Annotated in this window: 158 protein-coding genes (2 of these 158 only partly in view); 79 read left to right on the top strand and 79 right to left on the bottom strand. The window is 44.6% G+C overall.

What is annotated here, in order from left to right; translation table 11 throughout:
- The 3 genes from galA to HYN49_RS04060 form a co-directional block, all read right to left on the bottom strand.
- On the bottom strand, positions 1 to 2,798 hold the 5' portion of the coding sequence (gene galA, locus HYN49_RS04050) for a beta-galactosidase GalA (RefSeq protein WP_108902925.1). 613 nt of this gene lie to the left of the window's left edge; only the first 2,798 of its 3,411 coding nucleotides appear in the window; it begins with the start codon at positions 2,796 to 2,798; the stop codon falls past the left edge of the window.
- A gap of 186 nt (positions 2,799 to 2,984) precedes the next feature.
- Complete coding sequence (locus tag HYN49_RS04055) at positions 2,985 to 3,512, bottom strand: hypothetical protein (RefSeq protein WP_108902926.1); 528 nt, start codon at positions 3,510 to 3,512, stop codon at positions 2,985 to 2,987.
- 36 nt (positions 3,513 to 3,548) lie between these two features.
- On the bottom strand, positions 3,549 to 4,139 hold the full coding sequence (locus HYN49_RS04060) for a riboflavin synthase (RefSeq protein WP_108902927.1): 591 nt from the start codon (positions 4,137 to 4,139) through the stop codon (positions 3,549 to 3,551).
- A 50-nt stretch (positions 4,140 to 4,189) separates the two neighbouring features.
- On the opposite strand from HYN49_RS04060, the gene pdxA reads away from it, so the two are divergent.
- The 6 genes from pdxA (at position 4,190) to accC (ending at position 9,194) form a co-directional block, all read left to right on the top strand.
- Positions 4,190 to 5,236: a 4-hydroxythreonine-4-phosphate dehydrogenase PdxA gene (pdxA, locus tag HYN49_RS04065; RefSeq protein WP_108902928.1), complete on the top strand. Its 1,047-nt coding sequence runs from the start codon at positions 4,190 to 4,192 to the stop codon at positions 5,234 to 5,236.
- A gap of 95 nt (positions 5,237 to 5,331) precedes the next feature.
- Positions 5,332 to 5,874, top strand: a complete 543-nt coding sequence (locus HYN49_RS04070; RefSeq protein WP_108902929.1) for a YceD family protein — start codon at positions 5,332 to 5,334, stop codon at positions 5,872 to 5,874.
- Between the two features lie 9 nt (positions 5,875 to 5,883).
- Complete coding sequence (rpmF, locus tag HYN49_RS04075) at positions 5,884 to 6,078, top strand: 50S ribosomal protein L32 (protein ID WP_108902930.1); 195 nt, start codon at positions 5,884 to 5,886, stop codon at positions 6,076 to 6,078.
- 162 nt (positions 6,079 to 6,240) lie between these two features.
- Complete coding sequence (locus HYN49_RS04080) at positions 6,241 to 7,230, top strand: beta-ketoacyl-ACP synthase III (RefSeq protein WP_108902931.1); 990 nt, start codon at positions 6,241 to 6,243, stop codon at positions 7,228 to 7,230.
- Between the two features lie 35 nt (positions 7,231 to 7,265).
- Positions 7,266 to 7,754: an acetyl-CoA carboxylase biotin carboxyl carrier protein gene (gene accB / locus HYN49_RS04085; RefSeq protein ID WP_108902932.1), complete on the top strand. Its 489-nt coding sequence runs from the start codon at positions 7,266 to 7,268 to the stop codon at positions 7,752 to 7,754.
- 99 nt (positions 7,755 to 7,853) lie between these two features.
- Positions 7,854 to 9,194, top strand: coding sequence for an acetyl-CoA carboxylase biotin carboxylase subunit (gene accC / locus HYN49_RS04090; protein ID WP_108902933.1), 1,341 nt, complete (start codon positions 7,854 to 7,856; stop codon positions 9,192 to 9,194).
- A gap of 95 nt (positions 9,195 to 9,289) precedes the next feature.
- Here the strand turns inward: accC and HYN49_RS04095 are convergent, their stop codons facing one another.
- The 3 genes from HYN49_RS04095 to HYN49_RS04105 all read right to left on the bottom strand — a co-directional run bounded on the left by HYN49_RS04095 (position 9,290) and on the right by HYN49_RS04105 (position 15,878).
- On the bottom strand, positions 9,290 to 9,739 hold the full coding sequence (locus HYN49_RS04095; protein WP_108902934.1) for a hypothetical protein: 450 nt from the start codon (positions 9,737 to 9,739) through the stop codon (positions 9,290 to 9,292).
- Positions 9,740 to 9,940: 201 nt separating this feature from the next.
- Complete coding sequence (locus HYN49_RS04100; RefSeq protein ID WP_108902935.1) at positions 9,941 to 11,842, bottom strand: S9 family peptidase; 1,902 nt, start codon at positions 11,840 to 11,842, stop codon at positions 9,941 to 9,943.
- Between the two features lie 91 nt (positions 11,843 to 11,933).
- Entirely contained in the window at positions 11,934 to 15,878 is a 3,945-nt protein-coding gene (locus tag HYN49_RS04105) for a GEVED domain-containing protein (RefSeq protein WP_108902936.1), read from the bottom strand.
- 219 nt (positions 15,879 to 16,097) lie between these two features.
- On the opposite strand from HYN49_RS04105, the gene HYN49_RS04110 reads away from it, so the two are divergent.
- Genes HYN49_RS04110 through HYN49_RS04120 form a run of 3 tightly spaced genes read left to right on the top strand, consistent with a single transcriptional unit; the run spans position 16,098 to position 18,906 of the window.
- A complete protein-coding gene (locus HYN49_RS04110; RefSeq protein ID WP_108902937.1) occupies positions 16,098 to 17,210 on the top strand; it encodes an NAD(P)/FAD-dependent oxidoreductase in 1,113 nt (370 codons plus the stop codon).
- Complete coding sequence (gene mtgA, locus HYN49_RS04115) at positions 17,211 to 17,963, top strand: monofunctional biosynthetic peptidoglycan transglycosylase (RefSeq protein ID WP_108902938.1); 753 nt, start codon at positions 17,211 to 17,213, stop codon at positions 17,961 to 17,963.
- The gene (locus tag HYN49_RS04120) at positions 17,941 to 18,906 is read left to right on the top strand and encodes a lipid A deacylase LpxR family protein (RefSeq protein ID WP_108902939.1); all 966 of its coding nucleotides are present in this window, start codon (positions 17,941 to 17,943) and stop codon (positions 18,904 to 18,906) included. The genes mtgA and HYN49_RS04120 overlap by 23 nt, the downstream gene beginning before the upstream one ends.
- Positions 18,907 to 19,010: 104 nt before the next feature.
- On the opposite strand, the gene HYN49_RS04125 is transcribed toward HYN49_RS04120, so the two are convergent.
- Positions 19,011 to 21,116 carry a prolyl oligopeptidase family serine peptidase gene (locus tag HYN49_RS04125; protein ID WP_108902940.1) on the bottom strand — a complete coding sequence of 702 codons (2,106 nt, stop codon included), beginning with the start codon at positions 21,114 to 21,116 and terminating at the stop codon, positions 19,011 to 19,013.
- A gap of 47 nt (positions 21,117 to 21,163) precedes the next feature.
- On the bottom strand, positions 21,164 to 21,544 hold the full coding sequence (locus HYN49_RS04130; RefSeq protein WP_108902941.1) for a DoxX family membrane protein: 381 nt from the start codon (positions 21,542 to 21,544) through the stop codon (positions 21,164 to 21,166).
- A 190-nt stretch (positions 21,545 to 21,734) separates the two neighbouring features.
- Here HYN49_RS04130 and HYN49_RS04135 point away from each other — a divergent pair, with 190 nt between their 5' ends.
- Positions 21,735 to 22,535: a TIGR00266 family protein gene (locus HYN49_RS04135; RefSeq protein WP_108902942.1), complete on the top strand. Its 801-nt coding sequence runs from the start codon at positions 21,735 to 21,737 to the stop codon at positions 22,533 to 22,535.
- Positions 22,536 to 22,591: 56 nt separating this feature from the next.
- Here the strand turns inward: HYN49_RS04135 and HYN49_RS04140 are convergent, their stop codons facing one another.
- From HYN49_RS04140 to HYN49_RS04165, 6 genes are all read right to left on the bottom strand, one after another.
- The gene (locus HYN49_RS04140; RefSeq protein ID WP_108902943.1) at positions 22,592 to 24,796 is read right to left on the bottom strand and encodes a TonB-dependent receptor; all 2,205 of its coding nucleotides are present in this window, start codon (positions 24,794 to 24,796) and stop codon (positions 22,592 to 22,594) included.
- 125 nt (positions 24,797 to 24,921) lie between these two features.
- Positions 24,922 to 25,269, bottom strand: a complete 348-nt coding sequence (locus HYN49_RS04145) for a hypothetical protein (protein WP_146185049.1) — start codon at positions 25,267 to 25,269, stop codon at positions 24,922 to 24,924.
- Positions 25,270 to 25,356: 87 nt separating this feature from the next.
- Positions 25,357 to 26,346, bottom strand: coding sequence for an aspartate-semialdehyde dehydrogenase (locus HYN49_RS04150; protein WP_108902945.1), 990 nt, complete (start codon positions 26,344 to 26,346; stop codon positions 25,357 to 25,359).
- 120 nt (positions 26,347 to 26,466) lie between these two features.
- Positions 26,467 to 26,889, bottom strand: a complete 423-nt coding sequence (mscL, locus tag HYN49_RS04155) for a large conductance mechanosensitive channel protein MscL (RefSeq protein WP_108902946.1) — start codon at positions 26,887 to 26,889, stop codon at positions 26,467 to 26,469.
- Between the two features lie 145 nt (positions 26,890 to 27,034).
- On the bottom strand, positions 27,035 to 29,479 hold the full coding sequence (locus HYN49_RS04160) for a bifunctional UDP-N-acetylmuramoyl-tripeptide:D-alanyl-D-alanine ligase/alanine racemase (protein WP_108902947.1): 2,445 nt from the start codon (positions 29,477 to 29,479) through the stop codon (positions 27,035 to 27,037).
- Between the two features lie 28 nt (positions 29,480 to 29,507).
- Positions 29,508 to 30,146 carry a thymidine kinase gene (locus HYN49_RS04165; protein WP_108902948.1) on the bottom strand — a complete coding sequence of 213 codons (639 nt, stop codon included), beginning with the start codon at positions 30,144 to 30,146 and terminating at the stop codon, positions 29,508 to 29,510.
- A 194-nt stretch (positions 30,147 to 30,340) separates the two neighbouring features.
- Between HYN49_RS04165 and HYN49_RS04170 the strand changes: the two genes are divergently transcribed.
- The 3 genes from HYN49_RS04170 to HYN49_RS04180 are packed head-to-tail and all read left to right on the top strand — an operon-like array spanning position 30,341 to position 32,830.
- A complete protein-coding gene (locus HYN49_RS04170) occupies positions 30,341 to 31,420 on the top strand; it encodes a hypothetical protein (RefSeq protein WP_108902949.1) in 1,080 nt (359 codons plus the stop codon).
- A 35-nt stretch (positions 31,421 to 31,455) separates the two neighbouring features.
- On the top strand, positions 31,456 to 32,160 hold the full coding sequence (rsmI, locus tag HYN49_RS04175) for a 16S rRNA (cytidine(1402)-2'-O)-methyltransferase (RefSeq protein WP_108902950.1): 705 nt from the start codon (positions 31,456 to 31,458) through the stop codon (positions 32,158 to 32,160).
- A 40-nt stretch (positions 32,161 to 32,200) separates the two neighbouring features.
- Positions 32,201 to 32,830 carry a hypothetical protein gene (locus HYN49_RS04180; protein ID WP_108902951.1) on the top strand — a complete coding sequence of 210 codons (630 nt, stop codon included), beginning with the start codon at positions 32,201 to 32,203 and terminating at the stop codon, positions 32,828 to 32,830.
- A gap of 97 nt (positions 32,831 to 32,927) precedes the next feature.
- Here HYN49_RS04180 and ade read toward each other — a convergent pair whose 3' ends face one another.
- The gene (ade, locus tag HYN49_RS04185; RefSeq protein WP_108902952.1) at positions 32,928 to 34,553 is read right to left on the bottom strand and encodes an adenine deaminase; all 1,626 of its coding nucleotides are present in this window, start codon (positions 34,551 to 34,553) and stop codon (positions 32,928 to 32,930) included.
- A 102-nt stretch (positions 34,554 to 34,655) separates the two neighbouring features.
- On the opposite strand from ade, the gene recJ reads away from it, so the two are divergent.
- Positions 34,656 to 36,347, top strand: a complete 1,692-nt coding sequence (gene recJ, locus HYN49_RS04190) for a single-stranded-DNA-specific exonuclease RecJ (protein ID WP_108902953.1) — start codon at positions 34,656 to 34,658, stop codon at positions 36,345 to 36,347.
- Here recJ and HYN49_RS04195 read toward each other — a convergent pair.
- Positions 36,344 to 37,102, bottom strand: coding sequence for a UDP-2,3-diacylglucosamine diphosphatase (locus HYN49_RS04195; protein ID WP_108902954.1), 759 nt, complete (start codon positions 37,100 to 37,102; stop codon positions 36,344 to 36,346). The genes recJ and HYN49_RS04195 overlap by 4 nt on opposite strands.
- Before the next feature lie 240 nt (positions 37,103 to 37,342).
- On the opposite strand from HYN49_RS04195, the gene HYN49_RS04200 reads away from it, so the two are divergent.
- The 3 genes from HYN49_RS04200 (at position 37,343) to HYN49_RS04210 (ending at position 46,839) form a co-directional block, all read left to right on the top strand.
- Positions 37,343 to 43,960 carry a choice-of-anchor L domain-containing protein gene (locus HYN49_RS04200; protein ID WP_108902955.1) on the top strand — a complete coding sequence of 2,206 codons (6,618 nt, stop codon included), beginning with the start codon at positions 37,343 to 37,345 and terminating at the stop codon, positions 43,958 to 43,960.
- A gap of 73 nt (positions 43,961 to 44,033) precedes the next feature.
- Positions 44,034 to 44,954 carry a PorP/SprF family type IX secretion system membrane protein gene (locus HYN49_RS04205; RefSeq protein ID WP_108902956.1) on the top strand — a complete coding sequence of 307 codons (921 nt, stop codon included), beginning with the start codon at positions 44,034 to 44,036 and terminating at the stop codon, positions 44,952 to 44,954.
- A gap of 19 nt (positions 44,955 to 44,973) precedes the next feature.
- A complete protein-coding gene (locus tag HYN49_RS04210; protein WP_108902957.1) occupies positions 44,974 to 46,839 on the top strand; it encodes an OmpA family protein in 1,866 nt (621 codons plus the stop codon).
- Between the two features lie 65 nt (positions 46,840 to 46,904).
- On the opposite strand, the gene HYN49_RS04215 is transcribed toward HYN49_RS04210, so the two are convergent.
- Positions 46,905 to 48,446: a glycine--tRNA ligase gene (locus HYN49_RS04215; protein ID WP_108902958.1), complete on the bottom strand. Its 1,542-nt coding sequence runs from the start codon at positions 48,444 to 48,446 to the stop codon at positions 46,905 to 46,907.
- A 154-nt stretch (positions 48,447 to 48,600) separates the two neighbouring features.
- Here HYN49_RS04215 and HYN49_RS04220 point away from each other — a divergent pair, with 154 nt between their 5' ends.
- From HYN49_RS04220 to HYN49_RS04230, 3 genes are all read left to right on the top strand, one after another.
- Positions 48,601 to 49,284, top strand: a complete 684-nt coding sequence (locus HYN49_RS04220; protein ID WP_108902959.1) for a ComF family protein — start codon at positions 48,601 to 48,603, stop codon at positions 49,282 to 49,284.
- 70 nt (positions 49,285 to 49,354) lie between these two features.
- Positions 49,355 to 50,953 (top strand): Ig-like domain-containing protein, encoded by a 1,599-nt coding sequence (locus HYN49_RS04225; RefSeq protein WP_108902960.1) that lies wholly within the window; start codon positions 49,355 to 49,357, stop codon positions 50,951 to 50,953.
- 24 nt (positions 50,954 to 50,977) lie between these two features.
- On the top strand, positions 50,978 to 51,865 hold the full coding sequence (locus tag HYN49_RS04230) for a DUF6263 family protein (RefSeq protein WP_108902961.1): 888 nt from the start codon (positions 50,978 to 50,980) through the stop codon (positions 51,863 to 51,865).
- Here HYN49_RS04230 and HYN49_RS04235 read toward each other — a convergent pair.
- Both HYN49_RS04235 and HYN49_RS04240 read right to left on the bottom strand, forming a co-directional pair.
- Entirely contained in the window at positions 51,862 to 52,629 is a 768-nt protein-coding gene (locus HYN49_RS04235) for an amidohydrolase (protein WP_108904947.1), read from the bottom strand. The two genes, HYN49_RS04230 and HYN49_RS04235, sit on opposite strands and share 4 nt — an antisense overlap.
- Before the next feature lie 26 nt (positions 52,630 to 52,655).
- Positions 52,656 to 55,463 carry a GH92 family glycosyl hydrolase gene (locus tag HYN49_RS04240; RefSeq protein WP_108902962.1) on the bottom strand — a complete coding sequence of 936 codons (2,808 nt, stop codon included), beginning with the start codon at positions 55,461 to 55,463 and terminating at the stop codon, positions 52,656 to 52,658.
- A 333-nt stretch (positions 55,464 to 55,796) separates the two neighbouring features.
- On the opposite strand from HYN49_RS04240, the gene HYN49_RS04245 reads away from it, so the two are divergent.
- Positions 55,797 to 57,575: a sensor histidine kinase gene (locus HYN49_RS04245; protein ID WP_108902963.1), complete on the top strand. Its 1,779-nt coding sequence runs from the start codon at positions 55,797 to 55,799 to the stop codon at positions 57,573 to 57,575.
- The gene (locus tag HYN49_RS04250) at positions 57,572 to 58,204 is read left to right on the top strand and encodes a response regulator (RefSeq protein WP_108902964.1); all 633 of its coding nucleotides are present in this window, start codon (positions 57,572 to 57,574) and stop codon (positions 58,202 to 58,204) included. Before HYN49_RS04245 ends, HYN49_RS04250 begins: the two co-directional genes overlap by 4 nt.
- Before the next feature lie 296 nt (positions 58,205 to 58,500).
- Here HYN49_RS04250 and HYN49_RS04260 read toward each other — a convergent pair whose 3' ends face one another.
- From HYN49_RS04260 to HYN49_RS04275, 4 genes are all read right to left on the bottom strand, one after another.
- Positions 58,501 to 59,247 carry a succinate dehydrogenase/fumarate reductase iron-sulfur subunit gene (locus tag HYN49_RS04260; protein WP_108902966.1) on the bottom strand — a complete coding sequence of 249 codons (747 nt, stop codon included), beginning with the start codon at positions 59,245 to 59,247 and terminating at the stop codon, positions 58,501 to 58,503.
- A 9-nt stretch (positions 59,248 to 59,256) separates the two neighbouring features.
- Entirely contained in the window at positions 59,257 to 61,257 is a 2,001-nt protein-coding gene (locus HYN49_RS04265; protein WP_108902967.1) for a fumarate reductase/succinate dehydrogenase flavoprotein subunit, read from the bottom strand.
- Between the two features lie 12 nt (positions 61,258 to 61,269).
- The gene (locus HYN49_RS04270) at positions 61,270 to 61,935 is read right to left on the bottom strand and encodes a succinate dehydrogenase cytochrome b subunit (RefSeq protein WP_108902968.1); all 666 of its coding nucleotides are present in this window, start codon (positions 61,933 to 61,935) and stop codon (positions 61,270 to 61,272) included.
- Between the two features lie 100 nt (positions 61,936 to 62,035).
- Positions 62,036 to 62,887, bottom strand: coding sequence for a ChaN family lipoprotein (locus tag HYN49_RS04275; protein ID WP_108902969.1), 852 nt, complete (start codon positions 62,885 to 62,887; stop codon positions 62,036 to 62,038).
- Between the two features lie 182 nt (positions 62,888 to 63,069).
- On the opposite strand from HYN49_RS04275, the gene HYN49_RS04285 reads away from it, so the two are divergent.
- From HYN49_RS04285 to HYN49_RS04310, 6 genes are all read left to right on the top strand, one after another.
- Positions 63,070 to 64,392, top strand: a complete 1,323-nt coding sequence (locus HYN49_RS04285; protein ID WP_108902971.1) for a hydroxymethylglutaryl-CoA synthase family protein — start codon at positions 63,070 to 63,072, stop codon at positions 64,390 to 64,392.
- Between the two features lie 26 nt (positions 64,393 to 64,418).
- Positions 64,419 to 65,006, top strand: coding sequence for a Crp/Fnr family transcriptional regulator (locus tag HYN49_RS04290; RefSeq protein ID WP_245892252.1), 588 nt, complete (start codon positions 64,419 to 64,421; stop codon positions 65,004 to 65,006).
- A 126-nt stretch (positions 65,007 to 65,132) separates the two neighbouring features.
- Positions 65,133 to 66,425 carry an aminopeptidase P family protein gene (locus tag HYN49_RS04295; RefSeq protein ID WP_108902972.1) on the top strand — a complete coding sequence of 431 codons (1,293 nt, stop codon included), beginning with the start codon at positions 65,133 to 65,135 and terminating at the stop codon, positions 66,423 to 66,425.
- Between the two features lie 508 nt (positions 66,426 to 66,933).
- Complete coding sequence (locus HYN49_RS04300) at positions 66,934 to 68,121, top strand: phosphoglycerate kinase (RefSeq protein ID WP_108902973.1); 1,188 nt, start codon at positions 66,934 to 66,936, stop codon at positions 68,119 to 68,121.
- Between the two features lie 207 nt (positions 68,122 to 68,328).
- Positions 68,329 to 70,326: a LysM peptidoglycan-binding domain-containing protein gene (locus tag HYN49_RS04305; RefSeq protein ID WP_108904949.1), complete on the top strand. Its 1,998-nt coding sequence runs from the start codon at positions 68,329 to 68,331 to the stop codon at positions 70,324 to 70,326.
- A 67-nt stretch (positions 70,327 to 70,393) separates the two neighbouring features.
- Complete coding sequence (locus tag HYN49_RS04310) at positions 70,394 to 70,840, top strand: GNAT family N-acetyltransferase (RefSeq protein WP_108902974.1); 447 nt, start codon at positions 70,394 to 70,396, stop codon at positions 70,838 to 70,840.
- Here HYN49_RS04310 and HYN49_RS04315 read toward each other — a convergent pair.
- The 4 genes from HYN49_RS04315 to rnpA form a co-directional block, all read right to left on the bottom strand.
- Positions 70,837 to 71,679: an OmpA family protein gene (locus HYN49_RS04315; RefSeq protein ID WP_108902975.1), complete on the bottom strand. Its 843-nt coding sequence runs from the start codon at positions 71,677 to 71,679 to the stop codon at positions 70,837 to 70,839. The genes HYN49_RS04310 and HYN49_RS04315 overlap by 4 nt on opposite strands.
- Positions 71,679 to 72,494, bottom strand: coding sequence for an OmpA family protein (locus HYN49_RS04320; protein ID WP_108902976.1), 816 nt, complete (start codon positions 72,492 to 72,494; stop codon positions 71,679 to 71,681). The genes HYN49_RS04315 and HYN49_RS04320 overlap by 1 nt, the downstream gene beginning before the upstream one ends.
- A complete protein-coding gene (locus tag HYN49_RS04325) occupies positions 72,494 to 74,131 on the bottom strand; it encodes a S41 family peptidase (RefSeq protein WP_108904950.1) in 1,638 nt (545 codons plus the stop codon). The genes HYN49_RS04320 and HYN49_RS04325 overlap by 1 nt, the downstream gene beginning before the upstream one ends.
- 154 nt (positions 74,132 to 74,285) lie before the next feature.
- A complete protein-coding gene (gene rnpA / locus HYN49_RS04330) occupies positions 74,286 to 74,666 on the bottom strand; it encodes a ribonuclease P protein component (protein WP_108902977.1) in 381 nt (126 codons plus the stop codon).
- A 176-nt stretch (positions 74,667 to 74,842) separates the two neighbouring features.
- On the opposite strand from rnpA, the gene HYN49_RS04335 reads away from it, so the two are divergent.
- On the top strand, positions 74,843 to 75,379 hold the full coding sequence (locus HYN49_RS04335; protein ID WP_245892254.1) for an acyloxyacyl hydrolase: 537 nt from the start codon (positions 74,843 to 74,845) through the stop codon (positions 75,377 to 75,379).
- Here HYN49_RS04335 and HYN49_RS04340 read toward each other — a convergent pair whose 3' ends face one another.
- From HYN49_RS04340 to HYN49_RS04375, 8 genes are all read right to left on the bottom strand, one after another.
- Positions 75,380 to 75,790, bottom strand: coding sequence for a hypothetical protein (locus HYN49_RS04340; RefSeq protein ID WP_108902979.1), 411 nt, complete (start codon positions 75,788 to 75,790; stop codon positions 75,380 to 75,382).
- A 123-nt stretch (positions 75,791 to 75,913) separates the two neighbouring features.
- Positions 75,914 to 78,379: a beta-glucosidase gene (locus HYN49_RS04345; protein ID WP_108902980.1), complete on the bottom strand. Its 2,466-nt coding sequence runs from the start codon at positions 78,377 to 78,379 to the stop codon at positions 75,914 to 75,916.
- A 394-nt stretch (positions 78,380 to 78,773) separates the two neighbouring features.
- Positions 78,774 to 80,645: a M1 family metallopeptidase gene (locus HYN49_RS04350; RefSeq protein WP_108904951.1), complete on the bottom strand. Its 1,872-nt coding sequence runs from the start codon at positions 80,643 to 80,645 to the stop codon at positions 78,774 to 78,776.
- A 77-nt stretch (positions 80,646 to 80,722) separates the two neighbouring features.
- Positions 80,723 to 82,315 carry a S8 family peptidase gene (locus tag HYN49_RS04355; protein WP_108902981.1) on the bottom strand — a complete coding sequence of 531 codons (1,593 nt, stop codon included), beginning with the start codon at positions 82,313 to 82,315 and terminating at the stop codon, positions 80,723 to 80,725.
- An 86-nt stretch (positions 82,316 to 82,401) separates the two neighbouring features.
- Positions 82,402 to 83,514 (bottom strand): DUF2911 domain-containing protein, encoded by a 1,113-nt coding sequence (locus tag HYN49_RS04360; RefSeq protein WP_108902982.1) that lies wholly within the window; start codon positions 83,512 to 83,514, stop codon positions 82,402 to 82,404.
- Between the two features lie 11 nt (positions 83,515 to 83,525).
- Complete coding sequence (locus HYN49_RS04365) at positions 83,526 to 85,964, bottom strand: TonB-dependent receptor (RefSeq protein WP_108902983.1); 2,439 nt, start codon at positions 85,962 to 85,964, stop codon at positions 83,526 to 83,528.
- A 98-nt stretch (positions 85,965 to 86,062) separates the two neighbouring features.
- Complete coding sequence (locus tag HYN49_RS04370) at positions 86,063 to 86,491, bottom strand: MarR family winged helix-turn-helix transcriptional regulator (protein ID WP_108904952.1); 429 nt, start codon at positions 86,489 to 86,491, stop codon at positions 86,063 to 86,065.
- Positions 86,492 to 86,616: 125 nt separating this feature from the next.
- Complete coding sequence (locus HYN49_RS04375; protein ID WP_108902984.1) at positions 86,617 to 87,474, bottom strand: MBL fold metallo-hydrolase; 858 nt, start codon at positions 87,472 to 87,474, stop codon at positions 86,617 to 86,619.
- Between the two features lie 223 nt (positions 87,475 to 87,697).
- On the opposite strand from HYN49_RS04375, the gene HYN49_RS04380 reads away from it, so the two are divergent.
- The 4 genes from HYN49_RS04380 to sufD all read left to right on the top strand — a co-directional run bounded on the left by HYN49_RS04380 (position 87,698) and on the right by sufD (position 91,752).
- Positions 87,698 to 88,027 (top strand): HesB/IscA family protein, encoded by a 330-nt coding sequence (locus HYN49_RS04380; RefSeq protein ID WP_108902985.1) that lies wholly within the window; start codon positions 87,698 to 87,700, stop codon positions 88,025 to 88,027.
- 116 nt (positions 88,028 to 88,143) lie between these two features.
- Positions 88,144 to 89,592, top strand: coding sequence for a Fe-S cluster assembly protein SufB (sufB, locus tag HYN49_RS04385; RefSeq protein ID WP_108902986.1), 1,449 nt, complete (start codon positions 88,144 to 88,146; stop codon positions 89,590 to 89,592).
- Positions 89,593 to 89,628: 36 nt separating this feature from the next.
- A complete protein-coding gene (sufC, locus tag HYN49_RS04390; protein ID WP_108902987.1) occupies positions 89,629 to 90,381 on the top strand; it encodes a Fe-S cluster assembly ATPase SufC in 753 nt (250 codons plus the stop codon).
- 54 nt (positions 90,382 to 90,435) lie between these two features.
- Positions 90,436 to 91,752 (top strand): Fe-S cluster assembly protein SufD, encoded by a 1,317-nt coding sequence (gene sufD / locus HYN49_RS04395; protein WP_108902988.1) that lies wholly within the window; start codon positions 90,436 to 90,438, stop codon positions 91,750 to 91,752.
- Positions 91,753 to 91,832: 80 nt separating this feature from the next.
- Here sufD and HYN49_RS04400 read toward each other — a convergent pair whose 3' ends face one another.
- The gene (locus HYN49_RS04400; RefSeq protein ID WP_108902989.1) at positions 91,833 to 93,185 is read right to left on the bottom strand and encodes a serine hydrolase domain-containing protein; all 1,353 of its coding nucleotides are present in this window, start codon (positions 93,183 to 93,185) and stop codon (positions 91,833 to 91,835) included.
- Between the two features lie 110 nt (positions 93,186 to 93,295).
- On the opposite strand from HYN49_RS04400, the gene HYN49_RS04405 reads away from it, so the two are divergent.
- The 6 genes from HYN49_RS04405 to HYN49_RS04430 all read left to right on the top strand — a co-directional run bounded on the left by HYN49_RS04405 (position 93,296) and on the right by HYN49_RS04430 (position 97,193).
- Positions 93,296 to 94,516: an aminotransferase class V-fold PLP-dependent enzyme gene (locus HYN49_RS04405; RefSeq protein WP_108902990.1), complete on the top strand. Its 1,221-nt coding sequence runs from the start codon at positions 93,296 to 93,298 to the stop codon at positions 94,514 to 94,516.
- 9 nt (positions 94,517 to 94,525) lie between these two features.
- Positions 94,526 to 94,960 (top strand): hypothetical protein, encoded by a 435-nt coding sequence (locus HYN49_RS04410; RefSeq protein ID WP_146185050.1) that lies wholly within the window; start codon positions 94,526 to 94,528, stop codon positions 94,958 to 94,960.
- Entirely contained in the window at positions 94,957 to 95,382 is a 426-nt protein-coding gene (locus HYN49_RS04415; protein WP_108902992.1) for a SufE family protein, read from the top strand. Before HYN49_RS04410 ends, HYN49_RS04415 begins: the two co-directional genes overlap by 4 nt.
- Before the next feature lie 5 nt (positions 95,383 to 95,387).
- Positions 95,388 to 95,711, top strand: a complete 324-nt coding sequence (locus HYN49_RS04420) for an SUF system Fe-S cluster assembly protein (protein ID WP_108902993.1) — start codon at positions 95,388 to 95,390, stop codon at positions 95,709 to 95,711.
- Positions 95,712 to 95,736: 25 nt separating this feature from the next.
- Entirely contained in the window at positions 95,737 to 96,240 is a 504-nt protein-coding gene (locus tag HYN49_RS04425) for a DUF2480 family protein (RefSeq protein ID WP_108902994.1), read from the top strand.
- Between the two features lie 71 nt (positions 96,241 to 96,311).
- Complete coding sequence (locus tag HYN49_RS04430) at positions 96,312 to 97,193, top strand: DUF3078 domain-containing protein (protein WP_108902995.1); 882 nt, start codon at positions 96,312 to 96,314, stop codon at positions 97,191 to 97,193.
- A 97-nt stretch (positions 97,194 to 97,290) separates the two neighbouring features.
- Here HYN49_RS04430 and hflX read toward each other — a convergent pair whose 3' ends face one another.
- Positions 97,291 to 98,514 carry a GTPase HflX gene (hflX, locus tag HYN49_RS04435; protein WP_108902996.1) on the bottom strand — a complete coding sequence of 408 codons (1,224 nt, stop codon included), beginning with the start codon at positions 98,512 to 98,514 and terminating at the stop codon, positions 97,291 to 97,293.
- Between the two features lie 196 nt (positions 98,515 to 98,710).
- Here hflX and HYN49_RS04440 point away from each other — a divergent pair, with 196 nt between their 5' ends.
- The 3 genes from HYN49_RS04440 (at position 98,711) to HYN49_RS04450 (ending at position 109,701) form a co-directional block, all read left to right on the top strand.
- The gene (locus HYN49_RS04440) at positions 98,711 to 106,804 is read left to right on the top strand and encodes a T9SS type B sorting domain-containing protein (RefSeq protein ID WP_108902997.1); all 8,094 of its coding nucleotides are present in this window, start codon (positions 98,711 to 98,713) and stop codon (positions 106,802 to 106,804) included.
- Positions 106,805 to 106,877: 73 nt separating this feature from the next.
- The gene (locus tag HYN49_RS04445; protein WP_108902956.1) at positions 106,878 to 107,798 is read left to right on the top strand and encodes a PorP/SprF family type IX secretion system membrane protein; all 921 of its coding nucleotides are present in this window, start codon (positions 106,878 to 106,880) and stop codon (positions 107,796 to 107,798) included.
- A gap of 19 nt (positions 107,799 to 107,817) precedes the next feature.
- Positions 107,818 to 109,701: an OmpA family protein gene (locus HYN49_RS04450; protein WP_108902998.1), complete on the top strand. Its 1,884-nt coding sequence runs from the start codon at positions 107,818 to 107,820 to the stop codon at positions 109,699 to 109,701.
- Positions 109,702 to 109,745: 44 nt separating this feature from the next.
- Here the strand turns inward: HYN49_RS04450 and HYN49_RS04455 are convergent, their stop codons facing one another.
- Genes HYN49_RS04455 through HYN49_RS04465 form a run of 3 tightly spaced genes read right to left on the bottom strand, consistent with a single transcriptional unit; the run spans position 109,746 to position 113,259 of the window.
- A complete protein-coding gene (locus HYN49_RS04455; RefSeq protein WP_108902999.1) occupies positions 109,746 to 110,552 on the bottom strand; it encodes a Rossmann-fold NAD(P)-binding domain-containing protein in 807 nt (268 codons plus the stop codon).
- Positions 110,539 to 112,899 carry a M20/M25/M40 family metallo-hydrolase gene (locus HYN49_RS04460; protein WP_245892256.1) on the bottom strand — a complete coding sequence of 787 codons (2,361 nt, stop codon included), beginning with the start codon at positions 112,897 to 112,899 and terminating at the stop codon, positions 110,539 to 110,541. Before HYN49_RS04460 ends, HYN49_RS04455 begins: the two co-directional genes overlap by 14 nt.
- Before the next feature lie 12 nt (positions 112,900 to 112,911).
- Positions 112,912 to 113,259: a hypothetical protein gene (locus HYN49_RS04465; protein WP_108903000.1), complete on the bottom strand. Its 348-nt coding sequence runs from the start codon at positions 113,257 to 113,259 to the stop codon at positions 112,912 to 112,914.
- Between the two features lie 321 nt (positions 113,260 to 113,580).
- Here HYN49_RS04465 and HYN49_RS04470 point away from each other — a divergent pair, with 321 nt between their 5' ends.
- On the top strand, positions 113,581 to 113,913 hold the full coding sequence (locus HYN49_RS04470) for a single-stranded DNA-binding protein (RefSeq protein ID WP_108903001.1): 333 nt from the start codon (positions 113,581 to 113,583) through the stop codon (positions 113,911 to 113,913).
- A gap of 8 nt (positions 113,914 to 113,921) precedes the next feature.
- Here HYN49_RS04470 and HYN49_RS04475 read toward each other — a convergent pair whose 3' ends face one another.
- Genes HYN49_RS04475 through metG form a run of 4 tightly spaced genes read right to left on the bottom strand, consistent with a single transcriptional unit; the run spans position 113,922 to position 118,825 of the window.
- Positions 113,922 to 115,340, bottom strand: coding sequence for a hypothetical protein (locus HYN49_RS04475; protein ID WP_146185051.1), 1,419 nt, complete (start codon positions 115,338 to 115,340; stop codon positions 113,922 to 113,924).
- Between the two features lie 48 nt (positions 115,341 to 115,388).
- Positions 115,389 to 116,018, bottom strand: coding sequence for a chloramphenicol acetyltransferase (locus HYN49_RS04480; RefSeq protein ID WP_108904954.1), 630 nt, complete (start codon positions 116,016 to 116,018; stop codon positions 115,389 to 115,391).
- Positions 116,018 to 116,704, bottom strand: a complete 687-nt coding sequence (locus HYN49_RS04485) for an HAD family hydrolase (protein WP_108903003.1) — start codon at positions 116,702 to 116,704, stop codon at positions 116,018 to 116,020. The genes HYN49_RS04480 and HYN49_RS04485 overlap by 1 nt, the downstream gene beginning before the upstream one ends.
- A 48-nt stretch (positions 116,705 to 116,752) precedes the next feature.
- Positions 116,753 to 118,825 (bottom strand): methionine--tRNA ligase, encoded by a 2,073-nt coding sequence (gene metG, locus HYN49_RS04490; RefSeq protein WP_108903004.1) that lies wholly within the window; start codon positions 118,823 to 118,825, stop codon positions 116,753 to 116,755.
- A gap of 188 nt (positions 118,826 to 119,013) precedes the next feature.
- On the opposite strand from metG, the gene HYN49_RS04495 reads away from it, so the two are divergent.
- From HYN49_RS04495 to HYN49_RS04510, 4 genes are all read left to right on the top strand, one after another.
- A complete protein-coding gene (locus HYN49_RS04495; RefSeq protein ID WP_108903005.1) occupies positions 119,014 to 119,910 on the top strand; it encodes a S66 peptidase family protein in 897 nt (298 codons plus the stop codon).
- A 34-nt stretch (positions 119,911 to 119,944) separates the two neighbouring features.
- The gene (locus tag HYN49_RS04500; protein WP_108903006.1) at positions 119,945 to 120,304 is read left to right on the top strand and encodes a YraN family protein; all 360 of its coding nucleotides are present in this window, start codon (positions 119,945 to 119,947) and stop codon (positions 120,302 to 120,304) included.
- A gap of 70 nt (positions 120,305 to 120,374) precedes the next feature.
- The gene (locus tag HYN49_RS04505) at positions 120,375 to 121,034 is read left to right on the top strand and encodes an ACT domain-containing protein (RefSeq protein ID WP_108903007.1); all 660 of its coding nucleotides are present in this window, start codon (positions 120,375 to 120,377) and stop codon (positions 121,032 to 121,034) included.
- A gap of 58 nt (positions 121,035 to 121,092) precedes the next feature.
- Positions 121,093 to 122,925 (top strand): zinc-dependent metalloprotease, encoded by a 1,833-nt coding sequence (locus tag HYN49_RS04510; protein WP_108903008.1) that lies wholly within the window; start codon positions 121,093 to 121,095, stop codon positions 122,923 to 122,925.
- A 243-nt stretch (positions 122,926 to 123,168) separates the two neighbouring features.
- Here the strand turns inward: HYN49_RS04510 and HYN49_RS04515 are convergent, their stop codons facing one another.
- The 3 genes from HYN49_RS04515 to HYN49_RS04525 form a co-directional block, all read right to left on the bottom strand.
- Positions 123,169 to 124,170, bottom strand: coding sequence for a hypothetical protein (locus HYN49_RS04515; protein WP_108903009.1), 1,002 nt, complete (start codon positions 124,168 to 124,170; stop codon positions 123,169 to 123,171).
- A 153-nt stretch (positions 124,171 to 124,323) separates the two neighbouring features.
- Positions 124,324 to 125,340 carry a hypothetical protein gene (locus tag HYN49_RS04520; RefSeq protein WP_108903010.1) on the bottom strand — a complete coding sequence of 339 codons (1,017 nt, stop codon included), beginning with the start codon at positions 125,338 to 125,340 and terminating at the stop codon, positions 124,324 to 124,326.
- A gap of 137 nt (positions 125,341 to 125,477) precedes the next feature.
- Positions 125,478 to 127,838: a DUF5686 family protein gene (locus tag HYN49_RS04525; protein WP_108903011.1), complete on the bottom strand. Its 2,361-nt coding sequence runs from the start codon at positions 127,836 to 127,838 to the stop codon at positions 125,478 to 125,480.
- A gap of 142 nt (positions 127,839 to 127,980) precedes the next feature.
- Here HYN49_RS04525 and HYN49_RS04530 point away from each other — a divergent pair, with 142 nt between their 5' ends.
- The 8 genes from HYN49_RS04530 to HYN49_RS04565 all read left to right on the top strand — a co-directional run bounded on the left by HYN49_RS04530 (position 127,981) and on the right by HYN49_RS04565 (position 145,171).
- A complete protein-coding gene (locus HYN49_RS04530; protein WP_108903012.1) occupies positions 127,981 to 129,681 on the top strand; it encodes a DNA cytosine methyltransferase in 1,701 nt (566 codons plus the stop codon).
- A 2-nt stretch (positions 129,682 to 129,683) separates the two neighbouring features.
- Positions 129,684 to 131,051, top strand: a complete 1,368-nt coding sequence (locus tag HYN49_RS04535; protein ID WP_108903013.1) for a hypothetical protein — start codon at positions 129,684 to 129,686, stop codon at positions 131,049 to 131,051.
- Complete coding sequence (locus tag HYN49_RS04540) at positions 131,051 to 133,006, top strand: SNF2-related protein (protein ID WP_108903014.1); 1,956 nt, start codon at positions 131,051 to 131,053, stop codon at positions 133,004 to 133,006. Before HYN49_RS04535 ends, HYN49_RS04540 begins: the two co-directional genes overlap by 1 nt.
- The gene (locus HYN49_RS04545; RefSeq protein ID WP_108903015.1) at positions 132,987 to 133,919 is read left to right on the top strand and encodes a DUF3883 domain-containing protein; all 933 of its coding nucleotides are present in this window, start codon (positions 132,987 to 132,989) and stop codon (positions 133,917 to 133,919) included. The genes HYN49_RS04540 and HYN49_RS04545 overlap by 20 nt, the downstream gene beginning before the upstream one ends.
- 9 nt (positions 133,920 to 133,928) lie before the next feature.
- Positions 133,929 to 134,657 (top strand): HNH endonuclease, encoded by a 729-nt coding sequence (locus HYN49_RS04550; RefSeq protein WP_108903016.1) that lies wholly within the window; start codon positions 133,929 to 133,931, stop codon positions 134,655 to 134,657.
- 113 nt (positions 134,658 to 134,770) lie between these two features.
- A complete protein-coding gene (locus HYN49_RS04555) occupies positions 134,771 to 135,205 on the top strand; it encodes a very short patch repair endonuclease (RefSeq protein WP_108903017.1) in 435 nt (144 codons plus the stop codon).
- Between the two features lie 859 nt (positions 135,206 to 136,064).
- On the top strand, positions 136,065 to 144,926 hold the full coding sequence (locus tag HYN49_RS15315) for a choice-of-anchor Q domain-containing protein (protein ID WP_108903018.1): 8,862 nt from the start codon (positions 136,065 to 136,067) through the stop codon (positions 144,924 to 144,926).
- Positions 144,923 to 145,171 carry a hypothetical protein gene (locus HYN49_RS04565; protein ID WP_146185052.1) on the top strand — a complete coding sequence of 83 codons (249 nt, stop codon included), beginning with the start codon at positions 144,923 to 144,925 and terminating at the stop codon, positions 145,169 to 145,171. Before HYN49_RS15315 ends, HYN49_RS04565 begins: the two co-directional genes overlap by 4 nt.
- Here the strand turns inward: HYN49_RS04565 and HYN49_RS15155 are convergent.
- Complete coding sequence (locus HYN49_RS15155) at positions 145,155 to 146,933, bottom strand: helix-turn-helix domain-containing protein (RefSeq protein WP_181369004.1); 1,779 nt, start codon at positions 146,931 to 146,933, stop codon at positions 145,155 to 145,157. The two genes, HYN49_RS04565 and HYN49_RS15155, sit on opposite strands and share 17 nt — an antisense overlap.
- Positions 146,934 to 147,077: 144 nt before the next feature.
- Here HYN49_RS15155 and HYN49_RS04575 point away from each other — a divergent pair, with 144 nt between their 5' ends.
- The 5 genes from HYN49_RS04575 to HYN49_RS04595 all read left to right on the top strand — a co-directional run bounded on the left by HYN49_RS04575 (position 147,078) and on the right by HYN49_RS04595 (position 149,646).
- Positions 147,078 to 147,395, top strand: coding sequence for a hypothetical protein (locus HYN49_RS04575; protein WP_108903020.1), 318 nt, complete (start codon positions 147,078 to 147,080; stop codon positions 147,393 to 147,395).
- Positions 147,396 to 147,574: 179 nt separating this feature from the next.
- Positions 147,575 to 147,883 (top strand): hypothetical protein, encoded by a 309-nt coding sequence (locus tag HYN49_RS04580; protein WP_108903021.1) that lies wholly within the window; start codon positions 147,575 to 147,577, stop codon positions 147,881 to 147,883.
- Positions 147,884 to 147,989: 106 nt separating this feature from the next.
- Positions 147,990 to 148,484 (top strand): nuclear transport factor 2 family protein, encoded by a 495-nt coding sequence (locus HYN49_RS04585; RefSeq protein WP_108903022.1) that lies wholly within the window; start codon positions 147,990 to 147,992, stop codon positions 148,482 to 148,484.
- 117 nt (positions 148,485 to 148,601) lie between these two features.
- Complete coding sequence (locus HYN49_RS04590) at positions 148,602 to 149,039, top strand: hypothetical protein (protein ID WP_108903023.1); 438 nt, start codon at positions 148,602 to 148,604, stop codon at positions 149,037 to 149,039.
- A gap of 19 nt (positions 149,040 to 149,058) precedes the next feature.
- Positions 149,059 to 149,646 (top strand): globin family protein, encoded by a 588-nt coding sequence (locus HYN49_RS04595; RefSeq protein ID WP_108903024.1) that lies wholly within the window; start codon positions 149,059 to 149,061, stop codon positions 149,644 to 149,646.
- 48 nt (positions 149,647 to 149,694) lie between these two features.
- Here the strand turns inward: HYN49_RS04595 and HYN49_RS04600 are convergent, their stop codons facing one another.
- Positions 149,695 to 150,642, bottom strand: a complete 948-nt coding sequence (locus HYN49_RS04600; protein WP_108903025.1) for an L-threonine 3-dehydrogenase — start codon at positions 150,640 to 150,642, stop codon at positions 149,695 to 149,697.
- Positions 150,643 to 150,861: 219 nt separating this feature from the next.
- Between HYN49_RS04600 and HYN49_RS04605 the strand changes: the two genes are divergently transcribed.
- Positions 150,862 to 151,443, top strand: coding sequence for a hypothetical protein (locus HYN49_RS04605; protein ID WP_108903026.1), 582 nt, complete (start codon positions 150,862 to 150,864; stop codon positions 151,441 to 151,443).
- Positions 151,444 to 151,490: 47 nt separating this feature from the next.
- Positions 151,491 to 154,808, top strand: coding sequence for a transcription-repair coupling factor (gene mfd, locus HYN49_RS04610; protein WP_394336407.1), 3,318 nt, complete (start codon positions 151,491 to 151,493; stop codon positions 154,806 to 154,808).
- 240 nt (positions 154,809 to 155,048) lie between these two features.
- Here mfd and HYN49_RS04615 read toward each other — a convergent pair whose 3' ends face one another.
- From HYN49_RS04615 to HYN49_RS04645, 7 genes are all read right to left on the bottom strand, one after another.
- Positions 155,049 to 157,082: a M13 family metallopeptidase gene (locus tag HYN49_RS04615; RefSeq protein WP_108903028.1), complete on the bottom strand. Its 2,034-nt coding sequence runs from the start codon at positions 157,080 to 157,082 to the stop codon at positions 155,049 to 155,051.
- 172 nt (positions 157,083 to 157,254) lie between these two features.
- Complete coding sequence (locus tag HYN49_RS04620; protein WP_108903029.1) at positions 157,255 to 157,557, bottom strand: hypothetical protein; 303 nt, start codon at positions 157,555 to 157,557, stop codon at positions 157,255 to 157,257.
- A gap of 72 nt (positions 157,558 to 157,629) precedes the next feature.
- Complete coding sequence (msrB, locus tag HYN49_RS04625) at positions 157,630 to 158,190, bottom strand: peptide-methionine (R)-S-oxide reductase MsrB (protein ID WP_108903030.1); 561 nt, start codon at positions 158,188 to 158,190, stop codon at positions 157,630 to 157,632.
- A 101-nt stretch (positions 158,191 to 158,291) separates the two neighbouring features.
- Complete coding sequence (locus HYN49_RS04630) at positions 158,292 to 159,173, bottom strand: helix-turn-helix domain-containing protein (protein ID WP_108904955.1); 882 nt, start codon at positions 159,171 to 159,173, stop codon at positions 158,292 to 158,294.
- Between the two features lie 84 nt (positions 159,174 to 159,257).
- Positions 159,258 to 159,812, bottom strand: coding sequence for a carboxymuconolactone decarboxylase family protein (locus tag HYN49_RS04635; RefSeq protein WP_108903031.1), 555 nt, complete (start codon positions 159,810 to 159,812; stop codon positions 159,258 to 159,260).
- A gap of 164 nt (positions 159,813 to 159,976) precedes the next feature.
- Complete coding sequence (locus tag HYN49_RS04640; RefSeq protein ID WP_108903032.1) at positions 159,977 to 161,563, bottom strand: MAC/perforin domain-containing protein; 1,587 nt, start codon at positions 161,561 to 161,563, stop codon at positions 159,977 to 159,979.
- Positions 161,564 to 161,708: 145 nt separating this feature from the next.
- On the bottom strand, positions 161,709 to 162,875 hold the full coding sequence (locus HYN49_RS04645) for a glycosyltransferase family 4 protein (RefSeq protein ID WP_108903033.1): 1,167 nt from the start codon (positions 162,873 to 162,875) through the stop codon (positions 161,709 to 161,711).
- Positions 162,876 to 162,994: 119 nt separating this feature from the next.
- Between HYN49_RS04645 and HYN49_RS04650 the strand changes: the two genes are divergently transcribed.
- Positions 162,995 to 167,374 carry a glycosyltransferase gene (locus HYN49_RS04650; RefSeq protein WP_108903034.1) on the top strand — a complete coding sequence of 1,460 codons (4,380 nt, stop codon included), beginning with the start codon at positions 162,995 to 162,997 and terminating at the stop codon, positions 167,372 to 167,374.
- 51 nt (positions 167,375 to 167,425) lie between these two features.
- Here the strand turns inward: HYN49_RS04650 and HYN49_RS04655 are convergent, their stop codons facing one another.
- The 4 genes from HYN49_RS04655 to HYN49_RS04670 all read right to left on the bottom strand — a co-directional run bounded on the left by HYN49_RS04655 (position 167,426) and on the right by HYN49_RS04670 (position 184,405).
- Positions 167,426 to 178,336, bottom strand: a complete 10,911-nt coding sequence (locus tag HYN49_RS04655; RefSeq protein WP_108903035.1) for a LysM peptidoglycan-binding domain-containing protein — start codon at positions 178,334 to 178,336, stop codon at positions 167,426 to 167,428.
- 10 nt (positions 178,337 to 178,346) lie between these two features.
- Positions 178,347 to 181,721 carry a hypothetical protein gene (locus HYN49_RS04660; protein ID WP_108903036.1) on the bottom strand — a complete coding sequence of 1,125 codons (3,375 nt, stop codon included), beginning with the start codon at positions 181,719 to 181,721 and terminating at the stop codon, positions 178,347 to 178,349.
- A 37-nt stretch (positions 181,722 to 181,758) separates the two neighbouring features.
- On the bottom strand, positions 181,759 to 182,997 hold the full coding sequence (locus HYN49_RS04665; RefSeq protein WP_108903037.1) for a collagen-like domain-containing protein: 1,239 nt from the start codon (positions 182,995 to 182,997) through the stop codon (positions 181,759 to 181,761).
- A gap of 280 nt (positions 182,998 to 183,277) precedes the next feature.
- Complete coding sequence (locus HYN49_RS04670; RefSeq protein WP_108903038.1) at positions 183,278 to 184,405, bottom strand: DinB family protein; 1,128 nt, start codon at positions 184,403 to 184,405, stop codon at positions 183,278 to 183,280.
- A gap of 221 nt (positions 184,406 to 184,626) precedes the next feature.
- Between HYN49_RS04670 and HYN49_RS04675 the strand changes: the two genes are divergently transcribed.
- From HYN49_RS04675 to HYN49_RS04715, 9 genes are all read left to right on the top strand, one after another.
- Positions 184,627 to 186,084 (top strand): CoA-acylating methylmalonate-semialdehyde dehydrogenase, encoded by a 1,458-nt coding sequence (locus HYN49_RS04675; protein ID WP_108903039.1) that lies wholly within the window; start codon positions 184,627 to 184,629, stop codon positions 186,082 to 186,084.
- Positions 186,085 to 186,144: 60 nt separating this feature from the next.
- Positions 186,145 to 187,497 (top strand): aminotransferase class III-fold pyridoxal phosphate-dependent enzyme, encoded by a 1,353-nt coding sequence (locus HYN49_RS04680; RefSeq protein ID WP_108903040.1) that lies wholly within the window; start codon positions 186,145 to 186,147, stop codon positions 187,495 to 187,497.
- 12 nt (positions 187,498 to 187,509) lie between these two features.
- Entirely contained in the window at positions 187,510 to 188,967 is a 1,458-nt protein-coding gene (locus tag HYN49_RS04685) for an NCS1 family nucleobase:cation symporter-1 (protein ID WP_108903041.1), read from the top strand.
- Positions 188,968 to 189,035: 68 nt separating this feature from the next.
- Positions 189,036 to 190,418: a dihydropyrimidinase gene (gene hydA / locus HYN49_RS04690; protein ID WP_108903042.1), complete on the top strand. Its 1,383-nt coding sequence runs from the start codon at positions 189,036 to 189,038 to the stop codon at positions 190,416 to 190,418.
- 25 nt (positions 190,419 to 190,443) lie between these two features.
- Positions 190,444 to 191,310, top strand: coding sequence for a nitrilase-related carbon-nitrogen hydrolase (locus HYN49_RS04695; protein WP_181369005.1), 867 nt, complete (start codon positions 190,444 to 190,446; stop codon positions 191,308 to 191,310).
- A gap of 65 nt (positions 191,311 to 191,375) precedes the next feature.
- The gene (locus HYN49_RS04700) at positions 191,376 to 192,761 is read left to right on the top strand and encodes an NAD(P)-dependent oxidoreductase (protein ID WP_108904957.1); all 1,386 of its coding nucleotides are present in this window, start codon (positions 191,376 to 191,378) and stop codon (positions 192,759 to 192,761) included.
- Between the two features lie 48 nt (positions 192,762 to 192,809).
- A complete protein-coding gene (gene preA, locus HYN49_RS04705) occupies positions 192,810 to 194,078 on the top strand; it encodes an NAD-dependent dihydropyrimidine dehydrogenase subunit PreA (RefSeq protein WP_108903043.1) in 1,269 nt (422 codons plus the stop codon).
- Positions 194,079 to 194,206: 128 nt separating this feature from the next.
- Positions 194,207 to 195,448 (top strand): M20 family metallo-hydrolase, encoded by a 1,242-nt coding sequence (locus HYN49_RS04710; protein ID WP_108903044.1) that lies wholly within the window; start codon positions 194,207 to 194,209, stop codon positions 195,446 to 195,448.
- Positions 195,449 to 195,489: 41 nt separating this feature from the next.
- Positions 195,490 to 196,647: a methionine aminotransferase gene (locus HYN49_RS04715; protein WP_108903045.1), complete on the top strand. Its 1,158-nt coding sequence runs from the start codon at positions 195,490 to 195,492 to the stop codon at positions 196,645 to 196,647.
- Positions 196,648 to 196,779: 132 nt separating this feature from the next.
- Here the strand turns inward: HYN49_RS04715 and HYN49_RS04720 are convergent, their stop codons facing one another.
- Genes HYN49_RS04720 through HYN49_RS04730 form a run of 3 tightly spaced genes read right to left on the bottom strand, consistent with a single transcriptional unit; the run spans position 196,780 to position 198,476 of the window.
- The gene (locus HYN49_RS04720) at positions 196,780 to 197,331 is read right to left on the bottom strand and encodes a phage tail protein (protein ID WP_108903046.1); all 552 of its coding nucleotides are present in this window, start codon (positions 197,329 to 197,331) and stop codon (positions 196,780 to 196,782) included.
- A 12-nt stretch (positions 197,332 to 197,343) separates the two neighbouring features.
- A complete protein-coding gene (locus tag HYN49_RS04725) occupies positions 197,344 to 197,904 on the bottom strand; it encodes a phage tail protein (RefSeq protein WP_108903047.1) in 561 nt (186 codons plus the stop codon).
- A gap of 2 nt (positions 197,905 to 197,906) precedes the next feature.
- Positions 197,907 to 198,476 carry a phage tail protein gene (locus HYN49_RS04730; protein ID WP_108903048.1) on the bottom strand — a complete coding sequence of 190 codons (570 nt, stop codon included), beginning with the start codon at positions 198,474 to 198,476 and terminating at the stop codon, positions 197,907 to 197,909.
- A gap of 300 nt (positions 198,477 to 198,776) precedes the next feature.
- Here HYN49_RS04730 and HYN49_RS04735 point away from each other — a divergent pair, with 300 nt between their 5' ends.
- Genes HYN49_RS04735 through HYN49_RS04750 form a run of 4 tightly spaced genes read left to right on the top strand, consistent with a single transcriptional unit; the run spans position 198,777 to position 201,557 of the window.
- Positions 198,777 to 199,211 (top strand): thioredoxin family protein, encoded by a 435-nt coding sequence (locus HYN49_RS04735; protein WP_108903049.1) that lies wholly within the window; start codon positions 198,777 to 198,779, stop codon positions 199,209 to 199,211.
- A 7-nt stretch (positions 199,212 to 199,218) separates the two neighbouring features.
- The gene (locus HYN49_RS04740) at positions 199,219 to 200,142 is read left to right on the top strand and encodes an FAD:protein FMN transferase (RefSeq protein WP_108903050.1); all 924 of its coding nucleotides are present in this window, start codon (positions 199,219 to 199,221) and stop codon (positions 200,140 to 200,142) included.
- 26 nt (positions 200,143 to 200,168) lie between these two features.
- Positions 200,169 to 200,363, top strand: coding sequence for a DUF4266 domain-containing protein (locus HYN49_RS04745; protein ID WP_219928761.1), 195 nt, complete (start codon positions 200,169 to 200,171; stop codon positions 200,361 to 200,363).
- Positions 200,364 to 200,369: 6 nt separating this feature from the next.
- On the top strand, positions 200,370 to 201,557 hold the full coding sequence (locus tag HYN49_RS04750; RefSeq protein ID WP_108903052.1) for a DUF3570 domain-containing protein: 1,188 nt from the start codon (positions 200,370 to 200,372) through the stop codon (positions 201,555 to 201,557).
- Positions 201,558 to 201,726: 169 nt separating this feature from the next.
- Here the strand turns inward: HYN49_RS04750 and HYN49_RS15080 are convergent, their stop codons facing one another.
- Both HYN49_RS15080 and HYN49_RS04800 read right to left on the bottom strand, forming a co-directional pair.
- Entirely contained in the window at positions 201,727 to 211,953 is a 10,227-nt protein-coding gene (locus HYN49_RS15080) for a fibronectin type III domain-containing protein (RefSeq protein ID WP_146185053.1), read from the bottom strand.
- A 127-nt stretch (positions 211,954 to 212,080) separates the two neighbouring features.
- The gene (locus HYN49_RS04800) at positions 212,081 to 213,745 is read right to left on the bottom strand and encodes a helix-turn-helix domain-containing protein (RefSeq protein ID WP_108903062.1); all 1,665 of its coding nucleotides are present in this window, start codon (positions 213,743 to 213,745) and stop codon (positions 212,081 to 212,083) included.
- 278 nt (positions 213,746 to 214,023) lie between these two features.
- On the opposite strand from HYN49_RS04800, the gene HYN49_RS04805 reads away from it, so the two are divergent.
- Together HYN49_RS04805 and HYN49_RS04810 are read left to right on the top strand one after the other, a co-directional pair.
- Positions 214,024 to 214,455, top strand: coding sequence for a PepSY-like domain-containing protein (locus HYN49_RS04805; protein WP_108903063.1), 432 nt, complete (start codon positions 214,024 to 214,026; stop codon positions 214,453 to 214,455).
- Positions 214,456 to 214,488: 33 nt separating this feature from the next.
- A complete protein-coding gene (locus HYN49_RS04810) occupies positions 214,489 to 215,292 on the top strand; it encodes a phosphatase PAP2 family protein (protein WP_108903064.1) in 804 nt (267 codons plus the stop codon).
- Positions 215,293 to 215,296: 4 nt separating this feature from the next.
- Here HYN49_RS04810 and HYN49_RS04815 read toward each other — a convergent pair whose 3' ends face one another.
- From HYN49_RS04815 to HYN49_RS04870, 12 genes are all read right to left on the bottom strand, one after another.
- Positions 215,297 to 216,178 (bottom strand): diacylglycerol/lipid kinase family protein, encoded by an 882-nt coding sequence (locus tag HYN49_RS04815; RefSeq protein WP_108903065.1) that lies wholly within the window; start codon positions 216,176 to 216,178, stop codon positions 215,297 to 215,299.
- Positions 216,178 to 218,136, bottom strand: a complete 1,959-nt coding sequence (locus tag HYN49_RS04820) for an LTA synthase family protein (protein ID WP_108903066.1) — start codon at positions 218,134 to 218,136, stop codon at positions 216,178 to 216,180. Before HYN49_RS04820 ends, HYN49_RS04815 begins: the two co-directional genes overlap by 1 nt.
- Positions 218,137 to 218,211: 75 nt before the next feature.
- Positions 218,212 to 220,620, bottom strand: coding sequence for a TonB-dependent receptor domain-containing protein (locus HYN49_RS04825; protein ID WP_108903067.1), 2,409 nt, complete (start codon positions 220,618 to 220,620; stop codon positions 218,212 to 218,214).
- Between the two features lie 55 nt (positions 220,621 to 220,675).
- Positions 220,676 to 221,938, bottom strand: coding sequence for a sensor histidine kinase (locus HYN49_RS04830; RefSeq protein WP_108903068.1), 1,263 nt, complete (start codon positions 221,936 to 221,938; stop codon positions 220,676 to 220,678).
- Positions 221,931 to 222,608 carry a response regulator transcription factor gene (locus tag HYN49_RS04835; protein WP_108903069.1) on the bottom strand — a complete coding sequence of 226 codons (678 nt, stop codon included), beginning with the start codon at positions 222,606 to 222,608 and terminating at the stop codon, positions 221,931 to 221,933. The genes HYN49_RS04830 and HYN49_RS04835 overlap by 8 nt, the downstream gene beginning before the upstream one ends.
- A 122-nt stretch (positions 222,609 to 222,730) precedes the next feature.
- On the bottom strand, positions 222,731 to 223,861 hold the full coding sequence (locus tag HYN49_RS04840; protein WP_108903070.1) for a type II secretion system F family protein: 1,131 nt from the start codon (positions 223,859 to 223,861) through the stop codon (positions 222,731 to 222,733).
- On the bottom strand, positions 223,846 to 224,322 hold the full coding sequence (locus tag HYN49_RS04845) for a PulJ/GspJ family protein (protein ID WP_108903071.1): 477 nt from the start codon (positions 224,320 to 224,322) through the stop codon (positions 223,846 to 223,848). The genes HYN49_RS04840 and HYN49_RS04845 overlap by 16 nt, the downstream gene beginning before the upstream one ends.
- Positions 224,315 to 224,650, bottom strand: coding sequence for a hypothetical protein (locus HYN49_RS04850; RefSeq protein ID WP_108903072.1), 336 nt, complete (start codon positions 224,648 to 224,650; stop codon positions 224,315 to 224,317). Before HYN49_RS04850 ends, HYN49_RS04845 begins: the two co-directional genes overlap by 8 nt.
- Positions 224,638 to 225,924, bottom strand: coding sequence for a hypothetical protein (locus HYN49_RS04855; RefSeq protein ID WP_108903073.1), 1,287 nt, complete (start codon positions 225,922 to 225,924; stop codon positions 224,638 to 224,640). The genes HYN49_RS04850 and HYN49_RS04855 overlap by 13 nt, the downstream gene beginning before the upstream one ends.
- Positions 225,921 to 226,394, bottom strand: a complete 474-nt coding sequence (locus HYN49_RS04860) for a hypothetical protein (protein WP_108903074.1) — start codon at positions 226,392 to 226,394, stop codon at positions 225,921 to 225,923. The genes HYN49_RS04855 and HYN49_RS04860 overlap by 4 nt, the downstream gene beginning before the upstream one ends.
- Positions 226,395 to 226,396: 2 nt before the next feature.
- Positions 226,397 to 227,338, bottom strand: coding sequence for a hypothetical protein (locus HYN49_RS04865; protein ID WP_108903075.1), 942 nt, complete (start codon positions 227,336 to 227,338; stop codon positions 226,397 to 226,399).
- A 4-nt stretch (positions 227,339 to 227,342) separates the two neighbouring features.
- The gene (locus tag HYN49_RS04870) at positions 227,343 to 228,071 is read right to left on the bottom strand and encodes a hypothetical protein (RefSeq protein WP_108903076.1); all 729 of its coding nucleotides are present in this window, start codon (positions 228,069 to 228,071) and stop codon (positions 227,343 to 227,345) included.
- Positions 228,072 to 228,264: 193 nt separating this feature from the next.
- Here HYN49_RS04870 and HYN49_RS04875 point away from each other — a divergent pair, with 193 nt between their 5' ends.
- Positions 228,265 to 228,675, top strand: coding sequence for a DUF2059 domain-containing protein (locus HYN49_RS04875; protein ID WP_108903077.1), 411 nt, complete (start codon positions 228,265 to 228,267; stop codon positions 228,673 to 228,675).
- A 33-nt stretch (positions 228,676 to 228,708) separates the two neighbouring features.
- On the opposite strand, the gene HYN49_RS04880 is transcribed toward HYN49_RS04875, so the two are convergent.
- A complete protein-coding gene (locus tag HYN49_RS04880) occupies positions 228,709 to 229,110 on the bottom strand; it encodes a hypothetical protein (protein WP_108903078.1) in 402 nt (133 codons plus the stop codon).
- 194 nt (positions 229,111 to 229,304) lie between these two features.
- Positions 229,305 to 230,686 carry the final stretch of an RHS repeat-associated core domain-containing protein gene (locus tag HYN49_RS04885; RefSeq protein WP_108903079.1) on the bottom strand. 3,268 nt of this gene lie beyond the right edge of the window, so only the last 1,382 of its 4,650 coding nucleotides appear in the window; its start codon lies beyond the right edge, outside the window; its stop codon occupies positions 229,305 to 229,307.

Raw genomic sequence — 230,686 nt, forward strand, 5'->3', positions numbered from 1 at the left:
GCTTTCGGTTTATATTGCTTGCCCGGATCTGCCCAGTAGTCGCTGTAATGGAAGTCTAACAACAGTTTCATACCGGCTGCCTTGACGCGTTTGGCCATGGCTTTGGTATGTTCCAGATCGCAGAAACCTTTGCCCGGAGCATACCCTTTTTCATTTGAAGGTTCGTTGAAAATACGCAGGCGGACGTAATTGAGGCCGTGGTCTTTTAAAATCTGGATCGCATCTTTCTGTACCCCTTTGTCTGAAAATTTTACCCCTTGCGCTTCTAGCTCCGGCAAAAACGAAATATCAGCCCCGATCATCTTGTCTACGGGACGCATTTGCGCCGCTTCACCTTTAAGGTCGTAGGTTTTATCATGTGAAATTAAAGCCGCTTTTGCGGGAAGCACGGTAACGATGTCCGTGGCGCCTGTAAATAATCGCGCAGCTTTGGCTTCCAAATGGATCAGGTCCGAAGTTTTCCCCGATTGTACAATCACCTGGCATCTGCCGTTGAATAAGGAACGCTGCCACGCACCATCAGGGCATTGGTCCGGTTCATGGCTGCTCGGGTCGCCATTGCCTACGCCGATGATTTTGGCATCGCCCGTGAGGTAAAACTTTATCATATTGTCGGCATCCGGAACTTCGCGCCCTTCCTTGTCCACTACTGAAATATTGATGACCGATACGTCCCTGCCATCAGCTAAAATCGTCGTTTTATAGGGGGTCATCACCACTTCTGCGGCAGCGCCGGTGGTTTCAATAGCAGCGGTAAGCTTTTTACCTTTTTTGTAGGCGATGGCTTCGAGTTTGCCCGGCTGGTATTGCATTGTCCAGTTCAAATGCCCGTTGCGCGGCATGTCTTTTTTGCCTAAGGATTTGCCGTTCAGGAACAATTCGACGCTGTCGGCATTCGAGTTTACCCAGACTTCGACATCGTCGTTCGGTTTGTCCCAATGCTGTTTGTCAGGCCAGTTCCAGTGCGGTGAAATGTGCAGTACGTCTTTATCCGTCCACCAGCTTTGGTAATAATAATAGATGTTTTTCGGGAAACCGCACACGTCCATCACCCCAAAATGAGAATTCACGTTCGGCCATTTATAAGGTGTAGGCTCACCGCGGTAATCAAAGCCCGTCCAGATGAATCCGCCGAGCCAGTAATCGTTTTCAGCGGCGAGCTTCCACCAGGTTTCCGCGGTACTCGCCCACCATGGTGCCGTGATGTCCTGGTCAGGTACATAAGCGCGGATGGAATCCTTGACGTAAACGCCTCTGGTCGTCACGGTGCTGCCCATTTCCGTCCCGATGATCGGTTGTAACGGATGGTCCTTGTGATAGGCGGCTACATCGAACTGGCGGTAATTGAAGCCGCGGACGGGAATGACTTCGTTAACGCCTTTATATATATTAGGAAGGTCTGCAGCATAGGTGCTCGTCCTTGTTGGATCGTATTGTTTTTGTTGTGCCAATAAGGTCTGGGCAATCTTACGCCCGGTTTCATTGGCCTGGATTATCCCTTCCTCATTCCCGATGCTCCACAGGAATACGGACGGGTGGTTGCGGTCGCGCCTGAGCAATCTTGTAAATTGGTCGCGTGATTCCTTGCCGCTGTTCAGTAGCCGTTGTTCATCCAACACCAACATCCCGAGGCTATCGCACGCTTCGAGCAGTTCGGGTGTCGGGGCGTTGTGGCTGGTACGGTAGGCGTTGCATCCCATATTCTTCAGCAGGTTAATACGGTAATATTGCATATAATCGGGGAGCGCGCTGCCGATGCCGGCGTGGTCCTGATGGTTGTTGGTGCCTAAAATCTTGAGGTGCTGTTTGTTCAGGTAAACGCCATCCGGTTTGATCTCGATTTCGCGGAAACCGAATTTGACGGTTTGTTTGTCAATGACCTTTCCATTTTGCCGGATTTCAACATAAATACGGTACAGGTTTGGGTTTTCCAATGACCACATTACGGGATAGGGCGTTTTGATGGTTTGTTTCGTGGTTTTGGTTTCATTCACCGCGAGGTTTACGGTTTCGGAGCCCGATTTCCAGACAGTTTTGCCCCAGCGGTCTTTTACGTAATAGGAAATGCTGTAGGTTGCCGGGCTGAAACCTTCATTGATGGTTTCGGTTTCGACTGTAAGCGACATTTTACCCGTAGTATAATCTGCGGAAGCGAAAATACCGTCGTGCACAATATGTACTTTGGAATAACTGTTGAGCCAGGTGTGGCGGTAAATCCCTGCGCCTTCATAAAACCAGCCTTCGTATTGCGTGGCATCGACGCGAACGGTAATCACGTTGTCCTCGCCGAATTTCAAAACATCGGTAATGTCGTAATGTGCACCTACGTAACCGCTTTCGTTGTTGCCTACATAAAAGCCGTTGACCCAAATATTCGCATCGCGGAAAATGCCATCAAACTGGATGTCAAAACGCTTGCCTTCCTCTGATTTTGCCAGCGTAAAATGCTTGCGGTACCACCCGATGCTGGTTTCAGGGAACAAACCGCCGACAGGTTTATAGCCGTGCGACTGCACATCGAAATTGTTTACGTTTACAAACGGCAAGGCGACCGCCCAGTCGTGTGGCAGGTTCACATTAGCCCAGGCGGTGTCAATAAATTGAGGCTCAATTGCGGTTCCTGTGGATTTTCCCGACTTTGAAAACGACGCGGCGATGCCGTAGTTGAAATCTTTTTCGGGATTGGCGGCATGCCCGAAATGAAACTTCCAGCCTTCATCAAAATTGAGGTGGCCGCGTTGCTGTGCGGAAGCAAAAAACGAGGCACAGGAGCAAAGGGAGATTATAAAATTGCGCATACGGAATCGTTTGGTTTGCCGTAAAGGTAACGATTTGGTATGCGCGTGTTTTTAGATACCGACCAGTTTTATGAGGGGTGCAAGGTGCAAGGTTCAGGGTATAAAGCCCGTGCGATAGCAATCGGCTTTAAGAAACAGATTCTTTTTAAGAGAAATCAAGTCCTTCTGCCTTAGACCCGTACCTTCCTAAAACCGGTACCCTAAATTCAGGTCTCCACGGAAAATGACATCTGGTGCTGCATCAGAGTTGCCTAAAGTGCGACCGATACCGCCGAGGATTTCAAATACGAAACCCGTGCGGTTGATCCATTTTTTACCAAGTGAGATACCTAAGGCTGCGGCCGAGTATTTTTCGGACTCTTCATCGAGCCAGTCATCCATGGTATTCCTTCCTGAGGAATATTTTGCAAAACCTTCGACAAAAAAACCTTTTGCGCCAAACTCTTTTGTTTCCTGAAAATAGAAACGCGCGAAAGGGGTGATTGAGAAATCTTCGTAGTAATCATTTCCGGTGTTGAGGTTGCCTAATAAGGAAACCCCGAACGTGAAATCGCGGTTCTGGATGTATTCGTAAGTGCCTTCGAAGATTGGGCCTGCGAGAAGTTTGATCGCACCCACTTTAACTTCATGCTTTCGGGAAAAAATGTCCGTGCGTTCATCCTGTGCGTAAGAAATGCAGGTAGCCAGTAAAAACAGGGTAATAATTTTTTTCATATTTTTTTTTTTGAAATTAAAACGCAGGAAAGATAACTAAATTGTCAATCCGTGCAACCTCGAAACATATTTGCCAATGACATCGAATTCCAGATTGACACGGGTACCGATACGGAAGTCCCTGAAATTCGTGTGCTCGTAAGTGTACGGGATGATGGCTACGCTGAAGCTGCTTTTATGAGAATTTACCACCGTCAGGCTGACGCCGTTTACCGTAATGGAACCCTTCTCTATCGTGATGTTGTTTAGCGCCGGATCGTATTCGAAGGTATAATACCAGCTCCCGTTTGCGCTTTCAATGGAGGTGCAGGTAGCGGTCTGGTCGACATGCCCCTGGACGATATGTCCGTCGAGGCGGTCGCCGAGTTTCATGGCACGCTCGAGGTTTACCGCATCGCCCTGGTTCCAGTCGGACAGGTTGGTTTTTTCTAAGGTTTCGCGGATGGCGGTGACGGTATATTCATCGGCATTGATCCCAACGACGGTCAGGCAGACGCCATTGTGGGAAACGCTTTGGTCGATCTTTAATTCGTTGGTGATGGATGCGGAAACGGTGATGTGGAGGTTGTCATTGTCTTTTTTCAGTTCGCGGACAACGCCCATAGATTCGATAATTCCTGTAAACATTTGTGGTTTATTTTACTTAGATTTGCAGTTCAAAATTAGCAATAAATACGATGAAAAAAGCAGAAAATATCATTGTCGGCATTTCGATTGGGGACCTTAACGGGATTGGGAGCGAGATCGTGCTCAAAACCTTCGAGGACAACCGCATGCTGGAAATGTGCACTCCGGTGATTTTTGCTAACGTAAAGACATTGTCGCACCTGCGCAAGAGTTTTGAATCGACAGCGCCTTTGCACGGGATTGACAAGCTTGACCAGGTGCTGACCGGGAAAATCAATGTGCTGAATGTGTGGCGGGAAAATATCGAACTGGCTTATGGCGTAAACAATCCTGTCGTGGGCGAGTTTGCAATCAAGTCTTTTACTGCTGCGACAAATGCTTTGAAGGAAGGACAGATCGATGTTTTGGTGACGGCACCTATTAATAAATACAATATCCAATCGGAAGAATTTAAATTCCCGGGCCATACTGATTACCTTGCCAAGGAATTGCAGGGAAATGCCTTGATGCTGATGGTGCATGACAAACTGCGCGTGGGATTATTGACCGACCATGTTCCTGTAAACGAAGTCGCCTCACACTTAACCGAAGCGCTCATTAAGCAGAAGATTGAAACCGTAAGGCAATCGCTTATCCAGGATTTCAGCATCAACAAACCGAAAATTGCGGTGCTGGGACTGAATCCGCATGCCGGCGATGGCGGTGTTATCGGCAAGGAAGATGAAATGATCATCAGGCCGGTCATCAAAAAAATGTTTGAAAAAGGGACAATGGTTTTCGGGCCTTATCCTGCAGACGGTTTTTTCGGCAGCGGACAATATGAAAAGTACGATGCAGTGATCGCGGCATACCATGACCAGGGATTGGTGCCGTTTAAGACGCTTTCATTTGGCAATGGCGTAAATTATACGGCTGGACTCGACAAAATCCGTACTTCCCCGGACCACGGTACCGCCTATGACATTGCCGGAAAAGACAAAGCCGACCATAATTCGTTTAAGGAAGCGGTTTACCTGGCGATTGACATTTATAATTCGCGCCATCAGTATGCAGAAATCAGTAAAAAACCATTGAAAACAAAGGAAAAGCACTTATAAACAAAAAAATGTTTATAACCCTTTTGTTATTGCGATAAATTTATATCTTTGCACACCCGTTTTGAATTTCAGGATTGGGTCAAATTGAGGTTACGATGAAAAAGCTGAATGAGTTCTTGATTCCTTTTGTAGGATTAAAGTTAGGGAAACACCAATTTGAATATCAGATAGATAAAACGTTCTTTGCCGCTTATGAATATGACGACTTTGAAAGTTGCGACATTACCGTAAATGTCGTACTGGAGAAGAAAAGCACGATGCTCGAGCTTCATTTCAAACACAAAGGGACGGTTCATGTTCCTTGTGATTCCACTGGCGAAATGTTTGATTTGCCTGTGAAAGCAAAGTTGAGGCTGGTAGTACAGTTTGGTGATGAATTCAACAATGACAATGAGGAATTGCTGATATTGCCGCTTGGCGAACACCAGATTGACGTGTCCCAATACATTTATGAAATGATTGTATTGTCCATCCCGACAAGAAGGCTTCATCCAGGAATCAAGGACGGTACACTGAAGTCCGAAGCACTTGAAAGGCTAAAGGAATTGAGTGTAAAAGACGCAAAAAAAGCAGAAACAAACGAAGAAAATACAGATCCCCGCTGGGACAAATTAAAACAACTATTAACGGATAAATAATATAGTAAAATGGCACATCCTAAAAGAAAAATCTCCAAAACAAGAAGAGATAAGAGAAGAACACATTACAAAGCAACCGTTGCTACAATCGCTACATGTCCTGTAACAGGAGAAGCACATTTATACCACAGGGCTTACTGGCACGAAGGGAAAATGTATTACAGAGGACAGGTTGTTATTGACAAATCAGTTGCTGCTGCCTAATATTTTTTCGGTATAAAAGATACGAACTCTCACCTGGTGGGAGTTTTTTTGTTGTGTCAAATTTTAAAAATTGCCTGTGCAACTGCATCAGGTTTAGATTTTTTTTTTGTAATTTCCACCTCTTTTTAAACGGCAGTTTTTAAGAGAAAATAATTGAACCCTATGAGCACAATAACAGCAGCAATTACTGCAGTTGGGGGCTACGTCCCGGATTTTGTATTGTCTAACCAGGTACTTGAAACGTTGGTTGACACCAATGATGAATGGATTACTTCCAGGACCGGCATCAAGGAAAGAAGACTACTTAAGGGAGAAGGCCTTGGCACTTCTTACCTTGCCATCAAAGCAGCTGAAGACCTTTTCTCAAGAAAAAGCATCAATCCGGCGGAAATCGATATGGTGATTGTAGCGACTACAACGCCCGATATGCCTGTGGCTTCAACAGCGGTTTACGTAGCAAGCCAAATCGGGGCTGTCAACGCTTTTGCATATGATCTGCAGGCGGCCTGTTCCGGATTCCTTTTCGGCATGTCGACAGCCGCTGCTTACATCCAGTCAGGAAGATATAAAAAGATATTGCTGATCGGTGCCGATAAAATGTCGTCGATTATAGATTATACAGACAGGGCCACCTGCATCATCTTTGGGGATGGCGCAGGTGCTGTTTTGTTTGAGCCAAATGAAGAAGGACTGGGACTTCAGGATGAGTTCCTCCGTTCTGACGGTGTCGGGCGTGAATTCCTTAAGATCGATGCAGGCGGATCAATACTTCCCGCTTCAAAAGAAACTGTTGAAAACCGCCAGCATTATGTATTCCAGGATGGCAAGACCGTATTTAAGTACGCCGTTTCAGGAATGGCAGATGTAAGCGAAAAAATAATGGAACGCAACGGATTGTCAAAAGACGATGTCGATTTCCTCGTTGCGCACCAGGCCAACAAACGGATTATTGATGCCACCGCTTCAAGGATGGGTGTCGATGAATCGAAAGTGCTGGTCAATATCCACAGGTATGGAAATACCACTTCGGGCACGCTGCCATTGCTGCTGAGTGATTTCGAAGACAAATTCAAAAAAGGCGATAACCTGATTTTTGCTGCGTTCGGCGGCGGATTCACCTGGGGATCGATCTATTTAAAATGGGCATATTAAAACAAACGATAACTGATAACTAAAACGACTATATTATGGATTTAAAAGAAATTCAGAGCCTGATTAAATTTGTGGCCAATTCAGGAGTTGCTGAAGTGAAACTGGAAATGGATGATGTGAAAATCACAATCAGGACCACTTTGGAAGGCAATGCACATGAAACCACTTATGTACAGATGCCTCCGCAGAATATGTTGCAACAGGCAGCGCCACAAGCACAAATGCCACAAGTTCCGGCTGCACCTGCCGCACCTGCCGCACCTGTTGCTGACGAATCTTCGAAATATATTACGATCAAGTCACCAATCATTGGTACCTTCTACAGGAAACCGGCTCCGGACAAACCTACATTTGTTGAGGTAGGCGGATCGATCAAGAAAGGCGATGTGCTATGTGTGATTGAAGCGATGAAACTTTTCAACGAAATCGAATCAGAAGTTTCAGGTAAGATCGTGAAGATATTGGTAGACGATATGTCGCCGGTAGAATTCGATCAGCCGTTATTCCTGGTAGATCCATCATAATTTAGATTTTAAGATTGTAATACTTTAAGATTTTTCGGAATGTCGATTGTATCTTATAGTCTTATAATCCTATAGTCTTATAATCTAAACTAAAAAAAGATGTTTAAAAAAATACTTATAGCAAACCGTGGCGAGATTGCGCTTCGCGTGATCAGGACCTGCAGGGAAATGGGCATCAAAACCGTTGCCGTATATTCTACTGCCGATGCGGAAAGCCTGCACGTGAAGTTTGCCGATGAAGCGGTGTGTATCGGGCCGCCTCCAAGCAATTTGTCATACCTTAAGATGTCCAATATTATCGCTGCCGCAGAAATTACGAATGCTGACGCGATACACCCGGGTTACGGATTCCTTTCTGAGAATGCAAAATTCTCGAAGATCTGCCAGGAACACGGCATCAAATTCATCGGGGCTTCCCCGGAAATGATTGACCGTATGGGCGATAAGGCTTCTGCCAAAGCGACAATGATTGCCGCAGGAGTACCTTGCGTTCCGGGTTCAGTCGGAATACTGGAATCTTATGAGGAAGCACTGAGGCTGGCCAGGGAATTCAAATTCCCTGTCATGCTGAAAGCCACTGCCGGTGGTGGTGGTAAAGGAATGCGTGCCGTATGGAAAGAAGAAGACCTGTTGAAGGCATGGGAAAGTGCACGCCAGGAATCTGCTGCTGCTTTCGGGAACGACGGGATGTACCTTGAAAAACTGATTGAAGAGCCAAGACATATTGAAATCCAGGTCGTAGGAGATTCTTACGGAAAAGCCTGCCACCTGTCTGAAAGGGACTGCTCTGTACAGAGAAGGCACCAAAAGCTGACCGAAGAAACGCCATCGCCATTTATGACCGATGAACTGCGTCTTAATATGGGCGAAGCTGCTGTAAAAGCTGCTGAATTCATCAAATACGAAGGCGCAGGCACAGTGGAGTTTTTGGTAGACAAACACCGAAACTTCTATTTCATGGAAATGAATACCCGTATCCAGGTGGAGCATCCAATTACCGAGCAGGTGATCGATTATGACCTGATCCGTGAACAGATACTGGTTGCTGCCGGCGTGCCGATTTCAGGAAAGAATTACCTGCCGCAATTGCATTCTATCGAGTGCAGGATCAATGCGGAAGATCCTTATAATGATTTCCGTCCGTCTCCGGGCAGGATTACGACTTTGCACGCTCCGGGCGGACACGGCGTACGTTTAGATACTCACGTTTACGCAGGATACTCCATCCCGCCGAACTATGATTCGATGATCGCGAAGCTGATTACGACAGCACAGACGCGTCAGGAAGCGATCAATAAAATGAAAAGAGCGTTGGATGAGTTCGTGATTGAAGGCATCAAAACGACGATTCCTTTCCACAGACAATTAATGGATGATCCGAGATATGTTGCCGGAGATTATACGACGGCATTTATGGATGATTTTCATATGGAAGAATAGAAAAACCCGCTTAGGCGGGTTTTTTATTAGTTGGCAGTCGCAGTTTTCAGTAGGCAGTTTGCGGGCTTCTGCTGACAGGGAAAATAGAGATGATATCAATCAAAAGAGAATTTGCCTTTTTTAATTGTAAAACTAAATAATCGATTACTATCTACATTTTTATTGTTCAGTGTCCCGGCTTTCCATTCTCCGAGTGAATTGAAGACTTTTTCTATTTCCTTGTCTAATTGGGGATTTTTTGTCTTGTTATCCATTTCACATCGGACAACTTCACCTTTACAATTGATAAGTATCCCAATCATTCCCTTGCCCTTATACTTGGGATTATCTTTTATAAATTGTACTTCTGAATTCAGTCTTTCTAAAATCTCAGCATCTGAAATCGGGCAAACGGCTTCTATCTGGCCTTCGATTGGAAAAAGGGCATAAACTTCATTTTTATCACAAATTCCGGGAATGTCTTCTTTCACTTCCATTTTCGCTAAGAACTGAGCGGAAGCATTTAAGTTTAAGAGTATTATAAATAAGAGAAATGTTTTTTTCATAGTTGATGTATAAATTATGTGATGTATTGTTTTGCTGCATATTGAACAATTCGATACAAATCCTCTTTACTGTTATAATTACTATTTGTAGCTTCAGCCTACAATAATCGAATTAAAGTAGATTTTGATTTTAGTTGTTTTATCCATACGTCGTAGTCGCCTTCACAATACGGCTTACTGAAAACCGTGACTGCCTACCTCCTAAAGCGTCTCCTTCAACCACCTATAAAACTCCCGCTGCCATACAATAGCATTCTGTGGCTTCAATACCCAATGATTTTCTTCCGGCAAATACAGGAAACGGCTCTTAATACCACGCAGCTGTGCCGCCTGGAACGCTTCCTGCGCCTGACCTATCGGAACCCGGAAGTCTTTACCACCTTGGATGATCAGGATCGGTTTGTTCCATTTGTCGACATGGCTGGCAGGGTTGAATTCGTTGTAGGTTTTTTGTGCGACAGCATTATCCTTTTCCCAATACGCACCACCGAAATCCCAGTTGTTGAAGAATACTTCTTCGGTTGTGCCGAACATGCTTTGCGTATTGAATACACCGTCGTGGGCGATAAAGGTCTTGAAACGGTTGTTGTGGATGCCGGCAAGGTAAAATGCAGAATAACCGCCGTAGCTTGCTCCGACACATCCCAGACGTGATTTGTCTACGTAAGATTCCTTAGCCACATCATCAATCGCGGAAAGATAATCACGCATCACCTGGCCACCCCAGTCTTTTGAAATCTGTTCGTTCCACTCGACACCATGGCCGGGCATACCACGGCGATTTGGCGCCACGACGATATAACCGTTGGCCGCCATCAACTGGAAATTCCAGCGGAAAGAGTAGAATTGCGTCAATGCAGATTGCGGACCACCCTGACAATACAATAAGGTTGGATATTTTTTAGAAGCATCGAAATTTGGCGGCAAAATCACCCATATGAGCATCTTCTTGCCATCGGTGGTGGTGACGTAGCGTTTTTCGGTTTTGCTCAGGGAAAGCTTTGAATAAATGGCATCATTGACATTTGTCAGCTGCTTCCAGGCTTTCTTTTTTAAATCGTAAGAAAATAAGTCGGCCGCATGGTTCATATCCGTTCTTGTCACGATGATATTGTCACCGGAAAAACCCACGAGTCCGGAAATGTCGAAATTGCCGTTTGTAACCTGTGTTACGTTGATGGCGATTTTCGTCAATCCGGGGAAGTTTACTTCGAATAACTGTAAAGTCCCGTCAACCGGTGCCTGAAAATATATTTTCTTTCCATCCGATGCCCACAGGAAACTTTCCACGGTTCCATCCCAATTGGCTGTAAGGTTCATTTTTGTGCCTTTGAAATCAACGATGATGTCATTTTTATCGGCTTCATAACCATCGCGTTTCATCTGCAGCCAGCTTAAATTTCCTGATGGTGAAAACTGCGGGTTGGTGTCATAACCTGAGTTGCCTTCTGTGCGATTGATTGTTTTTCCGGTAGCGAGGTTGTATTCGTAAATGTCTGTGTTGGTTGAAATCGCATAAGCCGTCCCTGCTTTTTTCTTGCAGACGTAAAGGATGCTTTTGCCATCAGGCGACCAGATGTAATCTTCATCACCGCCGAAAGGTTTTTGCGGAGAATCGAAAATCTCGTCTTTCATAATATCAATTCCGGCTGCACCATCTTTATTTTCCTTGTAAAAAACATGGTTGTATTTGCCTTCGTTCCAGGTGTCCCAGTGGCGGTAATCGAGACCATCGTAAACCTGCGCATCGGATTTGTCAAGTTCCGGATAGAAATCTTTTCCGTGGACATTCGCAAGCTTCACTTCGTCATTGTACACGGTGTATTTCGCATCAGCAGAGATGTTTTTGTCTTTTACCAAAGATTTATAGTCTGTAACTTCAACGGGAGTACCACCGGTCACAGGAATGGAGTAATATTTCGAATTCGATTTATTTTCTTCGACGGAAGGCGTGGAAACCTTATAAACGATGTTTTTTCCATCAATCGATATCCCGACAGGGGACAGCCTTCCGAGTTTCCAGAGCAATTCAGGCGTCATTACATTTTGTGCGGCGGCTTTTGCGCTCATCATGATCAGTATTAAATAGAGAATTTTTTTCATTTTGTTTGATTTTCGAGTGCTAAAAGTAAGCATTTATCAGCAAAAAAAAAGCTGCCCCGAAGGACAGCCTTTTCACTTTTAACCTAATCTACTATTGTTTGATGAAGCGCTTCACAGTCGTTTGTCCTCCAATGTTCACTTCAAGCAGGTAAGTTCCTGAGTTGATGTTAGACACATTGATTATTCCGTTTGCAATTTTACCTTTAGCTACCTGTTGGCCTAAGGTATTGACTACACGGAAATCTGCGCCGTCTTTTACATTAGAAACATTCAGTTGTCCGCCCGTTACAGGGTTTGGATACAGGCTGATAGTCATTGAAGCTGTTTCAGTAGTTTCGATTTCCCTTGCAGTAGAGGTGATGTTTACAGTATAATCTTCCACCTGACCATAAGAAAATGCCTCACAAGCTGTTGGAACGCCGCTGTATTTCATAGAAACCCTCATCCTTGTGGTGCCTAAGGTGGCTGTCGCAGGAATCGTGATGCTGCCCGAAGCAGGAGTTGCTGTTGATGCTGCTTTTGTAAATACGGTTTCACCGGCATCCACGAAATCGCCATCCTGGTTGTAATCGATGAATACGGCATAACCTTCGCTGTAAGCAGTGCTTGTCCACGATGGTGTGATGGTGATGGTGTAAGCCGTTCCACTTACCGCGTTTGTAGATTGCGCGGTGAAATTCTCATAACCAGCCGTACCTGTAGAAGTGTTGTTGATCGTTCCGAAAACCACTTTACCGATTTTCTCATCAGCAGTGCTGTTGCCTTGCGAGGTGCAGTAGGTTACTGAATTTGAAAGTGTGGTTACGTTTACTACATTACTTGATGCAGATACGTTTCCGGCAGCATCTTTTGCTTTTACAGAGAATGTATAAGCGGTTGCAGCAGTAAGCCCGGTTACGGCATAAGTGGTTGTAGCAACAGTCGCTTTTAAGGTGGCTCCCTGATACACATCATAACCCGTTACACCTACATTGTCCGTAGCCGCAGTCCATGACAGGTTTGTTGTGGTTTGGGTGGTTCCTGAAGCAGCAAGTGATGTCGGTGCAGACGGCGCAGTAGCATCTGCGGAAGCGGTCTGAATATTTACAGTATAATCCTCAACCTGCCCATAAGAGAATGCCTCGCATGGTGTTGGAATTCCGTTGTATTTCATAGAAACCCTCATTCTAGTTGCGCCTGTTGAAGCAGCCGCCGGAACAGTAAATGATCCGCTTACTGGAGTTGTGGTTGAAGCGGCTAAAGTCCAAACCTGCTCACCTGCATCTGCGAAATCGCCATCTTTATTATAATCGATCCACACACTGTATCCTTCAGGATAAGCACTGCCAGTCCATGTTGGTGTTACCGTGATGGTATAAGCAGTATTTTGTGACAGGTTGGTTGAAATCGCACTAAAATCAGTATAACCTGTACCTCCAGTTGAAGGATTGTTGATGGTTCCTACCTGTACACGTCCGATCAATTCGTCAGCAACACTACCGCCTTGTGAAGCACAATAAGAAATTGCTACGGCTGAAGTAGTTACGTTTACAGTGTTACTTGCAGCAGAAGCGTTTCCTGCGGCATCTTTAGCGATTACATAAAAAGAATATACTGTTGATGGCGTCAATCCTGTTACAGCATATGAAGTGGTAGCCACGTTTGCTTTGAATACACCGCCCTGATATACATCATATCCGGTTACCCCTACATTATCCGTAGAAGCCGTCCACGTTAAATTGGTTGTCGTTGAAGTCGTTCCCGAAGCGGCAAGCGCTGTTGGTGCAGTTGGCGCTGTAGTATCTGCATTCGCTAAAGTCGTCACGTTTGCGGTGTTGCTTACCGCAGAAACGTTTCCTGCTGCATCTTTAGCCTTTACGGTGAACGCATAGGAAGTTGAAGCAGTCAAACCTGTAACGGCATAAGAAGTTGTCGTTACTGATGCTTTGAACACACCATTTTGATATACATCATAACCAGTTACTGCCACGTTGTCGGTTGAGGCAGTCCATGAAAGGTTTGTAGTGGTTTGTGTGGTTCCGGAAGCGGCCAGCGATGTTGGCGCTGAAGGAGCGGTCGTATCTGTAGTACCGGCCGTAATTGTAAAGTTTGTGTTGGAAACATCAAAGAAAATATGATTGGTTCCTTTAATCATAATCCTGTTGGCTGTTCCGGGTGTATTCGGTATGGTGACAGCTTCTGTTCCGTCGTTTGGTGTTGCTGCCAATAAAGTGCTGAAAGTATTTCCGCCGTCAGTTGACAATAAGATATCGACATTGGCACAGTTCACCCCATTAGCAGTAGTTCCGGCAACTGCCCAGGTAACGGTTTGTGATGAGCCGCCTGTGTAAGAAACGGCTGTGTTCGGGACGGTTACAGAGAATGGACCAGCTGTAGCATTTACAGTTACAACCATATCATCACTGTTGTTTCCGCCTCCACCTGCACGGTTGTCACGCACTGTCAATCTGAAATTTTGTGTCCTTGCAACGGATGATAAGGCCTCCACTGTCAATTCGGTTCCGGCCGTTGTCGTTGCACCCGTCAGTACAGAGGACATTTTAGGAAAGTATCTTACAGGTGAAGTGGTCGGATTGTATGAACGATAGTTTACGCCGCTGGTCTTTGTAGCATTAGGCGCAGTAGCATTGGTTTGAGAATCGAACTGCTCCCAGCAATACGTCAGCGTATCGCCATTGGCATCTGTAGCCGAACCTGTCAGCATAAATGGTGTGCTTTTCGGGATGGTGTAGTCCAAACCGGCATTTACTGTTGGGATGGAATTTCCTGTTGACGTATTCACCGAACAGGTTTTCGACTTAATATTGTTGGTCACCTGCTGTATGCTCACCGCATGGAAATATGGATCAGAATGCGGTTGCACGTCTAAAGATGTAATTCCTGCATAGCCCATAATCGTTGAGCCACTGCCTGGTTCCATCTGTACGCCGGTGCTTTCATTACTGTGTGTGAAGGTGTGGTTTGCACCGAATTGATGCCCCATTTCATGTGCTACATAATCCACATCAAAGTTATCGCCTGAAGGAATGTTATCTCCCGGAGAAGTAAAACCGCTTCCTTTTCCAAGTGGTACAGAAGTAGTCGGGTTGGTACAGACGCACCCAATACATCCTGCATTGCCACCACCACCAGATGCACCAAAAAGGTGTCCTATATCATAGTTGGCACTGCCGATGTTATTGGTTAATGTGGTCTGTAGTTCCTGGTTCCATGCGCCACCTGCTCCTGTTGAGGCTACAGAGTACGGGTCTGTAGAAGCATTGGTGTATATAACGGTATCTGTGTTGGAAATTAATACCATTCTTGCAGAAAAGTCTTTTTCGAAAATACCGTTGACACGCGTCATGGTGTTGTTGATTGCGGCCAGTGCTAATGCTTTCGTACCTCCGAAATACACAGTGTATTCCCCGGTTACCGACATCGCAAGGCGGTAGGTACGCAACAAGGCATCATCAGCGTTTGGCCTTAATGTAGAAGCTGATGGTTGTACCTCCTGCTCGAGTTTATCAATAATACGGCACTCGAAATGGCTGAGCGATCCGGCTTTATCGGATTTTCTATACACAGCATACGTGCTTAAATCCTTGGTATATGGCTCAATAAATGTAGCGGATTTATCAGCAAACAACACCATGCTTTGGAATCCAAGCGGCGACACACTGAAATAAGCCGTCATCGAAGGGTCGTTTACACCGACTCCAAGGTAAGATTTGATGTCCGGATACTTTGCCTCCAGGCCGGGTTCCATATTGGAATTGAGGAAAACCCTGAATTTTACCATCGCCCCATCTGCATCCGGAAGCGAAATGATCACGCCTGACTGATTGGATGCACCCCTTGCGACGGCTGCATTTAATGAATTCTTTAATTGGCTTACATTAAGTGAAAACAATCTTGGATTGGTTAGATTGGTTTTGTTTTCAATAATTACAGCATCCGCTTTCCGAACCGTGTTTTGCCAGGCTGAACCGCCTGACTGTGCGAACGAAAAACTGGAGATTGCTAAGAATGCAATCGAGAGTAGTTTGTTTTTCATAAATAATTTAGTTTAGGTTTGGGGTATTAATAAAAATTTAACAAGCCAAATATAAAATTTAAAATCACTTCAAAAATAAATTTTATAACAAAATTTTCAACAAAAGTTATTTATTTAACAATTGATATGCGTTTTTACAGATTTGCCTGTACGAATTTTAATGCTGCATTTGCCTTGAGTCGATGGTAAAAAAACTATTTTTATAAAAATTTTAAGCGAATGGACCTCAGTTACTGGGAAATCAAAAATTGGTTTACAAATGTGGATTATACCATTGTAGGAAGTGGCATCGTCGGCATCCACGCAGCACTGCACCTTCGAGAACGTTTCCCTGAAAGTAAAATCCTTGTGCTCGAAAAAGGCATGCTGCCACAGGGCGCAAGCACGAAAAATGCCGGTTTTGCGTGCTTCGGGAGCCTTTCGGAAATTATCGATGATTTGAGGAACCACGCTGAGGAAGAAGTCATCAACCTTATACGAAGAAGATGGGAAGGATTGCAATTGCTTCGTAAAAGGCTCGGCGACAGCCAAATCGACTTTAAGCCTTATGGCGGATACGAATTATTCCTGAAAGACGACAACAACGGATTTGCAGAAGCCCAATCCAGGATGCCATTCATCAATGAGATCCTGAAACCCATTTTCAGGTCCGATGTCTTTTCAAAGGAAGTCGATCGTTTCGGATTTCAGCAAACCAATGAATACCTGTTCTTCAATCCTTTTGAAGCCCAGATCGATACCGGGAACATGATGCAGGCCCTTTTAAAACAAGCCATTTCCGAAAACATTCTGATCCTGAACCAACAAACTGTCACAGCTTATCATGAAAAAACCGCTGGCGTTGAAGTGGTGTTGGGCGATTTCAGTTTCCTTACTCAAAAGCTATTGTTTGCCACCAATGGTTTCGCTTCCGGTATTACCGGCGGCGAGGTAAAACCAGCACGTGCACAGGTGCTCATTACAGCGCCAATCCCAGGCCTCGACATCCGCGGGACTTTCCATCTCGATAAAGGCTATTATTATTTCAGGAATATCGGGGAACGGATATTGTTCGGTGGCGGAAGGAACCTGGATTTTGATGGCGAAACCACAACCGAATTCGGCCTGACCGAAAAAATCCAAAATCGTTTGGAACAACTGCTGAAAGAAGTAATTTTGCCCGGCCGCGATTTCAGGATCGAACACCGCTGGAGTGGCATCATGGGTATGGGCGCCAGCAAGAACCCTATCGTTTCGCGATTGTCGGAACGGGTGTATTGTGGCGTACGCCTTGGCGGCATGGGCGTGGCAATCGGTTCACTTGTCGGAAAAGAATTAGCAGATTTAGTATAGATGGCAACAAAAGTTACAAAACGAAAACCGGCAAAACCGGCAACCGAAAAAACGTCCCCAAAGAAACAAACACGCCTGCGTAAAGTGATGCGCTTCCTGTTGAAGGCGATGCTATGGTTTTTTGGGCTCAGTATTTTTTCAGTGATTGTGTTCAAATGGGTCCCGGTGCCATTTACCCCGCTGATGGTTACGCGCAGCATTGAGCAGAAATGCGATGGGAAGGAAATGGTCTGCAAGCACGACTGGGTTCCTATCGGGGAGATTTCGATCAATATGCAAAAGGCTGTCATTGCCAGTGAAGACGCCACTTTCCTGAAACACAACGGTTTTGATTTTAACGCCATGAGAAAAGCGATGAAGAACAATGATAAGGGAAAAAAACTGCGCGGCGGCAGCACCATTTCGCAGCAAACCGCTAAAAACGTGTTCCTTTGGCAGGGGCGCAGTTACATCAGGAAAGGCTTTGAGGCCTACTTTACGGTATTGATAGAACTGATCTGGGGAAAGGAACGCATCATGGAAGTCTATCTCAACAGCATCGAAATGGGTGACGGGATTTACGGCGTGGAAGCCGCGTCACAATTTTGGTATAAAAAGAAAGCCGACAATCTCACCAAACGCGATGCTGCCGGAATCGCCGCAATTTTACCCAATCCAAGGAAATTCAAGGCCAGCAATTCTTCGTCTAAAACCGAAAGAAGGAAAAGCCGCATCATCAATCACATGCGTTATGTTGGGAAACTCGATTATTAAAAGGCTGTTTTTTGCAGCAATCTTTTTTGTTTCATATAGTGGCTATAGCCAAAAAAACCCGTCGGAACTGGGTTTGGTGCTGGACAATGACCTGTATGTCTCTACCGTAAGCGACCGTTACTACACCAACGGATTTGAGATTTTTTACAAATATCTTGGTCAAAAGCAAACCGAAAAGATTCATAAAAGGATCAACGAATTCCGCATCGGGCAATACATTTACAATCCTTACAACATCCGCGCTGCAGATATCAAAAGGAACGACAGGCCATTTGCAGGTTATTTGTTCGGCAGTTATGGCATGCATACGTTTTACCAGAACGAGTCGGTGTTGAAACTGGATTTTCAGGCAGGCTTCGTAGGCCCGAATGCTTTTGGACAGGAAATGCAGGAATTCTTCCACAATACCTTCGGATATGTAGCCGTGGAAGGCTGGGAACACCAGATTAAAAATGCGCTTGCGTTGCAATTGAATGCTTCTTATTCGCATAAAATCCTGAACTCCTTAAGCAGTCCTTACAATGATTTCCACGCTTCCGCAGAAGTGAAGGCGGGAACGGTAAATTCGGGCATTTCCATTGGGATTTTGTCAAGGCTGAGCCTGAAGCCGCTGCTGCCGATGTTCCAGTCGAATATGCATCATGCCTCGATTGATAAGGACAAGGATGCTTTCGGTAAACAAAACGAATTTTACCTTTTCCTTGCGCCGCATCTTAACTACCAATTGTATGATGCGACAATCCAGGGCAGCATGTTCAGCGACAACAGCCCGGTAACTTATGATGTGGTGCCGTTCCGCTTCAATGCCGAAGCCGGCCTGAAATACCGCAAAGGCAAATGGGACCTGGCCTATGTCTTTGTTTACCGCGGCAAAGAACCGAAAAATGATGGCGTAAAAGGATTTGTGTATGGATCGATCACTTTTGGGTATTTTCTGCAATAGCACGTTTTAAAGTTTTTTTCAGGCTAACTAAAAAAGCGCCCCGATACAGGACGCTTTTATAATTTTGTTACTTTGAAACTCATTAACCCAATTGATAGCCGTTGCTATTTAAACGACGGTTTCACACCCATATTGAACAGCGTGAACGCCTGGATGTCCGCGGCTTCCTGTATGGTTTTTGAAACCGGTTTACCGGCACCGTGGCCCGCGTTGATCTCAATCCTGATCAGTACCGGATTTTTGCCTGCCTGCTTGGCCTGGAGTTCGGCGGCAAATTTAAAGCTGTGCGCCGGAACAACACGGTCATCGTGGTCGCCCGTAGTGACTAATGTGGCCGGATATTTCACGCCTTCTTTCACGTTGTGCACCGGAGAATATTTTTTCAGGTAACTGAACATTTCCTTCGAATCCTGAGCCGTGCCATAATCATAAGCCCAGCCCGCACCGGCAGTGAAGGTATGGTAACGCAGCATGTCCATCACGCCGACGGCCGGCAACGCTACTTTTATCAGGTCAGGGCGTTGGGTCATGGTCGCGCCCACAAGCAGCCCGCCGTTGGAGCCGCCTCTTATCGCAAGGAATGCTGAAGAGGTGTATTTTTGGGCAATCAGGTATTCTGCAGCAGCGATAAAATCGTCAAAGACATTTTGCTTTTTCATCTTGGTGCCGTCGTCGTGCCATTGCTTGCCGTATTCCCCGCCACCGCGAAGATTGGCGACGGCATACACACCACCCATTTCAAGCCATACTGCATTTGAAATGCTGAAAGCAGGCGTCAGGCTGATGTTGAATCCGCCATAAGCATACAGCATCGTCGGGTTTTTGCCGTTTAACTGTGTGCCTTTTTTATAGGTGATGATCATCGGGACGTTCGTGCCGTCTTTGGATTTATAGAAAACCTGTTTTGACTCGAATTTATCCGCATCAAAATCGATTTTCGGCTTGTCATAAACTTTTGATTCACCGGTTTTCGGGTTAAAGGAGTAAATTGTTCCCGCAGTGGTGTAATTGGTAAATGAATAATACAATTCGGTGTCTTTTTCCTTTCCGCCAAAACCGCTCGCCGTGCCCAAACCGGGCAATTCCACATTGCGGATCATCTTGCCGTCAAAGCCATATTGCCTGATGACGGTGATCGCGTCCTTCATATAATTGGCAAAAATATAGCCCGATCCCGTAGAAGGCGAAAGTACGAACTCAGACTGCGCGATGAGGTTTTTCCAATATTGCTGCTGCGGTGATTTTATATCCACAACGACTACTTTTTTATTGGGCGCGTTGAGGTTCGTGGTAAGGTACAATTGCGAGTTGGTGTTGTACAGGTAGTCGGTATCGGTGTCGAATCCGGTAATGATCGGTAGAATCGGATTATTCGGGCTGCTGATGTCCTGGATGTAAAGCTCATTCCCTGACGTAGAATTTGCTGAGCTGATGATCAGGTACTTTTCATCTTCAGTAACGCTCCCGCCGACATAGCGCCTTTTTTCCTTTTCACCGAAAACAATCCTGTCCTCTTTTTGCACCTTGCCCAATTGATGGAAGTACAGCCTGTGCTGGTCTGTCATGGCCGACAATTCGCTGCCTTTCGGTTTTTGGTAACTCGAATAATAAAAGCCGCGCGTACCAAGCCAGGAAATGCCGCTGAATTTTACGTCGACGAGTTCGTCTTCCAGCTTCTTTTTGGTCACGGCATCAATGACGGTAATCTTGTTCCAGTCGCTTCCGGCTTCGGAAACAGAATAGGCCGCCAGCGAACCGTCTTTTGAAAAAGCAACCGTCACAAGCGACGTGGTGCCGTCTTTCGAAAAGGTATTCGGATCAAGGAAAACCTCTTCTTTGCCGTTTTTGTCCTTGCGGTACAAGACGCTTTGGTTCTGCAGGCCGTTATTTTTATAGTAATAGGTATAATTTCCCTCTTTGGAAGGTGCGGATATCTTTTCGTAATTCCACAGTTTTTCCATCCTGTCGCGTATCGCATCGCGGAAAGGGATTTTCGATAAATAATCAAAGGTGACTTCATTTTCCTTCTTCACCCATTCGGCGGTTTTCTCTGAGCGGTCGTCTTCAAGCCAGCGGTAAGGATCGCTTACCGGCGTATCGAAATAATTGTCAACGACCTTCCCTTTTTCGGTAGTCGGGTAAGCAGGCTTTTCCTGGGCATTGGCCGCAATGGCAGATGTGGCAACCATCATTAAAAATGTTTTTTTCATTGATTGATATTTTGGTTGCACAAAAATAGGTAAAAATAGATGCAGAATTAGTTAAAAAGCGGCTTGTAGGCTTTCCAGTGTTTATAAATCAGGATGCCGTTAAGTACCGCAACCACAATGGCTCCGGCGATGCCTGAAGCATCTAAAAATAAGTGGAAAAGCAATATGTTAAAGGAAATGGGAACGAGCAATATCAGTGCGAAAGGAACCCATTTTTTAAGGATCAGCAATATCCCGATAATAATTTCCATAACACCTACGAGTTTCAATACGTAACCGGTTTCTCCGAGGGAGGTCATAAAATCCATGGCCTTTTCGGGCAGTGCGGGAAGCGGAATAAACGGCGTAGGGAGTAATTTGTTAAGGCCAAAAGCGATTAAGATCAGTGCGAGTAGGATTCTGACGATTTTTGTAAACTGTGAATTCATATTATTGGGAGTTTAAAATGTTGTGGATATGGTAAAAATATAATTAATTTTTTATTTATCAGATGTTTACACTGGTGAAAATTTCCAAAAATTATCAGAACAACCGTTAATTCCTTGATTGATCAGATCGATTTGTAACCAATCGCGGCAAAAACCTACTAACTTTAGCATAATCAAAAAATAAATAATCATGCAGGCACACGAAATCGATTACCATATTTATGGTGAAGAAATGCAATACGTTGAAATAGAACTCGATCCGCAGGAAATTGTGGTCGCTGAAGCCGGGAGCTTCATGATGATGGACAACGGCATACAGATGGAAACCATCTTCGGGGACGGCTCACAGCAGCAATCCGGGCTTTTCGGCAAACTGCTTTCCGCCGGAAAAAGAATGCTGACAGGCGAAAGCCTTTTCATGACGGCATATGCCAACAACAATTTCGGCAAGGCCAAAGTAAGCTTCGCGTCGCCTTATCCCGGAAAAATAATCCCGATTGATCTGCGCCAGTTCCAGGGAAAATTTATCTGCCAGAAGGATTCTTTCCTGTGTGCGGCCAAAGGCGTTTCTGTTGGGATTGAATTTTCGAAAAAACTCGGTACGGGATTGTTCGGCGGTGAAGGCTTTATCATGCAAAAACTCGAAGGCGACGGCATGGCATTTGTACATTCCGGCGGGACTTTGGCCAAAAAAGAATTGATGGTCAACGAAATCCTGAAAGTCGATACCGGTTGTATCGTCGGGTTTACAAAAGACATTGATTATGACATCGAGTTCATCGGCGGCATTAAAAATTCCTTATTTGGCGGGGAAGGTTTATTCTTTGCCACTTTGCGCGGTCCGGGAACGGTTTATGTGCAATCGCTGCCCTTCAGCAGACTTGCAGACAGGATCATCGCCTCAGCGCCAAGATCGGGCGGAAACAGCCGTGAAGAAGGCAGCCTTCTCGGCGGACTGGGCAATCTCCTTGATGGAGACAACAGGTTTTAAGGCGCAGGGTTCAGGGTACAAGGTTTTTCCTGTACCCTGTAACTTGCACCCTGTACCTATAAATTAAAGTTTACGCCTAAAATAATATTCCTTCCGATATTCGGGATGCCATCGGTTTTCAGCCTTGATAAATGGGCGATGTATTTCTCATCGAAAATATTGTTGCCGTTTAAACTGATGTCGAACGCCGTTTTCCCGAATATTACTTTTCCACCCAAAGCCAGGTTGACCAAAGTATAGCCATCGGATTCCGTTTCAAAAGTCCCGACATGAGATTGGTTAAAAGTATGCGAAACATTTAGTGACGCGTAACCATCAGCGAAATTTTTAAGGTTGAATTCACCGCGTAACGTATTGTTCCAGTTGTTCGCCGGGATCAACGGTAAATAATCGCCATCTTTTCGCTTGCCATTGACCATTTCAAAACTCGTTTCATAATGCAGCCAGTCCAGCGGATGCGGATGGATGTGCAGCCCGATTTCGCCGCCGTATAAGGCCGCATCATCCTGTACGTACCGAAATACATCATAGCCGTCAATTTGTTCTGCCGTAGGCGAAGTGAAAATGTAGTGGTTCACGAAGTTGTAAAAACCATTGACGAAGAATTCAAAATGATCGTTGTTGTATTCCAGGTTTAAGTCGGTTTGCAGGTTTTGTTCCGTTTTTAAATCTGAATTTCCGATTTCGTAGCGGTTGGTCCCTTCATGTACGCCGTTCGAAGCGAGTTCGGCCAGATTAGGCGCACGAAAGCCCGAAGCCACATTCAGCCGAAGCGTCACCGGTTTGCCAAAATTTGTTTTGTATCCCAAAGCCGCATTAAAGCTGTCGAACGAACGGTGAACCGCTTCAAAGGACCCTTCCGTTCCTGTAATCCCGTGCGCATCGCTGCTGATTTTACGGTTGTCATATCGCAATCCGGCTTGTATTACGTTCGATTTCCATTCATAATTGGTGGTACCGAAAAAACCGATGTCATTGGTTACTGCATCGGGAATCAGGAATTCTGACGCTTTATTGGTATTGGATTGGTGCATGCCCTGAATCCCAAGAATGCTTTCCCATTTTCCTGTTTTTGGCAAATGGTATTTCGCATCATAATTGAAGGTATTGAGCTGCATTTTAAGATCCGGCGTGGCGTTTTCCTCGAATTCGTTCCTGGTATTTGAGATGTATCCCAAATCCAAATCCAGTTTTGAATTCCCGAAAAACAACGTGTTGTTCAGGCTCAGCAAATGGTTATAAACGCTTTGACGCGGATAATCCGGCGTTTTGCTGTTGGTTTGTTCCGCAATGCCGTCTTCTGGAATACCGAGCGAAAGCGCATTGAAATTGTACCTTAAAACACCGGAATAATTGTCATTGCTGAATCCGATGCCGGTTTTGAAATCCTTTTCGTTATAACGTGTGTTGGTCACTTTATCGCCATTTGGGACTGCATAATCGGACTGTGTCGTATAATTTCCGCGTGCGAGGAATTTGAGGTTTTCCGTCGAAGTCTTTAAGCCTAACGTAGTGCTGCTGCCCAAAGTATTAGAGAAAAAACGTTGCCCGAAATCAGCCTTGAACGCATTGGCGGCAGCAAATTTTTCAGGATTGAAATACAGTACGCCACCCAACGCATCGGAGCCATAAAGCAGTGATGCCGGGCCTTTGATGACTTCAACACTTTCTACTCCCGAATCATTTAAGCCCAAACCGTGCTCATCTCCAAATTGCTGGTTTTCGAGCCGTACGCCCTGGGAATATACCAAAACCCGGTTGCCGCTCAATCCACGAATGACGGGTTTCCCAATGGACGTTCCCGTGGAAATTTGTGAAACGCCCGGAATCGTGGCAATGCCTTCGACTAACGTAACTGCGCCTTTATGTTGCAATTGCCTTACATTGCTGTGCTCCACCTTCATGACATTCTGCGATTGCAGTTTATTAAAAACCGTTGAAACGACGACTTCATCCATCTTAAATTCAGATTGGAGTAGTGTAATGTTGAGCAGATTTTCACCCGGATTGAGCAAAACCGATTTGTTTTCGGTGTTATATCCGACAAATGAAAACGAAATTTTTACATTTCCCGAAGGCAGGTTGTTTAAAGTATACACGCCCGATTCATTGGTGATGGCACTTTTATGAACGTCCGGCAAAAACACCGAAACGCCCTTCAGTGGCTGATTGATACTATCTGTAACAACGCCCGATAATTTATTCTGGGCAAAATTCAATAGAGGCGACCCCAGTAAGAGGGCCAGTAATATTTTTTTCATTGGAAATGATTTAGTGTAAAATTGTAATGAGGTAATGTGAAAATCAGATAATTAGATAAAACCGGAGATGCTGAATCACTACAATTCAATATCTCATTTTCTAATTGCCGAATTTCTAATTCAATTTACACTAAAGCGGGAGGTCCCCGGAGCGCGAAAAGGCTTCCGCGGAAAAACTGCGTGATTTCGCGATTTTGTGAGAAAGGTTTGTCGGCTGTAAAAACCGGCTTTTGCATCTGAAAACTGAAAATTTCAGGTGTGGTGAAATTTGCAAAAACAAAATCACAAATGTGGCAGTGGTCCAGGCTTACGTGTTCATGCGAAAAGTTCTCGCTGCTTTGTTCCCCGTGGAGGCAATGTCTTTCCTTTTTGAATTCGGCGTAATGCGCCATTTCATGCACCGACTGCGACACGATGGCCGCCAACATCGACAGGGCGAAAAATACATTCAGGAAAACAAGCCTTTTTTTCATCGTTGCAAAGGTATCCATAAAAAGCAAAAACCATCTTTGTTTAACAGATTTGTAAGAAATGGCTTTTGTATCGTAAGCTTAAAATCGTTAGACCAGATTGTTTTTTACCAAATATTCCGCAATCTGGACGGTATTCGTAGCGGCACCTTTACGTAAATTATCAGCAACGATCCACATGTTCAACGTGTTTGGCTGACTCTCATCACGGCGGATCCTGCCTACAAAAACCTCGTCTTTTCCTTGTGCGAATTTCGGCATCGGATAGGTGTAAGTATCGGTATTATCCTGCACAACCACACCAGAAGTATTGTGCAAAATACTGCGCACTTCACTGACATCGAAGTCATTTGTAAATTCTACATTCACGGCTTCGCTATGCCCACCGACAATCGGCACACGGACGGCGGTTGCTGTCACATTGATGTTGTCGTCTCCGATAATCTTGCGGGTTTCGCGAACGAGTTTCATCTCTTCCTTAGTGTAGCCGTTGTCTTCAAAAATATCACATTGCGGGATGGCATTCCGGTGGATGGCATATTTATAAGCCATTTCCCCATTCACGCCGGCATATTCGTTTTCCAGTTGCTGCACAGCTTTAACGCCTGTGCCGGTAATGGATTGGTACGTCGAAACGATGATTCTTTTGATATTGTATTTTGCATGCAAAGGTGCTAAAACCAGCACCATTTGTATCGTCGAGCAGTTGGGGTTTGCGATGATTTTATCTTCTTTTGTCAAAAGATGCGCGTTGATTTCCGGTACGACAAGTTTTTTTGTCGGGTCCATCCGCCATGCGGAAGAATTGTCGATGACGGTCGTTCCTGCGGCTGCAAATTTTGGTGCCCATTCCCTTGATGTGTCGCCTCCGGCGGAAAATAATGCGATATCGGCTTTCATATCGACGGCTGTCTGCATGCCAACCACTTTATAGTGTTGCCCGTTGAATTCAATTTCCTTCCCGACGGATTTCTCCGAGGCTACGGGAATCAATTCGGTTACAGGGAAATTCCTTTCCTTTAATACTTTCAGCATCACTTCGCCAACCATTCCGGTAGCGCCAACAACAGCAACTCTCATAATATTTATTTTTTGCTTTGCAAAAGTAATATATTTCTTCGTTAGAAGATTTGTCAGAAAAAGAAAAACCACGCTTATCGGCGTGGTTTAAGTTAGAATATATAGTGTAGCGTACGGTTACTATTTGTTGCGAATCGCATCGCGGATTTCCATGAGTAATTTTTCCTCATTGGTTGGCGCTGGCGGCGCGGCAGGGGCAGCAGCTTCTTTTTTACGGGTTTTTTCAGCAGCCCTTAAAACGACAAAAATAAAGAATGCAATAATCACAAAGTTGATCACCGCCTGTACGAAATTACCATAAGTAATCACGGCAGCTCCCGCAGTTTTTGCCTCTGTGAGCGTGGCATATGATTTGCCGTCGAGCGTAATGAACTTCTGTGTGAAATCGATCCCGCCGGTAACAAGGCCTACTATCGGCATGATGATGTCATCTACCGCCGAGCTTACAATTTTTCCAAAAGCTGCACCGATCACTACCGCAGTAGCGAGGCTCAGCACATCTCCCTTCATCAGGGAAGCCTTAAAATCATTGAAAAATCCCATAGTTATAAATTTTTAATTGTTTTCAAATCTAAGTTAGGTAAATTTAACGATTATAGGAATTTTAGTTCATTAAAAGTTCCGAAACTCAAATCCAATTTCACGTTGCCAGTACCATTGGAATTTAAAATTGATTTTTTGTTTTTGTTTATTCCCTGTAAAAAACCCGCTTCACGCGCTGCGAAATGCCGGTCAGGATTTCGTAAGGGATTGTCCCCAATGCTTTTGCTATCTCATTGACCGTTGGGCTTTCGCCAAAAATCACGACGCGGTCACCTTCCTTGCAGGAAATGTTACTGATATCCACCATCAGCATATCCATGCAGACGCTGCCCAGTATAGGGGCTTTTTTGTTTTTTATAGTCACGAACCCTTTTTCATTGCCCCAGCCGCGCGAAATGCCGTCAGCGTACCCAATGGGAATCGTGGCGATTTTTGTGGGTTTGTCAGCAATAAATCTTCTGCCGTAGCCCACGCTGTCGCCTTCGGGAATGGTGCGGATTTGCGAAATGACCGATTTTAATGTGCCTACGTTTTCGAGTTGTTTCTGTTCCTCGGCATCATTAGAAATGCCGTAAAGCCCGATGCCAAGCCGTACCATATCGTATTGTGCGTCGGGGAAATTCGTAATGCCCGAGGTATTGAGCATGTGACGGATGGGATGGATTTGCAGTCCGGTCATCAACTTAGCCGATAGTTTTTCGAAGCGTGTAATCTGCGAAAGCGCAAAATCCTTAAAGCTTACATCATCGCTTGTAGCCATGTGTGACAGGATGCTTTTCACTTTGACGGACTTGTTTTCCTTTAAAATGGCAATGAGTTCGTCCATATTATTTTCCTCGAAACCGAGTCGGTGCATGCCGGTGTCGATTTTGATGTGGATTGGGAATTGCTCGAGTTTTCGCTGTTTTGCAATTTGTAAAAAGGATTTGAGTCCTTTGATGCTGTAAATTTCTGGTTCTAGTTCGTGCTGAATAATCGATTGAAAGCTCGTCGTTTCAGGATTCAGGACCATAATCGGCAATTTGATTCCAGCCGATTTCAATGAAATACCTTCGTCTGCGAAAGCCACGCCAAGGTAATCCACATGGTGGTGTTCGAGCAGTTTCGCAATTTCAAAACCGCCGTTTCCATAACCGAAAGCCTTGACCATGACCATCATTTTGGTTGCTGGTTTTAGCTTGGATTTAAAAAAATTCAGGTTGTGGCTGATCGCGTTCAGGTTGATTTCCAAAACCGTTTCATGCGTCTTTTCTTCCAATAACAGCACGATCCGCTCAAATTCAAAGGTACGCGCGCCTTTAATCAGGATGGTTTCATTTCCGAAAGACAGCGTGTCGAAAGCATCGATGAATCCTTCTGTATCCTTGAAAGTGATGCAATTCGCAAATTTATTCTTATAGGCCGAAATCGTTTCGCCAATACCGATCACGCGCTGGATCTTATTCGAAATCACCAATTGGGAAACCTTTGAGTACAGTTCGTCAGTGTCCAATCCACTTTGGAAAATATCGGACAAAATCAGCGTTTTTTTCTTGTATTGTTTTTGGCTTTCGAGAAAATCCAGTGCAATTTTCAGCGACTGGAAATCGGAACTGTAACTGTCATCAATCAAAGTGGTGTTGTTGATACCGTTTTTAACCTTGAGCCGCATTTCCACCGGATACAGCAATTCCATGCGTTGTTCAATCGTTTCATGGGAATAGCCGAAATGGAGCAAAACCATCAAACACTGGATCGCATTTTCAATCGAAGCGTCATCCTGGAACGGAATCTTGATTTCGAATACCTGGCCGTTGTGGCGGATTTTCAGAACGGTTTTGTCGACCATCGGTTTTTTGCCAATAAATACATCGGCGGATTCGTCTTTGCAGCTCCACGTAAACGTGGTCACTTTTTGGCTCAGGAATGCTTCGACGGTTTTATTCTTATGACAGATCAGGATGTCCGAGTGCGTAAACAATTTCAGTTTTTCCTTAATCTTTTCGCCTAAATTCGAAAAGCCTTCGTCATGCGCTGATCCTATATTCGTGAGCAGCCCGATCGTCGGGCGGATAATCGGCTCCAATTTCACCATTTCATTGACCGTGGAAATCCCGGCTTCAAAAATCCCTAAATTATGGTTCTCGTTAATCGACACCACCGAAAGCGGTACACCTACCTGCGAGTTATAACTTTTCGGGCTTCTGATAATGTTGTAATCCGGGCCAAGCAGGAAATTCAGCCATTCCTTCACGATTGTTTTTCCGTTGCTGCCCGTAATCCCGATTACCGGAAAATGAAACAATCCGCGATACCAGGCCGCAAATTGCTGCAGCGCGTCGAGCGTATTTTCTACTATGATGAAATATGCTTTTCCTTCAAGATTTTCGGGAATGTGCGTCACGACGAAATTCCGCACGCCGTTTTCAATCAGGTTGCTGATGTAACTGTGCGCGTCATAATTGGGTCCGGCAATGGCAAAAAACAAGGTGCCGGCACCATTCTGCAATGAGCGGCTGTCTATGGACACCGAATCGATTTCAAAATTTTCCGGCTTGCCATTGGTTTTGGCATTCAGGATCGGGATGATATTTGGGAGTGTAAGCGTCACGCTTTTTTGGTTTTAGCCAAAGAAAAAGTCAAAGAATCGAATCGGTCTTGTTGCGTTCGTTCCGTTCCTGGAATTCTTCCTTTTCGGCATGGTTATGCATCGCATTATAATAAGCCGCACGGCTTAACGGCTCGTATTCTTCAGTTTCGCCAAGCATGACGAGTTTGTCGCTGTCGGTTTTGCGGAAGCTGTAATGGGCGAGGTTTCCGGTTCTGGTACACACGGCATGCACTTTGGTCACATATTCGGCAGTGGCCATCAGGGCCGGCATCGGCCCGAAAGGATTGCCTTTAAAATCCATATCGAGTCCGGCAACAATCACACGGATTCCGGAATTGGCCAGATCATTGCATACGCTGATGATCTCATCGTCAAAAAACTGTGCCTCATCGATTCCGACCACTTCGCAACCCTGCGCCAAAAGGCGGATGTTGGCCGCGGCGGGGACCGGAGTCGAACGGATTTCGTTGCTGTCGTGCGACACCACCATTTCGTCATGGTAACGCGTATCGATGGCGGGTTTGAAGATTTCTACTTTCTGTTGGGCGAATTGCGCACGTTTGAGGCGGCGTATCAACTCTTCGGTCTTCCCTGAAAACATCGAACCGCAGATTACTTCGATCCAGCCAAATTGCTCTTTATGGTTTACTGTGTTTTCGAGAAACATTTTTTATTTTTCTGCCCGTAAAAATGAATAGTTTTTATTACTTTGTAACACGAACAAACGAAATATTTTTCTTTGGTTTGTCCGGTTTCAAATGTAGAAAAATTTTATGACGCTGACTTCTTTCGTTTGCGAAATATCACCCTGAAGAAGTTAATTTTTAATACCACACGCCAAATTCCTTATCTCCGAAAACTATGAAAAAAAAGCTGGAGGCTGACCTGATCAGCATCGCACACCGGATCCTGAAACTCAAGAATAAATCAGAACTCGACCAACTTTACCTTGAAACGCAGCAGCTTTATGAAAAATTAGCCGTCCTTAAGTTTGTCGAAAATCATTTTGCCGATGCCAAACCTACGATTGGGCATCAGGAAGTAACCGGGGCGTTGCAGGTTGTTTTTGATCAACAACAAGACGCTTCCGCAGAAAATCATGACGACAATGCTTCCGCAGAAAACACTCCGGAACAGCAAACACAAACGGAAGCCATATCGGAACCTCAAAATCCAGAACAGGAAGCCGAAGCCACGGACGAAGAGCATGAATCCAATCCGGAAGTTGCAGAAGAAGCGCTAGTAGCTATCGAGGACGAGCCAGCTGACGAAAATAAAGACATCGCAAATGGTGAAGAAACTCCGGAAGAGGAAGCTCTAACATCCGAAGATGAATCTATCCAAAGCGAAACGAAAGCAGAAGAACAACCTTCCTTCGACCTTGAATTTGAAAAGAAACAAGACGCGCCGAAGGAAACTCCAAAAAATCAAATTTCGTTTGAGGATTTCTTAGGCAATTATACCGAACCGGTTTTTGAGAAAGTGAGTGACAAGAAGGAACAAGCAGCTGTTGAGGAAACCGCTGCGGCTATAGAAGAGGAAGAAAAACCTGCGCCCGCAGAGGAATCGAACGAGGTGGACACGGAAGAAACAACAGACACAGGAAACGAAGAAGTTCTTGAAGACGAGCCGGAAGAAGAAGAAACGCCTACAGAGGAAAAACTGCCAGAACCGACATACGAACCCGTACAACCCGCAACCGACAAGCCGCTGCGTTCGTTTACCTTCGGGTTAAACGACCGCGTGGGATTTGAGAAGCACCTTTTCGGGGGCAGCAGCGAAGACATGAATCGCGTAGTGTCGCAACTCAGCACGTTTGATTCGTTTGACGAAGCCCGTGATTTTATCGAGGATATGGTCAAGCCCGATTACAACAATTGGGACGGAAAAGATGATTACGCACAGCGGTTCATGGATATTATAGAGCGAAAATTCAACTGATTTTATAACCACGGGAAGCCGTGGTTTTCTTTTATATGGGCAAATTATACATCGTTCCGACACCGATCGGCAACCTCGAAGACATGACCTTCCGCGCGATCCGCGTATTAAAGGAATCCGACCTCATTTTAGCGGAAGACACGCGTACCAGCGGCAAACTCATGAAGCATTTCGAAATCGCCACGCACATGCACAGCCACCACATGCACAACGAGCACAAAACCGTGGAAAATCTTGTGGCACGGCTTAAAGGCGGTGAGACCATCGCCCTGATTTCTGATGCAGGCACGCCAGCGATTTCCGATCCTGGTTTTTTACTGACACGCGCCTGTGTCGAAAACGGGATTGATGTGGAATGTCTGCCCGGAGCCACAGCTTTCGTACCGGCTTTAGTAAACAGTGGATTGCCTAATGACCGTTTTATCTTCGAAGGATTTTTACCGGAAAAGAAAGGAAGGCAGACAAGGTTTTTAGCATTAGCGGAAGAAGCACGCACGATGATTTTTTATGTGTCACCGCATAAACTGGTGAAGACTTTAGCGGAATTCGTGCAGTATTTCGGGGAAGACAGGCCGGTTTGTGTGTCGCGGGAATTGTCGAAGCTTCACGAGGAAAATGTGAGGGGAACCACTAGTGAGGTCCTGAAGCATTTTGAAGTTAAAGCTCCGAAAGGGGAAATTGTTGTGGTTGTTGGGGGGAAGGTGGAGAGGAAAGAATCAAGAGTCAAGAATCAAGATTAGGGTGGTGTTTATGATTTAGCGGAAATTTTGCAAGTGTACTATGTTAAAAGAAATTATAGCAATTTTATTTTCAGTTGCAGCCTTAACAGGTTCGATCCTTTGGTTTGTTAAAGAATTTATCAAAAAAATGTTCGACGCTGATTCAGAGAGATTAAAAAGCAAGCTAATTCTTGAAAATCAAAAATATACCAAACTTCAAAACGAACAATTTGAAACATTAAAATTAATTTATTCAAATCTTATGAAAACGGAAGAATTAATAAATGAATTTTATGGCATAATTAAAGATGATGTTAAGTTTTCAAAGCAACATAAAAATCGAGTTGTTGCGCCTTTAACAAATTTAATTTTTCAAACTCAAAGGCATTTCAAAGAAAATAGAATTTTTATACCTAAAGTTCTTGTTCCTAAAATTGAAAATGTAATAGATAAATTATTTTTGTGTCATACAAAATCTGCACTAGCTTTAATTATTAAATCTGACGAACATTTTGATGAAAACGGAAACTATTTAGGAATTGTAAGTAAACAGTTTAACGAAATTTCGAATGATAGAATAGAAGAATTTAAAGAGGTTCTTTTATTAATCGAAAAAACTAAAGATGAAGAATTACCAAAATTAATTGCTGACACGGAAATTGAATTTAGAAAAATATTTGGATCCAAATAAAAAATTTCTACTAATAGAGTTTAAGCAGTTACTAGTTTTTTATTTTAAATTTCCCTCACTTCCAGTAACACAATCTTTCAGCGCAGTGGTCTTTTCTCTAGCCCACCCCCAACCCCACAAACTCAAACTTACTCCCACTAAACAAACCCTTATCCGATAATTTCAAATCCGGAATTACGAGTAAAGCCATAAACGACAACGTCATAAACGGAGCGTTCAATCGACAGCCGAAACTTTTCGCCAGTTTGTCGATTTCCTGGTATCTTTTACCTGTTTCCCAACCGTCAAGGTCGCTGATGATGCCTGCGATGGGGAGTGGTAGTATGTTCTGGATTTTCTTTTCTACCGCACAAACGCCGCCTTTGTTTTCAATGATGAGGTTCACGGCGCTGCAGATTTCCTCGTCGGAAACACCAATGGCAACGATGTTGTGGCAATCATGCGCGACGGAACTCGCAATCGCTCCCTTCTTGAATCCGAAGTTTTTGATAAAGGCTACGGCTGGCTTCGCATTTTTTTCATAACGGTTCACAACGACGATTTTCAGGATGTCGTTTTGGGTGTCCGAAATGATTTTGCCATCTTTTAATAATGGTTTCAGGTGCAGTTCATTCGTAATTAACTGCCCTTCCAAAGCTTCGATCACACGGATGTTGCCACCCGAACCGGAAACCTCAAAATCGGATGGTTTTTTTGCCGCAGCCTTAAAATTATTTGGTTTTGAAAATACCACCCTGTCGATAAATGATTGGTCGTTCTCAGCGACAAGCTGCCCGTTGATGTAGGTTTGCAGTACATTAAAATCAATCAGATCTTCAACGACAATGAAATCGGCGGGGTCGTTTTCCCGCAGGGAACCGACAGGGATTTTATAATGGTCTATCGGGTTGAGGCACGCCGCCTGCAACACCTTGAACACATCGATGCCTTTTGAAACGGCACGCGCGCACAATTCGTTGATGTGCCCGACAATCAGGTCATCGGGATGTTTGTCATCAGAGCAGAACATCATATTCTCATAATGCTTCGAAAGCAAATACACCAAAGCCTCAAAATTCTTCGCGGCGCTGCCTTCCCTGATGATGATTTTCATGCCGAGCGCCAGTTTCTCCAACGCTTCCCTGCTCGTAAAACATTCATGGTCAGTGGTGACTCCGGCGTTAACGTACTTTTTCAACCCATCGCCGGTGACCGCCGGAGCATGGCCGTCAACGGGTTTGTTGAAGTGTTTCGCCCAGGCGATTTTTTTCAGCACTTCGGCATCGTCGTAAATCACGCCGGGATAATTCATCATTTCGGCGAGGTAATAAATATCTGCGGAAGCGAGCAGATCCTTAATCCCTTCCGAATCGATGACGGCGCCGGCAGTTTCAAAAGACGTGGCGGGCACACACGACGGCGCTCCGAAATGGAATTTAAATGGGACTTTTTTACCATTCTCAATCATATATTCCACGCCTTTTGCGCCGAGGACATTCGCAATTTCATGCGGATCGGAAATCGTGGCGACCGTACCGTGCGTGACGGCAAGCCTTGCAAATTCGGACGGCACGAGCATCGAGCTTTCGATATGGATGTGCGCATCGATGAAACCGGGCATGATGTACTGCTTTTCCCAATGGCGTTTTTCGACGATCGAGATGATGCGGCCGTCATTCACGGTGACGATTCCGGGATATATGCGCTTGTTGCGGATGTCGACGATTTGTCCTTTAAGTTCCATTGTGAAGGTTTTTTGGAAATAAATTGTGGTTGTAAGAAACAAAATATTTCCCGATTTATGCTACTTTTGAAACACACTTTATACACCATACAAATCAACTCTATGCGCTGGACACTCCAACCCTCACCCGAACCTGAAAAGGTACAATCGCTTTCACAAACCTTGAACATTGATCCGCTTGTGGCAAGATTGCTGGTACAACGCGGCATCGAAACCTATGAAGATGCGCGGAAATTTTTCCGGCCAAGCCTCGACGACCTGCACAATCCGTACCTGATGAAGGACATGGACAAGGCAGTTTTACGGATTGAAAAAGCGATTGAAAACGGCGAGAACATCCTGGTTTTCGGGGATTATGACGTGGATGGCACGACGGCGGTCTCGTTGGTTTCTTCGTATTTAAAGACCATTTACCCGAATGTGGCGACGTACATTCCGGATCGTTATGCGGAAGGTTACGGCATTTCGTACACCGGTATCGATTATGCCGATGACAATGGCGTTTCACTGATTATTGCGTTGGATTGCGGCATAAAATCCATCGATCACGTTGCTTACGCAAAAGAAAAAAACATCGATTTCATCATTTGCGACCACCACCGCCCGGGCGATATTTTGCCTGATGCGGTGGCGGTTCTGGATCCGAAAAGAACCGATTGCCATTATCCGTATGATGAACTTTGCGGTTGTGGGGTCGGGTTTAAGCTGATCCAGGCCCTCGGCGCCGAACGCGGGCAAACGATTGATGATTTGCTGCCGTACCTTGACCTGGTTGCTGTGGCGATTGCCGCCGATATTGTGCCGATTACGGGCGAAAACAGGATTTTGGCGCATTTCGGATTGCAGGTGATCAATTCGTTCCCGAGGAATGGGATCAAGGCTTTGGTGTATTTATCCAAAAAGCAAAAACTCGACATCACCGATGTGGTGTTCATTCTTGCCCCTAGGATCAATGCGGCGGGAAGGATCCGCCACGGGAACCATGCAGTGGAATTATTGACCGAAGCCGATTTTGACCAGGCTGTTTTATACGCTTCGGAAATTGAAAAATACAACGCTGACCGCAAGGAACTCGACAAGCAGATCACAATGGAGGCTTTGGCACAAATTGAGGAAAATAACGAGCAGGAGCATTTTACGACAGTGGTTTTTAAAGACAGCTGGCATAAAGGCGTGATTGGTATCGTCGCGTCACGATTGATTGAAACCTATTACCGCCCGACGATCGTGTTTACGGAATCGGGTGAAAAATATGCCGCTTCGGCGAGGTCCGTGAGCGGATTCGACGTGTATGATGCTTTGGAACACTGTGCGGAACACCTCGAGCAATTCGGAGGGCATAAATATGCGGCGGGCATGACGTTGAAAAAGGAAAACTATGCCGCTTTCAAAAACGCATTCGAGCAGTGTGTGCGTGCGACGATTCCGCAGGAACTTTTAACGCCGGAAATCAGGATTGACGCGGAAATCGATTTTTCGGAAATTACGCCGAAGCTGACCCGGATATTGAAACAGTTCGAACCGTTTGGCCCGATGAATATGGCACCGGTTTTCGTAAGCCGGAATGTCACCGATACCGGCTATGCGAAGAAACTCGGCAATGACGAATCGCACTTAAAACTGTTTCTCAAACAGGGAAATTCGGAGGGTTTCGGGGCGATTGGTTTCGGGTTGGGCAAAAAAATTGATGTGGCTTCAGAAAAGAAACCGTTCGATGTGGTTTTTTGCATTGATGAAAATCAGTGGAACGGAACGGTAAGCGTGCAGTTACGGGTTAAGGATATTGGTAATTAACCTTTATATTCCACAAGCTCAAAGGTTTCTCCGTCAAAAACGCCATACGTAAAATACCCGATCCAGTCGCCAAGGTTCACATATTCGGAATTTTCCCCGACGGAAAGCTTCATTGGCAGATGCCTGTGCCCGAAGACAAAGTAATCATAATGTTTTTTCTCGAGTTTCCTTTTCGCATACAGTACGAGCCATTCATTGTCCTCGCCCAGGAATTTTACATCGGCATCCCCTGAAATCAATTTGTTTTTTACTGAAAGATATTGGGCCAATTTTACGCCCAGATCCGGATGCAGCCAACGGTACAACCATTTGGAAAACGGATTGGTGAACACCTTTTTCATGCGTTTATAACCTTTGTCACCCGGGCCTTTGCCGTCGCCATGGCCGATGAGGAAGGTTTTTCCGCCAAAAGTATATTCCTGGTTGTCGTGGTACACGGGAATGTTCAACTCTTCCTGGAAATAATTGTGCATCCACAGATCGTGGTTGCCTACGAAAAAATAAATTGGGATGCCGCTGTCTCGTATTTCGGCGAGTTTTCCGAGCACTCTTACGAATCCTTTCGGCACGACCGTATTGTATTCAAACCAAAAATCAAAAAGGTCACCAAGAAGGAAGATGACACCCGCATCCGTTTTAACGGAATCGAGCCATTTCACGAATTTTTGCTCCCGGGGGAAACTGAGTTCCCTGGTTGGTGCCCCAAAATGCTGGTCGGAAGCAAAATAGATTTTCTTACCGTCGGATAATGGCATGATTTTGAATTTGGCCTCAAAGATAAGCATTGTTGTGGAATCAATGGAAACTGAAAATTTCGAAATCGATTTATTGCAGGAAAAATCTGTTAAACATTAAATAATGTTCAGAGAAGTGTTACATATGACTTCTATATTGAGGATTTTGTGAAATATCGGGTTTTTTCTTTTTTTTATTTAATTTTCGTTAATTTTGAGTTAACACCTCTACAATTTAAATTCCTTAAACCTTTTCATTTTATGAAAAAAATTACACTATTATTCACCTTTCTTCTTTTTTCCGTGCTGGGATACAGTCAGTTGGAAAGTTTTGAAGCAGGAATCCCATCGACATGGGCCGTGATGAACGGCACCAACGGTGTCGGCGCATTACAGCCATGGATCTTAAACACGACCAATTGGCCTTTACCAACTTCTCCACGTTCACCTTACCCGGGGTACGATGATCCTACAGGAACTGAGAACGCAGCTTATGTGAACAACGAGCAGATTGGCATGGGTAATACGGAAGAAGACTGGCTCATCATGAATCAGAGGATGATTCCCGCAAACGGGCAATTGCAGTTCCGGACCAGGCTGACAACAGTAGCTGACCAGGGAACGATATACGAAATACGTGTGTCTACGAACCCTACCCAGACCAACCAGGCAGCTTATACCGTGTTGCAAAGCTGGGGTGAGGATGATATGATCGACGCTACGCAGCCATTGGAGAATTATCAATTGGTTAAGGTTGATTTTCCTGCAGCGTTACAGGGACAGAATGTATATGTGGCTTTTGTGAGGAAGTTTACACAACTTGGCACAGCCAGGGCCGGTGACCGCTGGCTTATTGATGATGTGAATATTATAGAAAAATGTGCGGATCCTACGGGTTTTGAGATTATCCCCACATCAATCGCCTCGACGAGCGTTACCTTATCGTGGACGAATGCGCAATTGTCTACAAATTTTGAAGTTGCTGCCATTCCGGCTGTGGATGAATTTACTGGTGTCGGCACACCTATAACGGTGTCTGCGACCAATCCGGCCACTTATTTTTATGGTGGTTTACAGCCTGGTCTTACCTATAAGTTTTATCTGAGAAGGGCCTGTGGCACTGGAACGGATATATCTTATAGTAACTGGGTCGGACCGGTTATTGGTACTTTACTGCCATTGGGATCGGTTTGTGCGGATCCTCTAGTCATCAGCGGACTGCCTTTCCAGGTTGTTAATGGAAATACCGCACCTTTCGGTGATGACATTGATACCCCTCAGGGAGCTTCCTGCGGAGCGCTTCCTGTCGGGACAAATTACCTTCAGGGCAATGAGGTGTTTTATAGTTATACTGCCGATGCCACTGGCCCTATCAGCGTGACAATGACACCGATTGGCGCTTCGTCGACCAATTCCTCCGTCTTTGTATACCAGAATTGCTCGAGCATAGGGGTGAATTGCCTCGCAGGAGCGGCCAGTTCCAATTTAAATGTCAGGAATTTTACCCTCAGCGTAACTGCCGGACAGACGTATTACATAGTTATTTCTTCGGGAGGAGCCACACAAACCATTGCATACAATCTTTTGATACAAAAAGAAGATTGTACACCCAAACCTGCAAATTTAAATGCAGCCGGCATCCAATTGACCCAGGCGACTTTATCATGGGATAATCCAAGCAATTATACCTCATGGCAGGTGTCAGTGCAACCTTTGGGAAGTGCTGTGCCTTCAGGGCCAGGTGAGGATATTGTAACAGGCACCCCTGAGTTGATTAAGACAGGCCTGAACCCGGCTACCCAATACCAATTCTGGGTAAGGGTAGAATGTACTGCCGGTTCAGGAGTTTACAGTGCCTGGGCGGGGCCTTATCCGTTTAACACCCTGATTTGTGATCCTTCACTGGCTTGTAACTATACTTTCCGGATGAACAATACCACAGCTGCCGGTTGGGGAGCGACAAGGATGCAGGTAAGGCAGAATGGTATCGTTGTAGCGACCATCGGAGCGGGTTATACTTCAGGCATAGGCCCGGTGGATGTGAGTGTTCCTCTATGTGACGGGATCCCTTTTGACCTTTTCTGGAGTGTAGCGGGAGCCAGTCCGCAACAAAGGATTGTATCTGTAATCAACTCGTTCGGGCAAACCATTTTTACAAAACCGGCAGGTACCGGTACCGTCAATTCGGTGGTGTATACCGATGTTGCAAATTGTACCACGCCGCGTTGTGATTTGACCCCGACGGGCCTCGCTGCGAATAACGTTTTTACCAATACGGCTGAAATATCATGGGTGGCGCCGGCTACGAATTCATGGGACATTTATCTGGTGTCGCCGCAAACCCCTGCGCCGGACGCAACTACAACTCCTACATTTAATGACATCAGTGACAATCCGTATGCGTTAACGGCATTGACTCCGGATACGGATTATGTATTTTATGTACGCGTGAACTGTCCTACGGGCGATTCAGCATGGGCTGGCCCTTTTCCGTTCCATACTTTACCAACCTGTCCTAAGCCAACGAATTTGGGAACCGGAACCATTACCATGACAAGCGCTGAGCTTACCTGGGTGAATGGCACGCCTACCGATTCACTTTGGGAAATATTATTGCTGCCTGGCCCAACTGCACCGCCAGCTCCGGCTCCATCACCGGCTGACCCTACAGTCCCTGCGGGAGGTTTCTTTTTCCAGACCACCAACTCGCAGTTGCATGAGATCAATACCTTAAGCGCGGCAACGATTTATTACTATTATATCAGGACGATTTGCCCGGGTAACGATAAGAGTACCTGGTCTGGCCCATTTATTTTCAACACGGTGACCTGTGATCCGGTTGATAAATGTGATTACAAGTTTATCATGACCGACTCAGGCAACAACGGCTGGAATGGTGCCAGAATGCAGGTAAGGCAAAATGGCATCATCATACAAACCATCGGTCAGACGATTTCCGGAGGCGGTGGGCCTGTAACGGTCACCGTTCCACTTTGTAATAACGTTCCCTTCGATTTATATTGGAGTGTTGCGGGAACACAGCCTGCACAGGTAGGTGTTTCTGTCCAAAATCCTTTTACCGATATCGTTTATACTAAATTGCCTGGAGAGGGTGCGCCCCTTACGGTGCTTTATGCCGATAACGTTTTGGGGAATTGCGTCCCTCCGACCTGTCCGAAACCAACAGCTTTGGATGTAAACGTCACCCAAACCACACAAAACTCAGTGGAGCTGACGTGGACTGAAAGCGGAAGCGCTACCCAGTGGGAAGTCTATGCCGTTCCCGTAACCGGCGCTACTCCGCCTGTAAACGGATCCCCTGTAACAGGAACCGGAGCGTATCATATTGCCAATGCTAATAGTCCGTATGTGCTTACAGGATTACAGCCGGGAACCACTTACATTTATTATGTCCGCGCCATTTGTTCGGACACTGATGTCAGTACATGGACGATACTGAATCCTAAAACCTTTACTACCAAACCGGTTAATGATGAGTGTGAATTTGCAACAATCGTTCCGGTAAATACGACAAGGGATTGTGTGTTATCAGTCACTGGAAACACATTGGGCGCGACACGCTCACTTCCGAATACTGCACCGGTTTGTCCTGGAAATACCGATGATGATATCTGGTTCAGCTTCCAGGCCACTTCCACCGTCCATATTATTACCATCAGCGATATTGTAGCCTCTGTACCAGCTGCGGCCGATATCAATCACACTTTGTATTCAGGCAACGATTGCGCCGCATTGACACAAATGTACTGCAGCAATCCAAACATAAGCATCGCTACAAATCTCGTCATCGGAAACTGGTACAAAATCAGGGTCTACACCAGCACGGGGAATGTAGGACCATCTGCATCATTCAAATTATGCATTACTACACCGCCGCCGGTGCTCAATGACGAATGTGCTACAGCAACAACCGCAGTGGTAAACACGGGTATCGAATGCCTGGTATCAACACCGGCTTCTATTACAGGCGCGACACCATCTCCGCAGACAAGTACCTGTGCTGGAACTGAAGATGATGACATCTGGTTTGAATTTACAGCCACAAGCACGAAACAGATCATCACCTTGTCAAACATTGTCGGGACCACAGAAAACCTTAGTCATGCCTTATATCATGGTGACCAATGCGGGGCCATGACGTTCATGTATTGCAGTGATCCGAATGAAAGCATCGTAAACAACCTTGTAATTGGCGATAAGTATAAAATCCGTGTGTGGACGAATGAGGCCACGCTACAGGATGTTACTTTCGATCTTTGTATCGGTCGTATCCTTCCGCCAATCACTACCAATACGAACCAATATACCGTTCCACAATTGGTACAGGATGTATTCCTTGGATCGGATTGTGCTCTGGTAAGCAACGTTACCTGGTCGACAGGAACGAACTTTGGCTCTACGAACGGAATCGGTTACTTTAATAAAGCGCTTTCCGAATTCGAATACGATTACGGAATTATCCTGAGCACAGGAAACGCACTGAATGTTCCGGGACCTAACGATTCTTTATTAAGTGATGGCGGTTTCGGCTGGCCCGGCGATGCTGAACTTGAAACGGCAACCAACATGGATACGCAATCGCAGAATGCCACGAAACTTGAGTTTGATTTCATTCCGTATGGTGACGAGCTGAACTTCCACTATAAATTTGCATCAGAGGAATATGGTGACTTCCAATGCGCCTATTCAGATGCCTTTGCGTTCCTGCTGACAGATACCACAACGAATACGACAACGAATATTGCCGTATTGCCTGACGGCACGGAAGTATCCGTCACTAATGTGCGCAACGGCCTTTATAACGACAATTGCGGCTCTGTTCACGAGCAGCAATTTGAAACGTATTATGGCGACAACGGCGTCAATCCCATCGGTGCTCCCATCAATTACGATGGTATTACAGTGGATCTTACTGCACACGCCCAGGTTACTCCCGGCACGCTTTACCATATCAAACTCGTTATTGGCGACAGACTTGACAGCAATTATGATTCTGTCGTTTTCCTTAAAGGAGGAAGTCTTGACATCGGAAATGTAGAACTTGGAAGCGATTTCCTTGAAGCGGATGGAAGCGCCATCTGTATAGGCGACAATGTAACGATTGCCTCAAGCCTCAATCCGGATGAATATGATTTCGTATGGCTTAAAGACGGCGAAATTATCCCGAATGAAAATGGTGAAAATCTTGTTGTTCAGCAAGAAGGGGTATATACGGTACAGGCGACTTATGAGAATACCACCTGTGTCACTTCAGATTCTGTAACGGTACAGTATTTCCAGGATGCTGTTGCAGGGCAGCCTGCGAATTTATTGAATTGTGATGCCAATGGCACCGCTTCTTTCGACCTTACGGCAAATCAGAATACCATCATGGCACCATTCGCCCCGGGAACACATGACATTCACTATTATCTTTCACAAGAAGATGCGGAAGGCAGCACAAATGAAATCACGGATCTGACAAATTTCACGGGCTCAAACAACCAGACAATCTATGTAAGGGTCAATAAGCTCACCACCACCTGCCACCAGTTCGTATCATTTACATTAGTGGTGCAGGATTTGAGGCCGCAGTTTACATTGACAGCGGATAATCCGGCCGTGTGCCCTTTTGGGACGACAACACTTAGTGTTGTGCCGGTTAATTTCACAATAGGCGATGCCTCCATTTCGTATAAGTGGTTCTATCTTGGCAACTTAATTCCGAATGAGAATGGCCCGACGCTTACCCTTACCGGAACAGCGCCGGACAGCCCAATCAATTACGGTGACTATTCTGTAACGGTAACATATGCGGCTAACGGAATTGGTGCCGGATGTGACAATACGGAACATCTAGAACTTACTCAGGGCACTTTCGACTGGGATATCAGTGTTACCGGACCGGCATTACTTTGCCCTCAGGGATCCGGAGACCTGGTTGTTACTATTACAGGCAATCCGGACAATGTGCCGGTGAAGTATACTTACAGATTATTGCCGAATGGAACTCCTGTTTCTGTTTTCAGCAACGTATTTACCATTTCCGGACAAGAAGCCGGGACTTATGAAATCGTCGCCGACATCCAGGGATGTACCAGTGAGCCGAAAACGTTTACGGTAACCCAGACCACACAGGCCGACTATCATGTAACGTTCGGCGGGCCATACAGTGCTTGCATCAACCAGTTTGTGACACTTGCCTTTGATGCATTGGATTTCGATATCAATGAACCTTCTGCGGAATATACCTGGAAGCTCAACGGCGAAACCGTTGGTACCGGACTTACCTATGACGCACAGGTTACCGGAAATGTCGAATATGAATTGGTTGTCAAAGTTTTTGGATGTGAAAAATCATTTTTTGTACCGGTCACCGTGAATGATTCTTCCATCAGTATTGAATTCACCGCGGAATGTAATGGCAACGATTTCGTCATTACGGCGCTTCCTGTAAACGGATCCTTTAACCCGCAGTCGGCCACTTTCGACTGGCGCGGCGGAACGTTCAGCCAGGGCCCTGTTCCGGGATCGATCATTGCGACCACTGCACCGACCACTTATTATGTTATTGTAAGTGAAGGGGGCTGCAGCTCGGAAGATTCGGTTACGATTTCTGACATTTCCTGTATGATACAAAAAGGAATCTCCCCGAACAACGACACGAAGAACGATTCGTTCGACCTGACGGCACTGAACGTGAAGCACCTGAGTATCTTCAACCGCTACGGTACGGTAGTTTATGAGTATACGGACTACACCGACCAATGGGTTGGCCAATCGAACAAAGGCGAAGAGCTTCCTGACGGCACGTATTTCTATGTGATAGACAAGGCCGACGGCGAGCAGAGGACCGGATGGGTTTACATCAACAGATAATCAAGAACAGGAAAAAAGGATATGCTGCCCCTCGGGGCAGCTTTCATAACCAAATGAAATAACAATCAAAGAGATGAAGAAAATACAATTAGCCGCCTTATTATTCCTGCTTGCCCTGATTGACGCAAGTGCGCAGCAGGATCCCCACTACACGCAGTATATGTATAACATGAACGTCATGAACCCTGCTTATGCGGGCTCGAAGGAGAACCTTTCCTTCGGACTTTTATACCGCAAGCAATGGGTCAATGTTGACGGCGCACCATCGACGTTTTCGTTTTCAGGATCTACGCCTGTGGGCAAGAATGTGGGCGTGGGCCTCTCGCTGATCTCCGATGAGATCGGTCCGGTGAAGGAGCAGAACGCCTATGGTGATTTTTCCTACACGCTGAACCTTGGCGGGGAACACCGCCTGGCCTTAGGTCTTAAGGCAGGGGCCACGTTCCAGAGGATCGGGCTCAACAGCGAGATCGCACCGAGCCTTCCGGACCTTGACGACGACGCTTTCCGCGAAGACACCAACAACGTCTACCTGAATGTCGGTGCCGGATTCTTTTACTACACAGACCGTTACTACGTAGCCTTTTCGGTCCCGAACATGCTTAAGGCGAACCACCTGGACTACAACGGGATCAAATACGGTACCGAGACGCAGCATTACTTCCTTACGGGAGGTTACGTATTCCAGATCAATCCTGATTTGAAGCTGAAGCCATTCGCGATGCTGAAATCGGCTTTCAACTCTCCGAGTTCGCTGGACTTATCGCTTAACGCATTGTTCATCGAGAAGTTCGAGATCGGTGCCACGTACCGTGTGGACGACAGCTTCGGAGGTATGGTGAACTATGCCATCACGCCGAACCTGAGGATTGGTTATGCCTATGACCACATCATTTCAGATCTGAAGACGGTGACGACCTCCTCACACGAGATCATCCTGCTTTTCGACTTGAATTTCCCGAAAAAGGTATCACGTTCACCAAGATATTTCTAACCTAATAGCCACTCCGATAATGAAAAAATTATATACAATATTGATTTTAGTATTCACCTGCGCCATCCAGGCGCAGAATAAAAATACGGAAGCTGCAGACAAATTATACATAAGCCTCGAATACGTCGATGCTGCAGAAGCATATAACAAACTTGTTGAAGACGGCAAAGGGGATCCTTATGTATACAGTCAATTGGCAGAAAGCTATTACAACGTATTCAATTATAAAGAAGCTGCCCGCTGGTATGCCAAAGTGATTGAAACGCCACAGGATGCCGAAGTGTATTACAAATATGCGCAAATGCTGAAAGCCGACGGCAGATACGAAGAAGCCAACAAGCAAATGGCCACTTTCGCAGCTAAGGCACCAGGCGATCAACGCGCTATTGAATTTAAGAAAGACCCCAATTATTTGCCTAAACTGCGCAGCCAGCAAAAACTATATGATTTGAAAACGATGGCCATCAACAGCGAAAAATCTGATTTTGGCGCCGTATTGACAGCAGACAATCATTTGTATTTCACTTCCGCGAGGAACAAAGGCAAGAAAAAATACGGCTGGAATGAAGAGCCTTTCCTGGACCTTTACAGTTCGGTGATGTCTGCGGACGGCACTTTCGGTGAGCCGCAGCCTGTAAGCGAAATCAACAGCAGGTGGCATGACGGCCCCGCTACCATCAGCGCTGATGGAAATACCATGTATTTTGCCAGCGAGAGTTTTAAGGAAAAGGAATTTGTTAAAGACAAGAAGAATAAACTAAGGCAGGGGCAGGTCTATATTTTCAAAGCGACTAAGGATGGTGACAAATGGGGGAATATCAAGGAAGTTTCCTTCAATGATAAAACTCATTCGGTAAGCAATCCGAGCCTGAGTAAAGATGGGAAAACCTTATATTTCTCTTCGAACATGCCTGGAGGCCAGGGCGGGATAGATATCTGGAAAGTTTCAGTTGCTGCTGATGGCAGTTTCGGTACGCCTGAAAATCTCGGTAAAAATGTAAACACCGAAGGCAATGAAAGTTTTCCGTCCATCACCGATGACAACACGCTTTTCTTTTCTTCAGACGGACGCAAAGGCTTCGGCGGGCTCGATGTGTTCATGCTGAAGCAAGGCGAGACAGAGGCAAAAAATGTCGGACTTCCGATCAATTCCCCTAAAGACGATTTCGCATTCAGTTTCAATACCGCAAAAAATATCGGTTTCTTTTCCAGTAACCGCGATGGCAATGACAACCTGTACATCGCCAACCCGATTTGTACCGTAGATGTGATTACCACCGTTAAAGATGCGTTGACTGGAAATACACTCGAAGGTGCCCGCGTCTCTATCCTGGATGCAAAAAAGAACATCATCGAAACCAAAGATTCAGGTGCCAATGGCGAAGTGGCCTACACAGTCGATTGTGATAAGGAATTTAATATACAGGTGACCAAAGACGGTTATGAAAGTGCGGTTTTCCCTGTTGCCAAAAGCAAGGGTGGAAAAGTTACTGTAGAGGCCGCATTGCAGCCGATCGAAAAAATCATCGAGAAAGAAGTTGTCGTACTTAACGATATATATTTCGAATACAACAAAAGCAATATCACCAAAGAAGGTGCTTATGAACTTGACAAACTCGTACAGGCGATGAACAAGTATCCGGAGATGGTGATTTTAGTGAAATCTCACACGGACAACCGTGGATCTGACCAGTATAACATGGCACTGTCTGACAGAAGGGCTAAATCGACTGTACAATACATCCTGTCAAAAGGCGTGAAGAAAGAACGCATTTCAGGTAAGGGTTATGGCGAAAGCGAACCAAAAGTGGATTGTAAGGAAAATTGCACCGAAGAGCAGCATGCACAAAACCGCCGAAGCGAATTCCTCATCGTGAAGCAATAGTTTGTAATTAATAAAAACGAAAAACCCGATTGTGAGATCGGGTTTTTTTATTTGGTCGTATCAGATTACATTTTCAAAAGCCAGTTTTTCATTGACACTTCGTTTTCAATAATACCTCTTAATGCTGAAATATCGACGCGGTCCTGCTTCATGCTGTCGCGGTGGCGGATCGTCACGGTTTTGTCTTCCAGGGTCTGGTGGTCGACGGTAATGCAAAACGGCGTGCCTAAAGCATCCTGCCTGCGGTAACGGCGGCCCACCGCATCCTTTTCATCATATGCCATATTGAAATCCCATTTCAGGTCTTCGATGATGCTGCGGGCAATTTCCGGCAAACCGTCTTTTTTAACCAAAGGCAAAACGGCTGCTTTTGTTGGTGCCAAAACAGACGGCAATTGCAATACAGTACGTACTGAACCGTCTTCTAAAGTTTCTTCTTTAAGGGAATTGGAGAAAACCGCCAAAAACATCCTGTCTAAACCAACAGAAGTTTCCACTACATAAGGCGTGTAGTTCTTATTCTCTTCAGTATCGAAATACTGTAATTTCTTGCCTGAATATTGTTCGTGCGCTTTCAGATCGAAGTCGGTCCTGGAATGGATCCCTTCCAGTTCCTTAAACCCGAACGGGAAATTGAACTCGATATCTGCAGCAGCGTTGGCATAGTGTGCCAATTTTTCGTGATCGTGGAAACGGTAATGCTGTTTGCCCAAACCAAGCGACAAATGCCAGCTTAAACGCGTCGTTTTCCAATATTCATACCATTCCATTTCAGTTCCCGGCTTTACGAAAAACTGCATTTCCATCTGCTCGAATTCACGCATGCGGAAGATAAACTGCCTGGCTACGATTTCGTTACGGAATGCTTTTCCGGTCTGCGCAATCCCAAAAGGAATCTTCATGCGGCCCGATTTCTGTACGTTCAGGAAATTTACGAAAATCCCCTGGGCGGTCTCCGGGCGTAAATATAAGTCCATTGCGTTTTCTGCGGAAGCGCCCAATTTCGTGCCGAACATGAGGTTGAACTGCTTCACGTCGGTCCAGTTGCGAGAACCGGTATCTGGATCGGCTATTTCGAGTTCTTCGATTAATGCTTTTACATCCTGCAAATCCCCTGAACCTAACGAGCGGCCCATCCTTTCAAGGATTTCGCGGTTTTTCGCCAGGTATTCCATCACGCGTGGATTCGTCGTGGTATATTGCTCGCGGTCAAAAGATTCGCCGAAACGTGCCGCCGCTTTCTCGATTTCCTTTTCGGCTTTCTGGTTCAGTTTTTCGGCGTAATCCTCGATAAGGACATCGGCGCGATATCTTTTTTTGGAATCCTTGTTGTCGATCAACGGGTCGTTGAAGGCATCGACATGGCCGGAAGCCTTCCAGGTCGTTGGGTGCATCAGGATCGCGGCATCAAGCCCGACGATGTTCTCATGCATCTGCACCATCGATTTCCACCAGTATTCACGGATGTTTTTCTTCAATTCGACACCATTCTGCGCATAATCGTACACTGCGCTCAAACCATCGTAGACTTCGCTGGACTGGAAAATAAATCCGTATTCCTTTGCGTGCGAAACTACATTCTTAAATAAATCTTCCTGTTTTGCCATAGTGGTGCAAAAATAGCAGTTTTTCTTAATAAAAGTTTTTTTTCTAAACGCAAAGTGTGCAGAAGCAATGCAATGATTTTTAACAAATACTGTGTGTTTTCCATACCTGCGTTACCAGGCGGCGTATTATTTTAGATTTAAAATCCCCAAAACAATGTTTAAAAACCTGATTGATTTGCTTTTTCCAAAAGTCTGCTGCGGTTGTAAGGACCTATTGCTGCAATATGAAAATGTGATTTGTACACTGTGCCGGCATGACATTCCATTGACGGAGTTTTACCGCAACCCTGAAAACGAAGCATTTAAGAAATTCTACGGACGCCTGCCGGTGGAACATGCTTCAGCGTTCATGTATTTCCATAAAAAAGGGATAGTCCAGGAAATGATACACAGCCTGAAATACCGTGGGCATCAGGAAATCGGGACGGTGCTCGGGAAATGGTATGCAGAAGATTTAAAAACGATTGGCCTGCATGAAAAAATCGATGCCGTCATTCCCGTGCCATTGCATAAGAAAAGGTTGCGGCAACGCGGTTTCAATCAGGTAACGACGTTCGGAATGGCGCTTTCAGGAAGGCTGGAGGTGGCGTATGAAAGTACATTACTGGTCCGGAATGTCTATTCAGAGACCCAATCGAAGAAAAATATCCTGCAACGGGTATATCAAAATGAAAACGTATTTGATGTCGTTTTTTCTGAAAGGCACCACAATAAGCATTTCCTGCTGATTGATGATGTGCTGACAACCGGCGCAACACTGGAATCCTGTGGCAAGGCCATCCTGAAAATCCCCGGCGCGAAACTCAGTATCGTCACCATGGCGATGTCGCATTCATAAGGTTGTTTTTTTCTTAAAAGATTTCGCCAACACTAAATATAATCGTTATTTTGTGGCAGAAAAATGTGGCATGCTGAATAAGAAAATTTTTATCCTTTTCTCCATATTGGTTCTGGCCATGATAGGCTGTGCCAAAAGGGGAACGATTACCGGCGGACCCAAGGATACCCTGTCTCCGGTATTGGAAAGGAGTGAGCCAAAAAACGGCACCGTCAACTTTAACGGGAAAAGCATCAAATTGTATTTTGATGAATATGTGAAGCTGAAGGATGTCAATAAGCAACTCGTCGTCTCCCCACCGATGAATTCTGCTCCGGATATCACGCCGACAGTAGCCAGCAAATTCATCAACATCCGCATTACCGACACTTTAAAGTCCAATACGACGTACAGCCTTAATTTCGGGCAGAGCATCCAGGACAACAATGAAGGCAATCCATACCCACAGTTCAGGTATGTGTTTTCCACCGGCAGTTATATCGATTCGTTGAAGATTGAAGGCAACATTAAGGATGCTTTGGAAACCAAAACGGACAATTTCGTCAATGTGATGCTGTATGAAATGGACGAAAAATACAACGATTCGATCATTTACAAAGAAAAACCAAGGTATGTAACCAACACTCTGGACAGCCTTACCAGTTTTAAGATTGAAAACATCAAGGCCGGAAAATACCTTTTGATTGCGCTCAAGGACAACATCGCGAATTATAAATTCGACCCCAAAAAGGACAAGATTGCGTTTTATCCAGAACCGATTACCTTGCCGTCGGACCAGAAATACAACCTGCAGCTTTTTAGCGAAGTGCCGGCATTTAAGGCCATAAAGCCAATACAAGCTAGTGGGGGCAGGATGCTTTTAGGTTATGAAGGCAACCCCAAAGGCATCAGGGCCACGATAAAAAACGGCAATGAAATCATTCCTTCCACAGTCACCCAATTCCCCGGAAAGGATTCCGTGCAGGTATGGTTTAAGCCGATAAAGGCCGACTCTGTAACGGTCAATGTGGCAAAGGACAACTTTTTAAAGGATTTCGTCGTAAAGCTCAAGAACCAGAAAGTGGACTCGCTTTCGATTACGCCTTCAAACACCGGAACGCTCCATCCCCGGCAGCAATTCAGCTTAACGCTCTCGACGCCTTTGGTAAAGACGGACACGACTAAAATCAGTATCGTCGACGTAAACAAGAAACCTATTGCGTTCAAAACCGAATATGATTCGTTTGAGCAGCGTTTCAAATTCAGTTTTAAAAGGGAAGAAGAGCAAAAATATTCCGTGACATTACTGCCCGGCGCGCTGATCGATTTGTATGATCATGCCAATGATACCTTGAGTTATAAATTGTCTACAAAAAAATTGTCCGAATACGGCAACCTGATGATAAACCTGAAACGGGTCAAGCAATTTCCTGTAATCGTACAGCTTACGGACGGAAAAGGCAAAGTTTTTGCGGAAGAATATTCTGATAACGCATCAACGGTGGAATTCATTGGACTTGAACCCAATAAGTTTACGCTCCGGGTCATTTACGATACCAATAAAAACCGTAAATGGGATACAGGAAGTTTTACAGCGCGGCGACAGCCTGAGGAAGTGATTTATTTCGGAACACTGCTCGAAGTAAGATCCAATTGGGATGTGACCGAGGATGTAGACCTTGGGGGATAAATATTTAAAATCAAACACCAGAATATGAAAAAAGCACTAAGCATCGTCGTATTGTTCATTGGCATCTGCTCGATGTCTGCACAAAAAACAGCACTGAAACTGAATTTGGCGAAAGGGGAAACCTATTACCAGAATATGAACGTGGATGCCGTAATCGAGCAAAGTTTTGAGGGACAAAACATGACCATGAATATGAAGGCAGACATGCAGTTGTCTTATAAGGTCACGGCTTTCGAAAATGCCGTTTTTACTTTGGAAGCACGCTACAGGAAAATGACGCTGTCAATGTCCATGCCACAGGGAAACATGAGTTTTGATTCGGATAAAAAAGATGAAAAAGACGTTTTTTCAACGGTATTGGGAGCGATAATCGACAAGCCCTTTATAATGAAAATCACTACAGCCGGTAAAATTACGGAAGTAAGCGGAACAGAAACGGTTTTTACCGCAGCCATAAACGAGCTCAGTACGCTCGATACCGCGCAAAAAGGACAGATTATGGCACAACTGGAACAATCTTACGGAAAAGAATCCATCACTAAGAATATGGATACCTCTTTTGCTATTTATCCTTCAAAACCGGTTTCAAAAGGCGAAAAGTGGACCATTAATACGGTTTTGGAAGCCGGTACCGACGCTAATATCGAGACTGTTTATGAATTGACGGACATCACGCCTGATTATTATATCCTGAAGGGGACTGCAAAAATTACTCCGGGAGCAGGCAAAGACACACAGGAAGTTCAAATGACAAACGTCAACGGCACCATGACTTCGGATCTTAAACTGAATAAAAAAACAGGATGGGTTTCAGCATCGAAAATTATCCAGGACATTAAAGGCATTGTAAAAACGGATGGGGAGGAACTTCCGGTTTCAATGAAAAACATACTGACCTTATCAGACCATTAAAATAAAACCTCAAAATTGTCGCGGTCTTCGAGGAAAGACAATTTAGAGCGCGTTTCCAGCAACGGTCCTTTTTGCAAATCCGCAATCAGGACCGTTTCTTTTTCGGCGATTTCCGTCAACACATTCCCAAGAAAATCGAGTACCTGCGAATGGCCCGTGTATTGGTGCGCGTTGACATCCTCACCGACGCGGTTCACGCCAATCACATAGCACATATTTTCAATCGCGCGGGCTTTTAAAAGCGCATCCCATGCCGTTATTCTGGGTTTTGGCCAATTGGCAACATATAATAACACATCGAAATGCTCTGTATTCCTTGAAAAAACAGGGAAACGCAAATCATAACAAATGAGCGGGCAGATTTTAAAACCCCTGAAATCCACCACCAGGCGCTGCTGTCCTTTGGAATAAGTTTCATGTTCGCCCGCAAGCGAAAATAAATGCCTTTTGTCATAATGATGTATTTCGCCAGAAGGCAATACAAAAAGCAGGCGGTTGTAAAAGTGACCGTTTTCACTAATAACGATACTTCCGGTTATTGCGGCATTTTTGGTTTCTGCCAAAGATTTCATCCACAGCGCGGTTTCTCCGGCCATCGTTTCAGCAATGGGTTTTGGCTGCATGGAAAATCCGGTCGAGAACATTTCCGGAAGCACAATCAGATCGACATTTTCAGTAATGGAATTTATTTTTTCAGCAAAATGCTGCCGGTTGGCTTCGGCATTTTCCCAAATCAATGTGGTTTGAATCAGCGCAGTTTTCATCATGATCTCATTTTCTGATTACCGAATTATCTAATTGAAATCTCATCAATAAAAATAAACGCATCGCCGCCATAACCCTGGTGCCATTCCGGAAGTGGGCCGTAATTGTAGGCTTTTACTTTTATATAACGGGCATTTACCGGGCTTACGGCAGATTTGAAGTCGATGATTTTTGTATCAGTGATTTTGGGGTCTAAATTGTTTTCGATGGTTTTCACCAATGTAAAACTGACGTTATCTACGGAAGTGTAAAACTCCACTTTCACCGGCATCAGGATCCACGCACGGGAATCCTGGAGGAAATCAGCTGAAACTTCCGAAATTTTCTGTTCTTTTTGCAGATCCACAATCGCTTCAAAATCCTGTGACTGGTAGCCCTGCCAATCGCCTTTGCGCCAGTTTTCAGAGCCGTAAATGCCGTCAATAATCCCTTCAGGACCACCTGCGGAATACTGGCGATTGTATTTTGATTTGATATCAATGGTGTAGTTGTTTGGCTTTTTGAAGAAATTTGCGGTAACCACATGGCTTTTCTGATTGCCTTTTCGGGCATTAAAAAATATTTTTGAAGAACGGTCAATTTCGAAAGGCGTATCGTATTTTTCAAAAACCGAAACCATTTCTCCATTATTCCCCGGTAGCGCTAGTGCATAATAAATACCCGCTTCTGGATCGTCCGCAGTCAGGCTGAGGGTCATTTTGTCATGGAACGCTTTACTTTTCGCGTTGATTACAGGAACCTGAAGGATTTTTTCATAATCCATATCCACACTTTCAGACTGTACCGGAGTAATGCCAAAATATTTCAGGTTTTTTTCCTTCGCCAATGCTTTTGAAATCCCATCTTCAAAATGGATTTTTGCATCGAAATAAGGTTTGGTAGTGGTCCATTCCGCTTTTCCGGGAGTGACAGCATAAAGCCCTATGGAACTCAATACATACCAAGCACTCATTTGTCCGCAATCTTCATTGCCAATGAGTCCATCTGGAGCATTTTTGTAGAAATTGTCAAGGATGTAGCGAATCTTTTCGTTCGTTTTCTCAGGTTTTCCAATGAAATTATACAGGTATGCCATATGGTGTGAAGGCTCATTGCCCTGTGCATATTGCCCGATTAAACCAGTGACATCTGCCTGCTCGCGGCCCGTTGTCTGGGAACCGTCATTAAACATCTGGTCCAGTTTCATTTCAAATTTTTCGTTTCCGCCATAGGCATCGATCATGCCGGGAATGTCCTGTGGCACGAAAAAGGAATAATGCCAGGAATTGCCTTCGGTGAAATTGTTGTCGATTTCCCTTTGGTCAAAAGGTGTTTTCCAGCCACCGTTTTGTTTTGGGCGCATCGACAATGTTTCCGTATCAAAAATATTTTTCCAACTCTGGGAGCGTACCATGAAGTATTGGTAATCGTCTTTTTTGTGCAAAAGCTGTGCCATTTGTGCGATGCACCAGTCGTCATAAGCGTATTCCAGGGTTTTGGAAACGCTTTCATGCTCATCATCTATGGAAATGAAACTGTTCTTTTTATAAGCATCCAATCCGTAAATGTCCTGCATCGCACTGTGTTTAGCGGCTTCAAATGCTTTTTCATAATCAAATCCCTTGATGCCTTTGGCCATCGCATCGGCCATCACGGAAACGGAATGGTAACCAATCATGCAATCCGTCTCATTCGAGGCAAGTTCCCAAACCGGCAACCTTCCGCCCTGCTCATATTGTTTGATAAACGTATTGATGAAATCGGCGGTGCGTTTCTTTTCTATTAATGTGTATAACGGATGCGCCGCGCGAAACGTGTCCCAAAGCGAGAATACCGAGTAATAATCAAATCCTTCCGCCACGTGGATTTGGTTGTCACGGCCGCGGTATTTGCCATCAATATCCTGTGCGATATTCGGCTGCATCATCGTATGATACAGTGCAGTATAAAAAACGGTTTTTTTATCGTTGTCCGGGGTCGTGATTTCGATTTTTGATAATTCCTTGTTCCATGCGGCTTCGGCGGCTTTTTTTGTTTTTGCGAAATCCCAGCCTTTGAGTTCAGACATATTTTGTCTAGCGCCTTGATAACCTGTAGGAGAGAGGGCCACTTTTACCGAAATTTTCTCCCCTTGTTTTACTTCTGATGAAAATCCCAATGCTAAAATGCTTCCGGCAAAGAAGGTGTCGGTGGTTTTGGCAGGTGCAAAAGCATTGTTGTTCACTTTAGTGACTTTCATGGGTTTGCTGAATTCGATGCGGGCATATACATATTGGTCACGCGCCCAGGCTTCACTGCGACGCAGTACTTCAATCGTTTTATTGTCAATGATGCGCACTTCGCCCATCAGCAATTTATCGCGGTGGTTCAGGTCCAGAATGATATTGGCCTGTCCGGATTTATGGAATGTATATTGATGCAGCCCGACACGTGTTGTGGCGGTTAGGGCTACGTCGATATTGTATTTATCGAGTTTTACGGAGTAAAATCCTGCTGAGGCTTTTTCATTATCATGTGAAAAAACAGATGCGTATTCCTTGTTGTTTAACAATGGTTCTCCCATAGTCGGCATCAGCATAATGTCGCCGAAATCTGAAACACCGGTACCATTGAGGTGGCTATGGGAAAATCCATAAATCACTGAATCGGAATAATGATAACCTGAACAGCCATCCCAACTGCCGTCTATCCTGGTGTCTGGCGAAAGCTGAACCATCCCGAACGGTAGTGTCGCACCGGGAAATGTATGCCCGTGACCGCCAGTACCTATAAACGGATTCACCGATTGGGAAAGATTTTGCGAAAAAATAGCTGTAGAGGCAAACAATAAAAGAAACGGTAATGAAAATTTCATGGTTTTGGTTTTGCTTCCCAAATATACGGATTTATCAATCTGCCGGAGATTGTGCTAACGGAAAACCCGGCCGCAAGCAACACCCGAGACCAATAAACCAAGGGTAAACCCTGAATTTAAAAAACCAAGGAATACTCGGATTTTTAACGAGCATCGATTTCAGAACTTAGTGTCCGGAACTTACAATACGGAGTATTTTTGGTTAAAATGCAAACTGCTATGAAATTATCTGCAGAAAATCGTCAAAAATCAAGCCATTTTCCTGTAACGTTTTGTGTAATTTTAACAGCACCGTTGTTTGCATTATTTCAGGCAACCTGATTTCAAAAGCCGATGAGAAACCCCTTTTTCCGTTTACTATTCCTGCTGCTGTCGCAATCGATCTTGGGGCAACAATCAGGGCAATATGACAATTGCCGGACAAGCGAATGCAGGATCCTGGAATCTTATAAAATGTCGAAATATTACCTTGAGTCCGATGACATTGCGCTGGCGCAAAAATGGCTCAATAAGACCAAGAATTTTTATCCGGCGAACAAAATCGACACTTTAGCCTGTTCCATCCACAACCTGCAATCGGAACTGTTTTATTATATGGGCCTGTTCCAGTTTGGCGCAGATGAAGCCGACAGTGGCATTGAAAAGGCGCGACAGCTTAACGATAGTGTTTTAACGGCAGATGCGTATTTTTTTCGCGGAATCAACCAATTCGAGTTGCACAAATTTGATTTGGCGCAACAATCGCTGCAGCAGTCGCTTAGGTATTTTCCAAAGGTTTCACGAAACAAACGCATCAGCAATTCGATTGAGAAAGAGCATATTTACAATAATCTCGCCCAGGTTAAATTGAAGATTTCACAGCAGGATTCGGCGCTGGTTTATAATCATCGTGCCTATGAATTGGCAAAAATCAATCACAGCAAACGTGGCATTCCGAATGCAGAGCAAACTTTCGGGGAGATTTATTTGTCCAAAAACCAAATCGGTAACAGTAAAATGTTCTTTGAAAAAAGCGTATTTTCCGCATTGAAGAGCGAATATTATGACATCGCGCTGGTCGATTATGGATTCCTCACCGCGATGTCATCTGACAGCCGGCAAACTTTTGAATATTATAAAAAAGGAACCGACTTAATTCAGCGAAAAAACATCAATGCTTTTTTCAGGCGCTATTTTTATGAACTGTCATTAAAGGCATTTACGAAAAGCGGCGCGACCGCAAAAGTGATTGAAGTACAGGAAAATATCATCAGAATCGATACGGAAAGCAAATTGAATGCCAACACGCACATCCAGGATATTTCCGAGCAATATGTAAATAATGAAAAAAAGCTGCTGACAGCTGAAATTGAGAAATTCCGCCGTCAGAAGAAAATTACGTTCCTGCTTATTATTACAGCATCGCTTTGTATTGCAGTAATGACCCTGGCGATTGTCATCATCCGGAAAAGGAATAAAGCCGAAAAGCGCCAGGAAATCATCCGCCTGGAAGCACTTTTGGACGGACAGGAAAAGGAACGGAAAAGGATTGCGGAAGATCTTCACGACGGTTTAAATGGGGATTTATCGGCCATTAAGCATCATATTTCCAGTATAAGCGAGGAAATCCCCGAAAATTCCGGGCGCGTAAAATTGCAGAAGATTATTGAAATGGTTGATCAGGTTTGTTCCCAGACGCGGAGCATTTCACATGACCTGATGCCGGCTTCCATCATGGATTTTGGACTTGTTGAGGCGCTGAAACAATATTGCGTGAAGATCAATACTTCCCATCCGATTGTCATTGATTTTCAATATTTTGGAGCGATGGCTTCATTGCCAAAAAATCTTGAAACTACGATTTACAGGATTATCCAGGAGTTGATCAACAATGCTGTGAAACATTCCGGGGCAGCACAGGCTTTGGTGCAAATGAATTTCCACGAGCGGGAAATATTCATTACTGTTGAAGATAATGGAAAAGGTTTTGATCTGAATATGGTGCCGTTAGGATTGGGCCTGAAAAATATCCGTTCGAGGGTTCACCTGCTCCATGCGGAAATGGAAATCAACAGTACCGAAAACGGAAGCTCTTTTCAGATTATCATTGATTTGACTAAATTAGTAAAATGATTAAAATCGCAATCACAGAAGACCATACCATTTTTACCGAAGGCATCAAAACGCTGCTGCTTACAGACAAGGAAATTTTGCTCCAGCAATCCTTTCAAAACATTGCCGACACGTTGGAAGGGCTTGAGGCAACCACAGCCGTTTTGCTCCTGGATATTAATTTACCCGATGGGAATGGCATTGATGCGTGTAAAACCCTGCTAAAAAAATATCCGGAACTCAAAATTATTGCGTTGACGAATTTCGAGGAAAGTGCTTTTGTCCGGCAGATGATTAAAAACGGGGCGATGGGTTATCTCCTGAAAAATACAGACAAAACCGAACTGGTAACTGCCATAAAAACCGTTTTGTCAGGAGAAAGGTTTTTGCCGAAAAAAATCCAGGAATTGTTGCTCAATGATTCGCTCGGAAAAGTAACGCCTTCGGCTTTTTTCATACCAAAGCTTACCACGCGCGAAAAGCAGGTACTCGATCTGATCGTAAAGGAATATACTACCGAGGAAATCTCTGAAGCGATTTCGTTAAGCACCAAAACCGTCGAGTCACATCGCACAAACCTTTTCCAGAAACTTGGTGTGAAGAACAGTGCGGGATTGGTGCGCGTGGCTTTTGAAAAAGGATTTTTATAGAGCATGCGGTTCCGGAAACAATAAGGAAGTTCATTTGGATGAGAATTAACAAATGCTGTGGATTTTCCGTAATGGTATGTTTTGGAAAAATTGTATTTTGCCTATAGGGGAAGGGGTAAATGCATCCCTAAGAAATATTTCGATTGTTCATTACGTAAAATGCACACCAATTGTTAAATTTTGTTGCGGCAACACGGTCGATGTTTATATCTTAAACCATAAAAAAAAACCGCATCCAAAAACGAATGCGGCTGATATCTATAAGCAGGCTGTGAACTTGTAACTGTGACCGAAAACTATCCTTTTAAACTCGCCGATAAATACTCACGGTTCATCCTCGCGATATTCTCCAGAGAAATTCCTTTCGGGCATTCCACTTCACAGGCGCCGGTATTGGTACAGTTTCCAAAACCTTCTGAATCCATTTGGCGTACCATGTTCAAAACACGGTCTGCGGCTTCGACTTTTCCTTGGGGTAAAAGAGCGAATTGAGACACTTTCGCAGAAACAAACAGCATTGCAGAAGAATTTTTACAAGAAGCTACACAAGCACCACAACCGATACACGTAGCGGCATCAAATGCACGGTCTGCATCGTGTTTAGGAATTGGAATCGTATTGGCATCAATTGTGTTTCCGGAAGTGTTTACAGAGATAAACCCGCCCGCATGCTGGATGCGGTCAAACGAACTCCTGTCTACCACCAAATCCTTGATTACAGGGAATGCTTTCGCGCGGAATGGCTCGATATAAATCGTATCGCCATCCTTGAACATACGCATATGCAATTGGCAGGTTGTTACAGCACGATCCGGACCGTGGGCTTCTCCATTGATGAAAAGCGAACACATGCCGCAGATGCCTTCGCGGCAATCGTGGTCAAATGAAACCGGATCTTCGCCTTTGTTGATTAGCTGTTCGTTTAATACGTCAAGCATTTCAAGGAATGACATGTCCGGTTCGATGCCATCGATTGGATAATCGACCATTTTTCCAGTGTCTTTAGCGTTCTTTTGACGCCATATTTTGAGTGTTAATTTCATAACTGAATCTTATTTATAACTGCGTTGTACCAGCTTAACATTATCAAATACGAGCGGCTCTTTGTGAAGAACGGCATCACTCGGTTTTCCTTTATATTCCCATGCTGCAACATACGCGAAATTCTCATCGTCCCGTTGTGCCTCGCCATCCGGGGTTTGGTACTCTTCACGGAAATGGCCGCCGCAGCTTTCATTTCGGTGTAAAGCGTCTTTGGCAAACAATTCTCCCAATTCAAGGAAATCGGCCACGCGCATCGCTTTTTCCAATTCCTGGTTGAAACTGTCAAGTGTTCCCGGAACTTTTACGTCACGGTAGAATTCATCACGCAGCTCAGCAATTTCGGAAATGGCTTCCGTCAGGCCTTTGGCATTACGCGCCATACCAACTTTATCCCACATGATTTTCCCTAATTTCTTATGGAAATGGTCTACAGAATGTTTTCCGTTATTGTTGATGAATTTCTCCAATTGGTCTTTAACCGCTTTTTCCGCTTCGTCAAATTCCGGAGTATTGGTTGGGATTTTGCCCAATTTAATATCCGGAGCTAAATAATCACCAATAGTATATGGCAATACGAAATAACCGTCGGCCAATCCCTGCATCAACGCCGAAGCACCAAGGCGGTTGGCACCGTGGTCAGAGAAGTTGGATTCACCGATCGAGAAACAACCAGGAATCGTAGTCATCAGGTTATAATCAACCCAGGTACCCCCCATAGTATAGTGTACCGCAGGGTAGATCATCATTGGCGTTACGTATGGATTTTCGTCAACGATTTTCTCATACATCTGGAACAGGTTCCCGTATTTGCTTTCTACAACTTCAGTTCCTAATTTCTTTACCAAAGCGGCATCATTTTCATCCAGATGCTTGATTTTCGCCTGATCCCTTCCGTATCTTTCAATAGCTGAAGCGAAGTCAAGATAAACCGCTTCACCTGTCTTATTTACACCGAAACCGGCATCACAACGCTCTTTAGCGGCACGTGAAGCAATATCACGTGGCACCAGGTTTCCGAAAGCCGGATATCTTCTTTCTAAGTAATAATCTCTTTGGTCTTCAGATAAATCTGTTGGTTTCTTTTTGCCTTCCCGGATCGCTTTGGCATCTTCCAATGATTTTGGCACCCAGATCCTTCCGTCATTCCTTAGGGATTCAGACATCAGAGTCAGTTTTGACTGATGATCACCTGAAACAGGAATACAGGTCGGGTGAATTTGTGTATAACATGGATTGGCGAAAAACGCCCCTTTTTTATGGATCTTCCAAGCCGCAGTAGCATTACTTCCCATCGCATTAGTAGAAAGAAAAAACACGTTTCCGTATCCCCCTGATCCAATTACGACAGCATGCGCCGAATGTCTTTCGATTTCCCCTGTAATTAAATTACGTGCGATAATACCTCTTGCTTTGCCATTTACGACAACAAGCTCGAGCATTTCATGGCGATTGTACATCTTGATTTTTCCACGACCGATCTGGCGGTTCATTGCGGAATAAGCACCAAGCAACAACTGCTGTCCGGTTTGTCCCTTTGCGTAAAAAGTACGTGAAACCAAAGTTCCGCCAAAAGAACGGTTGTCCAATAATCCGCCATACTCACGGGCCAAAGGAACGCCCTGTGCCACACATTGGTCAATGATATTTGCAGAGACCTCAGCCAAACGGTGTACGTTCGCTTCACGCGCACGGTAATCGCCTCCTTTTACAGTATCGTAGAAAAGACGAAAAGTGGAATCTCCATCGCCCTGGTAATTCTTTGCAGCGTTGATCCCGCCCTGTGCCGCAATCGAGTGTGCACGCCTTGGCGAATCCTGGAAACAGAATGCTTTTACGTTATAACCCAGTTCCGCCAGCGTCGCAGCTGCTGAACCTCCTGCCAATCCGGTACCGACGACAATAATGTCAAGATTGCGTTTGTTGGCCGGGTTCACTAAGTTGATATGGTCTTTATAATGTGTCCATTTGTCTGAAATAGGACCTTCAGGTATTTTTGAATCTAATGCCATTATGAAATGATATTAATGATTGAAGTGGTGAAACAATGCGATGAAAATAAAACCAAGTGGTACGATTACGGCAAAACCATAAGCGAATTTGCTCAGTGACCTTGAATATTTATTGTTGAAACCGATGGACTGGAATGACGATGCGAAGCCGTGCCATAAGTGCAGTGCCAACAGCAGGAACGAAACGCAATAAATCCCCGTGCGTACCGGATCATGGAATTTCTCCACCAATTCGCCGTAATATCTTGTGGCATCCGGCATCTCGCCAGCGACATATTTGAAATTCAGTTCCGGGAACCAGAAATCGTAAAAATGCAATCCCATAAATGCCAACACCACCAATCCGGTAATGATCATATTACGCGAAGGCCATGACGAATTTGCAGCACCGTTATTCCTGGCATATTTCACCGGACGCGCATTGCGGTTCTGGATTTCGAGGACAATTCCCATAATAAAGTGAAAAATCACACCGGCTGCCAAAACAGGCTGCATCACGTATTGGATGATCGGGTTATAGCCCATAAAATGCGATGCGGCATTAAAAGCGTCTTCGCTGAATACGGAAACCATGTTTAAAGAAACGTGCAGCGCTAAAAATGAAATGAGGAACAGTCCCGAAAGTGCCATCGCTACTTTTCTCGCAATGGAGGACTTTAATAGTGCATTTTGTGCCATAAGTCAGGTTAATTGTTTTTAAAAATCATACAAAAATAGTGCTATTTGACATTTGGCACAATCTTTTACGGCTAATTTATAATCAATATAAAGTGTTCGATCAATAGGTTTTTGTAACGTCTTCATCGATGACCAGAATGAAGTCGGCTTTGGACCCATTTTCCTTTTCCAGCTTCGAAATATCCACTTGCGTTACAGTAGAAATGGTGATGATTTTCAAATCAGGATTGCTTTTTTTCAAATACCAGTAAATGCCTTCGAAATGGTCACTGTGATATGAACCATTATAATGCAGGAAAACCGAATCGTCCGCTTTGTTTTTTAAGATGAAATACGCCATCGCCGCATCTTTTACCGCCTGTGCCTTCGGAAGATTGTCGCCGCCATGCCCGCCCATATCCTGGATCATTTTTATATAACCGGGTAAATTCGGGTCATAAGGGATGGGCAACGGTGCCATCCATGTTTTTTCTTCAACGGATAAGGATTCCAAAGCCTCAAACCCTTTTTTATAAACCAGACTCGCAAACCGCCGCGGAATATTCGTTGCGATGAATGCAAAGTTTTTCTCTTTTGCAAAATCCACCAACGGCTTGTAATCGGTTTTGTAATTGGGCCAAAGCCGCGCCGTGCTGTCCATTTTGGCATCTTCAGCATCATTTTTTAAATATTGATCCAATTGTTTCTGGTTATCGGCCTCAAACATTTCCGCACCTAAAACCAGTTTCTTTTTTTCGGCCAGATCCTTCGCCAGTACCAGTTCCAGCCAGTGTGAAATCGCGTTGTCATGGAATTCGCCAAACAAAACCACTTCCGTTTTGGAAGCCGCTTTCAGCAATTTGGCATAAGTGGTTTCTTTCCCGTTTTTATCGAAAATGCGGTATGCCGGCTTTTCCTGCGAAATGGCTACGATTTGCCACAGCACACAGCATAAAAATATGATTTGTTTCATCGGTCAAGAAATGGTTATCCCGCTAAAATACCATAAAAATGCCGTTTTAAAAATATTTTTTGACGAATTGATAATTTCCAATACGCAGAATTTTCATATCCGTAAAAGTGCTTCCGCAGATATGATTCAGTACCTATCTACGTTCCTAAACTGTAACTTTACCTTTTCCAAAAACCAAGCTTATGACTATCGGAATTGACGCGATGGCGTTTGATGTTGCCAAAATCCACCTGCCCATAAAAACATTGGCCGACGTGCGCGGCATTGAAGCCGGAAAACTTGAAAAAGGGCTGGGTTTGTTGAAGATGACTTTGCCCGACGCGCATCAGGATACTGTTGTTTTCGGGGCGAATGCACTGACGAAACTATTTTCCCAAAATCATATTGAACCAAAAAATATTGCCCGTATTTATGTAGGCACCGAAAGTAGCATCGACAGTTCCAAACCGATAGCGTCGTTTTTGATTTCATTGATGGAGCAGCAATTCGGAGACAACAGTTTCGGCCATTGCGATGCGGTCGATTTTACATTCGCCTGTATCGGCGGGGTGGATGCGCTTCAGAATTGCCTTGACTTCATCCGATTAAATCCCGATAAGACAGCTATTGTCGTGTGTTCGGATATTGCCAAATATGACCTGAATTCCACAGGAGAATATACCCAGGGCGCCGGTGCCGTTGCGATGCTCGTTTCGGCAAACCCTAAAATCATCGCTTTCACAAACGAAACCGGCATTGACATCAAAGGCGTTTTTGATTTTTTCAAACCATACCGGACGATTCCCAAATCTGAAATTACTGATAATGATTCGTGGTTCGGCAACCTCGAAGCCGAAATTGAAATCCACAAAGACCAGCCGGTTTTCGACGGGCAGTATTCAAACCAATGTTACACGGACAGAACGCGTTCGGCGTATGGCAGGTTTAAGGATTTGAAAGGAACGACCGAAAATCTACTGAATTCCTGGCACAGCATCATCATGCATTTGCCTTATGCATTCCAGGGAAGGCGGATGCTGCCTGAAATTTATGCGTTGGAAACGGGGCAGACGGATATTCCGGATTTAAAAGCCATCGCAAAATCTGCGGAATATGTTGATTTCGTTACCCAAAAATTACAACCTGCTGAAAAAGCCTCGTCATTAATCGGAAACCTGTACACCGGTTCCATCTTTATGGGATTGCTTTCGACGCTTTGCCATTTTTATGAAACCGATGGCAAAATTTCAGGGACGACTTTTGGTTTTATGGCCTATGGAAGCGGGTCGAAGGCGAAGGTTTTTGAAGGCACAATACAACCGGAATGGAAAACTTCCATTTCAAAGGTCCGGCTTTTTGAAACATTTGGTCAAAGCCATGAAATTGATTTCAAGACTTATGAAAAACTGCATAAGAAAGCGCAAAAACAAAGTATCCTTTCGCCAAAAAGCGAATGGGTTTTAGATCATATCGAAAAGGAAAACCCGAACCTTCTCGGCGCACGTTATTATAAGTGGATTCCGTAAAACATAAAAATCCATAGTTTTGTGTTATGGAAAAAAATGAAATTTCGGATTTTTTTTTAAATGCGCTGCTGCAATTTTCGGATGGCGCTTCCGCAGAAATGCTTTATTCCGCCACGACTGCCTTCTCGAAAATCCACCTCAAAAAAAATGAATCCCTCGTAAAAGAAGGCGGCATCTGCCCGTATTTCTGTTTTATCGAAAGTGGGATTTTACAGCACGCCATTGAAATTTCCGGCAATGAAGTGACGACTTATCTTGCGTTACGACATTCCTTTACAAGTTCACTAAACAGTTTTCTTTTTCAAAAACCGTCCCGAAAAAGCATCAAAGCGATTTCAGATTGTACTTTATATGTCGCCGATTTAAAAACATTCAAGAACCTCATCGAAAATAATCCCGCGTTCCATCAATACTATTACAACCTGATCGAAAAACAAATCTGCCTCATTGACGATTACCGCATTGATTTATTAACGATGACACCCGAAGAACGCTACACCAAACTCCTGCAAACAGAACCGAAATTACTTCAGGAAGTACCACTGCATTACCTTTCTTCGTTTCTCGGCATTTCGGACAGGCACATGAGCCGTATCCGCAGAAACATAAAATAACGCCATTTGGCGGGTATTTGATTTTAGCGGATTCATTAGATTTGTAGTGCTTGATTTCTGCAGGAACTTCGCAACAAAACATATTTCTGGAAAAACTCAGGCACTAATTAACTAATAAACTCAAAAATGAAATACCATCAAATCGACCGCAATCTTTTTATAAAGAACCGTGCCAAGTTTACGGCACAGATGAAGCCAAACAGCGTGGCCGTCTTCAATTCAAATGACATTTATCCGGTGTCCGCCGATTCAACTTTGCCATTCGCACAGCACCGCGACATTTTTTACCTTTCGGGTGTGGACCAGGAAGAAAGTATTTTGCTGCTTTTTCCCGATGCGCCTTTTGCTCACCAGAAAGAAATACTGTTCCTGAAAGAAACCAGCGAGCACATCGCCATCTGGGAAGGCGAAAAGCTGACAAAAGAGCGTGCTTTCGAAGTTTCTGGAATCAAAACGGTGTACTGGCTGCAGGATTTCGAAAAGATATTGTTTGAAATCATGACCTATGCCGATACGATGTACATCAATACCAACGAGCATTACCGCCAGTCTGTGGAAACAGAAACCCGTGAAGCACGTTTCGTAAAATGGTGGAAGGACAAATATCCGGCGCATGCCGTGGCGAAAAGCAATCCGATCCTGCAAAGAATCCGCTCGGTAAAGGAAAGCGAGGAAATCGATCTGATGCAAACGGCCTGTAATATCACCGAAAAAGGCTTCCGCAGATTATTGTCATTCGTAAAGCCAAATGTTACGGAATATGAAATCGAAGCCGAACTGATCCACGAATTCGTCCGCAACCGTTCCAAAGGTTTTGCGTATACGCCGATCATCGCTTCGGGGAACAATGCGAATGTGCTGCATTACATTGAAAACAACCAGCAGTGTAAGGCAGGCGACCTGATTCTGTTGGATGTGGCAGCGGAATATGCGAATTATTCGAGCGATTTGTCGCGTACAATCCCTGTTTCAGGAAAATACACCGAAAGGCAAAAAGCGGTTTATAATGCCGTTTTACGCGTAAAAAACGAAGCTACAAAAATGTTAGTTCCGGGAACGTTGTGGAAGCAATACCATGTTGAGGTGGGCAAACTGATGACATCAGAATTACTCGGTTTGAAACTCATCGATAAAGCCGATGTGCAAAATGAAAATCCGGAATGGCCGGCGTACAAGAAATATTTCATGCACGGGACTTCACATCATTTGGGGCTTGATACCCACGATTACGGCCTGTTGCACGAGCCGATGAAAGCCAATATGGTCTTTACCGTTGAGCCCGGCATTTACATCCCTGAGGAAGGTTTTGGGATACGTTTGGAAGACAATGTAGTGGTCCAGGAAAAAGGAGCACCGTTCAACCTGATGCGCAATATTCCTCTTGAGGCAGATGAGATTGAGTCGCTGATGAATAGTTAGCCGCAGTGTGCAGTCTCAGCAGGCAGTAAAGAACGGTTCGTTGATACGGGACATTATGATTTCAAAAGAAATTGCTTGAATAGCAAAAATTGTCAGAAAATTTTTTAGATTTGTCCGATTTAGATTTTAAGATAAATAGTTTTTGAGAAACGGTTTGCCTCGGCAGGCCGTTTTTTGTTTGGTTTGTTTCTTTGTGTGCTTACCCATTTGCCGTAACTTTTTACTTACATAAAGTTGCATTTACCGCAAACTTTTCTCCGTTTACCTCATTAATTTTCAGCGCTTTCCCATTTGCCTTTCCTTTGTCTCACTTTTAAAAAGCACATGCTGATAAAAGTAATTTCGTGATTTTAAGGTTTTTTTGGTTAGGTACACCCCGCTTCCCGGCGGGGTTTACTTTTAAAATTTCCCTTAACGTCTTCGGACTGAAATCCCTTCAGGACTCCGATTTAGCGAAAAAACCTATATTTGTGGCGTCTTTAAAAATTTAAATAAACGATTATTGCCCATGAAAACCCTGAACGACATCAATTTCAAGAATAAGCAAGCATTAATCCGTGTGGATTTCAACGTGCCATTGGATGAGCATTTCAATGTAACCGACGATACCCGCATCGAAGCCGCCAAACCCACCATCGACAAGATCCTTGCTGAGGGCGGAAGTGTAATCCTGATGTCGCATTTAGGCAGGCCAAAAGGCGCTGAAGGGAAATATTCGTTGAGGCATATTGTAAAAAAGACTTCCGAAATCCTTGGTGTTGAAGTCAAATTCGCAGAAGACTGTATCGGTGATAAAGCAAAATCAGCAGCTGATGCCTTACAGCCAGGAGAGGTACTTATGCTTGAAAACCTGCGTTTCCATAAGGAAGAGGAAGCAGGAGATACCGCTTTCGCCAAAGAATTGGCATCACTTGGAGATGTTTACGTAAATGACGCTTTCGGAACCGCGCACCGAGCACATGCCTCGACGACTATTATTGCACAGTTTTTTCCAAATGACAAATGCTTCGGAGCTTTACTGGCAAAGGAAATCGAAAGCCTTAATAAAGTCCTGAAGGATTCGGAGAAGCCCGTGACAGCTGTTTTAGGAGGCAGTAAGGTGTCTTCAAAAATTACCGTTATTGAAAATATACTTGATAAAGTGGACCATATGATTATCGGAGGAGGCATGACCTTTACCTTCATAAAAGCGATGGGCGGAAAAATCGGGAATTCGATCTGTGAAGACGATAAACAGGCACTGGCGTTAGAGATTTTGGAAAAAGCCAAAGCCAAAAATGTTCAGGTCCACCTTCCTGTTGATGTGGTTGCCGCAGATGCTTTTTCAAAAGATGCCAATACAAAAATCACTGATGTAAGGGAGATTCCTGATGGATGGCAAGGCTTAGACGCCGGACCAAAATCATTGGAAAACTTTAGAAAGGTAATCCTTGAGTCAAAGACCATCCTTTGGAATGGACCGCTGGGTGTTTTCGAAATGGAACCTTTTGCAAAAGGTACTATCGAATTGGGCAATTATATCGATGAAGCGACACAAAAAGGTGCATTTTCGCTCGTTGGCGGCGGTGATTCGGTTGCGGCAGTAAAACAGTTCGGATTGGAACCAAAAATGAGTTACGTTTCTACGGGAGGCGGCGCCATGCTTGAGATGCTTGAAGGAAAAACATTGCCGGGAATTGCCGCCATACAGGATTAAACAACTATTAATTAACAATATTTCACATAATTTTAAGTTATAGAATACGGAAACTTTGTTATAAGATTACTATGTTTGCATTATGCAATGGTTTGAAATATAGCATTTTGCCGTTACAAGTTCTTTAACAGGACATTAAATGAACACGAATTGAAAAGTCTTTGGCCCCCCATGACCCCTTCTTGCAAAGACGATAAAAACGTAAATATGAATATAAAAAACATCACCTTATCTGCACTTTTGTTGATTTCGGGAACCATTTTTGCCCAGGATTCGACCAAAACTGCAGCTAATCTGCTGAAACCTGAAATTAAGATTTCCTATTTAGATTCTATTAAATCCACATTCCGCCGGGATGCTGTAGCTTCCTGTGTAGACAGCCTTTGGATGAAGGAATTGACGAACCTCGATTTGTTCGATAACCTTTCAGCAGACATTAAAAGCATCAACCTGGACCAAAAGGTAGATTACGAATTGCCAACGGAACTCCTGAAAGCCCGCCTTAAGGAAATGGATGCTAAGTCGCCGTTCAACATTGAATGGAATCAGGGATTGGAAAACATCATCAAGTCGTTCCTTAAGAACAGGAAAAAATCATACGAAAGGCTCATGGCCATTTCAGAATATTATTTCCCGATGTTCGAGGAATCTTTGGCTAGGCAGAATGTGCCTTTGGAAATCAAATACCTGGCCATCGTAGAATCGGCGTTGAACCCGAAAGCCGTATCAAGGGTAGGCGCTACCGGGCTTTGGCAATTCATGTACCAAACCGGGAAACAATACAACCTGAACATCGATTCTTATGTTGACGAACGCAGCGATCCGCAAAAGGCGAGTGATGCCGCAGCGCAATACATGAGCAATATGTATAAGATTTTTGGGGACTGGGATTTGGTTTTGGCCTCGTATAATTCAGGACCGGGTAATGTCGCGAAAGCAATCCGTCGATCCGGTGGGCAACAGAATTTCTGGAATATCCGCAAAAACCTGCCAAAAGAAACACAAGGATACGTTCCGGCTTTCCTGGCAACGATGTACATTTATACCTATCACAAAGAGCATGGCATCGTTCCGAACCGCGCCATCATCAAGCATTTCGCGACCGATACGATCATGATCAGGCAGCAGGTTTCGTTCAAGCAGCTTTCGGATTTGCTTGACGTGCCGGTAGCGCAGTTGCAGTTGCTGAATCCGTCATACAAGATGAATGTGATTCCTTATTATAATAATGTGCCGCATTACCTGAGATTGCCTTCTGAAAAGATTGCGATGTTTGCTTCAAATGAAGATAAGGTTTATGCTTATGTAACGCATGAAAATGAAAAAAGGGAAAGGCCTTACGAGCGCATCCGCCTGAATACTGCCAAGGATTCAACGGCAATAGCTTCCACAGATTCAGTAATTACATCCAGGTCAAGGACAAAATTCCATACGGTAAGGCGTGGCGACAACCTGAGTGAAATTGCATCTAAATATGGCGTGTCAATCGCTGAAATCAAACGTTGGAATAAACTTAAGAGCAATAGTGCGCCTTTAGGACGAAAACTGAAGATTGTTTTTTCAGAGGAAAGCAACAATATCGCAGTAAATCCGAAGAAGAATATTCCTGTAAAAGAAGAAAAAACAACGCCTTTGAAAGAAGCGAAGGCTACTGAAGTTGCTGAAGCTGCACCAGAATTTTATACGGTGCAAAAGGGTGACAATTTGAGCTCAATTGCTAAAAAATATGGTGTTTCGATTACTGATCTGAAGGAGTGGAACAACATGGAAGATACCAACGTGCTTTTGGATACCAAACTCAAAATCAACAAGGCAAAAGTAAATGTCGAGGAATTGAAGGAAGAAACAGCTGCTTTGACAACGACTTATTATGTAGTTCAGAAAGGCGACAATCTTGGTGCAATCGCTAAAAAACAAGGCGTGACCGTGGCCCAGATCCAGGAGTGGAACAACATGGAAGACAGTAATGTACAACTGGGTGCCAAGCTGACCATTATGAAAGCCGCTTCCGCAGAAAACCAGATTGCTGCAAGAGTGAAAAAAGACAATGCCGAAAAGCAACAGCATTATTTAGTAAAAAAAGGCGATTCGCTTTTCACGATTGCACAGAAATATCCTGGCGTAACGGTTTCGGATATTAAAAAGTGGAACGGCATCAGCAGCAATAATCTAAAGCCGGGAATGAAGCTGAAAATCAACGGTTAATTCATTTTAAAATATTTTATAGCCCTGGTAAAGTCGATTTATCAGGGTTTTTTTATTTATTTGTTTTATGGAATTACAATTTAAGATCAGTGCTTTCGACGACCTTTCGGTTTCTGAATTATATCAGATCTTACACCTTCGCGAATCCGTTTTTATCATCGAGCAGGATTGCATTTACCAGGATTTGGATCATAAAGATCAAAAAGCGCTGCATGTCATTGGGAAATGCGATGGGATGGTTGTGGCGTATTCGCGTTTATTCAAACCCGGTGATTACTTTGAAAACGCGTCCATCGGGCGTGTCGTGATTGATGCTGGTTTTCGTGACAGGAAATGGGGTTATCCGCTGATGCACACTTCGATTGATGGCATACTGCAACATTTTGGCGAAAGCCGGATAGAAATCTCTGCGCAGTTATACCTCAAAAAATTCTATGAAAATAACGGATTTCATGCCATAAGCGACACTTATCTGGAAGACGATATTCCGCACATCAGGATGCTGCGGGATTAAAGCTGTGTGATGACGATTTCAACCCTTTTGTTGAATTTCTCCGCTACATCCGTCCTTGGGAACTGGCGCCCGAAACCTTTGTAAAGCATGCGCGACTTATCAATGCCTTTTTCAATGAAGTAATCATAGATCCTTTTGGCACGGTCTTCAGAAAGGTTGTTTTTTCCCGTATAGATGTTACGTGCATCGCGAAAGGATTTCGAAATACAGCATACATGGCCGTGGATTTCAAATTTCATTTCAGGGTTTGCCTTGAAATATTGTACGTATTTCTCCAGCTCTGCTTCGCATGCCTCAGCGTTTTCAAAAACGGTCGTACTGGCTATAAAAACCAGTTGGCGTAAAATAAATTTGTCGCCTTTGGCCAGATTTTCACCAGGCATTTTATAGCCTTCGAACAAGTCGACATCGGCAGGTTTTTTTACCGTCGGTGTTTCGGTTTTTGGATTTGGAGTATAGGAAACCAAAACCGAAACCTTTCTGTTTTGTTGCCTTTGAATGTTTGCTTCGCGATCACCTGCGAGCTGGATTTCGCCTTTTCCGCTGATGCTTATATTATCTTTATCAGACAAGGAACGGATGTACGCTGCGGTGGATTGCGCCCTTTTCACCGATAAAGCCTGGTTGTCATTTTCAGCACCAATATCGTCACAAAAACCTTTGATCGCGATGGAATGTACGGTAATCGAATCATTGACAAAAAAAGTGTCCAGCAGGGCAACGCCGTTTGGTGCAAGCGAATAACTTCCGGAATCGAAATACAACAGGATTTCTTTCTGCTGTTGGGCAGATACTGCGGCTATGAAAAAAAGTGCAGCGGAAACGAAATAACTACGCATCAGGCTTTTGTAATGACCAATTCGACACGGCGGTCATATTCCTGGCCTTTCCCCAGTGGTACGGTATTTCCGTAACCTTTGAAAGTCATGCGCGTTTTGGCTATTTTCTTGAAAATCAAATATTTATACACGCTTTCTGCGCGGTTTTGTGACAATTGCCTTTTTTTAGTGTCCCGGTCGATGGCTTCTTTTTGGTAAGGAGGCGTGCAGCAAACATGGCCCTGTATTTCAAATTCCAGGTTTTTGTATTTGGCAAGCAAGCGTGCGAGTTTATCCAGGTCGGTTTTTGATTTGAAGGTCAGTTTGCTGCTGCCGCGTTCAAATAGAAGGTTTTCGAGGTAAATGTGATCGCCGATGATGTGTTTTTTCTGCACGGAAGTGAAAAACCCCGGAATTTCAATGGCTGGCAACGGTTTCAGGTTTAAAACCACATCGACACGGCGGTTTTTCGAACGCACCTCAGGCAGGTTGTCTACGATGTCATCATCAATCAGGATGCGACCTTTGCCCTCAATCGTAACGATAATCTTATTTTTGATGCCCTGCTGGATAAGCTTATCCTTAATCGTATTGGCCCGGTTTGTCGACAATTTCCGATTGTAGGATTCCTTTCCCAGGTCGTCTGTGTAGCCAAAAATCTGTATGGATTCGATGCGTGTAGAGTCGGTTTTTTTGATAAAATCGACGACTTCCTTCGCCTGCTTTTCGTCTAAAGAAAATTTACTGCTTTGGAAATAAACAGATTGAACAACTTCTTCCTGTGCATGCAGGGTGGCGAAAATAAAAAACGGGAGCAACCTTAGAACCTTAAGCATTATTTTTTCAGTATTTTATTATACTCCGAAGTGTTGTCAAGCAGGGCAGTCGCTTTCTTGATTTCGGAATTGTTTTTGGTATAATATTGATATAAGCCTTCTTTATATTGGTAACGCTGGATGATTTCGTCCAGGATCAGTTTCCTGATTTCCTTTTGGTAAAGCGTGAGTTGTGCATCTTCGCTTTTTTGCAGCGAGGTCAGCAATTGCTGGTATTCTGCAGTGATGCTTTCGTCAAGTTTCTCTTTTTTGGCTGCCTCGAGTGTCTTCTTCAAAGCCACTTCTGTTTCTGTTTCATAAGTGATTTTCTGCGCTTTCAGGAACTGTTTGAATTCGGAATAATCAGCGTCGGTTACCGTCGGAATCTTATCACCAAGATTCGGGTTCTTATAATAATACGAAGTCACATAATCGAAAATTGCGTCATTTTTCTGTAAGGCTTGCGTTATGGCGCTTAGTTTTGTTTCTTCCAGCTCGATATCAGGCTGTATCCCGCCGCCGTCATAAACCGTTCTCCCTTTACGGGTCTTAAACGCGTTATACTTTGAAGCGTCGGTTCGGATCGCTTTCCCGTCAGCATCTTTATGGGCATAATCCAACGCCTGGATGCATCTGCCGGAAGGCGTATAATAACGCGAAATGGTGACTTTAACCTGTGTCCCGTATGTGAGGTCAATCGGGCGCTGCACCAGTCCTTTTCCGAAACTCCTGCTGCCGATAATTACCGCGCGGTCGAGATCCTGCAGCGCACCGGAAACGATTTCCGAGGCAGAGGCGCTTTTTCCGTCAACGATTACAACCAACGGGATTTCCAAATCAATGGGTTCATTGTTGGTTTTATAGGTATTGTTGTGTTTTTCAACTTTAGATTTAGTGGTGACGATGACTTCGCCTTTTGGGACAAACAGGTTGCAGATGTTCACCGCTTCGCCCAAAAGCCCGCCCGGATTGCCCCGCAGATCCAAAACAATACGCTGTGCACCGTCCCTTTTTAATTGTTCCAGGGCTTCTTTTGTTTCCGAAGAAGCCTTGCGGTTGAATTGCGACAGCACGATGTAGCCCGTTTTATCGTCGATTTTTCCATAATACGGCACTGCTTTGATATCGACTTCATCCAATACCAATTGCGTGGAACTGATTTTGCCCTGTCGCTTGTATTTGATGTCAAATTTGGCATTTTTGCCGCCCTTCAGCAATTGCGAGGCATCGTCTTTATAATCGGCCAGGTTGACATCGCCGATCTGTATAATTTCGTCGCCTGCCTTCAGTCCGGCCTTGTCTGCCGGATAGCCTTTGTAAGGTTCCTTTACGATAACGTGTCCGTTTTTGCGCGTAATTATCGCACCGATCCCTGTGTATTCGCCGGTATTGTTGATTTTATACTTCAGGACGTCCTGCTCGTTGAAATAATTGGTGTACGGGTCAAGGTCGGCGAGCATGGTCTTGATTGCCTTGTCCATCATTTCGCCTGGATTGGTTTCATCGACATAATTCATGTTGACGGTTTTGTAGACATCGGTGAAAATTTCGATCTGTTTCGCAATCTCAAAGAAATCATCCTTAAAACTGGCGCCTACATAAAACAGCCCTGCCGCAACAGCCGGAACGACATATTTTTTCTTAAAAGCGATGCGCATATTCATAAATGGATTTATAAGTGCCAATGTATTCCGCCTAGGAAAACAAGGCAACTAAAATAGTAATTAAACGGCAGAATCAACAAAGAAACACTTTTAATTTAGCCGATAGATAACGGAAAAATACCGCTTTTTATTACGACCACCAAAATAATTATGAGGCTGTTGGCGGATTGACCTGAAGGATAAATTTTTCAAATAGCTGGATGGTTTTCCGGTTGATTTCCTGGTAATCCAGCCGGTCCTTGGTCTGGTAAAAAACCATGAAGGCATAAGGTTTGTCAAGATTTTCAAGGATTTGCTTATTGAGCCGGTAGGTTTCCCGAAGGACGCGTTTGTAATAATTTCGGTCAACAGCTTTTTTGAAATATTTTTTACCGACTGATACGCCAACGCTCATTTGCTCCTCCGGATTTTCAATAGGCAGGTACACCAGTCGAAGCGGATATTTTGAAACCGATTTCCCTTCCGAAAAAAGCAGATCAATCGTTTTCCGGCTTTTGAGTTTCTCTTTTTTTGGATAAGTGAATGGCATAAGGGGTATTTTCGGGTCAAAGTTACAAAAGAAGCCGCTGTGCTTGCTGAAATTTGAGTACTTTTAGCCAAATCTTTCTAACCAATTCCTATTCGATGTGCCAGAAATTGCGATTTCTTGTTTGCGGATTTTTCCTCTTTTCCGCAACTTTTGCCCAGCAAATTAAAAAACACCCGATGGATATCGGCCTGCATTTCGGTTTCGGCGATGAAATCAAAAACACGGATTATACCTATACCAACCATTACATCAAGCCGCAATTGTACTGGCAACTGAGGAAAGGCAGGCATTTTACATACCAGGTGCTTTTGCAGCCCGAAATCAATTTTGCCACGCATCAATTGATCAACCTTTATTTTGTCACGCCCGATGAACCGGACTATGAGCACAAAAGAGACGTATATACGAAGTTGAAAAACATTCGGGAATATGTGCTGAATGTAGGTTTTCTGGTCAGGAAACCCATCTCAAAAAATTTCAGTATGTATGTTTTGGGAAGCGTCGGCCCGATGATTACGGATACCGAAACGGAAAGGCTTTCAAAAGGTTTTGCGTTTTCAGATGTATTGTCGCTTGGATTTTCGTACCGTGTGAAGCATATTACATTTGATTTACGCCCGAATGTCAGGCATATATCCAATGCGGGCCTCCAGAATTCGAACGCCGGTTTCAATACGGCGAATATCGAATTCGGGTTTTCAATGCCGCTTTAGTTATTGGACGTATACGTTATAGACGATTTTTACATCTTCGAAATTGATGTAGAACTGCTTGCGGTTTCCCTGTCCTTTCCTTGTGATAATTAAGATGGTACAAGCCCTGCCGTCAGTGAGCATACAGTTTAGCGGAATGGTTTCATCATCGCCACTGACGATTTTCTCGCCATAACTCATGATTTGATAAATCTGGATATCCTTGGAACCGATGACAATCCTGTCCTTTTTTCCATCAAGCGTAATAATGACGGTTGATTGCTCCGGCTCAGTCCATTTTCCCCACGTCCCGTCTTCATTTTTTTCGGTAAGGCTGAAACTGCTCGCCTTGAAACGATAGGTCTGTGCAAAAGTTTTCGGAACCGTTACCAGGAAGAACAGGCAGAGCGCCAGGGATTTTAAGATTTTCATTTTCGTCAATTTTACGGCTGTAAAACTACAAATTCCGTTTTACATACCCGAAATTATAACGCAATTTTAAGTCATTACTGATATCGTGAGGCCTTTAAATCCGTTGCAAAAACGATGATGGTTTCATTGCACAACAGCATTTCCTTTCAGCCTGATATCTTCCGAAGAAGACGCTACAAGGATTTCAAAAGTGCCCGGGTCATAGCCAAAAGCATTCTTTTCAGTTTTAAAATAAGAAAACGCATCCTTGTTGAGCTTGATGGACACCACCTTGCTTTCCCCTTTTTTAAGGAAAATCTTCGTGAAACCCTTAAGCTCCTTTAGTGGTCTTTCTACTTTTGGGTTTTTAGGGCTGATATAGAGTTGGGCTACTTCGGCACCATCATAATTTCCGGAATTTTTAATGATAAAACTTACCGTAAAATCTGTCCCTTTACCCGAAACATTCAAAGCCGAATAATCAAATTTGGTGTAAGAAAGCCCGAATCCAAATGGGAACTGCGGCTTCACATTGGACTTGTCATAATAGCGATAACCAACATTCAGGCCCTCCCGGTAAAAGACCTTCTTGTCACCGTCAGGGTCGTAATAATTTTTGAAAGTCGGATTGTCTTCCCATTGTTTTTCAAAACTCACAGGCAATTTACCGGACGGATTGGTCTTTCCGAAAAGGATTTCCGCAATGGCAGTACCGCCTTCCTGCCCCGGATACCAGGCGTGCAAAAGGGCTTTTATGTTGGGCAGCCATTTTTGCATATCGACGTTTCCGCCGGCGTTCAATACCACAATCGTGTTGGGGTTGGCCTTGGCAACGGCATTGATGAGCATCGTCTGGTATGGCGGCAATTGGAAAGTACGGTCAAACCCTTCACCTTCCGACGTATCATCAAACCCAACTGAAACGATGGCAATTTCTGAGGCTGCGGCCGCTTTTTGCGCTTCACTGAAACTGATTTCTTCAAAATAAGCGGCAAACTTAATTTCTGCATCGCCGCCATTTTCATAAAATTCCAAAACAAAATCATATTCTTCTCCCGCCCTCACAGCAAATTCGACGGTGTTAAGCGTTGCTGCGTGGTCGGTCCAGAGGTCAATGACTTTTTTGCCCTTTACCGTCAGCCGGAAACCATCGTCCCCGCGGACTGCCAGTTTGTAAGCCACATTTTTTTCCGCGCGGATCACACCGGTGTAGCGCGCTGAAAAGTGATTGCCAGGAATGCTGCTATCATGGTCGGTGTCGCTCCATTTGTGGTTGATTTCAGTTTCGGTACGTTGCAGGAAAGGCGTTCCTTCAAGGTTTTGGTTCGAAAAATATGCCGCCTTTACCCCCTTTTCCCTAGAACCTGCTGCAGTATAAATGGGTGATTTGCTGATGTAATCTTCCATTTTAGGAATGGCTGCCGCGACATAATTGATTTTGACGGATGGGTCATAATCTTTGATGCCCTGAAGCAGGGAAGTAGCATGAAATGGTTTGGTGTACGAACTTCCGCCGCCTGCCACATTGGTGTCAGCATTCGGGCCAATTAGGGCAATGCTTTTCGGTTTCTTTGTAAGTGGTAAAATATTAGCCTGGTTCTTAAGCAGTACGATGCCGCTTCGGGCGAGGTCCAAAGCGACCTTTTCGTTTTCGGGATTTGGTTTTGTTTCTTTTGCGGTATAAGGATTGTCATAAAACCCGAAACGGAAAATGATCCGTAAAATACGTCTTACTTTATCGTTAACCGTTCCTTCAGAAACCAAACCTTCTTTAATCGCCGGCAACAGCGTTTCCTTATTCATAAATGCGCCAGAAGGCATTTCGAGGTCCAGCCCGCCATTAGCTGCGGCAATGCCATCGTACGTAGCAACCCAGTCAGACATCAGGATGCCTTCAAATTGCCATTCACCTTTCAGGATGTCATTGTTCAGGTGGTTGTTTTGGGTGGCATGAACACCATTGACAAGATTATAGCTGTTCATTACTGCGCCCACTTTGCCTTCCTGTACGGCCATTTTGAAAGCTGGCAGATAGATTTCGCGCAGCGTCCTTTCATCCATATCTGAGCTTACATTGTTGCGGTCCCATTCCTGGTTGTTCGCTGCAAAATGCTTTACGGTAGCCACAACTTTCTGGCTTTGCACACCCTGGATATAAGCCGAAGCCATTTTTCCGGAAAGGAACGGATCTTCGCCAAGGTATTCAAAATTCCGCCCGTTCATCGGGGCGCGATATATATTGACACCTGGCGCCAGCAGGATATGCACGCCTCGTTCGCGCGCATCTTTGCCTAGTGCTTCGCCATATAGGTATGCAGCTTGCGTGTCCCAGCTTGCAGCAGCAAGGATAGTTGCGGGGTAGGCGGTAGTGGGGCCATAATTGCGTGTGCCGACGGGGCCATCGGTCATTTTGATTTCAGGAAGGCCGAACCGTTCCATGCCGCGAATGTAAAAATCCTTATACCCTCCTATATATTCTATTTTTTCTTCGATTGTCATTTTCGAAAGCAGATCCTCAGCACGCTCATCGGCGGGAACTTTCGGGTCTTTGTAAATCTGGGCGAACAGGCAGGCTGGTGCCAAAAGCAGGAGGAATGAAATTTTACGCATAAACACGTCTTTGGTTGGTTGCCAAAATTACGCATTAATGGTTTTTGATTTCGGAAAATGTAATATTGATGGGGTTTTGATGAGGATTTCTATGCATTTTGAAATTTCGCGGTTTATGTCTTTTATACAAGCGGCGCTTTAATTTTTATCAGACCTTAAAATCCTGTAATTCTTTTTAGGAATTGTGAAAAACATATTAACCTTCAGGTTGTTAACTTTGAAATATACAAATAAGCACTATTCGCGGGTTGAAGAAACAACTGCCGGAAAAGCGAATAACTATATATTTTAATGCGTTGGCATTAAACAAAAAACTCCCGATGCGCATCGGGAGTTTTTTGTTTAATTGCGAATTTCAAGTTACGAATTACGAAGTGCAGCTGTAATTCATAATTTATTTTACCTCCAAAACATTGTTTTCTCTTTTCACATCAGCCATGAAACCTGCCGCATCGATCTCGATTTTCTTAATGCTGCTTTTCACTGCGGGAATTTCGAATTCATAAGTCGGGTACGCCCAGGCCCAATCCGGTAGTGTGGTCCTTTTTACCAACGGCATCTCGTTTTCTTTTACGAAACTCATCATGCGCAGTGGGATGTAGAAGTTTTCTGTTTTTCCATCAGCATAAGTTACAGTAAGGTCGATAGGCATTGGCATACGGCCGATCCTTTCCAGTGTAATGGCAGTCGATCCGTTCATTTCTTTGACTTCTTTTACAGCGTAATCAATAGTATTTGTAGTTTCTGTCCAATCGGTCAGGTACCAATCGAGGTTGGCTCCCGAAACCCTTTCGGCTGTGCGCTTGATGTCGTTTGGTGTAGGGTGTCTGAATTTAAAATCCACATAATATTTTTTCAGCGTCTTTTCCAGATTTTCTTTCCCGATTAGGTAGCGAAGCTGTGCAAGAAAAACTTCTCCCTTGCCATAAGAAGTAATGCTGTAAACGCGGTTTTCATCATAACGGTCCGAATGCGTGGATTGTGGCTGTTCCTTTCCGGAATTCGCCATATTGATGTAGCTGTTATAAGCGCCTGCATAAGGATTGTCTGCAGGTTTTTCTGCAAGGCTGTTCAATGCGCTGTCTTCGATGAATGAGGTAAACCCTTCGTCCATCCAGCTGTGCTTGCTCTCGTTTGAGGCAAGAATGTGCTGGAACCAGGAATGTCCCATTTCATGTGTGGTTACGCCAAGAAGCCCGTCATATTTGCCTTCACCGAGGATTAAAGTACACATCGCATACTCCATTCCCCCGTCGCCACCCTGGATTACGGAATATTGTTTGTAAGGATATGGTCCGACAAACTGATTGTAAAACTGCATGATCTTGACTGTCGCAGGCTGAAGCATTTTCCAGTTGTCAATGATTTTTGAATTGTTCTTATAAAGGAAATGAATCGTTGCACCACCGGGAACCTGTGCGGTATCATGCAAATATTCCTTGTCGGCTGCCCAGGTAAAATCGTGGACCATCGGCGCTTTGAAATGCCAGGTCAGCGTAGGTGTATTGGGGCGTTTTACCGTTTTGCCTCTTTCTTCATAACCATAACCGATTTCGTTTGAATTCTGCAAATAACCGGTTCCGCCAAGAATGTAATTTTTATCAATAGTGATTTTCACATCGAAATCACCCCATACTCCATGAAATTCGCGCGAAATGTAAGGATCGGCGTGCCAGCCTTCGAAGTCGAATTCGGCGATTTTAGGATACCATTGCGACATGGATAAGGCTACGCCTTCTGCATTATTTCTTCCGGAGCGACGGATTTGTACCGGAACCTGTCCGTTGAAATTTAATGTGAATGTGGTTTTTTTGTGAGGTAAAATCGGTTTTGCCAAAGTCACCTCGAGAATTGTCCCGACAGTTTTGGTTTCCGCAGATTTTCCGTCCTGTTTAAAATTGGAAATATTCAGAAATCCGATTTCGCCGGGTTTCAGTTTTTTGATGCGGCTTTCTTTGACTTCGTTACCATCAACTTTGGTTTTGGTTACCATGCGCCCGTCAGGATCCTTGATACTTTGCAGGCGTGCGTCCATTTCGCTTCCGGGCTGGAAGGCATTCGGATACAAATGGAAAAAAACCTTCTTCAGCGTATCGGGTGAATTGTTCTCGTATACCAGCTTCTGTGTGCCTTTGTAATTATAATTGGACACATCCATAAACACATCCATTTTATAATCGACGTGCTGTTGCCAATAACCAGGGTTTTTCTGCGCATGGGTTTCGGCGAAAGCCAAAAAAAGCAAAAGGAAGTAAAGTCTTTTCATAAACATATGATAAATGAATAAGCCTGCCAATATATAAAAATATTCGCAGGCCTCCTCATGGTTACACTAAGTGCTGGTTAGCCATTCAGCTTTTTTGTTTTCCCTTTCGACATTTTTTCGGCCATCTGCAATGCGTTGTATGCGTTTACGATATGGCCTGATTTTGATAAAGAGGAAAACGGTTTCTTATTCGAATCATCACCGCCAACATTGACCTGTTCGTCAATTACGGTTCCTGAATCCATGATGATGTGCTTTACCTGTTTTGCAGTCAGGTTTGGATAATAAGAACGAATCAGTGCGGCTACACCGGCAACATTCGGGGAAGCCATTGAAGTTCCCTGCTCATATTTGAATTTGTTGTTTGGCACTGTGGCGTAAATTTGTACGCCAGGAGCGAAAACGTCTACATTTTCCTTTCCGTAGTTTGAAAAATCTGCAACGAGCTTGTCTCCATAGGTTACATCCAGTGCACCGATGGTCAGGACGTTGTCAGCAAATTCCGTTTTATTGTCTTTTGAATCATTCGGAAAATTGCTTTTCACATCGATATCTTCTGCGTCATTTCCTGCTGCGTGTACAATCAGTACATCTTTTTTCTCGGCGTATTTGATGGCATCATAAACCCATTGGCTGTGTGGTGAAAAACTTTTGCCGAAACTGCCATTAATCACTTTGGCACCATTATCTACCGCATAACGTATGGCAAGTGCGATGTCTTTATCATATTCATCACCATTCGGGACAGCCCTTACGGCCATAATCTGGACATTATCGGCAATGCCGTCGCCACCGATGCCGTTGCCTCTTTGCTGGGCGATGATCCCGGCTACGTGCGTACCGTGGAGCGCTTCATTTTTGTCCGGACCGAATACGATATTGTTCCCGTAAGATTTGTCATTGATATCATCCGGATTGTCGCCTACCACTTTTCTTCCGTCAAATTCCGTGTTCAGGTTATAGTCCAATTGCCCGTAAATATAGTCATGGTATTCGGTCACCTGGCTGATAAAGTCCGGTCCTGCCTGGGCTGACATGCTAAGCATGATACGCAGGCTTTTGTTCAGTTTTGGATCAGTAGTCTGGATTTCCTTTAATTCGGCAACCGTATAATTATCTTTCTTAAGATATTCGCTTACTACTTTATGTGCACTATCAAGCATGTCTACGGTCGGTTTTTGTGCTTTTGCATCCTTAAGTTTCTTGTCCAGTTGTGCTTTGGCATCTTTGTAAGTTTGCGAGCCGTCGTCGCCTTTCTTTACAATCCTGGTCATTTCCAGGCTTTCATTGACCGCATTGCCCAGGAAATTCCAGCCGTGCACATCATCAACATAACCGTTTTTGTCATCATCGATGCCATTTCCGGGAATTTCTTTAGTGTTGGTCCAAATGACATTCTTAAGGTCGTCATGCTCAATGTCAACGCCTGAATCCACCACGCCTACAATAACGGTTTTGCTTTTTTTGTTTTTCAAAAGCTCGGCGTAAGCCTTGTCGACGCTCATTCCGGGAACGCTGTCCTTTACAAGGTCAAGGTGGCTCCATCTTTGTAGTTCGGCTTGAGGAAGCGTGGCTTTTTTGCCCGTATATTTTACAGGGGTTTGTGCATTTGCCGAAAAGGTGAACACAAACGAGGCTGCTAAAAGCCAGATTGATTTTGTTATTTTCATAAAATCGTTGTTTTTTTTTGAAATTGGTCAAAAGTAATCCAAGAATGTTACAGCGGATTCAAAATTAACGTTCTTTTAGGGAAATGTTAATTTACGTCGGTGTTGCTTTCGAGTTTTTTAATTAAGTTTCGGACATTCGTTTCATTCAGCTCGTCCGGTGCCTGTTGCAATGCTTTTTTCATATAAGAAAGTGCTTTTTTGTAATCACCATTGGCGGAATATCCTCTTCCAAGGCCTACATTTGTTGTAAACACGTCAGGATTTTTCTTAGAATTCAATAGAAACACATCCAGAGCTTCTTTCGGTTTTTTGGCGGTAATCAAAGTCCTTGCGTATTGGTGCAGTTCAAAGATGGTTCCTAAAGGCAGTGCTTCTTCCCGAAGTTTTTTGGCTCCGTCATTTCTTTGGAGTTTTTCCAATACTTCTGCTTTTGTGCTTAACGTCTGGAAGTTTTTCTGCCCAACAAACCGTGCGTTAATCGCCATGTCTGCCCATTCCAGAGCCTGTTCTGTGGCAATATTGTTGTCAAGGCAATATTGTGCCGCCTGCTGAAAAGCCTGCCATGTAAAGCCCGGCTTGGTTTTCAATTCGCTTTTAAACGAAGCCAATTGCAGTTTTTGCACATCCACAACAACTTTAAACGGAATCATACGCTTTTCCCATTTCAGTGCTATTGTTGCTGAATTTTGGGTTTGGTCGAGGAATTCAAATGTAAGCCACTCGACGCTTTGCTCCAGGTTTTGATGTTTTACGGTCACGCGCAAGGCATCTTCAGCCGGATCATAATAGAAGCTTCCCCAGGAATTGGCCCTTTTCGAAAAGATTAAAATGTCTTCAGACGCGCCAAGTATAATATGAAACCCGTATGTCCCGGCAACTAAATCATTGTCTTCCACTTTTACATTTTCTGAAAAGGTGATCGTCGTGTTTTCGTTTGCGCCGGCCCTCCACGGGGAAGCTGTACTGGTACCAAAACCCAAATCCTGTAATCCGTAATGTGCCACGGGCGTGCCCCAGATTTTCCATTCGCGGCCTTTAACACCGGGACGGTTATAATTGATGGTCACTTTCGCAAGCCCAATATATTCTGACACCGATGCCTTTTTATTGCCGCCTTCATTGGCTATCGTCAGTGCCTGCGAATGAACATTCGTGATTGTAAAAAATGAAATCAGGAAAAAGATTTTGCTTGTTTTCATGAGTTTAGGTTTTATCCGTTTACAGAAGCGGCCCGTTGCTTGATGTCTTCAGCACCACCGGCCCTTCTGGGTTGTGGCCCGTTTCCGCCTCCGAAGTTGTAAGTGTAAGAAATTACCGCCGTACGCGTGTCGCGGTTTACTTTGAAGTTTTCATGGTAACCCCTGAACTGCGTGACCGCCGTTGTCCCATTGGTAAAAAACACATCGTTTATGGTGAGCTTCAGGCTACTTTTGTTTTTGAATTTTTTTTGGAAACCGAGATTCAGGTAGCCTATAGGGTCGACATCCATATAGGCATAAATTTCGCGGGCCCTGTAGTTGCCGGTCAGTTCTGCAGAAAAACCATTCTTCATTTTAAAAGTATGTACCGAATTGATGTTAAAGTTGAAATTCCCCTGATTTTCAATCGGCGTATTGGCGATATTTCCGGAATAAAATCCATAATAACAATTCAGGCTGTTGTTGCAGCTCCACCATGATGTGATTTCAAATGGAATCGTTGAAAATAATCCGACGACATCTGCAGTAGTCAGGTTTTTATCAGTCTGCACGGTGATTTCAGGATTGTCATCAGATGGTGCAATCACGCCGGTAATGTTATCTGTCGTCCTTGAAAAAGTAATCGTCGTGTAGATTTTCTGCTTGTAAATATGCGTAAAGTCGAACGAATGCGTAGTCTGCGGATCCAGGTATGGGTTCCCTTCTTTATAAGTCGTCGGATCAAGGAAAAACTTGAACGGATTCAGCTGTTCATAACTTGGACGGTCAATACGGCGGCTGTAATTCAGCTCAAAACTATTGTTGTCATTCATCGCATAACTGAGCAGTGCACTTGGGAAAACTTGTGTATAATTGTTTTTAAAACGGCTGTTATTGGCCAATTGATTTCCGGTGATATTGGTGTTTTCGAGGCGTAATCCGAAATAAGCGTTCCATTTTTTGCCCAATTCCTTACTCACATTCACATAAGCAGCATTGATGTTTTCCTCATAAATGAAATGATTGCTTTTCGCATCATCGAAAACCGGGATTCCGGAACTCATGTCATAAAATTTTAAATTATTATCGGCTTTTACAACACTCGATTTAGCACCGGTTTCAATTTTGGTTTTGTCTCTGAGGATGGCCGTAAAATCGGATTTTAACGAAAAAAGATTCAAATCACCGCGTAGGTCACCATTCAGCAAATAGCGGTTTTGGTACTCAGCATTGTCCAGGTCAAGGTATTTTGTCGTGAAATCCTGGCGTGTCTTGTTGCCGTAATTCGCGTAATCGAAATCACTCACCAATTGTGTCCCGACAGTATCAATTACAAATTTATGGTTTAGATTTACCGATTGGTTGTGCCAGTTTTCGCGGGAATGATTGACGGTTTCAAACCTGGACATGCGGGTATAGGTTTCATCAAAAACATCCGAATAATTTTTACCGTTAGGATTGAATTTATTGCTGACACCGCTCACAATGATTCCGAAAGTGTGTTTTGGGCTGGCGAAATAATCAGCACCGGCACGCAAAATGTGGTTCCGGAAATCCATTTTCAAATAATTATCCTGCTCGTAAGCACCGGTTAAATTGCCGTTTTCATAAAATTTCCGGTCAAGAATCAGTTTGTTGAAGCCTTTGCGGTACGCAAAACTGTAAGTTCCATATGTATTCCATTTTTTCTCACGGTGATTCAGGTTCAGGCTGTTGCTGGTCTTCGGGTAACGGCCCTGGCCATAAGCGGAAGTAATGCTGCCATTTGTCCCTGCTTTTTTCTCCTTTTTCATTTTGATGTTGATGATTGCAGAACCCGAAGCATCGTATTTCGCGGAAGGATTCGTGATGAATTCAATCTTGTCAATCACTCCGGACGGAATGCCTTTCAGGTAATTTGCGAGTGTCGTCCCGGACATCGGCGACGACTTTCCGTCGATCTGGATCTGGATGCCGCCGCGTCCGCGTAAAGTGATGTTGTCATTGGCATCGATGTTTACGCCGGGCGCTTTTTCCAAAACTTCAAATGCAGAAGTTCCGGCAGACCCGATGTTGCTGTCAACATTCAAAATCATTTTGCCTTCTGACCGTTCGATATAAGGCTTTGATTTTCTGATGGTCACTTCTTCAAGCCGCGTTTCTTTCCCTGCCGAAAGGGTTCCTAAATTCAGATCGGCAGTCAGTTGGAAAGGCCTGCCTTCAAACGCTGTTTTGCCGTTGGAAGTGATCGAAATTCGGTAATTCCCAACAGCGATGTGTTCAAAAACGAAATGGCCTTTGTCATCGGCAGATTCATTTTTTACCAGTGTGTTATCCAAAGCATTTTGCAGCGTAACGATTACTGAAGCCGGGTCCTCACTGGTAAAAGAACCACTTATTGTAAACGCGCCCTGTGGGGAACCCTGGCCAAAAACCCATGAAAAGTACGCTGATAGTATCAGCAAGGCCAGGGTAAAAGTTGATTTAAACATAACTGTCCGTTTTTGATTGCCTCCGGCCAATTGCTTCGCCTGTTCAGCTTACGCTTCGAGTCGGCTAGCCTCGGGTGTTGATTGTGATTGATGATATCTTAATTGCAGTTGTCTATGATTTGATTCAATGTTTTATTCAATGTTTGTAACGCTTCCGCAGAAACGCCACTTAATGCTGTTTTTCGGTTTTGCAAAACCAGTGTCTGCACGTTTTCAATGATCGCTTTACCTTCGTCGGTGACTTTTAAGTTTGATTTGCGTCGGTCGTTTGGGTTTACTTCGCGTTCCAGGTATTCCGATTTCACAAGCAGGTCGATAATCCGCGTGACTGAAGCATTGTCCTTGAAAACCATTTCGCCCAAATCCTGCTGTGAAATCCCCGGATTTTCCAAAATGGATTTGATGATGAGCCATTGGTCGATTGTAATCTTATAGCCGTTCTCACGAAGCTTCTTCTGTGCATAAACCCTGTAAGTGCGGATGGCTTTGTCCATGTTGTAAAACGTAATATCCTTTAATCGCTCCATTTCCTGAATTTTCATCAAATCTAATAATGATTTATCAATATTTGATATATCAAATAAAATTTAACAAAAAAACATATCGCCGGTGAAAGCGATATAATTACTTAGTATCAGGAGTTTCAAAATTGTTACAACAAATCAGCACATTTATGAACTTCTTTCAGGCGGACACCTTTTTCAGTATTTTCAACGGTGATGATTTCGTTATGTGCGTCGTGTTCGAGGAATAAATAATAATTGTTTTCTGCTGCTGTACGGAGGAATTTTTCCTTTTCAGGTAAAGTCAGCAGCGGCCTGGTATCATAACCCATCACATACGGAAGCGGCAAATGCCCAGCTGTCGGCAGTAAATCAGCCATAAAACAAACCGTCATGTCTTTGTATTTTATCTGCGGAAGCATCATTTTTTCGGTATGGCCGTCTGCAAAAAATATCCCGAAACCCATTTCCGATTCCACCAAAAAATCCCCATCAGGCCTTTTGATGAAATGCAACTGGCCGCTTTCCCGCATCGGCAAGATATTTTCGGATAAAAACGACGCTTTTTCCCTCGGATTCGGTTTCGTGGCCCATTCCCAATGGTTTTCATTGGTCCAGAATTTCGCATTTTTGAAAGCGGGTTCATATCCGGTACGGTCTTGATTCCACTGCACACTGCCGCCGCAATGGTCGAAGTGCAGGTGCGTCATAAAAACATCAGTAATATCGTCGCGATGGAAACCATGTTTAGCCAAAGATTTGTCCATCGAATGCGTACCCCAAAGCGAATAATATCCGAAAAACTTCTCCGATTGCTTGTCGCCCATGCCGGTGTCAATTAAAATCAGCCGGTTACCGTCTTCAATCAAGAGGCAGCGCGCGGCAAGGTCAATCAGGTTATTGTTATCAGCGGGGTTGGTTTTATTCCAGATGGTTTTCGGGACCACGCCAAACATGGCACCGCCGTCTAGCTTGAAATTTCCGGATTCTATGGGATAGAGTTTCATTGGATTTAGATTTCAGATTGTCAGATTATTAGATTTTCGGATCATCAGAAAATCTGATAATCTGACAATCCAGATTTCCGCCGCAATGTAATAAATCTAATCCTCATCTGCGAAAGCATAACCAAATTCTATCCCGCCATCGTTATAAAAATGTTAGCCGATACCGCAAAACGCTTTAATTGTAATATCTTTGCACATTAATTCAGACAAAATACAATTTGCCATGATAAAAGTATCAGATTCAGCCAGCAGGAAAATCGTGGAGATGATGAAAGACGACGGTTTTGATGCTGCAAAAGATTATGTACGCGTAGGCGTTAAAAGCGGCGGTTGCAGCGGATTATCCTACGAATTGAAATTTGACAAAGAACTCGGCGAAACAGATAAAGTATTCGAAGACAATGAGGTACGCATCGCTGTGGAGAAAAAATCATTCCTGTATCTTGCAGGAACCGTTTTGGAATTTTCGGGCGGACTGAACGGAAAAGGTTTCGTTTTCAATAACCCAAATGCGAGCAGGACCTGCGGTTGCGGAGAATCATTTTCTCTTTAGTCAAAGGTCTAAAGAGAAAAAGTCAAAAGACTTGGCCAGCTTAAATAATAAATATCAAAGCGAAAATTCGAAGTAAAATTACTTTCGACTTTGGACTTTCAACTTTCGACTAAAATATGTCAAAATACACCGAAGACGATCTCAAGATCGAACTCGAAAACAAAGAGTACGAATACGGATTTTATACCGATATAGAATCCGAGACATTTCCCATAGGCTTAAACGAAGACATTGTCCGTGCCATTTCAAAAAAGAAAGAAGAACCGCAGTGGATGACCGATTGGCGCATTGAAGCCTTTCGTTCCTGGGTTGAAATGACCGAGCCGGAATGGGCGAATGTACATTATGAAAAACCCGATTTCCAGGCCATTTCGTATTATTCCGCGCCAAAGGCAGTCGACCCGAACAAAACACTGGATGATGTCGATCCGGAACTTTTGGCGATGTACAAAAAACTCGGGATTTCGCTGGACGAGCAGAAAAAGATGAATAATGTCGCCATGGACATCGTGGTCGATTCGGTTTCTGTAGCGACGACTTTCAAAAAGACTTTAGCGGAAAAAGGCATTATTTTCTGTCCGATTTCCGAAGCGATTAAGGAACATCCTGAATTGGTTAAGAAATACCTCGGCACCGTAGTGCCACAAAAAGACAACTTTTACGCTGCATTGAATTCGGCAGTATTTTCAGACGGATCGTTCTGTTATATTCCGAAGGGTGTACGTTGCCCGATGGAACTGTCGACTTATTTCCGTATTAACCAGGCAGGAACGGGCCAATTTGAAAGGACTTTGGTTATTGCTGATGAAAGCAGCTACGTTTCGTACCTTGAAGGCTGTACCGCGCCAAGCCGCGACGAAAACCAATTGCACGCCGCGGTGGTGGAACTGATTGCTTTGGACGATGCAGAAATCAAATACTCGACCGTACAGAATTGGTATCCCGGAAACAAGGAAGGCAAAGGCGGTGTATTCAATTTCGTGACCAAAAGAGGTTTGTGCGAAAAGAACGCGAAAATATCCTGGACACAGGTAGAAACCGGTTCTGCCGTGACCTGGAAATATCCGTCATGTGTATTGAAAGGCGATAATTCGGTGGGAGAATTTTATTCTATTGCCGTGACCAACAATTACCAGCAGGCCGATACCGGAACCAAAATGATCCACTTGGGTAAAAACACCAAATCTACGATCATTTCCAAAGGTATTTCAGCCGGGAAATCCCAAAACAGCTACCGTGGATTGGTACAAATCGGCGCACGTGCCGAAAACGCCAGGAACTTTTCGCAATGTGATTCCCTGCTGATGGGCAATAATTGTGGGGCACATACCTTTCCATACATAGAAAGTAAAAATACGACTGCGAAGATTGAACACGAAGCGACGACCAGTAAAATCGGGGAAGACCAGGTTTTTTATTGCAATCAGCGTGGTATTCCTACAGAAAAAGCCATTGCGCTGATCGTGAATGGTTTCAGTAAAGACGTACTCAACAAACTTCCTATGGAGTTCGCCGTAGAAGCACAGAAACTACTTGAAATTTCATTAGAAGGATCTGTCGGTTAATTATCTCATTATCTAATTATCTCATTTTCTAAATAAATGTTACAAATCAAAAACCTACACGCTTCAATTGAAGACAAAGACATATTAAAAGGAATCAACCTCACCGTGAACGCCGGTGAAGTACACGCGATCATGGGGCCGAACGGTGCCGGAAAAAGTACGCTTTCCGCCATCATTGCAGGCCGCGAGGATTATCAAGTGACCGAAGGCGAAATCCTGTTGGAAGGGGAAGACATTTCAGAATTGGCTCCTGAAGAGCGCGCACACAAAGGCGTGTTCCTCTCATTTCAATATCCGGTTGAAATTCCGGGTGTTTCCGTAACGAATTTCATGAAAACCGCCATCAACGAAACGCGCAAAGCGCAAGGCAAGGACGAAATGCAGGCGAACGAAATGCTGAAACTGATTCGTGAGAAATCAGAATTATTGGAAATCGACCGCAAGTTTTTATCAAGATCATTGAATGAAGGTTTTTCGGGAGGGGAGAAAAAAAGGAACGAAATTTTCCAGATGGCGATGCTTGAACCCAAACTGGCCATCCTTGATGAAACCGATTCCGGACTCGATATTGATGCTTTGAGGATTGTTGCTAATGGCGTAAACAGGCTTAAAAACGAAAACAATTCCGTGTTGGTGATTACACACTACCAGCGTTTACTGGATTATATCATCCCTGATTTCGTACACGTTTTGATGGATGGGAAAATAGTAAAATCCGGCGATGCTTCTTTAGCGTTGGAATTGGAAGAAAAAGGCTACGACTGGATTAAGCAGGAAATAGAAGCGTAAATTGTTCCCGTTCAGTGATGAAAAACCCTGAACCCTGAACCCTGAACCAAAAAAATGGAATTAAAAGAAAAACTCATATCGTCGTTCATGGCTTTTGAAGAAAAGATTGATGTGCATTCCCAGTTGCACGACATCCGCACTTCGGCCATAAAGAATTTTGAAAACAAGGGCTTTCCTACCAAAAAAGAGGAAGCATGGAAATACACCTCATTAAATTCGATACTCAAAAACGATTTTACCGTCTTCCCGAAAAGCGAAAATACGATTGAATTCAGCGAAGTCAAAAAATATTTCCTGCATGAAATTGACACCTATAAAGTAATTTTCGTTGACGGCGTATTCAGTTCGTTCCTGTCCTCAACGACACACGACGGATTGGATGTCTGCCTGATGTCATCAGCATTGAATAAACCGAAATACAAGGAAATCATTGAAAAATATTTCAATAAGATTGCCAATAAGGACGAATCGCTGACGTCACTGAATACGGCGTTTGCTTCAGAAGGCGCTTATGTGAACATCCCGAAAAGCAAATTGGTAGACAAGCCGATTGAGATTATTTATTTCTCGACCGGAAAAGAAAATGCGTTGATGACGCAGCCAAGAAACCTTGTCATTGTTGGCGAAAATGCCCAGGTACAAATCATTGAACGCCACCAAAGCCTGTATGAAAATCCGGTGTTGACCAATTCGGTCACTGAAATTTTTGCGGAACAAAATGCCAATGTGGATTATTACAAAATACAGAACGATCTGATGTCGGCGAATCTGGTCGACAATACTTATATTTCGCAGCAAAGATCCACGAAAGTTTCCGTACACACTTTTTCGTTTGGCGGGAATATTACTAGGAACAACCTCAATTTCTACCATTTCGGGGAAGGGATAGACAGTACTTTGAAAGGCATTACAATCATCGGCGGCAAGCAACTCGTCGATCATTTTACTTTGGTGAACCACGCCACACCGAATTGCGAAAGCCACCAAAACTACAAATGCATCCTCAACGACAGTGCCACCGGCGTTTTCAACGGAAAGATTTTCGTCGAGAAAGAAGCCCAGAAAACTGACGCATTCCAGCAGAATAACAATATTTTACTCAGCGACAAAGCCACCATCAATGCCAAGCCGCAACTCGAGATTTTCGCCGATGATGTGAAGTGCTCCCACGGCTGTACCATTGGGCAGCTCGACGAAAATGCGATGTTTTACATGCAGGCGCGCGGCATCCCGAAGAAAGAAGCGAAGGCGTTGCTGATGTATGCTTTTTCAAACGAAGTGATTGAAAGCGTCCGCATTCCGGAATTGAAAGCGCGTATTAATAAGATTATTGCGCAAAGGTTGGGTGTGAGTCTGGGGTTTGATTTGTAATTTTAGGAGCATCATCCCGCTGTCCGCTCTATCTTTTCCTGCCTAAAAAAGGCAGCAAAAGGATGCCGCTTCCATCGGGGCTAGGGTTTAGTCGTAATACTGGTGAGTATTCCTTTTAAAAACCCATTAAAATCAAACTGATTGTCATCCGTCAAACCCATCCTGACGATCACTAAATCCATCGAAGGAATGATAAAAATCATCTGTCCCTGAAAACCATTGCAGGAATACAGATCCTTTGGCGCATCCGGATATTTGCCGCCGGCATTGAGCCAAAAATGCGCGCCATACCTGCCATTGGAGCCGTTGGTTGGCGTAGAAACATATTTCGCCCAGCTTACATCGAAAATTTCTTCGCCATTCCAGTTGCCTTTGTGTAAATACAGCAACCCGAATTTTGCCCAATCCCTTGTCGTGGCCCACCCATACGATGACCCAACGAAATTTCCGGCCATATCGCTTTCCACGACCATTGAATGCATCCCGATCTTGTCGATAAACGCGGCATACCAAAAATCCAGATATTCCTGATGCGTTTTAAATCGGTTCCGTAAAATCCGTGAGAGTAAATTCGTGGTTCCTGAAGAATAATTCCAATGCGTATCCGGTGCAAAAGCTGCCGGTTTTTGGAGTTGGACTTTGCCCATGTCTTCCGCTTCAAAAAGCATCGTCGTGGCATCGCAGATGGTTTCATAATTTTCTTCCCATTCCAGGCCGCTGTTCATGTGCAGTAAATCGTTCAGGGTGATCTTAGCGCGATTGTCATTTTGCCACTCTGCGACCGGTGCGGGTTTATTGATGTCAATTTTACCCATTTTCTGCAACACCCCGAACATTGTTGCGGTGATGCTTTTTGTCATCGACCAACCCAGGATTTTAGACGATTTTGTAAAGCCTTTTCCATATTTTTCAGCGATGATATGGTCTTTATAAATCACCAGGACCGAACGAGAACGCTTGGTTTTTTCATTAGTTTCATCAAAAGCACCGGCGACGGCAAGGTTCAGTTTTTTATAATCGATGTTGTTGAAAGCAGTGTCTTTCGGTTCCAGGTTTCCATATGGAAATGGCAGGTTTTTTATTTGAAGATTCCGCTTTGGGATCTCATAAGGTTTTGTTGCATCAAAATCGTCATTAATCAGTGTAGCGCCCAAGCCTTCCCGATATATCGCCTTACGTTTTTTCAACCCGTAAAAAGTGGCCGTGGCAAATTTTCCCGTTTCGTCGATGTCGTTTTTTGCCAAACGCACCATATCGATATCATTATCACCGGATTCGATAATGTGCTTCGAACGCCCATCGATAAAATGCGCCGACGCGACGCTTTTTGCAGCGAAACCGGAAATAAGGTCCAGTTTCGGGTAATTTGTGACAACGCCATAAACCATCAAAATGACAACGAGCAAGAGCAATAAACGCAAAAATTTTTTCATAAGAAATGATTTACATCAGTATAAAAATAAGGGAATTATTAACAGGTTCCGGATAAAATTTTACCGGCAAATTTTTACTACTTTTGTATTTAGATTTTTTCTAAATAATTATGTTCGATATACAAAAAATCCGCGCCGATTTCCCGATACTTTCCCGACAGATAAATGGCAGGCCGCTGGTGTATTTTGACAATGGCGCCACGTCGCAGAAACCCAAAGCCGTCATCGACGAAATCGCAGAATATTATAACGAAATCAACGCCAACATTCACCGCGGCGTGCATACTTTAAGCCAGTTAGCAACCGACGCGTACGAAGCGTCGCGTGAGAAAATCCGCGCACACATCAATGCCGAGTTCACGCATGAGGTATTGTTCACTTCCGGTACGACTTTCGGAATTAATCTGGTGGCCAATGGATTTGCTTCGATATTGAAACCAGGCGATGAGATTTTGGTTTCGGCATTGGAGCACCACAGCAATATCGTGCCATGGCAATTGCTTTGCGAAAGGACAGGGGCCATTTTGAAGGTCATTCCTATAGATGAAAACGGCGAGTTGATCCTTTCGGAATACGAAAAATTACTGTCTGATAATACAAAAATTGTTGCGGTAAACCACATTTCAAATGCGTTAGGGACTTTAAACCCAATCAAGGCCTTAATCGATAAGGCCCATGAAAAAAGTGCTGCGGTATTGATTGATGGTGCGCAGGCCACACCCCATTTGAAGCCGGATGTGCAGGAGCTTGATTGCGATTTTTATGTGTTTTCAGGGCATAAAATCTGCGGCCCGACAGGCACCGGAATTTTATACGGGAAAGAATCCTGGCTGAACAAATTACCCCCTTACCAGGGTGGTGGCGAAATGATCAGGGAAGTGTCTTTTGAAAAAACCACTTACGCCGATTTGCCGCATAAGTTTGAAGCCGGAACGCCGAATATCGAAGGTGGGATCGTTTTGGGTACTGCCATCGATTACCTGAATGCTGTGGGGTTCGGGAATATACAGGAACAGGAACGCGATTTATTGGCATACGCTACAGAAAAGCTGCTTGAAATCGAGGGTTTGAAAATTTTCGGACCGACGGATTTAAGCCGAAAAACTGCTGTAATTTCGTTTAATATTGACGGCATACATCCATATGATATCGGGGTTATCCTCGATAAGATGGGAATTGCCGTGAGGACGGGCCACCATTGTGCGCAGCCCATAATGAGTTTTTTCTGTATTCCGGGAACGGTACGGGCCTCGTTTTCATTTTACAATACGAGGGAAGAAATCGACCTTTTGGTGTCTGGCGTAAAAAAGGCAAAAATGATGTTATCTTAAAAAGGGTTTATGAAAATATTTGCAATGATGCTCCTTTCGCTCGTGATGGCCAGAAGCTGTGACAAGCAGGAAAACGAGGAAATGAAAAACACGACGGTCGAATACAGTGCGGTGTCCAGGGGAAAGTACCTGAATATCAATTTCCACGATGATAAGTTGTCGATTATTGACAAGCGTGACGGCACGCCCAGGGATTATATCCTGGCGAATGCCGACTGGAAGGCGTTGGCTAAATTGTACAAAACCATAAAACTCGAAGCATTGTCTACCTATAAAGATCCGACACAAAAAAGGTTTTATGATGGTGCCGCAGTAGCGAGCCTTCGCGTCATATACGATGGGAAAACGTATGAAACCACCAGTTTCGATCATGGTTTCCCACCAAAGGAAATTGAGGAATTCGTAAACAAGATTGTATCATTTGCAACACCATCAACCCAATGACGATTAAGGAAATACAGGAGGAGATTGCGGATGAATTCAGCATGTTTGATGAGGAAAACTGGGACGAGAGATACCAATACCTTATCGATTTGGGCAAGACATTGCCCTTGATCGACCCTCAATATAAAACTGAGGACAATTTAATCAAAGGCTGCCAGTCTAAAGTATGGCTGCATGCGGAAGAAGAAAACGGCAAAATCATTTTTACGGCTGACAGCGATGCCATCTTAACCAAAGGCATTATCGCTATTTTAATCAGGACGTTTTCAAACCAGAAGCCATCGGAAATTCTTGAAGCCGACACAAAATTCATAGACGACATCGGGCTGAAGGAACATTTATCGCCCACGCGCGCGAATGGTTTGGTTTCGATGATTAAGCAAATCAAATTGTACGCATTGGCATTCGAATCTAAAAACTAAAAATTATGGAACAGGAAATAGACACTACCCAATTGGGTGAAGACATTGTAAAAAAACTCAAGACGATTTATGATCCCGAAATCCCGGTCGATATTTACGAACTCGGATTAATCTATGATGTGATGGTCAACACGGATTACGAAGTAAAAATCCTGATGACGCTCACTTCACCGAACTGCCCTGTGGCAGAAACCCTTCCGAAAGAAGTGGAGGATAAGGTCAGGGGAATCGAAAATGTAAGAGACGTTGAAGTAGAAATTACATTCGATCCGCCGTGGAGCAAGGATTTGATGAGTGAAGAAGCGAAGCTGGAATTAGGCATGCTTTAAAAGTAATCAGTTGGCAGTAGGAAGTATGGAAGAAATCGTAAATAAGGTCGCCAATTCGGCGTTGGAAGTTTTTGATCTCGAAGATTATTATCCGAAAGGGCAACGCATGCAGCTCGACATTTCCCAATGGCTTTACGAAGGCTTCATATTAAAGGAAAAAGATTTCCGTGAAAGCCTTAAAAACCATGACTGGTTGCAATACCAGGATGCCTATGTTGCTGTGCATTGCAGTACGGATGCCATTCTACCGGCCTGGGCTTCGGTTTTGGTGACGATCTATCTGACACCTTTCGCCAAAAAAACAATCGATGGTAACCTGGCAGACATCGACACGGCCTTATACCAGGAAATCCTTGAAAACCTCGACTATAATATATATAAGGACAAACCCTTAATCATCAAGGGCTGTTCTAAAAAGCCCGTTCCGATGAGTGCTTATGTACTGGCCGCACAAAAGCTGCAGCCTTTCGCTAAAAGCATCATGTATGGTGAAGCCTGTTCCGCAGTGCCGCTTTACAAAAGGAAATAGCATTTTAAGGTACTTACAAAACCTATTCCGGGCACATTGGCTATCTTTGTATTATCCATAAAAAAAGAACTATGAAAAAGATTGTTTTAGGATTTTTCACTGCACTTTGTGTAATGAATGCCAGCGCACAGCAAACCCCGGAAACGGTAAAGGACACCACGAAAGCCTGGACTACGAAAGGAAGCGCAACCATTTTATTCAACCAATCCACGTTTGACAACTGGCTTGCCGGGGGCGAGAACAATATTTCGGGAAACATTGGCGTGAATTATGATTTTAATTACAAAAAAGACGATTGGGCCTGGGATAATAAAATCATCGCTTCTTACGGAATCGTAAAAACCAAGACCAGTTCGTTTGCCAAAAAAACCGATGACCGCCTCGAACTGAATTCACTTTTAGGCAAAAAGGCCAAAGGATATTGGTATTACTCTGCGTTCCTGAATTTCAAGACCCAGTTTACCGAAGGTTACGTTTATGGCAAAGACGCGCTTGGCGTTGAAACCCGCACCAAGTATACTACATTTATGTCGCCTGGTTATCTGTATTTCGGGCCGGGTATGCTTTGGAAAAAAGATGATAACCTGAAATTCAACCTGTCGCCGGCCACTTCAAAATTTACATTCGTGGATAAAAACCGGACGCTGCCTGACGAAGCCTATTTCGGGGTGAAGGAAGGCGAAAGTGTGCGTTACGAATTGGGTTTTAATGCTTCGGCATATTATAAGGTAGGTGTGATTGCAAACGTGTCATTTGAAAACATCCTGAACCTGTATTCCAATTACCTCGAAGACCCGCAAAACGTCGATGTCGATTACCAATTGAATATCGTATTGAAGGTGAACCGTTACATTTCCACGAACATTTCATTCCAGGCGATTTATGACGACAATGCGTTCCCGGGTGTGCAATTGAGGCAGGTGTTTGGTGTGGGCGCGACGTATGGATTTTAAAAAAGCGGAAAATTAAATTCAAATATAAAATTCCAAATTCCAATTACAGCGATTATCTGTATTGGAATTTGGAATTTTTGTTTTGTTGAGATTTAAATTACTCTTTATCCACCGCATCCTTATAATCAGGATACAGAAATTTATTGTACGGAAAGCGTGTGATATGGATTTCGCGTACCGCTTCATACACCCGTTCGCGGAATTCCTCGAAATTTTCCTTATTTACTGCCGAAATAAACAAAGCGTTCTTCGCCCCGACGTTGCTCATCCAGGTTTGTTTCCATTCCTCAAGCGTATAATGCTTTGTGGTTTTCTCGGTCATCAGGTCGTCTTGGTCAATCGTCAGATGTTTGTAAGCATCGATTTTATTGAAAACCATAATGGTAGGTTTGCCATCGCTTTTAATGTCAGATAAGATTTGGTTTACCGATTCAATATGGTCCTCAAAATCCTGGTGCGAAATGTCGACGACGTGCAACAGCAAATCGGCTTCGCGCACTTCGTCGAGTGTACTTTTAAACGAATCTACTAACTGCGTCGGTAATTTCCGGATAAATCCAACCGTGTCCGATAAAAGGAAAGGCAGGTTTTTAATCACGACTTTCCTTACCGTCGTATCGAGCGTGGCAAACAATTTATTTTCAACAAAAACCTCGCTTTTACTGATGACGTTCATTAAGGTGGATTTCCCAACATTCGTATAACCGACCAATGCGACACGCACCATCGCGCCGCGATTGCCCCGTTGCACCGACATTTGCTTGTCGATGACCTTTATTTTGTCTTTCAGAAGTGAAATGCGGTCGCGCACGATACGACGGTCGGTTTCAATCTCTGTTTCCCCGGGACCGCGCATCCCGATGCCCCCTTTCTGGCGTTCAAGGTGCGTCCACATTCCTGAAAGGCGAGGAAGCAGATATTGACATTGGGCCAGTTCGACCTGCGTTCGCGCATAGGACGTTTCAGCCCTTTGGGCAAAAATATCCAGGATGAGGTTGGTGCGGTCGAGTACTTTGCAATTCAGCAGGCGCGTGATGTTTTTCTGTTGTGACGGCGAGAGCTCATCATCGAAGATTACAGTGGAAACGCCATGCTCTGCTATATAGGTATGTATTTCTTCCATTTTACCGGTCCCGACGAAAGTTTTGGGATTGGGCCTTTCCATTTTCTGCGAAAAGCGCTTGATCACTTCGCCTCCGGCGGTAAAAGTCAGGAATTCGAGTTCGTCAAGATATTCGGTAAGCTTTTCTTCGCTTTGGCTTTGGGTGATGATTCCGACGATGACGGTCTTTTCAAAATTGATATTTTCTTTTTCGAGCATTTTATATTTTTTCTTGTTGCAAAAGTACGGAATTTTAGCAGGAGAATGATGGCTGCACCCCGTCATAACAGCAGGCTTGCGGGAAACTATTTCGTTAAATATTAAAATTTCGTTAGGATATTCTTAAAATTTTTTAAATTTGGGATTCTAAATTACGGAAAATACTATACTAAAACCCACTAAAACTTTTCATTCAATGAAAAAAATTATTTTACTATTCACCTTTTTAATGTGTTCCGCACTAGGCTTCAGCCAGTTGGAAACATTTGAAGGAGGTATCCCATCAACATGGGCCGTAATGAACGGCACCAATGGTGTCGGCAACCTGCAACCGTGGATATTGAACACCACGCCTTGGCCGTTGCCAACGTCACAGCGTTCGCCGTATCCTGCCCACAATGACACAACTCCTGTTCCTACGTTAAATGCAGCGTATGTGAACAATGAGCAGATTGGTATGGGCAATACCGAAGAAGACTGGTTGATCATGAACCAAAGGCTAATCCCTGCGAACGGGCAACTTCAGTTCTGGACCCGCCTTACGCAGGTAAATGATCAGGGAACCATATACGAAATCCGTGTGTCTACGAATCCGACACAAACCAACCAGGCGGCCTATACGGTTTTAACTACCTGGGGTGAAGATGATATCATAGACCCGACCATCCCGCTGGATCAATACCAGCAGGTTAAAGTTGATTTTCCGACATCGCTTCAGGGCCAGAATGTTTATGTAGCCTTTGTGAGGAAATTTACCCAGCCAACCGGGCAAAGAGCCGGTGACCGTTGGCTGATCGATGATGTGAATATTGTTGAAAAATGTGCGGACGTATCCGGACTTGACGTAATACCTGCAAGTATAGCTTCTACACACGTAACTTTTACATGGAATAATCCACAGCTTTCAACCAATTTTGAGATTGGGGTTATTCCTGCAGCAGATGATTTTAATAATGTTGGAACACCGGTAACAGTGGCTGCGACAAATCCGGCAACTTATGCTTACAGCGGAGCGCCTTTGCAGCCTTCCCAGACTTTTAAAGTATATGTACGCAGGGTCTGTGGCTCGGGTACCGATACCACTTACAGTGAATGGCAGGGCCCGTTTATATTTACGACGCTGCCTTTAGGGTCGGTTTGTATTGACCCGCTTCCGATTGATGTACTCCCATATCAGGAGCTTAACGACAATACGGCGCTTTACGGAGATGAGTACGACACGCCACAACAGGCAAGTGGTTGTGGAACCGTAACGCCTCTAAACACGAATTACTTACAGGGTAATGAGGTATTTTACAGTTATACAAACTCAGGTACAGATGCTGTTGATATCAATGTGGTAATGACGCCGCTTGGGAATTCCCCTAATTCGTCGGTGTTTATTTATGACGGTTGTATCGGCAATGGCGGTACCTGTGTCAATGGATTGGCCAATATTACAACCAATGTAAGAAATCTTACATTCAATGCTTTAGCCGGGCACACTTATACCATTATTATTTCTTCCAGTACAACCCAAACGATTGCTTACGGCCTTTTGGTTCAGGAATTAAAATGTACCCCGATGCCGAGTAATCTGGCTGCAAATCCTGTCACCACGACCAATGCCCATTTGACCTGGGATGCGTTGGGTTATACATCATGGCAGGTGGCCGTTCAGCCTTTGGGTTCTGAGGTTCCTTCAGGAGCGGGTGTTCCTGTAGCCAATAATGAATATGATGCGCCGGTAACGGCTGCTACGCAGTACCAATATTGGGTACGCGCGGAGTGTGCGCCTGGTTCGGACATATGGACGGGATGGGCCGGTCCTTTCCCTTTCAATTCTGACATTTGTACTCCAGATCATAAATGTAATTATGTTTTCAGGCTTGGCAATAACGGTGCCGGCGGATGGGGCAATGATACTACAGGTACCAGGATGCAGATAAGGCAGAATGGTATTGTTATCGCTACATTAGGATCACAATTCACTGCGCCGGGTCCGGTTGATGTAATTGTACCGATTTGTGAAGGAATTCCTTTTGACGTATTCTGGAAGCAATTGGGCGCAAGCTCACAACAAAGACAGCTTACTATTATTAACAATCACGGCCAGACAATTTACACAAGGCCAGCTGTGGTGGGAGTTGTAAATACCGTAATATATAATGATGAAATTGCGGAATGTGATACACCCCGTTGTGATTTAACACCGATAAATGTTACCATCCCTTCGGCAAGTATTACTACAACAGGAGCTACAATTAACTGGACTGCAATAGCGACATCCTCGTGGGACGTTTATATCACTCCTATCGGAAGTCCAGCGCCAGATGCTGATACTGTGCCTACGTATGACAATATCACACCAGCAACTACTTCATTTACTACAACCAATCCGTTACAACCTGATCATTGTTATAATGTGTACGTAAGGGTAAATTGCTCGCCTGTTCCATCTGCATGGTCGGCTTTGACTGCCAATTCGACTTTCTGTACATTGCCAACCTGTCAAAAACCGACCAATCCGATAGTAGCTGTGCAGAGTACTACAGCGGCTACTTTTACTTGGACACCGGCTTTACCTGATCAGACTGATTTTGAGATCCTGCTGATACCAGGCCCAACGGCACCTTCTCCGGCGCCAGACAACGCTACACCAGCTACTTATCCGATTATTACTGTACCTGTTGGAGGTCCTTATACCTTTACAGCAACGGATCTTACGCCAGCAACTATTTATTATGGTTATGTACGCGCAGTATGTTCCCCGACTGATGCAAGTATCTGGGTACCGTTTGCAGTGTTCAACTCGATCACCTGCGAACCTGAAAATAAATGTATCTACAAATTTGTATTGACTGACATTGGCACTAACGGAAACGGAAACGGCTGGGGTGCAACAAGAATGCAGGTTAGACAAAATGGTATTATCATTCAGGAGTTAAACCTGCCAAGCGGAAGTACTTCCACTGTACAGGTTCCGTTATGTGACGGTGTTCCGTTTGATATTTACTGGAATGTAGCAGGAGCAAATCCTGAGCAGGTGGGTGTTTCTGTCCAAAATCCATTCCTTGATGTATTGTATACCAAAGCGCCGGGAACAGGTACGCCATTAACAGTGCTGTTTGATTCTGTTGTAGAATGTAGCCCGGCACCTTGTTCAAAACCAACAAATATTGATGTAGCCACGGCAACTATATTGCCACATAGTGCTGTCATCACATGGGTCGACAATTCAAACCCGCCTTCAGACGGATATGAATTGTATGTAGTGCCTACTGGCCAGCCAGCGCCGACAAATAATCCACCGACACCGGCAAACGTCACCGGAATTACAGGTACGTCGTACACGTTGACACAGTATGGCAACCCTCCTGTTCAGTTATCTGCTTCGACATCTTATACTTTCTACATCAGGGCGGTGTGTCCTGGGTCGCAAGTGAGCAACTGGACAATCCTTACGCCAACAACATTTATAACAACACCTGAGAACAACGAGTGTGCTTTTGCAACATCTGTAACAGTGAATACAGGTAATTCATGTGCTGCTGCGAACATGGCCAATGGAAACACTTATGGTGCAAATGCATCAAATCCGACGGTTGATAATGACATGACTGGCGCTGGATGTGATCCTACAGCTAAAGATGTATGGTATAAGTTCGTTGCAACCGCTACTTCACAGACTATTGTATTAAGCGATATCGTGCCGACACCGGCTACACCTAATAATTTCAAACTGAGTTATAGTGTCTTCTCCGGAAGTTGTGCAGGACTTACAAGAATGTTTTGCAGCACCAGCAATACCAATGGAGGAACAGGATTTATCCCTGGCAATACTTATTATATCAGGGTGTACAATGCTTCTACATCATCAGCTACACAATCGGCAACGTTCCACCTTTGTGTGTTAACACCGCCAACTAATGACGAATGTACCAATGCAACGCCTGTTACTGTAAATACAACTCAGACGTGTAACCCAGCGAACACGGTTTCAGCAAATACTTATGGGTCGACAGCATCTAATCCTGTGCTTACCCCACCTTTGGCCGGTACTGGTTGTGGTCCTGCAAGCAACGATGTCTGGTTCAGTTTTGTTGCAGTAGCGCCAACACAGATCATTAACTTCAGCAATATTGTAACTACGCCAGCCAACGCTTCTAATTTGAAAATAAATTACAGTGTGTTCTCAGGAAGCTGTGGAGCGCTTACAAATTTATTCTGTAGCGTGGCGACAGCAAGTATTGCAACAGGACTTACTGTAGGCAATACATACTATATCAGGGCTTATATTGCCCCATCGAATTCAGAGCAATCGGCTACTTTTGATTTGTGTATCACTTCACCACCGGCTAATGATGAATGTACAGCTGCGGTCACGGTTCCTGTAAATGCAGGACAGTATTGTGATGCTGTTGCTTCAGGTAATACGCTGGGTGCCACCCCTTCTAATCCGGTACTGAGCCCTGTTTTGCCAACAACTGGTGGATGTGGCCCTACAAATAATGATGTATGGTATAGCTTTACGGCTACTTCTGAAACACATATGATCAGCCTGAGCAATGTAGTGCCTACACCGGCTACTGCAACGACACTAAGGTTAAATTACAGTGTTTTCTCTGGTTCGTGCACCGGATTGACCAAATTATACTGTAGCACCAATTACATTAGTATGGCCAGCGGATTGATTCCTGGGAATGTCTACTACATCAGGGTCTATACTTCGACACCTGCGGTAGATACTTCAGCAACATTTGATCTTTGCATTACATCGCCGCCTTCTAACAATGAATGTGCGAATGCCATTTCTGTAACCCCAAATACCGGGCAGGATTGTGCTCCTGTGAATACGGTTTCAGGATATACTCATGGCGCGACACCATCATTGCCAAATCCGCCAGTGGCAGGAACAGGATGTTTGCAGTTAAACAGCGATATGTGGTATAGTTTTACTGCCACCAGCACATCGCACGCAATAACTTTAAGTAATCTTGTCCTTTCACCTTCAAATTCTACAGCAAAACTGAATTATACTGTTTTCTCCGGAACATGCGACAACCTGACAAAATTATATTGCAGCACTACGAATAGTACCAATGCAACAGGATTGACAATTGGTAATACATATTACGTCAGGATTTATTCAACCCTTACTGCTGTCGATCAATCAATTAAATTTGATTTATGTATTACCTCACCACCAGTAAATGACGATTGTGCTAATGCGATTGACGCGCCGATCAACTCTACTGCAGTATGTACCACTAAGTCGTATGGCAATACCCTTGGGGCAACACCTTCGACTCCGACCATTACAGGTGCAGGTTGTACGGGAACAAATGATGATGTCTGGTATAAATTTACAGCGACAAATCCGATACTTTTCATTAACGTAAATACGATTTTCGCATCTACAGGCAGCGTAGCACTGAATCACACTGTGTTCTCAGGAACATGTGACGCCTTAACTACGATGTATTGCAGTAATTCTACAACAAGCGTGGCTACAGGATTGACTGTAGGCAATGTCTATTACATCAGGATTTACACTGCAGGAACAACTGTGGGCGACTGGGCTACTTTCAGTCTGTGTATCAAGACTCCACCACCGCCAGCTGAAAATGAAGATTGCTCTTCAGCATTGCCTGTAACGGTAAACTTAAACAATGATTGCTATTACACAACGCAAGGTAACCTGATTGAAGCAGGTCCATCTGCTTCTCCAGTACCAAATACACCTGCATGCGTTGGAAATGCCAATGACGATGTGTGGTTTAGTTTTGTGGCAGCAGAAAATCAGCACTTCATTAACCTTTTGGCTGTTGAAGGAACTACTACCAATCTTAACCATGCCGTATATTCAGGTACTTGTGGTAATTTAACAAGGCTGTATTGTAGTGATACCGGACAATTGAGCAGTACTGATAATAACTTTATCCCAGGAGAAACTTACTATATCAGGGTTTGGTCGAATGCAGCAACCAGCCAGGTTGTTATATTCAATGTGTGTGTGAAATCAGTCTCTACTTGTGAAACTGCCGCCCCGTTCTGCGGATCACAGGATTCGCAATCGTTGCTTTTCCCGAATACGACTGAAGTTCCAAGTCCGGGCCAGCTTGCCTGCTTAGCTACTGCCCCGAACCCAACGTACTATTACCTTCAGGTTGCTGAAACCGGTAACTTAACGTTTGAAATCAGGCAGAGTACGAATCCGAATAACTTCCCAACGAATGGTGCTCCGGGACTTGACGTTGATTTCGTTGCGTGGGGTCCTTTTGCAAGCCCGGGAAGTTGTAATGAAATTGCTTTTGAAGACTGCCCAAGCTGCCCTAATAATCAGGACGATGCAAATTTTTACCCTGAAGGCAATATTGTTGACTGTAGTTATAGTGCTGATGTTATGGAGACGCTCCACATCCCTAATGCGGTTGCAGGAGAATATTATTTATTGCTGATCACGAACTTTAATGGTGATCCTGGATATATAAAATTATTCCAGTCTAACTTTGGACAACCGGGAACAGGTGTAAGTACCAATTTATGCTGTGATGTCGCTGCCGGCGATGATAAAATCGCTTGCGGTTCTATAACGCTGAACGCCATTGAAGAGTCACAAAGCTCACCGGCAAGTTATCAATGGTATATCGATGGGTCCATTATACCTGGAGCAGAAAGTGCTAACCTAATAGTCGATACGCCAGGTCTGCACGAATACAAGGTTGTTGGTTTTTGCGGATTGAATACTGATACCGACATCATCAATGTTACAGTACTTCCAGCTATTGGAGCCACTACTCCGGCTGATTATGTTTTATGTGATGGTGATGATCATGACGGGCAGGCACCATTTGATTTGTTTACATTAACTGAACAGGTTTTAGTTGGTTTGACTCCTTCAGAATTTGATGTAACTTACCACCTCACAGCTGCAGCAGCTGCAAATGATGATCCGGGAATTGACATTTCGACACTTTTCGTTTCCCCTACACAAACGATTTATGTTAGGGTTGAAAGGATATTGCTGCCAACTTGTTATGAAGTGATTCCGGTGAACCTTGTGGTTACTGATATAGTTGATGCCACCATTACTTATGAGACGGACTATTGCAGCGATGCAGGAACCATTTCGCCTCTCACGGTAGCTAACCCAGGCCTGTTCTCGGTCAGCGGAGGCTTAACCATTTCACAGTCTGGTGTGATCACCCTTACAGGTAATGAAGAGGGACAATATACAATAACCAATGTCACACAAGGCGCTTGCAGTGATACGAAAAATGCAGTGATTAATATTGTCCGCAGGCATACGGCAGGGTTTGATTATGGCCCAGTAGGGACGCTATATTGTGAAGATGGAGATGTTGTTTCTCCACATTTTACAGGAACTTTTTCACAAGCTGGAAACTTTACCGTAGTTGCTGGTGACGGAAACCTTGCTCTCGATCCAGTTACGGGTCAAATTATATTAGGCTCTAGTGATGCGGGTGAATATACTATCAAGAACGAGGTAAACAACGGAACAACCTGTAGCGGTGACGAGGCAACAGCAACTATCACGATTGTTGAAGCGGCTAGCGGAAGCATCGTATACAGCAACGGTCCTTTCTGTAAAGATGTCACATCAGTTTCAGTTCAGAATAACGTTACGCCTGTATCAAGTGAAGGAACTTATTCAGTTGATATTCCTGGATTGAGTATTGATGCAGATGGTACTATCCATCCTAATACAAGCCAGGCGAATGACTACGTCGTAACTTATACGCTTGATATCGATGGTTGTGGAATTTATACTACCCAGGCCAATGTGAAGATTATACCGGAATCTGATATTGAATTCACAGCGGAATGTAGTGGCAATGATTTTGTCATCACCGCACTTCCTGTAAACGGATCATTCGATCCGGCTTTGGTCACTTATCACTGGACAGGTGGTACATCTGTAGCTGGTACGGCACTAGGATCGATTATCGCTAAGGCGGCACCTGCAACTTATACGGTTGAGGTAGTTGCTGACGGCTGTTCGACCTTTGCATCTATTGTTATCGATGACATCTCGTGTATCATCCAGAGAGGTATATCCCCTAACAATGACACGAAGAATGATTCGTTCGACCTGACGACCCTGAACGTGAAACACCTGAGCATCTTCAACCGTTATGGTACTGTTGTTTATGAGTATACGAACTACACCAACCAATGGGTTGGCCAGGACAATTCCGGCGACGAACTTCCTGACGGCACGTATTTCTATGTGATAGACAAGGCCGACGGCGAGCAGAGGACCGGATGGGTTTACATCAACAGATAATCAAGAACAGGAAAAAAGGATATGCTGCCCCTCGGGGCAGCTTTCATAACCAAATGAAATAACAATCAAAGAGATGAAGAAAATACAATTAGCCGCCTTATTATTCCTGCTTGCCCTGATTGACGCAAGTGCGCAGCAGGATCCCCACTACACGCAGTATATGTATAACATGAACGTCATGAACCCTGCTTATGCGGGCTCGAAGGAGAACCTTTCCTTCGGACTTTTATACCGCAAGCAATGGGTCAATGTTGACGGCGCACCATCGACGTTTTCGTTTTCAGGATCTACGCCTGTGGGCAAGAATGTGGGCGTGGGCCTCTCGCTGATCTCCGATGAGATCGGTCCGGTGAAGGAGCAGAACGCCTATGGTGATTTTTCCTACACGCTGAACCTTGGCGGGGAACACCGCCTGGCCTTAGGTCTTAAGGCAGGGGCCACCTTCCAGAGGATCGGGCTCAACAGCGAGATCGCACCGAGCCTTCCGGACCTTGACGACGACGCTTTCCGCGAAGACACCAACAACGTCTACCTGAATGTCGGTGCCGGATTCTTTTACTACACAGACCGTTACTACGTAGCCTTTTCGGTCCCGAACATGCTTAAGGCGAACCATCTGGACTACAACGGGATCAAATACGGTACCGAGACGCAGCATTACTTCCTTACGGGAGGTTACGTATTCCAGATCAATCCTGATTTGAAGCTGAAGCCATTCGCGATGCTGAAATCGGCTTTCAACTCTCCGAGTTCGCTGGACTTATCGCTTAACGCATTGTTCATCGAGAAGTTTGAGATCGGTGCCACCTACCGCGTGGACGACAGTTTCGGAGGTATGGTGAACTATGCCATCACGCCGAACCTGAGGATTGGTTATGCCTATGACCACATCATTTCAGATCTGAAGACGGTGACGACCTCCTCACACGAGATCATCCTGCTTTTCGATTTGAACTTCCCGAAAAAGGTATCACGTTCACCAAGATATTTCTAACCTAATAGCCACTCCGATAATGAAAAAATTATATATAGTATTGATTTTAGCTTTTGCTGCCAATGTAATATCGGCACAAAACAAGGATACGCAGAAGGCCGACAAGCTTTTTGCCCAATTAGAGTATGTGGATGCGGTTAAGGAATACCTGGACCTTGTCAATAAAGGAAAAGCAGATAATTATGTTTACAAGCAATTGGCTGACTCGTATTACAATATGTTCAACACAGCCGAAGCTGCCAAATGGTATGCCAAAGTAGTGACTGAGCCACAAGATGCAGAGACCTATTACAAGTATGCGCAAATGCTGAAGGCAAATGGCAAGTATGAGGAGTCAAATAAGCAAATGAAAGTGTTTGCTTCAAAAATGCCAAACGATCAAAGGGCAAAGACTTTTATGGAAAATCCGGATTACCTTCCTAAGCTCCTTGACAAACAAAAAGCTTTCAACGTAAAGACGACTGCCATCAATAGTGAAAAATCTGAATTCGGTGCAGTATTGGCCAATGATAACAATGTTTACTTTACCAGTACCCGCAATAAATCCAAAAGGACAGACGGCTGGAATGACGAGCCATACCTTGACATCTATTATGTTTCTTACAATGCCGCTGACGGTACTTTCGGAAAAGTGGAAGAGCTTACCGAATTAAACACAAAATGGCACGAAGGGCCGGTAACCATCACCGCCGACGGAAACACGATGTACTTTGCACGCGACAGCCAGGCTGACAACAACTTTGTGAAAGACAAAAAACTGAAAACAAAATTCGGTGTTGTCAATATTTACAAAGCGACAAAGCAGGATGGCAAGTGGGGCAACCTTATCTCGTTGCCTTTTAACAGCAAAGCATATTCTACAAGCGGCCCATCGATTAGTAAAGATGGCAAAACCTTGTATTTTTCTTCAGATATGCCTGGTACAATGGGTCAGTCAGATATTTGGAAAGTTTCCGTTAATGGTGATGACAGTTATGGTACTCCGGAAAATCTTGGTAAGAAAGTGAATACCGAAGGCAATGAACAATTTCCGTATATCACGGATGACAACGTACTTTATTTCTCTTCAAGCGGTAAGCAAGGTCTGGGTGGATTGGACGTATTTTCGATCGATCTGAATAAAACAGGCCAGGACGGCGAAGCTAAAAATATCGGGAAACCGGTAAATAGCGAAAAAGATGATTTTTCGTTTACTTTCAGTACTTCTAAAAACATCGGATTCTTCTCCAGTAACCGCAGCGGGACAGACGATATTTTTATTGCGGATCCGGTTTGCAGCGTAGAAGCCACTTCTGTAGTGACAGATGCTAAAACAGGACAACCGATTGAGGGTGCTCGTGTAGCGATTCTCGATGCTAAGAAAAACATCATCGAAACCAGGAGCACAACTGCCAACGGAGAAGTGATGTATGTTGTGGAATGTAACAAAGAATACAGCATACAGGCATCAAAAGAGGGTTATGACAGTGCCGTTTTCCCAATAGCAAAAAGCAAGGGTGGAAAAGTGAAAGTTGACGCACCATTGAACCCTATCGATGTTATCGTAACTGAAAAAGAAGTGATCCTTAAAGATGTCAATTTCGAATACAACATGGCCAACATCACACAGGAAGGTGCCTTTGAATTGGATAAGCTTATCCAGGTAATGAAGAGCAGCCCTGAGATGGTTATTTTCGTAAAATCGCATACTGATAACAGGGGTAAAGATGCTTACAACATGGATCTTTCAGACCGCAGGGCGAAAGCTACCGTACAGTACGTGATTTCAAAAGGCATCGATGCTTCCAGGATTTCGGGTAAAGGTTATGGTGAAAGTGAGCCTAAGATTGATTGCAAAGAGAATTGCACCGAAGAGCAACATGCACTCAACCGCCGAAGCGAATTCCTGATTGTAAAAAAATAATCAGATCATATTAAAAGAAAAACCCGATTCACAATCGGGTTTTTTTATATTTTTTCGGTAACAGAAAATTCATAGTCCAAAACCTGCCGCAATTTATTGCTGTCAATAACTTTGCCTGTTCCCGTTGCCTCTTCTTTAAAATGTGGTTCGGCCAAACCCATTGAAGCCGCTTTTGCGCTATAGTAATCTTTTCGCGAAGGATGGAATGGTGCCACGGTATTGAAAATCTCGCCCGAAACGTTTTTGTTGACTATCGACAAAATAATCCCTAAACAATCTGTGATGTGGATCAGGTTTATGGGAGCTCCAGGGTTGTCCAAATCTGTCCTTCCGGCAAGATGATAAACCGGATGGCGATCGTTTCCGACAAGCCCTCCAAAGCGCACGATGGTCGTAGTAAAGTGAGTGTTTTCCATTAAAAGTTGTTCGGCTTCGAGCAATTGCATTCCGGATTCCGTAACCGGTTCAGGCAATGTGGATGCAGTAACAATACCCTGATTTTCGCCGTACACGGATATAGAGCTTATAAATATCACATGAGCAACAGTACTGCTTTCAATAAACGGAATAAGATTCCTTACTTTAGAAACGAAATTTTCTGAAGCATCTCCCCTCAATTTAGGCGGGAAATCAACAATCAATGTATCACACGAATTGAGGAATGAAGTGATATCACCCCGAACTCCATCAGCATTTACAGAAATTGAAAAAGGATTGATGCCAAAACTTTTAAGGATGGGCATTTTCTCTTCAGTAGTCGTCGAGCCGTTCACTGAGAAACCTGTTTTAATCAGATCTGTCGCTAAAGGAAGGCCGAGCCACCCACAGCCCAGCACACTAATTTTCCGCATTGCTCCTGATGTTTTCTATTGGCGGCGCAATAATTTCCGGACGTCTCGGGCTTGCTTTTATTTTCATCCTCACAGCAACGGCATCATTCAATACAAACGGAGATGGCATTGTCGAAAGAGGCCTTTTCGCAATACTGAACATTGGATTTTCCAATAAGTCAAAAGAGGATTCCAGCAGGCTCATATCAAAAACCGTATTCCTGTCGACAGCAAATGCCATTTCCAAAGGCTCATTATCAACGACATAATACGATAAAATCCTTTTTCCTTTTCGCTTGTACAAAGATCCTTTTTGATTCAAATGTGCAATTCCGTTAGCTTTGAGGTTGTAAAGTTTCATTTTTTCCGCGGCAAAAATATCATAGCGGTTCACTTTCCTGTTCGGCGTGATTTTGATATTAAAATATCTGAAATTCCCAATAATGGTATCTTTTATAAAATCAATCTGCGGCGCAGCCAAATCCTTCAATGGCGCTTCGGCACACCAACTGAAATCAGAATCATATTTGCTGTACAGCTTGTCCTTATTCAACAGTGTCGCTTTTTTAGGATGGTCGCCCAAGTACAGTTTTGTCCATTCATCAGGTTTGTTGTCATAAGTCGTCCAGTATGCTTTTTGCTTTTCCGCATCATAATAGTACAGCAGGCTGTTCGGTTTCGCCTTGCCAGGTTCGAAACCGGAATGCATATGCGCATGCAGCATAAATCCAATCGAGCCCAATAAAAACACAACGACCCATCGGCCTTTTGCAGCCATTGTCCCAAATACGGGCAACATCAGCCCGAAAACCAAAACCGCCAATGCCACCACCCCATACAACATCTTTAATCCCAAACCTACTGGCAAAGCCAATAAAAATGGGGCAACCAATGCCAGAGCGGGAATGGCTAATAGCACATTCAGGAATTGCGACGTTTTTTGTGTAACGATAAAATAAGCGAACCCGATCAATGCCGCCAAAGTTGGGATAATGAAGAAACCCGCGCCTGGTAAAAAAGAGGCGATGCCGCCATTGATCAAAATCCATAGTAAAATAGGAGCAACGGCATAGTTCATTGTTTGCATTTCAGGGATATTACGGCGATAAAACCACAACGCCGCAGCCAGTCCCAGCATAATAAAAGCAGCAATGTAATCATGGCCATTATAGGTAAATCCCTGTTGGATGTCCGTGTATTGCGGATAGGCTGCCAATATGGCCCTCCAACCCAAAAATGCCAAAATTCCCGCAACGAAAACCGCACCTGAAAACACTAAAAATCCCCTCCCGATGTCTTTTCCATTCAAAACCCTTTTGCCGAAACCGACAAACAAAAGCCCACAAAAAATTACTATCGATATGATGAATAAAGGAAAGTTCCAGGAAAACGGATAATTGATAAATCCATAAGGAATGTTAAAATACACCGAATCATCTGGAGTGTCCAGCGATGCCAAGTCAGCATCCGAGAAATGTTTCATCAAAGGCATCAGGTAACTTCCGTGGTGCGCCAATGACGCAGGATTAAGGTGTTGCAAATCATCCTGCTGCGTATGGTAATTAAAATGATCATCAATAAAAGCGAAATTAAAGCCCTGGATTTTTCCATTCTCCCTGAAAACCGTCAGGTCGGTGTCATTAGGAAGCATCTTGTAAATGCTGTACATCAAGGAATTACAGGCAGGATAAGGGACATTTGATTCTGAAAAATGCCGCACCATTTCTGCGTTTCCCTTGTTAACTTCCATCAGCATATATGACGGGCCGGAAGTGCCGCGCGCCTCAAAATTGATTACAGCCCCGACATTCCTGGCCAAAGCATGCTGCTGTACGAACAGCGCTGCGCCGTTCAATCCTATTTCTTCCGCATCAGTAAACAAAATGACAATATCGTTTTTATGGACTGTCTTTTGATGCAGAAATGCCCTTACACCTTCCAGGATCGTCGCGACACCACTTGCATCGTCCGCAGCACCGTAAGATTTCGAATGCGGGGCGCTGTCATAATGGGAAAGCAGCAACAGCGATTTTTCGCCGCCAGTGCCTTTCATCGTAGCAATGATATTTTTGGATTTTGTAAGGCTTCCCCATTCTGTAAGGCTGTATCCTTGCTGGATTTCGGTTTCTAATCCCAGGTTCTTAAGTTCCCCTGTGATGTATTCGGCAACGGCATCATGATTTGCTGAGCCGATATAGTGGGGTTTCTCAGCGATTTCAGCCACAATCTTTAAAGCGCGTTTCGTTGAGAACTCAGACATGGGCAGGTTTTGATCCGTAACCGAGTTCGGCATCATCGAATAAAAAATAAAAACAATGATGGCTGATAAAGCAAATATTGTGGGGAGGGAACCGAATTTCTTTTTCATGGGGATATGGGGTTAGGTTTCTTTCCTTACGAGCACATACCGCCCGTTTTTAAGTGCAAGATAACCCTGATCATACACAAAATGGTACGTGTTTCCGGTTTTTGTCGTCAGGATATTCGTGAAAAAATCAAAATCGAAGCCCTTATGCAACAGCCGGGCCCGATCTGTTTTTGAAGTTCCCTGCGTGTTCAGCTCCGACAAAATGCGGTAATTCCGTCTCAGGGTGTTGTTTACGTTCCGCATAAAATTAGTCGTGTCTTTGTTGATTTTGTTGTTGTAGGCGTTGCGGCAAGCGTCGCTGCAGAATTTCTTATCCTCCCGGCCCACTACTTTTTCATGGCATTCAAGGCAATTTTTCATGGCTTTTACATTTTTATGGTTGGTATTTTCAGGAGCTGTTCCCGCTGTCCGCTATATCTTTTTCCTGCTAAAGGAGCAGGAAAAAGGATGCCGCTTCCATCGGGGCTACACAGTAAATACCTTGTGTTAATGGCGTTTAAGACTTTTAAAGTCAACCAAATATAATAATAATTATTCATTTGCAAACGCTTGCAATCAACAGCAAACGAATTTAAACGTTTGTTAACCGGTTAAATAAAGCCAAATGGAAAACCTTTGCCAAACCGGAACCAAGTGCAGGGTTTCGGCATGAAACAAGACAATAACAAAATTTGAAAAGCCATGAACACATTAAGGAACAAAGTACAATTGATCGGGCATGCCGGAGGCGACCCGGAAATAACGGAATTCGCAGAAGGCAGGAAAAAAGCCATCCTGACGCTGGCGACCCATGAAACATACAAGAATGATAAAGGTGAAAAAGTCGAGGAAACCCAATGGCACCGGATCATTGCGTGGGGAAAGATTGCGGCTTTAATAGAAAAATATGTCCCGAAAGGCAAAGAAATCGCAGTCGAAGGAAAACTAACGCACCGGAGTTATGATGATAAAAACGGCGAAAAGCGTTACATCACGGAAGTAGTTGTGAACGAATTACTCTTACTGGGAAAATAAACTGCAAATTAGTCTACGCCGCCATCGCTGAATTTACGCAGCACATATCGCTTGCCTTTTTTCTCATAGTATGCCAGGATGTAAAAATCCTTATATCGGAACACATCTGTAAGCATAATGGCATCGTTATCATCAAGGAATTGGGAAATATAATCATCAGCCAGAATTTCCGGCTGCGAATCCAGGTGCCTGAACTGTTCATCAAAAACCGATTCAAAATATACGGATTGTGCAGTGTCATTGTCAAATAAATTAACAACGTCACCGCTTCCTCCGTAAGCTATGGAGCCTGCACCTAAAGCCACACCCAGGATGAGGTTGCCGGCAGTCGTAGTTTCACGCAATCCGCCAATGGTGATCAGGGTGTTTTTAGTCATTGTGGTATAAACCGTCATTCCGACCTGCGAAGAGTCCAGTTTCCTGAAGAATTTTTTCACACTGATTTCTGATGGCTGCCTTTTTCCGGTCCTGCTCCATAGCGTTGAATGCCTGAAGGTTATTGTGTCGTTGATGGAAACTTCATGAGTTTGCGGAATATCTGGCTTTGACAAATCAGTGGAAGAAAGCATTAGTTTTTCTTCGTTGAATTTCAATTGGTACAACCGATTGGAATTATAATAAGAGTTTGACTGTTCTGAAACCTTCGGGTTTTGCGGATTAATGACAGGATGGAGAAAATCGGTTTTATTAACCGAAAAATCATTAAGGTTAATCTGGAATAAGGAAGTTAATTTTGGATTGGTATCAATGGTAAGGATGATTTTTCCGGTTTCGATAAATAGTTTCGTTTTCTGTATTCCTGAAGCAAGTGCATTGACGGATTGGGTTTCCAGTTTTTCAATCGGGAATCTGGAAAGCAAGTCTGAAAATGAAATCGTCTCCGCTCTTTCGTCGGCAAACTCAAAACCGGAAAAGTCAATGGTTTGCTGTAAAAGAGATCCGTTGCTAAAGATATAAAATTTTAGATTTGATGCTTTTTGCAGCGTGGTGATTGCGTAAAAGATACCATCCTGAGTAAAACTGCAGATGAAATTTTCACCTTTAGGAATGAAGTCATGGGTTTTAACTGAAGTCGATTTGTCTTCCAGATCAAAGACAATCTGCTGTACTTTTTTTAAGTCGGTATCGGCCAGCAAAAGAACTGGATTATTTCCTTCAAAAGCATATCCGATGAATGACAGAGATTGCTTGTCCGGAAAATCCACACTGAGTGTATCACGCAGAAACAGCGCGTTGTTATAATGCAATAAATGAATTTTTTCCTTATCAGCCACAAATGCATAGACCTCATTTGTTTTTCTGTTCACGGCATTCATTGCCTGATGCGAATCACTGTTTTTTTTCAATTCCAGCGGAGTGGAAACCAATAAGGTTTGTGAGGAAGCCAGATTGGCAAAGAATAAAAAAAGTATCGTTAACCGTAGCATGTGAATCATTTTCAAAATAAATTTTTATCCTGAACGTGAAATTAAGCATTATATATTCATCAGCTCCTGAAAATACTCAATAAATTGACCCACATGTAGCCCATCCATCAAGCCGTGGTGTACATGAACTGACATGGGCATTGTTTTTGTCCCGTTTTGGTCAGTTGTCACTTTTCCAAAAGAAATTTTCGGGCAACTATCAGGAAATGAAAAGCTCCGGGCATGTGACAAAGACGTGAATTTAACCCAGGGCAACGCTGAAAAATGAATCAGGCTGTCTTCGTCAAAGGATCTGGTGAAAAGTCCGGGGGTGTTTTTGACACGGTTAATTTCCACCAAAGCATTTTGTGAAAACACATCGAAATCCACATGAAAAGCAATCAATGAAAATCCGAATGAACCATCATCACGCGAAATGGTCGCCGATCCATGGATGGTTTCATGAATGATGACTTTTTCATCTTCGATCCTGTACCTAAAAGCTTCAATGGCATTCACTGCACTCAAGGTTTTGTGCAGGTAGTAAAGAAAAAATGAATCACCATGTTCTTTGCTTATTGTATAGGCTTTGGTGCAATCGATATCCACGACGGCACCAAAAAAAGGCTCGTCAAATTTGCGGAAGAATTCGAAATGGGCTGCCCTGGGCCATGAATCAAGGTCAAGATATTGCTTCATCATTGGAAAAGGTAAAGGACATCCTTGATTTTTTCAAAGTCTCGGAAATTCTCATGAACCACCTGATGGTCGATTTTCTCATGAGCCCAGGTTGTATGGAACGGAATATGAATGGCATGCCCGCCGATTCCCAAAACCGGGAGTACATCCGACTTTAAGGAATTTCCAATCATAAGGAATTCAGAGGGATGAATGTCAAGGCGTTTCACCAGATCGGAATAATCGACTTCCTGCTTGTCCGACATCACTTCAATATGATGGAAATATTTCCCCAATCCCGAATTGTGGAGTTTACGCCTTTGGTCCAGTAAGTCCCCTTTTGTTGCTACGACAATTTTATATTTCGGGTTCAGGGTTTCAAGCACTTCTTCCACGCCATCGAGTAATTCAATTGGTTTTTCCAGAAGTTCCTTTCCATATTGGATAATCTTGGCAATCACCTCATTGCTGATGGTGTTGTTCGAAATTTGCAAAGCCGCTTCAATCATGGAGAGTATATAGCCTTTAATGCCATAACCGTACAAACGAAGATTGGCAATCTCAGTCTTAAAAAGTTCCTGTGATAAGGTGTGCCTTGACAAATATGGTGCCAGCAATTCACAGAATTTTTCTTCAGTTTCCTGGAAATAAGGCTCATTTACCCAAAGGGTGTCGTCAGCATCGAAGGCGATTACTTTGATATTCATAATATGTTGAATTGTCCCGGAGAAATCCCAGTGTTTCTCAAAGCAGGATTAATTTATAGTTTCACCATTCCCAACACCATCGGTATCCGGATTCACAAAAACCAGTTTGCCTTCAGCATTGTTTGTCATCAGGATCATGCCCTGGCTTTCCGTGCCGCGCAGGTTCCTTGGGGCAAGATTCACAAGAACAGTTACCTTCTTGCCAATGACTTCTTCGGGAGAAAAACTTTCGGCTATACCCGAAACGATTGTCCTGATGTCAATGCCGGTGTCGATTTTTAAAATCAGCAGTTTGTTTGCTTTAGGCATTTTCTCGGCTTCTAAAATGGTTCCGACACGCAAATCCATTTTTGCAAAATCCTCATATTGGATTAATTCTTTCTGTGCTTCCACTTTTTTGTTTTCAGCTTTATTCGCGGTTTTTGTTGCCTCAAGTTTGTCAACCTGTTTTTGGATTTCGTCATCTTCTATTTTTGCAAAAAGCAATTCCGCTGCACCTAGTAGTGTTCCTGGTGAAAGTATCGTTTGCGGTTTGGCCACCTCTTCCCAGTCGTTTACTTCTTCCGGACTTACATGTATGCCCAGCATGCGTTTCAGTTTTTCAGAAGTGAACGGTAAGAATGGTTCAGCCAGGACGGCCAAAGCAGTGGCAATCTGCAGTGCGACGAACATTTGTGTTTTTACCCGTTCTGGATTTTCTTTCACCATTTTCCATGGCTCTTCATCAGCCAGGTATTTATTGCCGAGGCGCGCCACATTCATTACTTCGCCCAGCGCTTCCCTGAAACGGTAGCGCTCCACAGAACTTGAAATGACTGCCGGGTAAGCACGCATTTCGGTTAATGTCTGTTCGTCGATTTCGGTAAAATCATTTGGTTCAGGAACGATTCCGTTATAATATTTATGTGTCAAGACCACAACGCGGTTGATGAAATTCCCAAGAACAGCAACCAATTCGTTGTTATTGCGTGCCTGGAAATCCTTCCAGGTAAAATCATTGTCCTTGGTTTCCGGAGCATTTGACGTTAGTGCATAACGCAATACATCCTGCTTGTCCGGAAAGTCTTCAAGGTATTCATGCAGCCACACTGCCCAGTTTTTGGACGTTGATAACTTGTTGCCTTCGAGGTTCAGGAATTCATTAGCAGGAACGTTGTCAGGTAAAATAAAAGACCCTTCTGCTTTAAGCATGGCTGGAAAAATCACACAATGGAACACGATATTGTCTTTTCCGATAAAATGTACCAGTTTCGTGTCGGCGCTTTTCCAGTATGGTTCCCAGTCTTTTCCTTCACGTTCTGCCCATTCCTTGGTCGAAGAAATGTAACCGATCGGGGCGTCAAACCATACGTATAAAACTTTTCCTTCAGCGCCTTCCACAGGAACCGGAATACCCCAATCGAGGTCGCGCGTTACGGCACGTGGTTTCAGGCCATCGTCAAGCCAGCTTTTTACCTGACCTAAAACGTTGGTTTTCCAGTCCTTAGCGTGGTCTTTAAGAATCCATTCTTTCAGGAACGTATCGTACTGATCTAAAGGCAAAAACCAATGTTTGGTTTCCTTCAAAACAGGCGTTTCACCGGTAATAGTAGATTTTGGGTTAATTAAATCGGTAGCGTTCAGGGTCGATCCGCAACGTTCGCACTGGTCGCCATACGCTTCCTCATTCCCGCATTTAGGGCAGGTTCCGGTTACGAAACGATCGGCAAGGAACTGTTCGGCTTTGGCATCATATAATTGTTCGGTAACTTCTTCAATAAACTGGCTGTTATCATACAGTTTCCTGAAAAATGCCGAAGCCGTTTCATGATGTACCTTGGATGAAGTGCGCGAATAATTGTCAAACGAAATTCCAAAATCGGCAAAGGATTTACGGATGATGCCGTCATATTTATCGATGACTTCCTGCGGCGTAATGCCTTCTTTTTTGGCTTTCATCGATATCGCCACGCCGTGTTCATCGCTTCCGCAGATAAACGCCACATCCTTTCCCTGGATGCGCAGGTAACGCGAATAAATATCGGAAGGCACATAAACGCCTGCGAGGTGCCCGATGTGGATGGGGCCATTTGTATAAGGTAAAGCGGCCGTAACCGTGTATCTTTTTGGATTTTGTATCATAATTCTTGAGAAATTGACTGCAAAAGTACGGATTTTAACGATGTCGGAATAACAACAGTTCAGGTTGCATAAAAATTATTGATACTTTTGTCTGAACCGATTTTTAAACAATGAAATACCCGAAAGCCTTGCTTCTACTATTTTGCTTTGGATTTTTCATTTCCGAAAATACTCAAGCACAACGAAAAATGATTACACCTGAATTCTTAAAGAAAGGCGATACGGTAGGCATTTTGGCTACCGCCAGGAAAATTGAACTCGCCACGCTGCAACCCGGAATCAAATTGCTTGAAAGCTGGGGATTGCATGTTGCGATCGGGAAAACGATCGGGAAGGAAGACCATCAGCTCGCCGGTGCCGACTGGCTGCGAGCCACCGATTTCCAGGACATGATGGACAACCCGGCCATAAAAGCCATCTGGGCAGGAAAAGGCGGATATGGGACAGTAAGGATTATCGACAGGCTTGATTTTACAAAATTTAAGAAAAATCCGAAATGGGTCATTGGCTTCAGCGACATGACGGTTTTACACAGCCACATCAACAACATGGGCATCGAAACGATGCACGCACTGATGACAATGAATGCCAAAACGGCCACGCCTGAAGCAATCGAATCTTTGCGTAAGGCACTGTTCGGGGAAAAGCTTGAATACACTTTGCCGTCACATGCTTACAACAAAACAGGAAAAGCTTCAGGGGAGCTAGTCGGCGGAAACCTGTCTGTATTATACAGTATTTTAGGCTCAAAATCAGAAGTGGATTACAAAGGGAAAATCCTTTTCATCGAAGACCTGGACGAATATCTATACCACATCGACCGCATGATGATGAACCTGAAGCGCAACGGCTACTTTGACGGACTGAAAGCCGTAATCGTAGGCGGCATGACCGAAATGAAGGACAATGACATCCCGTGGGGGAAAGATGCGCTGCAGATTATCCAGGATATCCTTAAGGATTATAAAATTCCGGTGATTTATAATTTCCCGGCAGGGCACATCAAAGACAATCATGCGATGATTTTTGGAAAAACGGTTTCCGTCGATGTGTCCGAAAAAGGTTCAAAAGTCAACTTCGAATAACTGCCTACTGCCACTGTCCACTGAAAACTAAAAAATGGCCTCCCATAACGAATTAGGAAAACTTGGAGAAGAACTGGCTGTGGCGTTTCTGCAGAAAGCAGGCTATGGAATCCTGGAAACCAACTGGGAATTCCAGAAAGCGGAAATCGATATTATTGCGCGCAAAGAAAATATATTGGCCATTGTTGAAGTCAAGACCAGGTCATCTGTTGATTTCGGGTTGCCGCAGGAATTCGTGAAGCCTAAAAAGATCAAACTTCTGGTCAAAGCCGTCAACCAATATGTTGAAGATAATGACCTGGATATGCAGGTCCGATTTGACATTATTGCCATCCACGCGACTAACAATCAATTTATTATTGAGCATCTTGAAGACGCTTTTTATCATTTTTAGCGTGTTATATTTGTAACAAATTGTTTTTTAATTGTATGTTTGCAAAACAAACACCACCACAACCATACTTATGAAAACAATTTCTGCTGTAGTCGAAAACTACATCAAGACCAAGCCATTTCTTTTAAGTGCGCTGTCGCAGGGCATCATCAACCTGACATCACTTTCAAGGAATATGCTTCCTGAACTCCAGACTGAATTGGGCAAAGACGTAAAGCAAGGCGCTATTGTCATGGCGCTGAAAAGGCTTTCTGAAGACCTTGATTTCCGGCTGAACCACAAAATCGTAAAAGTCCTGAAGAATCTAGGAGAAATCACGGTGCGCTCTTCACTGTCCGATTTTACTTTTGCAGTTTCGGATACCATTTTGAACAAACAGGCAGAACTGATTTCTGAAATCAATAATTATTCTGATATTTTCTATACCTCTTCCAGAGGCGTCAGTGAAACCAATATCGTAGTCAGCGAAAGCGTAAGCCATTTGGTTGACAAGCATTTTTCAGGCGAAAGGCTGTTGCATAAATTTGAAAACCTGGCCTCAATTACCATTAAGCTGCCGAAAGATAACGTGTCGACACCGGGCGTTTACTATTTTATATTCCAAAGGCTGGCGTGGGAAGGGATCATCATCAATGAGGTAATTTCTACTTCTTATGAATTCACAGTCCTTGTGAGTGAAGATGATGTAGATGTGGCTTTTAAGGTAATTAAGGACCTGAAAACTTTATAAATCAAAAAATTAACAAATTAATACCTTATATTTGACCTCTTTTAATTATAAAAACACTATGAAAAAAATTATCCTTTTAACAGCGCTCCTGTTTTCTGTCACCTTCCAGGCGCAGAAAGCTGTAGTACAGGATGTGGAAAAGTTAATTGCGAAGAAAGCGGTATTCAAAAACTTTCAGGTTTTCACGCCTACGAGCGCAATTGATAAAAGTCGTGAAGCTATCGTAAAAGATGCTGCTTACGCGAAAGCAAATGTGAATGTGATCAATGACATTGTCGCGCAAAAATACCCTACGATTGAAGTGGAAATCCCATACCATCAAAAACTGGTTACGGTGCAGCTTTACAGCGTGAATTTGTTTGCAGATGGTTTCCATATCGATACAGACAGGCAATCATCAATGCCTTTTACACCTGGGGTTTATTACCGTGGAATGATCAAAGGAGATGAAAACTCTATTGCTTCCTTAAGTTTCTACGATGGGCAGATGATGGGTATTGTTTCGAATCCGGATTTGAGCAATCTGGTTATCGGTAAACTCATAAAAGAAGGCAATGCCAATGATTACATCATTTATGAGGACCAGAATATGCAGGTAAGCCAGAATTTCGAGTGCCATACAAATGATAAAAATATAAGTGGCAGTGTAGATGCACACCGAGACGGAAACCAAACGGCAAGCCCACAGACCGTAAAATGCGTTTCAATGTATTTTGAAATGGACTATAACCTGTACCAAAGCAATGGCAGCAATGCCTATTCTACTGCAAACTGGATGATGGGACTGTTTAATAATATCCAGACACTTTATGCAAATGAGACAGTAACTATTGCCTTTAAGGCTCTTTTTATGTGGACTACTCCGGACCCTTATACAGGTTCAGATTCTTCTGATTACAAAGACCAGTTTGGAAGTTTACGCCCTAATTTCGATGGTGATGTAGGATCACTTATAGGAATAGATCCGGGAGGACTTGGCGGTGTAGCAGCGACTATTGGAGGGATTTGTACGAACTTAAACTACAGTTATTCAGACGTTGATCCTAGTTACCAGGATGTCCCAACATATTCCTGGACTGTGAATGTGGTAACACATGAAAACGGACACGTACTTGGATCAAGGCATACACATGCCTGCGTCTGGAATGGTAACAACACCTCTATAGACAGTTGTGCCGGCTATGTGGAAGGCGATTGTGAGCTGGGTCCGATACCGCCGGCAAATGTTAAAGGGACTATGATGAGCTACTGCCATTTGGTTAACGGTGTCGGTATTGCATTCAACAATGGCTTTGGTCCTCAGCCCAGAGGAGCGGTATTAAACTTCGTAAACGGTTCTTCATGCCTTAGTACGGACTGCGCTGGTGCTTGCGTGAACAGGGTTTCCAATATCAGTGTGTCATCACTTTCCGCCAGTTCTATTCAGGTAAACTGGGCAGATACGAGTGGTACGGATGAGTGGGAAGTTTCTGTCAGCGAAGCTTCGAGTTCATTTGAATTTCCTGATCAGGTTTCCGTGATGAATTATTCCGCTACAAATCTTACCGTGGGAACACAATACAAGGTAAAAGTCAGGCCGGTCTGCTCAGGATTCCTTTCTACTGGCTATATAGAATACCTGTTTACAATGAGTCCTAACTTAGGTATTGATGAAAACAATAGCTTTGATTTCGCGTTTTATCCAAACCCTACCAAGGACATTGTGAATATCAGTGCTAAGTCCAGTATTGGCGAAATACTTGTTTACAATATAGAAGGCAGGTTATTGTATAGGAAAACTGTTAATTCCGTTGATGCAACGGTTGACATTTCCGGATTTGCCGCAGGTACTTATTTCTTCAAACTGAAATCTGAAGATAAGGAAGCCAACTTCAAGGTATTAAAAATGTAATTGCAATTCATGATATCAAAAAGCCGCCCTGTAATAAGGCGGCTTTTTTTGTGGCCGATTGGCCGATGTATTTTGAGCGAAACATTCTTAATGAAATTTTCAGGGACTCATCTCTTTTCAAAGTCTTTGTAAAGCCCATTATTCATTGCAGGAACAAGTCATAAAACATATATCAGGCCACAAAAGAGCCGCTTCATTTATTGAAGCGGCTCTTTTTATTATTAACTAATTATGATAGGAATTTTAATTTGTTTTCGAATACTCGTATTCTAAATTCCCGGTCGTCATAGCATACAGATTCGTGGTACTGTTAAACGTCGGAATCGAACCATCAGCATCACTACGTTTCAGGTAATGGGTAGTAGCATTATAAGTATACATAGTATTGACACCATCAGCACTCCTGGTGTATACGTTTGCTCCGCTTCGGGTATAGGTACCTGTATGCGCTACGGTATTACAATCAAGAGATCCCCCTAAATTGCCAACGGTAGTCCAGGTTCTTGTTTCCTCATAAGTTCCATTGGTATGGAAAAGGATGTTCGAGTCACCGTAACAGGTGTTTTCATTGGTAAGATCTGTGGAGCTGTCACCATCATCGTCAAGATCCTGAGAAGATCCGGTGATCAAAGAAGTCAATTCAAACCTTCCTGTTACCTCAGCCGCTGCTGTAGCATTGGTATTGTTGGTATCATCATCGGTAGCACCAGCATCGGTATCGTTCTCGGTGTACCTTTCAAAAGTCAGTTCCAGGTTACCGTGTCCGGTGGCCCAAAGTGCCATTGTCGTGTTAAACATTGATGTAGCGGCATTGTTTACTACACGCAGTAGTTTGTGGTTCTGCGAATTAAAGCTGTAAGTAGCTGTTGCATCCCCAGTGCCGGAAGTACGCGTCGTGGTAATCGTGCTGCCTGTAAGTGTATAGGTCCCGGCAGATACATCGGTATGACATTCCAGGCTCACGCCGTTATTGCTTACCATGCTGTATGAATAGCTTTCGTCATAAGTTCCATTGGCATGAAAACTGATCCAGCTGTCGTTGTAGCAGGTTCCTTCTGTAACCAAATTTGTAGAGGTGTCGCCGTCACCATCAAAATCCTGGGCATCTGCGGTTACGGCAGCCGTAAGTTCGTAAGTACCGACAAGGCTGGCATTTCCTGTGTTGTCCTCATCATCATCTGAAGAGCATGACGTCATCGCTAAGCATCCTGCTGCGGCCAATAAGTAAAGTTTGAAGTTTTTCATTGCAATATGAATTTTTAAGTTTATACCTGCAAAACTAAGCCTCAGCCACCCGCGTAACATTACAGGATTTCAGTATAAGCTTATGAAATGAAAAAGCCTGCCGTTTTTAATCCGGCAGGCTTTAGTTGTTATTAATTATATAAACTATAGCGACTAATTGTTTGATTTTTGGTATTCATACTTCAGGTTGCCCGATACCATCGCGAAAATGTTGGTCAGGGTGTTGAATGAAGGATAATCACCATTACTTTCAGAACGGCTTAAGATGTGTGTTGACGAATCCAGGTCGAACGTTGTACGTGTTGAAGCGTTCCCTGAAGACCTAGTAAACACTTTGTTTCCAACACGTGTCCATGTACCTGTGCTCGTTTCAGTATCGCAGTCTAAGGAAAGGTTCAGGTTTCCTAAAACGCTTCTTGACCTTGTTTCTTCGTAAGTACCATTGGTGTGGAACATGATGTGTGAATCACTGTAACAGTTCACTTCGTTGGTAAGGTCTGTAGAGCTGTTGCCATCATCATCCAAATCCTGTGCGCTTCCGGCAATCAGTGCATCCAATCCGAAGTTGCCCATGATTTCGGCCATTCCGCTTGTACTTGTATTGTCAGTGTCATCATCTGTGCTGCCATTATCGGTATCATTGTCGGTGTATTTCTTGAAAACCAACTGAAGGCTTCCTGTGGCTTCTGCCCAAAGAGCAGTGTTCTCATTAAAACGTGTCATGGTACTGTTTCCGGCAGTACGTTTCAAAGTATGGTTGCTTACATCCAATACATAAGAAGCTTCAACACCTACGGTGCCAGAAGTACTTGTAGTATGAATGGTGTTCCCATTGCGTGTATAAGTTCCTGAAGAAACTTCAGTGTGGCATTCCAGGCTTACACCGCCGTTGGCCATAGTACTGTAAGAGTAGCTTTCATCATAAGTACCGTTTTCATGGAAACTGATCCAGCTGTCGTTGTAGCAGCTGCCTTCAGTTACTAAATCTGTGGAGGTATCACCGTCCCCATCATAATCCTGCGCCTGTGTAGCTACTGCAGCACTCAATTCATAAGTCCCTGTGATGTCATCGCTCACATTATTATTAGAACCGTTATCGTCATCTGACGAGCATGATGTCATCGCTAAGCATCCTGCTGCGGCTAACATGTAAAGTTTAAAATTTTTCATGGCAATAATTTTTTTAAAAGTTTATATGCCAAAATTATTGCCGTGTACTGCAAACTTTTTACAGGATTAAAATTTTTATTTATGGGATTTCCGTGTGGGGATTTTATAAGGTGGAACAGGGATCGTATAACCCAATCCTACTTCAAGGTCATCTTAAAAGTCAATTTAAAAACCAAGTTGTCATCAAAATCCGGAAGCGTATAAGCCCCATATCGGTAATAGGCAGCAACCCCGAAGCCGGCATCTGCAATCCCGAAATAATCGAGCTTAAGCAGGCTGTCAAACTGCAATCCGGATTCGGCGAAGATTTTGTCCTTTATCTTGTATGCAATCAGTTGGTGTGATTCCGGACGGGACAAGTCGCCCCAGCCCAGGTTGGTATGCAGCGAAATCCCAGGCTGGAATCTGCCGGCCTTAAACAACAGCCCTGCAAAGTCGTGCGTGAGGAACAGGTTCACATAGCGGTCTGAAAGGAATTCATAAGGATACATAGTCTGGAATACATTTTTCATCAGCACCGGTATCTTCTTGTCATAACTGCCTTCGCCTGTAAAGTTAAGTCCGTAGGGTAACGGGCGGTCTAGGTATCCGGCCTGCAATGCATAGGAAGTCGTCCCGAAAGTTTTGGTGTAAAACGATTGCTTTAATTGTGCTTCCATTTTATGATATGCAAAATCCCCATCGAGCCAGTTTTTAAAACCCCGTGTGTAGGAAAGTTGCAATACCGGATAATTGGTGCCGCTGCTGGTGCGTTTGTTGAAAACTGTCGCCAACCGTTCCTTATAAGCAAAACGCAGGTTGATGTTCAGGTTCGTATGGTGGTAATCGGTGATTGGCGTGCCTTTATTGTCAAAATAGTAATCGTATTTAGGCGCAACGGATTCTGTGGCCAGTGCAAACTGCCATTTCAGCCAGCGCAGGCTCCGGAAACCCGCCGAAACCGAAAACCCTTCTTTCATATCATACTGTGAGCCAATAAACCTGCGGTAATCGAAAAGCGCGCCACGCGAAGCATCCGTATTGTGCAGTCCCGTTTCAAATAAATCTTTATAGTATTTCGCGCCAAATGTCAATTCATGCTTGCGCGAAGCTTCATAAACGATTTCCCCGCCGTATTTTGATTCCTCATCCTTGAATCCGTAGCCGTAAAATCCGCCAAGCGTAATGTTTTTAAAGACCTTATTATTCGTATACAATCCTGTCCCCAGCCGCGTGCCTTCATATTTGTTGAACATGAAAGTCCTGTTGATGTCAATATCTACCGGCCCGATCGGCAGCCTGCCGTTAAAAAAGCTCACAAAACCTTCCAGAAGCTTGTCCGTATTGTGCGCCACGCCGACGCTGTCCAGCAACCGATACGTTTTACGGTCAATTGCATTGAGTTGTTCCTTCCGGAAACTGTTCCAGTAAACACTGTCCTTTTGCGTTGCATCGGGCAGCAGCTGGACTGTTTCAATCCCGAAATCCCTGCGTCGCAACGTCGGGTTGATGTGTACACTGTCAATGTAACTCTTGCCTTCCATGGCCATCGACATGTTTTTGGCCGGATATTCGTTAAATACCAAAGCAAAGCTCATCTGTTCAGGGAACCATTGTCCGTTTGTGAATTGGTATTGCTGCACGATGTGCAGCTCGACTTTCTTCCTTTCGGCGGGTGCCGCAACCACATTTTGCACCGCATAACCGTTCGAGTTGATGTAAAGCTGTCCTTTCAGGGCATCGAAATTCTTATCGGGTTTTGGCCGAAATGAAATTACATATACCGTATCGCGGCCTGATACGCGCGTTTCCTCAAGCTGGAATTTGTATTTATTGAGGCTGTTGTCGCTAATCGGGTTCAGGTAGTGCTTGTCGAGCATCGGGATATCCTCCTTATAAAAAGTGAACGGCTGGAAATCGGTCATCACGGTCGCAAACCTCGGGTCGCGGAAGCCCGATACCCTTGAAGCCGTTACGATTTCCTCGCTTAAATCGGGTGCAAGGAATTTCCGGTGCGTTACCGATTCCATCATAAAGGCATGCTTGTCCTTCGAAATCTTGATGTGCGTGGTATCGCTCGTCCTGACGTTCAGCATCATCTTGTTGTAACAATTGTATTCGAACGACTTCAGGTTTTCGGGATTGTTCTTCGGTTTGCTGGCAATGACCTTGCGTATTATTGCATTGGCGGGATTGATATTTGTAACGACCACTTCGGACAACTGGCTTTCATCCGGCACCATCAAAACGGAAATTGTTTTTTGTCCAGGCTGGAGCGTCATTTTTTTGGTTTTGTAACCAATGTAACTGCAGCTGATCCAAAGGATTTTTTGTGATTCGTTAAGGGCAAACTGCCCGTTGATGTCGGTACTTACGACATAGCCTTTGTCGGTTTTTACATTGGCAAACGCGAGCGGCATTTTGGTTTGGGAATCACTGACTGTGCCTGTCAGTTGTGAAAAGGCACCCATAGGCAGCAGCAGGCTAATTGCCAGTGCAAGGTAAAGATGTAGTTTCATGTTATTGTTTAGGTGGGGTAAATATAGGGGGAAAGAATATTAAGAAAAATCGCAATTATTATAATTGAATGTTAAAAAATAAGTTCATAAAAATAAATTTATTGACATACTAGATAAGAAAGCAACCGGTATTTTTATCCACATGGATAAAAAGTTAACAGTTATAGATTTTTTTTGTGGGGCAGGTGGGTTCTCTGAAGGTTTCAGACAAATGGGCTTTGATATTAAGTATGGTTATGACCATTGGAAGCCAGCAACAGATACTTTTAATCATAATTTCAACCTTGACTGTTCAGTAAAAAACATATTGGATTTTGAGAAGTCTATTGAGGAAATTGATAATATCCCAAATACAGACATAATTATCGGAAGCCCTCCTTGCGTTAGTTTTTCAAGCTCTAACAAATCTGGTAATGCGGATAAATCGTTAGGGGTTAAATTAACCGAATGCTTTTTGAGGATTGTGGCTGTAAAAAAGCACCAGCCAAATTCCATTTTGAAAGCTTGGTTTATGGAGAATGTAGTCAACTCTAAAAGATATCTACAGACATCATACACTTTTAAAGATTTAAATCTGACCGAATGGGCAAATAAACACAGAATTGGCCCAAATACTGTAGCAATAGACCTGTTTGAAAATACTGCCGTAATAAATTCTGCTGATTATGGTTCCATTCAATCAAGAAAAAGGGTTATTTCAGGAGAAATAGTCAAAAAGAAAAAATTGATTGTTCCTAAACCTACCCATTGTAAAAAAGGCGACGGTCTTCCAAAGTATAAGTCAATCAAGCAAATCAAAAATCATTTCCCTACTCCTTTTGATAAAAAAAGTCAAAATGTTGTTAAGGACATTCAATACCCAATTGAAATAGAACAATCGCAAATCACAGATCATTTTTATGATACTGGCGTTTATGAGGCAGAATGGAGATTTTCGAAACACTGGAAAATAAATCATCCATTTATGGGAAAGATGGCCTTTCCGGAAAACGAAAACAATCCAAGCAGAACTATTACAGCAACTAGAATTGCGAACTCCAGAGAGTCTATAATTTATAAATCTGAAATTAATAGGAAGGGCGACGGTGAATTTAGGTTGCCAACAGTTAGGGAAGCTGCCATTATTATGGGTTTTCCAATAACATATCAATTCATGGGCTCGGAGAATACCAAATGGAGATTAGTCGGCAACGCCGTTTGTGCATCTGTGAGTAGGGCATTTGCAGAAACTGTTTTGGATTCGCTAAACATAAAAAAAGGTCAAGAATTAGTTGTAGAGAAAAGTCCTAATCTCAAAGGGGTAATTAATTTAAACAATTATAAGATTAAGACTCTTGATAACCCCCCAATTAAAAACAAGAATGCAAGATGTCGGTGGCAGCCAATAAAAGAAGGAAATTTAACGGTAACATTATCCAACTACAATATTGAAAAAAGCACAAAAGAAGACCGAAAATGGAGAACATCAATCCAATATGGTACAGGCAAAGGCTTTCCAATACAACATGTTGAAGACGGATATTTCACTAAATTGGAATCCATTATTTCGAAATTCAAGGGTGGAAATAAATTTTTAGAGACAATCAATAATGGTTTTTCAGAAAAGATTGCAAGTGCTCAAAAACTTCAAGAGATGTTCGAACTACAAAAATCAGATGGGAAGTTTTTAGAACCAACAAGGTTAGTTGACGAGGTTGCTAATATTATTAATTCAATTCAGGTTAATGAGCCTGAATATATTCAACTTGACACGACTGTCTTCTTAAAAAAACGTGTTCCGACCAGGCAACTTTATGCCTTGTATGCAATAAATAAAATTTCTACATCTGCTAACATTAAGTAACTATGGGCACAATAAACATTGAATCCGAAATAAAAAAGATAAAAGACGGAGAATCCGTCGGATCTTACCCAATATACTATAAAGGTGAAACTAGAAATCTACCTGTTTATGAAATCCCCATAAACTTGTTAAGATTTAATTATTTAAATGGCAGAATTGGGACTGAAGTTATCGAGTTCACACAAGTGAATGGTGCGGATTTAAAGGAGTTAAGTGTTGACGATGTAAATGAAAAAATTCATAATTGGATATGGGAGAAATCTGTCGCAGACAATAAAAAAACACTTGCAGATATCCGAGACAAGAAACAAATAATTCCTGGTGTAATAACCCGAGATGGCATCGTAGTAGACGGAAATAGGCGTTTCATGATTACGCGCGAACTAAATAAACAAGGTTTGAATCGGCAGTTTCGTGCAATTATTCTTGATGACACCTATAGTGATGGCGGTGAAAAGGAATTCCAGATTAAACGTCTTGAAGCTGAAATTCAAATGGGCCAAGATGAAAAAGTCGGATATGGTGCTATTGAACCTTATATTAGGATAATGGATTTTGTAGATAATTTTATTGATGTGGCATCACCTCGAATGACCTATGATGAATTATGTAAGGTGATGGGTATAAAAAACGTCCGTAAAGTAATGGCTATTTATAGAATTGGAAAACTGATGTTGGAATATTTAGAATATATTGGATTTGATAAGATGTGGAGTAGATTAGAAAACACAGAAGATTTGTTTATCAAATTAGAGAATATACACAAGCTTTATTCCGAAGGAAAAGGATTAGCTGGGTGGTCTTTTAATGATGACGACATATATAATTTTAAAATATATGGTTTTGATTTAATAAGATGGAATTATAATGCTGAAACGAAACAAAAAGGCAATTGGGATTCAAAGAAAGTTAGAGAACGATATTTTAAAAACAGCAAAGACAAAGCAATTTTTAGTAACCCAAAAATATGGTCTGATTTTATCGAAAATTTAGGTTCAATTGAAGACATTGAAATTCCAAATTTAGAAGATGTTGTGAATAAAGACGGACTTTCTCATGCTGATGCTGCAAAAAAAATTGATAAAGAATGGGCCGATAAAGCTTCAGGTGCTTTTAAAAGTGCTCTAGGAATTGCCGATTCCAAATTGAAGGATAAAGAAAATAACGACAAGCCTGAACAATTTCTAAGAGACGCATTGGACAAACTAATGAACTTGGTTAATGAAGATTTATTTGAATCGAATGGTAATGTCCAATTAAATAATAAATTATTACTAATTCTACAAGATGAAAATCGGATTGAAAATAATTACAAGTATATCGATAAAATCAGGAAAATAGCCGAAACATTAAAAAAAGAACTTAAATAATGGACTCAATAAATGTTTCTTATCACGGAAATAAAATCGAATTTACTGGCGATTTAGAAGCATTGAAAAAACCAAAAGTTATGCATTGGCTTCGAAACAACTTTGAAGTAGACATAGCTATTCCAAATAAACTTGTATTGGTCAATGACCTTTTCCTAGACAATTCTTTTCTTTTTAATTTTAAAAATTCTCTTCATAAAAAATTAAGTCTAATTGATTTAAATTTTGATTCTGCGTTTAAAGATATTGTATCAGTGGAAGTGAAAAATCAAGAAAATTTTTTGCAATTCTCTAATAATGCTCGAAATATCTGGGAGAATAATTACAACACGACTGAGTTTAAAGAGTTTTGTGATTCGACTAATATTAATTTGAAAAACAGAAAGCTATATAAGCTACAGATTTTGAGTGCATATCACATGTCTTTTTCTCAAAATTCTTGCAATTTTTCAGTCCCCGGCGCTGGAAAAACCTCAATTGTATATTCGGCCTACTCCTATCTAAATAGCTTAGGGGAAACCCATGATAAATTTGTAAACAAACTCCTAATTATAGGCCCTCCATCTTCCTTCGATCCATGGGAACAGGAATATTATGAGTGTTTTGGAAAACAACCGAAATCAATACGAATTAATGGGGAAATTCCAATAAATAAGAAAAGGGATGTTTTAAAAGGAATCACCCCTTATAAATACGATCTTTATTTAATAACTTATCAATCAGTGCCAAATTTAGTAGAAGAATTATTGATATTCTTGAAATCTCAATCAAATAAGGTTATGCTGGTTTGTGATGAGGCGCATAAGTTCAAAAGTCTGGATGGTATCTGGGCGGGGAGTATTCTAAACATCGCGGCTTGGGCAAAATCAAGAATAATTTTGACTGGTACTCCTGTCCCAAATGGTTATGAAGATTTATACAATATTTTTAAATTTATATATCCCGAAAGAAACGTCACTCAATTCAGACCAGATTTCTTAAGAGGATTAACTCAAAATCCAGTTCAATCATATATAGAAGAATTGATTGACAATATCAAACCTTTTTTTGTACGGATAAAAAAAACAGATTTAAACCTACCTCCTTTTATTGATCATCCAATTATTAACAATCGATTATCCGATTTTGAATCAGAAGTTTATAATCGTTTAGAAACTGTTATTTCTAATACGGATGTTGAAACTAACAGGCAGAGTATCCATTTTCGAATGATTCAATGCTGTAATAATTTAAATTTATTAAATAAGCCCTTACTAAGTTTTGAGGAAGGAAACTTCGAATTAGTAAATTCTAGATTACTGCTAGAAGACATTTTAGGCGATTCCTTAACAGAAAAAGTGAAGAGTCTGAACGATAATTATATCCCATCTAAACATGTTTTAATTAAGGATATGGTAGTTAACATTCGTCAAAATAACGGCAAGGTAATATTGTGGGGTATTTTCATTGATTCAATAAAAAAACTGCACAAATATCTCGAGTCATTTGGACTTAAGGGCGCATATATAATTGGCGAAACAAGAAAAGGACTTACGGAAGAAAATTTCTTGGATGAAAACACGAGAGAAAGTATTATAGATAAATTTAAAAATTCCGACTTAGACTTTATTATATCGAATCCTATCGTTTTAGGCGAATCGATTTCTTTGCATAAGGTTTGCCACCACGCTATCTATTTTGAGCAATGGTATGCTGCTGCACCATATGTTCAGTCTAGAGATAGAATCCACAGGGTTTGGTTAGATCAAGATATGAATCAAGTGCATTATGAAACAAATTATTATCATATTGTTTCAGATAAAATAGCTGATAGCAATATTCATAATCGCGTCCAAGCTAAGTTCAGAAGAATGATGGATATAATCGAACAAGATATTCCGTTTTTTGAAGAAAATATTGAAAATGAAAGAGCATTATTAATTGAAAACATCATCAATGAATATCGATCTAGATAAGCAAGAAGATTTAATACTCCTATCAAATAAAACAGAGTTTATCAAAGGGCTTGATTATTTTTCAAAAATATCAAATGAAAATATAAAAAATATTTTTTATAACCTTACACGCTCTACAGTTTTAAGAGATGTTGATATAAAATTTATTATCGCTTTTTTATTCAAAACAAAGTATGTTGAATTTAAAGATGAAAAGATAAATAGAAGATTAATAATCGACCCCAATGTACTGATGGAAGAGTTGATTCTCTTTTATTTTTCCATTCTAACTAATAATAGGCAAATAAATGAATCATTGTTTATCAACTCCGAATTTTCGATTTCGAATGATCAAATTTTGATAAACATATTTTCTGTGCAAATTAAACATAGAATTTTTTTTTCAGTTTTACAAAACTTAGGATTATTAGAGAAAAAAAGTGAGAATGGGTTGGTCATTATCAAAAATTATACTCTAGCCAAGAAATTTTTAGAACGACCTCTTAGAAAAATTTCGCCTGAAGAATTTGAAAAAGAACTTGAACAAAAAAAACTCAATGGAATAATTGCAGAGAAATTTGTTGTTGAATTTGAAAAACGACGATTAGGTGGAGCAAAGGAAATAGATTGGGTCGCAGAATACAATGTAAACCAAGGATATGATATTGCATCCTATAATAATTATTTCGATAGTACATACAATAGATTTATAGAAGTAAAGTCATATGAGGGTCATCCGCCATGCTTTTTTTGGTCAAGGAATGAATATACTGTAGCTGAAATGACGCAGAATAAATATTGGCTATATTTGGTTAATCGTAAAGAAATGAGTCAGAAAGGATATGTCCCAACAATGATTCAAAATCCATTTCAAACGATTTTAAAAAACCCATCATCAAACTTAATAGTGGAGAAATACAAAGTTGTTTTATAATCGTCTTCAATGAAAAACCCAAAATGGCATCGCGACGAAATAATCCTAGCCCTAGATCTATATCATGATCCATATCGCGGTACCGTAGACTCTAAAAACCCAAACATAATTGCATTATCGGAACTTCTTAATAAGTTACCAATATTTATGGAAAAGCCAGACGGTGCTAAGTTTAGAAATCCAAATGGAGTAAGCCTAAAACTTTCAAATTTTATGGCAATCGACCCTAACCACAAAGGCAAGGGGATGAAATCCTACAGTAAACTCGATAAAGAGGTGTTTGAAGAATTTGGAAGAGACCGCAGAAAACTTCGTGAAATGGCCAATAGAATTAAATCCATTGTAACAAATGACTTTATCAAACTGCAGTTAGACCAAATTGAAAATGATGAAGTTAGCGAATTGGATAGTGTGCAGGAAGGCCAAGTCTTATACAAACTCCACAAATATCGAGAGCGCAATAACAAGATTACAAAAAAGAAAAAAAACTCAATATTAAAGTCCAAAGGCAAACTGGCTTGTGAGGTTTGTGGTTTCGACTTTAAGGAAGAATACGGTGAATTAGGTTTTGGTTTTATTGAATGTCATCATACAAAACCCCTCTATACAAGTGAAGATATTTCAACAACCAAACTTACAGACCTAGCGTTAGTATGCTCTAATTGTCATCGAATGCTCCATAAAAAGATTAGCACTTTAAGTATAGAAGATTTACAAAAATTGATAAAAAAGAAATAAAGATTTTTTAATCTTTTGTGAGTAACTTCGTGAATTCTACTCCTACATTTTTATAGAAATTCTCCTTTACAATCCATTCCCGCCATCCAAAAATCACCATTTAAGCGGGTACAATGGACATCTTTACAACTGCGCAGCGCAGCAAAATCATGAGCAAAATTCGAGCCAAGGACACCAAATCCGAAGTGTTACTTGCAAAAGCCCTATGGAAGCGCGGTCACCGCTATCGCAAACACAGCAAATCCATTTTCGGCACACCGGACCTTTCGTTTAAGAAGTACAAGATTGCCATATTTGTAGACAGCGAATTCTTTCATGGGAAACATTGGGATATCATTGAAAAGCGGCCGAAGAACAACGCGGAATTCTGGCAGAAAAAGATTGAGCGGAACATGCAAAGGGACAACGAAGTCAATGTATTCCTAATCCAATCCGGCTGGACCGTCCTCCGCTTCTGGTCCAACGACATCAAGAAAAACCTCTTCACCACGGTCCGCACCATCGAAAAACACATTGAGGAAATCCACAATAGGATTTATTTTAAATAATCCTCCGCTTCTGGAACACACAAATCCGCAAAGACCTTCCCACCGTCATCGCCACCATCGAAAACCACCTGCAATCCAAAAATCCACTCTAACCCGATTCACGCAGCACAATATCCTATAGTTTACGGTTCCATACCTCATAAATTGGGTTGTATGCCACATAAAGCGGCATAGAACCCGCTTTATGCTGCATCGAACCAGCCTTATGTGGCATCCATGCCAATTTCAGTGGTATAAAACCCACTTAATGTTACATGAAAACCGCATCACTCATAACTTAACCACACACAGGAATATGACTTGCAACATCAAACATACCGGCAAAACAGCACTGATACTAAATAATTCAGTATAGGAGCTTATTTAATCAGTATGGCTACTTATTTATTCAGCATCCTTACTGAATAAAACAGTACTGATGCTGAATAATTCAGTATAGAAGCTCATTTAATCAGTACTGTTACTCATTTATTCAGCATCCTTACTGAATAAAACAGTATTGATACTCATTTATTCAGTACTGATACTCATTAAAACAGCATTGATACTAAAATAACTTAGTATCGATACGAATTACATCATGGCCGGAATATAGCCTGGTCACATATTGAATCCTCCCGGTCAGTACGAGTCCTTTAGTAAAAGAGCCTGTTGTATGCGCCAATGTGAGACCACTGCAACCCCTGTCAAGGTCTGCTCCCGCAACGTGGTCCGGCAGGGCGGCACGCAAAACACAATGGCGATGATCTACTGTAAATCAACACGATATCCCATTGATGACCATTTTGATGACCATAATTTTTATGGTACCGTATACGCGATAACTAGTTTTGGATACGATCAACCAAACGATTATCCCATGGCAAATACATTACGTTTTTTATGCTGTTTCTTTTTCCTGTCACAGGCCTATGCCCAAAACATCCGTTACGTCACCCAAACCGGCAGCGGTACGATGGACGGCTCCTCCTGGAGCAATGCCGGTAACGACCTGCAACTGATGATAGACGCACTGCCGTCCGGCGGCGAAGTCTGGGTGAAGGCAGGCAATTACGTACCGACACACAATGCGGACACCGGCGCCTACCTGCCCGGCAACCGGCACGATGCGTTTGTTTTGCGCAACAATGTGACCCTTTATGGCGGCTTCAATGGGACCGAAACGACCCTCGCCGAGCGCGATCCTTACAATCCCGCCAATGAAACGGTGCTCGACGGGGACCTGGACCACGACGATACGCCATTCACGAACGCCTTCAACGTCACGGGCAATGCGTTCCACGTCGTAGTGGCCGCGGGACTGACACAGGCCGCGATGGACGGATTCACCATCGCCCGGGGATATGCCATAAGTTATGGCGCGATCTCCGTCTCAGGGTACGCAATCGAAGGAACGAACGGTGGGGGTATCTACGCCCACAGCAGTACGGTCACCTTAAGAAACATCCGATTTACAACGAACTCATGCGTCGTATTGGGCGGCGCGATATACGGGATAACGTCGACAATCGATGCCCTGAACTGTACGTTCGACCGCAATTTTGCCGATGATATAGGATTCGCAGCCGCCATCGCGATAGTCAATTACGGTTCGTCGGTGCCCGGCGGGGCGTTTACGAATTGCGTTTTTACGCGCAACAGTTCCAACTCTTATGGGAGTGTATTGTACTGCGATTCAGGTTCAGGCGCGTCACCGGTGTTCAACAACTGCAGCTTCTATGGCAACGGTGCTGAAGATTACGATATTTGCTCTTACTACGGCGACGGAGGCGGCGCACCCATGGAGTTCAATAATTGCGTAATGGGTATCGGCCCCGGATCAACCGTATTTACCGATTCCCCGGGGATCGTGTTCCGGCACGTGCTCATGGAGTACGATCCTTTCCCAATGCATCCTTCTTCCTATGGCAACCTGTTTTACTCGAACCCGCTGTTTGTCGATGCGCCGAACGGCAATCTGAATCTCATAGAGGAAAGCCTCGCGGTCAATTCGGGAAGTAATGCGCTCGTGCCCGCGGGCATCACCACCGATGTGGCCGGCAACAACAGGATCAAGGGCAGCAGTGTCGACCGCGGTGCCTTCGAAAGCAGCTACGGCCTGCTCGCCCAGCCTGATGCCAATGGGATCGTATATGTAAGACAGGGCGGCGCAGGGACCAAATCGGGCAACAGCTGGGCCAACGCGCTGCCCGACCTGGCCAGGGCGTTTGTGGCTGCCGGCCGTGATACACAGATTACGCAGATATGGGTGGCCGGCGGCACCTACAAGCCCAAATACCGGGCAGATAATCTCAGCGCGGCAGATGTGAACGACCGCACCAATGCGTTCAGGATGGTACCCAATGTACACGTTTACGGCGGTTTCGCCGGTAATGAGACGGCCTTGTCCCAACGGCAGTTGCCGCCCGCCAACGCAAGTATCCTCAGTGGCGACCTGTCCGGGAACGATACCGCAGGCTTCGGTTTCAGGGGTGATAATGCCTACCACGTGGTGATTGCCCCCACCGGTACTGGCACGGCACTGCTCGATGGCTTTACGATCACAGGAGGGAACGCAGATTTTGACGAACCCGAGCATGTCATTGGCAACACCATCGCTTTTGAAATCGACGGCACGCGCTATTTCAGGAACACCGGCGGCGGCATACTGTCGCGCTCAGGCATGCCGTTGCGCAACATCAGGTTTGAGGAGAATTTTGCGCTGGCGACCGGCGGTGCCTGCAGTTATGCCTCGCCAACCACCATCACCGCTTCGCAATTCATCAACAACATCTCCAACGGCGGTGGTGCGATATATACGACGGCAGCCATCACGGTGTCCCATTCACTGTTTAACGGCAACCGGTCCAATACGCTCGGCGGCGCGCTGTATGTGTGGTCGGCATCCGGCCATTTCTCCAATTGTATTTTCACGGGCAACAAAAGCCTGCTGGAAACAGGCATCATCGCACAGGGGCATAATCCTGCACAGCCGCCGCTGGTATTTGTAAATTGTACCATCGCCGATAATGGTTCGGCTGTGCTATCGCATACGCTGTTTACCAACATTACACCGGAGTTCCACAACACCATACTCTCAGCACCACCGTCACCCGCCCCGAATACACGGCTGCGCGACAACCTGAACGGGATTGTTTTCAACCATGTCGTTTCCACGTACCCGATTAACAGCAATCCTGCGAATACGAATGCGTTCGTGGTGAACGATGTGCGGTTTGCGGATGCCGCCGCGGGCAATTACACGCCGGGGCAGTACAGCAGCGCACTCGACGCGGGGGATACGTCCCTGGCTTCGGGAATAACGGATGACTATGCAGGCAACGCGCGTGTCGTGTACAATGCAGTGGACCTTGGTGCGCTCGAAAGCCTTGAACACGCGTTGCCACAGCCGAATGGCGCCGGCGTGGTGTTCGTCAACAAGAATGCGGCCGGAAATGGTAAGGGCGACAGCTGGGCGAATGCCGCTACCGATTTGTCTGATGCGCTGCTGGCTGCAAAACACCACCAGGGTATCCGGCAGGTCTGGGTTGCCGCCGGGTCTTATGTCCCGACGCGCCATCCCGTGACCGATGCCCATAACCCTGACAGCCAGGCCAATTCGTTTGTCCTGCGTCCTGATGTGATGCTGTACGGCGGTTTTGCGGGTACCGAAGATGCGGTGGACCAGCGTGACCTGTATGATCCTGCCCGTACCACCATACTCGAGGGTGATGTGCTTGGTGACGATACCTTACAGGACGGCCAGAACCATAGCGCGGACAACCTCCAGCAGGTCGTTGTCGGTTCCGGAAATCTGGGTACGGCGGGCCTCAACGGCTTTACGATTGCCAACGGCATCGGGCCAAAAGGTGCCGCAATAGGATTGCAGGATACCTCAATCACCCTTAAACACCTCAAACTTTTTAAAAATACCGGTAATAATGGTGCCGGCGCATTATACTTGCGAAATGCACAGGTTACCGCCGCGTATTGCATATTCACGGACAACAGTGGAGCCACAGCCGGTGGCGCTGTCGGATTCGATTTTGCCGGTGCCGCCCCGGGGAATTCCGTTCCAAGCACTTTTGACAACTGCCTGTTTACCCGAAACCGGTCAGGTATCTTTGCCGGAGGGCTTTTCGGTTATTTCGGCCAGGGCCCGGCACCGGTATTCAGCAACACTACGTTTTATGACAATGGCGTAGGTGCCGGGAGTCCGGTAACCGCCGTTTACTCGGAAAACACGCAGCCCATGGTCTTCAACAATTGCCTCATCATCAAAAACGGCCAGACCGGTACGTTTTCCAATAATGCTGTTGCCTTACAATACGTGCTGACGAACTACAGTGACATGCTGCAGGCTTCCGGAAGTACGAACGTACTGGTCAACGAGGCAAGGTTTATCAACGCCGCCACGGGTGATTTCAGGCTGCAACCCGAAAGCGTCGCCGTCAACGCAGGAAGCAACACGCTCATTCCGTCTGGCATTACCAGTGATTTGCAGGGAAAGGACAGGATTGTTGGCGGCACCGTCGACCTCGGCGCTTTCGAGAGTTTCACAGTACCTGTAACGGCCGATGCCAACGGTATTGTGTATGTAACGCACGAGGGCGCCGGGGATTTCAGCGGCAACAGCTGGGCCAATGCCATACCTGACCTCGCTCGGGCCGTGCGTCATGCTCAGGTACCGGGCGGGATATCGCAGATTTGGGTAGCATCCGGGACCTATGAGCCGCGTTTCAGGGCAGATGATCTCAGCAGCGTCCCTTCAGATCCCAACGCTACGTTCCGTTTGGCTTCGAATGTCAGGCTGTTTGGCGGCTTCGTGGGGAATGAAACGAGTCCGGCACAGCGGCAACGCCTTCCGGAAAATGAAACGGTATTGTCCGGAAACAATCAGGTATACCACGTCGTGCTCGCGACCACGGGGGTGACGGGCGCCGAACTGGACGGCTTTACCATCCGCGGCGGGAATGCCAGTCTGCCGGAAGACAACACAGCAGTTCCTGCACAATTCCTGATTGACGGGCTGCGCTATTACAGGGATTCCGGCGCCGGACTGTACAGCAACGGGGCGGTCACGTTAAAGCACATCATTTTTTCCGGCAATGTCGCCAACAATGCCGGCGGCGCTTGTTTTTCATCGACTCCGATAACCGGATCCGACTGCACTTTTACGGCTAATTACGCGCAACACGGTGGTGCGGTGGCAGTATCCAATGCGAACGGCACCATCATCAAAAGCAGTACATTCCATAACAACAATGCGGGCCAATCGGGCGGCGCGGTTCAATGCGCTAACGCTACAGCCACATTCGTCAATTGCCTTTTCAGCCATCACGGCGTGCTTTCGCAGCAGGGCACGGTGGTAAACAGCACGGGGTCGGACGTCCGTTTCGTCAATTGTACACTCGTGGAGAATGGATCGGCGGATACGCCACATACGGTAACCACGGGCAATGGTACTGTCCGCTTTGACAATTCGATTATCACGGCACCCGGGACAGGGTCGCCGGACAGCAGCATTTTCGGAAATGCGAATACAGCCATGTTCCGCAACTGCCTCAGCAGCTATAGCGAATTTGGGAACCATCCTGCCAATATGGGCAACATCATTACGACCGACCCGCATTTTACAGATGCCGCGAATGGTGATTATACGCTGGCATTTCTAAGTGATGGGATCAATCGCGGCGAGGATGCGTTTGTTACCGGTTATGCCAATACCGATATCGTCGGAAATCCGCGTATACAACAAGGCAGTACCGATATGGGTGCCTATGAAAGTGCGTTCAAAACCATCGCCAGGCCGGATGCCAATGGGGTCGTATATGTGAAGAAAGGCGCCTCAGGCCATGCCAGGGGCAACAGTTGGGCTGAGGCGGTGCCCGAACTGGCGGACGCGTTGTTTGCGGCACATTATAAACCTGAAATCCAACAGATTTGGACCGCTGCAGGCACTTATAAGCCGCTATATCATGCGGAAACCTTACAGAACGACAACCCAACAGACCGCGAAAACGCCTTTGTACTGCTTCCCGATGTAAAAATATACGGCCATTTTGCCGGAACGGAAACAGCGGTATCGCAACGTGATTTAGCCCTAGCCGAAAATACGACGGTACTGAGCGGCGACTTTGCCGGTAATGACGACGATATGGTGGATGATTCCGGGTACGACTGGGATAAACTGGCGGAGAATGCACATCACATCGTCATTGCGACCGGAGCTATGGGAAATGCCGTACTCGACGGTTTTACAATACGCGGCGGTTTTACGACCGGTGGCACCGACCTGCAGTTGAGCGGCCATACTGTGGCTGCAGATAAAGGCGCGGGGCTGTACCTCGACGCTACAGGAATGGATTTGGCCCACCTTAAGATTGCTTTCAACAAGGCGGCACAGGGCGGCGGGATGTATGTTGCCAATGCCTCACCCTACATTACCGCCACTTCTTTCCAATATAATGAAGCGGACCAGGGAGCAGGAACATACACGCACAATGCCTCACCCATAGTGACCAGCTGTGCCTTTTTCCAGAACCGCGCTGCGGTAGCCGGGGGCGGCCTGTTCCTCCACAACGGGATGCCGGTAATGACAAACCTGACTGCACTGCGCAACTATGCCGCCGATGGCCTTAGTGGCGGGATATACAATGAGTCGGCAACGGCAGCCATCAGGAACAGTATTATTTACAACAACAATGGCGGCGTGTACGATAACGGTACGGCTTCAGCCATAAGCTATAGCTTCGTACAGGATAGGCCGGGCGGTAGCGATGGCAATCTTGACGGGAATTCAGAATTCTCCTCTGACCTGTTTCCCGATGAATTCCTGGGAGATTTTACACCGCGCTATCCTGTATTCGCCGGGATGGGTAATCCGGACTATTTTAATGCCGGCCAGCAACCGGAGCTGTCTGCGGCCATTACCGACCTCAAAGGCGTGGCAAGAATACAGGGCCTGATTGATATCGGTGCCGTGGAGACTGCACTGCTTCCGTTTCCGGCCGCCGACGCGAATGGGATTGTCTATGTAAAACCGGATGGTATCGGCAACGGGTCGAGCTGGAACAAAGCGACCAGTGATATCCAGTCCGCACAATACGCCGATGGCGTGCAACAGATTTGGGTAGCCGGAGGTACCTATACGCCACAGTATGACATCAACGAACTCTATACGGGAACGGCGTCGGGAGACCCTCGTGAAAGATCATTTGTGTTGGAAGCAAATTCACAACTCTACGGCGGGTTTGCCGGACACGAAACGACATTGGCACAGCGCGACCTGAGCCTGACACAGAACGCTTCGGTACTCAGCGGTGACTTCAATCATGACGACCAGCCGGACGGCAATACAGGAATTTCGGAAAATGCGTATCATGCCGTAGTGAGCTTGGGCGATGCCGGCAGCGCGCAATTGAACGGTTTTACGATCCGCGGCGGTAATGCCAACGGTTCAGGTTATCTGGCTACACCGGTCAATGACATTATGATGGCGCAGGATTCCGGTGCGGGATTGTATGTGGATTCCGGTTCGCCAATCATTATCAATTGTATCGTCGCGAACAACCATGCGCAGCGCGGCGGCGGGGTATTCACGCAATTCAGCAATACCGAAATCACGAACAGTGTCGTTTACGGAAATCACGCGAACCAGGGGGCAGGCTTTTTCAACGTCGAGGCACAGCCGTTGCTCAACAATGTCACGATCGTTTCAAATACCGCTTCAACCGGCGGGGGCATCTTTAATTCGATGTCAAATACCGTAATCAACAACTCGCTTGTATGGGGCAACGTGCCAAACGGGGTGGCTAACGCCGGCAGCGCGCCGGTATGGACAATCAGCCTGCTGCAGGATTATGATGTCCTTTCGGGCTGGAATGCCGCTTTTGGCACCGATGGCGGTAATAACGTAAACGGCACGCCCTTGTTCAGCAATGCTGCACAGGCTGATTTCAGGCTGCTGCCGGGCAGTCAGGGTGTCGATGCAGGCAACAATGACCTTTACCCGGTCAGCAGTCCGTTGACGGACATATTGGGTAAGAAGCGCATTTTCGGAGGGACCATCGATATGGGCGCCTACGAACTGCAGGGCGCCCCTGCCTGTGGCCCGATTACCACCTGGAACGGCGTTTCGTGGAGCAATGGTATCCCGACAGACGGCACCAAACAGGTTCACATTGAAGGCAATTTTAACTCCGCCGTCAATGGCACTATCAAAGCCTGTGAATTAATCGTGTACAGCGGTGATGTGGTGGTTGAAAGCGGTCATACTTTTGACGTGGTGGGCGGCGTGTTCGTTGATGGCGGCAGCCTTACGTTCGAAAGTGGGGCAAACCTGATACAGCATGACAACATCCGCAACGGTGGTTACATCACCTACAAGCGCGACAGCAATCCGCTGTTTTACCAGGACTATACGATCTGGTCATCACCTACGAACGGGGCACAGTCACTTAAAGAGTTTTCACCGCAGACCGTGGACGAGCGTTTCTATGTTTACAATACCGCGCTGAACGCCTACAGCAATTATACAAGCGCCTCGGGGGTTTTTGGCGGTATGCCGCAGGATATGACCTTCACCCCTGCAAAAGGCTACCTGATCCGGATGCCGGATGGGCTGGCGCCCGGCCAGCCAACGGTGTTCCATGGTGTATTCAGCGGCGTGCCAAACAACGGCGAAATCGCCATTCCACTCGGAACAGCAGGGAACCGTTACAACGCGGTGGGGAACCCTTATCCCTCACCGATAAACATCTGGGATTTTATTGACTACAACAGCAGTCAACTCGATAATGGTACGCTCTATTTCTGGCGCAAAACCAATGACCAGTCCACGACAACATATGCTACGGTAACCAAGTTGGCGTACAATGCGAATGCTGCCAATGGCGGGAATGTGGCCGGCGACTTCAACGGGCCGCCATCAACCTGGGTGATTAATTCGGGCCAGGGCTTTTTTGTCAAGGCCGCACCGGTTGCTACGGCATTGTCATTTCACAACGGGATGCGAAGGTCCGCAAGCGAAAGCCCTTTTTTCAGGGATGGTGACGGGGATGATGGAACGGGGATGTCGCGTTACTGGCTCAACATCAGCAGCGACGACGGGCAGTTCGGGCAGGCAACTATCGGGTACACGGGAGAAACGACTAACGGCCTTGATTATGGATGGGACGGCAGGCTCTTAAATGACGGCGCAGTTTCGGTATATTCCTTTTCAGGCACGACGAAACTCGCGATACAGGCAAGGGCTGGGTTTGAGTTATCCGATACGGTAATGGTGGGCTTTAAGACTGCGGCGGCAGGAAGTTATACCATAGCGCTGGACCGTACCGATGGGCTTTTCCTTAATCAGAATATTTACCTTAAGGACAATCTTATGGGTGTGACGCACAACCTGAAAAATTCAGGATATGATTTTACGACCCCATCAGGGACGTTTGACAACCGATTTGAAATCATCTATACTTCCGATACTTTAGGCAACGAGGCGCCGGAAGCCCAAAGCGATGATTTGGTAGTGTATCGGAAAGATGGTGCCGTACATTTGGATAGTGGTTTGGTGTCCATGAGTGCCATCAGCGTTTACGACCTGACAGGCAGGCTTGTTTACACTAAAAAACAGATTGGTGCAACACAGACAAGGTTGGACGACATGACCCTTTCTGGACAAATGGTGCTGTTAAAAATAACCACCGAAGACCATAAAACATACTATAAGAAAATCATTCTGCCATGAGACAGCCCATTAAAAAAATATTTGCAACATCACTTCTCTTTATCATTATGCTAGGATTATCTTCACCGCTTCATGCCCAGGACGGCGAAGAGGATCCGGGAACGGGTTTTGAAGGCGGCGGCAGTGTCGAGGACCCGACGCCTATTGACGGAAACCTCATATGGCTCGCGGCGGCCGGCATTGGATTGCTTGTATACCAAAGCAGCAAACCCACGGGAGAAAGTCCGTCTAAAGCGAAGCGCTGATGTCGCGTAAATCGGTGTCGCTTTCCACGCCCATTTTCTTGCGCAGGCGGTAGCGGCTGTTTTTCAATGACTCATAAGAAATGCCGAGTAGGTTGGCGGCTTCCTTGAGATTGATATTGAGTTTGCTAAACGCCATGATGCGTTCGTCGGCTTCGGTCAGGTTCCCGTATTTCTGACGTAATTTTATAAAAAATCCCGGATATACCTTATCAAACAGGCGTTTGTATTCGGACCAGTCCTCCTGGGTCAGGATCCTGCTGTTGGAGAGTTTACTCAATGCGTCGTCATCTGCGCGTCCGGATTCGGTGAGCTGTCTTTCGAGCATGTCAATCAGGTGGTTTTTGTCGACGAGGCTTTGTGTATATTGGTTGAGCATTTGCCTGTTCGCCTGGATTTCGATTTCTGCAACCTGTAAAGCCGTGTCTGCAGCCTGTTTTTTGAAAAGCAGCGCCCTGTTCTTGCTCTTATACGAAATGTAAATCAGGAACAACAAGAGTGCCAGCAATACCGCTACGGCAATTACTGCATTTCGGGTGAGGCGGACGTTCTCGAGCTGCAGATCGGCCTCTTTAAGTTGCCTGCCTTTGCGTTCCGACTGGTATTTGACTTCCATTTCCTCGAACTTCTGTAAGGTTTCGGCATTCAGCAGGCTATCCTTCAATTTCCTGTAATCGCTTTGGTATTGGTATGCTAATTTGTAATCCCCAAGATTTTTGTACACTTTTTGCCCGAGGTCCAGCACCAGATTTGTAATCTGGAAATCTTTTGATTTATCTATCCGTAGAAGATATTCAGCCTGCTTTAAGTGAAAAACTGCCTTTGAAAACTCGCCATTGTCATTATAATATTCCCCCAACGCAAAGTGTACTCCTTCGCGGACGTAAGTCGAAATCCCCTGGCTTTCAGATTCCATAATTGCATATGATTTAAGAAGGCAGCCGTAATAGTCTTTTTTTCGGTTCAGGTTTTTATAAGTATAGGCCAGGTTTGCATATACCTGGCATTGAGAGGGCCGGTCGCCTATTTTGTCTAATAAGGCAATCGCTTTTTCGAACACCTTTACGGCCTGGAGCTGGAATTTCGGTTGCCGTGAGTCTGTGCCGTAGCTGTTCAGCAGGTCGCCATAATTGATGTAGGCTGTACTAAGGTCGGATGCTTGCTGTACGCTGTCAGTTTTGACTTTCCGGATTGCTTCTATGGCCTTAGCGGCGTAATCAAGTCCTTTTTTAGTGTTGGGGAGATTCTTCGGGTCGTACATACTGATGTAGAGTACCGCAATATTGTTAAGCACGGTGGCCTTCTCATCAGGCAGCCGGTGTTGTTCTGAAATCTTCAACGCTGCGAGGTAACGGTTCAGTCCCTGCCGGTAATCGTTGTGCTGTACATATGCCCAGGCCTCAAGTCGGCGCAACTGCGAGATCACCGCGTATTTTTTACCGGTGCCCAGTGTTTCAAACTTTTGATCATCTGCAATGACTTTCAGGGCACGGTCTGGTTTTGAGATGCTTATGTAATATTTGCCAATGGACACGGTACCACGGGGCATATTACCATAATCTTTTGCGTTGTCTGACGCCTTCAAGAGGGCTTTATACAAAGCTTCAATTTTATGTTCCGCGGAAACCTGTCCATCATAAAATTCCGCAGTTTTATTAAGTTTCTCCAACACCGTTATTGGTGATACGCGATTTTTCTGCTGCGCGAATGTAAACTGGACGAGAATAAAGCAGAAATAAAACACACAGGAGGATTTGATAGACATTGGAAAACTTGTAAAATCGTAAAAATAAAAAATAAATCACAACTGCATACCGGTGGGGACCTTGTTAAATTATAAACAATCGCAAAAATCCCAAAACAACAGCTACAACGTTTTCGTTTTCTTTGTAAAACAAAAGTAAACACTATGAAAGCTCCGAACACCTTACGCTCGCCTTACGTGACTATCAACAATGATATTCTTTACATTCAATTTAAGGACAAATCATTGACCCTGCCACTCGATAGCATTAGCAAAATGGATATCAGGAAAAGAAAAACGTCTTATTTTCCTGCTTTCATGGGCCTCATGGTTTATGTGGAAGACCGTACTTACAAATTGCGCATCAACACCACTGATGATCAAAGGATCCGTATCAAACTACGCCCGGAGGACTGCTGGCATTTCACAGCTGCCGTGAAATACGTCCGGGAGCGCAACAACAGGACGGCGCAGGCTTCATAGCACATCCATATCTCTATATACATCCGGAAATACCGTCCTTTTGGGCGGTTTTTCTTTTGCATAAGGGAGAGTCCGAAAATGTTTGTTGCACATCGCAATTTCAAAACTTCTCCCTATAATTTCATAACGACCGTGTGCATCATGTTTTCGTTCTTTGATACATCCTTAAATAAACCGGAATGAGTACCCTCACATTATCTGCCACAACATCTTTTTGCATTGAAGACGACATCCTGAATCTGTTTGAAGGAACCTTTACGCACACGTTCTATTTATCCCACATCAAGCAAATGTACCTTGTCAGGAAAAAAGTGCTTCCTGCTTCGGGGTATATCGGTAAGTTGTTGCAGCAATACATTTCTGCAAGCTGGAAGCTCCATATTGTGAGCGTTACGGGCGAAAAAGCGGTTATTCCCGTACGCAATACTGACCGTCAGGCATACATTGAGCTTATTTCAATGATCAGGAAGGGTGCTTTGGCGGCATAAATTTTTGCGGAGTAAGAGCGCCGGCGGAAAAGTTTCAAATTGGGTGCAAATATCAGTTTAACAGTTAATAATTGTTATATTTAATACTTTAACCAAAGCACTGAATATGAAAAAATTATTTTTACTTCTGATTTTATTTTCGACCTATGCCAACGCGCAAACCGACAGCAAAAAAACCGAAATAGACCTATTGCTCAACAATTGGCATAAAGCTGCTGCCGAAGCCAATTTCAACAATTATTTTTCGGTGCTTTCAAAGGATGCAATGTTTATTGGAACTGATCCTGGCGAGAACTGGACCAAGGATGCTTTCATCACTTTTGCAAAGCCGTATTTTGATAAAGGGAAAGCCTGGGACTTTAAGCCTTTGGAACGCCATATTTATTTTAGTGAAGATGGAAAGTTGGCGTGGTTTGACGAACTGCTCGATACCTGGATGAAGATTTGCCGCGGTTCAGGCGTGTTGAAAAACGAAAACGGAAAATGGAAAATTGTCCAATATGTACTTTCCATGACCGTTCCAAATGACAATACCGATGAGGTGATAAAGGCCAAGGCAGCTTATGAAGACCGTTTTATTGAACAGATGAAAAAGAAATGACATTGTTATTTATAACCGATTTAAATTGGATTAAAATCAGGTTATTTCAAAACCAAGCCTTTTTTTACTGCGTACATGTTTTTGTTTCACCAGATTAAATAACCAATACACAAGATTATGACCACACGAAAAAAAATCAAAATAGCGGTACTCTCCCTGTTGGGAACGTTCCTGCTTTTATTCATTATACTCGTAGCACACATCGCTATGTCAAGGCCGTTGAAACTTGACGTGCCTAATATTCAGGTGAGCCGCATCGATTTCAGTGAGCCCCTTGACGATGCAAAGAAGAAAGAAGTGACGGAAAATCTGCGTATGATTAAAGGCATTACAACCGATAATATTATTGTAAAGAATAATGTCGTAGTGTACTTCCACGACAACCGCTACACCAATTCCCAAAAAGTTTTTGACCAATTGATGGCTAAAGGCCATTATGATGCCAAAATGTTTACCGTACCGCGCCAACTTGCATCAAAACCTGTTTGCCCGGCCATGGATCCAGGCAGTTTCAAGTATAAGTTTGCCCTAGCCGTACAAAGTGTATTTAATTAACCTCTTAATATAGATTCTTATGACAAAGTTTACGAAAGCCGCCTTACTATCGATGTTTTTCATCGCAGGCGCAACTTTAGTATCGTGTAGCGATACTGATGAAAAAGAAGACACGACCTCCATCTATGCCAGGCTTGGCGGAACCACTATGGTGTCTGATCCTGATAATGCAGGGCAAATGATTGAGAAAGGACGTTTAAGCTACAGGAAAGTAGTGAATTCCACCGTAGGGCTTATCGTGGCCGACATACAGGCGGGAGCTGACGGAAATCTTTCAGCACATTTCGCGCCATTGCTTGCTGAAGTGGGTGCAGGAAATACTACCAATCTGGCCATCCTTACAGACAACCTTACTGATTTCTTCTCCTTCAATACAGGCGGGACAAACCCAGTAAATACTTATAACGGAAGAGATATGGTTTCAGCGCACAACCCGGCAGTCAATCCAAGAATGGGTGTAAAAGCTACTGATGCCGATTACACAAAATTCGAAGGATATGTAGGTGCCGCAGCGCAGGCTAACGGTGTGGCCGCAAATACGCAATTGTATACGGATGTTGTAACGGTTCTCGAATCATTGAGGGACCCTATCGTACAAGCGCCATAATTTGAATTGGTTATAATGAAAAACGCCCCTGAATCTCAGGGGCGTTTTTTATTTTGCTTCATCAGCCAGGTGCTCCAGCATGTCTTTTGTCATTGATTCTAAATCATATTCATGATTCCAGCCCCAGTCTTCACGCGCTTCTGTATCATCGATACTCGCAGGCCAGCTGTCGGCAATCTTCTGCCTGAAGTCGGGCGCGTAGGTTATTTCAAAATCAGGGATATGCTTTTTAATTTCTGCAGCTACTTCTTCCGGGGCAAAGCTCATCGCTGCCAAATTGTATGAAGAATGGATTTTAATCTCCTCAGCAGGCGCCTTCATGATATTAATTGTCGCATTGATGGCATCATCCATGTACATCATTGGCATGCGCGTACCTTCTTTTAAGAAACATTCGTATTTCTTATCGGATAAGGCCTTATGGTAAATATCGACCGCATAATCCGTAGTGCCGCCGCCCGGAGGTGTAGACCAGCTGATCAATCCCGGATATCGGATGCTGCGCACATCAACACCATAAATGTTATGGTAATATTCGCACCATCTTTCGCCAGCCTGCTTGCTGATGCCGTAAACGGTTGACGGTTCCATAATGGTGTATTGCGGCGTATTTTCCTTCGGGGTGGTGGGCCCGAAAACCGCGATGCTTGATGGCCAGAATATTTTTTTGATTTTTTTGGCCTTGCCTAAATTCAGCACATGGAATAGTGAATTCATATTCAGGTCCCAGGCAAAAGCCGGATTTTTTTCTGCAGTAGCGGACAATAACGCAGCCATCAGGTAGACTTCCTCAATATGGTGCTTTTCAATAAGATGCTCTATTTGATTGAAATCCAAAGCATTAACCACTTCAAATGGCCCTGAATTCACGACATCGGTATTGAGTTTGCGAATGTCGGAAGCGATCACATTTTCAGTTCCGTAAAGGCTGCGGAGTTTTTGCGTAAGTTCAGTGCCAATCTGTCCGCAGGCACCGATAATAAGTATTTTTGGCATGTTAGTGTTGTTTATAGTACAAATATAGTTGAAAAGTAGGGAAAGTCCGAAAGTTAGGAAGGCCTGAAAGTTTGAGTGTGCTACTTCCTGAATTGAGAGACCGTAAAAGAAAGACACCTTTATTTTAGAAGTATTTAACTTTTCAACCCTAAACTTCCGGCCTTTCTGACTTCTCCAACTTCCGAACTTTTGCGTAACTTTGCGCTTCAACTCCAAGAAATGAAAGTAAATCCGTTGCTTATTTGTCTTTTATCGATGCTGCTGTTTTCCTGCCAGGATGACCAGACGAAGCGTAATGCCGAAATACAGAAAGACCTGAAGAAGAAGGAAGCGGTTTTTAATGTGATCGAGCGTTCCTGGAATTTCAATGACCAACCGCTGAGCCAGCAAACACAGGTTGTGGTTGGGAATTGGCAGGAATGGCGGTTGTTTTTGACGGAATTGCGCCAGAAACCAAAAAGCTCTATAGGCGCATTCAAGAAGAAAGCACAGGAGTTGTCAAAAAGGGTCATGGCTTTGAATAATAATCTTCCGATAAAATTTGCGCAGCCTGAAATCCGTAGCAGGATTGTCGCGCTGACCACCAAAATACGTTCCCTTGACCTTTACATCAATCTTGATGATATCCCGGAACAAAAAGTCGTCATGTGTATTTCAGATATCAATGCGACGCTGTTTTCACTGAAATTGCAGATGGATGAGGTCGTTTCACGCGACAATGTTCCATTGGAAAAGGGCGAATCCGACATGATCCGGATGCTCGACACCACGAGGGCCATTCCTAATAATCCTATGAAATAAATAAAGTCTTGAGTAAACAGGCCTTATTCAGCAAATATGACCACGATATCAGGATAAGCCGGATTGCAGAACAGCTCCAGAAAAGAGAGCAGAAACTGCATCTGAAAGGGCTCACGGGTTCCTTATTTTCATTTGTCATCAAAACTTTGTTTGAGAAATCTGAAAATCCTTTCCTGCTGATTCTCGACGATAAGGAACAGGCGGCTTACTTCCTGAACGACCTTGAGCAGATGATCAATACCGAAGATGTATTGTTTTATCCGGGTTCGTACCGGAACCCATACCAGATTGAGGATACGGATAATGCCAATATCTTGTTGCGCGCCGAAGTGTTGAACCGTATCAATTCGAGGAAAAAACCGAGTGTTATCGTAACGTATCCCGAAGCGCTTTTTGAAAAAGTCGTGACCAAGAAAGAGCTGGATAAAAACACGCTGAAGATTGCATTAGGCGATAAGATTTCAATTGATTTCATCAATGAAGTGTTGTTCGAGTATGAATTCAAGCGCGTGGATTTTATTTCAGAGCCGGGCGAATTTTCAGTACGTGGCGGGATTATCGACGTGTTTTCATTTTCGAATGACCATCCGTACCGCATTGAATTTTTCGGCAATGAAGTGGAAAGCATCCGCAGTTTTGATGTAGAAACGCAACTTTCGATCGAAAGGCAAAAGAAAATTGCCATCATCCCGAATGTCGAGAACAAGTTTTTCCAGGAGAACCGCGAAAGTTTCCTTGATTACATCAATCCGAAATCCATTCTTTTCATCAGCGATACCGAAGGTTTGTCGCATAAGCTCGACAAATTATACGAAAAGGCAGGCGAAGCATTTGAAAAACTGAATAAGGAAATCAGTCATGCCAAACCAGAGCAGCTTTTCCTGAACCAGCAGACATTTATAAAAAAGGCGCTCGATTTCACAATTGCCGAAACGGGCTCCAGAGCCATTTTCAAAACCGATATGGTTTTTGAATTCCTGAGTAAGCCGCAGCCATCGTTCAACAAGCAGTTTGATTTGCTGCTGAACAACCTGAGTGACAATCATTTTAACGGAATCAAGAATTACCTGTTCTGTTCCAATGAACAGCAGGCTAAGCGTTTCCATGATATTTTCGAAAGCCTTGACGAAACCAACGCCGAGGATCTAAGAAAACAATATGAAACCATCGTGATGCCGTTGTATCAGGGTTTTATCGATGAGGAAAACCAGATTGCGTGTTATACCGATCATCAGATTTTCGAGCGTTACCATAAATTCAGCATCAAGAACGGTTATTCGAAAAAGCAGACCATTACGCTGAAGGAGCTGAACACCTTATCCGTCGGCGATTATGTCACGCACATCGATCACGGCATCGGTAAATTCGGTGGACTGCAGAAGATCCAGGTGGAAGGCAAGACGCAGGAAACAATTAAACTGGTGTATGCTGATAACGACATTGTTTACGTCAGCATCCATTCTTTACATAAGATTGCCAAATACAACGGCAAGGACGGCGCACCGCCGAAGATTTACAAGCTCGGCTCTAATGCGTGGAAAATCCTGAAGCAGAAAACCAAGGCACGTGTCAAGCACATTGCATTCAACCTGATTCAATTGTATGCGAAACGCCGCTTGGAGAAAGGCTTCCGTTACAATCCGGACAGTTACCTGCAATTGGAACTGGAAAGTTCGTTCATTTATGAAGACACGCCGGACCAGATCAAGTCGACCCAGGATGTAAAAGCCGATATGGAAAGCGACCGCCCGATGGATCGCCTGGTCTGCGGGGATGTCGGTTTTGGAAAGACTGAGGTTGCGATACGTGCTGCATTTAAAGCGGTGGATAACGGCAAACAAGTGGCGGTTTTAGTGCCGACGACGATTTTGGCATACCAGCATTTCCGGACTTTTTCAGAAAGATTGAAAGATATGCCCGTCACGGTCGGTTACCTGAACCGTTTCCGGACGGCAAAACAGAAATCAGAAACACTTAAAGATTTAGCCGATGGGAGGCTTGATATTGTCATCGGGACGCACCAGTTGGTGAATAAAAACGTGAAGTTTAAGGATTTGGGCTTGTTGATTATTGATGAGGAACAGAAGTTTGGTGTAAACGTAAAAGACAAGCTCAAGACGATTTCTGCCAATGTCGATACCCTGACGCTGACAGCAACGCCAATCCCGAGGACACTACAGTTTTCACTGATGGCTGCACGGGATTTGTCCGTCATCACCACGCCGCCGCCAAACCGTTATCCGATCGAAACGAATGTTGTCGGGTTCAATGAAGAACTGATTCGCGATGCAATATCATATGAAATCCAGAGAAATGGCCAGGTATTTTTCATCAACAACCGGATTGAGAACATCCGTGAAGTCGCCGGCATGATCCAAAGACTCGTGCCCAATGCGAGGGTTGGAATCGGGCACGGCCAGATGGAAGGCAAGAAACTCGAAGAACTGATGCTGGCATTTATGAATGGTGAATTTGACGTTTTGGTGGCAACAACGATTATCGAAAGCGGATTGGATGTCCCGAATGCCAATACGATTTTTATCAATAACGCCAATAATTTCGGGCTTTCGGATTTGCACCAGATGCGCGGGCGTGTAGGACGGAGCAATAAAAAAGCTTTTTGTTATTTCATCTGCCCGCCGTATTCGGCAATGACCGATGATGCGAGGAAGCGCATACAAGCGCTGGAGCAGTTCAGCGAACTCGGAAGCGGTTTCAGCATTGCGATGAAGGATCTCGAAATTCGCGGAGCCGGGGATTTACTGGGTGGTGAACAAAGCGGTTTTATCAACGAAATCGGGTTTGAGACGTACCAGAAAATCATGAATGAAGCGATCGAGGAACTCAAGGAAAATGAATTTAAGGACCTGTACGCTGACGAAGATGAGGACCACGAAAAAGAATATGTTAAGGATTTGCAGATCGACACCGATTTTGAACTGCTGTTCCCGGATGATTACATCAATAACATTTCAGAAAGGCTGAATCTGTATAACGAACTCAGCCTGATCAAGGACGAAGAAGCGCTGCTGGCCTACGAGCAGAAACTCACCGACCGTTTCGGGGCGTTGCCCAAACCAGCCAGGGCATTGTTGAACAGCATCCGCCTGAAATGGATTGCCACGAAACTCGGAATTGAAAAACTGGTGATGAAACAAGGCAAGATGATCTGTTATTTTGTTTCAGACCAGCAGTCGGATTATTATGCGTCGCCGCAGTTCCACAAAGTACTGCAGTTTGTACAGAAACAGCCTGCACTTTGCCGGATGAAGGAAAAGCAGACCCCGAATGGTTTGCGTCTGTTGCTGACTTTCGAGCATGTAAAATCGATTGGGAAAGCGTTGCAGCTGTTGGAAATGGTTTGAGGAAGTTGCAGAGTGGCAAAGCAGCAAAGTTTTTTGCGGACCGTCGTTCAGGATATTACAACGCCGCGCGAGGGATGGAAGTGAAAAGCCCGCAGCGAGGCACGAGCGAGGACTTGCAACGGACAGCCCGGCCCGCAGGGCGCGCCATAATAAAATAAAAAAACCAGCCCGAAAGCTGGTTTATATTATAGGAAGCGATTGGCAACTTTGTAACTGTGCTACTTTGCCACTCAGCAACTCTTACCAAATCTTCACCCTTTTCTCCGGAGCCAAATAAAGCGAGTCAGTCGGCTTTACATTAAACGCCTCATAGAATTCCGGGATGTTGCGCACGATACCGTTTACTCGGAAATGCGGTGGCGAGTGTGGGTTTGAAGCCACGAGATTCCTCAAAGCCTCTTCCCTTGATTTTTCAAGCCATGATTGCGCATAACCGATGAAGAAACGCTGCAAGCCGGTAAATCCGTCCATTACAGGCGCTTCTTTGCCGTTCAGGCTTTTCTTGTAAGCTTTCAAAGCGATTGTGATACCGCCAAGATCGCCAATATTCTCTCCTAAGGTAAACGCACCGTTTACGTTCAGGTCCGGGAATACTTTGAACTCATTGTATTGTGATACCAACGCGCCGGTCCTGGCCTTAAATGCCGCCTGGTCTTTCTCGGTCCACCAATTCCTCATCGTTCCGGTACCATCAAAAGTACTTCCCTGATCGTCAAATCCGTGCCCGATTTCGTGCCCGATCACCGCTCCGATACTGCCGTAATTTACTGCATCATCTTTAGTCATATCAAAGAAAGGCGGTTGCAGGATGGCGGCTGGGAATACGATTTCGTTCATGCTCGGGTTGTAGTAGGCGTTGATGGTTTGCGGCGTCATGCCCCATTCCTTACGGTCTACCGGCTTACCCAATTTGTCCAGCTGACGATTGTATTCAAAAGCAGTGGCCCTTTCCATGTTGCCGTAAAGGTCTCCTTTTACGATTTTCAGCGCAGAATAATCACGCCATTGGTCAGGATAGCCGATTTTAGGAGTGAATTTTGAAAGTTTGTCAAGTGCCTCTTTCTTGGTTTCAGGTGTCATCCAGTCGAGGTTGGTGATGCTTTCCTTGTATGCTGCGAGTAGGTTTTTCACCATTTCAGACATTCTTTCTTTCGCTTCCGCAGAAAAATGCTTCTTCACATAAATCTCTCCGATGACTTCGCCAAGGCTTCCGTTAACTACCTGTACGCCACGACGCCACATTGGCTCCTGTGCTTCTGTACCGGAAAGTACTTTTCCGTAAAACTCGAAATTTTGTTGGTCAAATGCGGAAGTCAACGTACCGGCCGCACTGTCAATCACGTTCCATTTCAGGTAGATTTTCCAGGTGTCGAGCGGGGTATTGGCAATGATTTTATCCAGTCCTTTCAGGAAAGCGGGCTGGCAGGCCAGGATGGTTTTTTCGTTTTTGATGCCGGCGTTCTGCAACATCAACGGCATGTTGAAAGTCGGCATGTATTTTTTAAAATCCGTGATTTCGGTTTTATTGTACATCAGCGACATGTCGCGCGTCAGCTCTTTCTTTACATGCTGCGTAGCGATCTGGGTTTCGAGTGCAAGGATGGCGGCGGCATTTTTTTCGCCATTAGCGAGGCCTGCAAGCTGGAACATTTTGGCGATGTGCGCCACATATTTGTCACGGATCGTTTTTGATTTGGCATCCTGCGCAAGGTAATATTCCCTTTCCGGTAGCGAAATGCCGCTTTGCCATGCGTAAAGCGTGTATTTAGTTGGATCTTTGAAATCTTCTGTGACGCCAACAGCAACGGGAGAAGCACCGTTCGTGCGGTTGGCCTGTCCGAAATAAGCGGCAAGGTCATCGTAGGTTTTAATCGCATCCACTTTAGCGAGTTCCGAAAGGATAGGTTTGATTCCTTTGGCGTCACGTGTTTTCATGTCGGTATAGGAATCATAGAGGTCACCTACTTTCTGTTCATTTGAACCATCGGCAAAATTTCCTTTCGCAGATTCTTCGATAATGGCTTTCACGTCTTCCTGTGCTTTGTCGTTCAGGATGTCGAACACGCCATAAGAAGATTTGTCTGCCGGGATTTTATTTGCTTTCACCCAGGCGCCGTTTACGTAAGCGTCGAAATTATCGCCGGGCTTAACGGATTTGTCCATGTTTTTTACGAGGACTCCGGATCCTTTGGCTTCTTCTTTATCGGATTTGCACGAAGCCAGTGCAAGCAATCCCGCAGCCATCAGCAACGGAACTTTTCTTGTGTTTATCATACGGTTGTTTTTATTTATTGTAAAAAAATTAATACGCAAAAGGATTAGTTGGGTTTCCCTTCAAATTGTTACAAATAAATAAAATTTATTGTAAGAAGTATTTTTTTTGAAATAATTGTGATGTAAAACAGGTATTTATACCTGCAAACAAGAGTGCCATTGCTCCGGATGGCTACATCTCCAAATCCTTCCCTTTTTCATAAAAATTGACATAAAAGAATTGATTTGCATCCAATCCCAATTCTATAAAAGTATTGTTCAACAGCAAAATCTTTTCTTCAGACTGGATGTTCGAAAGTTTCAGGAATTCAATAAAATGCTCCAGGTTCTCAAACTTGAAACTGAGTTTAGTATTCAGCGAATACGGTGTAATCTTAAAATCAAACGGTTTCCCGCTGCCCGGATTCTTATCAGGCAATTGATGGAAACCTTCTTTGATCAATGCTTCTAAAACCGGCTTAAAGTCGTCTTTCATGGTTGTGGTGTTTGTAACTTAAAGATAGGCAATTTTTTTAAATGCGGGAAACTGCCAGCGGATCACTGCCCGCTATTTCTTATCCGGAATAAAATCCAACACCACCGAATTCATACAATACCGCTTCCCCGTAGGCTCCGGCCCATCGTCAAAAAGATGCCCCAAATGCCCGCCGCACCTGCCGCATAAGGCCTCGATGCGCTCCATGCCAAGTGAATTATCATTTTTATATACCACACTTTTCTTATTGTCCTGTTCGAAAAAACTCGGCCAGCCGCATTCGCTTGAAAATTTGGCCGTCGAACGGAACAGTTTGTTCCCGCAGGCAGCGCAATAATAAGTGCCTTTTTCGTCGGTGTTCCAGTATTTACCGGTGAACGGCCTTTCGGTATCGGCGTGGCGCGAAACTTCATATACGTCTGCCGGAAGTATTTTTTTCCATTCGGCATCGCTGAGGTTTAGTTTTGTAGTGTCAGTATTGGAATAATATGGGTTTTGTTTCACCTGCTCGCTATCGCTCGGGTCCGGCTTGGAAATCACGTTAGGCGTTTTTACCGGTTCGGTTTTCTTTTGTCCGCAGGCTGTTAAGCATAACAGCGACATCAAAGACAGTAAAATGTTTTTCGTTTTCATAACCCTTATTTACGGCAAATTTACGCCGATGGATGCAAAGCAAATGTCAGTTGGCCGACAAAACATGCCAATTAACAGTATTTTATGATATCATGGATTTCCTATTGCATGATTTCCGCTTTACCAAATCCTACCGTTTCCCGGTACAATTGCGGAGAAACATCGGCATTGGTCTTGAAAAACCGGCTGAAATAATATTCGTCATGGTATCCGAGTTCATAGGCGATTTCCTTGACGGCCTTGTTGGTAAGGTACAATTCGCGCTTGGCCTCAATGATGATGCGTTCAGCAATCAATTCTGAAATGGTCTTGTTGAAATGGATTTTCGTAATTCGTGCCAAAGCCTTTGCGTTCATTTTTAATGCGTCAGCATAATCGGCCGGTGATTTTTTCGTCCTGAAATTACTTTCAATGCTATCCTTCAGGGTTTGCAGGATAAAAGGCTCCTTCAGGTCTGATACCGCTTCGGCAGCTTTGGGCTGTTGCTCCGTCTTCAGCCGTGATGCCGTAATCAGGAATATTTTCAGGTAAGCGACAAGCGATTCGTATTGTGCGAGCGCCGGATTGGCCATCTCGTTCTTCATCTGCAGCAGCAACATGTTAAAAATGGTCTCGGCTTCGGTATTAATAACCGTCATCGGCGGGTCATAGATGTTGTTGAAAAGCACGCCATTGCACGCGACTTCTTTCTGGTGCATGTGGATGCAGTAAAAATCAGGATGGAACTGGATTATGACTCCCGAAAAATTTTCTTTTACGTTAAAAAGGAAAGGCTGGTAAGGCGAAAAGGCAAAAAGCGAATTCGCTTCAAAATCATATTCGGCGAAATCAGCCCGCACCATGCCGCTCCCTTGCTTTATCCAGATCAGTGAATAGTAATTGTGCCGCTGCAGATGGTCGAAAGCGCAGTTGTTTTCAAACGAGAAAATCTTAAAGGCAAGATTCCCGTTCTGGGAATTGATCAAGGTCAGTGGTTGTTCCATCGGAAGTCGTTTTCTGGTTTTGGAATTGTAATAATAGCAAAAATGCCGAAAACAAAGTTCCGGCATTTGTAAAAAGATGGCAGATTAATTTTCTGCGGCAGCGAACGTATGTACGACCGGGAAATCAATCGTCGTATTGGCGGTGTTGTTGAAATAATTGGTCAGGATGTTCAAGGCGACATGCCCTACGATTTCTGAAATTTCCTCATCAGAAACCTGGGCCGATTTTACGGCCGCGACATCAGCATCATTTACAAGCCCGCCTTTATTGACAAGGGTTTTTGCAAAGGTAAGGATGGCGGCTGTTTTTTCATTTGACGAGGCGCCATGACGGGCATTTGTGATGGTCTCACTGTCAAGTTTCACGAGATTGGTCCCGATAAAGGTGTGAGCAGAAAGGCAATAATCGCAGGAATTGCTTTCAGCGATGGCCAGCGCAAGAAGTTCCCCGGTTTTTCCGCCGAGTTTCCCTTTTCCTAAGATACCACTCAGGCTGAGGTAGCCTTCAAGAAGCGCAGGTGCGTTTCCCATGGTGCGCATCATGTTTGGGATAACGCCCAGTTTGGCATTTACGGCGTTGAATAATTCTTTTGTTTTTCCGGTAGTTTCATCAGGATTTAAAGCTGTAATACGTGTCATAATTTTTAATTTTTAAGTGATGTCTTATTGACAGTACAAAGTTGCGGCAACGCATTCTGGTTTAAAATGGACAAAGTATGCAAAGAGATGGACAATTTTCCACTACGCGCAAATAAAAAAACCTCCCGTAATGGAAGGTTTTTTCGTAGCCGGAGATTTAGATTCTAGTTTGCGATGGTGTATTTCCCGGAAAACGAATCCTTAAACAAATATAAGGTCGTCTGGCTCGTAATAGCCGAAAAATTGTCCTGGGAAAATTGCAGCATTTCCACGCCTGTATTCGGGCCGTTGCGCAGGTTGCTTGCCAGCATGTAATTCAGTGGGAAAGTAACCCAGATGTTTATGCCGCCACCTACGCTGCCGGGGCTGCAATGTGCTTCCCAAAACTCGACCTGTTTGCCGGCACCATTCAGTTTCAGGAATTCGTATCCTTCACGTGTGGGGCAAAGGTTGTTGCCCATCCCGAACGAGGTCAGCAGCAGGATATTGTCCTTTGCATAAAATTCGCTCATCTGGAGTTCTGTGATCATTTGCTTGTAGAGCAGTTTCCAGTTTTCATTCCATATCCGCTCACTTGGATTCAGGCAAAAATATTTATCATAAAGGATGTGCGGCGTTTTTCCGTCATTCGAAAGGATCGTTGCCTGATAACCTACAGGGGAAATCGCTCCGGTTTTAGGCTTGATCTGGTCGCCGTTCAGCGTAATGATCGGTGTCCTGGCTGCCGGCGGCGGCCATGCCGAGGTGCGTGACTCGTTCTCAATCGTGATTTTCGGGTGTATTGTAGGGCCATAAAGTTCCCAGGCTGCATTGACGACATCTTTTTTATTGCCGCACAGCATCCAGATACCCTTGAGCCTGAGGTTGGTAAGCGCAGGGTGTTTATTGACAGACTCGAGCCATGCATTGTAAAGTTTTACAGTATCACCTGATGGATTCATAGGATCAATGCCTGCAAGGGCCCCTGCCAAAGCAGAATTTCCACCCGTGGCCACGATGTGATATTCAGAATTGGCGGTGTAATTCTTCCAGGCAAGGGTGCCTTCAACACCAGTTTCAATGCTCCCATTAGTGAACAGGCCTTTATACTGGGCTTTCATCATGGCCGAAATCTGGATATCGGTAAGCTGGCTGGTTTTCTTGACTGAAACATAAAATTCAAGGCTGCCGCCCATTTCCACTTTGTCGGTATAATAAATGCCATAGTCACGGAAGAAATCGACAAAGGCATTCAGGTTTCCTTCGTTTACGGTATCGGGCAGTGCATCGACGCTGGCCTGGAACGTGTTGCGCAGGTAACCTGCCGATTCGCCCATTTCCAGAAGGCCCAATGTAGAATAGAAATTGCTGTACGTGTAAGCATATTCGGCACTCGATTTGTATTGCCTGTCGAAAGCGGCTTTCATTTCCCCGCTGAAGAGCCCGTAACCTGCCTTTGCCGAAGCATTTACGGCAATGCTGTTCTGGAATTCTTCCCGCGTGTTGCAGGTCGAACCCTGAAAATAGGCCATGGGATTCTCGATGGCGGTAACATATTTCGGAATGACGAAATCCTTGCCTAAAAAGGTGAACTTATGCAATCCTGATTTCAACGGATCCATTAGCGGCATAATGAAGGAATCGGGATTTACCCTCCCGAATACGTCGACACCCTGACCTACGGCGTTGGACTGTGATAAATAAACAGGCTCTGAACTCTCGGTTAGGTCGACAGGCGACTTAAAATTGATGTTTTCAATGGTGCTTTCCATAATCTGTAGGATTTATTATTTTTCGTTAAGCAATAGGCTTAACATGGCTAAACTACCAAGGATCAGCAAATTGTGAATAAGCATAAACACCCCATTTTAAAAATGCGTAGAAATCCTAAAAAAAAAGTAAAAATACTTGGCTTGCTTAAGCCTGTTTTCCTGGCTTGCAATATCCGGAAAAGAGGTTTCTCCACTGATCAGCGATAACGTCCCATGAAAGCGCGTTATCACGGCTGCATTGAAAACAGGCATTGCTTTTTTCGCTGAGCAAATCAGAATCCGTAAACAAATCAGAAAAAATCCCTGCAAGCGATTCGACATCTACGACATATGTTTCGTCAACCGGCACTGTTATTGCGATACCATGCCATAATTCCCGGCAGGCAGTATGATCAGGTACGATCTGGCATTTTCCGGTAGCTGCGTGTTCAAATGCGACCAGTCCCCAGCCTTCGCCCTGGCAGGTATTTACCCCTACATCACAGGCGTTGTAGATCAGGTTCAGCGTGGCATCGCTGACTGCCGGTTTTTCCTCAAAATTGCCGGTAAAAAGCACATGCCCATCGATGCCAAGCGCCTTGATCTGCCGTCGGAGGTCAGAACCCAAATCAATCGCGCTCATGTGCAGGTACAGCCAGGCATTTGCAGGATTGGTTTCCAGGAATCTGGCAAAAGCCGCCATGGTAAGGTCGATGCGCTTGCGGTCCATGTTTTTGTTGGCGTTCAGGATAATAAAGGCATCACGGAGTTCCGGCCTGTCAGGAAAAAGCTTTTCCCGTATTTCAGCCCTGGTCGCCGGCAACGGATAAAAAACACCGGTATCGACACCATGGGGAATGATTTCGATATTAAAACCGGATTCGTCAACGGCATTGTACGCCAATTCTTTCCAGAAAGTGTCCAGGCCGGATTGGTTGTAAAAAACCACTTTGTCAATCCCGGCAAAGGTTTTCACGCGGTGGTCATCTTCAAGCATAAAATCGACAGGGCAGTAATGAATTGTGGGAATTCCGTATTTCTTAAGTATTTCCCGATGTGTTTGGTAAAGCCAGTAATCATGGCAGATGAACACCACCTTAGGGCGGTATTTGAGGATCAATCTTTCGAGTTGCTCTTCGCCGAATATGTCACCGCGGACGGTATTTGGTTCGACAATCCAACTGCGTACGAGTTTTTCCCCGCGATAATTGATGCCGAAATGGACTATGCGGAAATCATCACAGATCCTTTTAAAAATGCTGTTAAAGACACGGCTGAAACCGGAATTGTTTTCGGCCCAGCCGATGGCGAGTATGTCGCAATGAGACATCATGAGAATGGAATTACAACGGAAAAGTACGGTAATTGTGTTGATTGAAAATAGGTATTTATACGCAATCTTGTTTTAGGATTAAGGCCTATATTTGAAAGGTAAGTCCCTAAACCCAACCAATGAAAAAACTCAGCGTGTGCCTGATCGTGAAAGATGAAGAAGAAGTTATCGAAAGGTGCCTGTCATCGATTTTGCCCATTGCTGATGAAATCATCGTAGTAGATACCGGCTCGGTCGACAATACCAAAGCGATTTGTGAAAAATTCGGGGTAAAATTATTTGATTTCAAATGGTGTGACGACTTTGCTGCGGCGCGTAATTTTTCATTTGAAAAAGCGACAAAGGATTACATTTTATGGATTGACGCAGATGATGTCATCAAACCGGAAGAAGCCGCGAAACTGCAATCGCTCAAGCAAAACCTAACCGCCGACGTATATTACCTGAAATACGATTATGCACAGGATGCTCACGGGAATTCGAACTGCATCCTCGACCGCGAGCGCATCGTGAAAAGAGAGAATAATTACCGATGGAAATATTCCATCCACGAAGTCATCGACTGCAAACAGGCGTTTGCCAAAATACATACCGACATCATCATTACCCACCAGCGCACCAGCAACGGCATGGAGCACGACCGCCACCGCAACCTGAGCATTCTCGAAAAGGCAATCCGGCTTCCGGAGTATGCCCATGATGCCCGCATGCAGTATTACCTGGGGAAAGAATATCAGGAAAACGGGCAGTTTGAAAAAGCGATCCAGTCTTTTAAAATAGCGCTCGGCATCAACACCGGATGGATTGAGGACCACATTTCGGCACAGATCAAGTTGGCGCAATGCCATCTTGCTTTGAGCACCACAGGAAAAGAAGCTACTTTAAACAAAAGCCTGGCTTCTCATCATGCGAAACAGGCGGTAAAAACAGATTCGCGCTGGGCAGAAGCGTATTTTATTTTGGGCCAGATGGCATTTGAAGAAAAGTCGTATGAGGAGGCGGTTTTCTGGTTTGAAAAATGCGTGCAGCCATTGCCCGATGTGATGAGCCCGGTCAATAATAAATATTACGGACTGTTCCCATATACGCAACTGATGTTTTGCTATGATGCACTGAAAGACTATGCAAAAGCGTCACATTACAATGAGTTGGCGCTGTCGGTAAAACCCGATGATTCAGGCTTGCTGTACAACCGGACGTATTTCAGCAATATGGCCAATAAGTTGCTGGATTCCTTTCCAACAAAAGCGCTGCATTTCTGCAACGGCGTATTTCGCAAAGAAAAATACCTGAATTGCAGCCACACTGCAAATGAGCATGTGGATTTTGTAATCGACCCGGAAAGGCTGCTTTTTAAAGACAATACGGTGTCTGAAATCAATGAGGAATATTATCTGTCGTACCTGCCGATTGCAAAAACGGAAACCATTTTGGCGGAATGGTTCCGGGTGCTGTCACCGGGCGGAACACTCAGAATCCGGGAGCATGATTTGAACGCCTGCGCCGAAAAATTTTCCGGCAGCAAAACCACAGCCGAAAAAAATTGGTATCGCCATATCCTTTACGGTTTCCAGAACGATGACGATTCTTTGCATCCAAACCTTTCGAAGAAGTCAGGTTTTTCAAAACAGGAATGGATTCAAATGATTTCAAGAACGGGTTTTGAAACGGAATTTGTGGATTCGAAAGACATTCACGCCACGCCAAGTATTGAAATGCATTTGACAAAACCAAAAGTGACGTTGCAGAAAATAGGCTGGATTGCAGGAAATCCGCTTCCGGATGTCAACTTCCCAACATACCGCATCCGCGCTTACAACATCAATAAAGCATTAAGGAAGACCGGATTTTCTTCAGATCTGATCCATGATTTGTCTGATTTCGGTGTGGCTGATTACCAGATGCTGGCATTCTTCCGGGCCATTAATGAAACCGATTACAACCTGATGAAACATTATAAGACATTGGGCAAAAAGGTTGTTTTCGATGTTGCGGAAGATTTGTTTGATTACCAAAGTGAGTTCCCGTTTTACCTCCCGATGCTGGAACTTGCCGATACGGTGATTTGCTGTTCGGATAAACTGGCAGAAAAAATTTCGGCATACAATCAGCATGTCGAAGTGGTTGAAGATGCGATTGAAAATGAAAACACCTTCAAAAAAGATTATGAAAATGACGGTTTGCTGAAAGTCGGCTGGGTCGGTATGCCCGACAATCTCCATCATCCCGAAGCCTTGCGGCCCCTCATCGAAGCCTGCGGTTATGAACTTGTCATCATCAGCAAGGGTGAAAAAGCAGATTTAGAATGGTCAGAATCCGGTTGGCAACAGCAATTGCTGCAATGCGATATCGCCATTGCGCCAATCGATGCGGAAAAGCAGCCGTGCAAATCCAATAATAAGGTCAGTGCTTACATGGCTTTGGGATTACCGGTGATTGCATCGCCGTTGCACGCCTACCAGAAAATCATCCGCCACGGCGAAAACGGTTTTATTGCTGAAAATATTCCCGATTGGGAAAATACTATGCGGTTGCTTAAGGATCCGTCATTGCGAAAGAAAACCGGAACGGCGGGAAGGCAAAGTGTCCTCCGCTTCCGTCCAGAAAATATGGCGCTGAAACTCGCACGCATCCTTGTTCCGGAAGCATACAATTCAAAAGCCATCGACATCATCATCCCGACGATCTACAATCCCGGGCACCTGAAAGTGTGTGTGGAAAGCGTGATTGCCTGTACGCAAAGCCCGTTTCATATCACTGTAATCAACAACGGCATTTATAATGAAATGCACGATAAATGCGTGAAGATGATCGCTGCGGACAACCTCAATTTTTCCCAATCGATCAACCTTGGCATTAAGCATACTTCGGCGCCATACATCTGCATCATGAACGATGACGTGATTGTTTCCGATGGCTGGGCCGAACCGATGAAAAAGTCGTTGTCCGATCCAAACGTTGGTTTCTGCAACCCGCTTTCCAATTGTGAATACGGGATTTTGCATCACCACCAAATGGAAGTAAACGGGATTAAACTGCTTCACCACAATAACGCGCTTATCGGTTTAAAGGTTGCTGAAAAGCAAAACCCGGACATCAGCATCCGCCCGGAATCAATCCAGACTTATGTACCGCCTTTTGAAAGGAAAACCGTTTTAGTCGCCTGGGTGGCCTTTTATTGCACGATAACGACCAGGAAAGTCATTGAAAGCATCGGGCTTTTAGACGAGCAGTTCAATAACGGCAGCGAAGATGTCGATTTGTGCCACCGCGCTAAAAAGATGGGACTGCAATCTGTAGTAAATGAGGAAAGTTTTGTGTTTCACTTCGGAGGGACCAGTACCGATAAATACCGCGCTGAGCCGGGCAGGATGGGGGAGACGCAGAAAGTGATTGCTGCAAAGTACGCCGCACCGCTATTGGTAATCTACACCGGATTTTCGTTTGAACCATGGAATGCGGAAACAATTGCAAAAGAAGGCATCGGAGGCTCTGAAACTGCTGCAGCAAAAATGGCAAAGGAGTTTTCGCTGCTGGGTTACCGCGTTGTGGTGTTTTGCCACTGCGTGAATCTGGAAGGCCATTTCGACGGTGTGGAATATCAGGACCTTTCATGCTTCAACCGCTTTATCGATATGCATTATATGGATGTTTTTATCCTGTCAAGGCATATTGATGTGATGCAGCATAAAATCAGGGCGGTAAAGAAATATTTTTGGGTACACGATGTCTGGGCAAAAGGCACCAACTTCGGCGATGGCGATCTGGTCAGGAAATATCAAAAGGAATTCGACGGGATTTTCTGCTTAAGCAACTGGCATAAGAGTTTCTTCCAAAAGACGCATGGCATTGACGACAGCAACATGATCGTCACTCAGAACGGCATCGACATTTCGAATTTCGGCGGCAGCGTAGTCAAAGAGAAAAACCGTTTCATCTATTCCTCAAGCCCTGACCGATCGCTTGATGTGGTGCTTGATTTGTTCCCGAAAATCAGGAAAGTGCTTCCGGATGCGACGCTGCATATTTATTACGGCTTTGAAAATTTTGAAAAGTCGCTTCAGTATTCATCAAACCCTGCACAAAAAACCCTGTATGAAAAGATAAAATCCGGCATGCAGCAGGAAGGTGTTTTTTATCATGGTAAAGTCGGCCAAAAGGATTTGGCGAAAGCTTTCCTGAAAAGCGACATCTGGCTCTATCCGACACAATTTACGGAAACCTATTGCATCACCGCTTTAGAAGCTCAGATGGCAGGCGCGCTTTGCATCTGTACGGCTGTCGGTGCTTTGGAAACCACCGTTGGCGACAGGGGGATCCTCATTTCGGAATCACCTTCTGATCCTGATTACCACACACGCATCGTCGACAAAATTATCGCCATCCAGAACAATCCTGAAAAGAAACAGGAATTAATCCTTAAAGCCAAAGCCTGGGCAAAAGAGCAAAGCTGGGCAAATGTCGCTAAAAAATGGAATAGTTTTTTTAGCCTGCAGTAGGCAGTCTCAGTAAACAGTTTCGTTACTGCCTGCTGAGACTGAGACTGCAAACTATAAATCCGTGATCACATTAATCTTTAAGTAAAGCATATCCAATGTCAATACCGGAAGGTTCGAATCCGTTAAAGACGAATATACCGATACTTTAAAGTCGAACTGCCCGTCTTCTTTATTGGGCTCGAACATTTTGAACCATCCCGTCAGGTTTTCAGCGACTTTGTATACAAACGATTGGTCATCATCGGTGTTGTAATCCGAAGAAATCCGGAAGTCATAAGCCGTTGTGAGCATCACGGGAACATTTACCCTCATCGCGTGGTTTGGATCTGAATTCCTGGCGACAAGCTCATAACTGTATGAAGCGCCAAAAGTAATCCTGCGTAGCTGTCCATCATCAATCTTATCGAACAACTGCTTCATGAAATTGGAAATAAATACATTCATCGGGTTATTTCCATCCGAGAATTCTGCCACATTGATGTCAATCGCAGGATGCAATAACGGATTCGAAGGATTGATGATGCTGATCAGCGGCGTTCTGTAAATGAAATCATCCGAGACTTCCCTGTTACCGCCAAGATCCAGGTTCCTGATAATTGAAATGCCGCCGATCGCATTTTCTTCCTGCATGATATCGAAAGGCTGCGACAGCAAAATCGTCTTTTTGGTAATGCTCAAGCCTTTTTCATACGATAGGAACTGGCCGTCTTCGTCAACATAAATGTAGGATTTGCTTCCGATGGCATTAATCCCTGGATCAGTCGCTTTATAGCCGTCAATATTAATGATCGGGAATGATACGCCTGCATTATCCGATGACACGATGACCATCAGGCATGGCAGTTCGTCGGCAGGAGCACCAGGGCGTTTAAACTCCTCCTGCCTGATCCTGAAGTCATAAGTATTGCTGCCGCCCAGACCGCGTGCATACATCATCGAATCATTGCCCCACGTTTTCCAGGCTTTCGCCACACGGCAAATCAGCCATGCCAATGATTGCAATGCCGTCAATGCATTATGCTGGTCGCCTTTCCTGAGCAGGAATTGGTTCAGGTCGGCCTGGATTGCCGGATAGGCACTGGAAAACTGCATTAATGCGGTAAACAAATCCGGGTCGCTTCCTTCTTTTGCAAAAAACATCTGGTTCTTCACGGTATTGGTGACCACCCTGGAGTCAATCGTGTCCTGTCCTGCACCGCGGTAATCATAGGTATAGGAATAGGTCCATTCTTTGGCCCGGGCCAGGTCTTCAGTATCTTTCAATGGTGTCCTTACGGGTGATTTCAGCAATTGGTCTTTTTCTGAAATGGCTTCCTGCGACAAAACAGATGGTGGCGTTGGATAAGCCCTTAAAGGCACCGGCACGGACAGGTTTCCTAAAGAAGTCGACAGGTCGGTTACTTTAAACGGCAATACAAAACTCAGCCAGTCCGAAGCGGTATATTTATCAATGCCTGGCACCTCTGAAATATTGACTTCCATCGCACTGATGATGTAATCCAAAGACAAATCCATATAAGGGTTGACATCCGGATTGGTCGCACTGAACATGAATGTCAGGTTCTGGTTGCCCGAATCCTGTTGCATACATGAATTTTCCAAAGTTGTCGGTATGGCAATTTTCGAAGTGCTTAAAGCGTAAGGGACATTGCTGCTGCCGCCTTCGTTCGAATCGACGGGTTTTCCGTAGAGGTTCGCGGGTTTTCCGGTATTGCCCTGTACGCAGGCATCAAATTGTACTACAGTGTTGATTGAATACGCATTGGAAAGCTGTACCAGTAATTCCTGTTCCAGTGATTTTTTGGCTTCCGCCAAAGACGTATTGCTTACTTCATCCTTGAACACCGGACCTAAATGCGATGCTATGGCAGCTGCAAGATCCCTTTTCGCATTGATGATGGTGTTGTATGGCGAATCTGTAGAACACGGATCAATTCCCGGTGCCACGGCATCCACTTCAGCCAGCCAGGCATTTACGACATATTTGGCCGAAAGGAAAAGATCTACGGCCGCCAGGAATGCAGCTCCCTGCAATTCGATGTCGATGCTGTTGAAAGCCTTCGGTGCTGTCGGGGAACTGCCGATGAATTGTCCCGTCGTATACCTGTAAATCGGTAGCGATGGATTCGAAAGCAGGTTTACCGACAATGGTTTTACGGCATAATAATTTGGCGTTCCCGGATTGGTAAAGCCCATCCAGATGCCGTTTTCGGATTTGCTGAAACGTGCAATCCAGATTTCATCGTCGGATTTGCTGTTCGCCGGTGGTCCTGTCAACACTTTAAGTTGTGGGAAGGCTTTTTGGAAATCGGTTGCAAATTCTGCCAATGACAGTGGTTTTTTTACTTCCAGGAGCAAATCGGATTTTTGTTTTTCCTCGAGATCGGGCTTAATGATGCTCGTGACGGTGCTGCAATTGAGTTCATCCTTAAATTCATCCGACACCAGATCCAATTCGCGCGTTATCGTAAGCGAAACCGTAAACAAGAAAACATTCGCCGGATTTAAATCGGCAATCGCCCAGCTGATTTGAATATCTGCAGGCGCGGGAATATCGGTTCCGCCATCCGCAACCTGGCGAAGGAAACTGTAAATTGACCCGACATAATTCAGCAGCGTTGTTTTAGGATCTTCTGTGAACGTAGCTTTCAGTATCGGTGCATCCATCGTCGTGGCCACGGCGATTTTAGCATCATCCTGTACCAATTGGAAGTAAATCGATTGGTATAATCCCATGTCCGTTTTGGCATTCTTCATCCTCGCATCAGCATCAGCAATACCTGTATAACGGTCTGCAAGAAATCTGAAATTAATGTTCAGGGACGGTGTGCCGCCGTCTGAAGATACCGTATATCCCGGCAGCATATTGCGCCATTGCGCGAGTCCGATAATGGCATCAGTATAGCCTAAAGGAATGGATAAATCAGGCCATGTTGCGCTCGGATCCGCATCTGCGTTAAGCGTATTTCCGAAAATATCGTTCCATGAAAATGAAATCGTCACTTCCTGCTGTACCAGCCCGTAAATCGCAAGATATGGGTTGTCTGCCGGGTTCGGAAGGCTTTCGTCGATGACGACCGCAACCGTTTTCACAAAAGGATATACCGGGAAAATGGATTTATATTTCCAATCGTCTGCATTCAGCGCTGGCGGCCCGAAAGGCCTGTCGATACCGTGTAGTTTCGGCATTTCATCATCCGAAGGGCCCGCGGGGATCGCCGGGTTACTGCCCTTGAAAATGCCCTGGTTGGCAATCTTATATTCAAGCAGGTTGTAGAGCTCGAGCAATTGCTTTTGATTCGGGTCCGTAACCAGTGACGGATCCTGCCTGTCCATCGTAAACCCTGTGCTTCCTGCAGGAGCAATCGATATTTTCTCCTCGATACTGTTATCGAAGGTCAGCGGCGAAACGATCAATCCGGGAACATGCCGGTTGGCATGGAGTATTGCTTCCTTAGTTGTTTTGAAAAGCCTTGCCAGCGATTTAAGCGCATAAGGTTTGTGGTATGTGAATTGCGTTGCGGGCAGTGTAATAACCGTTCCATGAGCTGGTTTCCAGGAGGAATTCTGTAGGTTCATGTTCATCAGCTCTTTAACACTGATGCCGTGGTGTTTGGCAATAGATCCTAATGAATCTTCTTTTTTGAGCCTGTAACCATGGGCTGGAATCCGCAGGTTTTGCAGATGTGTCAGTTGAAGTCCCGGATTCTTTTTGGCTATCCTGTTGATATTGATATGGAACTTTTCCGTCAGCGAATGTAAAGTTTCATCAGCCGACATCGTATAACCTTTAGTGTGCTCAAAGCTTGCCTGCGCAAAAAGGACTTCATGTGCCGTATCGATGGTTTGATTTAATACCGCAGTATTTACAAATCCCGGAATGCCATTTGGCACATTCAGCGAAACCAATATTGTTACCGATGCCACAGGATTGTCATTGAACAGGAAGTCAGGCAGTGTTTTTCCATCAGAAGCGGCGTAGTAAAGGAAGAATCCTCCAGTGCCCGTAATGCTGCATTCCCATAATAATTTCAGGAATTCGATTTCGGTTTGACCTACTAATCCTTTATGGGCAAGTTTGTTTTGCGCCTTGAAAAGCAACGATGGCGGATGCGATACTGTAGAAAGATTTGCCTGTGCAATAAACAGCGACACTTCGTCTGCAGCATCCGAAACCAATCCGGTCGGCGGTTCCGTTTGTCCTGTCTTTGCCGGTTCCGGTGCATAGAGCACCGAAATACCATTAATAACATCGCCGCCAATCAACGCATGATACGTCAGCAGATTTTCTAATAAAGAACTGTCTGCCTGCCCAACCCCGATGAGTTGGTACATGGTTTTATCTGCGCCGGGAACGCGGCTCAATCGTACGTCAAGTTTCATACCCCACACCGGATCAGGAATTGGAACCGGCGGTGGCGTGGAATTTTCAGTTTCCTGCACCTGCACAAACAATGACAGTGACGGCAGCGGCTGTTTGCCCGATTGCAGCAGCTGGATGAGTTCTGCAGATAATGGCCATATTGAAGGACTTACCGCATCACTTTGTCCAGCATCTGGTTTGTCCCAGGCGATTTGCGTGGCCAGAGTAAAGTTTTTCGGGCGCAGCCTCGCCAGCGGCAATGCCGAAGGGCCTGTGAGTGACGGTGCAAATGAAGCCGTACTTAAGTCGGTTATAAATTTAACCACCTCGATAGTTACAGGGAAATTTATATTGACGCCGTTGTCCAGTGTCAGCCATTCCAAAGGATTTTCGTCGGTAATTCTTAAAGCGATGACGCTGTTTTCGCTCATTCCTGTTGCATCGAACTGCTGTAAGGAGAGGTTGTAGAATGCCGTCGGAAGCCCTTTGAAAACAGAATCGGCCGGTGACAACGGGCGCAAACCCTGCAGCATTACTCTTGCAGACAGCCCGGAGATATTATCAAAAACTTTTTGTTCCACCATCAGGTCAAGCAATTGCCCGGCGTTGATTTTGTCTACGAATGGAAATAATATGCGTTTTCCGGGAACGAACAGTCCTTTTACATTGTGGTTTTCCAAAGCAAATTCCTTCACATCCAGGCCATATTGGCTGGCGACATTGCGTAAGCTGTCACGTTTTTGTGCCTTGTGTAAAAATACCGGAAGCTCAAGCGCTTTTCCTTGTATGAGCTTATTTGCCGAAAAAGACTGCAGTAAATTCCTGTCGTTGAATCCGTATTGTCTTGCAATTTTTTCATGCGTATCGCCTTTCCGGACGATATGTTTCGCCCCGTTCACCCGAAGTTTTGTTCCCGGATTGATTTCGCGAAGGCGGTTTGCAAATGCCAGTTCCCCAATACTGATGCCCGATTCCGGATAGATGCCTACCAGTCCGGCGAGATCCATTTTAGCGGAAACTTCATGCGGCAGTGCGTTCATCTTGTCGATGGCATCCTGGACAGCCGCTTTGGCAATCATCCTGAAATAATCCAGGAAAATGTAGTGCGCCAGCGATTGCGTCGTTGGGTCTTCATTCCCGGAAAGCATTTGGGTGTTGCTGCGTCCCGCAAGCTGGCGGAAATAGTTCTTGATTTGCGTCAGTTCATCCACGGTGAACTGGATGGAAGCGTTATTGCCGAAGTCTGTAATCCCTTTAGGCGTTACCAATGATAACAACGGGAACATCGGGAAAATGCCTGTCTGTACAGTATCACCGCCAGTCGTAGCTTCAGGAGGCAATGCCACTGAGAATTTAAAGTAATTCGACAGGAATCCAATCAGCTGCTCATATGTAAATGGTTCTGCCGCACCGTCAAAAGTATCCTGTGACAGGTAGCAGTAAATATCCTGCAGGTCGGTGAGCAAAATTGTAGTATCAAGCACGTCTTTTTCAGTCGGATGACTCACGTCTTTATTATAAAACGCATTCAGTACCCAGGTCAGGATGCCGCGAGACAACACGGTAAATGGAGGAATGTCGTTTTCTGCGGAAGCGCTGCTGCGGATATACAACATCGCCACACCACGCGGGTTTTTCGTTGAATTATGGGTTTGGAGATTCGCATCCGATGTGACTGTGAATTGCGTGGCAAAATACAATTCGATCGGTTTTGGAGGTGCTCCTTCATTGGTGTATACCGGCTGCCAGTTCATTTTTACCGGTACTTCAGGGCATGGCCTGTCTTCAGTAAGCGAGAGCAATTGCGGCCTGCGGCTGTATAACTGTCGGCTGCAGTTCCAAGGGGAATCCGGATTGTATTCGCCAAGCGTAAACGATTCGCTGATCGTGGCGTTGAACGACATACCGATACTGATGGAAAATAAGCCAAGGTTGATGCTCACGCTTAAGGATACGGAAACGTTAGCGCTGAAATTCACGAGCATTGCCTGATACGCTTCAATGACGGCACGCACGGAAAGCGTCACCGTAATTTCCAGTGACGCGCTGATGATGGCAAAATTGATTTCGCCATAAATCCTTCCGACAATCGAAATCTGTCCCTGTACATAATAATACAGCGTACGGTCATTGCTGTCCTTCAAAGCCACGGCATTCCCGGATGTCAACAGCTGTTGTGAAGCGGCAGGATAGGCGTTGAAGAACGCAAGCGTACCTTCGATGATGCCTTGGATCGCAAGGCTGAGTTCGGCTTTGAGTATGCCTTTATTGATGGATTTTCCGATGCCCATACGCAAACCGATCCCAAAAACAATGACTGGATTGAAATCGCCGCATTTTGGGTTATAATCTGACGGAAGCTGCGGCGCCGTCTGTGTGCTGAGCATCCCGAAATAGAATCCGCCCGCGCCTGTAAACGGCAGGAACTGGATTCCGAACGAACCATCGAAATTGCCATTAGCAGGAAAGCCGAAATCGAGCTTGAAGTCGCCATTGGTATAAATCCATACACCGACGTTCGGCAGCGTAATGGACAACGCGCCGAATTCCATTTGGCGTATATAAGCAGGCAATGCCAGTAAAATCTGGTATACGCCGATGTTGTCGTTTACTTTTTTGTACAGGATCTCAAATTCAAGCCCTTCGAATTTCCCGCCCGTAACATTAATTCCGAGGCCATACAGAACCGGATCGTAAAAAACGGCATCGATGTTGACCATTTCCAAAATCACGAAACGCGTCCCGACGAGCCAGTTTGCCGACGGGTCGAACACCAGCACGCCTTCTTTCTGCGGAGGCGTTTTAAAAGCCTTCATCATATTGCCGACGGCTTCTTTTACTGTCGATGGCGAATCCATGTTGATGCCCACACGTTGCCCGATCCCGAGGAATTGCAGTTCGAATTCCTTGTTGCCTTTTCCGGGGACTTTTGGCGCATCGTCCGGTTTGAGCATGTCCCATGGTGGCGCCATCGCCTGTCCGAGGAAGCTTCCTTCTAATGCGACTTCTATCTTCTTGGAAGCGACATTTGAAGGGCCGGTGGTGCTGAAGGAATACGTCAGCCCGATATTGGTGATATCGACAAAACCGAGATTGACATTTACCGGATAAGTAAATCCAACGGTTTTTCCTGTAAAATCGACTTTGAATTTAAATCCGTCGAGCGAAATGCTGTTCATTACATCCCAGGGAGCAGTGAGTGAAATTCCCGAGCCCGGCGCTGCCGCATTGACAAGGAAAGTAGCAATATCCCCCACCGATTTGTTCTGCGGCGACACTTCCAAAACATATGGAGGTGTGCCCACGGTAAGCGTACTTTTAATATCGAAAATGATGAATGTAATTTTGTTCTGCTTGCCGGTTTCATTAGTGAAATCATAACGGAATTTCATTTTCACGCCTGCAAAACTGGCATCGGCGGTAATGTAACCCGTCCTTGTACCATCTTCTGATTCAATGTACAATGTCGTATCGCTGAGGTTGATTTGTATGTCGGGGCCGAAAATATTGCCCCAGTCCACACTGACCTGGAATGAGTAATCTTTTGTTTTCGAGTTAAAGCTCGCGCTGAGTGAATTAACAGTGATTAGCGCGCCGTCCGGAAGTATCGCGAATCCAAGGAAATTCTCAAGCAGGCTTCGTACATCGATTTGTCCGCCGTCGGCCAATTCCCCTTTAAAGAGCCAGCCGGCATCAGCCTCAGGATGTTCCGCGCTGACGTTGAGCACGGCAGAATCTACACCTTCTTTAGCGGCCTGCAGTTCAATCACTCCGGAAATGCCTCCGGTAGTGTTCGCGTTGAGGTATTCGAAATTTGCGGAAACCTCCTTAAGTACCACGCCATACGTCCCTATCGAAAACAGGCTCCAGTTCGCTTCAAGCGTTCCGCTGATGTTGTAGGTGCTGCGCGTAGGGTCGGCGAGGAATGAAAATTGGGTAAACCTTGAATCAAAACCGTCGGTGCCAATGCCTTTCACAAACACACGTAGTAAATCCCTGAGGTACAATTCGCTGCCGGATTCAAGTCCGCCAGAAATCTGTAATCCGGGCATGGATGCGGTTACGGAAACCAATCCGTTTTCCGTGCCTTCTTCGCCAATCTGGAAATTTCCGGTGATCGAATAGTTTACTTCGCGTTTGGCTGCCGAAGCGGGAAGCGCAATAGTAGCCTCAAGCCCGATTTTGTTCAGCGCCAGCATCGGTAAAATCCGCCACGGCGTGCTGCTGCTGATGGAGAGGCTGATGTATTCGAGTGTTTTTGTGTCTGAATTGTAACACACATCGACAGTATCCACACCAAGGTCGAGGAAAGTCTTCATCGGCGGCGGAAGGCTTGAAATGATGTCGTCGCCTTTGCAAAGCCTCACGAGTGTGCTTAATCCCGGGCGCGATTCCAGCAATGCATGGAATACCCAGGTGTTTGCCTGTACGGGATAATCCATTGAAAATACGATGTCGGGCAATACGGAAATCCGCCCGCCCACTGTGCCTGTGCCGGGCATATCGGCGTTGTAGGTTTTCGATGCTACTTTCACTTCGGAAATACCAAACCAACTGACACCGGGAAGCGTCATCGGTTCATTAATCATGTCCCCATTGAATTCGAGGTGTAAATCGTCGAATTCAGACGTAAATACCAATGTTACCGGAAGTTCTTTTTCAAGGCCGTAAGAATCCGAAGTCCCTGTGATCTTTATTTCAGTGATCTCATCATCTTCGTCTTTTTCGGTAGTGACGACAGGATTGTCTATGACGAAAGTCTTGTCTTTGACAATTTCGGAAAAATAGTTGAAAATATTGCCTTTGGCGATGACATCCGGAATGAGTTTCAGCGGATCTTCCTCTTTGACTTTTTCGTACAAATCCTTCAATGTCATGCCTTCCTCTTTTTTAGCGAGGGCAGGCATGAGCCCCATCATCAGCTTGTCATTTTCCGGTTTGTGGAAAAAATCGCCAAGCCCCTTAAAATATTCAAAAACCCCTTCATCGAGATCCGGTGTGCAGGCTTCATACAGAAAATTACCGATTACTTCGTCGGGTGCGGGAATTTTGCTTTGCAGCAGTGCATTCCATTGGCTGAAATTGATGGACATTCCCAACGCATCGGCATGACACTTATTGGCAATCGGTGAGGCCGGGGCATCGAGCGGAATGGTGGGGTATAGTTGGTTGACATCAATCGCGGCTTCAGCCATATCATCATCGCCGGAAGTGTCGAGGTCGCTTGACACCAGGTGCAGGAATGCCTTCCCGGAATTCAGGAACATTCCTGCATTGATTTCACCCTCAAAAACGGGCGGCAAATCTGCGGCAGCGGTACCCATATAATTGGCGACGTAAAGCGGGACACTCCCAAGATTTACGATTACGATTCCGTCCGGTCCCACTTCATTGACCTTTGTTTCTAAAGTACCTTCAGGATCGTTGGTGCTGACTACACTGTAATTGCTCTTGTAGAAAGGCCTGAGCGAGGCAATGCGCGCGTTGAGCCGCGGCAGTGAAGCAAATCCTTTGCTGATCAGTTTTTCGAAATTTTCAAAATCCTTGTTTGGTTTTCCACTTGTGCTGTAGCCCGGACCGTCAAATACTACTACAACGGAACAGGTGTTTTTGAGGTGGTTGTCTTTCCTGACCCTTTTCATTTTGAATAGGCCGCTGGTCAGGTTGAAAAGCAGTTCCCTGTTGGTGCATACGATCCTTCCGGTGCGATAGCTGAGCGGCATGACTTCAATCGGGTCGGCGGTGCTTTTCCTTAAGGCGAGGATTTCTTCGAGCAATGCATATTTTTCGGGTGAGGCTTCTTCGAATATTTTCCATTCTTCCTCGACCCTTTCCGGGGTCGGCATATAATAGGCACGGCGTGTGAAACTTTCTCCATAATAACCTGTAATCGGTTTGCCTTCTTCGTCTTTCTCGATTTCGGTGCCGTTGTAATTGTATTTTGGTCCGAGCAGTGTGCCGTCTTTATCGTCTTCTTTGGTTTTTTCAGAAGTGAAGATCGTGTTCAACGCGCTGTTTTTCGTAAACTGGTAAGGCGCGAGCGCAATCAACTGGTCGACTTTCAGCGCTTCCGTAAGATTTGAAGTGTCATTGAATCCGCCAGAAATCCCGAACAGGCAATTGTCATCCGGCAGCGGCGGATCGAAAGGCGCTTCCTGTGAAGGATCATAGGAAACAAATTTCAGCGTAATCTTTTCGGTAAGGTCAAAAGTTTTGGCCTCAATCACGTCATCCACAGTGATTCTCGGGATTAAAACCTTCATCGCCCTGGCAAATCGCTTCTGCGCAGATGGGTCAGGATCCGCATCTTCCCCGGGATAAATGTCATAAATGATGCGAATGGTACGCGCCTCGTCAGGGAAATAGGAAATCAGCCTGTTCATGATCCAGATGGAAGTCGCCCTTTGCCCGATATCATTCGAATATCCGAAGAATAGGCGGATTTCGGCATTTTCTTCTTTAGCAAGGAACTCCTTCAGTTCTTTTTCAAAAGAAGCGAAGACATCCTCATTGGCCTTTTCCTGCTTTGTGATCAGCCGCAGGCAAAGGTCGAATAATGACGTGGTATCTATAGTGGTTGTGGTATTTTCGTTGTTCATGCTGCTTGATTTAGGAATTTAGATAGCTGCCATACCAGCCGATTTCGCCGGGTGCGTCAGGATTGCCGTAAAGGATCAGGTTGGTGGTGCCGCCAGGTGGGAATTTCACGCCGAGAAAACTCATGCCGATGCTCCTGAGCCATAATGAATAAATCGTTTTACCGGGATAGGTGGTATTGTCGAGGTTCAGCACGAAGGCTTCCGTACTGAGTTGAAGGACATTCTGGAACGAAAACCCTTTTGCCCCACCGGTACCCGGAAGCCTTATCCCAATCATTACTGCGGGTTTATCTGCCGAAGCGCTCCAGGCCAAAAGAATCCTTGCGGTAAAGCCCGCCTGTGCAGCGAGTGCACCCATACTGCCGAGATTCAGCGTGCAAACCAGGCCGAACCAATCATCACCTAACGCTTCGAAATCGACATTGTTAGGGAGTTGCAGCGGCACATACCCCAATTCTTCGGCCGTGCCGGCTTTACTGCTCGTAAGGCTGGTGATGGTAAGTGGGAAATTAGGGTACAGGCTTCGGTCGTGGACGGTGCTGAGTGAGGTGTCAAAAGACGTACTTTCTTCGGTAAAATCGAATACCCTGTCCCTGATGCTGTAGCTTGGAGGCGTGTCAGCACTTTTAATCAGGTCCATATTCATCTGGATGGCCAGGTTGTAAAAATACAATCCGGTATCAATGGAGCCCGGCGTCGGGACCTCATCGCCAAATGAAAACATATCGACACCGTCAAGCTGTACGAAATTCAGGTAGCCCCAAAAAGAGAAGGTACTGCTGATGTGCGACACTTCTTCCCCGGCTTCGAGCATTTCAGTGGGATTGATATTGGTATTAAAACGCGCTTTTACAATCTGTACATAATTCAGCACCTGGCTGTTCATGTAAAACTGGTAGAATTGACCTTCTTTAGTGGTAAATGAATAGGTAGGTTTGCCATTATGCTCTTCATAACTTCCGATAAGCTGGACGGTACAGTTCGCAAAGGCAGGTTCACCGAACCAATTCGTAGCCGATATCTCGATGAGGCTGTTGAAATCAGTGATGCTGGAATTGTCGAAAACCACCTGTAAATACAATACCGCAAAATTATACCCGTCTGCACCAGGATTGATTGTGGTGCCTTCAGCCGGATACCCTGTGCTGATACCGTTTGCCAATGCGTATGCGGCATCATAATAACTGATGAGCCCGAAAAGTGAGCTCTTTGGAATCGTAAGCTTGTTATCATCCGGCTTGATATAATTGACCTGGATGCCGAAGTGGTGCCCATTGAAGTGCGTAAGGTCAATTCCGCCTAACAGTCCGCGTAAATCATCCGGGAAATTGTCCAATCCGATGTCCACCTGTAATGCCAGAATGCCGTTCCAGCCGTCATTGGTGACGATGTCAACGAAGTTTTGGAACCTGGCATCGCTTGCGGCGCGATCTGTCGCATCATTGATGTAATTCGTAAGCCATTGCGACACCAAATCCGGTTTGTCATTAAAAGTGCCGGAGTTCGTCCAGGTTTGCGTGTCTGAAGCGCGGTCCTTGAGGCTGCCGTCACAGAATTTAAAGATCAATACGTTCGAATAACTATTGTCGCTGCCCTGCGGATTGATCATGAAAGGCCAGCCTTCAATGTCGATCTCATTCTGAAAAGCGCCCAATTGATGCGGCGACGAAATCACCATAAACAATTGGTTGCTCTGCAAAGCCTGCTGTATCGGTGATGAGATTGCGGGGCTGCCGGTAAATTCCAGTTTCCTACCGCTCACGAGGTTTTGTGCCAATAATACTGAACTCCAGTCGAACCCGCTTATTGTAGCGAGCAATCCTTGTGGCGTGGTCGTTGTTTTTGCTTCGCCATCCTTGAGGAGTTTTTGGTTTGTTGTGCCATGTTCGGCAATTTGTTTCCTGCGCGACGGGTTCAGGATGCTGATCTCAAAATCGCGCATGGTTTGCAACAGGGTTTTGTCACCAACAGCCCCGGCATAAGGCACCATCGGGAAAACGGTGCTGTTCACCGGAGGGAATGCTGCCGAAGCGGCAGGATACACATCCATTATAGTCAGTGTTTCGGGGCCTGAGCCTGTAGATTTTGATGGAAGGAACAACGGACTCGATTCCGGCTGGGAATGATAAAGCGGTTTTTCGACAGTGTCGCCCTGGTAAAAGCCCATCCATGAAGTCATATAAGTATCGCAGAGCAGCGCTCCGGGTAGGCAATCGGCTACAGCTGAAACGACTTTTGCGGCGGTCAGCGGATAAGCCTGCGCAAATGCTGCGTTGTTCGGGGTAAAGCGTATGCGGTCGCCTTTGTAATTTCCGGTTGCCGGAATAAATGAAATGTATTCGGTACCCATGACACCCGCAACGAGCGTGTGCGTGTTTTCCGCATTGGAAGCCTTTTCCCTTACAGCCATGCAAAAATCGCCGGAAGGGGCGAGGTAATAATCCGTATTCCCGTTAGTTTTCGGCAGCGGTTGGAATACTAAAGCCGGGAAATTTTCGGTTGCGGTATCATCCGGAACAAGGAAAACGGGATTTCCGTAAATAGTGCGGAAAGTGCTAGGAAGCCAGCCCGGATTGTCGGGTGTAGCGATTTGGAATCCACCGGAATTATTGGGTAGGATCTGAAACCATTCCTTCTTGAAATGCAGGAAGGTCCGCTTAGAATCCACCGGATGTAACGGGTCCCATTGGGCATTAAAAAACAATTGATCGCCTTTTTTTGTTTCAAAGACGGGATATTGGAGTTGTGTGATATTATTATTCTGATCCGGATAATAATATTTGAGGCCGACATTCCAGCCTGTCCTGAAAGCATCACTGCAGTCGCCAATAGCGCCTTCGAAAACGATGGTCCCGGCTGCTCGCCCTGATAGCGGAATGCTGATGCCTTTACCGTAAGCGGGAGGCTGCGCACCATCAGTTTTGGGATAACCGATGATAATAGTTTCGGTTTCGTTGACCAGATCAATCGGGCTGTCTTTGAAAATCGGGATGCGGTAAGATCCTATGGATACGTTGCTGTCGTTTTTTATAATAATGTCATTGGAATCATCTGTTTTGGAGCTGATCAGGAAAACCGGATTGGATGCATCGGGGTTTTTAATTTTATTAATGTCGGCTACCCACAGGATGCCGGTATGTTCCAATGCACTTTTGCCGGAAAAATAATCCTGCAGCGCAGTAGTGCAACTTCCGAAATCTTCCCTCTTCACCGGTTGCCCGAAAAAGACATAAGCACCGGCATAATCATTCCATGACTGTGCCAAGGTCATTGCGGAAGGGATCGGGTTGATATTGGCTGCAGAAAAATAATAGGCAAACGAAATCTGCTCCGGATTGATATCGGGAACAAACAGACAGGTATTGTCAATACGGTTTAATTCCATCGGGATTTATTTATGGTAAATTGATTGGCCGGAATGCTTATTGCATCGGGAAGGCAACGATATTGTCCTCGTTCCACATGCCTCCGCCAAAGTTATTGACGGTCTCATTAGTGCCGACAGGGATTACATTTCCTGCGAGAAAATAATAGTTCTTATAACTTCCTGATGAATTCTCGATGACGAGCATTCCGGAGGCGGTAGCATACTTCGCAGGACCTACAATACAGCCGCTCACGAGATACCCGCCTTTGATGTCCTTGGTGGGATATTGGACATTCCTGTCGTCTGTAAATGTCGTTCGTACCCAATAAGACGAACCGGAGGAAAGGTTGTTTACATTGATAAGCATGCAGACGAATACGGTATATGTTCCGGGAGGAAGCAGCAATGTAGTACCTGTAAGATTGAATTTCTGGGTGTCACCAGGCTGGATGTTGACTGCGTATCCCCAGTTGCCTCTCATTACCTTACCCAGCTGACCCGGAGGTCCCTGTGGGCCGGTTGATCCTGGGAATCCCTGACCACCCTGGCCACCCTGGGGGCCCTGCGGCCCTGTAGAACCATCCGCACCGTTGTTGCCCTGCGGCCCTTGCGGTCCGGTTGAGCCGTCTGCACCATTATTGCCTTGTGCTCCCTGTGGCCCTGTAAATCCGTCAGCACCGTTATTGCCCTGAGGCCCTTGTGGTCCGGTTGACCCGTCAGCACCATTGTTTCCTTGTGGTCCCTGCGGTCCTGTTGATCCATCTGCACCGTTATTCCCTTGCGTGCCGGTTTCCCCCTGAGGTCCCTGCGGCCCTGTTGATCCGTCTGCACCGTTATTTCCCTGTGGTCCGGTTGACCCGTCAGCACCATTATTCCCCTGAATACCTTGCGGTCCGGTTTCTCCCTGATTCCCCTGTGGTCCCGTTTCACCTTGTATGCCTTGCGGTCCCTGTGATCCTGTTTCTCCCTGGATTCCTTGTATCCCCTGCGGCCCGGTTTCACCCTGGATTCCGGTGACACCCTGGAATCCGGTGATGCCCTGTGGTCCTGTAATCCCATTGACAACAAGGTAGCTCCAAGTGTTTCCGGGATAGCCAGTGATTCCCTGCACGCCGGTTTCTCCCTGCGGCCCGGTCAATCCCTGCTCACCCATAAGACCTGTGAGACCCTGCAGTCCTGTTATTCCGGTTTCTCCCTGTAGCCCGATTTCCCCTTGCGGACCCGTGACGCCTTGTGGCCCGGTAATGCCCTGAGGGCCGGTAATCCCTTCATCGATATTGGTTTGATTGTTCATGGCTGTTTATTGGTTTAATGATATAAATGATGTTATGATCTGGTTCTAAAAGCCTTATGCTGCCGGGTTGACTGTAATTTCAATTATAAAAAGTTGTATGGCAATGAGTTATCGCCCGCGATAAGAATTTCAAAAGCTAAAGTAGGTCTATTTTTTAACGCGTTTATACGTATAATTACTTGTTTTTAAATGTGTTAAAATTCGGAGAAGGATTATTTATGGACATAAAAAAAAGCCACTCTTCCGAATGGCTTAATCCTTTTTATTTTATCTGTGAAAATTAATTCTTTATAGGCTGGTCGAGCTTTACCTCTTGCTGCGGCGGTATCCGTTTGGACAAAAACAAAATCTGTCCCAAATGGCTGGACTGGTGTTCCATCACATGAAACCAGCAATAATGATTGGTCATGCTCGTGCCGTTGGGTGTTTTCTCAAACCAGGCATCATCGTGCTTTTTCAGTTCGGCAATAGTTTTGGCGCGCACTTCGTTATATATATCGAGGTAGTATTGCACGTCGTGTCCTTTAAATTCGTCCCGGCCGCCCTGGTCCAAATCCAATGCGACTTCCCATTTTTTCTTTTCCTCCTCATTAAAAGTGCGGTTTTCAAATGTCAGTACCTGGTAATACGCTTCCGCGGCGGCGAGGTGCATGATCAACGAACCAATCCGGTTTGCCTTATCATCATGAAGGTAATCCAGCTCATATTGGCTCATGTTCTTCACCTTGTTTTCCACCCGGTCCTTTAAATCTTCAAGCATCGAAATCATTGCGCCAATTTGTGGCGAAGCACCTTCAACATTTCCGATTTTTCCACGCTCTTTATACACAATCCCTTTTCCTTCAAGGAGTAACGAGGATTTTCCGGCGGTTTTATCCTCTGCGGAAGCGATTTCATATTCTTTGACCCTTATGATTTTATCTTTTGAAACTCCCAGGCTCCATTCCGGAATGCTGTTGTTTTTCACCTTTTGCTCAAAACTGGCATTGCGGATGGCGACCTGGTCAAAAGTGCCTTTATCATTTTCAATCGACAATTTGAAATCATCGAAGTAAAACCGGCCGTTGTATTCCATTACACCCCCGAAATTCAGCACACTTGAGTTGGCATCAATCGTGCCTTCAATGATGTAGGATTGCCAGGTGTCGGATGTAATCGGGCGATCCCCCATATTGTCAAAAAATCCCTGCTCTTCATTTTTATTATCGACCCTTGCCCAAAGCCCTGCCGTAGCGTGCGGATCTTTCGTCACTACCTTCACTGAGGCTTCCAAGCGGAATTTTTTCTTTGTTTTTGATTCGATAGCGATGCTTTGAGTGAACGAAGTCCATTCGTCAGAAACAACTTTCACTTCCTGGGCGCGCAATGGAATGACAGTCAATAATAGTAATAAAAGGATTTTTTTCATGATAGTGGTGTTTTAAGGTTTTCAGGCGCCGTATATAACGGTGGTTCAGACAAATATAAGATTATCTTTTATTACTTCCATATTTGGGTCGGTATGGATATGAAAATAAGAATATCAAAATAGATTGATTCCATATTTAAGGATAATACAAACATGAGGCTTGTTTATTTGAAAATTGTTTATATTTTCGTTAAAACGTTTAAAACATAATGTAACGAAAAATGAAGTACCCCGCAATTCAAAATTATATTGACGGGAAGTTCGTAAGCGCTTCCACGTCAAAAACCATGGATGTCATTTCCCCTCTCGACGGAAATCATTTATCGACCGTCCCAATGTCTTCCGATTCCGATTTGGACAAAGCTGTAAAAGCCGCTCAGGCTGCGTTTCCATCCTGGAGCAAAACCCCGATTAAGGAACGCGTGCAGGTGTTTTTCCGATACAAATATTTACTTGAAAAAAACCTGAAGGAACTGGCCGAATTGTGCAGTGAGGAAAACGGAAAAACTTATGGAGAATCCGTCGCCGAAATCGAAAAATGCATCGAGCTTACGGAATTTGCCACCTCGTTGCCGCAATTGATTACTGGTGAATTACTCGAAGTGAGCAAAGGTGTCGAATGCCGTACAGAGCATGTCCCGCTTGGCGTGGTCGCGTCGATTGTGCCGTTCAATTTTCCGTCGATGGTACCCAACTGGACCATTCCGAATGCGATTGCTTTAGGAAATTGCATGATCATCAAGCCTTCTGAAAAAGTGCCGCTGAGTTGTGGCCGATTGGCCGGATTGTTAAAAGAAGCCGGCTTGCCCGACGGGGTTTTCAACATTGTCCACGGCGATGTCGATATCGTCAATGCCATTTGCGACCATCCGGATATTGAAGCGGTTTCGTTTGTCGGTTCCACCAAAGTGGCAAAAATTGTGTACCAAAGAGCGACTTCAAATTATAAAAGATGCCTGTCATTAGGCGGTGCTAAAAACCACCTGATGGTCCTGCCCGATGCGATTCCGGAAATGACGGCACAGAATGTGGCCGCTTCCATGTCAGGTTGCGCCGGGCAGCGTTGTATGGCGGCATCTGCAATGATTGGCGTGGGCGATGTCGATCCGATAATTGCAAAAATCTGTGATGAAGCCAGGAAGATTATTCCGGGTGAAAATCTCGGTGCCGTCATCAACAAAGAGTCTCAGCAACGAATCGAAAGATACATCACCGAAGCCGAAAATGACGGCGCTAAAATATTGGTCGACGGGCGAAACACTAAAGTTTCCGGAAAGGAAAACGGCACTTACGTAGGGCCAACAGTGATTGATTATGTCACGCCTCAAATGAGTGTCGCAAGAGAAGAGATCTTCGGGCCGGTAATCTCTATCATGAGGACAAAAACTGTCGACGAAGCCTTGTCAATCGAAAATGCGAATCCATACGGAAATGCCGCAAGTGTTTTTACCCAAAACGGCGGTATGGCACGCTATATTATTGACAAAGCAAGCGCCGGAATGATCGGAGTGAATGTCGGTGTTCCTGTTCCAAGGGAGCCTTTCAGTTTTGGCGGATGGAACGAAAGTAAGTTTGGTGTAGGTGATATTACAGGAAAAAGTTCCATCGAATTCTGGACGAAACTCAAGAAATCAACGATCAAATGGAACGCAGAAGCGGGTGTGAACTGGATGAGCTGATGCATTCAAAAAGCTGAAGGCCTAAAGCGCAGCGTGTCCAACAATCTAAAATCCAATGAAATGATTACCAAAGAAGATACTTTAAAAAAAGAACAAATCATCGCCGACAGCAAGGAATTCAGCTTGTTTTCCTGGTCGGCACAGGCGAGCGTAAATCCGATTGCGATTGAACGCGCGGAAGGGGTTTACTTATACGAATACGGCGGCAAACGTATCATCGACTTTTCGTCGGGATTGATGTCTGTAAACATAGGCCATGGCGACCAACGTGTAACTGATGCTGTTGTCGAACAAATGCAGAAAGTGAGTTTCGTCACCCCAAGCTGCACTACCGAAATCCGTGCTAAACTGTCCAGGAAACTGGCTGAAATCTGTCCTGGCGATTTAAACAAGGCATTTTATACTTTATGCGGAACGTCATCGATTGACAATGCGATCAAACTCGCCAGATTGTATACGGGAAGGCATAAAATCATCGGAAGATACCGCGCTTTCCACGGCGGTTCAATCGGCGGAATGACCGTTGGCGGCGATCCTCGAAAACTCGCCAATGATTCCCAGCAAATGCCGAATGCCGTGCATCTTGATGACCCGTATTATTTCTTCGGGATGAAAGACCTGGATGAAAAAACGAAATTGCATTTAAGCCTGGAATATGTAGAAAGGGTGATCCACTTAGAAGGGAAAACCAATATCGCCGCCTTTATTTTTGAAGGCGAAAGCGGTTCTTCAGGTTGCCTGAAATATCCAAAAGGTTATTTAAAAGGGGTTAAGGCCTTATGCGAAAAATACGGAATCCTGTTCGTTGCCGATGAAGTCATGAGCGGATTCGGGCGTACCGGGAAATGGTTCGGTTTTGAAAACCACGATATCGTCCCCGATATGGTTTGCATGGCCAAAGGCCTGACCGCGTCCTATCTGCCGTTAGGCTGCCTGATGGTTTCGGATAAAATCGCTGAAAAATTTGAGAACACCCCGATGATGATCGGACTTACATATAACGGACATCCGGTTGCTCTGGCTGCGGCTTTGGCTGTAATCAACATTTACGAAAGTGACAATCTGATTGAAAATGCCCGTGATATGGGCGCTTATCTCGAATCACGTATTGAAGCCATGAGGAGCCAACATCGAAGCATGGGCGCTTTCCGCAACACCGGATTGCTGGGCTGCCTCGATATCCTGAAAAATAAAGCCACAGGCGAATTGATTGCGCCCTACAACGCTGCCGCAGATGATTTGAAAGTGACCAACCAGATCGCTGCCAAAGTCCGCGAACTTGGATTATACACCTTCGTACGCTGGGGTTATATTTTCATCGCGCCGCCATTGTGTGTCAATAAGGAACAGATTGACGAAGGCCTTGCGATCATCAGTGAAGCCCTGAGGATTTCCGATGCGGCGATGGTTTAAATTTCATCAAATATGAACAAAACAGAAATGACCAATTCGTCATTATACAGCGAAGACCTTGCGCCGGTGCCGGCTGACAAACGCAGTTGGAACACCTGGAATTATGCCGCCTTATGGATCAGCATGAGCCTTTGCATCCCTACGTATATGCTGTCGAGTTCCCTCATTGAAGGCGGAATGAATTGGTGGCAGGCGATCCTCACGATATTTTTAGGCAATACGATTGTCCTGATCCCGATGATTTTAAATGGTCATGCCGGAGCAAAATATGGTATTCCGTTTCCGGTCTTTGCACGCGCGAGTTTCGGAACAAAAGGTGCCAACATCCCTGCATTATTACGTGCAATCGTGGCCTGCGGCTGGTTCGGGATACAAACCTGGATCGGTGGATTCGCGATGTACCAGATGTTTCGTTTATGGATTCCCGCATTGGACACGTTAACACCCATTTTTCCGGATTCATGGGGGTTGCAAACCGGCCCTGCAATTTGCTTTTTCGGGTTTTGGCTGTTGAATATGTATGTCGTTTATCTTGGTGTTGAAAGCATCAGGAAGTTGCTCGTTTTTAAAGCGATTTTTCTGCCCGTTGCCGCATTGGCGTTGTTGCTTTGGGCGATTTCAGCAGCAAATGGTCTTGGCCCTGTTTTAGATACACCCTCAAAATTTGTAAACACATCCGATTTCTTTCATTTCTTTTTTCCCGCGTTAACCGGAATGGTGGGCTTTTGGGCGACATTATCCTTAAACATCCCCGATTTTACCCGCTATGCTAAATCCCAGAAAGCCCAAATCAAAGGACAAATCATCGGTTTGCCGTCCTCAATGACATTATTTGCTTTTGTTGGCGTGGTGGTCACTTCGGCAACGACAATCGTTTTTGGAACCACGATTTGGGATCCTGTGGTTTTGGCAGGAAAATTCGATAGTAAGTTGTTGATTTCCGTAGCGATGATAGCGGTGGCGATTTCCACATTGGCAACAAATATTGCAGCGAATATCGTCAGTCCGGCCAATGATTTTGCCAATCTCGCCCCATCAAAAATCGATTTCCGTAAAGGCGGTTACATCACCGGAATTATCGGGATTTTGATATTTCCGTGGAAACTGATTGCCGATCCGTCAGGTTACATTTTTACGTGGCTTGTCGGTTATTCGAGTTTACTCGGGCCCATCGGCGGGATCATGATTGTCGACTATTATTTCATCCGGAAACAGGCCCTGGAGATAGATGAATTGTATAAAACCAACGGAATTTACGCTTTTATAAAAGGATTTAACTTTTATGCCATCGCCGCATTGTTGATTGGAATTGCACCCAATGTTCCGGGTTTCCTGACCACAATAAAAGTGGTCGGAAATGATGTTTTTCCGGAATGGGTTTCAGGCTTATATCATTATGCATGGTTTGTAGGATTTGGTATCAGCGGATTGGGGTATTGGATTTTAATGAAGAACAAACAAAGTGCCTGAGTGCCTGAATGCCTGAGTTTTTAAGTAGCTCATGCACTCTGCACTCATGTACTCAGAAACTAAAAAATATGAGCATCTTAATTAAAAACGGAAGAATAATAACGGCAACCGACGACTACACAGCCGACATATTTATTGAAGGTGAAACCATTCAATCGATTGGAAAAAACCTCAATGTCCATGCCGATGAAGTCATCGATGCCTCCGGAAAGCTTGTGATGCCCGGCGGAATCGATCCTCATGTACATCTCGACATGCCTTTCATGGGCACTTACAGCAGCGACAATTATGAAACGGGAACCCGGGCCGCGCTTTTTGGAGGAACAACAACCGTTATAGATTTCATCCTGCAAACACAAGGCAAAAGTTTGCAGTCGGCGCTACAGGAATGGAAAGGCCGCAGCGACAACAATGCTGTCGGCGATTACAGTTTTCATATGGCTGTTACCGATTTCAATGAGGAAACCAAAAAGGAAATCCAGCATTTCATCGAAAAAGAAGGTATTACGTCATTCAAAACCTTCATGGCCTACAAAGGCGCACTGATGATCGATGACCGGCAAATGGTGGGCCTGATGCAGGAAGTGAAAAAACACGGCGGCCTGATCAATGTGCATGCGACCAATGGCGATATGATTGATTTCCTGATTGCAAAGCACAAATCTGAAGGAAAATTTTCTCCGTTATATCATTATCTATCCCAACCAGAAGTCACTGAAGCCGAAGCCAGCAGCCGTTTTGCAGACATGGCCGACTACACAGGCTGTCCGGGATATATCGTACATTTAACGTGTGAAGGCGCGTTGAACGCCGTCCGTTTTGCCACGCGCAGGAACCAGCATGTTTTTGTGGAAACCTGCATTCAATATTTGATTTTGGATGCCAGTGTATATGAACAGGATTTTGAAGGTGCCAAGTGGGTGATGTCGCCGCCGCTGCGTGAAAAGAAAGACCAGGAAACGCTTTGGGCAGGATTGAACCAGGGGTTGGTGAATGTCGTTGCGACTGACCATTGCCCATTTATGTGGGAACAAAAGTTAATGGGAAAAGACGATTTCTCCAAAATCCCGAACGGCCATCCCGCAATTGAAAACCGTATGGAACTGCTGTTCAGCGAAGGGGTCTCCAAAGGCAAAATCACGTTAAATAAATATGTAGAGGTAGCGAGTACAAACGCCGCTAAAATCTTCGGCATGTTCCCTAAAAAAGGCACGATTGCCACAGGGAGTGATGCCGATATTCTAATCCTTGACCCAAATGAAAAGCACACGCTTTCAGCAAAAAACCACCATATGAATGTCGATTACAGTGCCTACGAAGGCAGGGAACTGACCGGGAAAGTAAAAACCGTGTTATTGCGCGGGAAAGTAGTGATTGATAATAACGAATGCAAAGTAGAAAAAGGCTACGGGCAATTTGTAAAACGGAATAAAGTGACAGGAAAAATATAGTAATTTCTCATTCGTAATTTAAATTATGTCCAGAATAGTAAAATCAGGGCTTATCCAATTGAGTTTAGCCAAAACCGAAGGCGAAGGCACCATCCCTGAAATCATGGATGCGATGCTGCAAAAGCACATTCCATATATCGAAGAAGCGGGAAGGCAAGGCGTCCAGATCCTGTGTTTCCAGGAAATCTTCAACACGCCATATTTCTGCCCTGGCCAGGATTCGAAATGGTACGCTTCCGCAGAAACCGTTCCTGGCCCTACAACCGAATTGATGCAGGGGTATGCCAAAAAATACAATATGGTCATCGTCGTCCCGATTTATGAGAAAGAGCAATCCGGAGTGTATTACAACACCGCTGCGGTCATCGATGCCGATGGGACCTATTTGGGAAAATACCGTAAAAACCATATTCCGCAGACCGGTGGTTTCTGGGAAAAGTTTTTCTTCAAACCTGGAAATTTAGGCTATCCGGTGTTTCAGACAAAATATGCTAAAGTCGGCGTTTACATCTGCTACGACCGTCATTTCCCCGATGGCGCGCGCTGTTTGGGACTGAATGGCGCCGAAATCGTCTTCAATCCATCGGCAACCACCGTCGGGCAATCGCAATATTTATGGAAACTGGAACAACCGGCGCATGCTGTGGCGAATGGCTATTTCATGGGATGCATCAACCGTGTAGGGACTGAAAAACCATGGAACCTTGGAAAATTTTACGGCACTTCTTATTTCGTGAACCCGCGTGGGGAAATCCTGGCCTGTGCTTCCGAGGATAATGACGAACTGCTCGTTGCCGAATTTGATCTCGATTTGATTGATGAGGTTCGTGGCAAATGGCAGTTTTATAGGGATAGACGGCCTGAAACTTATAAGGAAATTACCGAATTATAGACTTTCAACCACATCGGTTTTCTATGCCGCTATGTGGTAAAAAATCAAACAACAAAACAAAAGTTATGAGCATAAAAAATAACCGTTTAACCAACCAGGATTACGAATTCAATTTCGCCGACATCCATCCGCCGTTCGAAACTCCCGACGCGGCGCTCACCGAAGCCAACCGCTGCCTGTTTTGCTACGACCCGCCGTGTATGAAGGCGTGCCCGACATCGATCAATGTCCCGAAATTCATCAAGCAAATCGCAACATATAACGATAAAGGCTCGGCGCACACGATTTTTTCCTCGAATATTATGGGCGCGGGCTGCAGTAAGGTCTGCCCCGTGGAGAAATTATGCGAAGGCGCCTGTGTCTACAATCTGATGCACGAAACCCCAATCCACATCGCCAAACTCCAGCGCCATTCAACCGAAAAAGCCATGAAAAACCAATGGCAATTATTCGACAGGAAACCATCAACCGGAAAGCGTGTCGCCATCATAGGTGCAGGCCCGGCCGGTTTGAGTTGTGCACATACACTAAGCCGCGAAGGAGTCGAAGTCACGATTTACGAAAAGGAAGCCAAGGGCGGCGGACTCATGACATACGGCATTGCCGCGTATAAAGTCACTCCTGAATTCTGCGAAGATGAAGTCAATTACATTACCTCGATCGGTGGTATTTCAATCAAATACAACCATGAACTAGGCCGTGATATTTCGATTGATGAACTGCAACGCAATTATGATGCGGTGTATCTCGCTTTTGGTGTCGGAAAAGCGCGCCAGTTGGATATTCCGGGAGAAAATTTATTTGGTGTGACCGATGCTATCAAATTCATTTACGATTTAAGAAATAACGATTATTCAGAGATTGCTGTTGGTGATAAAGTTGCCGTCATCGGAATGGGAATGACCGCCATTGATGCCGCCACACAGGCCAAAAGGCTTGGTGCTTCCGAGGTACATTTGGTTTACAGACGTACACAGGAAGAAATGCCGTGTACCGAAAAGGAGCTCAACATCGCCAAGCTCGACGGCTGCAACATCATCTGGCTTGCCGCCCCGAAAGAAATCATCGGCGATGGTGAAAATGTGTCACAACTGGTTTGCGATGTCATGGAATTGGGTGCACCCGATGCCAGCGGCCGCAGAAGCCCGGTTGAAACAGGACAAACTTTTACGCTCGATGTCGACATGGTTATCAAAGCCGCAGGACAAATGCCTTTTTCAGAAATGGTTGCCGGCGAAAACCTGCAAAATAACAACGGAAAAGTGTCCGTACAAAGCAAATCCAAAACCAGCTTGGATAATGTCTTTGCCGGAGGCGATTGCGTGAATGGCGGACGCGAAGTAGTCGATGCGGTACAAGCCGGAAAAGATGGTGCGGCAGCCATCCTCAAAACCATCATCAGCCCGGATTATATCATCGAATCAGAACTCAAACCAACCTTCAATAACTAGATTTTATGGATCTATACCATAATCCATAATTCGCAATTCATAATTAACATGGCAGATATATCAACAGATTTCCTCGGCATAAAATCCCCAAATCCCTTCTGGCTCGCCAGCGCCCCGCCAACCGATAAAAAAATAAATGTTGTACGTGCTTTTGAAGCGGGCTGGGGCGGCGTCGTCTGGAAAACCCTTGGCTCACAGGTGAAAAACGTTTCTTCAAGATATTCCTCAGTCAATTACGCCGGGAAAAGGATGATGGGTTTCAACAACATCGAGCTCATCAGCGACCGGCCGCTGGAAATCAATTTAAGGGAAATCACCGAAGTTGTCAAATTGTTCCCTGACCGCGCGATGATCGTGTCACTCATGGCCGACAACGACCGCCATTCCTGGCACGAACTCATCATGAAATGCGAAGATGCCGGAGCCATGGGCTTCGAACTCAATTTCGGCTGCCCGCACGGCATGACCGAGCGTGGAATGGGCGCAGCAGTAGGGCAGGACCCTGAAATCGCCAAAATGGTTGTCGAATGGGTTATGGAAAAAGCGACGATTCCTGTCATCACGAAATTAACTCCAAACGTACATTCGGTTGTGCCCACTGCACGTGCGGCCGTCGAAGGCGGTACAAACGCCTTAAGCTTAATCAACACGATCCAAAGCGTCACCGGCGTAGATTTAGATACATTGGTGCCAAACCCATATGTCGCCGGGAAAAGCGTTTTCGGAGGCTATTGCGGCCCGGCAGTCAAACCGATTGCGCTGAAAATGCTGACTACCGTCGCACAGGATCCATTGGCGTCACAGGTTCCCATTTCCGGAATCGGAGGTGTCAGTACCTGGCGTGATGCGGTCGAATTCATGCTCCTGGGCGCGACTTCCGTACAGGTCTGCACCGCCGCTATGAACCACGGTTTCCGTATCGTAGAAGACATGTGCGAAGGCTTAAGCAACTGGATGGACGAAAAAGGATTCCAGAAAACCACCGATTTCATTGGCAAATCTGTAGAGAAAATCACCCATTGGGAAGACCTCGACATCAATTACCACCACATCGCCAAAATCGATCAGGACAAATGCATCCATTGCGGCTTATGTTACATTGCCTGCGAAGACACTTCTCACCAGTCTATAAATGTTGACAGAGGCAATCCATACAACCATTATACCGTAAAAGAGGAAGAATGTGTGGGCTGCAACCTCTGCAAATTGGTTTGTCCTGTCGACAACTGCATCACGATGGAAGTGCATCGCGTCGCCCCGGAATACGTAAACTGGAAAGACTGGCAGCGTCTGGGCTTGCCTTTGAATGATCATTAATTTTTTATGGGCGTTGCCTTCGGCCCGGGCTTTCGCACTCGCTTTTTTTGCTGCGTAAACTCCGCAAAAAAGAGCTCAGACAATGGCTCAATCCCTAACGCGGCATCTCCTAACATGAACGAATCAGCATGAAAATAAACGCATCCCGCCTGCAACAACATTTCGAAGCCATGAGTCTCATTGGCAAAATCGGCGACACCGGAACCTGCCGTCCCGCACACACTGCATTGGAAAAACAGGGATTTGAACTTGCTTCCTCATGGATGCATGAAGCCGGAATGACAACACACATCGATAATTTCGGAAACCTCATTGGAAGACTTGAAGGTAAAAATCCGGAACTGCCTGTTTTGATGATGGGCTCGCATCTCGACTCGCAGCCTTACGGCGGGCGTTTTGATGGCGTGGCCGGCGTGTTGTGCGCCATTGAAGCCGTCACGATTTTACACGAAAATGGCATTGTTCCCGAACGTCCTGTAGAAGTCATATCCTTCGCCGATGAAGAAGGCTGGCGCTTTAATAAAGGGCTTTTCGGGTCGCGTGGTATTTTAGGAAAACTCGAAGCAGGGGAATTGCAACGCACAGACAAAGACGGGATCAGCCGCGAACAGGCATTAAAGGATTTCGGTTGCGATATTAACAAATTTAATGAATCGGAATACAAACCGGGAAGTATTTTCTGTTTCCTCGAGCTGCACATCGAACAAGGTCCGGTACTCGACCTGGCACACAAACCCATTGGTGTCGTATCCGGAATTTCCGGGCCATTATGGTGGACAGTGAAATTGAAAGGCATGGCCGGGCATACCGGTTCAGTCCCAATGCCGATACGCCAGGATGCTTTGCTTGGCGCTGCTGAAATTATCGTCGCAGTAAATGACATTGCAACGCAGGTTCCCGGAGCACCGACTGTCGGCACTGTAGGGACAATCCAGGTTTTCCCCGCATCACGGAATATCATTCCCGAGCAAGTGACTTTTACGGTAGATTTGCGCGACATCGACCTGGAACGCAGGAACCGTTACGAACAACAATTGCGTGACCGCATCGAATCCATTACAAAAAAACACAACCTGACTTACGAAATTTCGGAAGACACCAACAGCGACCCGCGTTATTGCGCCGACTGGATCAAGGAAATAATCCACAAACACTGTGAAAACCTAGACCTCGACGCGCCCGAATTGATGAGTGGGCCGTTCCACGATGCATTGGCAATGTCGTATGCCTGTGATTACGGCATGATTTTCGTACGCTGCAAAGACGGCATCAGCCATAATCCTCTGGAATATGCGTCGTATGGGGACCTCGCTTTAGGAACGGAAGTTTTACTGGGAACGGTGACCGAAATTTTAAATAAAGGCATTTAATCGGAAGTTTTTCAGACCTTTGGTTACAAGACTTGCATCAGATGAAAAATATAAAATCCAAGCTTCCGTACGTAACCCATCATATTTTTTCCGAGATGTCAGCATTGGCAACACGATACAATGCGATTAATTTATCACAGGGATTCCCGAATTTCGAACCTTCACAGGAATTGCTGGACTTGGTCGGCATTTGTTTAAATGACAAAAGTATGCCGTTGGTAAATCAATATGCTCCAATCGCCGGACTGCCTTTTTTGAGGGAAAAAATTGCCGAGAAAGTGCACAGCAGTTATGGCATCGAAGTGGATTGGGATAAGGAAGTGACCATAACCGTTGGAGCCACCGAAGGAATTTCTGCCACGATTTCTGCCTTTGTATGGCCGGGTGAAGAAGTGATACTGATAGAACCATGCTATGATTCCTACAAGCCGGCGGTGGATACGGTAGGGGGTAAAACCGTTATTTATACAATGAAATCTCCGGATTTTAAAATAGATTGGGATGAATTCGCAAAGTTAATTACGGCCAAAACCAGGATGATCTGCATTAGTACCCCAAACAATCCAACGGGAACGATAATGCAGGAAGAGGATATGCTAAAGCTGTCGCAATTGGTCCATGGCACTGATATCATCATTATGAGCGACGAGGTTTACGAGCATATGGTTTTTGATGGTAAAACTCATGAAAGTCCGTTAAAATATGACGCACTCAGGGAAAGGACGGTGTCTGTTTTCTCATTTGGGAAGACGTATCATATCACGGGATGGAAGGTCGGTTACTGTATCGCCGCTCCGGAATTAACAGTTGAAATCAGGAAAGTGCACCAGAATTCCGTATTCAGCGTCAGCCATCCATTGCAAAAGGCGCTTGCGAAATATATGGATATTTCCGATGACCATTTGAAATTGCCTGAATTTTATCAAAAGAAAAGGGATTTATTTTCTGAGGCCGTAAAGGGGTCACGATTTAAATTGTTGCCTTGTGCCGGTTCTTATTTCCAGTTGTTCGACTATTCGGACATATCTAATGAAAACGACTATGATTTTTGTGTCAGGCTGATTCAGGAGCACGGCGTAGCGGCAATCCCGGTTTCAAGGCTTTACACCGATTTCAAAGATGACCATTTGATCAGGTTGTGCTTTGCAAAAACGGATGAAACCCTTTTAAAGGCGGCAGCATTGCTGAAAGAAGTTTGATTTCCCGATTTCCCAAAACCCTGAAAATTCTCGGCAGGCTGAGGACCGAATTTGGATTTTAGGGGAATTTTAAACCCAATAAAAACAAAAAATCCCGGAATTAATCGCCGGGATTTCATACTGCAATTTTTATTATTCCGGCCGCGGTTCAGGCCCTTCTAGAGACATGCAATACATCATCGGCAAAACCGGCATGATATTGTCCATGGGTTCCTGTTTCGTAGTTTGCATGCCCATCTCTACTATTCCGATGATATTTCCCATTGTAGCATCGGCAGTTGTAGCATAGGTGTCCTCATTTTGCAGGCGAAGAAAATTACCAATGGGTGAGTCACTATCCTGATCATCGCTGCCAGAGACCTTTAAACGGATACTGACATTGGCCGTGTGCCGGTGTGCCGGCATGTTTTCCAGCTTTACCAGGGTCTTCTCTGTTCCAATGTTTTCCCCTAACCTGATCTCACCGCCCTGATCCCGCTTGCCTATGCCGCAAACGAGCCGCCCCCTGAGGTCAGGTACCCTAAAAGTGGTTATGCCATCACCTCCGTAAGTGGTTTTAATCAGCTTAAAAAGTGCATCATGTTGCCTGATTGACAACAGCTGACCGTTGCATTCGACATAGCCTCTTGGAGCAAAGTTACCGGCTATGAGCATTATCTGTCCTAAATATTGATCGTCATTCATATGTATGTATTTTTAGCTGTGCACCGGCCGTTTTCCGCGATGGCATATATAATATGCCATTCCTATGGTGGGCTGCATGTTATTGATTTTTTTTCCTTCGCCGCTACTGGTGGATAAAATCTCTACGCTTTTCGATACGCCCATCAGTTTATCAGCACTCGCGGCATAGGTTTCGTTCCCAGGTGTAGTCCTCAGGAAAGCATCCATTGGTGACTCATAGTCAGCATTGTCCTTTTCCGTACCACCTATAAAAGCTTCACCGCTCCCGGGATGTGTATGCGTCGCAAGATTTGTTTCCCTGAGACTAAAGGCATCTTCACCGTCGGTTTTACCAAAAGGGATTTCGATTCCCGTTTCTCCCGGACCTGCCCCAATGGGAATAGTGTAATTCAGGTTAGGAATTCCGAAGGTAGTGGTTCCGTTACCGCCAAAAGCGGTTCCAATCACAGAAAATAGCGGCCCGTACCGCAATACGGAAACCTGGCTGCCATCGCATAAAATATAATTCTCGGGAATTATCGTGTCTGGTCCATAGGGGAACAGCACTACGGTACCTATAATTTCGTCTATCATAATTAATTTGGTTTTATTGGAAAAATTCCGTCAATACAAATGCAATAATTCATTCCAATGCTTGGCTGAAGCAATAGGAACGGAAGGCCTGCACCGGCCGGATTTACGGAAACGTCTTCGGAAGTCAGTTCTGTTAAAGAAGACTTTCCTGTCATTACGGCCGCGTATGTTTCTTTGCCGGGCGTCGCCGCCGGATAGGCATTTACCGGGCTCGGCGTATCTCCGGGACCGGTAGAACAAGGTGCGCCAAACTGGAACACTTCCTGATTCAGATGAAAATGCCGCGGCACGTTATCGGGTTTCATGCTGTTGGTCGCCGAACCAGCCAATTTGCCCATCGTGTAAGTGTTTGAAAGCCCTTCGCCTTTACCCCGATGTATTGGGGCCACACCACGCAGGTCGGGAATCCTGAATTGGTTTCTTGGTGTGTTCCTGTCCCCATAGGCATTCCCGATATACTCAAAAAGCGGCGTATACTCGTCGATGTTCAGTAACCGTCCATCACACGGGAGCCATCCTTTCGGTACAAATTCAAAGGCAAATAATTTTATCTGCCCAATGTAAGATGTCATAATTTATTGGTTTAAAGGTTAATATGAGATAAATATAGTAAAAACCTTATGCCTTTAGTTTGGATTTGTAGTTTTTTTACCACATAGTTTGGATTATTCATATTTTATAGAATTATGTGGTCTTCATTTTAAATTTATGTTTAAACAATCAGAAGTTATAAAATTCACATATTTTGTCGTTTTTTAATGTAATAAGTAAGATGATTCTGGTTTTTTCAAATCATTACTAATCTTAAGTAAGGATTAATTTTAGTCCGGCAATAATCGAAACGATGGTGCGTTATTTTCTAAATTAGCCTTATGAAATTATTTGTCCTCCTTAGTTTATTGCTCGCGCTTCCACTACAATGGGAGCCAGATTTCGAAAATGCTAAAAAAAGCGCGAAGGAAAATCACCAGCTAATATTGCTTAATTTCTCCGGATCGGATTGGTGCGGCCCTTGTATGGTAACCAAAAAAGATTATTTCGAAAATGAGGCTTTTTTAGCTATGGCAAAAACCAGCCTGGTTTTAGTCAATGCTGATTTTCCAAGGAAGAAGAAGAATATACCATCTGCAGAAATCGTTAAACGCAATGAAGCTTTGGCTGAAAAATACAACAAACAAGGCATGTTCCCTTTTACACTTTTACTCGATGCTGATGGGAAAGTACTTAAAACCTGGAGCGGTAAACCCGAAACGCCTCCTGAAGAATGGACAGCCGAAATAAAAGCCATCTGCGCCGCACATAAATAGTTTCCAGATGCAAAAATATTCAGAATCCTTAAAGCTGATGGGCAACAACTTTACGATTACCGTAGTCGCTGATGAAAAGGATTTTGCGTTGCAGAACATCGAAATTGCCATTGCGGAAATCAGGCGGATTGAGCAGCTTTTGACCACCTTCAGGCCCGACAGCCAAACCAGTCACATCAATGACAATGCGGGAATCGAGCCCGTTGTGGTTGATGCGGAAGTGTTCAACCTGATTCAGAGAAGCATCGCCATATCAAAGATCACGCAAGGTGCGTTCGATATCAGTTATGGCAGCATCGATAAAAGCCTGTGGAATTTTGACAGAAACATGACTGCTTTACCCACTGCCGAACAAGCCCGGAAAATGGTATACCTGATCGACTACAGGAACATTATAACAGACAGTGAAAAGAAGACCGTTTTCTTAAGGGAAAAAGGCATGCGGATCGGGTTTGGCGGTATCGGGAAAGGTTATGCCGCTGAAATGGCAAAACAGAAACTGCTCGCCAATGGCGTAAAAAGTGGCATTATAAATGCAAGCGGTGATTTGGCTGCCTGGGGTTTACAGCCAAACGGGAAACCATGGACCATTGGGATAGCGGATCCGGATCAGCCTGCCGTAATCTTCTCTTATATAGAAATTTCAGAAAAAGCAGTGGCCACTTCGGGAAATTATGAAAAATTCATTATGATCGGTGGTAGGAAATATTCGCATACCATCGACCCAAAAACAGGTTTACCGATTACCGGAATCAAGAGTGTTACAGTCATTGCCGACAATGCTGAATTTGCGGATGCGATGGCCACACCAATAGCCGTCATGGGCATTGAAGCAGGATTGTTCCTGGTGAACCAGATTCCGGATTTACATTGCATCATCATTGACGATGACAATAAAGTTTATACCTCCCAAAACATCAATTTAACATGAACAAAACAAAACAAAAGGCATTTATTATGGCGATAGCTATAGGCGCTGCAACGGCTTCCTGCGAATCTGTGAAGGAATACCAGAAATCCAAAATCAATGATTCGGAAATGGTGCTTTCAAACCGTAAAATCGAAAAAACCGAACTCAGTTTCCAATCCTATCGTGAAGGTTCTTCCGGGGCCAATGCAGGAAAAAGCGGCGGCGGTTGCGGCTGTAATTAAGTAAATATGAAAAGGATATTTATTACAGGCTTTGCACTGATGGGATTACTCCGTTTGCAGGCACAAACACAGCCATCGGATTCGACTGGCTATAAAAGCACCAAACTGAAGATTGAGGAAGTAAACCTGGTTTCGAGTTATTACAAGCAGAACGGTAACAATTCAGCAGTTACCGGCGGTGTCGGCTCTGAGGAGCTTACAGACATTTCGAATGCGATTGATTTGAAACTGGTCAAATACGGAAAATCAGGCAACAAACACACCTGGGATGTGGAAGTGGGCGTGGATCATTACACTTCGGCATCGTCTGATATGATTGATATGAGTGCCAATTCATCGGCGTCTTCGGGCGACATTCGTTTTTATCCGTCTGTAAATTATATCATGGAAAATGAAGCAAAAGGGCAATCTTTTGGCGCTGGTATTTCGTCATCCACAGAGTTTGATTACCAATCTTTCGGCGGAAACATTTTGTATGCTAAGAAAACAAAGGACAGGAATGGTGAATTTACCGCAAAATTCCAGGCTTATCTTGACCAGCTCAAGTTGGTTGATCCGGTTGAATTAAGGACAGGTGGCGAAAATTACGGCACTGCTTCCAGAAATACTTTTGCGGGCTCGCTCAGTTATGCTCAGGTCGTAAACCGGAATTTCCAGGTGATGTTCCTGGCCGATGTGATTGCGCAGAACGGTTATTTAGGTTTGCCTTTTCACAGGGTATATTTTAGCGATGGCTCTGGTTTATCGCACCAGGAAAAATTACCGGATACCAGGTTGAAGATTCCGTTAGCGATAAGGGGAAGTTATTTCTTTGGCGATAACATCATCATCCGTGGCTATTACCGTTATTACACCGATGACTGGGGTTTGAAGTCCCACACTGCCGAACTTGAGGTGCCGGTCAAACTATCGCCTGTATTTTCATTAAGCCCATTTTACAGGCTTTATACACAAACTGCCGTGAAATACTTTAAAGGATTTGAGCAGCACGATGGCACAACGGAGTTTTATACGAGCAATTATGACTTGTCAAAATTCGATAGCAGCTTTTTTGGGATGGGAATGAAATTTACGCCACTCAAGGGTGTTTTCGGATTGAAGCATTTCAATACCATTGAAGTTCGTTATGGCCATTATACCAAGACGACAAATATGGTGTCGAACATCATCAGTATCAATATTAAATACAAATAGGCATAAGTATATTATTGTGAAAAGCCGTCGATGAGACGGCTTTTCTTTTCTTAGAATTCAGCTAGCGTAAAGTAACGACGTTTTAAAATTGGTGCTTACTGTTGATATTGATTCAAAATAAAAAATCCCGGCACGAAGCCGGGATTTAGTCTGAGATTTAAGAACAGCATTAAATTTTACGTAGAATTAACTTTTTAACCGTTTCCTTATTTTGATAGATGATTTTGATGTAATATACACCATCTTCATAACGGCTGACATCCATCAGTGATTTTTGAGATGTTGGCTTATACTGTTGTACCAGTCTTCCCAAATTATCGATTACATAGATGTTGTCCGCAACAAGGTTTCCGGTATCAACGGTAAAGTTACCGCGGCTCGGGTTTGGATACATGGTAATCAGGTTATCGAGTGGAAGATTACCAGTTCCTAAGCTGTCGATAGTAACGCAATCCGATGTTACGGAGCAATCGCCAAGAGTGATTACTACGGCATACTGTCCGTTTGCTGTAGCCGTAAAACTTTGATTCGTTTCACCGTCTATGATCTCCGCCGGAGTTTCCCCACATGAAATCCACTGGTATGTTGCCCCGGTTTGGTTCGCTGTAATGGTATCTGAATTCAAAGTTGTGGCATTGTCCAAAGTAGTAATGGCAATGTTGAAACTACTCTCCATCCAACAATTCCCGTTTGACGCAAAGATGTAGATTGTCTGTGAGTTTGCAATCACATCGCCTTCACTCAACATGGTTCCCGCTCCTTCGGTTTCGGTAAAATAATTACCGTTTGTCAACGCAGGAAGCGTATAGTTACCGCATGAGGTTACATCCGAAAGGATATCAACTATTGGCGATGTTGTTATGATTACTGAGAAATCGGTTTCAGCAGTACAATTGCCATTTGATGCATAAATGTAGATTGTTTGTGAAGCTGTGATGATATCGCCTGCGTTCAGCACAGTTCCTGCACCGGCAGTTTCGGTGTAGTAGTTTCCGTTTGTCAGCACAGGAAGCGTATAGCTGTCGCACGCTGTTACATCAGCAAGATCGTCGACCGTTGGAGTAGGGGTTATCGTTACTGTGAAATCGTTTTCCGCAGTACAATCACCGTTTGATGCATAAATGTAGATTGTTTGTGAAGTGGTAACCACATCACCTGCATTCAGCATGGTTCCTGCACCGGCAGTTTCAGTGTAGTAGTTTCCGTTTGTCAAAACAGGAAGCGTATAGTTGTCACATGTCGCCACATCAGCAAGAGTATCCACTGTTGGTGTAGTGGTTATCGTTACTGTGAAATGGTTTTCCGCAGTACAATCACCGTTTGATGCATAAATGTAGATTGTTTGTGAAGTGGTAACTACATCACCTGCATTCAGCATGGTTCCTGCACCGGCAGTTTCGGAGTAGTAGTTTCCGTTTGTCAAAACCGGTAATATATAGCTGTCACATGCCGTTACATCAGCAGGATTTTCTACTATTGGCGTGGTAGTTATCGTTACTGTGAAATCGCTTTCCGCAGTACAATCACCGTTTGATGCATAAATGTAGATTGTTTGTGAAGTTGTAATTACATCGCCTGCATTCATCATGGTTCCTGCACCGGCAGGCTCAGTATAATAATTTCCGTTTGTCAAAACAGGAAGTGTATAACTATCACATATCGCAACATCAGCAACGTCGTCTACCGTTGGAGTCACAGTTATTGTCACATTGAAGTTGCTTTCAGCAGTACAACTTCCATTATCCGCATAGATATAAATTGTTTGCGAAGAGGTAATCGCATCGCCTGCACTCAGCATGGTACCTGCTCCTGCAGCTTCAGTGTAGTAATTTCCGTTATTCAATACAGGAAGTGTGTAGCTGTCGCAGGTTGCCACATTTGAAAGGGTATTGACTGCAGGGATTGGATTTATTATGACAGAGAAATCGCTTTCCGCAGTACAAATAGATACCGCTCCCAGTACGTAAATATAAATAGTCTGTGAAGTGGTGATCACATCTCCTGCGTGAAGCATAGTTCCTGCTCCTGAAGGCTCAGTGTAATAGTTTGCATTTGTTGTAAGGACCGGCAGCGTATAACTTCCACAGGCAACAACATCGGCAAGTTCATCTATCACTGCAACAGGTGAAATGGTGACGTTAAAACTGGTCTCAGAAGAGCACAACCCGTTATCCGCATACACATATATGGTTTGCGAAGCTGTGACGGCGTCACCGGCATTCAACATGTTTCCTCCGCCATTTGGCTGGGTGAAATAGTTACCATTCGTTAATGCTGGCAAAGTATAGCTAACGCAGGCGGTAATGTCGGTGATTACATCCAAAACCGGATTTGGATTTACGGTAACGGTCATAGTGGCACTCAAAGCACATTGCCCGGCATCAGGTGTAAATGTATAAGTTGCGGTCACTGTATTATTGAGTGCTGGTGCCCAGGTTCCGGTGATTCCGTTATCTGAAACCGTTGAGAATGCTGCTAAAGTGCCTCCCGAACAGATTGGCGCTACCTGTGTAAATGAAGGTGCCACATTTGGATTTACGGTTATGGTCATTGTGGTACCCAAAGCACATTGCGGTGCATCAGGTGTAAATGTATACGTTGTGGTAGCTGTATTGTCTAAAGCCGGTGACCAGGTTCCTGTTATTCCATTGTTTGAAGTCATTGGCAATGCAGCTAAAGTGCCTCCTGAACAAATCGGTGCAACCTGTGTAAACGTTGGTGCAACATTTGGATTCACTGTGATGCTCATGGTTGTGCTTAAAGCGCATTGCCCCGCATCAGGCGTGAAGGTATAAGTTGTTGTAGCCGTATTGTCTAAAGCCGGCGACCATGTTCCCATGATTCCGTTTTCTGAAATCGTTGGCAATGCCGTCATAATAGTTCCTGAACAAACTGGGGCTGCCTGTGTAAAGGCAGGCAATACATTCGGATTCACCGTAATGGTCATTGTGATACCCAAAGCACATTGTCCTGCGTCTGGCGTGAACGCATACGTTGCCGTTGCAGTATTATCCAAAGCAGGCGACCAGGTTCCCGTGATTCCGTTGTCTGAAGTCGTTGGAAGTGCAGCCAAAGTACCCCCTGAACAGATTGGCGCTACCTGAGTAAACATTGGTAACACATTTGGATTTACGGTGATTGTCATTGTAGTAGCCAAAGCACATTGTCCTGCATCAGGGGTGAATGTGTAAGTTGTCGTTGTCGTATTATCCAATGCCGGAGACCATGTTCCTGTAATACCATTGACTGAGGTCATTGGCAAGACAGCTAAAGAGGCGCCTGAACAAATCGGTGCTATTTGTGTAAACATCGGCGTTACATTTGGATTTACCGTGATGCTCATTGTTGTGCTTAAAGCGCATTGTCCTGCATCAGGTGTAAAGGTATAAGACGTGGTTGCAGTATTGTTTATTGCAGGCGACCATGTTCCTGTGATTCCATTGTTTGATATTATTGGCAGAGCTGCTAAAGAAGCTCCTGAACAAATCGGAGTGACCTGTGTAAACGCTGGTATTGTTGGTTGGTTTACAGTGATGGTCATCACAGTGGTGTTTGCGCACTGCCCTGCATCAGGCGTAAAGGTATAAGTTGTAGTAGCCGTATTATTCATTGCTGGCAACCAGGTTCCTGTGATTCCATCGTTAGAAATCGTAGGCAATGCAGCCAAAGTGGCTCCTGAACAGATTGGTGCTACGGATGTAAACGTAGGTGTCGTTGGCTGATTTACAGTAATGGTCATTGCAGCAGTGATAGCACATTGACCCGAATCAGGTGTAAATGTATACGTCGTTGTAGCCATATTATTCACAGCAGGCGACCATGTTCCGGTAATGCCATTATCTGAAACCGTTGGTAATGCTGCTAATGCAGCTCCTGAACAGATTGGCGTTACCTGTGTAAATGTTGGTGTGGCTGGCTGGTTGACCGTAATAGTCATTGTAGCGGTGCTTGCACACTGCCCAACAGTTGGTGTAAAAGTATACGTCGTCGTAGCAGTATTATTCAATGCTGGTGACCATGTTCCTGTGTAACCATTGTTTGAAGTCGTAGGGAGTGCTGCTAAAGTGGCTCCTGAACAAATCTGTGCTACCTGGTTAAATGCAGGTGTTACATTCTGGTTTACCATAATACTCATCGTCGTACCCAAAGCACATTGTCCTGTGTTTGGTGTAAACGTATAAGTTGTTGTCGCAGTATTGTCCAAGGCAGGCGACCACGTACCAATGATTCCGTTATTTGAAGTCGTTGGCAATGCTGCTAAAGCGCCACCTGAACAAACCGGCGCAACCTGTGTAAACGTGGCTACAGTTGCCAGATTAACAGCAATGGTCATCGTAGCGGTACTGGCGCATTGTCCCACCGATGGCGTAAATGTATAGGTTGTTGTCGCGGTATTGTTTAATGCCGGCGACCATGTTCCGTTAATGCCATTGTTTGAAGTTGTCGGAAGCGCTGCCAAAGTGGCCCCTGAACAAATCGCAGCGGCTTGGGTAAACGTTGGTACTGTTGGCTGATTTACGGTGATGGTCATCGTAGCAGCCGTTGCGCACTGTCCAACTGATGGTGTAAACGTATAAGTCGTTGTGGCAAAATTATTCAACGCAGGCGACCATGTACCAATAATTCCGTTATTTGAAGTCGTTGGCAATGCAGCCAATGTGCCTCCTGAACAAATCGGGGCAACAGCAGTGAATGTTGGGTTTACATTTTGGTTGACTGCAATTGTCATTGTAGCAGTGTTTGCGCACTGCCCAGCTGATGGTGTAAAGGTATACGTCGTCGTAGCGGTATTATTCAATGCTGGCGACCACGTTCCGGCAACTCCGTTGTTTGAAGTCGTAGGCAATGCCGCCAAAGTAGCCCCTGAACAGATTGGTGATACCTGTGTGAACGCTGGTGCAGTTGGCTGGTTGACTGTGATGGTCATCGTGGCTGTGTTTGCGCACTGCCCAACTGATGGCGTAAAGGTATACGTCGTCGTAGCGGTATTATTCAATGCTGGCGACCACGTTCCGGCAACTCCGTTGTTTGAAGTCGTAGGCAATGCCACCAAAGTAGCCCCTGAACAGATTGGCGATACTTGTGTGAACGCTGGTGCAGTTGGCTGGTTGACCGTGATGGTCATCGTGGCTGTGTTTGCGCACTGTCCAACTGATGGCGTAAAGGTATATATCGTTGTAGCGGTATTATTCAATGCAGGTGACCATGTTCCGGCAACTCCGTTGTTTGAAATCGTAGGCAATGCAGTCAGCGTTGCTCCTGAACAGATTGGCGATACTTGTGTGAACGCTGGTGCAGTTGGCTGGTTGACCGTGATGGTCATCGTGGCTGTGTTTGCGCACAGCCCAACTGATGGCGTAAACGTATACGTTGTCGTAGCAGTATTGTTCAATGCTGGTGACCATGTTCCTGCAATTCCGTTGTTTGAAGTCGTTGGCAATGCCGCCAGTGTTGCTCCTGAACAGATCGGCGCAACTTGTGTGAACACTGGTGTATTTGGCTGGTTGACCGTGATGGTCATCGTCGCGGTGTTTGCACACTGCCCGGCTGTTGGAGTAAAGGTATACGTCGTCGTAGCAGTATTATTCAAAGCCGGTGACCATGTTCCTGCAACTCCGTTGTTTGAAGTCGTTGGCAATGCCGCCAGTGTTGCTCCTGAACAGATCGGCGCAACTTGTGTGAACACTGGTGTATTTGGCTGGTTGACCGTGATGGTCATCGTCGCGGTGTTTGCACACTGCCCGGCTGTTGGAGTAAAGGTATACGTCGTCGTAGCAGTATTATTCAAAGCCGGTGACCATGTTCCTGCAACTCCGTTGTTTGAAGTCGTTGGCAATGCCGCCAGCGTTGCTCCTGAACAGATCGGCGCAACTTGTGTGAACGCTGGTGTAGTTGGCTGGTTGACCGTGATGGTCATCGTCGCGGTGTTTGCACACTGCCCGGCTGTTGGAGTAAAGGTATAGGTCGTTGTAGCGGTATTATTCAAAGCCGGTGACCATGTTCCGGTGTAGCCATTGTTCGATGTCGTCGGCAATGCTGATAATGCACTTCCGGAACAAATTGCTGCAACAGCAGTGAATGTTGGTGTCACTTTTTGGTTTACCGTAATGGTCATCGTAGCCGTATTGGCACATTGCCCGACAGATGGCGTAAAGGTATACGTTCTCGTAGCGGTATTATTCAATGCCGGCGACCATGTTCCTGTGTAACCATTATTTGAAGTTGTCGGAAGCGCTGCCAAAGCAGTCCCAGAACATATTGGCGCAACAGCCGTAAATGTTGGCGTTACTTTTTGGTTTACCGTAATGACCATGGTAGCCGTATTGGCACATTGCCCAGCCGATGGTGTAAAGGTATACGTCGTCGTAGCAGTATTGTTCAGCGCAGGCGACCATGTGCCGGCAACTCCGTTGTTAGAAGTAGTAGGCAATGCTGCCAAAGTAGCTCCTGAACAGATTGGCGATACTTGTGTGAAAGATGGTGCAGTTGGCTGATTGACCGTGATGGTCATCGTGGCGGTGTTTGCGCACTGCCCAACTGATGGCGTAAAGGTATAGGTCGTTGTAGCGGTATTATTCAATGCAGGAGACCATGTTCCTGTATAACCATTATTTGAAGTTGTCGGAAGCGCAGCCAAAGTAGTCCCTGAACAGATTGGTGCAACTTGTGTAAACGTTGGTGTTACTTTTTGGTTTACCGTGATGCTCATCGTAGCTGTATTGGCACACTGCCCGGCTGATGGCGTAAACGTATAGGTAGTTGTGGCCGTATTATTCAAAGCAGGAGACCAGCTTCCATTGATTCCATTAGTAGAATCTACCGGTAACGCTGACAATGTACTTCCAGAACAGATTGGCGCAACTTGTGTAAACGTTGGTGTCACTTTTTGGTTTACCGTAATGGTCATTGTAGCGGTATTGGCACATTGTCCAGCAGATGGCGTAAAGGTATACGTTGTCGTGGCAGTATTACTCAACGCTGGTGACCAGTTTCCAGTGTAACCGTTGTTTGAAGTTGTCGGTAATGCCGATAATGTAGCACCTGAACATATTGGAGCTACAGCAGTGAATGTCGGTGTAGTTTTTGGATTTACTACCACATTAACCGCGATCCTTGCGCTTTCACAGCCGTTTAATGTCTGTGTTACATAATATGTTCCGGTCTCAAGTAGTGTCGCCGCAAATAACGGGGATCCGTTTGCAGGTACGTTATACCATTTTTTCGTTGTACCGGTCGCCACAAGATTGGCTACGATAGATCCGACGCAAAAAGTTTGAGTGCCCTGTGATACTGTTGGCGCAGGCGTCACATTAATGGTAGCAGTAACGGCCCTTCTTCCAACAGACTCACAGGTTGCATTTGATTGGGAAGCATAATAAGTAGTACCGCTTACCAAAGGCGTAGTTGATGCTAAAAGATTTCCACCCACAGCAGCATCATACCATTTGATATTTGTACCGGTTGCAGCCAGGTTGGCTACGGTAGCCGCGTTACAAAACGACTGTGATGCTAAACCTGTAGGACTTGTAGGTTGTGTAGAGGTGCTTACAAAGCTATAAGCGCCAGTAACGATATTAAAACTAATATTATAGGTACAGGCAACAGCGGGAATATTCGGGCCATCCTGGAATCCTGTTCCGGTTGGGAAAGTGCTGTTACCCCAATTGACAATCCAGTTACTGTTCAGGCGGAATTTCAGGCCTCCTGTAGTTAAGGTATAATTGCTTAATGTAAAATTGGTGCCGTCAGCTGTGGACATATAGATGTCGGTATCCCAACCGGATGCAGCATCACCTACAAGGCTTACTACCGTCGGCGTACACGTGATGCTTCTATTCCTGTTTACTTGCTCTGTACCACATATGCTATTGGAATGGATGAAATATCTTATTGTACCCGAATTATTGCCTGAATACCAGTTTAAAGGTGTTGTTCCGCTGGCATAAACGACATTTCCTGCTGCATTTGTTACAGTAATGTAATCCGTAGCTGTAGAGCTGGTAAAAGTATAAGTATTGGCGGCACTGATATTGACATTGCAATATTCTCCGGCCCATGAACCGTTGGTAATAGTTTCTAAGCTTCCATTACAGGCAGGAGTGAACGTCTCTGCCGGGTATATGCCGAAATCCCCACCTGTGCCATTACAGCTTAGCTGGGCAACTGTCGTAAAACTGCCTCCTGCAACCCAGGCACTTTGTGAGGTGCCGCAGTTAGACCTGATCCAGTAAAAATAGGTCTGGCTTGGGTTTAGGTTAGTAATGTTGGACAATCCCTGATTAATAATCCCTGAGGTCTGACCTGCTCCAGGAGCGACATTGACGATATTCAGGTAATATTGATATCCGTTAGATGGTGCAGGATTCGCTGCGGTAAAATTCAGGTAAGCTGAATTGGAAGTGATATTCGCAACGGAAAGATTGGTTGGCAGACTACAGGTGGTTGAAGCCAAAGTAGTGAAACTTCCACCATACACCCAGTTACTTTTTGAGCTGCTCGTACAGGCTGCCCTCACCCAGAAATAATAGGTAGTAGCGGCATTCAGGTTTGACAGTACCTTTGATGTTCCTGCTGAAGTACCTGTGGCCGCGGTGTTGTATTGCGGAGTTAAGACATTTGATGTGCTGGTATAATATTCATATCCTGAACCAGGCGTTGTAGTAGCAGTCCAGCTTATCGTAGCGCCGCTTGTGGTCACTGCCGAACTTAATGGGGAAGTTGGAGAAGGGCAAACTGAGTTTTCACAAGTCACATAACGATTCCTGTTTACATTTTCGGCACCACAGTCACTGCCAGAATGGATGTAATATCTCAAAGTGGTAGTGCCGCTGTCTACGTTGTAAATCACGGGTGAAATTCCGTAAGCAAGAATCTGTGTGCCGGCTGTATTGGTAATCGTGATAAAATCCGTAGCGTTTGAGGAGCTAAATGTAAGCTTCCTCCCATTGGCCACCGACACATTTGAATATTCACCTGCATAGGCCACATTCGTAATCAATTCCGGATTCCCGGAGCATGATGGCGAGAAGGTTGTTGCTGGATACAACACCCCATCAGTACAGCCATTTCCTGAGTTAGCGGGTAAGGTGTTAAAATTGTACGGTCCAAACCACGCACTTTTTGAAGTGCCGCAATTAGCACGTACCCAAGCGTAGTAAAGCGTATTGGGTACAAGCCCTGAATTTACTGTTACAGAGGTGTTAACAGTGCTGCCTGTTGGCACTGAAGCATTTGTCGGGGTAGTATTTGAAGCCGTAACGAGATACTCGTATCCATTGCTTGGAGCCCCGGCTGAGGCCCAGTTTAGGGTAACACTTGTGCTTGAAAAACCGGTAGCAAAAAGGTTAGTCGGTGTTTGGCATGCATTTACAGAAGTAATATACCTGACGCGGCCCATACTGTCGTCTGCACAGGAAGAATTGGCATGCAGATAATAACGCATCACGCCATTATTTACGCCGGAATTCCATACTAACGGTGTTGTACCCGTAGCATAAACCACAGTACCTGTAGTATTTGTAATGGTAATATAATCGGTATTTACAGAGCTGGTAAAAGTATATTGCTTATTTGCTAAAACGTTGATGTTGGAATATTCCCCCGCCCACGAATCGGTAACAATCTGTTCTAGACTTCCGGTGTTTAACGGGGTATAGGTTGCCTCTGGATACAGTCCGTAGGAAGCTGAATTACAAGTTTGGAATGCTATGGTCGAAATTGCGCCACCCGATACCCAGGCGCCTTTTGTAGTATTGCAGTTTGACCTCATCCAATAAAAATAGGTCGTGCCGGCCGCCATTCCTGAAATATTGGTAGCAGTAAGGGCGTTGCCTACTGTACCTGTTGCTGTTGTTAGCGACGTAGGGGCTACATTAGTAGTATTGACATAATAATCGTATCCCGTACTTGGCACTGATGCCGGCGCGGTCCAGTTGATCCTTGCCGAATTCGATGTGATATTGTTTGCGAACAAACCTGTTGGAGAAGCGCATGTAACCGGTGGAACTGCACAGGTGATGTAGCGGATCCTTCCGATATTCTCGGTTATACACGATGAATTCTTATGAATGAAATAATGGATTATTCCCGACATGGAACCTGTAGACCATACCACCGGCGATGTTCCGCTGGCATAAGTAAGCGTGCCGGCTGCGTCGGTTATGGTAATGTAATCTGTGGCTGTTGAACTTGCGAAAGTGTATTGCTTATTTGCTATAACATTGATTTCGGCATATTCTCCTGCCCAGCAATCGGTATTGATGGTTTCCTGGGATCCCGAGCAAACCGGCGTGAACGACGTAGTCGGATACATGCTGCCTGTCGTGCATTGTCCCGATACCTTCGGGATGAAAAACAATACAGCCAATAAACTAAAGAAAGTAATTTTTGATTTCATAAGTAATCCTTAAAAATTTTAACGCACGCAAACATAACTTTTAACATCAGATAAGTAAAAAAAAGTGTGTTCTTTTTTATAAAAAAGCACATGTTTTTTATTATATAAACCGCTTTAAGACAAATGTCTAAGCGGATTTGTCCTTGTCAATTTCTTCTATAAAAAACAACGGTGAAATACCCGTATGTTTCTTGAAAATCCTTACAAAAGTTGCTGCCTCTTTATACCCTATTTCTTCTGCAATCGCCTGCAAAGTGTATTTCCTGAAAATGGAATCCTCTTTGATCTTCTTCAGAACATAATTCATTCGGAGCTCCTGCGTATATTCAGAAAAAGTCTGCTTCTTATGATTATTGAAATAATTGGACAAATAAGAAGTATTGGTATTAATCTTTTTTGCCACATACGCCAACTTGAAATCGGGCTTTAGAAAATCATATTTGCGCTCCATTTTCATCAACCCGTTGACGATCTTGTCAATCACTTCATCCTCCACAATCATTTTAACTGTTTCCCTGTCACTGCTTTTTCCCGGTTCGGGGTCTCTGGTTTCCGCAGCCGCAACAGCCAATGCATTTTTTTCATTCAGTTTGTTAATCAGGTCCAGGTATTTTTGGTGCTGCCTTTTCTTCCTCCCCAGATTAAAGGCCCAATATCCAAAAAAACAAACCAACAATACCGCCGCAAAAGTTATCAAAATGTTATTTTCAATCCTCTTTTTGTACAAAGCCTGCCTGACTTCCTTCGATTTATAAAACCATTCGAGCTCGTTGATCTTGTCATTGGTGTCCTTTGCATTGTATAAACGCTCATATTTATACGAAAGATCCTTGAAATACAGTGCTTTATCAGACTTCTTCAAGGCCTTGTACATGTTATACATGTTCTCATTGTTTACATAGAGGCTGTAATAATCCTTATTCTCCAATAGCTTTTTTTGACTCACATCATAGTAATGGATGCTGTTGGGGATATCATTTTGCGATGTATAATAATACAACAGGTTGACGTAATAATTCGGGTCAAAAAAATGGTGCGCAGCCGATTCTGCAATGCATTGCTTCAACACTTCAGGATTGGGGTCACTTTTAAAATTTTCCCTGTTGAAAAGCGCTGCATAATAAGCCTGATAATTGCTTTTTTGGCAATAACGCAGTGCCTTATCCATATTTATGAGCACCGGCGCCAGGCTGTCATTGCCATATTTCCCATAATAGGAATAGGCTTTATTGGAATAATAATTGCACCACACCAGGGAGTCATTGAGCTTATTTGCCAATGCCAGTTGCTCATTAAGATAATCAGCATATTTTTGGTCATTGTCCATGTCCAGCAGCGAGTAGATCAGGTTGTTCACTACATTTTCATGGAATTCAGGATTGGTGTGTTTCGTTTTTTCGTAAAACTCATAGTACACTTTTTGCGCTTCATTATCTGATTTTGAATAATAATTGGCCGTGTAGCGGAAGGTATTCCCGAAATAATTCCCGACTTCATCATTATTGCGCTTGGCTGTTTTTATCACAATTTTGGCAATCGAATCACATTGTGCCGAATTCCCCTGATAACATAAAATCTGGCATTTGGCCAATAATTTAGAAACCGCTTCCTTGTCGTCGGGCGCTACTTTTTCCTCTAATATCTGTCGTGTACGGAGCGTATCGTGGTAAATGATCTTTTCAGTATCATCCAATACCGAATCGTAATGGCGGAATGAAGCGCTGAAGTCTTCATTGTTCTTTTTGCAGGACATCAAGGCCATGAAAGCACAAAATGCGAAAATGCGGTTCATCAATTTAGGTTGGTTGTGAAATTTACGATAAAGAAATAAAAAAAAATTCAATTAACCGGAGTATCTGATCAACCGATTTTTATCGACTTCGCACTCACGTTAATAAAACCGCTGACTGCCGATAGACCCTAAGTCAGTCGTTTTTTTTTACCGGATTCAATATGGTAATTTTTTTGCCCATCGGACAATTAAAGCCTTTTGGAAGAACAAATACAGAATTAATTCAAAATCGCTGTTGAGATTTGGTTCAAATATTTACTGAAACTTAAATACAGCACATGAAAAAGACATGCTACCTCCTGATTTTGCTTTTGGCATGGAACAGCCAGGCACAGGACAAAAAAATCAAAGATGAAAATACCGTACCGTCTGAAGTCAGGAATGCTTTCAGGAAAGCCTTTCCTACCGCAAAAGTGTCCTGGGAACTGGAAAAAGGCAACTACGAAGGCGAATTCAAACTGAAAGGCAAGGATGCCTCGGCCGTATTTGACAAAACCGGCCACTTAAAAGCACTGGAAACGGAAATAGCTGAAGCCTCACTTCCTGAAACAGCCCGTAAATACCTTCAAAAAACGTATCCGGGCAAAAAAATAAAAGAAACCGCACAAATCACCGATGACAAAGGCATTATTACTTATGAGGCCGAAATCAGGATCAATGGCAAGATGACAGACATCCTTTTTGATTCGAAAGGAAACCTACTGAAATAGTCAATATCCGATTCTAGCATTTCAAATAAAGGCATGAAAAAATTATTGCTTATTACCTTTTTGGGCGTATTTACAGCCCACGCCCAGGATGTGACAAAGGACTCCACCGCAGTGAAGAAGGACAGTGTCAACAGTGCGGAAATCACTAAAGACCTGCTTGCTGTCCACGATACGCTTACACCATCTAAAATCCACTTTAAGCAATTCATCATCCCGGCTGCCCTGATCGGATACGGTTTTATCGGATTGGAAAGCGACTGGCTGAAGACTTTCAACCTGGATCTCAGGGAGGAAGTCAGTGAGGATATCGACCGGAAATTTACTATTGATGACATTGCCCAATATGCTACGGCCGGTTCGGTTTATGCGCTGAATGCTTTCGGGGTAAAAGGGAAGCACAACCTCAAAGACCGCAGTATCATCCTCGGGACGTCATACCTGCTGCTTTCCGCTACCGTATTTCCCTTGAAATCCATTACCCATATCGAGCGTCCGGATGGGACAGCTTATAACTCATTCCCTTCAGGCCATACCGCGAACGCTTTTGCCGGGGCAGAATTCCTTTGGCAGGAGTACAAGGACAAATCTGTGTGGTATGGGATTTCGGGTTACCTTGTGGCTTCCGGCGTAGGAGCATTCCGCATTATCAACAACAGGCACTGGCTCACCGATGTGGCTGCCGGAGCCGGAATCGGGATATTAAGCACCAAAGCTGCCTATTGGCTGTATCCGTGGGTGAAGCATACGCTTTTCCCAAATGACAAACGCATTTCGTCAATGGTAGCCCCATTTTATAACGGAAAGCAGGCCGGTGCAGGATTGGTGATGCAGTTTTAAACGATTAAGGGGTGAGCACTTTTAGCCCACCGTTGATCATCCCAACTTTTATTTTGTTTGTCTTCAGGTTATAATATTCTCCGTCAATTTGTGCGTCGAGGAATATCCTGTCAGGCAATTCGGCTTCTAAACTTCGAATTAAGGTGTGGTTTGCTAATTTAAAAGTATTGGTCTTGTTGCGAAGCACTGCCAAACCCAATTGCAGTTTTTGGATAAATGACAATTCAGGAACCAGAATCAAATCCAGAAAACCGTCGCTAAGGCTTGCATTCGGTGTCAGGCTCATGCCATATCCCATCTCGTTGGAATTGGAAATGAATAACAGGAAAGGATGCATGTTGACGGTCTGCCCTTCAAACTTCAGGCGCGCTTCAACAGGCTTAAACCAGAAACTTGCAGACAAAGCCGCTTTGACGTAAGAAACCAGCGTCCGCTTTCCGGATTGCTCATATTTCCCGATAATCATGGCATCAATCCCGATGCCCATGTTGCTGAAGAAATAATGGTCGTTAATTCTCCCGACATCAATTTTCGACTGGGTTCCGTGCTTGATAATTTCCACAGCCCTGTCAATATCCCTCGGAATGTTAAGGTTTGAAGCCAGACCATTCCCGGAACCGACCGGGATAATACCCAATTTGATTGGCGTGTTTACAAGGCAAGAAGCCACTTCGTTTATGGTTCCGTCACCGCCACAGGCCACAATGCAATCCGGGTTGTAACGTACTATAGCATTAGTGATTTCAATAGCGTGTTTCGGGTGTTTGGTATGATACACCGCAATCTTGTAATTACTTTCATGGAAGTGCCGCTTTAAGAACGTTTCAGTAATCTCATGGCTTCCTTTTCCCGAAATCGGGTTGACGATAAAATGGATGTAAACCATTATTTCAAAAGCTTGTTTGTAAAAAGGTAGTCGGCAGTCTGGTACCAGGAAATGGTTTCCTCCAAAAACGATTTATCCATCCGTAGCGGTTTCAGGCTATTGTCTTCCTTATTCCAGGTGTAAGAGGCCTGTTTCTTCTGATCGGAAAGAATCATGACCCTGTCTTTTTTCATCAGGACCAGCTTACGGTACGTTCCTAACAGGGCACGCTCCTCAAACTTAGGATCCAGTACATTTTTTCCAAAGAAATCCGATTCATAGTTCCAGTGAAACATCGAAAACAATGTCGGCCAAAGATCGATTTGGGAACATTGCTTTTGAATTTTTTGATTGTTCGCTTCCGGCAGGTTGACGATGAAAGCGGGAATGTGGTAATTTTTCACATCGATTTCATCCTTGCCTGCACTGCTCGCACAATGATCGGCGATAATAACGAAAACTGTATTCTTAAACCACGGCTTCGTTTTCGCTTTTTCAAATAACTCCCGCAATGCAAAATCAGTATACTTCACCGCACCTTCGCGGCTTTTCCCGGACGGAATGTCAATCTTTCCCGAAGGATAAGTGTATGGCCTGTGGTTGGAAGTCGTCATGATGAAATTGAAAAACGGCTGGTTGTTTTTATACTGTACGTCGGCCACTTTCAACATCTTATTGAAGATATCTTCATCACAAATTCCCCAGGCATTTTCAAAAGTCACTTCACTGTCGTTGATGTTATTCCGTGTGGTCTTAATCTTGTCGCTAAGGACACTGCCGCGCCCACGATCGTAAATCGTAAAGCCATTGCCTCCGAAATACGCATTCATATTATCAAAATAGCCATCGCCGCCGTAGAAGAAATTACAGTCATAATTCCTTTGCTTAAACACGCTGCACACCGTGAACAGGTTGTCATTTTCAGGACGTTTTACGATGCTTTGTCCCGGAGTCGGCGGGATGCATAAAGTAACGGCTTCCATCCCGCGCACCGTCCTTGTTCCGGTAGCATACAGGTTTTCGAAAAAGACGCTTTTCTGTGCGAGGCTGTCCATAAAAGGCGTAATGTTTTCTTCATTCCCGAATTCCTTCAGGAAACTGCCGCTAAGGCTTTCTACCAAAATAAAGACGACATTTTTCTTTTCTTCGGATGGCATGCTGTCGGTTATCGTCCGGTGAATGGAATAGCCATTATTGGAATATTTTGAATTCGGGTCGGAAAGCTTGCCTTTGATCAATGCGAAAGCCTTATCATTTTCAATCGAAGTGTAAAACTCATTATACTTCATCTGGTTGTTTCGAAAGGCGGCAAAAAAGGAATAGATGCCGGATTTGGAGATTTCGGAATTGTAGCGGTTCGACGACCATTCTGCCTGGTAATTTGTAATGAATGACCCGTAAAAGAAGGCCAAAACAGCGGCAGTCCCTAATACGGCCAACCTGCTTTTCAATGAAGCGTGGTGTGTAAAAGTATGGGTAAAAGCATTCGTTTTATAAAACGCAAGCAGCACCGCCGCCGTAATCAGCAGCACGCCTCCAATCAATAAAGGCAGTGGATACGATTCTTCTATATTCGAAACGACTTCATGGGTATAGATCAGGTAATCGACTGCAATGAAATTGAAACGTGTCCGGAATTCATCCCAAAAAGTCAGTTCCGCAAAAAAAGTAAATACCAAAATAAAAATGGTCAGCGCAGTAAAAAACCACACCAATATCTTATCGGCCCAGGAGCCAATCCAGCGGTTCGGCATCAGGACATAATAAATAATTGCGGTAAGGCTTACGAAAGTAATCGTGCCGATGTCGAAAAACAATCCCGTGAGCAGCGTCCTGAAAAGATTGATGATATTCCACGAAACCTCATCATACTGCCAAATGAAAAAACCGATTCGCAGCAGTTGCGAAACAATCAGGAACCAAAGGATAAAATGGGCAAGAAGTGAAAACCGGCTGTGTGAAATAAAACTTTTGAACATGGAATACAGGATTAATTAATCTGTAAAAGTCAGGACAGATTTTGAATTAATTCTGAATTTTTACTTTAAGCCTTATTAGAATTTATAACTGTAACCAAAGCGTACCACCTGTGTTTCATAATAATCACTGCTGTTGTAATGGAAATCATTGCCCTGGATTTCTTTTTTGGTAACAAGGGTATTGAATACGTCTGTAGCATTCAGGAAGATTTCACCCTTTCCTTTTTGTACGGATTTCTTAATTCCCAAATCGACAGAGAAACGGGAATCAATCTTTCCCTGCGGAATGATATCGGGAGCAAGATACACTGCCGACACCTGTCCTGTCAGGGTTTTTGAGAAATTGAAAAGGCTGTTCCATTTTACATTTCCTGAAAAAACCTGCTGTCTTTCTCCATAAAACGTGCTTGGCACCGGATACAGGTTCGTCACCGTAAATTTCTCAATGTCGTTCTGATAACCGTTCCCATTAAGATTGAACAAATACCATGCGGCCAGCCTTTTGGAGTAAACCATTTCAAAGCCGGTGGTAGAACTGCGGTCGGCATTTTGGAAAACGTTATAAATGAGATTGCTTCCCGGAACCGTCGTAGCGATACGCGTGATGGTGCCATTCACAAACCGGTGGTAAGCCGACGCAAAAAAGTAGCCGTCTTTTAATGACGCTTTGTAGCCCAATTCGAAAGCACTTGAAAACTGTGGGCGCAACGCAGGATTGCCTACTTTAATGATTTCAGCATCATCATATTTTGGGAAAATACGGATATCAACCTCATTAGGCCTGTCGACGCGGCGGTTAAAAAAGGCCGTCAGCTTGTTTTTATCATTGAATTTATAGGCCAGACTGATGTTCGGGAAAGGCTGTGTATAATCATAACCATCGCTTTTGTATGTCGGGTGGTGGGGGTCGACCTCATACTTCAGGTGTACATATTCGAGCCTCATGCCCACTTCGGCTTCAATCTTGTTGCTCTCGAAAATGTAATTGCCGTAAAGTGCAGGAATAATTTCCTTATAAGTGGCCCGCCCGCCCGCATTGGCATCAATCGGGGAATTTTGCCCGGGGAAAAACTGCATGTTTGTCGGGATTTGTCGGTTGCGGAATTTCAGTCCGGTTTCAAAACGGCCATACTTCAAGGGTTCGATATAGTCTACGTTAATATCCAGTACTTTTTCGTCGGAAAGCAATTTAAAGGAATCTTTTCCACTGCTGTTCGGCAGGATGTTGTCAAAAAAGTATTTTTCATCTTCCCGATGGTAAGTGTAATTAATACCGGTATTTAATAAGCGGCCAGCCTGTTTGAATTTATGCTGATAAGAAGCAGTGGCCATCGCTGTTGTTTTCACTTCATCTTCTAAGAATTGCCAAAGTCTCAGTCTTTCCGAATAATCTCCGTTAAAAAAAGGTTCATCGCCGTGATCGAGGATTTTTTCACTTCCAAAATAACCCGAAAACGTGAAGGTATTGTTGTCGTTATAGTTCCAGTCCATTCCGGATTTTATAGTTGTGAATTGTGTATCCCGATTGCGTTTCGTCTGTTGATGGATGATAGTACCATCATCATAAGTGCGATGGACAAATTCATTCTTATTCAGTGTTTCCGTGTAAAGATAGTCGCCCTGAAAAAACAGGTTCACTTTGCCCTTACGGTAATTAAGTGATAACGACGGATTAATTTTCGGTGTAAGGTTATATTGTGGACGGATGGTCGGAAGGTTTGACTTGCGCTCCCACAAAGCCCCGAAACCGGAACTGATGCCCGCTTTTCCGTTAAGTCCTTCCTGTTTGGTTTTCCTGTATATGATGTTGATGATTCCGGCATTGCCATTGGCATCAAATTTGGCTGAAGGGTTATTGATTACCTCAATCTTATCGATGGCTGATGCCGGTATATTGTCCAGGCCAGACTGGCTTCCGAAACCTGTAATTCCAGTTTGTTTTCCGTCGATAAGCACCATGACCTTATCATTGCCACGCAATTGTACCTTGCCATCCTGTACCGTAATTCCCGGAAGATTCTGCATCGCCTGAAGTACGGAGCCGCCACTTTGGGCAATATTATCGGCTACGGAAAAAGTCTTCTTATCCATCTTTGGGCTGACTTCCTCCTGCTTTGAAGTGATGACCACCTCATCGAGTGTATTGGAATCTTCTTCAAGCTCAATCACCGAAAGCTCTAAGAAATCGGATAAGGAGCCAATAAACAACGGTTGTTTTGCTGCCTGATGACCTACAAAACTGACACCAATAATGTAACTACCCGGCGTGATGCCTGTGAGGGAAAAACGGCCTTCGTCATTGCTTACGGTTCCGGCAACAATCGTGCTGTCTTTTGACATCAGCACCACATTGGCATAAGGTATAGCGGCTTTTGAGGTTTTATCTTTTATTGCGCCTGACAGCGTCACTCTTTTTGATGGTGCTTCCTGCGCAAAGCAGGCGAATGACAACAGGAATAGGATTATGAGAGAAATGCTTTTCATCTGAATATAATTTCAGCAGCAAATCTCAATAGTGATTCTGTAGGAAAATTGAATTTTAGAAAGTAATTGTAAATCCGTGCAGGGAATTGTAAAAAGAATACGAAATGTTCCAATGATTGAGTTCCGTAATCTTTTTTACGATAGCCAGGCCAAGTCCGTTACCTTGCGAAGACGGATCAGATTTGGAAAAGCGGTTGAAGAGCTTATCGTTTGCTAATGCCGTTTCTGGACCTGAGTTTACAAAGGCCAACGTATTTCCGGCAATGGTAATCACAATCTTCCCATTTTTGACATTGTGGCGGATCGCATTCAGGAAAAGGTTGTTAATCAATACTTCCAACAGCGCGGGGTTTGCAGTAATCTTCAGGTTTTCCGTGAATTCTGTAATGATGGAAAGATGCTTAGACTTAGCCTGCTCCGTAAAAAAATCAAGATGCTTTTTGATATAGTCATTCAGTAAAATCTCCTGCTTATCAGGGAAATTATCATTTTCAATCTTTGATAACAACAACAGGTTTTTGTTCAGCCTGTTCATCCTGGCCACATCATTATTGAGCGATGCTGCCAAAACCGATTGTTCCTTTGAAAGGTCAAGTTGCAGCAGCATATCGATCCTCGACTGGAATAATGCCAAAGGGGTTTGCAACTCATGCGCGGCATTTTCGATGAACTCGCGTTGCGTATTATAGATATTCGTGTTTTTGTCTATCAGGCGTTCGAGGCTTGCGTTCAGGTTATTGAATTCATCAATGTCTGTGGAAGGAAATTCAGGTTTTTGGTTTTTGTCAATCTCAAATCCCCGAATCTGTTCAAGCGTAACGTAAAACGGTTTCCATAAACGTTTTGTTGCTGTTTTCGTAATGATGAGGATTCCTGTAAGCATCAATACAATAATCAGCAGGAACAGCAAGCCTGTACTGAAAACCATGTCCCGTTTTTCAATCAGGTTAATCCTTGCTGAAAAAGTAAACGGCTTTCCTTCAATGACTATGGGTGCATTTAATTCGCGGTAAGGTTCGTCCTCATTTTCAAGTTTATCAAAATACACCTTGACGAAAACCATGTCTTTTTTTATTCCATTGGCAGGCAGGATGGAAACATTGCGGTTGTATTTGTTCCACACGGCAATATCCTGGATCCTGAATCCGGGAAGGTCATTTTCGATGAATTCTTTCTTGTGCAGGTTCAGCGTCTCATCCGTTTCCTCTAGGTAGAGGTAGTTCGTGGTGAAATAAAACAGTGGTGCCGAAACCAGTAATATCAATACTGAAAATATCAGGATATTCCCGGTGCTTTTTTGGAGTAATTTTTTAGCCATCTTCCCATTTATATCCTAATCCGTAAACGGTCCTGATGTAATCACCGCTTCCGGCCTTAGCCAGTTTTTTCTTCAGGTTCTTGATGTGTGCGTAAATGAAGTCGTGGTTGTCGAGCATATCGGCCATGTCGCCGGAAAGGTGTTCCGCAATCGCGCCTTTGGACAGCACCTTGTTTTTATTCCCGATCAGGAACAGCATCAAATCGATCTCCTTTTTAGTGATGTCGAGTTTGTTTCCGTTCACGGAAACGGTTTTTGAAAGGATATCCACTACAATCTCATTGAAAACCACATTGTTGCTTCCGTTGAAATTCTTGCGCCTGATTAATGCCTGCATCCTCACGAGCAGCTCGGCCAAGTGAAAAGGCTTTGTGACATAATCGTCTGCGCCGAGATTAAAACCTTCCAATCTGGAGTCTAACGTTTCCTTAGCTGAAATGATAATGACACCTTCAGTTTTGTTTTCCTTCTTCAGCTCCCGTAAAATATGGAATCCATCGCCATCAGGCAGCATCAGGTCAAGCAGGATGCAGTCGTAGTCATACGAACCGATTTTCAGAAGCGCTTCTTTGTAATTCGCCGCCACTTCAGAATGGATGCCGTTTGGCTTGAAATAGTTTCTGATTCCGTCCGCTATTTCGGTTTCATCTTCAATAATCAGGATTTTCATGCTGCAATGTAATGATTCGATTTTGAAGGAAATCTGAATGAGGGAAAATATCCAACAGAAAAATAAGGTAACGCTAAATCTGGGCCTTACTTTGCTCCGGATAAAGGTTGTGGTTGTCCAGCCTATTTAATCACGTTGCTCAGCTCGAACATAGGTAAGTATAAACCAATCAATAAAAATCCCACGATAACTCCTACAATTAATATAATCAAAGGCTCTATAAATGTCGCGATTAATTTTGACTGCCTTACAACCTCGCTGTTAAGCTGTTCGTTGAGCTGGCTGAAAATAAGATCTGTCTGGTTGGTTTCTTCGGCTATTTTTATCAAGGCAAGTATGCGATGGTCAAAAATTTTGTTGCCTTTTAAACTCTCACTAAGGCTTTGTCCTTTTAGAATTTGCTCTTCGGCATGCCGCAAAGCTTTTTTCAGGGGCATAAATCCAATCATATCCCTTACGATTTGCAGGCTGTTCAAAATCGGAAACTTTGCGCTTGAAAGCAACGATACCGCCTGCATAAACTGTGACATATATATTTTCAGTAAAAATTTCCCTATCACCGGTAAGTGCAATAACCCGTTTTGAAAGGCCTCTTTGATGTTTTCTTTTTTTAACATGAATTTCAGCAGGAAGATCAGGCCGAAGATTAAAAGAACAATAATCCATCCGTAATATTTTATGCCATCAGATATAGAAATAATGACTTTAGTGATATATGGCAACTCGATGTTATTTTGACTGAAAAGCCCTTCGAACATAGGCACGACGAAACTTAGCATGAAAATCACGACGATCGCAGCTGTAGATAAAACAATCATAGGATAAGTCAGGGCGCTCATGATCATCTTTTTTTGTTCGGTCCTCCGCTCAAAAAAGATAGCCAGCCGATGGCATATTTTCGGCAATGCTCCGGTTTCCTCCCCAATTTTAATGGAAAAGAATTCATATGCCGTGAAGTGCTTTTCAGCTCTAATGGCTTCTGAGAGCGAGCTGCCCGCAATAACTTTTTCAAGGATGTTGCTGAATGTCGATCTTGCGGTGTCTTTTTTTTGGTTTTCTTTTATAAGATCCAGTGCATCTTTAATGGTAACGCCCGCCGGAAGCAGGATGCTGAGTTCGTTATAAAAATCATATTTTTGTTTTGAAGACAACCTGCTGCCAAAAAGCGATATGTCTTTCCGGAGCAGCGTGTCGATACCGGAGTAAGCGCTTTTTGCAGGTGCAGTCTCAGTATTTTTCAGTTTAAAGGCCATGTCTGGTTCATAAAGAGTGTTGTGTCATTCCTTTTAAAAACAAATAAATGCGCTGCAGTTTTTTCATTTCCGGTGTCGAAGGAAACGGCATCGACCAGCCCGGCGGTCACTTCTTCTCCCTGAAAAAAAGCCCTTTTTATTTTTACGGGCAATTTTAAAGTGTCTTTATCCCGGATAACAGACTCATTCAGGAAATCATAAAAAACAGAATCTGTGTCGGACTTCAGCGTCAGGCTTAATTTTGCGGAATCATATGAAATTTGCGAATGCCTGTTAAAATCAAGCCAGATGCGCTCTTTAAATAAGGCAAGCTGTTCAGTGTTTTCATATTTTTTCTGGACGCCGGTAAATTGCTTTTTGACTAAATTCAGCACCTCAAAAGCCAATCCTACTACAATTAAGGCTATAATCATGGTTACCAGCAATTCCGAGAGCGTAAAAGAATTGATTTTCCTAGTCATACATCCTTTTTTTTGAGATCGTTTTTCCGGTCTTTTCGTTTTTTACTTCAAGCGCAATCTCGTTTGGTCGCCCGATGTTGGAAATATTGTCGATTGAGATGTCCCAATCCTGGTATTTTTCATGATAAGGCAGTTGTATTTTTTTGTTCTGGATAAGGTATTCTATTTCATACAGCCTGTTTTCCACTGCGCCGGTTTCATTGTGGTATTTATTTTGCAGAAGATTGTTTATCACAAGGCTGGAAATGCTAAAGATAATCAGAATGAGCACCGTGGCAATAAGCGATTCAACAAGCGTACTCGATTTTATTTTTTTCAATACAGCCATTTTGCGATTCCTTTTGGGTTATCTTTAAATGGCAGTCCGCAGAAACTGTCCGTAAAATCCAGCGCGGTTATTTCGCCGCCGTAAATGTGGTTGATGAAAACAGACCCAGCCTCATTTACAATAAACTGCTCGGTAAATACAGAGCCATGTACCTTTCCCCTCATTTCAAAATTCCCTTCACAAAACACCTCTCCTTTTATTACTGCATCGCTGTTCAAATATACCTGCGTCTTAAAATCGTTTCCTACGGCCGATTTCAGGTAGCAAATCGTTCCGGCAATCGTAGATCCTGAATCAACGAGGATGGAATGATCTCCCAAATCGGATAATTGCCGCCCTTTTTGCGGTACCTCCATAAGTACAAGGGCTGATGGATATGCCAGGGTACAATTTTTACCGACCGTAATGCGGTGGTCGGAAAATGCCTGAAAATTCCCAGTGACTTCATCCTCAATCGCTATTGTGGGTGCCATCAGGATGACATCTTTAAGCACGGTGTTTTTTTTTACGATTATCGACGTTTCCGACTTTATAACTATATTACCCACCATATAGGTGTTTGCGAGTGCGATTTCGCCCTTGCTGTATATTGTTTTTGTCGGGAGCGAGAAGGAATTGACAATTTTTGTCCGTGCCGTTTCAATGGATAAATTGGTCTGGTTGTACCGGACATCATTCATCATCCGGGTCAAGTCCTGCCGATAATTTTTCCTGAAGTCTGGCAATTCTTTAGCACTGGTTTTGCTATTTCCCTGAAATAACTGCACGCCGTTAAAACTTTCTCCGGCAATATATCCTGGTTTTATACCCTGGCCGGGAAGAAAAATGGTTCCCTGAAGGATGGTATGGCCCACCACAATCAATGGTTTTAAGTTGTCCTCTAGGTATAAAGCTGGCCTTTTTTGCCGGGTGATTTGTGTGCCCAATAGCGCAACACGCATGAAATTCTTTTTCCGGTGCGAAGCCTTGGAGGATGCTTTCTCAAAAATTCCCCATTTGGAAAGATGGACCTGGACTTTATGATTTTTTCCGCTCAGCTGCGGAAGCTGGATTGTATCGGTAATGTTTTTGGTTTGAGTCAGCAGGAAAGAAATCCCCGAATTTGAAAGCGTAATATTTTCAACGGAGGCTTCGGATTGGTTAATGAAAAAGGTGTGGGTGTTCTGGAGCGTTATCAATGCGGTAAGCAGCAATGCAACCACGAGCCCTGTGAGTACGGCAAATTGAAGTGCCCCGGAATATAATCTGGCATTGGCTCGTTTTAGTTGCTTCACGGTTGTATTGAAATAACTTTTTGGACTCCATTGAAAATTATTTTGACGGTTTTGCGATCGCCATCCTTTATCGTGATCCCTTTTTCCTGGATTCCTTTCTTCATCAGGAATGTGGCGCCGTCAATCGTCAGCATGTATACCTTCGTTTTTTCTTTGACATCCGAAACAATCCCTTTATACCTGACCTCGGGCCATTGCAATCCCTGTGATGCAGTTTTCTTTTTAAACCCGCCCGTATGGGCTGCCCTGCCATTATCTGCTGAAAGTATTTTGCCTAAAAAGGGATCTCTTGGATTTATATCGATTAAAATCGCATTTTTTTTCATGACAGGCAGTGGCCGCAATGTAAGTTCGGGCATTTTGTCTGTTACATTATCGGCGTCGCCATAATTGAATAATTGATATACAATCAGCCCCCAGATCCCAATAACGACCGGAAGCAGGATATATATGCTTTTTTTGCTGTTCATCGCTAATTAACGGTAAAACTGAATGCGCTGCTGGAATTGCTGACATTACCAGCTGCGTCAAATGACTTCACTTTCCAGTAATATGTCCCTGATGGCAGCGTCAGGACGTAAGGACTAGCAGACTGTGTCTTTGATTGCAATAAGGTCTGGGCGGCATTTGTATAAATATAGATGCTGTCCTTTTCTGCGCTGCCCCCGGAGAACGCACTGTTCCATTCAAACGAAACTTCAGGTTCCTGCGACGGGTCTGCATTTTCGGGCTTGACAAGCACGGGAGTCGCCGGCGGGGTAAGATCAACCATTATTGCGCGCGATGAGTACAGCGTATTTTCGGCACCATTGCTTGCCCTGACTTTCCAATTAAATGAACCCTCAGGAAAAGTAAAAGCATAGTTCGTATTTGCAGTGGTTTGGTCCAGGAGGATGGTATTGGAGTTGTCGTATACCTGTACCTGGTAATTCATTGACCCCAGTATAGGCTGCCAGGTTAAATTCTGATTTGATGCATTGGTCACCAGATTGTTGGAAGGGCTTGACAGCGCAACAGCATTATCCTGAAAATTGTCATTGCTCACAATTTCGAAAGAACGTGTCGCATAATTAGTATGGTAGGCACTATTGACTGCCCGTACCCTCCATTGGTAATGGCCAATGACCAACTGCTGGGTAAATGAGGTATTGGTTACGGTGGTGTCCAGGACAATCTGTAAAGGGTCAGTGAAATTTGGTTTGGCAATCTCAAGCTGATATCCGGAAGCTTTATTAACGGCATTCCAGCTAAAGGTGATTCCTGTAGAATTAAATTGTGTATTGTCTCCTGGAGCGACAAGGGTGATTTCGCTATCTGAAATATCTTCCTCCATGATGATTTCACTGCACGAAAAAAGTAATATGCCAGCGACTGACAATATGATGGATTTACGTAATAATGCCCGGTATGCCATAGTCTTACATTTTGAATAGGTTTTTATTCCTTTCCTTTTCTTTAACTTTCGAAAAGGTATTTCCCTCGCAGGAATGGCATTCTGTGATAATGTTTGCCAAATACCAATTGCTTTTTTTATTCAGGGACCAACAGCATTTACTTAACTCATAACCTACAATAACACCTTGCTGTAAGTCTATCACATCAGTTTTTTTATTTGCCTTGAATAACTGCAGGGAATATTTATGATCTTGTTCATTGATGAGGTAATAGGAGTCTGCCTGTCGTATTTTGGCTATGTTTTCCAGAGAGAGCGTCGTTGCAATTCCTGTCACGAGTCGGGCGTTTTCAGTGTTTTTCAGAAAGTCCACGATGCTTTTGTTGGCCTCTGAGTTTATCTCATCCACATAGCCCCGTAAATCGAGGATGCGTATGACGGCCATTTCAGGCTTAAACTTTAAACTGTCGGCAAAATTGATTTTGGCTTTACCCTGATCGCCTGCGACTTTTTTCTGGTAGGCTTTGTTAAAGGTTTTGGTAAATGGAGAAATGACAACCTCAACCCTTACTTTGTTATCTATAATGGGAAATGCATAGGTAAGGAAATCGTTTTTAAAGAGGGTGTTTTTTTGCAGCCCGGCACTTCCAATTTCAGTATTGGCATCGGAAACTGTAAAATTTGAATGGTTCACAGTGACAGTCTTACACGAAAGCAAAGCCACCGCTAAGCCCAGGATAACATATTTTGTCATTAATCTCTTGTTTTTGTAAAAATAGATAATTCTGAATGTGAATTTACTTTTAAATAAAAAAATTATCTCATTACGGCAGCAGCTGTTTTATTCCAAATGCAGTATCTGCTTTTCAAAAAAAACTGATGGAAATATAAATTTCCCGAGAACCCATTTTTTTATATATTTAGCTTTTAATTAAAATAATCCGACTATGTACAGATTAATCGTGTTGTTGTGCTTTACGCTGATTTCCCACACCATTCATGCACAGGATGATTCTAAAAAAGAAGCTTTGAAATTGATTGAGGTCAGTGGCGCAAAAGTCCAGATGCAGATGGTTAAAAATCAACTGCTCAAATATGTCCCGAAGGTGAAGCAGGCAGCGTTCCTGTCAGATTATGAAGCTTCGCTGCCGCAATTATATGATAGTTATGCTGATGTATACCTGAAATTGTATACTCCTGATGAGATCAAGACGATGATTGCTTTTTATGAAAGCCCTGTCGGAAAAAAAATGTATGCAAATGCCTCCGAGATGTCCCAGCGGTCGCAAGCTTTACAGGAGGTATGGATTGTGAAGTTGCAGGGCCTGGTGCAGAAATATCAATCCGGTACTGATTAAATTTTCGGGTATTGGTTTAATGATCCGGATTGGTTATTTCGGATATTGGACAATCCACTTTATGTTGTTTAGCTCGCTGAGCGTGTATTGATTGATTGTAACTTTATCGCTTTTCATCATATTGTCAATATTGTTTTTTTTAATATCGTCAATAATAGCGCTTTCTGTCGGCTTATAAAATACCAGGTAAAGTATATTGCCTGCAGCATTTTCCTCAAGCGGGCCGATTATTGGGCTTCTCCTTAGCGGAGAATCTTGATCATGGCTTTCTATCGTCCCGCCGGCCGATACCCTGTAATATCCTTCCTTTCCATTGATTATCGTCTCATAGCTCACTTGTTCGTCCGAATTGTTCCTTATGACCAACTGGTCTTTATTATAATGGCAACTGCTGGCCAACACTGTGAAACATAATAATAATATCGCTTTTTTCATACTGAGCATTGTATGTATTTGAAATGAAATTATGTCTTACCATTGTAATGATAAGACATAGTAAATATAATGTTTTTTCGTCGTATTGCAATTGAAGGACGAGGAGCGGTTCAAGTTATTTCCTCCGAATTTTCACAAAAAGCTTGTTTGTCAGCCGGTCATAAACCGGTCCAGAAGTTAAACCTACCACTCATCTAGAAGATAATCCTATTGTCATCAAAGAAAAACCTCGGGTTACTCTGATCGTGTTCCCCTGTATATATATACCATAAAGTATTTGCGGATTTTTCATGATAATGCTGCTCCGATCCTTTGTCGCTGGAATGCATCACGCTTGGTATGACGACCGCTGCAATGTATAGTCCCGGCCCTAAGATGCGATATTGTAATGCGTGGCCTGGTTCGTGGGTGTTATAATAAGGGTCTTCAGATCCGGTCAATCCCGGTTTGGTTCCTTTAGTTGGATATAGTACAAAACTTCCCGGAGTTACTGCGCCTTGTCCATTAAGGAAACTGGTTTCCCATTCCGGAACGCCATAATGGTAACCTCTGAACCTCAGCCAGTCAAATCCGATATTGGTCTTAAAGTTCAGTGTAGTGTGCCTGTTGAACCATTGATATTTTTCTAATAATTTCCTGGCCAGGCTACCGCTTGACGATTTCTTATCATGATATTTGATTACGGGCAGTCCAACCTCATCGAGGTTGTATACGGTTTTGTCAGCATTCCATCCGGACCCTTTATTTAAAAACCCATCTTTATATTTAATTCCGAAATTTCTGGAAGGATCCATGTTGTCAACGTTAGGATTTGAAATTACGGTGCCTTTAAACCCTCCGGCTACCCAACTCAGGAATGCGCCAAGTTTGGTTTCATACCCTCCATCCGGATCGATGTTTACGGCAGGGTTGTTACCCATACCGAGGTAAGGGGAGAAGTGCTGCCCATACGGGTCAGGCGACATCCACCTTCCGAGCCTTCCGTCCCAGAGCCTTAGCTTGAAGGCCTCCATTTCGGTGGACTGGTCGATTTCCTGTCCCTGGAATGCATACCTGTATGCATTGGCCGAATTCCTTCCGGCAAGTTGCTCCCCGAACGGGTAGTAATCGGCGAAGGCGTTCATTGCCACGTTGTTTGGATATGGGTTGCCTGTTTTTTGTATTACTGCCCTGACGTTGCCCAGATGGTCCGTGATTTCGTAATTCCTTACCTCAGGGTTCGGCGATACGGCCTTCATGCATATCCCCAGCCTTGAGATACCATAGATGGGCATCTCCTTCTGTACGACCGACGATGGGCTCGATGCGAGGCTGGTATAGAGTGCCATGAGGTTCCCGCTGAGGTCCGATACGTAATAGTCGGTGCTGTATAGGTTGGCCGTCCCTGTTGTGAAGTTCTCCTTTTTGATGCGCTGCCCCTGCTCGTTGTAATAGATCCGCATTACGGGGAATGCCGATGCGAAGGACAGGTTGCCTTTCCTTACTTCGGTGACCAGGCCCTGTGTGTTGTAGGTGTAATGGGTGGTCTCGCTTTTGTCGAGTGTCATCTGCCCGAGGGCATTGTATACATAATTGC

The sequence above is a fragment of the Flavobacterium pallidum genome (genome assembly GCF_003097535.1).
GTDB classification, from domain to species: domain Bacteria; phylum Bacteroidota; class Bacteroidia; order Flavobacteriales; family Flavobacteriaceae; genus Flavobacterium; species Flavobacterium pallidum.

What these genes read in the sequence shown, in the direction of transcription:
- HYN49_RS04865 (WP_108903075.1), bottom strand. Translation starts at nt 227,338, where the DNA reads ATGGCATACCGGGCATTATTACGTAAATCCATCATATTGTCAGTCGCT.
- HYN49_RS04220 (WP_108902959.1), top strand. Translation starts at nt 48,601, where the DNA reads ATGTTTAAAAACCTGATTGATTTGCTTTTTCCAAAAGTCTGCTGCGGT.
- HYN49_RS04645 (WP_108903033.1), bottom strand. Translation starts at nt 162,875, where the DNA reads ATGATGTCTCATTGCGACATACTCGCCATCGGCTGGGCCGAAAACAAT.
- HYN49_RS04060 (WP_108902927.1), bottom strand. Translation starts at nt 4,139, where the DNA reads ATGTTTACAGGAATTATCGAATCTATGGGCGTTGTCCGCGAACTGAAA.
- HYN49_RS04515 (WP_108903009.1), bottom strand. Translation starts at nt 124,170, where the DNA reads ATGAAAAACTTCAAACTTTACTTATTGGCCGCAGCAGGATGCTTAGCG.
- accB (WP_108902932.1), top strand. Translation starts at nt 7,266, where the DNA reads ATGGATTTAAAAGAAATTCAGAGCCTGATTAAATTTGTGGCCAATTCA.
- HYN49_RS04535 (WP_108903013.1), top strand. Translation starts at nt 129,684, where the DNA reads ATGGGCACAATAAACATTGAATCCGAAATAAAAAAGATAAAAGACGGA.
- HYN49_RS04700 (WP_108904957.1), top strand. Translation starts at nt 191,376, where the DNA reads ATGAGCATAAAAAATAACCGTTTAACCAACCAGGATTACGAATTCAAT.
- hydA (WP_108903042.1), top strand. Translation starts at nt 189,036, where the DNA reads ATGAGCATCTTAATTAAAAACGGAAGAATAATAACGGCAACCGACGAC.
- HYN49_RS04675 (WP_108903039.1), top strand. Translation starts at nt 184,627, where the DNA reads ATGAAGTACCCCGCAATTCAAAATTATATTGACGGGAAGTTCGTAAGC.
- HYN49_RS04260 (WP_108902966.1), bottom strand. Translation starts at nt 59,247, where the DNA reads ATGAAATTAACACTCAAAATATGGCGTCAAAAGAACGCTAAAGACACT.
- HYN49_RS04080 (WP_108902931.1), top strand. Translation starts at nt 6,241, where the DNA reads ATGAGCACAATAACAGCAGCAATTACTGCAGTTGGGGGCTACGTCCCG.
- HYN49_RS04320 (WP_108902976.1), bottom strand. Translation starts at nt 72,494, where the DNA reads ATGCTTAAGGTTCTAAGGTTGCTCCCGTTTTTTATTTTCGCCACCCTG.
- HYN49_RS04430 (WP_108902995.1), top strand. Translation starts at nt 96,312, where the DNA reads ATGAAAAAGATTGTTTTAGGATTTTTCACTGCACTTTGTGTAATGAAT.
- HYN49_RS04095 (WP_108902934.1), bottom strand. Translation starts at nt 9,739, where the DNA reads ATGAAAAAAACATTTCTCTTATTTATAATACTCTTAAACTTAAATGCT.
- HYN49_RS04495 (WP_108903005.1), top strand. Translation starts at nt 119,014, where the DNA reads ATGATTACACCTGAATTCTTAAAGAAAGGCGATACGGTAGGCATTTTG.
- HYN49_RS04685 (WP_108903041.1), top strand. Translation starts at nt 187,510, where the DNA reads ATGAACAAAACAGAAATGACCAATTCGTCATTATACAGCGAAGACCTT.
- HYN49_RS04425 (WP_108902994.1), top strand. Translation starts at nt 95,737, where the DNA reads ATGGAAGAAATCGTAAATAAGGTCGCCAATTCGGCGTTGGAAGTTTTT.
- HYN49_RS04240 (WP_108902962.1), bottom strand. Translation starts at nt 55,463, where the DNA reads ATGAAATTTTCATTACCGTTTCTTTTATTGTTTGCCTCTACAGCTATT.
- rnpA (WP_108902977.1), bottom strand. Translation starts at nt 74,666, where the DNA reads ATGCCATTCACTTATCCAAAAAAAGAGAAACTCAAAAGCCGGAAAACG.
- HYN49_RS04300 (WP_108902973.1), top strand. Translation starts at nt 66,934, where the DNA reads ATGAAAACCCTGAACGACATCAATTTCAAGAATAAGCAAGCATTAATC.
- HYN49_RS04340 (WP_108902979.1), bottom strand. Translation starts at nt 75,790, where the DNA reads ATGAAAATCTTAAAATCCCTGGCGCTCTGCCTGTTCTTCCTGGTAACG.
- HYN49_RS04205 (WP_108902956.1), top strand. Translation starts at nt 44,034, where the DNA reads ATGAAGAAAATACAATTAGCCGCCTTATTATTCCTGCTTGCCCTGATT.
- HYN49_RS04835 (WP_108903069.1), bottom strand. Translation starts at nt 222,608, where the DNA reads ATGAAAATCCTGATTATTGAAGATGAAACCGAAATAGCGGACGGAATC.
- HYN49_RS04545 (WP_108903015.1), top strand. Translation starts at nt 132,987, where the DNA reads ATGAATATCGATCTAGATAAGCAAGAAGATTTAATACTCCTATCAAAT.
- HYN49_RS04305 (WP_108904949.1), top strand. Translation starts at nt 68,329, where the DNA reads ATGAATATAAAAAACATCACCTTATCTGCACTTTTGTTGATTTCGGGA.
- HYN49_RS04870 (WP_108903076.1), bottom strand. Translation starts at nt 228,071, where the DNA reads ATGACAAAATATGTTATCCTGGGCTTAGCGGTGGCTTTGCTTTCGTGT.
- HYN49_RS04665 (WP_108903037.1), bottom strand. Translation starts at nt 182,997, where the DNA reads ATGAACAATCAAACCAATATCGATGAAGGGATTACCGGCCCTCAGGGC.
- HYN49_RS04670 (WP_108903038.1), bottom strand. Translation starts at nt 184,405, where the DNA reads ATGAAAAAAATCCTTTTATTACTATTATTGACTGTCATTCCATTGCGC.
- metG (WP_108903004.1), bottom strand. Translation starts at nt 118,825, where the DNA reads ATGATACAAAATCCAAAAAGATACACGGTTACGGCCGCTTTACCTTAT.
- pdxA (WP_108902928.1), top strand. Translation starts at nt 4,190, where the DNA reads ATGAAAAAAGCAGAAAATATCATTGTCGGCATTTCGATTGGGGACCTT.
- HYN49_RS04730 (WP_108903048.1), bottom strand. Translation starts at nt 198,476, where the DNA reads ATGACATCTTACATTGGGCAGATAAAATTATTTGCCTTTGAATTTGTA.
- HYN49_RS04135 (WP_108902942.1), top strand. Translation starts at nt 21,735, where the DNA reads ATGCAGGCACACGAAATCGATTACCATATTTATGGTGAAGAAATGCAA.
- HYN49_RS04455 (WP_108902999.1), bottom strand. Translation starts at nt 110,552, where the DNA reads ATGCGGAAAATTAGTGTGCTGGGCTGTGGGTGGCTCGGCCTTCCTTTA.
- HYN49_RS04130 (WP_108902941.1), bottom strand. Translation starts at nt 21,544, where the DNA reads ATGAATTCACAGTTTACAAAAATCGTCAGAATCCTACTCGCACTGATC.
- HYN49_RS04315 (WP_108902975.1), bottom strand. Translation starts at nt 71,679, where the DNA reads ATGCGTAGTTATTTCGTTTCCGCTGCACTTTTTTTCATAGCCGCAGTA.
- HYN49_RS04860 (WP_108903074.1), bottom strand. Translation starts at nt 226,394, where the DNA reads ATGAACAGCAAAAAAAGCATATATATCCTGCTTCCGGTCGTTATTGGG.
- HYN49_RS04840 (WP_108903070.1), bottom strand. Translation starts at nt 223,861, where the DNA reads ATGGCCTTTAAACTGAAAAATACTGAGACTGCACCTGCAAAAAGCGCT.
- HYN49_RS04360 (WP_108902982.1), bottom strand. Translation starts at nt 83,514, where the DNA reads ATGAAAACAAGCAAAATCTTTTTCCTGATTTCATTTTTTACAATCACG.
- HYN49_RS04620 (WP_108903029.1), bottom strand. Translation starts at nt 157,557, where the DNA reads ATGAAAGACGACTTTAAGCCGGTTTTAGAAGCATTGATCAAAGAAGGT.
- HYN49_RS04550 (WP_108903016.1), top strand. Translation starts at nt 133,929, where the DNA reads ATGAAAAACCCAAAATGGCATCGCGACGAAATAATCCTAGCCCTAGAT.
- HYN49_RS04225 (WP_108902960.1), top strand. Translation starts at nt 49,355, where the DNA reads ATGCTGAATAAGAAAATTTTTATCCTTTTCTCCATATTGGTTCTGGCC.
- HYN49_RS04150 (WP_108902945.1), bottom strand. Translation starts at nt 26,346, where the DNA reads ATGAGAGTTGCTGTTGTTGGCGCTACCGGAATGGTTGGCGAAGTGATG.
- HYN49_RS04110 (WP_108902937.1), top strand. Translation starts at nt 16,098, where the DNA reads ATGGACCTCAGTTACTGGGAAATCAAAAATTGGTTTACAAATGTGGAT.
- HYN49_RS04410 (WP_146185050.1), top strand. Translation starts at nt 94,526, where the DNA reads ATGAAAATATTTGCAATGATGCTCCTTTCGCTCGTGATGGCCAGAAGC.
- recJ (WP_108902953.1), top strand. Translation starts at nt 34,656, where the DNA reads ATGCGCTGGACACTCCAACCCTCACCCGAACCTGAAAAGGTACAATCG.
- HYN49_RS04745 (WP_219928761.1), top strand. Translation starts at nt 200,169, where the DNA reads ATGGCGATAGCTATAGGCGCTGCAACGGCTTCCTGCGAATCTGTGAAG.
- HYN49_RS04440 (WP_108902997.1), top strand. Translation starts at nt 98,711, where the DNA reads ATGAAAAAAATTATTTTACTATTCACCTTTTTAATGTGTTCCGCACTA.
- HYN49_RS04105 (WP_108902936.1), bottom strand. Translation starts at nt 15,878, where the DNA reads ATGAAAAACAAACTACTCTCGATTGCATTCTTAGCAATCTCCAGTTTT.
- HYN49_RS04275 (WP_108902969.1), bottom strand. Translation starts at nt 62,887, where the DNA reads ATGAAACAAATCATATTTTTATGCTGTGTGCTGTGGCAAATCGTAGCC.
- HYN49_RS04210 (WP_108902957.1), top strand. Translation starts at nt 44,974, where the DNA reads ATGAAAAAATTATATACAATATTGATTTTAGTATTCACCTGCGCCATC.
- HYN49_RS04180 (WP_108902951.1), top strand. Translation starts at nt 32,201, where the DNA reads ATGTTAAAAGAAATTATAGCAATTTTATTTTCAGTTGCAGCCTTAACA.
- sufD (WP_108902988.1), top strand. Translation starts at nt 90,436, where the DNA reads ATGGAATTAAAAGAAAAACTCATATCGTCGTTCATGGCTTTTGAAGAA.
- HYN49_RS04380 (WP_108902985.1), top strand. Translation starts at nt 87,698, where the DNA reads ATGATAAAAGTATCAGATTCAGCCAGCAGGAAAATCGTGGAGATGATG.
- HYN49_RS04125 (WP_108902940.1), bottom strand. Translation starts at nt 21,116, where the DNA reads ATGAAAAAAACATTTTTAATGATGGTTGCCACATCTGCCATTGCGGCC.
- HYN49_RS04565 (WP_146185052.1), top strand. Translation starts at nt 144,923, where the DNA reads ATGAGACAGCCCATTAAAAAAATATTTGCAACATCACTTCTCTTTATC.
- HYN49_RS04695 (WP_181369005.1), top strand. Translation starts at nt 190,444, where the DNA reads ATGTCCAGAATAGTAAAATCAGGGCTTATCCAATTGAGTTTAGCCAAA.
- HYN49_RS04165 (WP_108902948.1), bottom strand. Translation starts at nt 30,146, where the DNA reads ATGTTTCTCGAAAACACAGTAAACCATAAAGAGCAATTTGGCTGGATC.
- HYN49_RS04140 (WP_108902943.1), bottom strand. Translation starts at nt 24,796, where the DNA reads ATGAAAAAAATATTACTGGCCCTCTTACTGGGGTCGCCTCTATTGAAT.
- HYN49_RS04875 (WP_108903077.1), top strand. Translation starts at nt 228,265, where the DNA reads ATGTACAGATTAATCGTGTTGTTGTGCTTTACGCTGATTTCCCACACC.
- preA (WP_108903043.1), top strand. Translation starts at nt 192,810, where the DNA reads ATGGCAGATATATCAACAGATTTCCTCGGCATAAAATCCCCAAATCCC.
- HYN49_RS04845 (WP_108903071.1), bottom strand. Translation starts at nt 224,322, where the DNA reads ATGACTAGGAAAATCAATTCTTTTACGCTCTCGGAATTGCTGGTAACC.
- HYN49_RS15155 (WP_181369004.1), bottom strand. Translation starts at nt 146,933, where the DNA reads ATGTCTATCAAATCCTCCTGTGTGTTTTATTTCTGCTTTATTCTCGTC.
- HYN49_RS04250 (WP_108902964.1), top strand. Translation starts at nt 57,572, where the DNA reads ATGATTAAAATCGCAATCACAGAAGACCATACCATTTTTACCGAAGGC.
- HYN49_RS04680 (WP_108903040.1), top strand. Translation starts at nt 186,145, where the DNA reads ATGATTACCAAAGAAGATACTTTAAAAAAAGAACAAATCATCGCCGAC.
- HYN49_RS04375 (WP_108902984.1), bottom strand. Translation starts at nt 87,474, where the DNA reads ATGAAACTCTATCCCATAGAATCCGGAAATTTCAAGCTAGACGGCGGT.
- HYN49_RS04100 (WP_108902935.1), bottom strand. Translation starts at nt 11,842, where the DNA reads ATGAAAAAAATTCTCTATTTAATACTGATCATGATGAGCGCAAAAGCC.
- HYN49_RS04485 (WP_108903003.1), bottom strand. Translation starts at nt 116,704, where the DNA reads ATGAATATCAAAGTAATCGCCTTCGATGCTGACGACACCCTTTGGGTA.
- HYN49_RS04525 (WP_108903011.1), bottom strand. Translation starts at nt 127,838, where the DNA reads ATGAAACTACATCTTTACCTTGCACTGGCAATTAGCCTGCTGCTGCCT.
- rsmI (WP_108902950.1), top strand. Translation starts at nt 31,456, where the DNA reads ATGGGCAAATTATACATCGTTCCGACACCGATCGGCAACCTCGAAGAC.
- HYN49_RS04270 (WP_108902968.1), bottom strand. Translation starts at nt 61,935, where the DNA reads ATGGCACAAAATGCACTATTAAAGTCCTCCATTGCGAGAAAAGTAGCG.
- HYN49_RS04510 (WP_108903008.1), top strand. Translation starts at nt 121,093, where the DNA reads ATGAAAAAAATTATCCTTTTAACAGCGCTCCTGTTTTCTGTCACCTTC.
- HYN49_RS04820 (WP_108903066.1), bottom strand. Translation starts at nt 218,136, where the DNA reads ATGTTCAAAAGTTTTATTTCACACAGCCGGTTTTCACTTCTTGCCCAT.
- HYN49_RS04655 (WP_108903035.1), bottom strand. Translation starts at nt 178,336, where the DNA reads ATGAACAACGAAAATACCACAACCACTATAGATACCACGTCATTATTC.
- HYN49_RS04530 (WP_108903012.1), top strand. Translation starts at nt 127,981, where the DNA reads ATGGATAAAAAGTTAACAGTTATAGATTTTTTTTGTGGGGCAGGTGGG.
- mscL (WP_108902946.1), bottom strand. Translation starts at nt 26,889, where the DNA reads ATGGGATTTTTCAATGATTTTAAGGCTTCCCTGATGAAGGGAGATGTG.
- ade (WP_108902952.1), bottom strand. Translation starts at nt 34,553, where the DNA reads ATGGAACTTAAAGGACAAATCGTCGACATCCGCAACAAGCGCATATAT.
- HYN49_RS04070 (WP_108902929.1), top strand. Translation starts at nt 5,332, where the DNA reads ATGAAAAAGCTGAATGAGTTCTTGATTCCTTTTGTAGGATTAAAGTTA.
- HYN49_RS04590 (WP_108903023.1), top strand. Translation starts at nt 148,602, where the DNA reads ATGACCACACGAAAAAAAATCAAAATAGCGGTACTCTCCCTGTTGGGA.
- sufB (WP_108902986.1), top strand. Translation starts at nt 88,144, where the DNA reads ATGTCAAAATACACCGAAGACGATCTCAAGATCGAACTCGAAAACAAA.
- HYN49_RS04480 (WP_108904954.1), bottom strand. Translation starts at nt 116,018, where the DNA reads ATGAAGCAATATCTTGACCTTGATTCATGGCCCAGGGCAGCCCATTTC.
- HYN49_RS04475 (WP_146185051.1), bottom strand. Translation starts at nt 115,340, where the DNA reads ATGCTACGGTTAACGATACTTTTTTTATTCTTTGCCAATCTGGCTTCC.
- HYN49_RS04120 (WP_108902939.1), top strand. Translation starts at nt 17,941, where the DNA reads ATGTTGGGAAACTCGATTATTAAAAGGCTGTTTTTTGCAGCAATCTTT.
- HYN49_RS15315 (WP_108903018.1), top strand. Translation starts at nt 136,065, where the DNA reads ATGGCAAATACATTACGTTTTTTATGCTGTTTCTTTTTCCTGTCACAG.
- HYN49_RS04815 (WP_108903065.1), bottom strand. Translation starts at nt 216,178, where the DNA reads ATGGTTTACATCCATTTTATCGTCAACCCGATTTCGGGAAAAGGAAGC.
- HYN49_RS04585 (WP_108903022.1), top strand. Translation starts at nt 147,990, where the DNA reads ATGAAAAAATTATTTTTACTTCTGATTTTATTTTCGACCTATGCCAAC.
- HYN49_RS04805 (WP_108903063.1), top strand. Translation starts at nt 214,024, where the DNA reads ATGAAAAAGACATGCTACCTCCTGATTTTGCTTTTGGCATGGAACAGC.
- HYN49_RS04605 (WP_108903026.1), top strand. Translation starts at nt 150,862, where the DNA reads ATGAAAGTAAATCCGTTGCTTATTTGTCTTTTATCGATGCTGCTGTTT.
- HYN49_RS04290 (WP_245892252.1), top strand. Translation starts at nt 64,419, where the DNA reads ATGGAAAAAAATGAAATTTCGGATTTTTTTTTAAATGCGCTGCTGCAA.
- HYN49_RS04405 (WP_108902990.1), top strand. Translation starts at nt 93,296, where the DNA reads ATGTTCGATATACAAAAAATCCGCGCCGATTTCCCGATACTTTCCCGA.
- HYN49_RS04710 (WP_108903044.1), top strand. Translation starts at nt 194,207, where the DNA reads ATGAAAATAAACGCATCCCGCCTGCAACAACATTTCGAAGCCATGAGT.
- HYN49_RS04735 (WP_108903049.1), top strand. Translation starts at nt 198,777, where the DNA reads ATGAAATTATTTGTCCTCCTTAGTTTATTGCTCGCGCTTCCACTACAA.
- HYN49_RS04595 (WP_108903024.1), top strand. Translation starts at nt 149,059, where the DNA reads ATGACAAAGTTTACGAAAGCCGCCTTACTATCGATGTTTTTCATCGCA.
- HYN49_RS04465 (WP_108903000.1), bottom strand. Translation starts at nt 113,259, where the DNA reads ATGAAAAATTGCCTTGAATGCCATGAAAAAGTAGTGGGCCGGGAGGAT.
- HYN49_RS04215 (WP_108902958.1), bottom strand. Translation starts at nt 48,446, where the DNA reads ATGGCAAAACAGGAAGATTTATTTAAGAATGTAGTTTCGCACGCAAAG.
- HYN49_RS04195 (WP_108902954.1), bottom strand. Translation starts at nt 37,102, where the DNA reads ATGCCATTATCCGACGGTAAGAAAATCTATTTTGCTTCCGACCAGCAT.
- HYN49_RS04415 (WP_108902992.1), top strand. Translation starts at nt 94,957, where the DNA reads ATGACGATTAAGGAAATACAGGAGGAGATTGCGGATGAATTCAGCATG.
- HYN49_RS04810 (WP_108903064.1), top strand. Translation starts at nt 214,489, where the DNA reads ATGAAAAAATTATTGCTTATTACCTTTTTGGGCGTATTTACAGCCCAC.
- HYN49_RS04720 (WP_108903046.1), bottom strand. Translation starts at nt 197,331, where the DNA reads ATGAATGACGATCAATATTTAGGACAGATAATGCTCATAGCCGGTAAC.
- HYN49_RS04235 (WP_108904947.1), bottom strand. Translation starts at nt 52,629, where the DNA reads ATGAAAACTGCGCTGATTCAAACCACATTGATTTGGGAAAATGCCGAA.
- rpmF (WP_108902930.1), top strand. Translation starts at nt 5,884, where the DNA reads ATGGCACATCCTAAAAGAAAAATCTCCAAAACAAGAAGAGATAAGAGA.
- HYN49_RS04055 (WP_108902926.1), bottom strand. Translation starts at nt 3,512, where the DNA reads ATGAAAAAAATTATTACCCTGTTTTTACTGGCTACCTGCATTTCTTAC.
- HYN49_RS04245 (WP_108902963.1), top strand. Translation starts at nt 55,797, where the DNA reads ATGAGAAACCCCTTTTTCCGTTTACTATTCCTGCTGCTGTCGCAATCG.
- HYN49_RS04540 (WP_108903014.1), top strand. Translation starts at nt 131,051, where the DNA reads ATGGACTCAATAAATGTTTCTTATCACGGAAATAAAATCGAATTTACT.
- HYN49_RS04635 (WP_108903031.1), bottom strand. Translation starts at nt 159,812, where the DNA reads ATGACACGTATTACAGCTTTAAATCCTGATGAAACTACCGGAAAAACA.
- HYN49_RS04630 (WP_108904955.1), bottom strand. Translation starts at nt 159,173, where the DNA reads ATGGAACAACCACTGACCTTGATCAATTCCCAGAACGGGAATCTTGCC.
- HYN49_RS04800 (WP_108903062.1), bottom strand. Translation starts at nt 213,745, where the DNA reads ATGAACCGCATTTTCGCATTTTGTGCTTTCATGGCCTTGATGTCCTGC.
- HYN49_RS04715 (WP_108903045.1), top strand. Translation starts at nt 195,490, where the DNA reads ATGAAAAATATAAAATCCAAGCTTCCGTACGTAACCCATCATATTTTT.
- HYN49_RS04650 (WP_108903034.1), top strand. Translation starts at nt 162,995, where the DNA reads ATGAAAAAACTCAGCGTGTGCCTGATCGTGAAAGATGAAGAAGAAGTT.
- HYN49_RS04470 (WP_108903001.1), top strand. Translation starts at nt 113,581, where the DNA reads ATGAACACATTAAGGAACAAAGTACAATTGATCGGGCATGCCGGAGGC.
- HYN49_RS04420 (WP_108902993.1), top strand. Translation starts at nt 95,388, where the DNA reads ATGGAACAGGAAATAGACACTACCCAATTGGGTGAAGACATTGTAAAA.
- HYN49_RS04265 (WP_108902967.1), bottom strand. Translation starts at nt 61,257, where the DNA reads ATGGCATTAGATTCAAAAATACCTGAAGGTCCTATTTCAGACAAATGG.
- HYN49_RS04750 (WP_108903052.1), top strand. Translation starts at nt 200,370, where the DNA reads ATGAAAAGGATATTTATTACAGGCTTTGCACTGATGGGATTACTCCGT.
- HYN49_RS04365 (WP_108902983.1), bottom strand. Translation starts at nt 85,964, where the DNA reads ATGTTTAAATCAACTTTTACCCTGGCCTTGCTGATACTATCAGCGTAC.
- HYN49_RS04830 (WP_108903068.1), bottom strand. Translation starts at nt 221,938, where the DNA reads ATGGCTAAAAAATTACTCCAAAAAAGCACCGGGAATATCCTGATATTT.
- HYN49_RS04555 (WP_108903017.1), top strand. Translation starts at nt 134,771, where the DNA reads ATGGACATCTTTACAACTGCGCAGCGCAGCAAAATCATGAGCAAAATT.
- HYN49_RS04825 (WP_108903067.1), bottom strand. Translation starts at nt 220,620, where the DNA reads ATGAAAAGCATTTCTCTCATAATCCTATTCCTGTTGTCATTCGCCTGC.
- HYN49_RS04500 (WP_108903006.1), top strand. Translation starts at nt 119,945, where the DNA reads ATGGCCTCCCATAACGAATTAGGAAAACTTGGAGAAGAACTGGCTGTG.
- accC (WP_108902933.1), top strand. Translation starts at nt 7,854, where the DNA reads ATGTTTAAAAAAATACTTATAGCAAACCGTGGCGAGATTGCGCTTCGC.
- hflX (WP_108902996.1), bottom strand. Translation starts at nt 98,514, where the DNA reads ATGCTCGAAAAAGAAAATATCAATTTTGAAAAGACCGTCATCGTCGGA.
- mtgA (WP_108902938.1), top strand. Translation starts at nt 17,211, where the DNA reads ATGGCAACAAAAGTTACAAAACGAAAACCGGCAAAACCGGCAACCGAA.
- HYN49_RS04600 (WP_108903025.1), bottom strand. Translation starts at nt 150,642, where the DNA reads ATGCCAAAAATACTTATTATCGGTGCCTGCGGACAGATTGGCACTGAA.
- sufC (WP_108902987.1), top strand. Translation starts at nt 89,629, where the DNA reads ATGTTACAAATCAAAAACCTACACGCTTCAATTGAAGACAAAGACATA.
- HYN49_RS04580 (WP_108903021.1), top strand. Translation starts at nt 147,575, where the DNA reads ATGAGTACCCTCACATTATCTGCCACAACATCTTTTTGCATTGAAGAC.
- HYN49_RS04345 (WP_108902980.1), bottom strand. Translation starts at nt 78,379, where the DNA reads ATGCGTAAAATTTCATTCCTCCTGCTTTTGGCACCAGCCTGCCTGTTC.
- HYN49_RS04145 (WP_146185049.1), bottom strand. Translation starts at nt 25,269, where the DNA reads ATGAAAAAAAGGCTTGTTTTCCTGAATGTATTTTTCGCCCTGTCGATG.
- HYN49_RS04200 (WP_108902955.1), top strand. Translation starts at nt 37,343, where the DNA reads ATGAAAAAAATTACACTATTATTCACCTTTCTTCTTTTTTCCGTGCTG.
- HYN49_RS04880 (WP_108903078.1), bottom strand. Translation starts at nt 229,110, where the DNA reads ATGAAAAAAGCGATATTATTATTATGTTTCACAGTGTTGGCCAGCAGT.
- HYN49_RS04310 (WP_108902974.1), top strand. Translation starts at nt 70,394, where the DNA reads ATGGAATTACAATTTAAGATCAGTGCTTTCGACGACCTTTCGGTTTCT.
- HYN49_RS04575 (WP_108903020.1), top strand. Translation starts at nt 147,078, where the DNA reads ATGAAAGCTCCGAACACCTTACGCTCGCCTTACGTGACTATCAACAAT.
- HYN49_RS04170 (WP_108902949.1), top strand. Translation starts at nt 30,341, where the DNA reads ATGAAAAAAAAGCTGGAGGCTGACCTGATCAGCATCGCACACCGGATC.
- HYN49_RS04505 (WP_108903007.1), top strand. Translation starts at nt 120,375, where the DNA reads ATGAAAACAATTTCTGCTGTAGTCGAAAACTACATCAAGACCAAGCCA.
- HYN49_RS04400 (WP_108902989.1), bottom strand. Translation starts at nt 93,185, where the DNA reads ATGAAAAAATTTTTGCGTTTATTGCTCTTGCTCGTTGTCATTTTGATG.
- HYN49_RS15080 (WP_146185053.1), bottom strand. Translation starts at nt 211,953, where the DNA reads ATGAAATCAAAAATTACTTTCTTTAGTTTATTGGCTGTATTGTTTTTC.
- HYN49_RS04370 (WP_108904952.1), bottom strand. Translation starts at nt 86,491, where the DNA reads ATGGAGCGATTAAAGGATATTACGTTTTACAACATGGACAAAGCCATC.
- HYN49_RS04450 (WP_108902998.1), top strand. Translation starts at nt 107,818, where the DNA reads ATGAAAAAATTATATATAGTATTGATTTTAGCTTTTGCTGCCAATGTA.
- HYN49_RS04335 (WP_245892254.1), top strand. Translation starts at nt 74,843, where the DNA reads ATGGATATCGGCCTGCATTTCGGTTTCGGCGATGAAATCAAAAACACG.
- HYN49_RS04295 (WP_108902972.1), top strand. Translation starts at nt 65,133, where the DNA reads ATGAAATACCATCAAATCGACCGCAATCTTTTTATAAAGAACCGTGCC.
- HYN49_RS04230 (WP_108902961.1), top strand. Translation starts at nt 50,978, where the DNA reads ATGAAAAAAGCACTAAGCATCGTCGTATTGTTCATTGGCATCTGCTCG.
- HYN49_RS04725 (WP_108903047.1), bottom strand. Translation starts at nt 197,904, where the DNA reads ATGATAGACGAAATTATAGGTACCGTAGTGCTGTTCCCCTATGGACCA.
- HYN49_RS04640 (WP_108903032.1), bottom strand. Translation starts at nt 161,563, where the DNA reads ATGGAAAGCACCATTGAAAACATCAATTTTAAGTCGCCTGTCGACCTA.
- HYN49_RS04285 (WP_108902971.1), top strand. Translation starts at nt 63,070, where the DNA reads ATGACTATCGGAATTGACGCGATGGCGTTTGATGTTGCCAAAATCCAC.
- HYN49_RS04460 (WP_245892256.1), bottom strand. Translation starts at nt 112,899, where the DNA reads ATGAAAAAGAAATTCGGTTCCCTCCCCACAATATTTGCTTTATCAGCC.
- HYN49_RS04355 (WP_108902981.1), bottom strand. Translation starts at nt 82,315, where the DNA reads ATGAAAATAACAAAATCAATCTGGCTTTTAGCAGCCTCGTTTGTGTTC.
- HYN49_RS04615 (WP_108903028.1), bottom strand. Translation starts at nt 157,082, where the DNA reads ATGATAAACACAAGAAAAGTTCCGTTGCTGATGGCTGCGGGATTGCTT.
- HYN49_RS04740 (WP_108903050.1), top strand. Translation starts at nt 199,219, where the DNA reads ATGCAAAAATATTCAGAATCCTTAAAGCTGATGGGCAACAACTTTACG.
- HYN49_RS04850 (WP_108903072.1), bottom strand. Translation starts at nt 224,650, where the DNA reads ATGGCTGTATTGAAAAAAATAAAATCGAGTACGCTTGTTGAATCGCTT.
- HYN49_RS04660 (WP_108903036.1), bottom strand. Translation starts at nt 181,721, where the DNA reads ATGGAATTAAACCGTATTGACAATACCTGTCTGTTTGTTCCCGATATC.
- msrB (WP_108903030.1), bottom strand. Translation starts at nt 158,190, where the DNA reads ATGAAAACGAAAAACATTTTACTGTCTTTGATGTCGCTGTTATGCTTA.
- HYN49_RS04325 (WP_108904950.1), bottom strand. Translation starts at nt 74,131, where the DNA reads ATGCGCATCGCTTTTAAGAAAAAATATGTCGTTCCGGCTGTTGCGGCA.
- HYN49_RS04445 (WP_108902956.1), top strand. Translation starts at nt 106,878, where the DNA reads ATGAAGAAAATACAATTAGCCGCCTTATTATTCCTGCTTGCCCTGATT.
- HYN49_RS04520 (WP_108903010.1), bottom strand. Translation starts at nt 125,340, where the DNA reads ATGAAAAATTTTAAACTTTACATGTTAGCCGCAGCAGGATGCTTAGCG.
- HYN49_RS04350 (WP_108904951.1), bottom strand. Translation starts at nt 80,645, where the DNA reads ATGAAAAGACTTTACTTCCTTTTGCTTTTTTTGGCTTTCGCCGAAACC.